Origin of the sequence: Streptomyces sp. NPDC006655 (genome assembly GCF_040703965.1) — a bacterium.
Classification (GTDB): domain Bacteria; phylum Actinomycetota; class Actinomycetes; order Streptomycetales; family Streptomycetaceae; genus Streptomyces.
This window is the reverse complement of the sequence record NZ_JBEYJU010000004.1, coordinates 1-198,696: the sequence shown is the minus strand read 5'-3', so window position 1 is coordinate 198,696 and position 198,696 is coordinate 1. Positions and strand designations below refer to the sequence as shown.

General features: G+C 72.2%; 170 protein-coding genes, 1 tRNA gene and 2 pseudogenes. 98 read left to right on the top strand and 75 right to left on the bottom strand.

Annotation, left to right across the window (positions count from 1 at the left end; genetic code table 11):
• Positions 1–51 precede the first annotated feature (51 nt).
• A complete protein-coding gene (locus AB0958_RS03955) occupies positions 52–630 on the bottom strand; it encodes a biotin transporter BioY (protein WP_366888697.1) in 579 nt (192 codons plus the stop codon).
• Between the two features lie 466 nt (positions 631–1,096).
• Between AB0958_RS03955 and AB0958_RS03950 the strand changes: the two genes are divergently transcribed.
• The 8 genes from AB0958_RS03950 (at position 1,097) to AB0958_RS03915 (ending at position 9,628) form a co-directional block, all read left to right on the top strand.
• Positions 1,097–2,278, top strand: coding sequence for an ROK family protein (locus AB0958_RS03950; RefSeq protein WP_366888696.1), 1,182 nt, complete (start codon positions 1,097–1,099; stop codon positions 2,276–2,278).
• Positions 2,279–2,513: 235 nt separating this feature from the next.
• Positions 2,514–3,581 carry an ABC transporter substrate-binding protein gene (locus AB0958_RS03945; protein WP_366888695.1) on the top strand — a complete coding sequence of 356 codons (1,068 nt, stop codon included), beginning with the start codon at positions 2,514–2,516 and terminating at the stop codon, positions 3,579–3,581.
• Complete coding sequence (locus tag AB0958_RS03940; protein ID WP_366888694.1) at positions 3,578–4,420, top strand: ABC transporter permease; 843 nt, start codon at positions 3,578–3,580, stop codon at positions 4,418–4,420. The genes AB0958_RS03945 and AB0958_RS03940 overlap by 4 nt, the downstream gene beginning before the upstream one ends.
• Positions 4,396–5,109 carry an ABC transporter ATP-binding protein gene (locus AB0958_RS03935; protein WP_366888693.1) on the top strand — a complete coding sequence of 238 codons (714 nt, stop codon included), beginning with the start codon at positions 4,396–4,398 and terminating at the stop codon, positions 5,107–5,109. The genes AB0958_RS03940 and AB0958_RS03935 overlap by 25 nt, the downstream gene beginning before the upstream one ends.
• Entirely contained in the window at positions 5,106–6,443 is a 1,338-nt protein-coding gene (locus AB0958_RS03930) for an LLM class flavin-dependent oxidoreductase (RefSeq protein WP_366888692.1), read from the top strand. The genes AB0958_RS03935 and AB0958_RS03930 overlap by 4 nt, the downstream gene beginning before the upstream one ends.
• Before the next feature lie 11 nt (positions 6,444–6,454).
• Positions 6,455–7,348 (top strand): TauD/TfdA family dioxygenase, encoded by an 894-nt coding sequence (locus AB0958_RS03925; protein ID WP_366888691.1) that lies wholly within the window; start codon positions 6,455–6,457, stop codon positions 7,346–7,348.
• A 113-nt stretch (positions 7,349–7,461) separates the two neighbouring features.
• A complete protein-coding gene (locus tag AB0958_RS03920) occupies positions 7,462–8,856 on the top strand; it encodes an amino acid permease (RefSeq protein ID WP_366888690.1) in 1,395 nt (464 codons plus the stop codon).
• 127 nt (positions 8,857–8,983) lie between these two features.
• A complete protein-coding gene (locus tag AB0958_RS03915) occupies positions 8,984–9,628 on the top strand; it encodes a superoxide dismutase (protein WP_366888689.1) in 645 nt (214 codons plus the stop codon).
• Positions 9,629–9,745: 117 nt separating this feature from the next.
• Here the strand turns inward: AB0958_RS03915 and AB0958_RS03910 are convergent, their stop codons facing one another.
• On the bottom strand, positions 9,746–10,411 hold the full coding sequence (locus AB0958_RS03910) for a DsbA family protein (protein ID WP_366888688.1): 666 nt from the start codon (positions 10,409–10,411) through the stop codon (positions 9,746–9,748).
• Between the two features lie 150 nt (positions 10,412–10,561).
• Here AB0958_RS03910 and pepN (AB0958_RS03905) point away from each other — a divergent pair, with 150 nt between their 5' ends.
• Both pepN (AB0958_RS03905) and AB0958_RS03900 read left to right on the top strand, forming a co-directional pair.
• Positions 10,562–13,147 (top strand): aminopeptidase N, encoded by a 2,586-nt coding sequence (gene pepN, locus AB0958_RS03905; protein WP_366888687.1) that lies wholly within the window; start codon positions 10,562–10,564, stop codon positions 13,145–13,147.
• A 207-nt stretch (positions 13,148–13,354) separates the two neighbouring features.
• On the top strand, positions 13,355–14,392 hold the full coding sequence (locus AB0958_RS03900; protein WP_366888686.1) for a hypothetical protein: 1,038 nt from the start codon (positions 13,355–13,357) through the stop codon (positions 14,390–14,392).
• A gap of 100 nt (positions 14,393–14,492) precedes the next feature.
• On the opposite strand, the gene AB0958_RS03895 is transcribed toward AB0958_RS03900, so the two are convergent.
• The 5 genes from AB0958_RS03895 to AB0958_RS03875 all read right to left on the bottom strand — a co-directional run bounded on the left by AB0958_RS03895 (position 14,493) and on the right by AB0958_RS03875 (position 20,261).
• A complete protein-coding gene (locus tag AB0958_RS03895; protein ID WP_366888685.1) occupies positions 14,493–15,695 on the bottom strand; it encodes a glycosyltransferase in 1,203 nt (400 codons plus the stop codon).
• A gap of 311 nt (positions 15,696–16,006) precedes the next feature.
• Positions 16,007–17,785: a TIGR03767 family metallophosphoesterase gene (locus AB0958_RS03890; protein WP_366888684.1), complete on the bottom strand. Its 1,779-nt coding sequence runs from the start codon at positions 17,783–17,785 to the stop codon at positions 16,007–16,009.
• Positions 17,786–18,029: 244 nt separating this feature from the next.
• Positions 18,030–18,494: an NUDIX hydrolase gene (locus tag AB0958_RS03885; protein ID WP_366888683.1), complete on the bottom strand. Its 465-nt coding sequence runs from the start codon at positions 18,492–18,494 to the stop codon at positions 18,030–18,032.
• A 139-nt stretch (positions 18,495–18,633) separates the two neighbouring features.
• The gene (locus tag AB0958_RS03880; RefSeq protein ID WP_366888682.1) at positions 18,634–19,344 is read right to left on the bottom strand and encodes a hypothetical protein; all 711 of its coding nucleotides are present in this window, start codon (positions 19,342–19,344) and stop codon (positions 18,634–18,636) included.
• 389 nt (positions 19,345–19,733) lie between these two features.
• Positions 19,734–20,261 (bottom strand): sigma-70 family RNA polymerase sigma factor, encoded by a 528-nt coding sequence (locus AB0958_RS03875; RefSeq protein ID WP_366888707.1) that lies wholly within the window; start codon positions 20,259–20,261, stop codon positions 19,734–19,736.
• Between the two features lie 297 nt (positions 20,262–20,558).
• Between AB0958_RS03875 and AB0958_RS03870 the strand changes: the two genes are divergently transcribed.
• The 3 genes from AB0958_RS03870 (at position 20,559) to AB0958_RS03860 (ending at position 24,973) form a co-directional block, all read left to right on the top strand.
• Positions 20,559–21,578, top strand: coding sequence for an aspartate-semialdehyde dehydrogenase (locus AB0958_RS03870; RefSeq protein WP_366888681.1), 1,020 nt, complete (start codon positions 20,559–20,561; stop codon positions 21,576–21,578).
• Positions 21,579–21,732: 154 nt separating this feature from the next.
• Positions 21,733–24,306, top strand: coding sequence for an aminopeptidase N (gene pepN / locus AB0958_RS03865; protein WP_366888680.1), 2,574 nt, complete (start codon positions 21,733–21,735; stop codon positions 24,304–24,306).
• A 211-nt stretch (positions 24,307–24,517) separates the two neighbouring features.
• Positions 24,518–24,973: a DUF5707 domain-containing protein gene (locus tag AB0958_RS03860; protein ID WP_366888679.1), complete on the top strand. Its 456-nt coding sequence runs from the start codon at positions 24,518–24,520 to the stop codon at positions 24,971–24,973.
• A gap of 16 nt (positions 24,974–24,989) precedes the next feature.
• On the opposite strand, the gene AB0958_RS03855 is transcribed toward AB0958_RS03860, so the two are convergent.
• Positions 24,990–26,423 (bottom strand): FAD-dependent monooxygenase, encoded by a 1,434-nt coding sequence (locus AB0958_RS03855; RefSeq protein ID WP_366888678.1) that lies wholly within the window; start codon positions 26,421–26,423, stop codon positions 24,990–24,992.
• A gap of 185 nt (positions 26,424–26,608) precedes the next feature.
• Here AB0958_RS03855 and AB0958_RS03850 point away from each other — a divergent pair, with 185 nt between their 5' ends.
• The gene (locus AB0958_RS03850; RefSeq protein ID WP_366888677.1) at positions 26,609–27,208 is read left to right on the top strand and encodes a TetR family transcriptional regulator; all 600 of its coding nucleotides are present in this window, start codon (positions 26,609–26,611) and stop codon (positions 27,206–27,208) included.
• A 105-nt stretch (positions 27,209–27,313) separates the two neighbouring features.
• On the opposite strand, the gene AB0958_RS03845 is transcribed toward AB0958_RS03850, so the two are convergent.
• The 3 genes from AB0958_RS03845 to AB0958_RS03835 all read right to left on the bottom strand — a co-directional run bounded on the left by AB0958_RS03845 (position 27,314) and on the right by AB0958_RS03835 (position 30,030).
• On the bottom strand, positions 27,314–27,580 hold the full coding sequence (locus AB0958_RS03845) for a hypothetical protein (RefSeq protein ID WP_358972665.1): 267 nt from the start codon (positions 27,578–27,580) through the stop codon (positions 27,314–27,316).
• A gap of 161 nt (positions 27,581–27,741) precedes the next feature.
• Complete coding sequence (gene malQ, locus AB0958_RS03840) at positions 27,742–29,820, bottom strand: 4-alpha-glucanotransferase (RefSeq protein WP_366888676.1); 2,079 nt, start codon at positions 29,818–29,820, stop codon at positions 27,742–27,744.
• Entirely contained in the window at positions 29,821–30,030 is a 210-nt protein-coding gene (locus AB0958_RS03835; RefSeq protein WP_360513192.1) for a hypothetical protein, read from the bottom strand. It abuts the gene before it with no gap.
• Between the two features lie 157 nt (positions 30,031–30,187).
• Here AB0958_RS03835 and AB0958_RS03830 point away from each other — a divergent pair.
• A pseudogene (locus tag AB0958_RS03830) lies at positions 30,188–30,484 on the top strand (sigma factor); the annotation flags it as partial.
• Between the two features lie 306 nt (positions 30,485–30,790).
• Here AB0958_RS03830 and AB0958_RS03825 read toward each other — a convergent pair.
• On the bottom strand, positions 30,791–31,327 hold the full coding sequence (locus tag AB0958_RS03825) for an HNH endonuclease (protein WP_046734416.1): 537 nt from the start codon (positions 31,325–31,327) through the stop codon (positions 30,791–30,793).
• A 326-nt stretch (positions 31,328–31,653) separates the two neighbouring features.
• Between AB0958_RS03825 and AB0958_RS03820 the strand changes: the two genes are divergently transcribed.
• The 15 genes from AB0958_RS03820 to AB0958_RS03750 all read left to right on the top strand — a co-directional run bounded on the left by AB0958_RS03820 (position 31,654) and on the right by AB0958_RS03750 (position 51,700).
• The gene (locus AB0958_RS03820; protein ID WP_366888675.1) at positions 31,654–32,757 is read left to right on the top strand and encodes a mechanosensitive ion channel family protein; all 1,104 of its coding nucleotides are present in this window, start codon (positions 31,654–31,656) and stop codon (positions 32,755–32,757) included.
• A gap of 131 nt (positions 32,758–32,888) precedes the next feature.
• A complete protein-coding gene (locus AB0958_RS03815; RefSeq protein WP_366888674.1) occupies positions 32,889–33,524 on the top strand; it encodes a Uma2 family endonuclease in 636 nt (211 codons plus the stop codon).
• 266 nt (positions 33,525–33,790) lie between these two features.
• Positions 33,791–35,002 carry an ROK family transcriptional regulator gene (locus AB0958_RS03810; RefSeq protein ID WP_366888673.1) on the top strand — a complete coding sequence of 404 codons (1,212 nt, stop codon included), beginning with the start codon at positions 33,791–33,793 and terminating at the stop codon, positions 35,000–35,002.
• Between the two features lie 56 nt (positions 35,003–35,058).
• Positions 35,059–36,411 carry an ABC transporter substrate-binding protein gene (locus AB0958_RS03805; RefSeq protein ID WP_366888672.1) on the top strand — a complete coding sequence of 451 codons (1,353 nt, stop codon included), beginning with the start codon at positions 35,059–35,061 and terminating at the stop codon, positions 36,409–36,411.
• A 2-nt stretch (positions 36,412–36,413) separates the two neighbouring features.
• Positions 36,414–37,355: a sugar ABC transporter permease gene (locus AB0958_RS03800; RefSeq protein WP_366888671.1), complete on the top strand. Its 942-nt coding sequence runs from the start codon at positions 36,414–36,416 to the stop codon at positions 37,353–37,355.
• A gap of 2 nt (positions 37,356–37,357) precedes the next feature.
• Positions 37,358–38,254 (top strand): carbohydrate ABC transporter permease, encoded by an 897-nt coding sequence (locus tag AB0958_RS03795; RefSeq protein ID WP_366888670.1) that lies wholly within the window; start codon positions 37,358–37,360, stop codon positions 38,252–38,254.
• A gap of 89 nt (positions 38,255–38,343) precedes the next feature.
• Positions 38,344–39,612, top strand: a complete 1,269-nt coding sequence (locus AB0958_RS03790) for a 6-phospho-beta-glucosidase (RefSeq protein WP_366888669.1) — start codon at positions 38,344–38,346, stop codon at positions 39,610–39,612.
• On the top strand, positions 39,603–40,574 hold the full coding sequence (locus AB0958_RS03785) for a BadF/BadG/BcrA/BcrD ATPase family protein (protein ID WP_366888668.1): 972 nt from the start codon (positions 39,603–39,605) through the stop codon (positions 40,572–40,574). The genes AB0958_RS03790 and AB0958_RS03785 overlap by 10 nt, the downstream gene beginning before the upstream one ends.
• 176 nt (positions 40,575–40,750) lie before the next feature.
• A complete protein-coding gene (locus AB0958_RS03780) occupies positions 40,751–42,145 on the top strand; it encodes a hypothetical protein (protein WP_366888667.1) in 1,395 nt (464 codons plus the stop codon).
• 14 nt (positions 42,146–42,159) lie between these two features.
• On the top strand, positions 42,160–43,194 hold the full coding sequence (locus AB0958_RS03775) for a glutamate ABC transporter substrate-binding protein (protein WP_366888706.1): 1,035 nt from the start codon (positions 42,160–42,162) through the stop codon (positions 43,192–43,194).
• A 47-nt stretch (positions 43,195–43,241) separates the two neighbouring features.
• Positions 43,242–44,573 (top strand): hypothetical protein, encoded by a 1,332-nt coding sequence (locus AB0958_RS03770; protein ID WP_366888666.1) that lies wholly within the window; start codon positions 43,242–43,244, stop codon positions 44,571–44,573.
• On the top strand, positions 44,570–47,077 hold the full coding sequence (locus AB0958_RS03765; RefSeq protein WP_366888665.1) for a tetratricopeptide repeat protein: 2,508 nt from the start codon (positions 44,570–44,572) through the stop codon (positions 47,075–47,077). Before AB0958_RS03770 ends, AB0958_RS03765 begins: the two co-directional genes overlap by 4 nt.
• Positions 47,078–47,080: 3 nt before the next feature.
• Positions 47,081–48,436 (top strand): PP2C family serine/threonine-protein phosphatase, encoded by a 1,356-nt coding sequence (locus AB0958_RS03760; RefSeq protein WP_366888664.1) that lies wholly within the window; start codon positions 47,081–47,083, stop codon positions 48,434–48,436.
• Positions 48,437–48,568: 132 nt separating this feature from the next.
• Positions 48,569–49,909, top strand: coding sequence for a VWA domain-containing protein (locus AB0958_RS03755; protein ID WP_366888663.1), 1,341 nt, complete (start codon positions 48,569–48,571; stop codon positions 49,907–49,909).
• A gap of 78 nt (positions 49,910–49,987) precedes the next feature.
• Entirely contained in the window at positions 49,988–51,700 is a 1,713-nt protein-coding gene (locus AB0958_RS03750) for an FHA domain-containing protein (protein ID WP_366888662.1), read from the top strand.
• Positions 51,701–51,743: 43 nt separating this feature from the next.
• On the opposite strand, the gene AB0958_RS03745 is transcribed toward AB0958_RS03750, so the two are convergent.
• Positions 51,744–52,721: a methyltransferase domain-containing protein gene (locus AB0958_RS03745; RefSeq protein ID WP_366888661.1), complete on the bottom strand. Its 978-nt coding sequence runs from the start codon at positions 52,719–52,721 to the stop codon at positions 51,744–51,746.
• A 78-nt stretch (positions 52,722–52,799) separates the two neighbouring features.
• Here AB0958_RS03745 and AB0958_RS03740 point away from each other — a divergent pair, with 78 nt between their 5' ends.
• A complete protein-coding gene (locus AB0958_RS03740; RefSeq protein ID WP_132886874.1) occupies positions 52,800–53,204 on the top strand; it encodes a globin in 405 nt (134 codons plus the stop codon).
• 72 nt (positions 53,205–53,276) lie between these two features.
• Here AB0958_RS03740 and AB0958_RS03735 read toward each other — a convergent pair whose 3' ends face one another.
• From AB0958_RS03735 to ettA, 3 genes are read right to left on the bottom strand one after another with little or no spacing between them, the layout of a single operon-like run.
• Positions 53,277–53,954, bottom strand: a complete 678-nt coding sequence (locus tag AB0958_RS03735) for a hypothetical protein (protein WP_366888660.1) — start codon at positions 53,952–53,954, stop codon at positions 53,277–53,279.
• Positions 53,951–54,364 carry a thioesterase family protein gene (locus tag AB0958_RS03730; protein WP_366888659.1) on the bottom strand — a complete coding sequence of 138 codons (414 nt, stop codon included), beginning with the start codon at positions 54,362–54,364 and terminating at the stop codon, positions 53,951–53,953. Before AB0958_RS03730 ends, AB0958_RS03735 begins: the two co-directional genes overlap by 4 nt.
• A 6-nt stretch (positions 54,365–54,370) precedes the next feature.
• Positions 54,371–56,035, bottom strand: a complete 1,665-nt coding sequence (gene ettA / locus AB0958_RS03725; protein WP_366888658.1) for an energy-dependent translational throttle protein EttA — start codon at positions 56,033–56,035, stop codon at positions 54,371–54,373.
• A 229-nt stretch (positions 56,036–56,264) separates the two neighbouring features.
• Here ettA and AB0958_RS03720 point away from each other — a divergent pair, with 229 nt between their 5' ends.
• Both AB0958_RS03720 and AB0958_RS03715 read left to right on the top strand, forming a co-directional pair.
• A complete protein-coding gene (locus tag AB0958_RS03720) occupies positions 56,265–56,783 on the top strand; it encodes an HAD domain-containing protein (RefSeq protein WP_366888657.1) in 519 nt (172 codons plus the stop codon).
• Between the two features lie 91 nt (positions 56,784–56,874).
• Entirely contained in the window at positions 56,875–58,623 is a 1,749-nt protein-coding gene (locus tag AB0958_RS03715; RefSeq protein WP_366888656.1) for a hypothetical protein, read from the top strand.
• Positions 58,624–58,775: 152 nt separating this feature from the next.
• On the opposite strand, the gene AB0958_RS03710 is transcribed toward AB0958_RS03715, so the two are convergent.
• From AB0958_RS03710 to AB0958_RS03695, 4 genes are all read right to left on the bottom strand, one after another.
• Positions 58,776–60,155 (bottom strand): Cys-Gln thioester bond-forming surface protein, encoded by a 1,380-nt coding sequence (locus AB0958_RS03710; protein WP_366888655.1) that lies wholly within the window; start codon positions 60,153–60,155, stop codon positions 58,776–58,778.
• 330 nt (positions 60,156–60,485) lie between these two features.
• Positions 60,486–60,929, bottom strand: coding sequence for a single-stranded DNA-binding protein (locus tag AB0958_RS03705; protein ID WP_358972586.1), 444 nt, complete (start codon positions 60,927–60,929; stop codon positions 60,486–60,488).
• A gap of 227 nt (positions 60,930–61,156) precedes the next feature.
• Positions 61,157–63,166 carry a YfjP family GTPase gene (locus AB0958_RS03700; RefSeq protein WP_366888654.1) on the bottom strand — a complete coding sequence of 670 codons (2,010 nt, stop codon included), beginning with the start codon at positions 63,164–63,166 and terminating at the stop codon, positions 61,157–61,159.
• Between the two features lie 651 nt (positions 63,167–63,817).
• Positions 63,818–65,425, bottom strand: a complete 1,608-nt coding sequence (locus AB0958_RS03695) for a dynamin family protein (protein WP_366888653.1) — start codon at positions 65,423–65,425, stop codon at positions 63,818–63,820.
• 321 nt (positions 65,426–65,746) lie between these two features.
• On the opposite strand from AB0958_RS03695, the gene AB0958_RS03690 reads away from it, so the two are divergent.
• Positions 65,747–65,819, top strand: a tRNA-Arg gene (locus AB0958_RS03690).
• A gap of 152 nt (positions 65,820–65,971) precedes the next feature.
• Here the strand turns inward: AB0958_RS03690 and AB0958_RS03685 are convergent.
• Positions 65,972–66,661: a GAF and ANTAR domain-containing protein gene (locus tag AB0958_RS03685; RefSeq protein WP_366888652.1), complete on the bottom strand. Its 690-nt coding sequence runs from the start codon at positions 66,659–66,661 to the stop codon at positions 65,972–65,974.
• A gap of 317 nt (positions 66,662–66,978) precedes the next feature.
• Here AB0958_RS03685 and AB0958_RS03680 point away from each other — a divergent pair, with 317 nt between their 5' ends.
• Positions 66,979–67,263: a chaplin gene (locus tag AB0958_RS03680; protein WP_366888651.1), complete on the top strand. Its 285-nt coding sequence runs from the start codon at positions 66,979–66,981 to the stop codon at positions 67,261–67,263.
• Positions 67,264–67,326: 63 nt separating this feature from the next.
• On the opposite strand, the gene AB0958_RS03675 is transcribed toward AB0958_RS03680, so the two are convergent.
• From AB0958_RS03675 to AB0958_RS03645, 7 genes are all read right to left on the bottom strand, one after another.
• Positions 67,327–68,193 carry a tyrosinase family protein gene (locus AB0958_RS03675; protein WP_366888650.1) on the bottom strand — a complete coding sequence of 289 codons (867 nt, stop codon included), beginning with the start codon at positions 68,191–68,193 and terminating at the stop codon, positions 67,327–67,329.
• On the bottom strand, positions 68,177–68,671 hold the full coding sequence (locus AB0958_RS03670; RefSeq protein WP_366888649.1) for a tyrosinase family oxidase copper chaperone: 495 nt from the start codon (positions 68,669–68,671) through the stop codon (positions 68,177–68,179). Before AB0958_RS03670 ends, AB0958_RS03675 begins: the two co-directional genes overlap by 17 nt.
• A 122-nt stretch (positions 68,672–68,793) precedes the next feature.
• Positions 68,794–69,309 (bottom strand): hypothetical protein, encoded by a 516-nt coding sequence (locus tag AB0958_RS03665; protein ID WP_366888648.1) that lies wholly within the window; start codon positions 69,307–69,309, stop codon positions 68,794–68,796.
• Between the two features lie 162 nt (positions 69,310–69,471).
• Positions 69,472–70,056 carry a vitamin K epoxide reductase family protein gene (locus AB0958_RS03660; protein ID WP_366888647.1) on the bottom strand — a complete coding sequence of 195 codons (585 nt, stop codon included), beginning with the start codon at positions 70,054–70,056 and terminating at the stop codon, positions 69,472–69,474.
• On the bottom strand, positions 70,056–70,556 hold the full coding sequence (locus tag AB0958_RS03655; RefSeq protein ID WP_366888646.1) for a DUF5949 family protein: 501 nt from the start codon (positions 70,554–70,556) through the stop codon (positions 70,056–70,058). The genes AB0958_RS03660 and AB0958_RS03655 overlap by 1 nt, the downstream gene beginning before the upstream one ends.
• A gap of 142 nt (positions 70,557–70,698) precedes the next feature.
• Positions 70,699–70,989: a hypothetical protein gene (locus AB0958_RS03650; protein ID WP_366888705.1), complete on the bottom strand. Its 291-nt coding sequence runs from the start codon at positions 70,987–70,989 to the stop codon at positions 70,699–70,701.
• A 207-nt stretch (positions 70,990–71,196) separates the two neighbouring features.
• Complete coding sequence (locus tag AB0958_RS03645) at positions 71,197–71,436, bottom strand: chaplin (RefSeq protein ID WP_358972491.1); 240 nt, start codon at positions 71,434–71,436, stop codon at positions 71,197–71,199.
• A 356-nt stretch (positions 71,437–71,792) separates the two neighbouring features.
• On the opposite strand from AB0958_RS03645, the gene AB0958_RS03640 reads away from it, so the two are divergent.
• Genes AB0958_RS03640 through AB0958_RS03600 form a run of 9 tightly spaced genes read left to right on the top strand, consistent with a single transcriptional unit; the run spans position 71,793 to position 81,296 of the window.
• The gene (locus AB0958_RS03640) at positions 71,793–72,101 is read left to right on the top strand and encodes a hypothetical protein (protein ID WP_366888645.1); all 309 of its coding nucleotides are present in this window, start codon (positions 71,793–71,795) and stop codon (positions 72,099–72,101) included.
• 55 nt (positions 72,102–72,156) lie between these two features.
• Positions 72,157–73,305, top strand: coding sequence for a glycosyltransferase family 4 protein (locus AB0958_RS03635; protein WP_366888644.1), 1,149 nt, complete (start codon positions 72,157–72,159; stop codon positions 73,303–73,305).
• Complete coding sequence (locus AB0958_RS03630) at positions 73,302–74,723, top strand: exopolysaccharide biosynthesis polyprenyl glycosylphosphotransferase (RefSeq protein WP_366888643.1); 1,422 nt, start codon at positions 73,302–73,304, stop codon at positions 74,721–74,723. Before AB0958_RS03635 ends, AB0958_RS03630 begins: the two co-directional genes overlap by 4 nt.
• A gap of 2 nt (positions 74,724–74,725) precedes the next feature.
• Positions 74,726–76,024 carry an O-antigen ligase family protein gene (locus AB0958_RS03625; RefSeq protein WP_366888642.1) on the top strand — a complete coding sequence of 433 codons (1,299 nt, stop codon included), beginning with the start codon at positions 74,726–74,728 and terminating at the stop codon, positions 76,022–76,024.
• Between the two features lie 17 nt (positions 76,025–76,041).
• A complete protein-coding gene (locus AB0958_RS03620; protein WP_366888704.1) occupies positions 76,042–77,664 on the top strand; it encodes a lipid II flippase MurJ in 1,623 nt (540 codons plus the stop codon).
• A 49-nt stretch (positions 77,665–77,713) separates the two neighbouring features.
• Positions 77,714–78,403: a polysaccharide deacetylase family protein gene (locus tag AB0958_RS03615; RefSeq protein ID WP_366888641.1), complete on the top strand. Its 690-nt coding sequence runs from the start codon at positions 77,714–77,716 to the stop codon at positions 78,401–78,403.
• The gene (locus AB0958_RS03610; protein ID WP_366888640.1) at positions 78,404–79,543 is read left to right on the top strand and encodes a glycosyltransferase; all 1,140 of its coding nucleotides are present in this window, start codon (positions 78,404–78,406) and stop codon (positions 79,541–79,543) included.
• On the top strand, positions 79,540–80,181 hold the full coding sequence (locus AB0958_RS03605) for a lipopolysaccharide biosynthesis protein (RefSeq protein WP_358972470.1): 642 nt from the start codon (positions 79,540–79,542) through the stop codon (positions 80,179–80,181). Before AB0958_RS03610 ends, AB0958_RS03605 begins: the two co-directional genes overlap by 4 nt.
• Positions 80,178–81,296 carry a GNAT family N-acetyltransferase gene (locus AB0958_RS03600; protein ID WP_366888639.1) on the top strand — a complete coding sequence of 373 codons (1,119 nt, stop codon included), beginning with the start codon at positions 80,178–80,180 and terminating at the stop codon, positions 81,294–81,296. The genes AB0958_RS03605 and AB0958_RS03600 overlap by 4 nt, the downstream gene beginning before the upstream one ends.
• Before the next feature lie 14 nt (positions 81,297–81,310).
• On the opposite strand, the gene AB0958_RS03595 is transcribed toward AB0958_RS03600, so the two are convergent.
• Entirely contained in the window at positions 81,311–82,678 is a 1,368-nt protein-coding gene (locus tag AB0958_RS03595; RefSeq protein WP_366888638.1) for a glycosyl hydrolase, read from the bottom strand.
• Between the two features lie 123 nt (positions 82,679–82,801).
• On the opposite strand from AB0958_RS03595, the gene AB0958_RS03590 reads away from it, so the two are divergent.
• Entirely contained in the window at positions 82,802–84,109 is a 1,308-nt protein-coding gene (locus AB0958_RS03590) for an ATP-grasp domain-containing protein (RefSeq protein ID WP_366888637.1), read from the top strand.
• A gap of 230 nt (positions 84,110–84,339) precedes the next feature.
• Here the strand turns inward: AB0958_RS03590 and AB0958_RS03585 are convergent, their stop codons facing one another.
• The 3 genes from AB0958_RS03585 to AB0958_RS03575 form a co-directional block, all read right to left on the bottom strand.
• Positions 84,340–85,533, bottom strand: coding sequence for a chaplin family protein (locus AB0958_RS03585; protein WP_366888636.1), 1,194 nt, complete (start codon positions 85,531–85,533; stop codon positions 84,340–84,342).
• Between the two features lie 117 nt (positions 85,534–85,650).
• A complete protein-coding gene (locus tag AB0958_RS03580) occupies positions 85,651–85,878 on the bottom strand; it encodes a chaplin (RefSeq protein ID WP_366888703.1) in 228 nt (75 codons plus the stop codon).
• Between the two features lie 280 nt (positions 85,879–86,158).
• Positions 86,159–86,575, bottom strand: a complete 417-nt coding sequence (locus tag AB0958_RS03575) for a rodlin (RefSeq protein ID WP_366888635.1) — start codon at positions 86,573–86,575, stop codon at positions 86,159–86,161.
• Positions 86,576–86,800: 225 nt separating this feature from the next.
• Here AB0958_RS03575 and AB0958_RS03570 point away from each other — a divergent pair, with 225 nt between their 5' ends.
• Both AB0958_RS03570 and AB0958_RS03565 read left to right on the top strand, forming a co-directional pair.
• Positions 86,801–87,214 carry a rodlin gene (locus AB0958_RS03570; RefSeq protein WP_358972459.1) on the top strand — a complete coding sequence of 138 codons (414 nt, stop codon included), beginning with the start codon at positions 86,801–86,803 and terminating at the stop codon, positions 87,212–87,214.
• Between the two features lie 155 nt (positions 87,215–87,369).
• Complete coding sequence (locus AB0958_RS03565; protein WP_366888634.1) at positions 87,370–87,780, top strand: rodlin; 411 nt, start codon at positions 87,370–87,372, stop codon at positions 87,778–87,780.
• A gap of 61 nt (positions 87,781–87,841) precedes the next feature.
• Here the strand turns inward: AB0958_RS03565 and AB0958_RS03560 are convergent, their stop codons facing one another.
• From AB0958_RS03560 to iolC, 10 genes are all read right to left on the bottom strand, one after another.
• Complete coding sequence (locus AB0958_RS03560; protein ID WP_366888633.1) at positions 87,842–89,752, bottom strand: AMP-dependent synthetase/ligase; 1,911 nt, start codon at positions 89,750–89,752, stop codon at positions 87,842–87,844.
• Positions 89,753–89,882: 130 nt separating this feature from the next.
• On the bottom strand, positions 89,883–91,352 hold the full coding sequence (locus AB0958_RS03555; protein ID WP_366888632.1) for a von Willebrand factor type A domain-containing protein: 1,470 nt from the start codon (positions 91,350–91,352) through the stop codon (positions 89,883–89,885).
• Positions 91,353–91,479: 127 nt separating this feature from the next.
• Positions 91,480–92,343: an ABC transporter permease gene (locus tag AB0958_RS03550; RefSeq protein ID WP_366888631.1), complete on the bottom strand. Its 864-nt coding sequence runs from the start codon at positions 92,341–92,343 to the stop codon at positions 91,480–91,482.
• Positions 92,340–94,988, bottom strand: coding sequence for a CocE/NonD family hydrolase (locus AB0958_RS03545; protein ID WP_366888630.1), 2,649 nt, complete (start codon positions 94,986–94,988; stop codon positions 92,340–92,342). The genes AB0958_RS03550 and AB0958_RS03545 overlap by 4 nt, the downstream gene beginning before the upstream one ends.
• Before the next feature lie 447 nt (positions 94,989–95,435).
• A complete protein-coding gene (locus AB0958_RS03540; protein ID WP_366888629.1) occupies positions 95,436–96,833 on the bottom strand; it encodes an APC family permease in 1,398 nt (465 codons plus the stop codon).
• A 330-nt stretch (positions 96,834–97,163) separates the two neighbouring features.
• Complete coding sequence (mmsA, locus tag AB0958_RS03535; RefSeq protein ID WP_366888628.1) at positions 97,164–98,666, bottom strand: CoA-acylating methylmalonate-semialdehyde dehydrogenase; 1,503 nt, start codon at positions 98,664–98,666, stop codon at positions 97,164–97,166.
• A 14-nt stretch (positions 98,667–98,680) separates the two neighbouring features.
• The gene (iolD, locus tag AB0958_RS03530; protein ID WP_366888627.1) at positions 98,681–100,552 is read right to left on the bottom strand and encodes a 3D-(3,5/4)-trihydroxycyclohexane-1,2-dione acylhydrolase (decyclizing); all 1,872 of its coding nucleotides are present in this window, start codon (positions 100,550–100,552) and stop codon (positions 98,681–98,683) included.
• Positions 100,549–101,364, bottom strand: coding sequence for a 5-deoxy-glucuronate isomerase (iolB, locus tag AB0958_RS03525; RefSeq protein ID WP_366888626.1), 816 nt, complete (start codon positions 101,362–101,364; stop codon positions 100,549–100,551). The genes iolD and iolB overlap by 4 nt, the downstream gene beginning before the upstream one ends.
• A gap of 7 nt (positions 101,365–101,371) precedes the next feature.
• Positions 101,372–102,247, bottom strand: a complete 876-nt coding sequence (locus AB0958_RS03520) for a deoxyribose-phosphate aldolase (protein ID WP_366888702.1) — start codon at positions 102,245–102,247, stop codon at positions 101,372–101,374.
• 59 nt (positions 102,248–102,306) lie between these two features.
• A complete protein-coding gene (iolC, locus tag AB0958_RS03515; protein WP_366888625.1) occupies positions 102,307–103,257 on the bottom strand; it encodes a 5-dehydro-2-deoxygluconokinase in 951 nt (316 codons plus the stop codon).
• 369 nt (positions 103,258–103,626) lie between these two features.
• Here iolC and AB0958_RS03510 point away from each other — a divergent pair, with 369 nt between their 5' ends.
• Complete coding sequence (locus tag AB0958_RS03510) at positions 103,627–103,827, top strand: MerR family transcriptional regulator (RefSeq protein ID WP_037649824.1); 201 nt, start codon at positions 103,627–103,629, stop codon at positions 103,825–103,827.
• Between the two features lie 51 nt (positions 103,828–103,878).
• Here AB0958_RS03510 and AB0958_RS03505 read toward each other — a convergent pair whose 3' ends face one another.
• Positions 103,879–104,922, bottom strand: coding sequence for a zinc-dependent alcohol dehydrogenase family protein (locus AB0958_RS03505; protein WP_366888624.1), 1,044 nt, complete (start codon positions 104,920–104,922; stop codon positions 103,879–103,881).
• Between the two features lie 376 nt (positions 104,923–105,298).
• Here AB0958_RS03505 and AB0958_RS03500 point away from each other — a divergent pair, with 376 nt between their 5' ends.
• From AB0958_RS03500 to AB0958_RS03490, 3 genes are all read left to right on the top strand, one after another.
• Positions 105,299–106,249 (top strand): PrsW family intramembrane metalloprotease, encoded by a 951-nt coding sequence (locus AB0958_RS03500; RefSeq protein ID WP_366888623.1) that lies wholly within the window; start codon positions 105,299–105,301, stop codon positions 106,247–106,249.
• Between the two features lie 73 nt (positions 106,250–106,322).
• Positions 106,323–106,562 (top strand): heavy-metal-associated domain-containing protein, encoded by a 240-nt coding sequence (locus AB0958_RS03495; protein ID WP_366888622.1) that lies wholly within the window; start codon positions 106,323–106,325, stop codon positions 106,560–106,562.
• 107 nt (positions 106,563–106,669) lie between these two features.
• Positions 106,670–108,973 (top strand): heavy metal translocating P-type ATPase, encoded by a 2,304-nt coding sequence (locus AB0958_RS03490; RefSeq protein WP_366888621.1) that lies wholly within the window; start codon positions 106,670–106,672, stop codon positions 108,971–108,973.
• Between the two features lie 592 nt (positions 108,974–109,565).
• Here the strand turns inward: AB0958_RS03490 and AB0958_RS03485 are convergent.
• From AB0958_RS03485 to AB0958_RS03470, 4 genes are all read right to left on the bottom strand, one after another.
• Positions 109,566–110,855 (bottom strand): citrate synthase, encoded by a 1,290-nt coding sequence (locus AB0958_RS03485; RefSeq protein WP_132886925.1) that lies wholly within the window; start codon positions 110,853–110,855, stop codon positions 109,566–109,568.
• A gap of 178 nt (positions 110,856–111,033) precedes the next feature.
• Complete coding sequence (locus AB0958_RS03480; RefSeq protein WP_366888620.1) at positions 111,034–113,322, bottom strand: ATP-dependent RecD-like DNA helicase; 2,289 nt, start codon at positions 113,320–113,322, stop codon at positions 111,034–111,036.
• A gap of 60 nt (positions 113,323–113,382) precedes the next feature.
• On the bottom strand, positions 113,383–114,042 hold the full coding sequence (locus AB0958_RS03475) for a response regulator transcription factor (protein ID WP_366888619.1): 660 nt from the start codon (positions 114,040–114,042) through the stop codon (positions 113,383–113,385).
• Positions 114,027–115,478, bottom strand: coding sequence for a histidine kinase (locus AB0958_RS03470; protein ID WP_366888618.1), 1,452 nt, complete (start codon positions 115,476–115,478; stop codon positions 114,027–114,029). The genes AB0958_RS03475 and AB0958_RS03470 overlap by 16 nt, the downstream gene beginning before the upstream one ends.
• Before the next feature lie 311 nt (positions 115,479–115,789).
• Here AB0958_RS03470 and AB0958_RS03465 point away from each other — a divergent pair, with 311 nt between their 5' ends.
• Complete coding sequence (locus AB0958_RS03465) at positions 115,790–116,293, top strand: hypothetical protein (RefSeq protein WP_366888617.1); 504 nt, start codon at positions 115,790–115,792, stop codon at positions 116,291–116,293.
• Here the strand turns inward: AB0958_RS03465 and AB0958_RS03460 are convergent.
• A pseudogene (locus AB0958_RS03460) lies at positions 116,239–116,820 on the bottom strand (Scr1 family TA system antitoxin-like transcriptional regulator). The gene AB0958_RS03465 and the pseudogene AB0958_RS03460 overlap by 55 nt on opposite strands.
• A 441-nt stretch (positions 116,821–117,261) precedes the next feature.
• Here AB0958_RS03460 and AB0958_RS03455 point away from each other — a divergent pair.
• The 10 genes from AB0958_RS03455 to AB0958_RS03410 all read left to right on the top strand — a co-directional run bounded on the left by AB0958_RS03455 (position 117,262) and on the right by AB0958_RS03410 (position 127,446).
• Entirely contained in the window at positions 117,262–118,044 is a 783-nt protein-coding gene (locus AB0958_RS03455; protein WP_366888616.1) for a VOC family protein, read from the top strand.
• Between the two features lie 131 nt (positions 118,045–118,175).
• On the top strand, positions 118,176–119,084 hold the full coding sequence (locus AB0958_RS03450; protein WP_366888615.1) for a ferredoxin: 909 nt from the start codon (positions 118,176–118,178) through the stop codon (positions 119,082–119,084).
• 82 nt (positions 119,085–119,166) lie between these two features.
• Entirely contained in the window at positions 119,167–119,544 is a 378-nt protein-coding gene (locus AB0958_RS03445) for a nuclear transport factor 2 family protein (RefSeq protein ID WP_366888614.1), read from the top strand.
• A 381-nt stretch (positions 119,545–119,925) separates the two neighbouring features.
• Positions 119,926–120,951, top strand: coding sequence for a LacI family DNA-binding transcriptional regulator (locus AB0958_RS03440; protein WP_366888613.1), 1,026 nt, complete (start codon positions 119,926–119,928; stop codon positions 120,949–120,951).
• On the top strand, positions 120,948–122,471 hold the full coding sequence (locus AB0958_RS03435; RefSeq protein WP_366888611.1) for a sugar ABC transporter ATP-binding protein: 1,524 nt from the start codon (positions 120,948–120,950) through the stop codon (positions 122,469–122,471). Before AB0958_RS03440 ends, AB0958_RS03435 begins: the two co-directional genes overlap by 4 nt.
• Positions 122,461–124,398, top strand: coding sequence for a substrate-binding domain-containing protein (locus tag AB0958_RS03430; RefSeq protein ID WP_366888610.1), 1,938 nt, complete (start codon positions 122,461–122,463; stop codon positions 124,396–124,398). Before AB0958_RS03435 ends, AB0958_RS03430 begins: the two co-directional genes overlap by 11 nt.
• A 107-nt stretch (positions 124,399–124,505) precedes the next feature.
• A complete protein-coding gene (locus AB0958_RS03425) occupies positions 124,506–125,414 on the top strand; it encodes a ribokinase (protein ID WP_366888609.1) in 909 nt (302 codons plus the stop codon).
• Positions 125,411–125,800 (top strand): D-ribose pyranase, encoded by a 390-nt coding sequence (rbsD, locus tag AB0958_RS03420; RefSeq protein ID WP_366888608.1) that lies wholly within the window; start codon positions 125,411–125,413, stop codon positions 125,798–125,800. Before AB0958_RS03425 ends, rbsD begins: the two co-directional genes overlap by 4 nt.
• A 202-nt stretch (positions 125,801–126,002) precedes the next feature.
• Positions 126,003–126,779: a hypothetical protein gene (locus AB0958_RS03415; protein ID WP_366888607.1), complete on the top strand. Its 777-nt coding sequence runs from the start codon at positions 126,003–126,005 to the stop codon at positions 126,777–126,779.
• Between the two features lie 100 nt (positions 126,780–126,879).
• The gene (locus AB0958_RS03410; protein WP_366888606.1) at positions 126,880–127,446 is read left to right on the top strand and encodes a putative immunity protein; all 567 of its coding nucleotides are present in this window, start codon (positions 126,880–126,882) and stop codon (positions 127,444–127,446) included.
• On the opposite strand, the gene AB0958_RS03405 is transcribed toward AB0958_RS03410, so the two are convergent.
• Positions 127,426–127,698, bottom strand: a complete 273-nt coding sequence (locus AB0958_RS03405; protein ID WP_366888605.1) for a Smr/MutS family protein — start codon at positions 127,696–127,698, stop codon at positions 127,426–127,428. The two genes, AB0958_RS03410 and AB0958_RS03405, sit on opposite strands and share 21 nt — an antisense overlap.
• 203 nt (positions 127,699–127,901) lie before the next feature.
• Here AB0958_RS03405 and AB0958_RS03400 point away from each other — a divergent pair, with 203 nt between their 5' ends.
• Positions 127,902–129,482: a protein kinase gene (locus tag AB0958_RS03400; protein WP_366888604.1), complete on the top strand. Its 1,581-nt coding sequence runs from the start codon at positions 127,902–127,904 to the stop codon at positions 129,480–129,482.
• A 44-nt stretch (positions 129,483–129,526) separates the two neighbouring features.
• On the opposite strand, the gene AB0958_RS03395 is transcribed toward AB0958_RS03400, so the two are convergent.
• Positions 129,527–129,847 carry a GYD domain-containing protein gene (locus AB0958_RS03395; protein WP_366888603.1) on the bottom strand — a complete coding sequence of 107 codons (321 nt, stop codon included), beginning with the start codon at positions 129,845–129,847 and terminating at the stop codon, positions 129,527–129,529.
• A 256-nt stretch (positions 129,848–130,103) separates the two neighbouring features.
• Here AB0958_RS03395 and AB0958_RS03390 point away from each other — a divergent pair, with 256 nt between their 5' ends.
• The 5 genes from AB0958_RS03390 to AB0958_RS03370 all read left to right on the top strand — a co-directional run bounded on the left by AB0958_RS03390 (position 130,104) and on the right by AB0958_RS03370 (position 135,195).
• Positions 130,104–131,000 (top strand): ABC transporter substrate-binding protein, encoded by an 897-nt coding sequence (locus AB0958_RS03390; protein ID WP_366888602.1) that lies wholly within the window; start codon positions 130,104–130,106, stop codon positions 130,998–131,000.
• A complete protein-coding gene (locus tag AB0958_RS03385; protein WP_366888601.1) occupies positions 130,997–131,833 on the top strand; it encodes an ABC transporter permease subunit in 837 nt (278 codons plus the stop codon). The genes AB0958_RS03390 and AB0958_RS03385 overlap by 4 nt, the downstream gene beginning before the upstream one ends.
• Positions 131,834–132,072: 239 nt before the next feature.
• The gene (locus AB0958_RS03380; RefSeq protein ID WP_366888600.1) at positions 132,073–132,831 is read left to right on the top strand and encodes an ABC transporter permease subunit; all 759 of its coding nucleotides are present in this window, start codon (positions 132,073–132,075) and stop codon (positions 132,829–132,831) included.
• Complete coding sequence (gene mdlC, locus AB0958_RS03375; protein WP_366888599.1) at positions 132,828–134,438, top strand: benzoylformate decarboxylase; 1,611 nt, start codon at positions 132,828–132,830, stop codon at positions 134,436–134,438. Before AB0958_RS03380 ends, mdlC begins: the two co-directional genes overlap by 4 nt.
• Before the next feature lie 4 nt (positions 134,439–134,442).
• Positions 134,443–135,195, top strand: a complete 753-nt coding sequence (locus AB0958_RS03370) for an ABC transporter ATP-binding protein (RefSeq protein ID WP_366888598.1) — start codon at positions 134,443–134,445, stop codon at positions 135,193–135,195.
• A gap of 195 nt (positions 135,196–135,390) precedes the next feature.
• Here the strand turns inward: AB0958_RS03370 and AB0958_RS03365 are convergent, their stop codons facing one another.
• From AB0958_RS03365 to AB0958_RS03355, 3 genes are read right to left on the bottom strand one after another with little or no spacing between them, the layout of a single operon-like run.
• Positions 135,391–136,458, bottom strand: a complete 1,068-nt coding sequence (locus tag AB0958_RS03365; protein ID WP_366888597.1) for a MerR family transcriptional regulator — start codon at positions 136,456–136,458, stop codon at positions 135,391–135,393.
• A 46-nt stretch (positions 136,459–136,504) separates the two neighbouring features.
• Positions 136,505–136,774, bottom strand: coding sequence for a hypothetical protein (locus AB0958_RS03360; protein WP_366888596.1), 270 nt, complete (start codon positions 136,772–136,774; stop codon positions 136,505–136,507).
• Complete coding sequence (locus AB0958_RS03355; protein WP_366888595.1) at positions 136,771–136,968, bottom strand: hypothetical protein; 198 nt, start codon at positions 136,966–136,968, stop codon at positions 136,771–136,773. Before AB0958_RS03355 ends, AB0958_RS03360 begins: the two co-directional genes overlap by 4 nt.
• Positions 136,969–137,095: 127 nt before the next feature.
• On the opposite strand from AB0958_RS03355, the gene AB0958_RS03350 reads away from it, so the two are divergent.
• Both AB0958_RS03350 and AB0958_RS03345 read left to right on the top strand, forming a co-directional pair.
• Positions 137,096–137,920, top strand: a complete 825-nt coding sequence (locus AB0958_RS03350; protein WP_366888594.1) for a helix-turn-helix transcriptional regulator — start codon at positions 137,096–137,098, stop codon at positions 137,918–137,920.
• Positions 137,907–138,134, top strand: a complete 228-nt coding sequence (locus AB0958_RS03345; RefSeq protein WP_366888593.1) for a DUF397 domain-containing protein — start codon at positions 137,907–137,909, stop codon at positions 138,132–138,134. The genes AB0958_RS03350 and AB0958_RS03345 overlap by 14 nt, the downstream gene beginning before the upstream one ends.
• 6 nt (positions 138,135–138,140) lie before the next feature.
• On the opposite strand, the gene AB0958_RS03340 is transcribed toward AB0958_RS03345, so the two are convergent.
• The 5 genes from AB0958_RS03340 to AB0958_RS03320 form a co-directional block, all read right to left on the bottom strand.
• A complete protein-coding gene (locus tag AB0958_RS03340) occupies positions 138,141–138,533 on the bottom strand; it encodes a hypothetical protein (protein WP_366888592.1) in 393 nt (130 codons plus the stop codon).
• A complete protein-coding gene (locus AB0958_RS03335; RefSeq protein ID WP_366888591.1) occupies positions 138,530–138,811 on the bottom strand; it encodes an Arc family DNA-binding protein in 282 nt (93 codons plus the stop codon). Before AB0958_RS03335 ends, AB0958_RS03340 begins: the two co-directional genes overlap by 4 nt.
• Positions 138,812–138,891: 80 nt before the next feature.
• Positions 138,892–139,689 (bottom strand): sugar phosphate isomerase/epimerase family protein, encoded by a 798-nt coding sequence (locus tag AB0958_RS03330; protein WP_366888701.1) that lies wholly within the window; start codon positions 139,687–139,689, stop codon positions 138,892–138,894.
• A gap of 32 nt (positions 139,690–139,721) precedes the next feature.
• On the bottom strand, positions 139,722–140,876 hold the full coding sequence (locus tag AB0958_RS03325; protein WP_366888590.1) for a dihydrodipicolinate synthase family protein: 1,155 nt from the start codon (positions 140,874–140,876) through the stop codon (positions 139,722–139,724).
• Positions 140,873–142,030 (bottom strand): Gfo/Idh/MocA family oxidoreductase, encoded by a 1,158-nt coding sequence (locus AB0958_RS03320; protein ID WP_366888589.1) that lies wholly within the window; start codon positions 142,028–142,030, stop codon positions 140,873–140,875. Before AB0958_RS03320 ends, AB0958_RS03325 begins: the two co-directional genes overlap by 4 nt.
• A 239-nt stretch (positions 142,031–142,269) precedes the next feature.
• Here AB0958_RS03320 and AB0958_RS03315 point away from each other — a divergent pair, with 239 nt between their 5' ends.
• On the top strand, positions 142,270–143,316 hold the full coding sequence (locus AB0958_RS03315) for a LacI family DNA-binding transcriptional regulator (protein ID WP_366888588.1): 1,047 nt from the start codon (positions 142,270–142,272) through the stop codon (positions 143,314–143,316).
• A gap of 433 nt (positions 143,317–143,749) precedes the next feature.
• Here the strand turns inward: AB0958_RS03315 and AB0958_RS03310 are convergent, their stop codons facing one another.
• Positions 143,750–144,169 carry a hypothetical protein gene (locus AB0958_RS03310; protein WP_366888587.1) on the bottom strand — a complete coding sequence of 140 codons (420 nt, stop codon included), beginning with the start codon at positions 144,167–144,169 and terminating at the stop codon, positions 143,750–143,752.
• A gap of 362 nt (positions 144,170–144,531) precedes the next feature.
• On the opposite strand from AB0958_RS03310, the gene AB0958_RS03305 reads away from it, so the two are divergent.
• Together AB0958_RS03305 and AB0958_RS03300 are read left to right on the top strand one after the other, a co-directional pair.
• Positions 144,532–145,467, top strand: a complete 936-nt coding sequence (locus AB0958_RS03305) for a bifunctional helix-turn-helix transcriptional regulator/GNAT family N-acetyltransferase (RefSeq protein WP_366888586.1) — start codon at positions 144,532–144,534, stop codon at positions 145,465–145,467.
• A gap of 16 nt (positions 145,468–145,483) precedes the next feature.
• Positions 145,484–146,284, top strand: coding sequence for a sugar phosphate isomerase/epimerase family protein (locus AB0958_RS03300; RefSeq protein ID WP_366888585.1), 801 nt, complete (start codon positions 145,484–145,486; stop codon positions 146,282–146,284).
• Positions 146,285–146,332: 48 nt separating this feature from the next.
• Here AB0958_RS03300 and AB0958_RS03295 read toward each other — a convergent pair whose 3' ends face one another.
• On the bottom strand, positions 146,333–146,497 hold the full coding sequence (locus AB0958_RS03295) for a hypothetical protein (protein WP_366888584.1): 165 nt from the start codon (positions 146,495–146,497) through the stop codon (positions 146,333–146,335).
• Between the two features lie 192 nt (positions 146,498–146,689).
• Here AB0958_RS03295 and AB0958_RS03290 point away from each other — a divergent pair, with 192 nt between their 5' ends.
• On the top strand, positions 146,690–148,507 hold the full coding sequence (locus AB0958_RS03290) for a glycoside hydrolase family 3 protein (protein WP_366888583.1): 1,818 nt from the start codon (positions 146,690–146,692) through the stop codon (positions 148,505–148,507).
• A gap of 150 nt (positions 148,508–148,657) precedes the next feature.
• Here AB0958_RS03290 and AB0958_RS03285 read toward each other — a convergent pair whose 3' ends face one another.
• The 3 genes from AB0958_RS03285 to AB0958_RS03275 all read right to left on the bottom strand — a co-directional run bounded on the left by AB0958_RS03285 (position 148,658) and on the right by AB0958_RS03275 (position 153,488).
• Positions 148,658–149,050, bottom strand: coding sequence for a hypothetical protein (locus AB0958_RS03285; protein WP_366888582.1), 393 nt, complete (start codon positions 149,048–149,050; stop codon positions 148,658–148,660).
• 143 nt (positions 149,051–149,193) lie between these two features.
• A complete protein-coding gene (locus AB0958_RS03280; protein WP_366888581.1) occupies positions 149,194–152,943 on the bottom strand; it encodes an ABC transporter ATP-binding protein in 3,750 nt (1,249 codons plus the stop codon).
• 59 nt (positions 152,944–153,002) lie between these two features.
• Positions 153,003–153,488 carry a MarR family transcriptional regulator gene (locus AB0958_RS03275; RefSeq protein ID WP_366888580.1) on the bottom strand — a complete coding sequence of 162 codons (486 nt, stop codon included), beginning with the start codon at positions 153,486–153,488 and terminating at the stop codon, positions 153,003–153,005.
• 73 nt (positions 153,489–153,561) lie between these two features.
• On the opposite strand from AB0958_RS03275, the gene AB0958_RS03270 reads away from it, so the two are divergent.
• From AB0958_RS03270 to AB0958_RS03260, 3 genes are all read left to right on the top strand, one after another.
• Positions 153,562–154,428: an alpha/beta hydrolase gene (locus AB0958_RS03270; RefSeq protein ID WP_366888579.1), complete on the top strand. Its 867-nt coding sequence runs from the start codon at positions 153,562–153,564 to the stop codon at positions 154,426–154,428.
• Between the two features lie 63 nt (positions 154,429–154,491).
• Positions 154,492–155,340 carry a serine hydrolase gene (locus tag AB0958_RS03265; protein ID WP_366888577.1) on the top strand — a complete coding sequence of 283 codons (849 nt, stop codon included), beginning with the start codon at positions 154,492–154,494 and terminating at the stop codon, positions 155,338–155,340.
• A gap of 116 nt (positions 155,341–155,456) precedes the next feature.
• Positions 155,457–156,494: an esterase-like activity of phytase family protein gene (locus AB0958_RS03260; RefSeq protein ID WP_366888576.1), complete on the top strand. Its 1,038-nt coding sequence runs from the start codon at positions 155,457–155,459 to the stop codon at positions 156,492–156,494.
• 65 nt (positions 156,495–156,559) lie between these two features.
• Here the strand turns inward: AB0958_RS03260 and AB0958_RS03255 are convergent, their stop codons facing one another.
• The 3 genes from AB0958_RS03255 to AB0958_RS03245 form a co-directional block, all read right to left on the bottom strand.
• Positions 156,560–159,892 (bottom strand): class I SAM-dependent DNA methyltransferase, encoded by a 3,333-nt coding sequence (locus tag AB0958_RS03255; protein WP_366888575.1) that lies wholly within the window; start codon positions 159,890–159,892, stop codon positions 156,560–156,562.
• Positions 159,893–159,920: 28 nt separating this feature from the next.
• Entirely contained in the window at positions 159,921–160,517 is a 597-nt protein-coding gene (locus AB0958_RS03250; RefSeq protein ID WP_366888700.1) for an RloB family protein, read from the bottom strand.
• 62 nt (positions 160,518–160,579) lie between these two features.
• On the bottom strand, positions 160,580–161,845 hold the full coding sequence (locus tag AB0958_RS03245; protein ID WP_366888574.1) for an ATP-binding protein: 1,266 nt from the start codon (positions 161,843–161,845) through the stop codon (positions 160,580–160,582).
• 260 nt (positions 161,846–162,105) lie between these two features.
• On the opposite strand from AB0958_RS03245, the gene AB0958_RS03240 reads away from it, so the two are divergent.
• Entirely contained in the window at positions 162,106–164,460 is a 2,355-nt protein-coding gene (locus AB0958_RS03240) for a glycosyltransferase family 39 protein (RefSeq protein ID WP_366888699.1), read from the top strand.
• 155 nt (positions 164,461–164,615) lie between these two features.
• The gene (locus AB0958_RS03235) at positions 164,616–164,972 is read left to right on the top strand and encodes a peptidase inhibitor family I36 protein (RefSeq protein ID WP_366888573.1); all 357 of its coding nucleotides are present in this window, start codon (positions 164,616–164,618) and stop codon (positions 164,970–164,972) included.
• Here AB0958_RS03235 and AB0958_RS03230 read toward each other — a convergent pair.
• From AB0958_RS03230 to AB0958_RS03220, 3 genes are all read right to left on the bottom strand, one after another.
• A complete protein-coding gene (locus AB0958_RS03230) occupies positions 164,969–166,657 on the bottom strand; it encodes a thiamine pyrophosphate-binding protein (RefSeq protein WP_366888572.1) in 1,689 nt (562 codons plus the stop codon). The genes AB0958_RS03235 and AB0958_RS03230 overlap by 4 nt on opposite strands.
• Positions 166,654–167,622 (bottom strand): agmatinase, encoded by a 969-nt coding sequence (speB, locus tag AB0958_RS03225; protein WP_366888571.1) that lies wholly within the window; start codon positions 167,620–167,622, stop codon positions 166,654–166,656. Before speB ends, AB0958_RS03230 begins: the two co-directional genes overlap by 4 nt.
• A 66-nt stretch (positions 167,623–167,688) precedes the next feature.
• Positions 167,689–169,146 carry a sodium:solute symporter gene (locus AB0958_RS03220; RefSeq protein WP_366888570.1) on the bottom strand — a complete coding sequence of 486 codons (1,458 nt, stop codon included), beginning with the start codon at positions 169,144–169,146 and terminating at the stop codon, positions 167,689–167,691.
• A gap of 124 nt (positions 169,147–169,270) precedes the next feature.
• Here AB0958_RS03220 and AB0958_RS03215 point away from each other — a divergent pair, with 124 nt between their 5' ends.
• Entirely contained in the window at positions 169,271–170,791 is a 1,521-nt protein-coding gene (locus tag AB0958_RS03215) for a helix-turn-helix domain-containing protein (RefSeq protein ID WP_366888569.1), read from the top strand.
• Positions 170,792–170,852: 61 nt separating this feature from the next.
• Positions 170,853–171,641: a phosphatase gene (locus AB0958_RS03210; RefSeq protein ID WP_366888568.1), complete on the top strand. Its 789-nt coding sequence runs from the start codon at positions 170,853–170,855 to the stop codon at positions 171,639–171,641.
• A 99-nt stretch (positions 171,642–171,740) separates the two neighbouring features.
• On the opposite strand, the gene AB0958_RS03205 is transcribed toward AB0958_RS03210, so the two are convergent.
• The 4 genes from AB0958_RS03205 to AB0958_RS03190 form a co-directional block, all read right to left on the bottom strand.
• Positions 171,741–172,052 (bottom strand): hypothetical protein, encoded by a 312-nt coding sequence (locus AB0958_RS03205; RefSeq protein WP_366888567.1) that lies wholly within the window; start codon positions 172,050–172,052, stop codon positions 171,741–171,743.
• Positions 172,053–172,219: 167 nt separating this feature from the next.
• Positions 172,220–173,092 carry an acyl-CoA thioesterase II gene (tesB, locus tag AB0958_RS03200; RefSeq protein ID WP_366888566.1) on the bottom strand — a complete coding sequence of 291 codons (873 nt, stop codon included), beginning with the start codon at positions 173,090–173,092 and terminating at the stop codon, positions 172,220–172,222.
• Between the two features lie 35 nt (positions 173,093–173,127).
• Positions 173,128–174,285 carry an acyl-CoA dehydrogenase family protein gene (locus AB0958_RS03195; protein ID WP_366888565.1) on the bottom strand — a complete coding sequence of 386 codons (1,158 nt, stop codon included), beginning with the start codon at positions 174,283–174,285 and terminating at the stop codon, positions 173,128–173,130.
• 112 nt (positions 174,286–174,397) lie between these two features.
• Positions 174,398–174,994 (bottom strand): TetR/AcrR family transcriptional regulator, encoded by a 597-nt coding sequence (locus tag AB0958_RS03190; protein ID WP_366888564.1) that lies wholly within the window; start codon positions 174,992–174,994, stop codon positions 174,398–174,400.
• 86 nt (positions 174,995–175,080) lie between these two features.
• Here AB0958_RS03190 and AB0958_RS03185 point away from each other — a divergent pair, with 86 nt between their 5' ends.
• The 8 genes from AB0958_RS03185 to AB0958_RS03150 all read left to right on the top strand — a co-directional run bounded on the left by AB0958_RS03185 (position 175,081) and on the right by AB0958_RS03150 (position 186,062).
• Positions 175,081–176,697, top strand: a complete 1,617-nt coding sequence (locus tag AB0958_RS03185; protein ID WP_366888563.1) for a carboxyl transferase domain-containing protein — start codon at positions 175,081–175,083, stop codon at positions 176,695–176,697.
• A gap of 11 nt (positions 176,698–176,708) precedes the next feature.
• Positions 176,709–178,787, top strand: coding sequence for a biotin carboxylase N-terminal domain-containing protein (locus AB0958_RS03180; protein WP_366888562.1), 2,079 nt, complete (start codon positions 176,709–176,711; stop codon positions 178,785–178,787).
• 8 nt (positions 178,788–178,795) lie between these two features.
• Positions 178,796–179,716, top strand: coding sequence for a hydroxymethylglutaryl-CoA lyase (locus tag AB0958_RS03175; RefSeq protein ID WP_366888698.1), 921 nt, complete (start codon positions 178,796–178,798; stop codon positions 179,714–179,716).
• 5 nt (positions 179,717–179,721) lie between these two features.
• On the top strand, positions 179,722–180,882 hold the full coding sequence (locus AB0958_RS03170; RefSeq protein WP_366888561.1) for an acyl-CoA dehydrogenase family protein: 1,161 nt from the start codon (positions 179,722–179,724) through the stop codon (positions 180,880–180,882).
• Between the two features lie 162 nt (positions 180,883–181,044).
• On the top strand, positions 181,045–184,032 hold the full coding sequence (locus AB0958_RS03165) for an alpha/beta fold hydrolase (RefSeq protein WP_366888560.1): 2,988 nt from the start codon (positions 181,045–181,047) through the stop codon (positions 184,030–184,032).
• Positions 184,033–184,146: 114 nt separating this feature from the next.
• On the top strand, positions 184,147–184,329 hold the full coding sequence (locus AB0958_RS03160; RefSeq protein ID WP_366888559.1) for a hypothetical protein: 183 nt from the start codon (positions 184,147–184,149) through the stop codon (positions 184,327–184,329).
• Between the two features lie 65 nt (positions 184,330–184,394).
• Complete coding sequence (locus AB0958_RS03155) at positions 184,395–185,198, top strand: proline hydroxylase (RefSeq protein ID WP_366888558.1); 804 nt, start codon at positions 184,395–184,397, stop codon at positions 185,196–185,198.
• Between the two features lie 27 nt (positions 185,199–185,225).
• Entirely contained in the window at positions 185,226–186,062 is an 837-nt protein-coding gene (locus tag AB0958_RS03150) for a PhzF family phenazine biosynthesis isomerase (RefSeq protein ID WP_366888557.1), read from the top strand.
• A gap of 30 nt (positions 186,063–186,092) precedes the next feature.
• Here the strand turns inward: AB0958_RS03150 and AB0958_RS03145 are convergent, their stop codons facing one another.
• The gene (locus tag AB0958_RS03145) at positions 186,093–186,587 is read right to left on the bottom strand and encodes a RidA family protein (RefSeq protein ID WP_366888556.1); all 495 of its coding nucleotides are present in this window, start codon (positions 186,585–186,587) and stop codon (positions 186,093–186,095) included.
• Between the two features lie 162 nt (positions 186,588–186,749).
• Here AB0958_RS03145 and AB0958_RS03140 point away from each other — a divergent pair, with 162 nt between their 5' ends.
• The 7 genes from AB0958_RS03140 to AB0958_RS03110 all read left to right on the top strand — a co-directional run bounded on the left by AB0958_RS03140 (position 186,750) and on the right by AB0958_RS03110 (position 194,735).
• Positions 186,750–187,796, top strand: a complete 1,047-nt coding sequence (locus AB0958_RS03140) for an ABC transporter substrate-binding protein (RefSeq protein WP_366888555.1) — start codon at positions 186,750–186,752, stop codon at positions 187,794–187,796.
• 47 nt (positions 187,797–187,843) lie between these two features.
• Complete coding sequence (locus tag AB0958_RS03135) at positions 187,844–188,680, top strand: siderophore-interacting protein (RefSeq protein ID WP_366888554.1); 837 nt, start codon at positions 187,844–187,846, stop codon at positions 188,678–188,680.
• A gap of 129 nt (positions 188,681–188,809) precedes the next feature.
• Positions 188,810–190,252: a lysine decarboxylase DesA gene (gene desA / locus AB0958_RS03130; RefSeq protein ID WP_366888553.1), complete on the top strand. Its 1,443-nt coding sequence runs from the start codon at positions 188,810–188,812 to the stop codon at positions 190,250–190,252.
• Positions 190,236–191,519, top strand: coding sequence for a lysine N(6)-hydroxylase/L-ornithine N(5)-oxygenase family protein (locus tag AB0958_RS03125; RefSeq protein WP_366888552.1), 1,284 nt, complete (start codon positions 190,236–190,238; stop codon positions 191,517–191,519). Before desA ends, AB0958_RS03125 begins: the two co-directional genes overlap by 17 nt.
• Positions 191,516–192,064: a GNAT family N-acetyltransferase gene (locus AB0958_RS03120; RefSeq protein ID WP_366888551.1), complete on the top strand. Its 549-nt coding sequence runs from the start codon at positions 191,516–191,518 to the stop codon at positions 192,062–192,064. The genes AB0958_RS03125 and AB0958_RS03120 overlap by 4 nt, the downstream gene beginning before the upstream one ends.
• On the top strand, positions 192,061–193,830 hold the full coding sequence (locus AB0958_RS03115; protein WP_366888550.1) for an IucA/IucC family siderophore biosynthesis protein: 1,770 nt from the start codon (positions 192,061–192,063) through the stop codon (positions 193,828–193,830). The genes AB0958_RS03120 and AB0958_RS03115 overlap by 4 nt, the downstream gene beginning before the upstream one ends.
• Positions 193,831–193,874: 44 nt before the next feature.
• Positions 193,875–194,735, top strand: a complete 861-nt coding sequence (locus AB0958_RS03110) for a DUF4429 domain-containing protein (RefSeq protein ID WP_366888549.1) — start codon at positions 193,875–193,877, stop codon at positions 194,733–194,735.
• A gap of 17 nt (positions 194,736–194,752) precedes the next feature.
• On the opposite strand, the gene AB0958_RS03105 is transcribed toward AB0958_RS03110, so the two are convergent.
• A complete protein-coding gene (locus AB0958_RS03105; protein WP_366888548.1) occupies positions 194,753–196,318 on the bottom strand; it encodes a metallophosphoesterase family protein in 1,566 nt (521 codons plus the stop codon).
• Positions 196,319–196,483: 165 nt separating this feature from the next.
• Between AB0958_RS03105 and AB0958_RS03100 the strand changes: the two genes are divergently transcribed.
• Together AB0958_RS03100 and glmS are read left to right on the top strand one after the other, a co-directional pair.
• A complete protein-coding gene (locus tag AB0958_RS03100; RefSeq protein WP_366888547.1) occupies positions 196,484–196,741 on the top strand; it encodes a hypothetical protein in 258 nt (85 codons plus the stop codon).
• A gap of 31 nt (positions 196,742–196,772) precedes the next feature.
• Positions 196,773–198,590, top strand: coding sequence for a glutamine--fructose-6-phosphate transaminase (isomerizing) (glmS, locus tag AB0958_RS03095; protein ID WP_366888546.1), 1,818 nt, complete (start codon positions 196,773–196,775; stop codon positions 198,588–198,590).
• Positions 198,591–198,696: the final 106 nt, after the last annotated feature.

The window sequence follows — 198,696 nt, the reverse complement described above, 5'->3', positions numbered from 1 at the left end:
CTCCGGGTGCCGACCGGTGGCCCCCTACCTCCCCGCCGCGTCGAAGGCGTGTCAGCGCTTGTCGGCCAGCTTCCACGCCGTGGGCAGCGCGCCCATCGCCAGGGCCGCCTTGAGCGCGTCGCCGATCAGGAACGGGGTGAGGCCGGCCGCGATCGCCGCGGACGCGGAGATACCGGCGGCGTAGGCCAGGTACGGCACGCCGACCGCGTAGATGACCGCCTCGCCGAGCACCATCGTGCCCGCCATGCGCAGCACGCCGCGGTCGGCGCCGCGCCGGGCCAGGGCGCCGACGACGGCGGAGGCGAGGATCATGCCCAGGATGTAGCCGAAGGAGACGGAGAGGCCGGAGGTGCCGCCCGCGAACCACGGCACGCCCACCAGGCCGGCGGCCGCGTACAGGGCGAGGGAGGCCACCCCGCGGCGGGCGCCCAGACCGGTGCCGACCAGCAGGGCGGCGAAGGTCTGGCCGGTCACCGGGACAGGGGAGCCCGGGACCGGCACGGCGATCTGCGCGGCGAGGCCGGTGAGCGCGGCGCCGCCGACCACGAGGGCGGCGTCGCGCACCCGGGACGCGGGCAGGAGGTCGGCGAGGACGGTGCCGGTACGGGCGGACGCGACGGCGGTGCTCATGGGGTCTCCGCGGGAGTGAGGTCGGCGAGGGACAGGGAAGGACAGGGAAGGACAGGCACAGACACCGTGACGCTATCCCGGCCCCGTCCGAGCCGAACACGTCAGCGGTCGACAAAGGCCGGAAGCGACGCTTGGTGGGCTCCCCACAAAGGGTGCTGGTTACACCGGGTACGGGGTGACGCCGATCACTGAGGCAGAGATGTTTCAGTCACGTCAACGGCGTTGAACAGGCCTGTGGAGTTCCCCCAATCGAACCCTAGCGGTCTGGTGGGATTCCCGCGCTCTGACCTACTCTTCGGGACATGGTCGCCCAGTCCCTGAACCTCACGTCGCGTCGCTACGTCGACCTGCGACGGCAAGGGGCTGCCACCTGTCGCCGTCCGGCCTGAGGCCGCGCCGCGGGAGACCGGTTGGGCGCGCCTCGCACCCCGAGACGTGTCGGCCCCGTTCCCGAGGACGGTTTCCCATGCCCCGTACCGCTCCGCCCCCGCCCGCCTCCCCGCCCCGCGACCGCCGGCGCAGCAGCGCCAGTGTGGTGCTCAGGTCGGTGCTGGAGCACGGGCCGGTCGCCCGCTCCACCATCGCCCGGCTGACCGGGCTGTCCCCGGCCTCGGTCACCGACTACTGCGCCCGCTTCACCGAACTCGGCCTGATCCGGGAGACGGAGGCACCGCAGCGCGTCAGGGGGGTGGGCCGACCGCACGTCCCGGTCGACCTGGACGACTCGCGGTTCGTGGTCGGCGGGGTGCACGTGGCCGTGCCGTACACCACGGTCGCGCTGCTCGACCTGCGCGGCCGGGTCGTCGTACGGCGGGAGTTGAAGCACGCGGGCCGCACCGAGCCGCGGGCCGTGCTGGCGCGGGCCGCCGCCGGGCTGGCCGCGCTCCTCGACGAGGTGCCCGGCAGCAGGCCGCTGGGCGTCGGGGTCGCCGTCGGCGGCTGGGTGGACCGGGACTCCGGGACCGTGGTCGAGCACCCGCTGCTGGGCTGGCGGGAGGTGCCGGTGCGCGAGCTGCTCGGCGCGGGCACCGGGCTGCCGGTCCATGTGGACGGGCACGCGCGGGCGTTGGTCAACGGCGAGCGGCTGTTCGGGCGGGCCCGGGGCAGCCGGAGCGTGTTGCACCTGTTCGTCGGGAACGTGGTCGACGCGGCGTTCGCCACCGGCGACGAGGTGCACCACGGTCCGCGCTCGCAGGCGGGCACGATCGCCCACCTCCCGGTGCCGGGCGGCACCGAAGCCTGCGCCTGCGGTCGGACCGGCTGTCTCCAGGTGGAGCTGGGCGAGCGGACGCTGGTCCGGCGGGCGCGGGCCGCCGGGATCGTCGCCGGCAATCCGATGGACGTCCTCGCGGCGGCACGGGCCGGTGACCCGGTGGCGGTGCGGCTGCTGGTGGAGCGGGCGCGGCTGACCGGGCGGGCGGCGGCGCTGCTGCTCGACGTCCTCAACCCGGAGTGCGTGGTCGTCACCGAGGTGGGCGCGCTGTACCGGGAGGACTGCCTGGCCGCGCTGCGGGAGGCGGTCGGGCCGCGGCGGGCGCCCGTGGCGCCGACCAGTTTCGGGGCCGGCGTGCTGGCGGTCGCGGGCGGTTCGGTGGTCCTCGACGTGCTGTACCGGGACCCGTTGAACACGTCACCAGAGCTTATTTAATTCAGAAACTCGGAATATTGACAGTCGTCGCGCACGGCAAGGAACATCTTTCTCATGACCTGTCGCACTCTTTGTTGCTGACGTCTTGGCGCGCCCAAGGCGCGCGTTTCCCCGCATGCCCTGCATGCCCCGCATGCTCTGCGTGAGATCCCCCGCTGCGAGATCTCCCTTTCCGGTCCGGTGTCGCCGGTCATTCACGCTGCCTTTCCGCCGCTTTTCTCCCCGGAGTACTCCCATGCCTTCTGCGTCCCCGTCCGGCGTCGACCGCCGGGTCTTCCTCACCTCACTGCTCGGCGCCTCGGCGGCCGTGGCCGGGCTGAGCGGCTGCGCGGGCCGCAGTGCCGCCGCCGACACCGCGGCCGCCGCCACCGCTCCGCTCGCCGCCAAGGTGCCGGCCGGCACCAGCCTGAAGATCGCCTCCTATCTGGGCCAGCAGCAGTTGCAGTTCAGGCTGGCGAAACTGCCCGCGCTGCCGTTCACGGTGTCGAGCTGGCTGAACATCGGGGCCGGCCCTGATGTCATCAACGCGTTCCGCGCGAAGTCACTGGACCTCGCGAACAACGCGGGTATTCCGCCGATCCAGGCCCACTTCCAGGGTTTCGCGGCGAAGATCGTGGCGATCGACATCACCCGCAAGCCGAACTACCTGTTCGCCACCAAGCCCGGCAGCGACATCCACACGGTCGCCGATTTCAAGGGCAAGAAGCTCGCGTTCTCGCAGGGGCAGGCCCAGGGGGTCGTCCTGCTGCGGGCGTTGAAGAAGGCCGGGCTCTCGTACGACGAGGTGCGGCTGGTGCAGCTGACCAGCAACCAGTTCCTCACCGCCCTGCAATCCGGTCAGGTGGACGTGGCGCCGCTGGCCAACACCCAGGTGCCCGCCTACCTCCAGCAGTACGGCGCGAAGGGCGCCCGCACGATCACCACGGACGTCGTGGACCTGCTGAACCTGCTCTGGGCGCCGCAGGCGGTCCTCGACGACCCGGCGAAGGCCGCCGCGATCGCCGCGTACATCCCGGCCTGGGCCAAGGGCCAGGTCTGGCAGTGGGAGCACCCGGACGTCTGGAACGAGGAGTTCTACGTCAAGACCCAGAACCTGACCCTCGCCCAGGCCAGGGGCATCACCAGGCTCGCCAACAAGCCGCTGTTCCCGCCGGCCTGGGACGAGGCGATCAAGTGGGAGCAGGAGACCGCCGACCTGCTGGCGGAGGGCGGCTTCGTGAAGAAGACCGACGTCTCCTCGCTCTTCGACCACCGCTTCGAGGGCCTAGCCGCGAAGGCCGTACCGGAGGAGTACCGCAAATGACCGCCGTGACCACCGGCACCGTGCCGGTTCCCGTCGCCGAGGAGGCCCACCGGGTCCGCCCGCGGCGCCGCCTGTCCCCCGGCAGGCGGCTGCCCGCCGCCCGGCTGGCCGGCCCCCTGGTCGTCCTGGCCGCGTGGGCGATCGCCTCGGCCGCCGGGCGACTGGACCCGAGCGCGGTCCCGGCGCCCTGGACGGTCCTGGACACCGCCGTCCGCCTGTGGACCAGTGGGACGCTGCGCACCGACATCCTGACCTCGGTCGAGCGGGCCGGGTACGGCTTCGTGATCGGGCTGGCCGCCGGGGTGCTGCTGGCCCTGGTCTCCGGGCTCACCCGGACCGGCGAGGCGCTGATCGACGGGACCGTGCAGATCAACCGGGCGATCCCCACCCTCGGACTGATCCCGCTGTTCATCCTGTGGCTGGGCATCGGCGAGACCTTCAAGATCGCCATCATCGCGATCGTCGTCTACATCCCGGTCTACCTGAACACCCATGCCGCGCTGGCCGCCATCGACAGCCGCTACGTCGAACTCGCCGAGGTGCTGGACCTGTCCAGGTTCCGGTTCGTCCGGCAGATCGTGATCCCCGGCGCGCTGCCCGGATTCTTCGTGGGACTCCGGCTCGGCGTCACCGGCTCCTGGCTGGGCCTGGTCGTCCTGGAGCAGATCAACGCCACCAGCGGCCTCGGCTACATGATGTTCCAGGCCCAGAACTACGGGCGCAGCGACATCATCCTCGTCGGTCTGCTGATCTACGGCGTCTTCGGCCTGGCCTCCGACACCGTGGTCCGACTCGTCGAACGGAGGGTGCTGTCATGGCGCCGCACACTGAGCAGCTGACCCGCCCCGCCGTCCGGCTCCGGGGACTGAGCAGGTCGTTCGGCGACCGTACGGTCCTGGACGGCATCGACCTGGACGTGCCGGCCGGGCAGTTCACCGCGCTGCTGGGTCACAGCGGCTCCGGCAAGAGCACCCTGCTGCGGGCGGTCGCCGGACTCGACCACGGCGTCACCGGCAGCGGCCGGCTCATCGCCCCCGAACGGGTGTCGGTGGTCTTCCAGGACTCCCGGCTGCTGCCCTGGCGCCGGGTGCTGGACAACGTGGTCCTGGGGCTCGACGGCAGGGACGCGTACGCCAAGGGGCGCGCCGCACTCGAGGAGGTCGGCCTCGGCGGCCGGGAGCGGGCCTGGCCCGGCGAGCTGTCCGGCGGTGAGGCCCAGCGTGCCGCGCTCGCCCGCTCGCTGGTCCGCGAGCCCGAACTGCTCCTCGCCGACGAGCCGTTCGGGGCGCTGGACGCGCTCACCCGGATCAGGATGCACCACCTGCTGCGCGAGCTGTGGAAACGGCACCGCCCGTCGGTCCTGCTCGTCACCCACGACGTCGACGAGGCGATCGTCCTCGCCGACCGCGTCCTGGTCCTGGAGAACGGCCGGATCGGCGTCGACCTGGCCATCGATCACACCCGCCCGCGGGACGAGTACCGCACCCGCCTGCTCGCCGCCCTCGGTGTCACGGAGGACCCCGCATGACCCGCACGCTCCACCTCAACGCCTTCCTCATGAACACCGGTCACCACGAGGCCTCCTGGCGCCTGCCGGAGAGCGACCCGTACGCGCACGTCGACCTCGCGCACTACGTACGGCTGGCCCGGACCGCCGAGCGCGGCACCTTCGACTCGCTCTTCCTCGCCGACGGACCGCATCTGTGGGGCAGCGTCGCCCAGCGGCCGGCCGGGGCCCTGGAACCGCTGACCCTGCTCACCGCGCTGGCGACGGCCACCGAGCACATCGGTCTGATCGCCACCGCCTCCACCTCCTACAACTCCCCCTACAACCTGGCCCGCAGGTTCGCCTCCCTCGACATCATCAGCGGCGGCCGGGCGGGCTGGAACATCGTCACCACGGCGGGCGCCGAGGCGGCCCGCAACTTCGGGATCACCGAGGAGCCCGCGCACGCGCAACGGTACGCGCGGGCCGCCGAGTTCCTCGACGTGGCGCTGAAGCTCTGGGACAGCTGGGAGGACGACGCGATCGTCGCCGACAAGGCGTCCGGGGTCTGGGGCGACGACGCGAAGATCCACCCGCCCCGGCACCGGGGGGAGTACTTCGGTGTCGAGGGCGCCCTGAACGTGCCGCGCTCCCCGCAGGGTTACCCGCTGCTCGTGCAGGCGGGGTCCAGCGAGGACGGCAAGGCGTTCGCGGCCCGGTACGCGGAGGCGGTGTTCACCGCGCAGCAGACCATCGAGGACGCGCGCGCCTTCTACAGCGATCTGAAGGCCCGGACGGCCGCGGCCGGCCGGGACCCCGGTCACATCAAGGTGCTGCCCGGCATCGTCCCGGTGATCGGCTCGACGGAGGCCGAGTCGGCGGAGCTCGAACAGCTCCTGGAGGACCACATCGTGCACCGGTACGGCGTGGCCCACCTGGAGCGGCTCCTGCACCTGCCCGCCGGGACCCTGGAACTGGACAGCCGGCTGCCCGCCGAGCTGCCGCCCGAGGACGCCATCGAGGGTGCCAAGAGCCGTTACACGCTGGTGGTCGAGCTGGCCCGGCGCGAGCGGCTCACCGTGCGGCAGCTGATCGGCCGGCTCGGCGGCGGCCGTGGCCACCTGACCTTCGCCGGGACGCCGGAACAGGTCGCCGACGCCATCGAGACCTGGTTCACCCAGGGGGCCGCCGACGGCTTCAACATCATGCCGCCGGTGCTGCCCTCCGGCCTGGAGACCTTCGTGGACCACGTCGTACCGGTCCTGCGCGCCCGCGGCCTGCTGCGCGAGGAGTACGGACCGCGCCGGACCCTGCGGGAGCGCTACGGCCTGCCGCGCCCCGCCAACCAGTACACCACCACCCCCGCGCTCGTCTGAAAGGAACCGTCATGACCCTGGAGATCACCAAGATCACCGCGAACATCGGCGCCCGGGTCTCGGGCGTCGACATCTCCCGGCCCCTCGACCCGGAGACCGCCGCGGCCGTCCGTGAGGCCCTCAGCACGCACAAGGCGCTCGTCTTCGACGACGTGAACCTCGACGACGACAGCCACCAGGCGTTCGTCCGCACCTTCGGCGAGGTCACCACCGCCCACCCGACGGTGTCCTCCGTCGACGGCGTCCCGAACGTGCTGCCGGTGGACAGCGAACGCGGCCGGGCCGCCAACCACTGGCACACCGACGTGACCTTCGTCCTCAACCCGCCCCAGGCCACCACCCTGCGTTCGATCACGGTCCCGCCGTACGGCGGCGAGACCCTGATCGCCAGCTCGGCCGCCGCCTACCGGCAACTGCCCGAGCCGCTGCGCCGGCTGGCGGACGGCCTGTGGGCGGAGCACACCAACGACTACGACTACGCCGTCGCCGACGAGGAGGTCGACGAGCGGCAGGCCGCCCAGCGCGCCCAGTTCACGTCGATCGCCTACCGCACGGTCCACCCGGTGGTCCGCGTGCACCCGCTGACCGGGGAACGCGGCCTGTTCATCGGCGGGTTCGCGCAGCGCCTGGTCGGCCTCCCGCCGGCCGAGTCCCGCCGGATCCTCGACCTGCTCCAGGCGTACGTCACCCGCCCGGAGAACATCCTGCGGCACCGCTGGTCGCCGAACCAGCTCGTCATCTTCGACAACCGGATCACCCAGCACTACGCCATCGACAACTACGACGGCCTGCCGCGCCGGCTGCACCGGGTGACCCTCGCCGGGGACGTCCCGGTCGGCATCGAGGGCAAGGAGAGCTACTCGATCCAGGGCGACGCCTCGCACTACACACCCGTAGCGGCGTGAGCACGTAGGGTCACCGGCCGGTCCGGATGGTGGGCGGCCTCCCCTCGAAGGCGGGGAGGCCGCCCAGACTGTGGGCGTTTTTGCCCATCTCACGCATTGGACGAGCCGCGCCCATGCCGCACCGCAGCACCCCGGTCACCGCACCGCCGCCCACCCGCGGCGACGACGACGTCACGCTCTCCCCCGGCCTCCGGCAGCGCCACCTGTCGATGATCGCCCTGGGCGGTGTCATCGGGGCGGGCCTGTTCGTGGGTTCCGGGTCCGCCATCGCCGCCGCGGGCCCGTCGGTGGTCGTGGCCTACGCCGTCTCCGGGCTCCTCGTGATGCTGGTGATGCGGATGCTGGGCGAGATGTCGGCCGCGTACCCGTCGTCGGGTTCCTTCTCGGCGCACGCGCAGCGGGCGCTCGGGCCGTGGGCGGGGTTCACGGCGGGCTGGTCGTTCTGGGTGCTGCTGTGCACGGCCGTCGGCCTGGAGGGCATCGGCGCCGCGAAGATCGTGACGGGGTGGCTGCCGGGCACCCCGGAGTGGGCCTGGGTGGCCCTGTTCATGGTGGTCTTCTGCGTGACGAACCTGGCCGCGGTGCGCAGCTTCGGCGAGTTCGAGTTCTGGTTCGCGGCCCTGAAGGTCGGCGCGATCGTCCTCTTCCTCGTCCTCGGGGTGCTGGCCGTGGCCGGCGTGCTGCCCGGCACGGACTCCCCCGGCGCCTCGAACCTCACCGACTTCCTCCCGCACGGCGGCGAGGGCCTGGTCGTCGGCCTGCTCGCCTCGGTCTTCGCGTACGGCGGCCTGGAGACGGTCACCATCGCGGCCGCCGAGTCCGAGGACCCGGTGCGGGGCGTGGCGAGCGCGGTCCGCACCGCCATGTGGCGCATCGCCCTCTTCTACGTCGGCTCGATGGCCGTCGTCGTCACCCTGGTCCCCTGGGACTCGAAGGAGGTCGTGGCGAAGGGCCCGTACGTCGCCGCCCTCGACCACCTGGGCATCCCGGGCGCCGGTCAGGTGATGAACGTGGTGGTGTTGGTCGCCCTGCTCTCCGCGATGAACGCCAACGTCTACGGCTCCTCGCGGATCGCCCACTCGCTGGTGCGGCGGGGCCAGGGCCCGCGGGCGCTGGCGCGGGTGTCGTCGGGCGTGCCGCGCGTCGCCGTCCTGACCTCCTGCGTCTTCGGGTTCGGCTGCGTGGTGCTCAGCTACTGGCGCCCCGACGACGTCTTCCCCTGGCTGCTGAACATGATCGGCGGGGTGATCCTGGTCGTCTGGATCTTCATCGCCGTCTCCCAGCTGGTGCTGCGCCGCCGGCTGTCCCGTGCGGCCCCGGAGAAGCTGGTCGTGCGCATGTGGGCGTTCCCGTACCTGACCTGGCTGGCCCTGGCGGGCATGGCGGCGGTCCTCGTCCTGATGGCCCGCGAGCCCGGCACCCGCGTGCAGCTGTACTACACGGGCGGGATGACGGCCGTGCTGGCGGCGGTGGGCGCGCTGCGGCAGCGTCGGCGCACGGAGCGCTGAATCCCGCCACCACGAGGCCCCCGCGTGCGACACGCGGGGGCCTTCCTGTTGCCCGGACCGGGCTTCTTGTTGCTAACGTGCAGTTGCAAGCTCTTTGCAATAAGAGGCCCGGAGGGGATCCACGCCCATGCCCGTCTACACGCTGCCTGAACTGCCCTACGACTACTCCGCGCTGGCGCCCGTGATCAGCCCCGAGATCATCGAGCTCCACCACGACAAGCACCACGCGGCCTACGTGAAGGGCGCCAACGACACGCTGGAGCAGCTGGCCGAGGCACGGGACAAGGGAAGCTGGGGGGCTGTCACCGGCCTGGAGAAGAACCTGGCCTTCCACCTCTCCGGGCACATCCTGCACTCGATCTACTGGCGGAACATGACGGGTGACGGCGGCGGCGGCGAGCCGCTGGCCGCGGACGGCGTCGGGGACCTCGCCGACGCGATCGCCGAGTCCTTCGGCTCCTTCGCCGCGTTCCGGGCGCAGCTGTCCAAGGCAGCGGCCACCACCCAGGGCTCCGGCTGGGGCGTCCTCGCGTACGAGCCGCTGAGCGGCCGGCTGATCGTCGAGCAGGTCTACGACCACCAGGGCAACGTCGGCCAGGGCTCGGTGCCGATCCTGGTCTTCGACGCCTGGGAGCACGCCTTCTACCTCCAGTACCGCAACCAGAAGGTCGACTTCGTCGAGGCCATGTGGGCCGTGGTCGACTGGCAGGACGTGGCCCGCCGGTACGCGGCGGCGCGGTCGCGGGCGGATGTGCTGCTGCTCGCTCCCTGAGCGGCCGACGCGTCCCGCCTCGTGATCGTCTTCTCACCGTTCACCGGGGCGGGCGGCACAAAGGGGGGAGCCCCCGCGAGGACGTGACTCGCGGGGGCTCCCCTTCGTTCCGGGACGTCAGACCAGGTTGCTGAAGTCGGGGCCCTTGGTGCGGGTCCGCTTGATCTCGTAGAAGCCGGGGACCGAGGCGACCGCGACGGTGCCGTCCCACAGGCGGGCCGCCTCCTCGCCCTTGGGGGCGGGGGTGACGACCGGGCCGAAGAAGGCGATCTGCTCGCCGTCGGGGCCGGGGACCGCGATGACCGGGGTGCCGACGTCCTGGCCGACCTTGTCGATGCCCTCCTTGTGGGAGGCGCGCAGCTGCGCGTCGAACTCGAAGTCCTCCTGGTCGGCGTAGTCGATCAGGTCGGCGGGCAGGCCGACGTCCGCGAGGGCGCCCGCGATGGCCTCCACGGTCGGGCCCTCGCCGTTGTTGTGGATGCGGGTGCCGAGCGCGGTGTAGAGCGGGCCGAGGATGTCGTCGCCGTGCTTCTGCCAGGCGGCGGTGACCACCCGGATCGGCTTCCAGGCCTTGGTCTCCAGCAGCTCGCGGTACTCCTCGGGCAGCTCGTCCAGCTTGGGCTCGTTGAGGACCGCGAGGCTCATGATGTGCCAGCGGACCTCGATGTCGCGGACCTTCTCCACCTCCAGCACCCAGCGGGAGGTCATCCAGGCCCAGGGGCACAGCGGGTCGAACCAGAAGTCGACGGGGGTCTTGCCTGAGCTGGTCACGCTCTCGGACATGGTTCTCCTCGGAATACGGTCCTTTTCCAGCGGCAACACCGGCACCGGCGACCCCATTCCCGGATGCCCGCCGTCAGGTGCTCATGGCAGGATCGTTGCTGTTCCGGCGTGCCGACGACGCCGTGTACCGACGACGAGGGAGTGCCGCCCGTGCCCGGTGAGAATCTGTCCCGCGACGAGGCCCGGGAGCGGGCCGCCCTGCTGTCGGTGGACGGCTACGACGTGTCGCTGGACGTGCGGTCCGCCGTCGGCGAGGACCCGGGCGAGCCGCGGACCTTCCGCTCGGTCACCACGATCCGCTTCCGCTGCAACGAGCCGGGCGCGGCGAGCTTCGCCGACCTGATCGCGCCGAGCGTGACCGCCGTGACCCTGAACGGCAAGGACCTGGACCCGGGCGAGGTCTTCGACGGCACCCGGATCGCCCTGGAGGACCTGGCCGAGGAGAACGAGCTGGTGGTGGACGCCCAGTGCGCCTACTCCCGGACCGGCGAGGGCCTGCACCGCTTCGTCGACCCCGAGGACGGCGAGGTCTACCTCTACACGCAGTACGAGCCGGCCGACTCCCGCCGGGTCTTCGCCAACTTCGAGCAGCCGGACCTCAAGGCGCCGTTCCGCTTCGAGGTGCGGGCGCCCGAGGGGTGGCCGGTGTGGAGCAACGGCGCCGGTGAACTCGCCGACGGCGTCTGGCGGTTCGCGGAGACCAAGCCGATCTCGACGTACATCACGTGCGTGGTGGCGGGCCCGTACCACTACGTGACGGACGCGTACACGCGCACGCTGCCCGACGGCACCGTCCTCGACATCCCGCTGGGCGCCCTGTGCCGCAAGGGGCTCGCCCCCTACTTCGACACCGACGACGTCTTCCTGGTCACCAAGCAGGGCCTGGACTTCTTCCACGACCACTTCGACTTCCCCTACCCCTTCGGGAAGTACGACCAGGCGTTCGTGCCCGAGTACAACCTGGGCGCGATGGAGAACCCGGGTCTGGTGACCTTCCGGGAGGAGTACATCTTCCGGGGCAAGGTGACCCAGGCGTCGTACGAGGCCCGCGCCAACGTGATCCTGCACGAGATGGCGCACATGTGGTTCGGCGACCTGGTCACCATGGTGTGGTGGGACGACCTGTGGCTGAAGGAGTCCTTCGCGGACTTCATGGGCACCTTCGCGAACGTCGGCGCGACCCGCTTCACGAACGCCTGGACCACCTTCGCCAACCGCCGCAAGGCCTGGGCGTACCGCGCCGACCAGCTGCCCTCCACGCACCCGGTCACGGCCGACATCCGCGACCTCGAGGACGCCAAGCTCAACTTCGACGGCATCACGTACGCGAAGGGGGCGAGCGTGCTGAAGCAGCTCGTCGCGTACGCCGGCCAGGACGCGTTCCTGGAGGGCGCCCGCCGCTACTTCAAGCGCCACGCCTACGGCAACACCCGGCTCGGCGACCTGCTGGCGGTGCTGGAGGAGACCAGCGGCCGGGACATGACCGCCTGGGCGGGCAAGTGGTTGCAGACGGCTGGGGTGAACGCGCTGACCCCGCAGGTGCTGCTGGCCCCCGACGGGCGGATCGACGAGCTGGCGGTGGTGCAGGAGGCGGCGGAGTCGCACCCCGAGCTGCGCCCGCACCGGGTGGCGATCGGCCTGTACCGCCTGGAGGACGGCTCGCTGGTGCGGTACGCGCGCGCCGAGGCGGACGTCGACGGCCCGCGCACGGTGATCGCCGAGCTGGCCGGGGCCGAGGCGCCGGAGCTGGTGCTGGTCAACGACGACGACCTGACGTACTGCAAGATCCGTTTCGACGAGACCTCGCTGGCCACCCTCCGGGACCGGCTGGGCGCCCTGACCGACCCGCTGGCGCGGGCCCTGTGCTGGTCGGCGCTGTGGAACCTGACCCGGGACGGGCTGTTGCCCGCGCGGGACTTCATCGACCTGGTGCTGCGGTTCGCGGGCCGCGAGTCGGACATCGGCGTGCTCCAGATGCTCCAGGCGTGGGCCGAGTCCGCGCTGGTGCACTACGTGGCGCCGCGGTGGCGGGAGGCGGCCGGGCGGCGGCTCGCCGAGGGTGCCCTGCGGGAGCTGCGGCAGGCCCCGCCGGGCAGCGAGCACCAGCTGGCCTGGGCACGGTTCTTCGCGTCGACGGCGGCGGACGCGGCCGACCTGCTCCTGCTCCAGGAGCTGCTGGCCGGCACGGCGACGATCGAAGGGCTCGACGTCGACCAGGAGTTGCGCTGGGCTTTCCTCGAACCGCTCGCCGCGCACGGCGCGGCCGACGAGTCGGTGCTGGCCGCGGAACTGGCCCGGGACGACACCGCGTCCGGCAAGCGCCACCAGGTGCGCTGCCTGGCCGCCCGCCCCTCGGCGGCCGTCAAGGCGCAGGCGTGGGCGCAGGTCGTGGAGTCGCAGGCGCTGTCCAACGCGCTGGTGGAGGCGACCATCACGGGCTTCGCCCAGCCGTCCCGGCGGGACCTGCTGGCGCCGTACGCCGAGAAGTACTTCGAGGTGATCGAGCGGGTCTGGGAGGACCGTTCGATCCAGATCGGCATGGACGTGGTGCGCGGCCTGTACCCCTCGCTCCAGGACCGCCCGGAGACGCTGGCGGCGACGGACGCCTGGCTGGCGGCGCACGCGGACGCGCCCCCGGCGCTGCGCCGGCTGGTCCTGGAGGCCCGGGACGACCTGGCGCGGGCACTGCGCGGACAGGAGTGCGACGCGCGGGCCGTCGGCGCCTTCGAGAGCTGACCCTTGGCCAACGGTTGCCCGCCAGGTGACCGTTACGGAATTCAGTCAATCATGCCCGTAACCCCTGGTCCCCACCCATCCGGACCAGGGGCTTTCGCCGCCCCTTCGGCATCCGAACACCCGTCCTTTAGTCCCGTGTTGTCCGCATTCATCGACGAACGTGTAACACCGGTTAAGGACGGGTCCGGCCCCGGGAATCCCGAGGCCATGACGCACAACACCCCGCTCTCCCCCCGCCCCCTGCGCCACCTCTCCGACGTCCACCGCCGGGTGCTCACCACGGCCCAGCTCCGCTCCCACGGCGTCCCGGCCACCGAGATCGCCGAACAGTGCCGGGCGGGCGGCCCCTGGCAACAGCTCCTCCCGGGCGTGGTCATGCTCCACCCCGGCCCGCCGACCAGCGAGGAACGCCTGCACGGAGCCCTGCTGTTCGCGGCACGCGAGCCCGTCCCCGGCGTCCCCGCCCAGCCGACCCCCGACTCCCCCCACCGCCCCGTCTACGCGGACGCGATGATCACCGGCCTGGCGGCGCTGACCCTGCACGGCTTCTCCGCGACCCCGCCCCTGCTCTCCCTGGACCACATCGACGTGCTGGTCCCGCGCATGCGCCGGCTGCGCTCCACCTCCTACGTCCGGGTGCTGCGGACGCCGGCCCTCCCGGCCCCCGAGCCGGTGACGGGGCTGCCGGTCGCCCCGGTCCCGCGCGCCCTCGCGGACGCGGTCGCGGACCTGACCGACGCGGAGTCGGTACGCCGGCTGCTGACCGAGGCGGTGCGCGGCCGGCACTGCGAACCGGCCGCGGTGGTACGGGAGCTGACCCGGGCGAAGCTGCTCACCCGCCCCCACGTGGCCGACGCGGTGGACTCGCTCGTCGCCGAGGGCCGGGCCATCGCCGAGGACCGCCTCTACCGCATGGTGCAGGAGTACGGCCTCCCCGACCCGGTCTGGAACGTGGACCTGCGGCTGCCCGGCGGCCCGCACCTCGGCGGCCTCGACGCCTACTGGCCCGAGCAGGCGGTCGCCGTCGAACTGGACATGCGCGCCCCGCGCCAGGACGAGGACGCCCTGTGGTCCGAGTACGCCCGCAAGCGCGAGCACCTGGAGCGGCTCGGGATCACGGTGGTGCACGTGACCCCGCGCAAGCTGCGCGAATCGGCGGAGCAGCAGGCGGCGGTGATCCGCACGGCCCTGATGGCGGCGGGCGACCGCGACCCGGCGGCGTACGTGGTGGTGCTGCCCCGTTAGCCGGGGGTGGCCGGGAGCGGCCGGGCCCCGCGCGGGGCCGTCGGTTCGGAGGGGGACCGACGGCCCCGCACACGGGCATGCCCGGCGGCGGCCGGCGGCGCTACTGGCCGGTGACGCCCGGGCGCAGTTCGTCGCGTACGTCGGCGGCGACGTGGGCGAGGAGGTCGGCGTAGGCGGCGATCATGCGGGTGCGACTGAAGCGTTCGCGGCTCGCGGCCAGTGCCGGTGCGAAGGTCTCCCGGTCGGCCACCGCCGCCGACCAGGCGAAGGCGATCGCGTCGGGGTCGAAGGGCGTCACGAAGCCGTGTCCCTCGACGATCGAGGCGCTGTCGCCGACGTCCGTGGTGACCGGTACGGCGCCGCACATCATGCCCTCGATGAGGCAGAGCGGCGCCGCCTCGCCGGAGACGGAGGTGAGGGCGACGACGTCGGACCCGGCGTAGACCGCCTCCATGTCGTGCCGCACGCCGAGCAGGTGGACGCGGTCGCCGAGGGCGGCCCGGTCGGCGCCGAAGGCGATCTCCTGGTCGGCCCAGAGCGCGGGGTTGTCATCGGTCATCCCGGCCCCGCACATGACGACGTGCCCGCCGCCCTCGCGGGCCAGCCACGCCCGCGCCGCCCGCAGGAACAGCGGGACGTTCTTCATGCCGGCGTAGCGGGCGGCGAAGACGACCACGGGGGCGCCGGCGGGGATGCCGAGGGACTCGCGGAAGGCGAGCCGTGCCGCCGCGTCCGGGCGGAAGCGGAGCAGGTCGACGCCGTTCGGGATGACGTGCAGCAGCTCACCGGGGATCCCGGCGGCCTCGTAGGCGTCCCGGGTGGACTCGGCGCAGCACACGCAGGCCACGACCTTGCCGTCGGCGATGGCGGTCCTGAGCTCGTCCAGCGCCGGGCCCTGGTTCTCCGGGTCGGACCGGTGCAGGCAGACCACGACCGGGCGCCGGGGCAGACCGCCCTGGTTGAGGAGCGCCAGCGGCTGCTCCTTCAGCGACAGGATGACGTCCGCGCCGGCCATGGCCCGGGCGGTGTCGGCCAGCTCCGGCCCGCTGAAGACCGACGCCGCGACCGTGCCGTCCACGAGGCCCGCGGTGCGGCCGAGGGAGGTGACGTCGATGCCGCCGGCGGTGAGGGCGCGGTAGCAGGCGTCGTCCTCCATGCGCTGGGTGGTGGCTTCCCGGTGGACCTCACCGTGCAGACTCAGCACGCGGTGCCACTGCTGTCCGCCCTCGACCAGGCCCAGCAGCACATCACTGTGCACGATCCGGGCACCCCCGGAGAAGAATCCCTCGTAGACCGAGAGCACACGAAGTCCGAGCCGACCGCCCACACGATCACCAGCCTTGCACCACATCGAGCCATCCCCGGGAACCTCGGGTTAGCCGTTATGAGGCGGTACGGATGTTTCATTCGGATGAACGGAACGTCTCGCCCCGGAGTCGTCTGCGTTTACACGCCGAGTGCCGGAACCGCTACCGCGCGCACCTCTCCCAAACCCTCACCGGCACCCCTCTGACCTGCTGTTTCAGCGTCCCGCACGGAGGTGGCGGCAGGGGCGGCACGGGCCGGTCCGTCGGCAAAGAATCGGCAAGCGCGGCGCCGGAACGTACGACGGTGTCAGCCCTTCTTGATCACCAGCTCGGTGTTGCGGTCCGCCGCGGCGCCGCCGAGGACCTTGCTGGAGCCGGGGGCGTTGAAGGCCAGCTCGCGGTAGAGGGCGGCGAGGCCGGTCTGGGAGAGGTCGGTGAAGTCGGTGCGGTGCGGGGCCGCCGACTCGATCAGCGTGGTGAACAGCGAGACCGTGCCGTCCTTGTTGTCCACCAGCTCGACGACCCGGGCGAGCTGCGGGTAGTCCACGTGCGAGGCGGTGGTGACCTCCCAGAAGGAGTTGCCGTTCGACGCCTTGTGCGGGGTGATGAGGTTGCGGTGGATGTGGCCGTTGACCCAGGCCACCACGTTGGCGTGGCGGTTGAGCAGGGTGACCAGCTCGGCGCCGGTGTGGCGGCGGTCGCCCGGGTGGGCCGGGTCGGGGCGGGTGTTGGTCATCGTCTGGCTGGTGTGGTGGCTGAAGACGACCGCGTAGGAGTCCTTGTTCTCCGTGAGCGTCCGCTCCAGCCAGGTCAGCTGGGTCGTCCCGATGGAACCGTCGTAGTGGCCGCCGGCGTCCGTCGTGTCCAGGCTGATGCCGATGACGTCCTCGGAGATGCGGAAGGCGTAGTACTGGGTGCCCGCAGCGAGGTTCGCGGAGGAGTAGCCGTGCCCGACCGGGCCGACCCCCTGGTAGGCGGGGTCCAGATGGGCCTTGAGGTAGTCCGCGGAGGTGTACGGGGCGCGCTTCTCGTCCGGCGTCACCGACCGCGCCGACCTGGCGTGGGCCTTCAGGAAGTCGCGGTAGCCGCTGCCCTTGGGGTCCTGTGCCGTGCGGATGGAGTCCTGGAGCTTCTTGGCCTCGGCGTCGGTCGCCGTCATCAGCTTCCTGCCGCCGATGGCCGCCTCCGCGAGGTACGGGTCGGCGTGCGAGCCGAAGCAGCCGAGCGGCAGGGCGTCGTGGTTGCCGACCGTGGAGTACCAGGGCAGGTTGAGGCCGGGGCTCTTCACCTCGCGGATCGCGGCGGCGAGGAAGCCCGCGAGATGCGGGAAGCCGGCCGCCTTGTCGGAGTCGCGGACGGTGGAGCCGGCCTGCCAGTACATCTTCAGACCGGAGTTCTGCACCCCCTCGTAGTGCCGGGGGTCCCCGCTGTTGGGGGTCATCCGGCCGCCGCTCATCACCTTCATGAACCACTCCAGTTCGGAGTGGGCGTTGTTGTCGGTGTTGTCGCCGGTCGTCATCACGAAGTGCAGCGGGGAGCCGGTGACCGGGGCGCCGCGCAGCGCGTTGACCCGCTCCACCAGCGAGATCGCGCCGGGCACGGTGAGCGCCTCGTGCGGGCGCCAGGCGTGCCGGTCGTGGGCGCGCAGGTACTCGAGGCGCAGCGGGTGCTGGACGTCCATCAGGTGCAGGTCGGTGAACTGCACGAACGCGGCCAGTGCGGTACGGCGGCCGGCCCGGCCGCTCCTGGCGGCGGCGAGGTCGGAGCGCACCACCCGCGACCAGCCGGCGCCGTCTCCGAGCCGCCGGTAGCCGGAGCTGTTGCGGGGCGCGGCGACGGAGGCGAGCGTGGTGCCCTTGGTGTACGGCGCGAGGGGCGCCGCGGCGGCCTTGCGGCCCTCGGCGACCGGCTGCTGGTCGTCGGTGACGGCGGGGCGGGCCGCGCTGTCGGTGGGGTGCAGGGCGAGGCCGACGCCCGCGGAGAGCGAGACGGCTCCGGCGGCGGCGAGGACGGTACGGCGGTTGATCTCCAGTGCCTCGCGGCCCTTGTGGGCCGCGGAGGTGGCGACAGAGCGTATGCGCGACATGGCGCGATCTCCCCGAGTACGAACGCGTCGGCAGTGGTCGCGGGCGATCGCTTCCGCGAACTTCCCGCTCACTGTGGATCGTTGGCACCGGGAATGACCTGCGCGTGAACACGGCGGCAACGCGCAGCGCCGATCACCGTACGTGGATCAGGAGGGGTGGGGACCGGACATGGGCCGGATCGCGGGTGGCCGGGGCCCGGCTACTCGGTGTTCATCTGCCGGGGTAGGGGACGGGCTCCGGCGCTCACGACTGCTCTTCCGCGAACCGGCCCGCCGCCGGCCTCTCCCGCCACAGCCGCAGGGCCACGTCGACCAGCCGGATGTGCCTCAGGTCCGGTACGGCGTCCAGGTCGTGCCAGGCGGCCATGTCGGTGGAGCCGTTCACCTCGTTCGTGAGCTCGCCGCCGACGATCTCACCGCTGTAGATGATCCGCACGCCGTGGTGGTCGGTGGCGCGGGACAGCAGGGTGCCGGGGGCGAAGCGCTGGTGGAAGGAGTCGATGCCGAGCAGGCCGGTCACCTCGATGCGGTAGCCGGTCTCCTCCATGAGTTCTCTGCGGACGGTGTCGTAGGGGTCCTCGCCGTGGTCCATGCCGCCGCCGGGCAGCACCCATTCGGGGGTGCCGTCGGCGGCGGGTGACCGGGCGAGCAGGATCTGTCCGTCACGGACGCACACGGCGTAGGCCGCCACCCTGAGCTTCTCGCGCACGTCGGCACGGTAGGGCGTGGAGCCTGCGCCGGCCACTGGTTTCCCGCGCGGGACCGGGGTGGTTTCCCGCGCGGGACCGGGGTTTCCCGCGCGGGACCGGGGTTTCCCGGCGGGGCGTCCCGGCGGGGTGCCCCGCGCCTCAGCCGTCCTGGCAGGTCATGGTCCGCGACGCGGGCAGGTCGCGGACGATCCAGGACCGCTCCGGCGCGATCTCCGCCTCCCCGACCGCGTACCGGTCGGGCACCTGCCGCCCCTCCGTGATGCCGACCAGCAGGCGGGCGCCGGTGCGGACCCGGGCGTCGGTGCCGGACCCAAAGAGGAACTCCACCTCCGCGGCGGTCCGCGCCGGTTTGTAGGCGCGGGTCACGCGCAGGGTGACGCGGTCCTCGCCGGAGCCCGACAGGTGCCGGACTCCGGTCACCGTGCCCTCGACGACCAGGCGGGCGCAGGCGAGGTAGCCGGGGCCGGTGGTGTGCTCCGGGCTCGCCGGGCCGGACGCGCTGCCCGCCGCCCTGTCACTGGCCCCGTTCGACATCGCGCCCGAGCCGCCGCTCGCCGCGAGCCAGCCGATGCCGAACACGGCCGAGGCGAACGCGGCGGCGAGGGCACCGGCGAGACCGAGGGCGCGGACGCCGGGGTGGTGCAGGGGACGGCGGCGCCCGGCCGGGCGTGCCCGCACCTGGGCGGGCGGCGGCCCGGCGAGGGCGTCGCCCACGATGCCGAGCTGCGCGCGCAGGAGGGCCACATCGGCGGCGGCGGCACGGTACTCGGCCAGGAAGCCGGGATCGGCACGCTGAGCCTCGGTGAGCGGCTCGTCCAGAAGAACGGCGAACAGTGCGTCCCCCTCCACCCCCGGCTCACCCCGCCCACCGTCCGGCTCCCCGTCACCCCGACCACCACCGTCGCCACCTTCACCCCGATCACCGTCGCCCACCCGGTCCCGGTCGCCACGCCCGGCGTACCTGTCCCCGTCACACCGGTCCCGGCCAGCGCCGCCTTCGTCCCGATCACCGTCGCCCACCCGGTCCCGGTCGCCACGCCCGGCGTACCTGTCCCCGTCACACCGGTCCCGGCCAGCGCCGCCTTCATTCCGGTCCCGGTCGCGGTCGTCCTCCCTGTTCCGGTTGCCGTCGCCGGTGTACCGGTCGCGGTTCCGGTTTCGGGGTGCGGTGTCGTCGGGGCCGGTGCCCTGGGGGTGGGCCTCGTGTCGTTCCGGGCCGTCGTGTTCGGCGGGCATGGTCACACCACCTCGTCCTCGTGCAGGCGGGCGCGCAGGGCCCGTACCGCCGTGTGCAGCCGGCTCTTGACCGTGCCCTCGGGGATGCCGAGCGCCTCGGCTATCCCGCGGACCGGCAGGTCGGCGTAGAAGCGCAGGACGAGGATCTGGCGCTGGGCGTCCGGGAGTTCGTCCAGGCCGCGGGCGACGGCGACGGACAGCACGCCGCTGTCCTCCCCCACGGCGGGGTCGGGCGGGCGGAGGGCCGCCAGCCGCTCCCCGAGGCGTTCCTGGCGGCGCTTGGCGCGATGCCAGTCCATGGCGAGGTTGGAGGCGACCACCGCTGCCCACGCCGAGACGTCCCGTGGTGCCTCCTGACCGCCCGCGGCCCGCTCCAGCAACCGCAGCCGTACCTGCTGTACCCCGTCCGGCAGGTCCGCCTGCGGCACCCCGCCCAGCGCGAGCACCGCCCGCACCCGGCGTTCCTGGTCCGCGTCCAGGGGATCACCGTGCCGACCCCCCTGGACGCGCCGGGTCCTTCCGCGCAGCACAACCCACCCCCTCACCGCGTTTCCCCTACGACGCCACGGCCCCCGGAAACGTTCGGACGGACCGCGGATTTCTTTTCCGAGGCGTACGTCACACCCCCGCGTGGCGCAGCACAGCTTGCGGCACGTCGGCCACGTGGAGGTAATTTCTGCAGCTCAGCGCGGGTGCGAGCGGGAGTTCCACGGGCCGGGTGGTCCGCTCGGCGGGCATGGCGCGCAAAGAATTGGACAGGCTGACCCGGGTCGGCCGCATGATGGAAAGGCCGCAGACACACGTCACCGCATTCAAAGGGAGTCACCGTGAGGGTCGGAATCGTCGGAGCCACCGGTCAGGTCGGCACGGTCATGCGCAGGATCCTCACGGAGCGCGCCTTCCCGGTGACCGAGCTGCGCCTGTTCGCCTCGGCCCGCTCCGCCGGTACCGTGCTCGACGGTGTGACGGTGGAGGACGCGGCGACCGCCGACTACACCGGCCTCGACATCGTGCTGTTCTCCGCGGGCGGGGCCACCTCGAAGGCGCTGGCCGAGAAGGTCGCCGCGCAGGGCGCCGTCGTGATCGACAACTCCTCCGCCTGGCGCAAGGACCCCGAGGTCCCGCTGGTCGTCTCCGAGGTCAACCCGCACGCGGTCGCGGACCGCCCCAAGGGCATCATCGCCAACCCGAACTGCACCACGATGGCCGCGATGCCGGTCCTGAAGGTGCTGGACCAGGAGGCGGGCCTGGAGGCGCTGGTCGCCACCACCTACCAGGCGGTGTCCGGCTCCGGTCTCGCGGGCGTCGCCGAGCTGCACGGCCAGGTGCAGAAGGTGGCCGCCGACGCGGAGAAGCTGACGCACGACGGCGCGGCGGTCGACTTCCCCGAGCCGCAGGTCTACAAGCGTCCCATCGCCTTCAACGTGCTGCCCTTCGCCGGCAACCTCGTCGACGACGGTCTGAACGAGACCGACGAGGAGCAGAAGCTGCGCAACGAGTCCCGCAAGATCCTGGAGCTCCCGGAGCTGAAGGTCTCCGGCACCTGTGTACGCGTCCCGGTCTTCTCCGGGCACTCCCTCCAGATCAACGCGCGGTTCACCCGGCCGATCTCGCCGGAGCGGGCGACCGAGCTGCTGTCCGACGCGCCCGGTGTCGAGCTGTCCGACATCCCGACCCCGTTGCAGGCCGCCGGCCGGGACCCCTCGTACGTGGGCCGGATCCGCCGCGACGAGACCGTGGAGAACGGACTCGCGCTGTTCGTCTCCAACGACAACCTCCGCAAGGGGGCCGCGCTGAACGCCGTGCAGATCGCGGAGCTGGTGGCGGCGGAGCTGTCCGGGCGGTAGGACCGCCCGAAAGGGTGCCGCGGCCGGCCGTCGTGCGGCTGCGGCACCGTGCTCGGCGAGGCGCTGACGGGCATCTCTCGGGTTTTCCCTCGACGCCGCGGGCACTGTCCCGTGGAAGGATGGCGCAACCCACACATAACGAGGAGATGACCGCGTGCCTGGCACAAACCTGACTCGCGAAGAGGCGCAGCAGCGGGCGAAGCTGCTCACCGTTGACTCGTACGAGATCGATCTCGACCTCTCCGGCGCGCAGGAGGGCGGAACCTACAGGTCCGTGACCACGGTGCGCTTCGACGTCGCCGAGAGCGGCGCCGCTTCCTTCATCGACCTGGTGGCCCCGGCGGTCCACGAGGTCACCCTCAACGGTGACGCCCTCGACCCGGCGGAGGTCTTCGCGGACTCCCGGATCGCTCTGCCGGGCCTGCTGGAGGGCCGCAACATCCTGCGGGTGGTCGCGGACTGCGCGTACACCAACACGGGTGAGGGCCTGCACCGGTTCGTCGACCCGGTCGACGAGCAGGCGTACCTCTACACCCAGTTCGAGGTGCCGGACGCCCGCCGGGTCTTCGCCTCCTTCGAGCAGCCGGACCTGAAGGCGACCTTCCAGTTCACCGTGAAGGCGCCGGCCGGCTGGACCGTGATCTCCAACTCGCCGACGCCCGAGCCCAAGGACGACACCTGGGTCTTCGAGCCGACGCCGCGCATCTCGTCGTACATCACGGCGCTGATCGTCGGCCCGTACCACTCGGTGCACAGCGTGTACGAGAAGGACGGGCAGAGCGTGCCGCTGGGCATCTACTGCCGTCCGTCGCTGGCCGAGTTCCTCGACTCGGACGCGATCTTCGAGGTGACCCGGCAGGGCTTCGACTGGTTCCAGGAGAAGTTCGACTACGCGTACCCCTTCAAGAAGTACGACCAGCTGTTCGTACCGGAGTTCAACGCGGGCGCGATGGAGAACGCGGGCGCGGTGACCATCCGCGACCAGTACGTCTTCCGGTCCAAGGTGACCGACGCGGCGTACGAGACGCGTGCCGAGACCATCCTGCACGAGCTGGCCCACATGTGGTTCGGCGACCTGGTCACCATGGAGTGGTGGAACGACCTGTGGCTGAACGAGTCGTTCGCCACCTACACGTCCATCGCCTGCCAGGCGTACGCGCCCGAGTCGCGCTGGCCGCACTCGTGGACCACCTTCGCCAACTCCATGAAGACCTGGGCCTACCGGCAGGACCAGCTGCCCTCCACGCACCCGATCATGGCCGAGATCCGGGACCTCGACGACGTCCTGGTGAACTTCGACGGCATCACGTACGCCAAGGGCGCCTCCGTCCTCAAGCAGCTCGTCGCCTACGTCGGCATGGACGAGTTCTTCCAGGGCGTGCAGGCGTACTTCAAGCGGCACGCGTACGGCAACACGCGCCTGTCCGACCTGCTGGGCGCCCTGGAGGAGACCTCCGGGCGCGACCTGAGCACCTGGTCGCGCAAGTGGCTCCAGACGGCCGGGATCAACGTCCTGCGCCCGGAGGTCGAGACGGACGCCGACGGTGTCGTCACCTCGTTCGCCGTCCGCCAGGAGGCCCCGGCGCTGCCGGCCGGCGCCAAGGGAGAGCCGACGCTGCGTCCGCACCGGATCGCGATCGGGCTGTACGAACTCGACGAGGAGACCGGCAAGCTGGTCCGCGAGGACCGCGTCGAGCTGGACGTGGACGGCGAGCTGACCCCCGTACCGCAGCTGGCCGGCCGGCGTCGGCCCGCGGTGTTCCTGCTCAACGACGACGACCTGTCGTACGCCAAGGTCCGCCTCGACGAGGAGTCCCTGCGTGTCGTCACCGAGCACCTCGGCGACTTCGAGTCCTCGCTGCCCCGCGCGCTGTGCTGGGCGTCCGCCTGGGACATGACCCGGGACGCCGAACTGCCCGCCCGTGACTACCTGTCCCTCGTGCTGTCGGGCATCGGCAAGGAGTCCGACATCGGTGTCGTCCAGTCGCTGCACCGGCAGGTGAAACTGGCCGTCGAGCTGTACGCCGACCCGACCGCCCGCGAGGCCCTGCTCACCCGCTGGACCGACGCCACCCTGGCCCACCTGCGGTCCGCCGCGCCGGGCAGCGACCACCAGCTGGCCTGGGCCCGCGCGTTCGCGGCCACCGCCCGGACGCCGGAGCAGGTGGACCTGCTCGACGCCCTGCTGGACGGGGCGACGACGATCGAGGGCCTGGCCGTCGACACGGAGCTGCGCTGGGCGTTCGTGGAGCGGCTGGCGGCCGTCGGCCACTTCGACGAGGAGGACATCGCGGCCGAGTACGAGCGGGACCGGACCGCCGCCGGCGAGCGCCACGCGGCCACCGCCCGCGCCGCCCGGCCGACCGAGGAGGCGAAGGCCGAGGCGTGGGCGTCGGTCATCGACTCCGACAAGCTGCCGAACGCCGTCCAGGAGGCGGTGATCAACGGCTTCGTCCAGACCGACCAGCGTGAGCTGCTGGCCCCGTACACCGACAAGTACTTCGAGATCCTGAAGTCGGTGTGGGACTCCCGCTCGCACGAGATCGCCCAGCAGATCGCGATCGGTCTCTACCCGGCCCTCCAGGTCTCCCAGGAGACCCTCGCCAAGACCGACGCCTGGCTGGCCTCGGCCCAGCCGAACGCGGCCCTGGCCCGGCTGGTCTCGGAGTCCCGCGCGGGCGTCGAGCGCGCCCTGAAGGCCCAGGCGGCGGACGCGGCCGCGCAGTAGGCGGCACATCGGCGGGGCACCCGGTGGTGACACCACCGGGTGCCCCGCCTCACTCGTGAAGTACGCATCACCCAGGGCGGGTTGAGTATCCGTGCTCACGTCCGGGGCGGCCGCCCGTTGCGAGGATCGACGCAACGGCGCGGCAGCGAGCGCCGGATCCGTTCGGCCCGGACAGTCCGGGCCGGCCCGAGCCAGTCACGGAGAACTCGCCATGTCCCGTCGTATCGCCCTGTCCGTCGTCGCCGGTGCCGTCGTGCTCGCGGGAGCCGGGGCCTTCGCCCTCGCCTACGCCGGCGACCGGGACCCCGTGCCCGCCCTGGCGCACAGCGCCGTCCACTACACCGCTCCCAGTAGCGGCCGGGACGGCTCGCTCTTCTTCACCACCGAGGTCAGCGCGCCCTCCGGGGTCAGCGGCCTGAAGGTGCTGGCCTGGCCGGAGCGGTCCGGGTTCGCGAAGAAGCAGCCGACCGCCGAGGAGATGGCCGCCGTGGAGTCGGCGACCTGCACGCCGGCCCGCGGTCACACCGTCCGCTGCGTGTACCGGACGCCGGTGTCCGCCGCCGACGCGTCCTCCGCGCACGGCGCCTGGCACATCGCGGTGCTCGCCACGGCGAAGGACGGCCACACCGCCTTCGACACCAAGGCCGCCGACTTCACCGTCGCCTGAGCCGGGCGGAACCTGCTCAGCCCACGTGGGCGGCCAGCGCCCTCTCGATGGCCGCCTGCCCCGCGTCCTCGGCCGCCCAGGCCGCGTACCCGTCGGGGCGCACCAGGAGGGTCGTCCGGTGGTCGCTCCGCCAGCGGGCGGCGGCCAGGCGGTCGGCGCGCGCCGGGTCCACGTCGTACGAACCCGGGGTGACCAGCACGAACCGGCCGCCGCGCAGGGCCTCGTACAGACGCCCGCCGCCGGCCAGCGCGAGGTCGGGGACGCGGGCGCCGGTGAGGGGGTGGGCGCCCCGCGGCGCCGGGTACCGGTAGCCGATGCCGGTGACCTGGCCGATCGCCCGGCGGCGGGCCGGGGCGAGGTGGCTCAGGGCGGTCGTGAGCGCGGCGCGCACCGGCAGCTGCCAGCCCTTGGCCATCGCGAGCCGGACGATCGCGCCGCTGCTGCGCAGGACCGTCCTGCCGACGGGGTGGCGTTCGCTCTGGTAGGTGTCGAGCAGGCCGGGGGCCGCGTGGCCGTGCAGGACGGCGGCGAGCTTCCAGCTCAGGTTGGCCGCGTCCTGGAGGCCGGTGTTCATGCCCTGGCCGCCCGCCGGGGTGTGCACGTGCGCGGCGTCGCCCGCCAGGAAGACCCGGCCGACCCGGTACCGGGGTACCTGGCGCTCGTCGCTGTGGAAGCGGGACATCCAGCGGGGGTCGTGCATCCCGTAGTCCCGGCCCAGCGCCAGCCTGGTGATCTCCTTGATCTCGTCGAGGCCGACCGGCTCGTGGTCGGGGACGTCGCGGCCGCGGTGCCAGCAGATGACCCGGTGGTAGCCGTCGCCGAAGGGCGCGAGGAACGCGAACGCGTCGCCCACCGCGCCGGCCGTGAGCACCGTCTCGGGCCGCTCGGCGAGCAGCACGTCGGCGAGGACGACGGACCGGATCGCCGACCGCCCCGGGAACGGCAGCCCTACCGCCTCCCGCACCGCGCTGCGCATCCCGTCGGCACCGACGACGTACGCGGCGCGCAGGCTGTCGGCGCCCTCGACGTGCACGGTGACCCCGTCGGCGTCCTGCGTCAGCCCGGTCACCTGGGACTCGTGACGGAAGTCGACGCCCGCCGCCACCGCCCGGCGCTCCAGCACCTTCTCGACCTCGTACTGCGGGAGGACGAGGACGTGGGCGAAGCGGGAGGGGAGGGTGCCGAGGTCGAGGGTGAGGCCGTCGAAGAGGTTCAGGCGGGTGAGGGGGCGGCCGACGGCCTCCAGTTCGTCGGCGACGGCGCGGGCGTCGAGCTGCTCCAGGGCGCGGGCGTGCAGGACGAAGGCGCGGGAGAGGTTGCTGATGCCGTGGGGGCGCTTTTCGAGGAGGGTGACCGGGACGCCGGCGGTGGCGAGGTCACCGGCCAGGAGGAGGCCGGTGGGGCCGGAGCCGACGACGATCACGCGAGGGGTGCCACTGGTGCCGTGCATGGGGGCCTCCTTGATGCCGACGCTTGTGGGCCCACGCTTGTGGACCTACGGGCGTTGGCCTACGGGCGTTGGCCCGCGAGGGTTGGCCCGCGAGGGTTGGTCAACGCTTGTTGGCAAGCCTAGGCCGAGCCCGCGAACGGGGTCAACACTTGTTGGCCCACAGATGTTGGCCTACGCTCGTTGGCATGACCGGCACTCCCAGTAGAAGCACAGCACCCGCGAGCGGCCCGCCGACGCGCCGCTCCGACGCCAGCCGCTCCGCGATCCTGGCCGCCGCGCGCGAGCGCTTCGCCACCGACGGCTACGAGCGCGCCACCATCCGCGCCATCGCCAGGGACGCGCGCATCGACCCCTCCATGGTCATGCGGTACTTCGGCAACAAGGACGGCCTGTTCGCCGCGGCCGTCACGCTCGACCTGCGGATGCCGGACCTCTCCGGGGTGCCGCGCGACGAGGTCGGGGACGCGCTGGTGGGCCACTTCCTGACCCTCTGGGAGGCGAACGAGGAACTCACCGCCGTGCTGCGGGTCGGCGTCACCAACAAGGCGGGGGCCGAGCGGCTGCAGGGCATCTTCCGGGAGCAGGTGGTGCCGGTGGCCCAGCGGGTGTGCCCGGACCCGGAGCAGGTGTGGACGCGGGCGGGGCTGTGCGCCGCGCAGCTGCTGGGGCTCGCCCTCACCCGCTACGTGCTGCGGCTGCCCCCGGTCGTGGAGCTCGACCGGTCGGAGATCCTGGCGTGGCTCGGGCCGGCCGTGCAGCGGTATCTGACCGCGCCGAGCCCCTGAGGAACGCGCCGAGGGCGCCGGTCGGCCCCCGTACGCCCCGTCGCGGTCCGTACGGAGGGCGACCGGCGCCCTCGGTGAAGAAGCGGAGAAGTGGTGCGGCGGAGGTCAGACCTTCGCCTTGGCCTTCGTCGAGCCGGGCTTGACGACCCGGACCGTGGACTTGTCCAGCACCATCACCAGGCCGGCGATGATCCCGAACAGCACGAGCGGGGTCAGGACGTAGAGGCCCAGCGTCTCGATGACGCTCAGGCCCTTGCCGGGGTCGTCGCCGTCGTCACGCGTGAGCGCGAGGGCAGGGGACGACATGAGCAGCATCATCAGCGTCGTACCGGCAGCCAGGGCGCCGGCGCGCAGGGCGTTCTTCTTGTCCACGGTCCCCAAGTTAGCTGGCCCCCTTCGGGGACGCGCGCCCGGGGTCCCCCTAGCCGGCTCCTGGCGCCGTGCCGACCGCCCCGGGACCCGCCGCCGCCCGTCACCGCGCCCTGAAGCGGTCCCCCGAGGCGTCCCCGAGGCGCCTGCCGAACCGGTCCCCGTCAAGCGCCGGCGGCGTCGGCGGCGCCGTCCTCCCCGAGCGCCTCCCGGAGCACCTCCAGCAGCGCCCGTACCCGCTCCGACCCCTGGAGCTCCTCCAGGGTCACCGGGCGGCCCTTCGGGTCGGCGATGGGCAGGCGCCAGTTCGGATACTGGTCCCAGGTGCCGGGGAGGTTCTGCGGGCGGCGGTCGCCGACGGCGTCCGGGAGCCAGACGCCGACCATGCGGGCCGGGGTCCGGAGCAGGAAGCGGTGCACGGCCCGGATCTCGGCCTCCTCGTCGCCGACGTCGGTCCCGGCGAGCAGGCCGAGGCTGATCAGCAGCGCCAGCCACTCCGCCGTGTCGGCCTTGGCGTCCGCCCGTTCCTGAGCCAGCGGACGGGTCGACAGGCCCAGCCGGTCGCGAAGTTCGACGTGTTCGCCGGTGAGGCGGGCGGCGGTGGGCGGCAGGTCGTGGGTGGTGGCGGTGGCGAGGCAGTCGGCGCGCCAGCGTTCCGGGGGCAGCGGGCGGCCGTCGCCGTCCCAGTCCCGTTCGAACCAGAGGACGGACGTGCCGAGCACCTTGTGTCGCTGGAGCGTCTCGCGGACGCCCGGTTCCACGGTCCCCAGGTCCTCGCCGATCACCACGGCGCCCGCCCGGGTCGCCTCCAGGGCCAGCAGGGCGAGCATGGCCTCGGCGTCGTAGCGGACGTAGGTGCCTTCGGTGGGCGGGCTGCCCGCCGGGACCCACCACAGCCGGAACAGGCCCATCACGTGGTCGATGCGCAGGGCGCCCGCGTACCGGAAGAGGGCGCGCAGGAGGTCCCGGTACGGTGCGTACCCGGAGGCGGCCAGACGGTCGGGGCGCCAGGGCGGCAGACCCCAGTCCTGGCCGCGGGCGTTGAAGGCGTCGGGCGGGGCGCCCACCGACATCCCGGCGGCGAAGAAGTCGCGCTGCGCCCAGGCGTCGGCGCCCTGCGGGTGCACGCCGACGGCGAGGTCGTGCACGATCCCGACGGGCATCCCGGCCTCGCGGGCGGCGCGCTGGGCGGCGGTGAGCTGGGTGTCGGTGAGCCAGGCCAGCCGGGAGTGGAAGGCGACGCGGTCGGCGAGTTCGGTGCGGGCGCGGGCGGTCTCGGGCGAGCGGGGGTCGCGCAGGGCCGCGGGCCAGCTGTGCCAGTCGGAGCCGTGCCGTTCGGCGAGCGCGTACCAGGTGGCGTGGTCCTCCAGGGCCTGGCCCTGTTCGGTGCGGAAGGCGTCGTAGGCGGCCTGCCGTGCGGGGCCGAGCGGTACGGCGGCCACCGCCTCCAGCGCCTCGCGCTTCAGCTCCCACACCGCGTCCCGGTCGATGAGGGCGCCCTGGTCGAGGACGGCGGAGCGCAGGTGCCGGGCGCGTTCCGCGAAGGCGTCCTGCCGCTCGTACTCGGGGACGGACTCCAGCCGCAGGTGGACCGGGTCGGGGAAGCGGCGGGAGGAGGGGCGGTAGGGGGACGGGTCGGTGGGGGCGCCGGGTACGGCCGCGTGCAACGGGTTGACCTGGACGAAACCGGCGCCGGCGGTGCGTGCGGCCCAGTCGGCCAGGTCGGCGAGGTCGCCGAGGTCGCCCATGCCCCAGGAGTGCCGGGAGAGCAGCGAGTAGAGCTGGACGAGGAGTCCGTACGAGCGGGTGGCGGGGGTGGGCAGCCGGTCGGGGGCGACGACGAGATGGCAGCGGGCGGTGCGGCCGTCGGGCGCGGTGGCGGTCACCTCGTGCACCCCGGGCGGCAGGTCCCGGATGTCGCCGCGCGGCTGCCCGTCCTCCGTGCGCACCTCGACACGGGTGCCCGCGGGCAGGCCGAGGTCGATCGCGCCGGTGCCGGCCCAGTGGACGGCGGTCGGCGGCAGCAGCCGTTCGGCGAGGTGGCGCTCGCGGTCGGCGAGGGCGGCGCGGACGGCGCGCGGGCCGCTCGCGTCGACGCCCAGGGCGCCGAGCACCGCGATCACGGCGGACGGGGAGGCGGGGACCGTACGGCCGGGGGACGGGCTGTAGGAGGTGGCGACACCGTGCAGCTCCGCCAGCCGGGACAGCTCCCCGTCGAGGGGAGTGCCGAGGGCTTCGCTCATCTACAACCCCGGCTCGCTGGTCAGGGGGGCGGCGTCGGCGAGCGGCGGTTCGCTGGTGAGGGGCTCGGCGTCGGGCAGCGGCGGCTCGCTGGTCAGCGGCGCCTGGACCCGGGCGGCCTCGGCGCTGAACACGCACCAGCAGGGTTCCTCCACGGTCTGCACCGGGGGTTTGAACTGGGCCGGGATCGGATGATGAACCGTTGCGGCCACGGTGGCCTCCTTGTCCTCACGTCGGGTGGCGCGGCGTGTGCCGCTTCAGGGCAGGCCTACCCAGTCGCCGCGGGGCCACTCCCGATGCCCCTCCCCCGCCACGCGAACCGTCCGCGTCCAGGTGATCGATGAAGAGGGTGTGAGACTGGTCCGCCCCATGGGGGGCCACCGGGAGGACGACGGTACGGCGACCGGCGACGCGGCGCTGCTGCGGGCCGTCGCGGCCGGGGACGCCGCGGCGCTCGCCGACCTGTACGACCGGCACGCGGGCTGGCTGCACGCGCGGCCGGCCCGGCGCTGCGCCGACCCCGACGTGGTGCGGGAGGTGCTCCAGGACACCTTCGTCACCGTGTGGCGGTCGGCCGCCGGACACCGCGGGCAGGAGGCCGGCGGCCGGCTGTGGACGATCGCCGCCCGCCGCCTGGTGGACGCCCGACGGGCACAGGAACGGGCGGCGCCGTCCGCAGCACCCTGGGCTGCACGGGGTCGGTCGCGGCGGCGGCCGCGCTGCTCGGTGCCCGGCTGAGCCGGCTGCCGGTCTTCGGGTACGTCAGTGCGGTGTACCTGGGTTCGGCGGGGGCGCACGGAAGCGTGGTGCCGGTGTGGGCGTGGCCGGTGCAACCGGGGTCGCGACCGGGCGCCTGGGCGGCTGCGCTGGGCGCCTTCGCGGTGGGCGGCGCGCTGTACGTCGTACGCGGCGCACGTGCCGAAGGGCCCCGTGGCTGAGGCGGCGGCCACGGGGATGCGAAAGCCCGGATCGTCAGGCGGAGATGCCGTCGATCCGGGCCAGGGCGTCGTCCGCGCCGTACGGCTGCAAGTACGGCAGCCAGCGCGGGTCCCTATGGCCGGTGCCGATGATGCGCCAGGCCAGGCCGGTGGGTGGGGCCGGTTTGTGCCGCAGCCGCCAGCCGATCTCGACGAGATGGCGGTCGGCCTTGACGTGGTTGCAGCGGCGGCACGACGCCACCACGTTGTCCCAGACGTGCTGACCCCCGCGACTGCGCGGGATGACGTGGTCGACGCTGGTTGCGACGCCACCGCAGTACATGCACCGGCCCCCGTCGCGGGCGAAGAGCGCCCTTCGGGTGAGAGGAACGGGCCCCCGGTAGGGAACCCGTACGAATCGCTTGAGCCGGACCACGCTGGGTGCGGGGACTGTGACGGTCGCGCTGTGCATATAGGCGCCGGAGTCCTCCAAGGCGACTGCCTTGTTCTCCAGGACGAGGACGAGCGCGCGGCGGAGCGGTACGACGCCGAGCGGCTCGTACGACGCGTTGAGGACCAGGACATGCGGCACGGGTGCCTCCTTGGGCGTCGGCGGCGCGTGGCTCGCGCCGGGACGATCTGTGGCCAGTCTCCCCTCTGGGCTGGTGGCCGCGCCACCATGTCCGCGTAACGGGCTGGGAGTGTTTTCGACCACACCGCATTCATCCCCCGGTGGACGCCCAGTTCAAGCGGGAGTGAGCGCGGTCTCTCCTTCTCGTATCGGTCCGGGCTCCACACAATGCCCCGTTAGTGTGGTGCTCCTGCCCCTCCGGTGACCTTTTCGTGACCTTGAACCGCCGTACCTGACCTTGATCGCCGTGCCGGAGGGCAGTACCGCACCGCCTGGAGGTACCCGCCGTGTCCTTGCCCGCCGTCCTACTGGCCGCCGGTACGTCGCCGTCGCCGTCCCCCTCGGGATCGTCGGCCCCGGTGGTGCCCACGCTCCAGGACGCCCAGGAGAGCGCCACCAACGCGGCCAGCTGGGTCGAGCAGAACTGGTCGACCTGGCTGGCGATCGGTCTGAAGGTGCTGCTGATCCTGGTGATCGCGGTGGTGCTCAGAAGGGTCGTGCTGCGGGCGATCACCAAGCTCATCGACCGGATGAACCGGACGGTCGAGTCGGCGGAGGGCACCACCCTCGGCGGGCTGCTGGTCAACGCCGAGCGCCGGCGTCAGCGGTCGCAGGCGATCGGGTCCGTGCTGCGGTCGGTGGCGAGCTTCGTCATCCTGGGCACCGCGGCGCTGACGGTGCTGTCCGCCTTCCAGATCAACCTCGCGCCGCTGCTGGCCTCGGCCGGTGTCGCCGGTGTCGCGATCGGTTTCGGCGCCCGCAACCTGGTCACGGACTTCCTGTCCGGCGTCTTCATGATCCTGGAGGACCAGTACGGCGTCGGCGACACGATCGACGCCGGGGTGGCCTCCGGCGAGGTGATCGAGGTGGGCCTGCGGGTGACCAAGCTGCGCGGCGACAACGGTGAGATCTGGTACGTCCGCAACGGCGAGGTCAAGCGCATCGGCAACCTCTCGCAGGGCTGGGCCACCGCCGGGGTCGACGTCACCCTGCGGTCCAGCGAGGAGCTGGACCAGGTCCGGGCCACGCTCGACGAGGTCGCCGAGAAGATGGGCAAGGAGGAGCCTTGGAACGAGCTGCTGTGGAGCCCGATCCAGATCCTCGGCCTGGACTCCGTCCTGATCGACTCGATGGTGGTGCGGCTCTCCGCCAAGACCATGCCGGGCAAGGCGCTGACCGTGGAGCGGGAGCTGCGCTGGCGGATCAAGCGGGCCTTCGACGCGGCGGACATCCGGATCGTCGGCGGGGCCCCGACCGCCCTCTCCGAGGAGGAGGCCGCGGACCCGGCGGCGGCGGTGGCGGCCCCGGCCGCGTTCGCGGACGCGGACTCCCCGCAGGTGGCGGCGACGACGCCGATACCGCCGCAGCGCTCGACGGCACCCGGGAAGTAGCGGAACGGTTCAGCACACTCGTTCGAGTGAGGGGCGGGGCATTCCGGCGCGGAGAGCGCGCCGGGTGCCCCATCGTTCTGCCGGGGCATCCAGCGCAGGCTTAGCCTGGCATCAGCGTGAGGAGACCAGGGATGAGCGCCGAGCCGATCATGGAGAAGGTCATGGAGCCGGTCGTGCCGCAAGTGGACCCCATCGACTTGTTGATCTCGTTCGAAGAGGCGGCCGCGCCGATGCCGATTCGGGCGGAGTACCTCGAGGAGACGGGCATCGTGCCGCCTCAGCCGGACGAAGAGCACAGCGACGTCATCGCGCAGTTGTTCCTCCGACTCAACACCGCGGGCTTCCCGCTGGCAGGCTTCGGCATGGGATTCCGGGCCGCGCACAAGGACGGCCGGACCCAGGCCCTGCTCGTACCCGACTTCTATGTCCGCCGCCGCAGGTCCACGGACCTGGACGAGGCCTACGCCAAGTCCCACAAGGGCTGGTACCCGATCGACATGGTCGCCCTGGTGGGCGAGGTGACGTCCACGAACCACGAAATGGACACCGGCCCCAAGCTCCGGATCTACGCAAACGCCGGCGTACCCGTCTACGTCCTGATCCACCGCAGGAAGCGGACGGCCCACTGCTTCTACGACCCGGAGACCACGGGCGACGACCTCACCGCCGGTCGCTACCGCGCCGAAACGAAAGTCACCCTCGGCCGCCCCCTCCCCCTCCCACCCCCCTACCCCACCCTCGACACCGCCCCGTTCCTGGCCGACTGACCGGAGTGCGCCGCGGTCCCCGTGCCCCAAGGCCCGCCGGGCTCCCGGACGGGCCTTTCGCATGTGCGCGACCCTCCCGCCCAGGTAACGACTGGATTGCCGCACCCAGGGTCTCTTGACGGCCCCCGTCCGGCCCCCTACGTTTCCAGCCAACAGGAAACTTTCCTAACAGTGATCTAGGGCGGCCGTCCGGACGCGTCACCCGGCTGGACGATCACCCTGGTCACTGGGAAACTGAGCGGTTGGAAAGGCAGGTGGCGAACCACATGGCAGGAACCGCCGGTACGCCGGGCACCCCGCGCGTGCTGCGCGCCATGAACGACCGCGCCGCACTCGACCTGCTGCTGGAACACGGCCCGCTGTCCCGGACCCGGATCGGCAAGCTCACCGGCCTCTCCAAGCCGACCGCCTCCCAGCTGCTGGCCCGCCTGGAGGCGGCCGGGCTGGTCCTGGCCACCGGCACCAGCGAGGGCCGGCCCGGCCCCAACGCCCAGCTGTACGCGGTGAACCCGGCCGCCGCCCACGCCGCGGGACTCGACGTCACCCCGGACCGGATCCGCGCCGCCGTCGCCGACATCACCGGCCGTACCGTCGGCGAGTACGCACTTCCCACCCCGGGGCGCCGCTCCGCCCAGTCCGTCGTACGGCAGGTCACCGACGCCCTCGACGGCGCGGTGAAGGCGGCCGGGCTGGCCCGGGACGACATCCGCCGGCTGGTCATCGGCACCCCGGGCGCCTTCGACCCGAACACCGGCCGCCTGCGCTATGCCTCGCACCTGCCCGGCTGGCACTCCCCCGCGCTGCTCGACGACCTCGCCGCCGCGCTCCCGATGCCGGTCGAGTACGAGAACGACGTCAACCTCGTCGCCATCGCCGAGCAGCGGCTCGGCGCGGCCCGCGGCCACGGCGACTTCGTGCTGCTGTGGAACGAGGAGGGCCTCGGCGCCGCCCTGGTCCTCGGCGGCCGGCTGCACCGCGGCTGGACCGGCGGCGCCGGCGAGGTCGGCTTCCTGCCGGTGCCCGGCACCCCGCTGGTGCGCCAGGTCACCAAGGCCAACAGCGGCGGCTACCAGGCCCTCGCCGGATCCCAGGCGCTGCCCGGACTCGCCGCGGAACTCGGCATCGGGGACCTGCCCACCGGATCGCGTGCCGAGGCCGGTGCCGCGCTCGTCGCCCGTGCCGCCGACCACGGCACCGGACCGTACCGCGAACTCCTGAAGACCTACGCGACCCGGCTCGCCACCGGTCTCGCCTCCCTCGTCTCCGTCCTCGATCCCGAACTCGTCGTCCTCAGCGGCACCGTGCTCACCGCCGGCGGCGAGGTGCTGCGCGCCCTCGTCCAGGCCGAGCTGGAGGAGCTGGCGGCCGCCCGGCCGCGGCTCGTCGTCGGCGACGTCCGTGAACACCCCGTGCTGCGCGGCGCGCTGGAGAGCGCGCTCGCGACCACCCGCGACGAGGTCTTCGACACCTCTCGCTAGCCGCCCCCGGTTCCCCCGCTTCCTCGTCCCGCCGCCCGCCCCTGGGAGACCCCGTCATGCCCACACGCACACCCTCGACCGCCCGAAAGACGGCTTTCGCCGTGACTGTCCTGGCCGGTTCGCTGGCCCTGCTCACCACCGCCTGCACCGGGCAGCCCTCCTCCGGTGCCTCCGACGACGCCTCCGCGAACACCACGATCAACTTCTGGCACGCCTGGAGCGCCCCGAACGAGGTGAAGGCGGTCGACGCGCTGATCGCAGGCTTCGAGAAGGCGCACCCCAACATCCACGTCAAGGTCGTCAGCAACATGACCGACGACAAGATCAACCAGGCACTGCGCTCGGGCGGCGACCAGGCCCCGGACGTCATCTCGTCCTTCACCACCAACAACGTGGGCAAGTTCTGCTCCTCGGGCGCGCTGGTCGACCTCAACCCCTTCTTCAAGAAGTCGGGCGTCGATCCGCAGACGACGTTCCCGAAGGCGATGAACGAGTACACCCAGTTCGAGGGCGACCGCTGTTCGGTGCCGCTGCTCGGGGACGCGTACGGGCTCTACTACAACAAGACGGCGTTCAAGGCGGCCGGCATCACCAGCCCGCCGAAGACCTGGTCGGAATTCGAGACCGACGCCAAGAAGTTGACGATCACTCAGGGCGACGGCTACAAGCAGCTCGGTTTCATGCCCGACTACCACGGCTGGGAGACCACGACCGAGCACTACCTCGGGCAGTTCTCGCCGACGTACTTCGACAGCAAGGGCAAGTCCCAGGTGGCGAAGGACCCGGCCTTCGAGAAGGCGTTCACGCTCCAGAAGCAGCTGGTCGACCAGCTCGGCGGCTACCAGAAGCTGGAGAGGTTCCGGGCCACCCTGGGCGACGAGTGGGGCCCCAAGCACCCCTTCCAGACCGGCCAGGTCGCCATGCAGCTCGACGGTGAGTGGCGGCTCGGGATGGCGCTGGACGCGAAGCCGAAGTTCGACATAGGTGTCGCCCCGCTGCCGGTCCCGGACGACCAGGCGGCCCAGTACGGCAAGGGCTACATCACCGGCACCATCGCCGGCATCGCCGCCACCAGCAAGAAGCAGAACGCGGCCTGGGAGTTCGTGAAGTACATCAGCACCGACACGGACGCGGTGGTGAACTTCTCCAACGCCATCCACAACGTGCCCTCCACGCTGGCCGCCCTCAAGTCGTCGAAGCTGACGTACGACCCGCGGTTCAAGACGTTCCTGGACATCGCCGCGAACCCGGACTCCACCACGGCGCCCGCCTCCGTCAACGGCGGCGTCTACCTGACGACCGTCCAGCAGCTCGGCTACGACTACGAGAGCGGCAAGGTCACCGACCTGAAGGCGGGCCTGAAGCAGGCCGCCGCGCAGATCGACACGGACATCGCGCAGGCGAAGTAGCGATGAGCACCGTCACCCTCGCGTCGAAGCGCCGCCGGTCGGCGCTTCGTACGGCCGCCTTCATGTCGCCCTGGCTGATCGGCTTCGCGGTCTTCTTCGCGTATCCGCTGATCTCGACGGTGTACTTCTCGTTCATGCACTACGACGGTTTCAGACCGCCGACGTGGAGCGGGACGAAGAACTGGACGTACGTCTTCGAGCACTATCCCTACTTCTGGCCCGCGATGCGCAACACCCTGTGGCTCGTGGTCGTGATGGTCTCGCTGCGGGTCGTCTTCGGCCTCGGCGTCGGCATGCTCATCACGAGGATCAAGACGGGTACGGGAGTCTTCCGCACCCTCTTCTACCTGCCCTACCTGGCCCCACCGGTGGCCGCCACCATGGCCTTCGCGTTCCTCCTCAACCCCGGTACGGGCCCGGTCAACTCGCTCCTGGGGAAGATCGGCATCCCGGCGCCGGGCTGGTTCAACGACCCCACCTGGTCGAAGCCGGCGCTGACCCTGCTGGCGCTGTGGGGCATCGGCGACCTGATGGTCATCTTCATGGCCGCGCTGCTCGACGTACCCGCCGAGCAGTACGAGGCGGCGGAGCTGGACGGCGCGTCGGCATGGCAGCGGTTCCGGTTCGTCACGCTCCCGAACATCGCGCCGATCGTGATGTTCGCGGTCGTCACGGGTGTCATCCAGACGATGCAGTACTACACGCAGCCGCTGATCGCCGGGAAGGTCGCCTCCGGTGTCATCCAGGGCGCGGGAACACAGTTCGAGCCCGGGTATCCGGAGAAGTCGACGCTCACCCTTCCCCAGCTCGTCTACAACCTCGGTTTCCAGCGCTTCGACTACGGCTCCGCGTGCGTCGTCGCCCTGGTCCTCTTCGCCCTGTCCATGGCGTTCACCGCACTGCTGATGCGGCGCCGGGGCGGTCTCATCCAGGCAGGTGACTGACGATGACCCAAGTGCTGGAACGCCCCGCAGACCTGTCCCGCGAGCCGGTCTCCGCCGCCGCGCGCACCGCCCGCCGCAAGGCGCTGCTGCACTGGGTGGCGGTGCACTCGCTCGGGGTGGCCGCCGCCCTGTTCTTCACGCTGCCCTTCGTGTTCGTGTTCCTGACCTCGCTGATGAGCGACAGCCAGGCACTGAGCCGGGACCTGATCCCGCACACCTGGGAGTGGGGCAACTACCGGAAGGTCTTCGCCACCCCGGGTTTTCTGACCTGGTGGAAGAACACCCTGGTCTACGCCGGCCTCGGCACCGTCCTGACCGTGGTCTCCTCGCTCCCCGTGGCGTACGCGCTCGCCAAGTTCCGTTTCCGGGGCCGCAACCTCTCCCTGATGCTGGTGATCTCGATGATGATGCTGCCGCCCCAGGTGGTCATCATCCCGATGTACCTCTTCTGGGCGAAACAGCTGGACCTGTCCGGCACCCTGTGGCCGCTGATCGTGCCGATGGCCTTCGGTGACGCGTTCTCCATCTTCCTGCTGCGCCAGTTCCTGACGACGATCCCGAACGAGTACCTGGACGCGGCGAAGGTGGACGGCTGCGGGGATCTCAGGACCCTGCTCAGGGTGGTGGTCCCGATGGCGAAGCCGGGCATCGCCGCCGTGGCGCTGTTCCAGTTCTTCTACGCCTGGAACGACTACTTCGGCCCCCAGATCTACGCCTCGGAGAACCCGGGCGCCTGGACCCTCTCCTACGGCCTGGAGTCGTTCAAGGGCATGCACCACACCGACTGGAACCTCACCATGGCCGCGACCGTGCTGGTCATGGCCCCCGTGATCCTCGTGTTCTTCTTCGCCCAGAAGGCGTTCGTCGAAGGCGTCACGCTCACCGGAGTGAAGGGTTGACCAAGCATGCGGCATCTCCCCGGGGGACAACCCCCGGACCCCCGGCCGATCGATGCGATCGCCGGCACTCGGAAGCGGAGGATTCCCCGGTGAAACTCACTGTGGTCGGCGGAGGCTCGACCTACACCCCCGAACTCGTCGACGGCTTCGCACGCCTGCGGGACACCCTGCCGATCGAGGAACTGGTTCTGGTGGACCCGGCCGCCGAACGCCTGGAACTGGTGGGCGGACTGGCCCGGCGCATCTTCGCCAAGCAGGGACACGACGGCCGCGTCGTCACCACCTCGGACCTCGACGCGGGCGTCGAGGGCGCCGACGCGGTGCTGCTCCAGCTGCGCGTCGGCGGGCAGGCGGCCCGGCAACAGGACGAGACCTGGCCGCTGGAGTGCGGCTGCATCGGCCAGGAGACCACCGGCGCCGGCGGCCTGGCCAAGGCCCTGCGCACGGTCCCGGTCGTCCTCGACATCGCCGAGCGCGTCCGCCGTGCCAACCCGAACGCCTGGATCATCGACTTCACCAACCCGGTGGGGATCGTGACCCGCGCCCTGCTCCAGGCCGGGCACCGGGCGGTCGGGCTGTGCAACGTGGCGATCGGCTTCCAGCGGAAGTTCGCGCAGCTGCTCGGGGTCACGCCGTCCGAGATCCACCTCGACCACCTCGGCCTCAACCACCTCACCTGGGAGACGGCGGTCCGCCTCGGCGGCCCCGAGGGCGACAACGTCCTGCCCAAGCTGCTCGCGGAACACGGCGAGACGATCGCCGCGGACCTGAAGCTGCCGCCGGGCCTCCTCGACCGCCTGGGCGGCGTCATCCCCTCGTACTACCTGCGCTACTACTACGCGCACGACGAGGTGGTGCGGGAACTGCGCACCAAGCCGTCCCGGGCCGCCGAAGTCGCCGCCATGGAGGAGCGGTTGCTGAAGATGTACGGCGACCCGGCCCTGGACGAGAAGCCGGAGCTGCTCGCCGAGCGGGGCGGCGCCTACTACTCGGAGGCGGCGGTCGACCTGGCCGCGGCCCTGCTCGGCAGCGCCGGGAACCCCTACCAGGTGGTGAACACGTACAACGGCGGCACGCTGCCCTTCCTGCCCGACGACGCGGTGATCGAGGTGCAGGCGGCGGTGGGGCCGACCGGCCCGAGGCCGCTGCCGGTCCCGGACGTGGACCCGCTGTTCGCCGGGCTGGTGGCGAACGTGACGGCCTACGAGGAGCTGGCCCTGGAGGCGGCCCTGCGCGGCGGCCGGGACCGTGTCTTCCGGGCTTTGCTCGCCCACCCCCTGGTCGGCCAGTACGAGTACGCCGACGCTCTGACCGACCGACTGATCGCGCACAACCGGGAGCACCTCGCGTGGGCCTGACCGCAAGTGTCCTCGCCATCGACGCGGGCAACAGCAAGACCGACGTCGCCGTGGTGGCGCCGGACGGCGAGGTCCTCGCCACCGCCCGCGCCGGGGGGTTCCGGCCGCCGGTGGTGGGCGTGGAGCAGGCCGTGGACGAGGTGGCCGCGGCGGTCGCCGAGGCGTACGCCGCCGCCGGGGTCACCACGGCCGCGCATGTCTCCGCCTGCCTCGCCAACGCCGATCTGCCGGTGGAGGAGGAGCAGTTGGCCGCGGCGCTGGCCGCCCGCGGCTGGGGCGGCTCGGTGACCGTCCGCAACGACACCTTCGCGATCCTGCGGGCCGGCGTCGCCGAGCCCCGTGGCGTCGCCGTGGTGTGCGGTGCGGGCATCAACTGCGTCGGCATGCGCCCCGACGGCCGCACCGCCCGCTTCCCGGCGATAGGGCGGATCTCCGGTGACTGGGGCGGCGGTTGGGGCCTGGCCGAGGAGGCGCTGTGGCACGCGGCACGGGCGGAGGACGGCCGGGGCGAGCCGACGGACCTGGCCCGCACCCTGCCCGCGCACTTCGGCCTGGCGTCCATGTACGCCCTGATCGAGGCCCTGCACCTGGAGCACATCGCGTACGGCCGCCGGCACGAACTGACACCGGTGCTGTTCGCGACGGCGGCGCAGGGCGACCCGGTGGCGCGGGCGGTCGTGGACCGGCTGGCGCAGGAGGTGGTGGCGATGGCGGTGGTCGCGCTGACGCGCCTCGAACTGCTGGACGAGGAGACACCGGTGCTGCTGGGCGGCGGGGTGCTGACGGGCGGCCACCCGCAACTCGACGACGGAGTACGCGAACTGCTGTCCGCGCGCGCCCCCAAGGCGGTCCCGAGCGTGGTGACGGCCCGCCCGGTCCTGGGCGCGGCCCTCCTGGGTCTGGACACGGTGGGCGCGGGACCGGACGCGCAGGGCAGACTCCGGGACCACTTCGAAGGGTGAGGTAAAACGCCCCCGAACACCCCCGCACCACCCCCGCGGAACCGAACCGAATTCCCCGGCGTATTCCTGGGCAGGGGTTCCGCTGCGATCCGATCAAGATCCAGTGAACGCCGGTGCCGAATGTCAGTCCGGGCGGCGATACTGGGCGGCGAACGGATGACCATGGGGGAGGTCGAGTGACACACCCGCCGACAAGCAGTACGGCGCCGCCAGGAGCGGGCCCCGCCCTGCCCGCTCCGGCCCCCCGGCCCGCCTCGCGCCGCTCCGCGTTCGCGGAGGGCGCCGACCGGCTGCGCGCGGCCGCCACCACGGAACCCGGCCGGCTCCGCCTCATCGGCGCCGTACTCGCCGCCCTGATCGTCGCGTTCGGCGCCGTCACCGCCTGGCAGACGAGCGACCGCGCGGCCGCCGCCGACGACGTGCTGCACCGCAGCCAGCCGCTCAGTTCGAGCGCCGCCGACATATACCGTTCGCTGGCGGACGCCAACACCGCGGCGTCCAGCGGGTTCCTGGCCGGCGGCCAGGAGACGGCGGGCTCCCGCCGGACGTACGAGCAGGACATCCGCAACGCCGCGGCCGGACTGGTCACCGCCGCCGCCAACTCCGAGCCCGGCTCCCCCGCCGAGGCGGCCGTCGCGAAGCTGAACACGCTGCTGCCGGAGTACAAGGGGCTGGTGGAGCGGGCCAGGGTCTACAACCGGCAGGGCTACCCGGTCGGCGGCGCCTACCTGCGCTACGCGAACGAGAAGATGCAGCAGGAGATGCTCCCGGCGGCGGAGGACCTCTACACGAAGGAGAACGCGCGGCTCGCCTCGGACTACGCGGACGCGACGCCGTACCCCTGGGCGGCGATCGCCCTCGGGCTGCTGGCGCTCGCCGCGCTCGGCTGGGCCCAGCTGCGGCACTACCGGCGCACCAACCGGGTGCTCAACCACGGCCTGGTCGCGGCCTCCGCGGCGACCGTCGGCACGCTGCTGTGGCTGGTCGTCGGCCACAGCGTCGCCCGCGCCGGCCTGGACGACTCCTACGACCACGGCGTGCGCTCGCTGAACGTGCTGCACGACGCCCGCATCGCCTCCCTGAAGGCGCGGGGGAACGAGAACCTGAGCCTGGTGTCGCGCGGCGCCGAGACCGTCAAGGTCGGCGACCGGACGTACGACGCGTACTACTACGCCTTCGACAAGGACATGGCCACCCTCGGCAAGGGCCTCACCCGGGCCGCGGCGCTCGCCGACGACTCGGCCGGCGGCAGGCCCGTGGTGTCGGCCGAGGCGAACATGAAGGTGTGGAAGGAGCGGCACGCGGCCGCCCGCCAGGAGGACGAGAACGGCGACTACGCGGCGGCGCTGGCCAAGGTGATCGGTCCGAAGGACGCGACCGGCGAGTGCTTCGACAGTGTCGACGCCAACCTGAAGACCGCGTTGGAGCACGAGCAGCGTGAGTTCCAGCAGCAGGCCACCGACGGGCGGGACGCGATGGCCGGCCTGCCGATCGGTGCCGCCATGCTGGGGGTCGCGGCCGCGGCGGGCGCGCTGTTCGGCATCGGGCGCAGGCTTTCGGAGTACCGGTGAGAGGGGGCGTGGCGATGTTCGTGCGGAGGTTGTGCATCTCCCTGCGCGGCTGGGGCGGGGTGGGCGCGATGGCGCTCGCCTGTGTCCTGGCGCTGGCGTTCGTGCTGCTGCTGCCGCTCACCCAGTCCCACGGCGAGGGCGGCGACGCCGGGACCGGGGGCCAGAAGCTGGCCACCGGCCGCCAGGCGCGGGCCGACAGCTGTGTGGACGCGCAGGCGCAGAACCAGACCTGGGCGCCGTCGGGCGCGGACGGCCCGACGATCGACGCCATCAAGGCCCGCAAGGGCGCGGCCCGGAAGCTGGTCGTGGGCGTCGACCAGAACAGCTACCGGTGGGGCTACCGCAATCCGAACGACTCGGGCGGTGACCTTGAGGGCTTCGACATCGACCTGGTGCACCGGATCGCCCAGGACATCCTCGGTGACGCGAACGACGTGACGTTCAAGGCGATCCCGACCAGTCAGCGGATACCGGCGCTCCAGCAGGGCCGGGTCGACATGGTGGTGCGCACGATGACCATCACCTGTGCGCGGCTGGACGACGTCGCGTTCTCCGCGCCGTACTTCAGGACCGGCCAGCAGGTGCTGGCCCCGAAGTCGTCGCCGATCACCGGGTACAACGCGACGCTGGCGGACAAGCGGGTGTGCGCGGCGGCCAGTTCGACCGCCCTGGACGACGTGACGGCCGACCGGAAGTCCGGCCGGGTGCCCTCCTCCGTCGCCGTCACCGTCGTGCCCAACCAGCTGGACTGCCTGGTGCGGTTGCAGCTCGGCGAGGTCGACGCCGTGATCACCGACGGCGCGCTCGCCGCCAGCCAGGCCGCGCAGGACCCGACGGTCGAGCTGAAGGGCGCGGCGTTCACCACCGAGTACTACGGCGTGGCGATGAACCGGGAGGCGACCGATCTGGTACGCCGGGTCAACCAGATCCTGGTGGAGTACCGGACCGACGGCTGGCAGGCCTCGTACACCAAGTGGCTTTCGGCGACACTGGGAGCGGACTCGACGGCGTCGAAACCGCCCGCGCCGCAGTATCTGCGCAAGAGCTGACCCGCATCCGCGCGGCCATGCCCCGACGAGCGAGCGAGAGGTGATCGATGGGCGTCACGGACCCCGCCGGGCCGGTGATGGACCGGGACGAGGTGGACCGTGCGCTGGCGCGGCTCGGCGCGGAGCACGAGGCGATCGAGACCTCGCTGCTCGCCCTGCAGGACCACGCGGGCCGCAGGCTCCTCGAAGGCGCCGAGCTGACCGGGACGACCCGGGAGCGGTGGGCGGCCACCGAGGCGTCGATCAGCCTGCTGTGGGCGTACTTCGACGCCTACTCGGACGCGTTGCGCGACGCCCGGGAGATCCGGTCCCGGCGCCGCTGGTCGAGCCGTGAGGACCTGGTGGAGCTGACCGAGCTGCTGCGCGGCGAGTCGGTGACGGTGGCGGGCAGCGCGACGGCGACGGCGAACGCGCCGACGCTGCTGTCGGCGGCGGGCCGGCTCAGCGAGCGCTTCTCGCTGGCGGCGCTGGTCGACCGGATGAACGAGCTGTACGCGACCTCCCTCGACATGGTCGTGACCGCCGACGCGGTGTGGTCGGCGCTGCCCGCGCGGATCGATTTACTCGCCGCGGAGTTGCAGCGCACCCGCAAGCTGGCGCACTCGGTCGGGGTGCGCCCTGGTGAGCACCCGGCGGGCGACGACCTGGAGCGGATCACCCGCATACTGACGAAGCTGCGCGAGGACGTGATCTCCGACCCGCTGGCCTTCTGGGTTCCGGCGCAGGGCAGTTCGGCGCCCGGCGGCGGCCGTCCGGACACCACGGTGTACGACCGGGAGGCGCGGGCGCTGGAGGAGGTGCGGCGGGAGATCGACGCCGTGCTGACGGTACGGCAGGACGCCGAGGCGCGGCTGATCAGGCTGCGGGACGTGCTGTCCCGCGCGGACCGCACCCTCTCCGAGGCGCGTACCGCGCGCGGCGAGGTCCTCGCGAAGATCGCGGCGACCGAGGTGCCGGTGGTCAGCGGTCCGCCGACCGCGCTCCAGGAGCAGCTGGCGACGGCCGCCGAGTACCGCAGGCAGGCCCAGTGGCACCGGCTGTCGCCGCTCCTGGAGTCGCTGGAGCAGAAGGCGGAGGACGAACTGCTGCGGGCCCGCGAGTCGTTGACCGCGGTCACCGCGCCGCTGGCGGTGCGCGCGGAGCTGCGCGGCAGGCTGGACGCGTACAAGGCGAAGGTGGCCCGGCACGGGCTGGCCGAGGACCCGTTCCTGATCGAGCGGTACGACGCGGCCCGGCGGATGCTGTGGAGCGCGCCCTGCGACCTCCGGGTCGCGGAGCAGGCGGTGCTGCGGTACCAGCGGGCGGCGGCCGAGGCGCTGGGGGCGCCGCGGATGCCGCGGCAGGGCGGGCCCGAGGACCGGAGGGGGGAGCAGGTATGAGCGAGGCGGGACAGTCGTGCCAGCGGCCGGGCTGCGAGGGGTCGTACGAGGACGTGGGCGGCGGCGAGCTGTACTGCGACACCTGCGGGCTCGCGCCGGTCGTCTCGGCGAAGGGGACGCTGGAATCGTCCCCCACCGGGATGACGGCCGGCGGCCGGGACTCGGCGGGCAGCGGGAGTGCGCGCTCCACCGGCCGCAGTGCGCGGACCTCGTCGCAGTCGTCGAAGTCGCGGCGCTCGGTCTCCGGGCGGCTGTCGCGGTCGCTGTCGGGCGGGCCGACGGGGCGTTCGGTGTCGGTGCGCAGTTCGGGTTCGTCGACCGGTGCGTCGGGGCGCAGCAGGCTGGGCGCGGGCCTGGTGGCGGTGCCGCAGGTGCCGAGGCCGGACCCGCGCGGGATGGTCCTGGACAACCCGGAGGTGCCCGAGCGCAAGCGGTTCTGCTCGCGTTCGGACTGCGGGGCGCCGGTCGGCCGGGCCCGCGGCGAGCGGCCGGGCCGCACCGAGGGGTTCTGCACCAAGTGCGGCAACCCGTACTCGTTCGTGCCGAAGCTCAAGGCCGGTGACGTGGTGCACGGCCAGTACGAGGTCGCGGGCTGTCTGGCGCACGGCGGTCTGGGCTGGATCTACCTCGCCGTGGACAAGGCGGTGGCCGACCGCTGGGTGGTCCTCAAGGGCCTCCTGGACACCGGTGACCAGGACGCGATGGCCGCCGCGATCTCCGAGCGGCGGTTCCTCGCGGAGATCGAGCACGCGAACATCGTGCGGATCTACAACTTCGTCGAGCACCTCGACAAGCGCACCGGCTCCCTGGACGGCTACATCGTCATGGAGTACGTCGGCGGCAAGTCCCTCAAGGAGATCGCCAACGCCCGGCGCACCCCGGAGGGCCGCCGCGACCCGCTGCCGGTGGAGCAGGCGTGCGCCTACGGGATCGAGGCGCTCGAGGCCCTCGGTCATCTGCACAGCCGCAACCTGCTGTACTGCGACTTCAAGGTCGACAACGCCATCCAGACCGAGGACCAGCTGAAGCTGATCGACATGGGCGCGGTGCGCCGCATGGACGACGAGGAGTCGGCGATCTACGGCACGGTCGGCTACCAGGCGCCGGAGGTCGCCGAGGTGGGTCCCTCGGTCGCCTCCGACCTGTACACGGTGGGCCGTACGCTGGCCGTGCTCACCTTCGACTTCCAGGGCTACACGACGGTGTTCGCGGACTCGCTGCCCGACCCGGACACCATCGAGGTCTTCCGGCGGTACGAGTCGTTCTACCGGCTGCTGGTGCGGGCCACCGACCCGGACCCGGGACGCCGGTTCGCCTCCGCGCAGGAGATGGCCGAGCAGCTGACCGGGGTGCTGCGGGAGGTCGTGTCGGTGCAGACCGGGCAGGCCAGGCCCGCCCTGTCGACGCTGTTCGGACCCGAGGTGAAGGTCACGGACACGGAGTTGTTCCCGAGGCTGGCCGGGGACGTGTCCCGGCTGGGCACCCGGGCGGTGACGTCCAGAACGCTCGCGCTGGAGCCGCCGGGCGCGCGGACGGCCCCCGACGGCGCGGCCCCCTCCCTGGTGAAGGCCGTCGCGACGCCGGCCGCCGGACTCGCCCTGCCGGTCCCGCTGGTCGACCAGAGCGACCCCAACGCGGGTTTCCTGGCGGGCCTGATGATGACCTCGGCGCCGGGCGAGCTGCTCGGGGCGCTGACCGCCGCGCCCACGCAGACCGTGGAGACCCGGCTGCGGGGGATCCGCGCCCGGCTGGAGAGCGACGGCCCCGAGGCCGCCCTGACCGCGCTGGGCGAGCTGGAGGACGAGCGGCCCGACGACTGGCGGGTGGTCTGGTACCGGGGCGTGGCCGCCCTGGTCACCGGGGACTTCGAGGGCGCGGCGCTGTCCTTCGACGCGATCTACGACGCGTTCCCCGGTGAGAGCGCGCCCAAGCTGGCGCTCGGGCTGTGCGCGGAGGTGCTGGGCCAACTGGACAACGCGGCCGAGTACTACCGGCTGGTGTGGGCGACCGACCCGAGCTTCGTGAGCGCCGCCTTCGGGCTGGCCCGGGTGCAACTGGCGGCCGGGGACCGGCGGGGTGCCGTGACGACGCTGGAGTCGGTGCCGGAGGCCTCGATCCACTACACGGCGGCCCGGGTGGCGGCCGTACGGGCGCGGCTGCGGCACCGGACGGCGGCGCCGGACGACACGCCGTTCCTGGACGACCTGACGGCCGCCGCCGGGCAGATCGAGGCGCTGGACGCGTACGGTCTGGACCCCGCGAGACGTGAGCAGTTGTCGGCGGAGGTGCTCGGCTGCGCGCTGGACTGGATACTCTCCGGGGGCCAGGGCGTACAGTCCGCGGCCGGCGGCCGGGTGCTGCTCGGCACCGGTCTGGACGAGCGGGGCCTCCGCTTCGGCCTGGAACGCTCGTACCGCACGCTGGCCAGACTGGCGACCGGCGGTGAGGAGAGGATCGACCTGGTGGAACGGGCCAACCGTTACCGCCCCCGGACGTGGGTGTAGTTGATGTCGCAGATGCCCCAGCAGGCCGCACCGGCGAAGTGCCCGAGCTGCGCGGAGCCGCTCGAATCGGGTGATCTCTTCTGTGGTGCGTGCGGGTACGACCTGTCGGCCGTGCCCGGCGCGCCGCCGGACCACCCGACCCTCACCATGGGCGCCTCCGGTGTGGGACCCTCCGGTGTGAACTGGCCCCCGCCCGAGCCGGAGAGCTCCCCGACGCCCGCTGCCCCGCACCTGCCGACCGATCTGCCCGGCACCGACTCGGGCGGCACGCCGCTGCCCGGTTCGCCGCCGCACGGCTCGCCGGTGACACCGGCCTCCGGGGTGCGCTTCGACCGGCCGCCGGAGCCGGACGAGGACTACGCGCTCCAGGCGCCGGACCCACGGGTGGCCGCCTCCGCCGCCGAGAACACCGAGAGCGCCGAGAGCGCCGGGTCCGCCGGGGCGGCGAAGGTGTGCGTGGCCTGCCGGGCGGGTCGCGTCGACGACGACGGCTACTGCGAGAACTGCGGGCACGCCCAGCCCCGCGAGCGCGACCACATGGAGCAGGAGTCGGGTCCGGTGGCCGCGGTCAGCGACCGCGGACTGCGCCACCACCGCAACGAGGACGCGTTCGCCGTCGGCCGCACCGCGCTGCCCGACGGCACCCCGGCGGTGCTCGCGGTCGTCTGCGACGGCGTCTCTTCGGCGACCCGCCCCGACGAGGCCTCCATGGCCGCGTCCCGGGCCGCGGGCGAGTCCCTGCTCGCCGCGCTGCCGCAGGGCACCCATCCGCAGGCGGCGCTGCACGAGGCGATCGTCGCCGCGTCCCACGCCGTCAACGCGCTGGCCGACGAGCCCACTTCGGCCCGTGAGCACACCCCGCACCAGAACGCGCCCGCGTGCACGATCGTCGGCTCGGTGGTCACCTCGGGCCTGCTGGTCGTCGGCTGGGTCGGCGACAGCCGCGCCTACTGGGTGCCGGCGGACCGCAGTTCACCGCCGGCCCGGCTCACCGAGGACGACTCCTGGGCCGCGCAGATGGTGGCGGCGGGCCTGATGAGCGAGGCGCAGGCGTACGCCGACGAGCGGGCCCACGCGATCACCGGCTGGCTCGGCGCGGACGCCTACGAACTGGAGCCGCACACCGCGTCCTTCAAGCCGGACCGGCCCGGTGTGGTGGTGGTGTGCACCGACGGCCTGTGGAACTACGCGGAGACGGCCGAGGAGATGTCCGAGATCGTCCCCGCGGACGTGGCGCTGCGACCGCTGCACGCCGCCCGGGTCCTGGTCGGCCACGCCCTGGACGGCGGGGGCCACGACAACGTAACAGTGGCGCTGCTGCCGTTCCCGGCGCCGCCGCAAGGGGCAGGATCCGCCTGAGGCCGCCGCGGAAGGGCCGCACACGGGCGCGCGGAACGGGGTGGCGCAGGGGAAGCACGGGCGGGCCGGAGGGGACCGGTCCGCACACAGTCAGCACCCATCACGCGTGGGTGGAGGGGGACCGGAGCAGTCATGGCCAATTTCTCGAAGTCGAACGTGCCGCAGTTCTCGGTGGACGTGTACCAGAACGAGTACCTGCCGGACGGGGGCCGCGAGGTCAACGCGATCGTCACGGTCACCTCGACCGGCGGCGGCACCGTCGGCAGCTCGGCCGGCGCCTCGTACGCACCCGGGCAGGGGCCGTCGGCCGGAGTGGCGATCATGGTGGACTGCTCGGGTTCGATGGACTACCCGCCCACCAAGATGCGCAACGCCCGGGACGCCACGGCGGCCGCGATCGACACCCTGCGCGACGGCACCCACTTCGCGGTGGTCGGCGGCACGCACGTCGCCAAGGAGGTCTACCCGGGCGGCGGGCGGCTCGCGGTGGCCGACCGCACCACCCGGGAGCAGGCCAAGCAGGCGCTGCGCAGGCTGAGCGCGGGCGGCGGTACGGCGATCGGCACCTGGCTGCGCCTGGCCGACCGGCTGCTGTCCTCGGCGGACGTCGCGATCCGGCACGGCATCCTGCTCACCGACGGCCGCAACGAGCACGAGTCACCGGAGGACCTGAAGGCCGCCCTGGACTCCTGCGCCGGGCGGTTCACCTGTGACGCCCGCGGGGTGGGCACCGACTGGGAAGTGAAAGAAGTCACAGGGATAGCCTCCGCACTGCTCGGCACCGCGGACATCGTCGCCGACCCCACGGGTCTGGCCGCCGACTTCACGCAGATGATGGAGACGGCGATGGGCAAGGAGGTCGCCGACGTCGCGCTCAGACTGTGGACCCCGGTCGGCACGACCATCAAGTTCGTCAAGCAAGTGGCGCCCACGGTGGAGCAGTTGACGGACCGGCGCACCGAGGCCGGGCCGCGCGCCGGGGACTACCCGACCGGCTCCTGGGGTGACGAGTCGCGTGACTACCACGTCTGCGTGGAGGTCCCCTCGGCCGGCCTCGGCCAGGAAATGCTCGCCGCACGGGTCTCGTTGGTGGTCCCACAGCCCGACGGCAGCGTCCAGAACCTGGGCGCACAGGGCCTGATCAGGGCGGTGTGGACGGACGACATGGCCGCCTCGACCTCCATCAACCCCCAAGTCGCCCACTACACCGGTCAGGCCGAACTGGCACAAGCCATCCAACAGGGCCTGGACCTACGCAAAGCGGGCGATATGGACGGAGCAACCGCCAAACTGGGTCGGGCCGTTCAGTTGGCAAGCGCTTCCGGTAACGCGGATACTGCGAAACTGCTTGCGAAGGTGGTGGACGTGGTCGATGCCGCGACAGGTACTGTGCGACTGAAAGCGAAGGTTGCGGAGGCCGACGAGATGACTCTCGAGACCCGGTCCACAAAGACTGTTCGTGTAAAGAAGTGACCTGAGAGCAGACCCAGCAGTATCCGCAGGACATCCAGACAGGCTCAGGACGAACCTGACAGAGAGGGAAGCACCGACATGCCGACCTGCCCGAACGGACACCAGTCGGGTTCCGACGACTGGTGCGAGGTGTGCGGTCACCGCATGGCCGGTGCCGTACCCCCGCCGCCCCCGCCGACCGCCGGCGGCGGCTACGGCTTCCCGCCGCCCGCGCCCGGCGCCCCGGCCGGCGGCCCCGCCGGCCGCCACCTCTCGGCCGTGCCCAACGGCTCCGAGGCGGAGCTGTGCCCGCAGTGCCGTACGCCCCGCGAGGGCGGTGCGCCGTTCTGCGAGGAGTGCCGCTGGAACTTCCTGACCAACACGGCGACCTCGTACACCCCGGCCGCGCCGCGCCCCTCGGGGCCCGGCCAGGGCGCGCCCACCTTCCGGCCGCCCGCCCCGCCGTCGTACGGCGGCAACACCGACTCGTACGAGTACCAGGGCTCGCGCCCCTCGCAGGTGAACCGTCCCGCCGAGCCGATCCCGTCCTTCGGCAGCGAGCCCTCGGGCCCGACGCCGTTCGCGGGCGAGCGCGGCGGCCCGCCGGCGTTCGGCGACCGGGGCCAGTCCGGCCCCCCGCAGTTCGGCGGCGACCGCGGCCAGTCCGGCCCCCCGCAGTTCGGCGGCGACCGGGGCCAGTCCGGTCCACCGGCCTTCGGCGAGGAGCGCGGTGCCTCCGGTCCCCCGCCCTTCGGGGGTGACCGGGGCCAGTCCGGTCCCCCGCAGTTCGGCGGCGACCGCGGCCAGTCCGGCCCCCCGCCCTACGGCAACGACCGCGGCCAGTCCGGACCGCCGACCTTCGGCGAGGAGCGCGGTGCCTCCGGTCCCCCGCCCTTCGGGGGTGACCGGGGCCAGTCCGGTCCCCCGCAGTTCGGCGGCGACCGCGGCCAGTCCGGCCCCCCGCCCTTCGGCGGCGAGCGCGGGCCTTCGGCGTTCGGTGGCGGCCCGGGCCAGAAACCCGGCGGCGGCCCCTCCGGCTTCGGCGGCGCCCCCGGCACCGGTCAGGCCTCCGGCCCCTACACCCGCGACCCCGGCGGCCCCGCGGGCGGCCCCTTCGGCGGCGACCCGTCCCGGCCGCCGGTTCCGCCGCCGCCCGGCGGCCCCGGCGCGACCTCCTCGGGCGCGCCCGGCGCCTTCCAGCAGTCGGCCCCGCCCGGCTTCCCGCAGGAGACCACCCGGCCCCCGGCCGGCGGCCCGTCCTTCGGCGGCGGTGACGACGACTGGGTGATCTCCCCGCCGTCGGGCGGACCCGGCGCCCCGGGCGGCCGCCCCGGCGGCTACGGCTACCCGCAGCCCGGTTCCACCCAGGCCCCGGGCTCCGGATTCCCGCAGGCCCCGCAGTCCCCGGCGACCTGGACGGCGACGATCGGCCCGGACCGCGAGTACTTCATGGCGATGATGCAGCGCTCGGGCCCCGAGGCGGCCGGCCTCAACCTGCCCGCGTACTCCCCCGAGCAGCAGCGCACCCTCACCGGGAACCAGGTCACCATCGGCCGTCGCCGGCACTCCACCGGCGACACCCCCGACATCGACCTGTCGGTGCCGCCGGAGGACCCGGGCGTCTCGCACCAGCACGCGGTCCTGGTCCAGCAGCCGGACGGCAGCTGGGCGGTCGTCGACCAGAACTCGACGAACGGCACCACGGTGAACGGCGGCGAGGACCCGATCCAGCCCTTCGTCCCGGTGCCCCTCCAGGACGGCGACCGGGTGCACGTGGGCGCCTGGACGACGATCACCGTCCGACGGGGCTGAGTCACCGTCCGACGGTGCTGAGCGCGGCGCCCCGTGATCGGCGTCAGACCGGGAGCGGCCAGACGAACGGCCCCTCCCGGTCGTCCAGCCACAGCCACTCCCCGCCCTCCTCCACCGTCACCCCGTACCGCTCCCGCCCCGGCCTGCCCTGCCCCGCCCACACCTCGTAGGCCTCCTTCGGCGCGAGCACCCCCCGGGTCAGCTCCGCCAGGAACTGGAAGGACTCGTCCCCGAGGGCCCAGGCCGGCACCCCGCCCGCGTCCCCCGCCCCGGCCGCCCTCGGCACCCCCCGCAACGGCACGAAGAACGCCGCCGACGCCAGGAACCGCCCCTCGGCACGCCCCGCGCCCTCCACGGCCAGCGCCAGCAGCCCGGTGGCCACCGGCGAGAGGATCCGCGCCCCCGGCACGCACTGGCCGACCCAGGCCCGCGGCACTCCCGGCAGCGCGCACGTCGCGATGATCCGCTCGTACGGCGCCCGCTCCGGCACCCCCCGCGCCCCGTCCCCCGTGACGACGGCCGGCCGGTACCCCGCCGACGCCAGGTGCCGCCGCGCCGACTCGACGATCTCCGGCTCCACGTCCACGGTCGTGACCAGGCGGTCGTCCCCCAGCCGGTGGGCGAGCAGCGCCGCGTTGTACCCGGTGCCCGCACCGATCTCCAGCACCCGGTCACCGTCGGCCACCCGCAGCGCCACCAGCATCCGCGCCATCAGCGACGGCTGGCTGCTGGAGGACAGCAGCTCACCGTCGCGCAGCCGGGTGGCCAGCGGAACGTCCTCGTACGCGCCCCGCACCCACCGCTCCCGCGCCGCCGGGTCGGGACTCTCGCCCCACCGGCGCTCGTACCCCCGCACCCCGGCGACGTAGTAGTACGGCACGAACAGATGCCGGGGCACCGCCTCGAAGGCCGCCCGCCACACCGGTTCCGCCGCCCAGACCCTCTCGGCGTCGATCTCCCGCACCAGCTCGGCCCGCGCGCCGGCGGCGAGCTCCTCGGTCTCCGCGTCGTAGAGGCCCATGTCTCCAGCCTAGGCACCCGGCGGCCGGCAGGTCCTAAGCCTCGAGTCCTGGGTCACCCCGTCTGAGACCATGTACGGGTGAGAGAGATTCGGCGCGGCACGCTTCAGGAGAAGACCTTCTACGAGCTGGTCGGCGGGGAAGAGACGTTCCGCCGGCTGGTCCACCGTTTCTACGAGGGCGTCGCCGAGGACGAGCTGCTGCGGCCGATGTACCCGGAGGAGGACCTGGGTCCGGCCGAGGAGCGGCTCACCCTGTTCCTCATGCAGTACTGGGGCGGCCCCACGACGTACAGCGACAACCGCGGTCACCCCCGGCTGCGGATGCGGCACGTCCCGTTCACGGTGGACCGGGCGGCGCACGACGCCTGGCTGCGGCACATGCGGGTGGCGGTGGACGAGCTGGGGCTCGCCGAGGAGCACCGGGAACAGCTCTGGAACTACCTCACCTACGCGGCCGCCTCGATGATAAACACCCCGGACTGACCCGCTCTCCGTCAAACGGTCCCCCGGCGGACGCCGACGCCGAGCGGGCCGGGGCGAGGGGGCCGGGGCGGGTCAGCGGACGCTGACGCCCAGCGACCCGAGTCCCGCCCGGCGCACGGCGATCGACCCGAACGGCGTCCGCAGCCGCAGCCACGCCCCGGCCGACAGCAGCACCGCCTCGTCGGCCGGTCCGGCGGGCCGCAGGAAGCCCAGCGACTGGGCCGCGTGCACGGCCCGCACCGGGAGCCCGGTGGCACCCACGGTCCGGGACCAGATGTCCCGGCCGATCCGGTCCAGCGCGTCGCGGGTACGGCCGTCCGGTGCCAACTCGTCCGTGCGGGAGCGGAACTCACGCACCGCGGCGGCCACGGTGGCGCGCAGCGCCTGCGGCGCGGGCAGGCCGGGCTCGGGCCGCCAGCCGCCCCGCGGGGGCAGCACACCGGCCCACGGCGGCCCGGTCACGGCCCCGGGCACGGCGGCCGTACCGGCCTGCTCGTCCACGGACTCCAACAGCTCCCCCGCCGACACGGTCACGTCGAGGGTGACGTCGAGACCGTCCTCGTACGGCTTGGCCAGGCGCACCGCGCGGACGGCCAGCACCTCGAAGGACGGCGGCCGGCCGAAGACGGCGAGCGCGGTGCCGGCCGCCTGGAGACGGACGGCGGCGGAACGGTCGTAGCGCAGCAGCCGGGAGAGGAAGGCCGCGAGGTCCGCCGCCTCCCCGTCGTCGGCCAGGTGGAGATCCGTCATGCGGCGACGGCCTCCTCCTTGTCGTCGTCCCGGTACTCCGCGAGGAAGTCACGTTCCTCGGCGGTGAGCCGGCGCGGCCGTCCGGACTCGAAGTCGAACGGCACGACCACCGTCGCGGCCCGGACGTAGACCAGGTCGTCGTCCTTCACCTCGTAGGTGACGGTGAAGGACGCGGCCCTGATCTCGGTGACCCACAGCTCGATGTCGACCGGGTGGTGCCGGTGGACGAGCTGCCGCTTGTAGTCGATCTCGTGGCGCGCCACCACCGACCCCTGCTTGAACTCCTTGTCCGGCCGGAACAGCCAGTCGATGCGGGCCTCCTCCAGGTAGCGGACGAAGACCGCGTTGTTGACGTGGCCGTACGCGTCCATGTCGGACCAGCGCAGGGGGCAGCGGTAGATGTGGCGCAAGACCGATCAGCCCCGGGTCAGCTTCTTGTAGGTGGCACGGTGCGGACGCGCGGCGTCCGGACCGAGCCGCTCGATCTTGTTCTTCTCGTACGACTCGAAGTTGCCCTCGAACCAGAACCACTTGGAGTCGCCCTCGTAGGCGAGGATGTGGGTGGCCACCCGGTCCAGGAACCACCGGTCGTGGGAGACGACCACGGCCGCGCCCGGGAACTCCAGCAGCGCGTTCTCCAGGCTGCCGAGGGTCTCGACGTCGAGGTCGTTGGTCGGCTCGTCGAGGAGCAGCAGGTTGCCGCCCTGCTTCAGGGTGAGGGCCAGGTTCAGCCGGTTGCGCTCACCGCCGGAGAGCACGCCGGCCGGCTTCTGCTGGTCGGGGCCCTTGAACCCGAAGGCGGAGACGTAGGCGCGGCTCGGCATCTCGACCTGGCCCACGTTGATGTAGTCGAGCTCGTCGGAGACGACCGCCCACAGGGTCTTCTTCGGGTCGATGTTGGCGCGGCTCTGGTCGACGTACGAGATCTTGACGGTCTCGCCGACCTTGATGGTGCCGGCGTCCGGGGTCTCCAGACCCTGGATCATCTTGAAGAGGGTGGTCTTGCCGGCACCGTTGGGGCCGATGACCCCGACGATCCCGTTACGGGGCAGCGTGAAGCTCAGGTCGTCGATCAGGACCTTGTCGCCGAAGCCCTTGGTGAGGTTGTTGACCTCGACGACGATGCTGCCGAGCCGCGGGCCCGGCGGGATCTGGATCTCCTCGAAGTCCAGCTTCCGCATCTTGTCGGCCTCGGCGGCCATCTCCTCGTACCGCGCGAGACGGGCCTTGGACTTGGCCTGGCGTCCCTTGGCGTTGGAGCGCACCCACTCCAGCTCCTCCTTGAGCCGCTTGGCGCGCTTGGCGTCCTTCTGGCCCTCGACCTTGAGACGCGCCTGCTTGGTCTCCAGGTACTTGGAGTAGTTGCCCTCGTAGCCGTGCAGCCGGCCGCGGTCGACCTCGCAGATCCAGCCGGCCACGTTGTCCAGGAAGTACCGGTCGTGGGTGACGGCCACGATGGTGCCGTCGTACTTGGCCAGGTGCTGCTCCAGCCAGTTCACCGACTCGGCGTCGAGGTGGTTGGTGGGCTCGTCGAGGAGCAGCAGGTCGGGGGCCTCGAGCAGCAGCTTGCACAGGGCGACGCGGCGCTTCTCACCACCCGAGAGGTTGGTGACGGGCCAGTCGCCGGGCGGGCAGCCGAGGGCGTCCATGGCCTGCTCGAGCTGGGCGTCGAGGTCCCAGGCGTTGGCGTGGTCCAGCTCCTCCTGGAGCTTGCCCATCTCGTCGAGGAGCGCGTCGGAGTAGTCGGTCGCCATCAGCTCGGCGATCTCGTTGAACCGGTCGAGCTTGCCCTTGACCTCGGCGACACCCTCCTGGACGTTCTCCAGGACGGTCTTCTCCTCGTTGAGGGGCGGCTCCTGGAGGAGGATGCCGACGGTGTAGCCCGGGGAGAGGTACGCGTCACCGTTGGACGGCTGGTCCAGTCCCGCCATGATCTTCAGAATGGTGGACTTGCCGGCACCGTTCGGGCCGACCACACCGATCTTCGCGCCGGGCAGGAAGTTCAGCGAGACGTCATCAAGGATCACCTTGTCGCCGATTGCCTTGCGCGTCTTGCGCATGGTGTAAATGAACTCAGCCAAGAGAAACCGTCCGGCAGCTTGAAATCAGGCAGTGGGCAGATACATCCCATCTTGCCTGACGTCCAGCCTCTGGTGTTAACCCGTTCGGTTGGGGGGCTGTGATCTGGGGGTTCACCGGTGGCGGGAGGCCTCGGCGGGCCCAGGGACGGCCCGGCGACGGTACGGGAGCGGTTGAGGAACGGCCCGCTACGCAGCGTCTTCCCCTTCCTTCCGCGGCTATCGTGACGCTGTGACCAGCACGGTGGACCGCCCCATCCTCTTCCTCGACGTCGACGGTCCGCTGATCCCGTTCGGTTCGTCGGAGGGGCGGCTGCGAGCCGCTGTTCCCGACTCCCCGACGTCGTTCGATCACGGGAACCCGCTGCTCGACCGACTGGATCCCGGCGTCGGACCGCGCCTCCTGACCCTGGGCTGCCCTCTCGTGTGGGCCACGACATGGCTGGAGGATGCGAACGAGGCGGTGGCACCACGCCTCGGGCTACCGACGCTCCCCGTGGTGGAGTGGCCGGACTCCGGCGCCGACGACGTCCCCCGCGGGCTGCACTGGAAGACCCGTCCGCTGGTCGAGTGGTCCGACGGCCGGCCGTTCATCTGGGTCGACGACGAGATCGGCGCCACCGACCGTGTCTGGGTCGCCGCGCAACACCCCGGGGCATCACTCCTTCATCGCGTCGACCCGACCAAGGGGCTCGTGGACGCCGACTTCTCAGCGCTCGCCGCTTGGCTCGACGCCGTGGGGGCCGGCTGACGGGGCGCGGCGGGGTCGGGGCGTATTTCGCGCGCCCTGCGACATCGCTGCACCCTACGATCGCCCGGTACGGCTGCTGGAGGGGGCGGGGATGCTCGGGGACGTGGAGGACGGGGCAGCGGCGGCGGTGCGGCTCGCGGAAGGTGCGCCGCTCGGGGACACACTTGACGTCTCCGACCCCGGCGACTGGCTCACGCTGGACGCGGGAGCCCGTGAGACGGCCTGGCACGGACGGCGGTTGCTGCCGGAGTGGGAACGAGTGGCTCCCCTGCCCGCCGACCTGTCCCAGCTCGGCGAGTCCCGGCTCGCGCTCGCCCTCTGCCACCGCGACGGGCGGATCCGCCAGGAGGCGGTGCGCCGGTCGGCGCGATACCGCGGTCTGCTGCCGTTGATCGTGATCCGCTGCGCCGATTGGGCCGAGCCGGTGCGCGAGTGCGCCCGGCAGCTGCTGCGTGAGGCCCTGGATGTGGACTCTGCCCTCGCTCTCGCGCCGCTCGTCCTCCGCGTCGGCCGTCGCAGCAGAGGTGCCTTCGGCGTCGATGTGCTCGGTCAGTTGTCGCGCCGGGCGACCCGCGGGCAGCTCGTGGCTCTCTTCACCGACCCCGACCGCACCGTACGACGGTTCGCGTACCGGCTGGCCGTCGAGGGCCGGCTGCTCCGTCCCGCTGAGCTGGCCCGCGCGGCCGCGCGGGACGAGGACACCGTGGTCCAGGACCTGTGTGCCACAGCGGCACTCGCGGCTCTGCGGGAGGAGGAGTACGAGGAGGTGCTGCCTCCGCTGCTGTCCGCGCGCAACCCGCTGACCCGTTCGGCCGGCGTCACCGGGCTGCGGCGGGCGGGCCGGTCGGAGCAGGCGGAGTCCTTCCTCGTCGACCGGTCCGCGCTCGTGCGTGCCTGCGCCCGGTATGTCGTACGACAGCTGGGTGGTGATCCGGTGGCCTGGTACCGGCAGCGGTGCGCGGCTCCGGACGCCCTCGAGTTGCCGGCCGGTGCGGTGATCGGGCTGGCCGAGTGCGGGAACCGCGTGGACGCCGGGCTGCTGCGGCCGCTGCTCGCGCACCCGGTGGGCGAGGTGCGCGCACGGGCGGTGGCAGGGCTGCGGGCACTGGACTGCGTCGTCGTGGACCAGTTGCGGCCGCTCCTCGACGACCCTGCCGCCGGTGTGGTCCGCGAGACGGCCGTCGCCCTGCTGCCCTGGGCGAGGGAACTGCCCGCCGACTGGCTACTGGAACGCACCGGCGCCGAGCGCCCGCGGCACGTCCGAGTCGGCGCGTTCCGGCTGCTCGACGCGCGCGGCGGCGTCGAGGCGCTACGGGCGGCGGTCGGTCTGCTGGCGGGCGCGGATGCGCCCGCTCGCCGACTCGGCAGTCCGTGCCGCGCCTGCATCCGTCGGCGGACGTGGGGGCGCTGCTGGAGAGCCACCTCAGTTCGGCAGGCAGGAGCTGAATCGGTCGAGCAGTTCGCGCGCGGGAGGGCTGTTCGCGTCGAAGGTGTGGCCTTGCTGTTCTACCGGAAGACCCGGTTCCCAGACACGGGCGCCGTGGCAGCGAAAGCAGAAGGCTATTTCGAAGAGTTGACGGGTGGAGCTGTGCGCCCGGATCCCCCAGCCCGGGAGGAAGCAGCGGTACAGCTCACCTTCTGGGAGGTCGGCGATCAGGGACAGGGCCCGCTGGACCTGGTCTCCCTCCCAGATCGCGGCAGTGTCTCCGGCCAGATCCTCCGAACTGAGGTGCCTGACGGGGTCGGTGATGCGGACGACCTCGATGAGCGTGGTCTCGCCATGGGTCAGCGGCAGTTGCATGCCCCTAGCCTCTCCGATCGCGTCATCCCTGCCCAGTGACGGCTGCGGCGGGCGAGGCGACGCGTACGGACGTCGGGGAGGCCGGCGAGGATGTCCCGTCGGCGGTCGGGGAGTTGCTGAACGCGTCGATCCATCCGCGCCCACCTCCTCCAGCGATGCCCCAGCCGGGGTGCCCGGGGCCGGGACGGCAGTCAGTCGGTCTGTTCGGATTCGCGTTGGCGGAGGATCACCAGGACCGCGCCGCCGATGACCACAAGGCCGATGGCCACGCCGGTGATCACGCCGGTGGCGGAGTCGCCGCCGGTGGCGGCCAGGTTGGCGGTCGTGGTGCCGCCCACCGAGGCGGGGCTGGGTTCGCTGAGGGTCTGGGTGGTGAGATCGGCGTCGGTGCTCTGGGTCTTGCAGTCGAAGACCCCGGTGAAGCGGCGTTCGAGGTCGTGCGGGCCGGTGATCGTGAAGTCGTAGGGCTGGTCCTCCTGGAGCGGGACGGTCACCGTGCGCCTGGTGTCGGCGGAGATCGAGTACTCGGTGTTCATCAGCTCGAAGGTGAACGGCTCGTCCCCGGTGTTGGCCGCGGTGACGTCCAGGCCTCGTCTGGCGCAGTCCTTGTCCGCCGACAGTGCCAGGACGGCGCCCTGGTCCGCCCAGGTCGCGTTGGCGGTCGCGGCGACCGTGGACTCGCTGGAGCCGGCCAGGATCTGGGTCTGGCTGCGGCCGTCGGAGGCGAGGGCGCGGCCGACCGGGACGGTGGTGGACGCCTGGAGGGTCAGCTCGGCGGAGCCGTCCTGGGCGTCGTCGGGGACCTTGAAGTAGAGCTCGGTGCCGTTCTGGGCGGTGGTGACGGGCCTGCCCGTCCTGTCGGTGATCCGGACACCGCTGAGCGCGGCGTCGGCCGGCGGGAGCACGGCGACGGTGCGCGCGTTGGTGCGGACCGTCACCGGGCCGAGCAGGGCGCCCGGGCGGCCGGAGACGGCGGGCGGGGACAGGGTGAGGGAGGCCTGCGGCTCGTTCTGACCGCCGGCGCTCTTCTCCAGGTAGTCGGCGAGCTTCTCGGCCTGAGGGTCGACGGCGTCGACGTCCGCACCGTCCGAGTAGCGCCAGATCGCCACCTGGGTGCCGGCTGCCGCGTCCTGCTCGGTGAGGCTGCCGACCCCGGCCTTGCGGGCGAGCGCGGCGAGGTCGTTGACCTGCGGGTAGGAGTTCTGCAGGATCCAGCGGATCTTGCCCGCGTTCCTGTTGGCTCCCAGCGAGGTGCCGCTCCAGGGCGTCTCGTGGTACTTGGCGTCCCGCTGGGTGGGGTTGTGCAGGTCGACGCAGTACGTCTGGAGCGTGCCGCCGCCGTCCACGGACATCTCGAACAGGCCCGCGGCCACCTGCTCGTCGCCGCCGTCGCCGTGCACCACGGCCTCGCCGTAGGTCTTCAGGCCGTTCATGGTGGCGGACGCGCCGCTCTGGCTCTGCGTGGTCCCGTCGTCGGCCGCCGCCCGGCCGGCGCCGGTCAGCACCGCGGCGGCCACCAGACCGGACGCCAGCGTCACGGCGGCGAGGCGGCCCACGCCTCTCGTGGACACGGTCGTGCCGGAGTGCCTGGCGGACGCGCGGGGCGCCGAGGGACCAGAGAACGCAGCGAGCACAGAATTCCCCTTCGAGCAGGACCCGTTGGACGCGGGGGGTGGTCCCACCAGCAGAATCAGCGGCCCCAGGGGCCTTGCCCGGCATCCTATGGATCAGCCGGACCCGCCTTTCGCGGTGAGATGGTCGGATGAGCGATCCGAGCCGCAATCGTTATCGCGGAAGCGCGAACGGGCCGGGCTTGTCGACAAATCCATCCGGTCGTGCTGGTGGGCATTTCGGAGCGTATTCGCCGACAAGCCGTCAAGTAGCGCTCGGAGGTGGCGGATTCACATCGCCGGTACCGGTTCCGGGGATTCCGCCGGTGTCTCCCACTCCGGTTCCGGGCTCGGCGGGGCGGGGGCCGCCGTGTCCGGCTTGGCGGGCCTGCGGAAGGCCGTCGTACCGCGCGCGAGGTCGTGGCCGATCGCCACGGCGTCGATGTCGGCGGAGGTCCACTGCTGGCCCTCCCGGGTCTCGGTGCGCACCTTCAGCCGTCCCTGTACGACGACCGGGTCGCCCACGGACAGCGAGGTCGCCGCGTTGGTGGCGAGCTGGCGGTTGGCCCACACCGTGAAGAAGTTGGTGTGGCCGTCCGTCCAGGTGCTCTTCTCGCGGTCCCAGTAGCGCGCGGTCACCGCCAGCCGGAACCGTGCCGACGGTCCCGCCGCCAGCTCCCGGTACACCGGCCGCGTCGCCACGTTGCCCACCGCGCAGACCATCGTCTCGTTCATCACGAACCCCTCCCTCGTCCGGCCGCCGTGGCCGGGCGGATGCCCGTACGGGCCCGTCCCGTACGGCTGTGTCCACCGCGGCGACCGGGTCGGGACCTCGCCCGTCGTGATCGCCGCGGGACCAGAGTGCCGCCGCCGGGCCGGGCCCGTGGGGAGCTGTGGACGGCCGTCCGGGCTGTGGACAACTCCACGACCCGGACGGGTGATCCACGTCCTCCGGGACAGTCTCACCCCACTCCGGCGCCGGTCCGCGTGACCCTCGCGTACTGCTCGCGCACCTCCTGGTACCGCAGCAGCTCCGCCGCCACCGGATCCAGCACCCGGGCCCGTCCGCAGCCGGCCGCCGCCTCCCGCAACCGGCGCTCCGCCTCCAGGCCGTACCGCCGGGCCGGTCCCCGTGCCGCCATCCGGCAACCCCACTCGACCAGTGGTCCGCCGACGATCCCGGCGACCATCAGCAGCACCGGAACGCCCAGATTGGGCGCCGTCAAGCCGGCGATCTGCCCCACCAGCCACAGCCCGCCGACCACCTGGAGGAGCGTCATCGCGGCCTGCGCGAGCACCGCCACCGGCCACCAGCCGGGGCGCGGGGGCCGCCCCGGCGGCAGTCCCGCCCGTGCCGCGAGTTCGTCGAGCGCCTCCGGCAGGCCCTGCGAGCCGCGCAGGGCCGCCTCCCGCACCGCCTGCGCCCAGGGCGTCGGCAGCCCGGCCGAGGCCTGCTCGGAGACCGTGCGCACCGCGTGCTCGACCCGCTGCCGCGCGGTGGCCTCCTCCTCCGGCGGCGCCGGTTGCAGGCGCCCCGTGGGGGGTCCGCCGCGCCCCTGGTGCCAGCGCCACAGCCGCAGCCAGGGGGTGCCGCAGGCGCGGTTGGCGTTGCGCCGCCAGGCCCGCTCGGCGGCGTCGCCCGCGGCGGTGGCGCCCACCGCGTCCGCGAGCCGCGCGGCGAACTCGTCGCGCGCCTCTTCCGTGAGCCCGGGGCGCCGCCCGGTGGCGTAGACGGGCCGCAGCCGGGCCGCGGCGGCGTCCACGTCGGCCGCGACCCGCCGGGCCGCCGCGCCCCGCTCGGACACGAACTGGCCCAGTGCCTCGCGCAGTTCGCCGACGCCGTCGCCGGTGAGCGCGGACAGGGCGAGCACGGTGGCACCCGGGTCGCCGTACTCGCCGAGCGCCACACCGTCCTCGTCGAGCAGCCTGCGCAGATCGTCCAGGACCTGGTGGGTGGCCTCGCCGGGGAGCCGGTCGGTCTGGTTGAGGACGACGAACATGACCTCCGCGTGGCCGGCCATGGGCCGCAGATAGCGCTCGTGGAGGACGGCGTCGGCGTACTTCTCGGGGTCGACGACCCAGATCACCGCGTCGACCAGTTTCAGGATCCGGTCGACCTGTTCGCGGTGCTGGACGGCGGCCGAGTCGTGGTCGGGCAGGTCGACCAGGATCAGTCCGCGGAGCTGGGCGTCCGCCTCCGGGTTGTGCACGGGGCGGCGGCGCAGCCGGCCCGGGATGCCGAGCCGGTCGATGAGGGCCGCGCTGCCGTCGCTCCAACTGCACGCGATGGGAGCGGCGGTGGTCGGCCGGCGTACGCCGGTCTCCGAGATGGCCACGCCGGCGAGCGCGTTGAAGAGCTGGGACTTGCCGCTGCCGGTGGCGCCGGCGATGGCGACGACGGTGTGCTGGCCGGAGAGTTTGCGCCGGGCGGCCGCCTCGTCCAGGACCCGGCCGGCCTCGGCGAGGGTGTGGCTGTCGAGGCGGGTGCGGGAGAGGCCGACGAGTTCACGCAGGGCGTCGAGGCGGGAACGCAGTGGGCCCTCGTACGCCAGGGGGACGGGGGTGGGGGCGCCCGGGCCCCTGGTCTCCAGGACGGGGACGGCCGGTTTGGCGGTGGCCTCGGTGCTGCGGCGGGCGATGAGGCCGTCGTCCCAGACGTCGTCGGCCGCGCCGGGGGATTCGGCCGGGGCCGGGGTGCCGTCGGCGTTCTGGGCGTCGCCGGTGCGCTCTCGTTGGTCTCGGACGCGTTGGTCCCGTACGCGCGCGTGCGGCACCTTCTCCGCCTCGACGGTCACCTCCACCAGGTCGGCGAGGTCCGCGTCCTCGTCGGCGTCCGCATGCGTGTGCGCGTTGGTGTGGGCGTTCGCGTGCGTGTTCGCGTCCGCGGAATCCTCGGCTCCGCCGTCCCGCCCGTCCCGCCCGTCCCGCCCGTGCGGCTCGATCGGTGAGGCGTCCGGTGCGGGGCCCCGCACGGAGTCCTGGGAGGGGCCCCGCGCCGAGTTCCGCGCCGGGTCCGAAGCGGGTTCCCTGACCTGGTCCCTGACGGGATCCTGGGCACGCTCCCTGAGGGAATCCCTGCTCTGACCCCGGACCGGACCCGGAACGTGGTCCCGGCGGGAGTCGGGGGCCTGGTCCCGGCGGGATTCTCCGGCCTGTTCCCGGAGAGGGCCCCTTCCCTGCTCCCGGACAGAGTCCCGTCCGGCGGAGTCCCGTCCGGCGGAGTCCCGTCCGGCGGAGTCCCGTCCGGCGGGGCCCTCTCCCTGATCGGGGGCGGAAGCGCTGCGCCGGTCAAGGGCGGAGTCCCGCCCCTGGCCCCGGACCGAGTCCCTGACCTGGTCCCGGGCGGAACCTCTGTCCTGGTCCCCGACAGAATCCCCCCTCTGGTCCCGGACGGAATCCCCCCTCTGGTCCCGGGCGGAATCGCGTCCCTCGTCCCGGGCGCAATCCCGTCCCTGGTCCTGGGCGGAATCCCGTCCCTGGTCCCCGGGTGCTTCCGGTGCGGGGTCCGGGGCCGGGTGGTCCGGGGTGGTCAGGGCGGGTTCGAAGTCGCTGGGGTAATCACTGGTGTGATCCATGCGTTTCAGGTGATCCCTGTGGTCGTGGTCAGTGACGGCGGTCACCGGTCACCTCTCCTTCTGGAGGACGGACAGGGCGGCGATGAGTTCGGCCTGGGGTTCGGGATGGATGTCGAGGGCGTCGAGCGGGGCGAGGCGGCGCTCGCGTTCGGTGAGCATCACGCGGTCCACGTGCTCGGTGAGCAGCCGTCCCCCGCGGTCGCGCAGCCGCAGCGCTCCGTGCGCGCCGATCCGTTCACCGAGCCGCTCCCCCGCCGCCCGGGTGCGGCGCCCGCCGAGCAGTGCGGTGGCGACCAGGGCGGCGACGGTCTCGGGGTCGGGGGCGACGCTGCGGTCGAGTTCCCGCACCTCGTCCTCGGCGTACTCCTCCAGCTCGCGCCGCCAGCGCCGGACCGCGAGTCCGATGCGGTGCTCGGCGCTCTCCAGGGACGGGTCCCGGTCGGAGAGCCCCGCGGCGGCGGAGGCGGGTTCCCGGCGCCAGGCGTCGTCGATACGCTCGTCGGCCGCCGTCACGGAGCACAGCAGCAGCGCGGCGAGGCTCTCCACCAGGGCGTCCAGCAGTTCGCCGGGGGTGCAGTCGAGGGGGAAGGCGCGCCAGCGCTTGAGGGCGTCGCCGGCCAGGACGGCACCGCTCTGCAACCGGCCCCGCACGCGCGCGTGCTCACTGTCGTACGCCGCGTCGACGGCGGAGGTCAGGCGGAGCGCGGCGGCGTACTGGGCGGCGGCGGCACCGGCCAGTTCGGGCATCCGGGCCTTGAGGGAGTCGAGGACCCCGTGGGCGGTGCGGGCCAGGGTCTGCCGGCGGGCGCCGGGGTCCTGCGCCTGGTGCACGAGCCACGTGCGCAGCGGGGCGACGGCGGTGCCGGGGAGCAGCCCGCCGCCCCAGGCCGACTCGGGCAGTTCGGGCACCGTGAACCGGGGTACGTCGCCGAGCCCGGCCTTGGTGAGCAGCGCGCCGTACTGCCGGGAGACCTCGGAGACGACCTGGTGGGGCACCCGGTCGAGGACGGTCACCAGGGTGACGTCGTACTCCTTGGCGGTGCGCAGCAGGTGCCAGGGGACGGCGTCGGCGTAACGGGCGGCGCTGGTCACCATCACCCAGACGTCGGCGGCGCACATGAGTTCCGCGGCGAGGACGCGGTTGCCGACGACCAGGGAGTCGATGTCGGGGGCGTCGAGGAGGGCGAGGCCGCGCGGGAGGCTGTCGGCGGTCTCGATGCGCAGGACGTGCCCGGGGTCCTCGGCGGGCAGGATGGGTTCGTCACCGGGTTCCCGGTGCGGTTCCCACACCCGGGTGAGGTCGGGCAGCACGCGCATCCCGCTGAACCAGTGGTGGTCCTCCGGATGGCAGACCAGCACCGGTGTGCGGGTGGTCGGTCGCAGCACGCCCGCCTCGCTGACCCGGCGCCCCACAAGGGAGTTGACGAGGGTCGACTTGCCGGCGCCGGTGGAGCCGCCCACGACGGCCAGCACCGGCGCTTCGGGTTCTTTGAGGCGGGGCACCAGATAGTCGTCGAGTTGGGCGAGGAGTTCGTCGCGGTTGGCGCGCGCGCGTGCGGCCCCCGCCAGGGGCAGCGGGAAGCGTGCGGCCGCGACACGGTCGCGCAGGGCGGAAAGTGTGTCGAGCAGCTGAGGCCGTACGTCCAAGGTCACCACATGCGAAGAATGCCCAATTTTAGGGGAATTCTGAAGCATATAGACATGTCTGCGCGCCGATAGAACACAACGGACGGAAGGGGCGACTGGGACAGAGGCATAGTCCAGGCATAACGAGTGCACAACACCCGGTGCGTCGGGCGCCAAAAGCGATGCACGATTCGTACCTGCCTGCGATTATCAGGACCGCTTCACCGAACCTCCACATTGAGCCACGGAGGCGAAGCGACAGGGACGAGGAACGGGGAGTTCTACCCTTGTCCCCGGCAACGTCACGGACCGGCCCGCACCAGGGCAGTACGTACGAGGCCAGCACAGCCGGCCCCCGTAGCTCAGTGGATAGAGCAGGCGCCTTCTAAGCGCTTGGCCGCAGGTTCGAGTCCTGCCGGGGGCGCAGGTCAGGTTCCATGCGGGCGGGGTCGCGCCGGTCATGGCGCGTCCGTCGCCGGCCCCCGTCAAAAGGGCTGGTTGTCGACGCCGTCCGCCACCGCAGCCGGCGTCAGCCCCTCGGCCCCCTGCCCAGCCCTCACCGCGTTCCCGGACAGGTCAGCCGAGGCTGCCCTGTTCGCAGACCCGGCGGGCGACCTCGCGGAGTTTGATGTTGTTCTCCTGCGAGTAGCGGCGCAGCACGGCGAACGCCTGCTCCTCGGTGAGCTGGTGGCTGCCCATGAGGATGCCCATGGCCTCGCCGATCAGGTGGCGGGTGGCGACGGCCCGCTCCAGCTGGGCATGGGTACGCGCGCTGGAGAAGGCGACCGCGGCGTGGGAGGCCAGCAGCCAGCCGGCCAGCTCGCCTGCCTCGGTGAAGGCGCCCGGCCTGCGGGAGTAGACGTTCAGCGCGCCGAGTTCCTCGTCCTCGGTGTACAGCAGGAAACCCATCATGCTGCCGACGCCGAGCCGGTGGGCCGCGGGACCGTAGGCGGGCCAGCGCGGCTGCTCCTCGTTGAAGTCCGGGATGCGGAAGACCCGCTCCCCGTCCTTGGCGCGGGCCGCGTCGAAGCAGGGCCCCTCACCCAGCCGCTCCTGCAACCGGTCGCTGTCGACGACCAGCTGCTCCGTGGGGGCGAGCGACTGCACCTTGGTGCCGTGCAGCACCAGGATGCCGGCCGCGTCGCAGCCCTCCACGAGCTCCGTGGCCGAGGCGGTGATCCTCGCCAGGGTGGCGTCGACCGACTCCTGCGCCAGCAGGTCCCGTGCCATCGCCGCCAGCTGCTGCGCGAACCGAGCCCAGTCCATCGCCTGTGCCACCTCCGGGTAGTCGCGCCCAGCATGGCACGGCGGCGGCCGGGGCCCGGGGGTACGAAGCGCCCGGGGCGCCTTTGCGGGCCGCACGGCCCACGGCGGCCGCACAGTGCGCGACCGCCCGGTCCGCCCGGTCCGCCGGGTCCGCCCGGGTCCCCCGGGTACGGCGGCGGCGCCCGACCCCCGGCCCTTGGGGTGATCGTCCGGTGATCGGCGTGACCAGCCACAGGTGGCGGCGTTGAACGGGGAGTGCGGCGGCTCGTCCTGCCGCCGCACGCCCCGAGCAACAAGGCAACCAGAAGGAGAACGTGATGTCTCGCATCGCGAAGGCCGCCGTCGTAGCCCTCGGCACCGGCGCCGTGGTGATCGGTGGAGCCGGCCTGGCCCTGGCCGACGCGGGCGCCAACGGCGAGGCCGTCGCCTCGCCCGGCGTGCTGTCCGGGAACGTCGTCGAGGTCCCGGTCAACATCCCGGTGAACCTGTGCGGCGACACGGTCGACGTGATCGGTCTGCTGAACCCGGCGTTCGGCGACCACTGCACGAACGAAGGCCACCTCAAGAGCGGCGACGGCAAGAACGGCGGCTACGGCTCCTGAGCCACCGCCCACGAGGAGCCCCGGCGCCCGGCGTGCCGGGGCTCTTCCCGTCCCCGGGACGCCTCACGCGTACCGGTAGATCCGGCTCATGTCCTCCAGGGATTCGGGGGTGACGTCCCACGGGGGCAGTTTCTCGGTGCGGGCGACGATCCGGCCGTGCTGCGGGTCGCCGGGGCCCGGCGGCTTGGCCGGAAGGTAGCGCTGCCCGCGGTGCCGGGCCTTCCAGCGCTCCCACTGGAGGTCGACGAAGGCGTGGTGGAACCAGAAGACGGGGTCGTTGACGGAGGCCCCGCCGGCCATCGCACCGCCGACCCAGCGGTGCACCCGGTTGTGGTTGTGCCAGGACGCCTTGCCGCTGCCGGTGCCCCAGCCCTCCAGCCTGTTGCGGAAGCCCCGGGTGGCCGTCGAGTCCCACGGCGCGACGTCGTAGGCGGGGTCCGCCAGCGCCCGGTCGAGTTCGGCCCTGGTGGGCAGGTCGAACGGGTCGCGGGCACGGCCCAGGTCCCGGGTGAGGAACTCGCCGTCGGTGACGCCCTCCCTGATGGTCCAGTGGCCCGCCGCGTAGGCGAAGGGACCGGTCATCACCTGCTGGTCGCGGGCCCGGCCGGTCCCGCCGAGCAGGTCCTTCGTCCACGGCATCCCGGACGCCGAACGGTCCCTCGTCCAGTCCCAGTACGGCACCGTCACCGACTGGTCCACCCGGCGCAGGGCACGCTCCAGATCGAGCAGGAAGCGGCGGTGCCAGGGCAGGAAGGAGGGCGTCATGTGGGCGGCGCGCAGTCCGTCCTCGCCGTCGGGGGTGTAGTACTCGATGTGCGTCCGCACGAAGTCGTCGTACTCGCCCCGCCGCTTGACCTCCAGGAACGCCTGCACGAGCCGCTTGCGCTCGGCCGCTGTCAGCCTGCTGACGTCCTTACGCACGTACGCCACGCGCCGCCCCCGTGTGCATGTGTCCCCCGCCCATCGGGCCCGGCGCCAGGTCGCGCAGCCGCTGCCCCGGGCCCATCTCGTCGACGGCCGCCCGGGTCGCCGCCAGCGGGGTGGGGTACGAGCTGTAGTGGTCGACCATGCTGAGCCAGCTGCCGTCGGCCCGCCGCATCAGGTGCAGCGGGCGGCCGTCCACGGTGACCTGCCACTCGCCGTCGCCGCCGGCCCGTCCGGCCGCCGGCACCAGGGCGCCCCGGATACGGCGGCCGCGGTAGGTCTCGTCGAAGGAGGTGCCCGCGGGGCCGCCCGCCGGGAGCGCCGGGCGGGAGGCGGCGACGACCGGGGCGAGGGCCAGGGCGGCCGCGGAGGCGAACAGTCCCCGGGTCAGCTCGCGCCGTGTCGGTCTGCCCGCCGCGGCTCTGCCCGGCCGCCCGGCTCCCGGCTCCGCGCCCACCGCCACACCACCGACTCCGACGACCATGCTCACTCCTCGTCCGGTTCACCGACCTGTGTCGGTACCGGTAACCGTCCGAGGGGCCGCCCGGTCACCACCGCGCCGCCATCCGGCCCACGGAACGGCCGAAAGCGCTCGTACGGCGGCGGTCACCTGCCGGGGCCGGCGCCCAGGTCACCGCCGACGACCGTCTGGAGGACCGGGCCGAGCACGCCGATCTCGGGCGTCTTGAGCTGCGGCATGCCGTAGTGCTGCGGGTCGGGCGCGGTGAGGGGGGCGTCCAGGGCCAGGCCGGGGGTGAGGGTGCGCAGGTCGGAGGCGGGGAGGTCGACGCCGACGTGGTCGAAGCCGGGACCGAGGGCGTGCGGGAGCGGCACCCTGAGGTCGACGCCCGGCAGCACGCCGTTCATCGGCACCTGCGGCAGCGCGTGCTCCGGGATGAGCCGGCCCTCGACGTAGCGCGGCGTCTCGGGAACGCCGGGGATCAGCAGCGGCAGCTCCATGCCGAGCGTGGGCATCTCCATGTGGAGGGACTTCTCGACGCCGTCCAGGGGCACGGGGACGGGGACCGTGCCGGTCGCGGCGGCGGGCGTGGCGCCGGCGCCCACGGCTACGGCGACGCCCGTGACGACGGCGGCAAGGGTTCCTCGGGTGGTCGGCTTCATGTCAGGTACGGGCCTTTCGGATGCGGGAGGAGCGACGTCCGTACCGGGTAACGAGCCACCATCGGCATCAGCTCACAATTCGCCCGGGTGCAGCATTAGTGGGCTGTTCACCAAGTCGGCCGGTCACCGCTCCGCTCTTCGGTGATTCCGGAATTCCGCTGTTCAGCTCGTCCAGAAATCCCACCAGCGGGTCAGGATCAGCATGCCGACGACGCCGATGTGCAGGAGGGGGAGCACCCAGGTGAACTCGTCGAGGAATTCCCGCAGCCGGCGCGGCGCGGGCAGGAACCGGTGGCGTACGGCGAAGGAGGTGACGTACCAGAACAGGAGGATGGTGGCGACCCAGGCCAGGCAGCACCACAGGCACAGCGCGTCGATCCGGTACAGCGACTCGAACTGGAGCCAGGACACGAACCCGATGCCGAAGGCGCAGCCGGCGGTGAAGGTGAGCCAGTACCAGGCGGGGAAGCGGGCGCCGGCCAGCAGGCTCATGCCGACGCAGATCACGACGGCGTAGGCCACCAGGCCCAGCATCGGGTTGGGGAACCCGAACACCGAGGCCTGCGGGCTCTTCATCACGCTGCCGCAGGACACCACCGGGTTCAGGCTGCACCCGGGCACGAAGCGCGGGTTCCTCAGCAGGGCGAACTCGTCGAGGGTGATGGCCCAGGAGGCGAGCAGCCCGGCCGCGCCGGCGACCACCGTCAGCAGCGCGAAGCCCCGGCCGGCGCCCGCGGTTCTCGCCATCAGCCGCGCAGGCTGCGGGCGGGCAGCACCACGTGGGCGGCGGCCGTCAGGGTCTCCCCGGCCCCCGCGAACTCCTTCAGCGCCTCGGGGGTGACGGGCTTGCCGGGCTCGGCGGCGGGCCAGGGGCGGGTGGTGAACACCAGGTAGGCGTAGCCGCGTTCGGCGACGGCGGCGAGCCACTCCTCGGGCGCGGGGCACTGGGCGTTGAGCGGGGCCAGGCTGAGGACGGCGTGGCCGGCCTCGACGAGCAGGGTGACGGGCAGACCGGGGCGGTCGGTGCCGTCGACGAGGTCGCCGCCGACCGGCAGCCCGTTGTTCTCCAGCAGCGCCCCGACCGCGGTCGCGGTGGCCTCGGGACCGCCCTCGGCGTCACCGAGGGAGTAGGCCAGCAGGTAGGGCATGTCGCTGCCGTCCGGGGCCTCGCCGCTCCAGGCCAGCACGGAGAGCGTGCCGAGGTCGGCGGGGCGGAAGGGGCGGGTTGCGCTTGGGGTTGAGGTCACCGCGCGACCCTATCGACGGGCCGTGCGGCGGCCGGGTGTCCGCTCACCCGACCGGCGGACGCCGGCCGGCCGGGCCACACGAACGAGGGACACCCCTCGGTGTCCCTCGAACGGCCCATCGACGGTCCCGGCCCGGGGCGTCTCAGCTCTGCAGCGGCAGACCGCCCAGCAGCGGGTTGTGCTGGTTGAGGGCGCCGGTCGCGGTCTTGACCGTGTTGAGCGGGGAGCGCTTGTTCTCCGTGCTGAGCGCGTTCGACTGGTGCCGCAGCGGCATCGCCTGGTTCAGGTCCAGGCCGTCCTTGGTAAGGGTGTTCACGGCGCCGTTGAGGCTGGTGGGCGTGAGATCGGCGGAGTTGGAGGCGAACGCGGGCGCGGCGACGCCGGCGAGAGCCACGGAACCGGCGACGACGGCGACGGCCTTCAGCGACTTCATCATGTTCCTTTCTTCGGCGGCTTTCGCAACGCAAGCCGCCCGGGGGAATTCTGACGCCGTGTCTAACGACGTCCGGGCGAGCCGGAAACCCCGCTCCCGGAGGAGATGCCGGCGGACATGCGCCCGCAGGGCGACGCGGGGAAAGCGGACCGGCCGTCCACCCGCGGGATGCGCGGGCGGACGGCCGGCCGGACGGCACTGCCGCCGTCAGTCGTTGAGGCAGGTCTCGCCGAAGGCGGGGTTCAGCAGGCCGATCACGTCGACGGTGTCGCCGCAGACGTTGACCGGAACGTGGACCGGAACCTCGATGACGTTGCCGGACACCACGCCCGGGGAGTGGGTGGCGGCACCGTTCGCACCGCTGTTGGCGGCAGCCACACCGGCACCGCCGGCAACGGCCGCCACGGCGGCGGTGGACAGGACCAGGCCCTTCGCGATACGCGACATGGAGAGGTCTCCTTGGGGTCGAAACAAACATTCGGGCGGATGCCCAGCGCTGTGTCAACGCGTGGCATCGCGCCGGGTTGTGCCGCCAAAGGAGTGATCTCCCGGGAGGCGCCTTCACCACTCCGACACACTTGTCCGGTTTTGGCGAATTAATACGGATAGCGACTAGAGTTGCCAACCGCCCGACTCGCCCGTATTGGCAGCACATCGCACTCTTGCCGTGTCCCCCTCTCCCGGAAAGAGCGAAGCCGGTCATGCGCAATCCCCTGGGCCCGCGGCCGTGCCGCGCGGCGGTACCGCACGTTCGGCCGAACGGGCTACCCGGTCCGCGTGTCGCCGACGGCGGGACGGGTGCGGTGCCCTACAACGGCGGCCGGAAAGGCACCGGCGACTCGCTCACCCTCACCACCGCCGACCACTCGCCCACCGCGTTGCGCGACCCCGCCGATCCGGCGGACGGCGTACTCGACTCCACGATCGACGGTCCCGGCCCGGTACGCGCCCCGCGTGAGCCCGCGTACGCCCGGACGCTCGGCCGTGTCCCGGATGTGTTCGATCTCGGCACCGGTCTCGCCCAGGGCGGTGACCAGCCGACGTTCAGGCTCGTTTCCCAGCGCGACGCGGCGTGGGCGGGCGCGCTCCTCGCCGCCGTGGACGTGCAGTAGTGCGGCGCGTTCCCGCCCGCAGTCCCGAGCGCCCCCCGTGAGCGAGGAACCCCGTATGCACCGATCAGCCACCGACCCTCGGCCACGGGTCCTGCACCTGACGCAACCCGTCGAGGGCGGGGTGGCCCGAGTCGTCCTGGACCTGGTGAAGGCCCAGCTCACGGCGGGTCTGCGGGTCACGGTGGCCTGCCCCGGCGGGGAACTGGCGGCCCATGCGCGGGACCTGGGCGCCGAGGTGCGCGGGTGGTACGCGGACCGCTCCCCGGGCGCCGGTCTCCCGGACGAGGTACGACGACTCGCCCGCCTGCTCGACGAGGTACGGCCCGAACTGGTGCACGCGCACAGCGCGAAGGCGGGTCTCGCCGGCCGGCTGGCCGTGCGCGGACGCGTCCCGACCGTGTTCCAGCCGCACGCCTGGTCCTTCGAGGCGGTCGGCGGCGCCACCGCGGCGCTGGCGCTCAGGTGGGAACGGTGGGGCGCACGCTGGGCGCACCGAGTGGTGTGCGTCAGCGAGGCGGAGCGCACGACCGGCGTGCACGCCGGAATCCGCGCCCGCTACACCGTCGTCCCGAACGGCATCGACACCGCCCACTTCACCCCGGGTCACCCCACCCCGGACGAGCGGTCCACCGGGGCTCCCCTGGTCGTCTGCGTCGGTCGGCTGTGCCGACAGAAGGGGCAGGACCTGTTGCTGCGGGCCTGGCCCGAGGTACTGCGGCGGGTGCCGGGGGCCCGGCTGGCGCTGGTCGGCGACGGCCCCGACCGGGACGCACTGCGCCGACTCGCCCCCGCTTCCGTCGAGTTCACCGGCGCCGTCGCGGACGCCCGACCCTGGTACCGGGCCGCCGACCTGGTGGTGCTGCCCTCCCGCTGGGAGGGCATGGCGCTGGCCCCGCTGGAGGCGATGGCCTGCGGGCGGCCGGTACTGGTCACCGACGTCGACGGCGCCCGGGAGAGCCTGCCGCCCACACACGCCGCACACTGCCTCGTCCCGCCGGGACGGCCGGGCGCGCTGGCCGGAGCCGTGGCCGGGCTGCTGCTCGACCCGGAGCTGCGCGCGTCGCTCGGTGACCGGGCGCGGCGGCACGTCCAGTCCACCCACGACGTGCGGCGCACGGCGGAGGCGGTCGCGGAGCTGTACCGCGAACTCCTCGGCGAGCGCCCGCCCGTGTCCTTTGAGCGCAGGGAGTCCATCCACTCGTGACCGCGGAAAGCACCGTCCCCTCCCCCGGCCCGCAGCCACGGGACCACGTACTCTCACCCGTCTCCGTGCTGCCGGCCCGCACCGCCGGCGGCTTCCGGTTCCCGCCGCGGCGCCCGCCCGCGCGGCACGCCTCCCCGGCGCCACTGCTGGCCGCCGACCTGTGCGCCGCCCTGCTCGGCGCGCTCGCCCTGGACGCGGCCGTACGCCGGCCCGTGCTGATCGGACTGCTCATGTCCGGGGCGATACTGCTGCGCCCGCCCACGCCCCGGCGGACGGCGGGCGTTTTGGACGAACTCCCGGCCGTCTGCGGCCGGATCGCCGTCGTCTGGCTGGGCCTGGCCGCCGCCCTGGCCGCCTGGGACCCGGACCACGCGCTGTCCGCGCGCGCCCTGCTGCTGGGCTTCGCCCTGCACACGGCGGCGGCCGGCGCGTGCCGCGGACTGGTCCACCGGCGCCGCCGCCTCGCCCTGCTGCGCCGGCCGCGCGCCGCGCTGGTCGTCGGTCCCGCCGCGACCGCCCAGCGGGTGGCCGCCGCCGTGCTGCGCCACCCGGACTGCGGGGTACGCCCGGTCGGCGTGGTCGCCGAGCACCCCGACGGCACCGGGGGCCTGCCCGTTCTCACCACCGGACAGGAGGTCGAGCGGGCCCTCATCCAGAACGGGGTCCGGGCCGTCCTCACCGTCCACCCCGCCGTCCGCACCGAACAGGGCCCGCTGCTGCGGGCGCTCGCCGAGTCGGGCTGCGTGGTCTGGGAGGTCGACGCCGACTCACCGGCGTACGAGATGCGCGACCAGCTCGCCGGGTTCTCCTGCCGCCGGCTGGACATGGGGTCGCGGCGGCGCGGCAGCGTCGGCAAGCGGATCCTGGACATCACCGTGTCCGGGGCGGCGCTCGTCCTGGTCAGCCCGCTGCTCCTGGTGTGCGCCGCGGTGCTGCGCCTCACCGACGGGCCGGGGGTCGTCTTCCGGCAGGAGCGCATCGGCAAGGGCGGCCGTCCCTTCACGCTGCTGAAGCTGCGCACCCACCGCCCGGTCGACGAGCACGAGGCCGCGACCCGCTGGAGCGTCGCCGGCGAGGTCCGCATGAGCCGCTTCTGCCGGTTCCTGCGCCAGACCTCGCTCGACGAGCTGCTCCAGCTGTGGAACGTGCTGTGGGGCGACATGAGCCTGGTCGGCCCGCGCCCCGAACGGCCTTACTTCGTAGGGCAGTTCAGCCAGACCTATCCGGGCTACGCGGCCCGCCACCGGATGCAGACGGGGATCACCGGACTCGCCCAGATCCACGGGCTGCGCGGCGACACCTCCATCGAGGACCGCGCCCGCTTCGACAACGCCTACATCGACGACTGGTCGCTGTGGCAGGACGTCTGCATCCTGCTGCGCACCGCGGCCGCGCTCGTGCGCTCGACGGGGAGCTGACGATGAGTTTCGCACTGTCGCCGGCCAGGCCGCTGCGGCTGCCGCCGGTCCTGGCCGCGGTCGCCGTGCTCGCGGTCCTCGCGCTGCCGCTCGCCCCGGGTGGCGCGGAGGGCGGCGCGGGACCGGCGGACGCGGTGTCCGCACTGGTCGTGCTGTACGCCGCGCTGCGGGTGGTCCGCGAGCGGCGCCGCCCGCTGTCCGCCACCGCCGCCGTGGTGCTGGGCATGCCGGTCGTGGGGCTCGCGGTGGCCGCGACGGGCGCGGCCTCGCCGGGGGCGGGGCTGACCGGTCTGGGCCGCTATCTCCAGGTGTTCGTGCTGGTGCCGGCCGCCGTGCTGCTGCTGGTCCGGGACCGGGCCGACTTCCGGCTGCTGGCCTGGTCGTTCGTGGGGCTCGCGGGCTGGCAGGGCGCGGTCGGCGTGCACCAGTACGTCACCGGGACCGGGGCGTCGTACCAAGGTGAGGAGATCCGCGCGGTCGGCACCTTCGGGCCGCAGGACGTGATGGGCATGGCCACGGTGGTGGCCTTCGGCCTGGTGTGCGCGGTGGGGCTGGCCCTGGGGCGGGCGCCGGTACGGCAGCGGGTGGCCGCGGGCGCCTGCGCGCTCGGGCTGCTGGTGCCGCTGGCCGTGTCCTTCAGCCGCGGCGCCTGGATCGCGACGGTGCTCACCTGCGGTGCCCAGCTGGCGCTGGCCGGACTGCGGCAGGCGCTGAAGGTGGCCGCGGTCGCGGTCGCCGCGGGTGTGGTGCTGGTCGGCGGCTTCGGGGTGGGTACGGCGATGCTCCAGGAGCGGCTCAGCAGCATCGGGCAGGTCACGGACGCGCCGGACCAGTCGGTGGTCGACCGGTACACGCTGTGGGCGGCGGCCACCGGGATGTGGCGTGAACACCCCGTCACCGGAGTCGGGTTGAAGAACTTCCCGGCGTACCGGGACGGGCACGCCTCGCTGGCGCTGTCCTCCGGGAGCGACACGGAGGGGGCGGGGGCCGCGTACCGGAAACAGCCGCTGCTGTCGCCGCACAACATGTACCTGCTGGTGCTCAGCGAGCAGGGGCTGCTCGGGCTGCTGGCGCTCGGCGGCAGCTGGCTGGCGATGCTGGTGTGCGGGTTGCGGGGGTGGTGGCGGGTCCGCGGGGACGGCAGGGGACTCGACTGTGCGCTGGTGGCGTGCGGGTTGCTGATCTGGCAGCTCGTGGACTTCGCGTACGCCGACATCGGGGGGCCGTCGACGGTGCTCACGGCGGTGGTGTTCGGGGCGGTGGCCTGGTGGGCGTTGGTGGGGGCGGAGCGTACACGGTGACGGTGACGCCTTCCCGGATGCCGGGCACCCGTGCGGCGGAGCCGCAGGTGTCCCAGCCCCGCGCCCCCGACGGGGCGCAGCCCTCCCGGGGTTTCCTGGCCAAGGCCGCTTTCGGCACCGCCGTCCTCTCCATCCTCGGGTCGGTGCTCGGGCTGGTCCGGGACCAGTCGCTGGCGCGGCTCTTCGGGGCCGGCCGGGACACCGACGCGTTCCTCGTCGCCTGGACGGTGCCCGAGTTCGCCGCCACCCTGCTCATCGAGGACGGGCTGGCCTTCGCGCTCGTCCCCGCCTTCAGCCTGGCCCTGGCTCGGCGGGCGCAGGGGGCGCCCGGCGACCCGGTGCGGGCCCTGGTCGCCGGGACGCTGCCCAAGCTGGCCCTCGCCTTCGCCGGGGTCGGCGCCCTGCTGATCGCAGGCGCCCCGCAGTTCGTCGGGGTGCTCGCGCCGGGCCTGCGCGACCCCGGGCTCGCCGTCGGCTGCACCCGGCTCACGGCGACCTGCGTCCTGACCTTCGGGCTGGCCGGGTACTGCAGCGCGGCCCTGCGCGCCCACCGCCGCTTCCTCGCCCCGGCCGCCATCTACGTCGCCTACAACACCGGCATCATCACGGCGATGTTCACGCTCGGCGGCCACTGGGGCGTGCGGTCGGCGGCGTTCGGGGTGGCGGCCGGCGGCGTCCTGATGACCGCCGTACAACTCCCCTTCCTGGTCAAGCAGTTACGACACGGGTCCCGGGCGTCCGGTGCGGCCGCCGGCGCCGCGGCGCAGCCCCTGGACGTGACGCTGATGGCCACCGTGCTGCTCTTCGCGCTGTGCCGGCAGTCGCAGGTGCTGATCGAGCGGTTCCTCGCCTCGCACCTGGACTCCGGGGCCATCTCGTACCTCAACTACGCACAGAAGGTCGCGCAGATCCCGATGACGATGTCGCTGATGCTGTGCACGGTCACCTTCCCGGTGGTGGCCCGGGCACTGGCCGAGGGCGACACCGAGCGGGCCCGGCTGCGGGTGGAGCGGGATCTCGCGGTGGCCGCGGCCGTCGTGCTGCTCGGCACCGCCGTGGTCGTGGCCTGCGCGCCGCAACTCATCCGCCTGCTGTTCCAGCGGGGGGCGTTCACGGCCGAGGACACCGCCGCGACCGCCGGGGTGATGCGGGTCTACGCGCTCGGGCTGCTCGGGCAGACCATGGTCGGCGCGCTGGTCCGCTCGTACTTCTCGGCGGGCCGCGCCACCTGGTACCCGGTCGGCGCGATGGTCGCCGGGATCGCCGTGACCTCCTGGATCGGCGCCCTCACGGTCGGCCGGTACGGCGTCACCGGCATCGCCGCCGCCAACGCCACCGGTATCACCGTCACCGCCGTGCTGCTGCTGGCCGGCACCGGCCCGCGCAGCGTCCCGATCCACACCCGGCGGGTGCTCGCGGAGCTGAGCCGGCCGGTGCGGGCCGCCGTGACCGCCACGGTCGTCGGGACCTTCGCCGCCGGGCGCCCGGCGGATCCGCTGACCGGTCTGGCCGCCGGGATCACGACCGTGACCGTCGTCTTCGTCCTCCTCGGCTGGGCCCTGGACGCACAGGGCTTCGCCTCCGCACTCCGTTCCGTCGGCACCGTCACCCGAAGGCTCGCGCATGCCGTGTTCCACTGAGTCCGCAGAGAGGGCCGTGCCCTGCACCGGCCCGGTCCCCTGGGTCGCCATGTACCACTCCGTGGGCGACCGCTCCGACGACCCGTACCGGATCACCGTCACCCCCGAACGGCTGGAGAGACAGCTGAGCTGGGTGCGCCGACGGGGACTGCGCGGGGTGTCGGTCGGCGAACTGCTCGCCGCCCGGGCGCGCGGCGCGGGGCGCCGGCTGGTGGGGCTGACCTTCGACGACGGGTACGCCGACTTCCTGGACCACGCCCTGCCGCTGCTCGACCGCTGGGGCTGCGGCGCCACCCTCTTCGTGCTGCCCGGCCGGCTCGGCGGCAACAACGCCTGGGACCCCCTCGGCCGGCGCAGACCGCTGCTCACGGCCGACGGAATCCGGCGGGCCGCGGCGGGCGGGGTGGAGATCGGCTCGCACGGGCTGACCCACGTCGACCTGACGCGGGCGGACGCCGACACGGTCAAGGCCGAGGTGGCCGGCAGCCGGGCCCTGCTGGAAGACCTGACCCAGGCGCCCGTGGCGGGCTTCTGCTACCCGTACGGCGCCGTCGACCGGCGCACCGTCGACGCGGTGCGGGACGCCGGTTACGGCTACGCCTGCGCCATCGACCCCGGCGACCTGAACAGCGTGCACGCCCTGCCCCGCCTGCACATCGGCCAGAACGACAACGCGCTGCGCCTGTTCCTGAAGTACCGGCTGCACCGGCTGCGCCGCCGTCCGGTGGAAGGAGTGTGAATGAAAGCGCTGCACGTCATCACGGGACTCGGGGTCGGCGGCGCGGAGCAGCAACTGCGGCTGTTGCTCCGCCACCTGCCGGTCCCCTGCGACGTGGTCACGCTCACCAACCCCGGGCCGGTCGCGCACGGGCTGGCCGCCGACGGGGTGCGGGTGGTCCATCTCGGGATGGCCGGGAACCGGGACCTGGCCGCGCTGCCCCGGCTGGTCCGGCTCATCCGCCAGGGCCGCTACGACCTCGTCCACACCCATCTCTACCGGGCCTGCCTGTACGGGCGGATCGCCGCCCGGCTCGCGGGGGTCCGGGCCGTCGTCGCCACCGAGCACTCGCTCGGCGACTCACAGCTGGAGGGACGTGAACTGACCACCGGCGTGCGGGCGTTGTACCTCGCGGGCGAGCGGCTCGGCCGGTCCACGGTCGCCGTCACCCCCACCGTCGCCGAGCGGCTGCGCAGGTGGGGGGTGCCGGGGCCGCGGATCGAGGTCGTCCCGAACGGCATCGACCTGGAGCGCTTCCGCTTCGACCCGGCCGTCCGGCAGCGCACCCGGGCCCGGCTCGGGCTCCCCGAGGACGCCTATGTCGTCGGCGGGGTCGGACGGCTCGCGCCCGGCAAGCGGTTCGACGTCGCCGTCCGGGCGCTCGCCCGGCTCCCGCGCGACCACTGGCTGCTGCTGGTGGGCGCAGGGCCCGAGGAGCGCGCGCTGCGCCGGGTCGCCGAGGCCACCGGGGTCGCCGGCCGGGTGCTGTTCGCCGGTGAGCGGCCGTACGTCTCCGGCAGCCCCGAGGACCCCGACCTGCCCGCGCTCACCGCCGCCATGGACGTCCTGGTCTCGCCGTCGGCCGAGGAGGCCTTCGGGCTCGCGGTCGTCGAGGCACTGGCCGCCGGGCTGCCGGTGCTCTACAGCTCCTGCCCGGCCGTCGAGGACCTGCCGCCCGCCACCGCCCCGCGCGCCCGCCGGGTCCGCGGCGGGGCCGGTGCCTACGCCGAGGCGCTCGCCGCCACCCGAGCCGCCGGCCGCGGTCCGCGCACCGCGCCGGAGGCCGCCCGCCACTACTGCATCACCCGCAGCGCCGCCCAGCTCATGGACGTCTACGCGGCCGCACTCGCCACCACACCCCAGGGAGTCAGTACGCCATGACCGAGAACCCCGTCCGAGCACCGCGCCCCTTCGCCCGCAAGCTGCCGCCCTGGTCGCTGCTGGCGGCCGGGATCGTCGCGGGCGGCCTGCTGGGCGGCGCCTACGGCGTGGTCGAGCCGGCCACCTACACGGCCACCAGCTATGTCATCGCCGTCCCCACCGAGGGGTCCGACACTGCCACCGCGCAGGGCTTCGCGCAGGCCTACGGCCGGGTCGCCACCCAGCTCGCGGTGCTCGCGGACGCCCAGATGTGGGCCGGGGTGCCGGTGAACACCCTGCGGCAGAGCGTGCAGACGGAGACCTCGCCGGACGCGCCGATGGTCGCCGTCTCCGCCACCTCGCCGCACGCCCTGCAGGCCGCCGACATGGCCAACGCGGTGGCCCGCTCGCTCACCCAGCACGCCAACGGCACCAAGGCCGACACCCACGTCGAGCTCCTCCAGTTCTCCCGCGCCTCGAAGCCGGCCGCGCCCACCTCGGCGTCGCCGAAAGTGACCGCTCTGGTGGGCGCGAGCGCGGGCGGCCTGCTGGCCGGGCTGGTCCTGCTGGTGCGGCCCCGGCGCCGCCCGGAGGAGACCGCGTTGCAGGCCTCCGTCCCCGGTCCGGCCGTCGCCGCCGACGTACACGGCCAGCTGTGACGACGACGGCCCACCGGACGCTCGCCGCGCACACCACCGAACTCGTCACCGACGAGGCCGCCTTCGCCGCCCTCGCCCCCGCCTGGGACCGCCTCTACCAGCGGTGCGGCACGGCCACCCCGTTCCAGAGCCACGCCTGGCTGCACTCCTGGTGGCGCTCCTACGGCGTCCCGGGCCGGCTCCGGCTGGTCCTGGTCCGGCACGGCGGTGAACTCGTCGGCGTGGCCCCGCTGATGCTGGTGCACCGGCCGCTGCCCGCGCTGGTGCCGCTGGGCGGGGGGATCTCGGACTACGCGGACGTGCTGCTCACGGACGCCGACGACGGCCGGGCGGTCGGCGCCCTCACCCAGGAGCTGGCCCGGGCGGCCCGGACGGCGCTGATCGACTTCCGTGAGGTGCGGCCGGGCGGTGCGATGGAACGGGTCTACGACCGCTGGCGCGGACCGTGCCGGAAGGTGCCCGACTCGCTCTGTCTGGAACTGCCCGCGGTGTCGATGGAGGAGCTGGTCACCCGGCTGCCGTCGAACAAGGCCCAGCGGGTGCGCGCCAAGCTGCGCAAGCTGGGTTCGCTCGGGGTGTGCCGGGACGCCGTACCGCCGGAGGGCGTCGACGCGGCGCTCGGCCGGCTGCTCGAACTGCACCGGCTCCAGTGGCAGGGGCGGAAGGTGACCACCGAGCACCTCCAGCCCCGGTTCCGGGAGCACCTGGTGCGCTCGGTGGGGCCGATGGTGCGCTCCGGGGACGCGGTGGTCACCGAGTTCCGGCTGGCCGACGAGGTGGTCGCCGTCGACCTGACCCTGCTGTCGCCCAGCCTGGCCGGCGGCTACCTGTACGGGGCGCATCCGCGGTTGCGGGAGCACAAGGCGGACGTGGCCGTGATGCTGCTGGACGCCTGCACCCAGCACACCGGCACCAGCGAGCGGGGGGCGCTGAGCCTGCTGCGCGGCGACGAACCGTACAAGCACCACTGGCGCCCCCGGCCGGTCGTCAACCAGCGGCTGCTGCTGGCCCGGCGGCGCACCGCCCCGCTGCTGACGGCGGCGCTGTGCGACGCCGCCGCCCGGCAGCGGGTCAAGGAGGTGCTGCGTCGTTGGAAGGAACACCGGCAGGACTAGGGCCGCACGGTCGGTCACCAGTCGAGACCGACGCAGAGCTCCCCGCCGAGCCAGTACTCGACCCAGTCGCCCAGGTCCATGAGGGTGCAGTCGGGCGCGGGCGTGGTGGTGGGCACGGGCGCCGGCGGGACGGCCGGCTTCGGAGTCGCACTCGCGGTGACGACCGCCGTGGGAGTCGGAACCGGGCTCGGTGCCGGGGTCTGCGTCGCGCTCTGCGTCGGGCTCTGCGTCGGAGTCGGGCTCTGCGTCGGGGTGTCGGTTCTGCCGAACAGTTCCGAGCGGTAGATCCGCGAGGAGCGCGGGTTGGCCGAGCACTGCCAGACACCGTGCGGGCAGTAGTCGGTCAGCGTGTTGTACAGCGGCTTGTGCTCGTCCAGCCAGGCCAGCATCCGCCGCATGTACTCGGGGTCGTCACCATTGCGGAAGAGGCCCCATTCCGGATAGGAGATGGGTTTTCCGTGGGCCTTCGCGAAATCCACGTGCTGCTGGAGTCCGTAGGGCTCCCGCACCTGTTCGTCGAAGGAAAGCCCGGCCGGCTGGTCGTACGAATCCATACCGATGATGTCGACCGTGCCGTCGCCGGGATAGCACTCCGTCCACGGAACGGCGTCCCGGCCCCGGCTCGGCGTGAAGTCGAACCGGAACTTCTGGCCCGGTACCGCGCGCATGGTGGCGACGATCCGGTTCCAGTACCTCTTCCAGGCCTCCGGGTCCGGCCCGCAACGATGGGTGTAGGTGATGCCGTTCATCTCCCAGCCGAGCACGACGACCGTGTCCGGCACCCGCAGCTCCACCAGCCGTTCGGCCAGGGCCCGGAAGTGCTGGTCGAACGCGCCGGCCGCACCCTGCCGCAGCAGCGAGCGGACCTCGCCGTCCCCGATGCCGTCCTCGTTGCGCTCCTGCATGGGCACGTTGAGGACGAGCATCCGGTCGGCCCGCTCCCGCCGCCAGTGCGCCCAGACGTCCAGGAAGCCCGGGGCGCCCTCGATGTCGGACCAGCGGTCGCCGGGCAGGTAGGTGTGCGCGACCTTGAGCTCGGTGCCCCCCAGCCAGCTGCTCAGCTGTGCCATGCGGGCCACTCCGAGGGGCCCGGAGTCGAGGAAGGCACCGAAGGCCGGCGGGGTCACCCGGACGGGGCCGGACCCGGACGGCGTGGGACGGACCGGTACCGGCAGAGGAGCCGCCGACGGCGGGACGGACGTCGTGGGGGTGGCGGCCGGGACGGGCGTGGCGGCCGGTGTCGGGGGGACGACCCGCACCACGCCCGGACCCGCGGCGAATCCGAGACCGGCCGTCAGGGTCGCCGAGGCGACGACCGCCGCCGCGACCACGGCCACACGGGACGACCGGAACCTGGGCCGCTTTCTGCGCTGTGGAGCCATTACCGCTCCTTTCTCCACCGGTACTGACACTCAGTCATATCAATATGAATTCCGCCAGTGCGGCTGCGGCTTTCGGGTGCCCCGGGAGCCCGCACGGGTGAACCGACGCGAAAGAAGAGGTCCGTGTCCCTGCTGGACGTACGGGTTCCCGCGGTGCTGCTGCGGATCGACCGGAATCCCTTTCACCACGGCACTCTCGGAGCCGTGCGCTCACTCGGCAGAGCCGGTGTCGACGTCCATGTGGTCGCCGACTCCGCCGGCAGTCCGGTCCGCAGTTCCCGTTTCGTACGGGAACTGCATCCGCCGCCGGCGGCGGGCGCGTCGGCGGCCGAGATCGTGACCGTGCTGCGCCGGGTGGCGGCGCGGATCGGCCGTCCCGCGGTGCTGATCCCGATGGACGACGCGAGCGCGATCGCGGTGGGCCGGTTCCGCGAGGAACTCGCGCCGCACTACCTGCTGCCGCGGCAGCCCGGCGCGCTGCCCGAACGTGTCGCCGACAAGGCGGAGTTGGCCGAGGTGTGCGCGGCGGCCGGGATCCCGCACCCCGGGACGCTGGTCCCGGGCAGCGCCGAGCAGGCGGCGGCCGCCGCCTGGCGGCTGGGGCTGCCGGTGGTCGCCAAGTGGAGCCGGCCCTGGCTGGTACCGGCCGGGTCCGGCCTGCGCAGCACGGTCGTGGTGCGCTCGGCGCGGGAGGCACGGGAGCTGTTCCTGCGGGCCGAGGAGGCGGGCAGCAGGCTGCTGCTCCAGGAGTTCCTGCCGCCCGGCCCGGACCGCGACTGGTTCTTCCACGGGTACGCCGACCGCACCGGGACGGTCCGCGCGGGCGGCCCCGGCCGCAAGCAGCGGTCCTGGCCGCGCGACGCCGGACTGACCGCGGTGGGCCGGTGGACGCCCAACGCGCAGGTCCAGGCGCTGGCCGAGCGGCTCATCGGCGAGCTGGGCTTCCGGGGGATCTTCGACCTGGACTTCCGGCGCTGCGGCAGCACCGGCCGCTACCACCTGCTCGACTTCAACCCCCGGCCGGGCGCCCAGTTCCGGCTCTTCGCCGACAGCGCGGGCCTGGACGTCGTACGCGCCCTGCACCTGGACCTGACCCACCGTCCGCTGGCGGCCGGGGCACCGCTGGCCGGGCGGGCGTTCGTGGTGGAGAACTACGCGCCGCTGAGCGCCCTGCGCCCGGCGCCGGGCGGCCGGGAACTGGCCTGGAGCGCCTCGGACGACCGGGGACCGGCCCTGGCGATGTGGGCGCTGTGGGGCCGCCATGTGACGGAGCGGCTCCTCGGCCGGCTCCTGGAGCGGCTGCGCCACGGGGCGGCCGCTCCGCTGGGGATCGCGCACTCCCCGGTGGTCCGGCAGGCCGGTGAGCCCGCCGTGGCCGAGCTGTCCGACCTCTCCGGCCTGTCCGGTGACGGGAAGGCGAGCAGTCGCTGAGGTACGGCCGTCCTTCGGTGGGCGCGGGTCCGGCCTTGCGGGTGTGCGGCGCCCGACGGGCCCTGCGCATCCTGGGCGTCCAACCTGTGGGCCACCGGGGCGAGTTGGCATCTTGTACGTGTACTGCGCGGGCCGGGGCGTCCCGGCGGGGCGACGGGAATCCGCACCGGGCGCGGTGGGAAGCTGACGACGGGTGCCGGGCGTTTGGGGCGTCCGGCACCCGGTCTCCGCTACGACCGGCGCGATGCGGCCCGGCCCCGGCGGAACAGGAACGCCCCGGCCGCGATCAGCGCGGCACTGGCGCCCGAGGCCGCGATCATGGCCGTACTGCCGGTGTGCGGCAGGGTGGGCCGGTGGTGGTGGTGCCCGTGGTGGGGCGGCTTCGGCGGGTGCGTGTAAGGAGGGGGCGACGTCGGGGGTGGCGACGTCGGGGGCTTCGTGGTGGGCGGAGGCGACGTCGGCGGCTTCGTGGTCGGCGGCGGAGACGTCGGCGGCTTCGTGGTCGGCGGCGGAGATGTGTGCGGGGGCGGGGTGTGGTCGCCGTAGCCGGGCGGCGGAGACGTCGGCGGCTTCGTGGTCGGCGGCGGGGTGTGGTCGCCGTAGCCGGGCGGGGTGTGGTCGCCGTACGCGGGCGGGGTGTGGTCGCCGTACGGAGGCGGGGTCTCCTCGCCGTAACCGGTGGGCGCCTTGTCGCCGTAGGCCGGGGGCGTCTCGCGGCTGCCGGACGGGGTGGTGCCGGACTCGCTGCCGGAGGTCGCCTCGGACCCGTGTTCCTTGGTGCCGCCGACCTGGTTCCCGTCGCCCGAGTCGCCGTGGCCGGCCTTGATGCCGGCGGCCTCCTCGGCGGCCCCGGCACGGTCGGCCGCCTCGCGAGCGGCCTCCTCGGCACGGGCGGCCTTCTCGGGGGCCGAGGCCTCCCGGGCGAGGGCCTCGGCCCGGTCGGCCGCCTCGTGAGCGGCCTCCTGGGCGGCGGCCCCGGCACGGTCGGCCATCTCGCGAGCGGCCTCCTCGGCGGCCTCGACACGGTCGGCCACCTCGCGACCGGCCTGCGCGGGAGCGGCGGCCTCGTGAACGGCCTCCGCGGGCGCCTCCGCCTCGTGAGCGGCCTCCGCCGGAGCGGCCTCGACGCGGTCGGTCTTCTCGTGGGCCGCCGGGCCGGGGGCGGCGGCCTCGGGGGCGGCGGGCTTCTCGGGGGCGCGGTCGGCGGTGTGCTCGTCCGAACCCGAGCCGTTCGCACAGGAGTTGCCGCAGGCACCGGCCGGAACGCCCGCCGGTCCATGGGCTTCGCTGCCGGAGACGACACCCGGCGGGCCGGCTGCGGCCCCGGTCGCGTCCGTGCCCGCGAGCGCGGGACTGCCGTACAGGGACAGGATGCCCGTCGCGGCGGCGGCCGCGAGCATCCCCCTGCTGAGGGTCTGTCGCAATCTCGTGGTCTTCCTGCTTGAAGAAGTGGGAAAGCCGGCCTCGGAACGCAGATGCGAAGGATCGACGATCCGAGGCCGGCCGTGACAGCCGGAAGGCTGGTGAGCTGAGTGACGACGTCAGCTGTTGGCGCAGGTGGCGCCGAACGCCGGGTTCAGCAGCGCGATGACGTCGACGGTGTCGCCGCACGCCCCGACCGGGACGTGGACCGGAACCTCGATCACGTTGCCGGAGACAACGCCCGGAGAGTTGGCGGCGGCGCCCTCCGCACCGGCACTGGCGAAGGCGGGGATGGCACCGCCCAGCGCCAGGAGCGCGCCGGCGACCACAGCAGCGGTCTTCTTCATGAACTTTCCCTTCTCTGCGGTCATGCCCGTATGTCGGCCGAAACCGAGCGAGCACAGCATGAACGGCTCGCACCATGACCGGCAGGCTGTAGAACGAGGAATAGACAGCCGAAGAAACTGAGGAACGCGCACCCTCGGTCAATTCACTCGAACGCACTCCGAGAATTGACACAAAGAGAGGAAACGCTTCTGCTGACAGCGGAAAAAGCCGGACACGACGAAAGCCCGCCCGGGCGGCGCGAGAACGCGCACCGCCCGGGCGGGCTTCACAGGACCGGGGTCACTGGTTGGCGACGCCGTTGGCCGCGAGGACCGAGATGTCGTCCAGGACGTGCGAGACCGGCTCGTCACCCTTGGCCTGGGTGGAGTTCTCGGCGCACTGCTGGTTCTGCGGAGCGGACAGCACGGGGATGTCCTGGGCCACGCCGACAGCGGCGATGAGGCCGAGGATGCCCTGGGCGTTCGCCTTCACCGGCAGGCCGACGCAGAGCTTGTTCAGCGAGCTCTGGACCAGGGTGGCCTGCGGGCTCATCTCGCCCTTGGTCACCTGGTTGCCGAACGTCTCGGTGGCCCCGCTGCCGCTGGCGGAGGTGGTGCCGTGGTCGTTCCCGGTGGCAAGCGCCTGGGGGGCTGCCGCCGCCGACACGCCTACGACGGACACGGCGACCGCCGCCGCGGCCATTGCCTTCTTCAGCATTTCGCTTTTCCTTTCCTGGCTCCAGGCCAAGACGGACGTTCCTGTCCGGCATCAACCGCCCGCAACCGGATTGGTTGCGGCACGGAGCGGCACGTCACCCGTTCGCGAATTCGGGAGATTGTCGGACAGGGGGCCGTTGGAGTGAAGCGGAGCAACCAAACGGAGCCCGCGCAGTTGACCAGTGCGCTCCGGTGGACGGGGTGTCCTCAGAAGGGAACTGAACAAGTGATCAAGAAGGTTCTGGCCGCCGCCGCTGTCGCCGCCTCCGTCGTCGGCGCCTCCGCTGCCGCCGCCTCGCCGGCCCTGGCCACCGGCAACGACCACGGCACCACCTCCTTCAGCGGCAACGACGCCCAGCAGGCGTTCGGCAACTCCGCCACGTTCGGCAACATGAGCCCCCAGATGGCGCTCATCCAGGGCTCCTTCAACAAGCCCTGCATCGGCCTCCCGGCGAAGCTGAACCTCCAGGGCCTGGTCGGCCTCGGTGCCGTCGGCGTCCTGCAGGACGTGCCGATCCTGTCGGCGCCGCAGAACCAGCAGTGCGTCGAGAACTCCACCCAGGCCAAGGGCGACGAGCCGCTGTCGCACATCCTGGACGACATCTCGGCGCTGTCCGCGAACGGCACCGGCAACAAGTAGTACCGGGAGTTCTCCGGGCCCCTGCGCGAGGGCGCCGGTCCGTTGATCGGACTGCGCTACGCCGAACGGGGCAAACCACGCAACCCCGGCGGGGCCGGGGCCGTTGACGATCACGCAGCTCCTCCCCGGAGTCCGCCTTTCGAAAGGGAACCAACATGAAGAAGCTGTGGGCAACCGCGGCTGTCGCCGTCACCGTCGCCGGTTTCGCCGCCACGGCCGCCCCCCAGGCCCTGGCGACCGGCAACGACAACGGCACCACCTCCTTCAGCGGCAACGACGCCAAGTCGGAGTTCGGCAACTCGGCCACGTTCGGCGACCAGAGCCCGCAGCTGTCGCTGGTCCAGGGCTCGCTGAACAAGCCGTGCATCGGTCTCCCGGCCAAGGCGAACCTGCAGGGTCTGGTCGGCGCGGTCGCCGTCGGCGTCGCCCAGGACGTGCCGATCCTGTCGGCGCCGCAGAACCAGCAGTGCGTCGAGAACTCCACCCAGGCCAAGGGCGACGAGCCGCTGTCGCACATCCTGGACGACATCTCGGCGCTGTCCGCGAACGGCACGGGCAACAGCTGAGCGGGCGCTCCACGGGCGGCGGGTCACCGGTTCCTCCGGTGGCCCGCCGCCTCTGCTGTGCTCAGCCGCGGTACAGCGCCTCGATCTCCGCCGCGTAACGGGCGCTCACCGCGTGCCGCTTGACCTTCAGGGACGGGGTGAGCAGTCCGTTGTCCTCGCTGAACTCGCCCTCGACCAAGGCGAAGGAGCGGATCGACTCGGCGCGCGAGACGGCCTGGTTGGCGTGGTCGACCGCTTTCTGCACCTCGGCCCGCATCCGGTCGTCGCGCACCAGCTCGGCGAGCGGGGTGTCCGGTGGCAGCTTCCGTACGGACAGCCAGTGCGCGACCGCCTCCGGGTCCAGGGTGATCAGCGCGGCGACGAACGGCCGGTTGTCGCCGACCACCAGGCACTGGCCGACGGGCGCCCGGCTGCGCAGCCGGTCCTCCAGGACGGCCGGGGAGACGTTCTTGCCGCCCGAGGTGACCAGGATGTCCTTCTTCCGGCCGGTGATGGTGAGGTAGCCGTCCCCGTCGAGCGCCCCGAGGTCGCCGGTCGCGAACCAGCCGTCCTCCTGGAGCACTTCGGCGGTGGCGGCCGGGTCGTTCCAGTACGACCCGAAGACCACCGGCCCCTTGATCAGCACCTCGCCGTCGTCGGCGATCCGGACGGCGGTGCCCGGCACGGGCTGTCCGACCGTGCCGGGCCGGGGGGCCAGCGGCGGCACGATGGTGGCGGCGGCGCTGGTCTCGGTCAGGCCGTAGCCCTCGTACACGACGATCCCGGCGGCGTGGAAGAACAGGTTGAGGTCCCGGTCGAGCGGGGAGCCGCCGCTGATGGCGTACCGCATGCGGCCGCCGAGCTCCCTGCGGATCCGGCGGTAGACCAGCAGGTCGTAGAGCGCCCAGGCGGCGTACAGGCCGGGCCCCGGGCCCTTGCCGGTGCCGAGGAACTTGTTCAGGTGGGCCTCGGCGAAGCGCACGCCGATCCGCTCGGCGCGGTCGAAGGAGGCGGCGCGGCCGATCTTCTCGGCGGTGGCCCGCCCGGTGTCGTGGATCTTCTCGAACAGGTACGGCACCCCGACCAGGAAGGTCGGCTTGAACTCCCGCAGCGCGGGCCTGAGTTCGTCGGGCTTCACGCTCGGGAAGTGGCCCATCTCGATGCGGCCCAGCAGACAGGCGATCTGGAGGGTGCGGCCCAGGATGTGGGCGAGCGGGAGGAACAGCAGGGTGGCCGCGGTCCGGCCGGTGACCGCCTGGAAGACCGGGTGCAGCAGCTCGACCGTGTTGGCGGCCTCGGCGTGCAGGTTGGCGTGGGTGAGGACACAGCCCTTGGGGCGGCCGGTGGTGCCGGAGGTGTAGCAGACGGTGGCGACGGTGTCCGGGGTGAGGCCGGCGCGGCGCTCGGCGACCTCGTCGTCCGGGACCTCCCGGCCGAGGGTGGTGAGGTCGGTGAGGGCGTCCGCGTCCAGTTCCCAGATCCGTGGGGCCCGGGGGTGGTCGGCGGTGCCGGTGGTGACGGTGGCCGTGTGCTGCGGGGTCTCGGTGACGACGTACCGGGCGCCGGAGTCCCTGACGATCCAGTCCACCTGTGCCGCGGAGGAGGTGGGGTAGACCGGGACGGTCACGCCGCCGGCCGCCCAGACGGCGAAGTCGAGGACGGTCCACTCGTAGCGGGTGCGGGACATGACGGCGACGCGGTCGCCCGCGGCGAGGCCGGCGCCGACGAACCCCTTCGCCACGGCGGTGACGTGGGCGGCGAAGGCTTCTGCGGTGACCGGGCCGTCGGGGCGCCGTAGCGCTGTGGCGTGGGGGTTCTCGGTGGCGTTGATGTAGGGGAGGTCGGCGAGGGAGCCGGTGGTGAGGGGCGGGGCGAGCGGGGGTCGCCTCGCCTCCCGTACGGCTCCCTGTGCGTCCCTGGTGACCTGGACCTTGCTCCGGTCGGCCAAGTCGGTGCGCTGTCGTGCCCGTCTGAGGTCCTTGCGTACGCCCATGGGGCGTCAACTTACTCATAAGTAAGGATGGGTCAACGGGTCTCGCCGTCGAGATCACGGTCGTTCGCCGGGTGCGGGTGCGTCGTGGCTGGTCGCGCAGTTCCTCCCGCAGCGCCCCTGAAGGGGCGCATCAGCTCGCCTCTTGGATGGCTCGCGCGAGATCCGCCACGTCCTTGTCCTCCGTCGTCTCTGCCAGACTCGCGGCCCTTGCCCGGAGCCTGCTCGGACTCACGCTGCCCGGGATGTCGTACTCGCCTCCCGCCAGGGCGTCCGCGAAGTAGGCCGCCACCGCCGTCACCTGGAAGCGGGGCGACGCCGTCCAGACCGAGGGGTGCAGGGCGTCGGTCTCCATCGAGCCCGTGTTCTCGTGCGGGGTGCGGGTGGCGGGGTCCAGCCAGCGGACCGTGGCCGTGGCCAGGTGGCCGTCCGTGCCGGGATTGGTGCGGACCGCGTACAGGGCGGTGACCGTGTGGCCCGGGCCGACCTCGCCGCCGTCGACGTGGTCGTCGCGGAAGTCCTCGTCGGCGACCCTGCGGTCCCGGTAGCCGATGAGGTGGGACTCGGCGACCGTGTGCGGGTCGAAGGCGACCTGGGCCTTGGCGTCGCGCGCCACCAGCTCGATGTTCCGCGGGAGTTGACGGCAGAAGACGTCGTTCGCGGTGGCGGTGTCGGAGACGTAGACGGTGTGGCCGTCGCCCTTGTCGGCGAGGCGTTCCATGAGCGCGTCGCCGTAGTCTCGGCCGACCCCCACACCGAACAGGGTGATGCCGTACGCGCGGCGGTCGCCGTCGATGCGCCCGAGGATGGCGTTCGGGTCGGTCTCGCCGTCGTTGGCGAGGGCGTCGGAGATCAGTACGACGCGGTTGGTGGCGTCCCCGCGCAGGCCCTTGACGGCGGTGGCGTAGCCGGTCTCGACGCCCGCGCCGAGGTTGGTGGAGGAGAGGGCCCGCAGGCCGTCGACGGCGTCGTGGATCTCGGCGCGGTGACCGCCGACGCGGGTCATGGGCAGGGCGGTCCGGGCGTGTTCGCTGAAGGTGACGATCGCCACCGAGTCGTCGTCGCGGAGTCGGTCGGTCATGGTGTCCAGGGACTTCTTGGCGAGGTCGAGGCGGCCCGGCTCGTCCATGGAGCCGGAGACGTCGACGACGAACGTGAGGGCGGCCGGGGGTCGCTCGTCGGTGTCGTCGGCGGGGCGGGTGGCCAGGCCGACGCGGACCAGGGACCAGTTCGGACGGTCGGTGCGGGCGCCGTCGACGGTGACCGTGAAACCGTTGCCCTCGGGGGTTCGGTAGTCCTGGCGGAAGCTGTTGACGAATTCCTCCGGACGGATGGTCGAGGGGTCCGGACGGCCGCCGTCGGCGAGGGTGCGGCGGGCGTAGCCGTAGGAGGCGGTGTCCACGTCGAGGGCGAAGGTGGAGAGGTGGCCGGAGTCGTCGTCCGGTAGCCGGGAGGGGGCCGGGGCCGGGAGGCCGAGGCTGTGGTTCGGGCCGTCGCTCGTATGGTTCTCGTCCGCGCCGCAGCCCGTCAGGAGCAGCGTGCCCGCGGTGGTGAGGGCGAGCAGTGCCCCGTACGCCTGTCGTCGGGTCCGGTGTCGTTCCATCGTGTGCCCCCTGTGCCGGTCGGAGTCGACTGCCTGGCTTCTGTGTCGACTCCGACGGCGCAAGGGGCCACAACGTGCGCCTCTACGTGTTGCGGCTGGGTCTCGAAACGGCCACGGACCACGTGACCTAGGAGACCACGTCCTTGCGGGCGAAGCCCCGGAAGGCCAGCGCGAACAGCACGAGGGCGTACGTCACGGACACCGCGGTGCCCTGGATCATGCCGGACCACTCGGGGTGCGGTTGTACGGCGTCCGCCCAGGCGAACTGCCAGTGCGCGGGCAGGAAGTCACGCCAGTGGCCGAGGGCGGTGACCGCGTCGAGGACGTTGCCGACGATGGTCAGGCCGACGGCGCCGCCGACCGCGCCGAGCGGTGCGTCGGTCTTCGTGGACAGCCAGAACGCGAGTCCGGCGGTGACCAGTTGGGACAGGAAGAGGTACGCGACCACGACGGCGAGGCGCTGGGCGGCGGTGCCGGTGTCCAGGGCGCCGCCGGTGGGGATCTGGAGCGGCCCCCAGCCGTAGGCGGCGGTGCCGACGGCCAGGGCGACCAGCGGCAGCAGGATCATCGCGGCGAGGCTGAGGCCGAGCGCGACCACCAGCTTGGACCACAGCAGCCGGGCCCTCGGCACGGGCGCGGCCAGCAGGTAGCGCAGGGAGGACCAACTGGCCTCGGAGGCGACGGTGTCCCCGCAGAACAGGGCGACCGGGATGACCAGCAGGAAGCCCGCCGACACGAACAGGTTGACCGCGGCGAAGTTGGCGCCCGACGCGGTAGCCATGTCCAGGAGGGTGACCCTGCCGTTCTCCCGGCCCGGCTGACCGCCGACCGCGAACGCTATGAGCAGCACGAACGGCAGTACGGCCAGGATGCCGCCCATCACCAGGGTGCGGCGCCGCTTGAACTGGCGGACCAGTTCGACGCGCAGCGGCAGGGTGCGGCCCGCCCGGTAGCCGGAGGCGACCGCGGCCTTCTCGGTGACGGTGCTCATGCGGAACCTCCGATCAGGGTCAGGAAGGCGTCTTCGAGCCGGCGGTGCGGGCCCACCGAGGCCACCGGCACGTCGAGCCGGACGAGTTCGGCGACCAGGCGGGATGCGGTGCCGCCGGGATCCATGCGGACGAGCAGGCCGTCGTCGGTGCGGGTCACCGAGGCGACGCCGGGCAGGGCGGCGACCTTCTCCACGACCGGTTCCTCGACGGGGGTGCCGGTGCCGACCAGGAGGGTGTCGCCGGAGCCGACGATCTCGGCGACCGGACCGGCCTGGACGAGCCGGCCGCGGTCCATCACCACGAGGTGGGTGCAGGACTGCTCGACCTCGGCGAGGAGATGGCTGGAGACGATCACCGTGCGGCCGGCCGCCGCGTAGCGGATCATCACCTCGCGCATCTCGCGGATCTGCGGCGGGTCGAGGCCGTTGGTCGGTTCGTCGAGGATGAGCAGGTCCGGCAGGCCGAGCATGGCCTGGGCGAGGGCGAGGCGCTGGCGCATGCCCTGGGAGTAGGTGCGGACCGCGCGGGCCAGGGCGTCGCCGAGGCCCGCGATCTCCAGGGCCTCTTCGAGGTGGGCGTCCTCGGCGGGGCGGCCGGTGGCCTGCCAGTACAGCTCCAGGTTCTCCCGGCCGGACAGGTGGGGCAGGAAGCCCGCGCCCTCCACGAAGGCGCCGACCCGGGAGAGGACGGGCGCGCCGGGGCGGATGGCGTGCCCGAAGACCCGTATCTCGCCGTCGTCCGGCTTGATCAGGCCCATCAGCATGCGCAGGGTGGTGGTCTTGCCCGCGCCGTTGGGGCCGAGCAGGCCGAGGACCTGGCCCTGTTCGACGCGGAAGGACAGGTCGCGTACCGCGTACCGGTCGGTGGAGCGCGCGTAGCGCTTGCTCAGGTCCGTTATCTGGAGCGGGACCGCGGCGAGCTCCGGGGCGGGGGCCGGGCCGGCGGTGCGGCGGCGGCCGCTGAACAGCAGGGCCAGGGCGGCCAGCGCGCCGGTCAGCGGCAGCCACCACACCCAGGCGGGCAGTGCCGCGGCGGCCGTGTCCACCTGCGGTGCCGTGGGCACGCTCAGGGGGCTCTTGAGGGAGACGGTGTAGGTGGCGGGGGCGGTCGGGGAGGCGTAGCCGAGGTCGGTGGAGGCGAGGACCAGGCGCAGCCGGTGGCCCTTCTGGACCTCGTGGTCGATGGCCGGGAGGGTGAGGGTGACGTCCTTGCCGGCCCTGGCTCCCGTGACGCGGACCGGGGCGACCAGCTGGGCGGGCAGCACCTGCTGGGTGCCGTCCGGGCCGACGTCGTACACCTTGCCGAAGAGGACGGCGTCGTCGCTGGTCGAGGTGAGGTGGACGGTGGCCGTGGGGGCGCCGGTGATCTGCACGTTGTCGGTCGTCGGGGCGGAGTCGAAACGGGCGTACTGGCCCGGGAAGTCCAGGGAGACGCCGACGCCGAGGGAGGAGAGCTGGGCGAGGCCGCCGCCGCCGAGGCCGGGCAGTGCGGAGACGCCGGGCGGGCTGGCGCCGGCCGGGTTCTGGACGCGCTGGGTGCCGCCCTTGAGGGCGATGTCCCTCCGGTCGCTCTCCAGGCCGGGGTAGCTGTCGGCGGTCGCGCCGCGCAGCTGGGCGGTGCCGTTGGTGGAGTCGACGCCTCCGGTGCGGGTGATCCGGAAGGCCGGGCCGGTGTCGGTGGCCTTGTCGCCCTTGAGGTACCGGTCGAACCAGGAGGTCACGCGGGCCTCGACGCGGCCGGTCTCCAGGTCGCCGCCGTCGTGGCCGCCGGCGATCCAGTCGACGTCGACGGGGGCGCCGTTGGCCTTGATGGCCTTCGCCGCCGCGTCCGACTGGGAGAGGGTGAACAGGGAGTCGGTCTGGCCCTGGAAGAGCAGGGTGGGCACCTTGATGCGGCTGCCGACGGCCGACGGTGAACGCTCTTCGAGGAGCTTGACGGCGGCGGCGTCCGGCGTGCCCGACTCGGCGACCCGGTCGTACATGGCGCACAGCGCGGGCTCGAACTTCGCGCAGCCGCCACCGGTGTTGAAGAAGATGCCGGCCCAGAGCTTCTTGAAGACGCCGTCCGGGAACAGGGCGTCCGCGAGGTTCCAGTACGTGATCGACGGGGCGATGGCGTCGACGCGGTCGTCGTGGCCGGCGGTGAGGAGGGAGATGGCGCCGCCGTAGGAGCCGCCGGCCATGCCGACGCGCGGGTCGCCGGGCTTGTCGAGCTGTACCTGGGGCTGTCGGGCCAGCCAGTCGATGAGCCGGGAGACGTCGGCGACCTCGGCCTTCGGGTCGTTCAGGCCGATCTGTCCGGTGGACCTGCCGAAGCCGCGGGCGGACCAGGTGAGGACCGCGTAGCCGTCCCGGGCGAGGTCCGCGGCCTCGGCGCGCATGTCGTCCTTGCTGCCGCCGAAGCCGTGGGCGAGGAGGACCGCGGGACGGCGGGCGGTGCCGGGCGTGGTGAAGAACGAGGTGTCCAGGCGTACGCCGTCCACCGCCATCACCCTGTCGGTACGGCGCACCGCCGGTGTGTCGTCGGAGGCGGCGACGGCCGTCCAGGTGCCGGCGCCGGCCAGCACCACGACGGCGGCCGCGGCGGGCAGAAGCCGTCGCGGCCGCCGGAGCAGGGCTCGCCAGGCGGGCAGTCGAAGATCCATGCCTCAACGGTACGGCGCCGGACGGACAACGGATGCCGACGCTGGGCTGAACAGCGGGCCATCCCCGAGGAGTACGGATGCGTTGCCGTGTACTTCGGTCGCGGTACACCGGAACGCCGCGGAGCGCGGGCGGTGTGGGACTTGCGGGCCGGTGGGTGCGGCGTGCGGACCGGTGGGTGCGTGCGGACCGGTGGGTGCGGCGTGCGGACCGGTGGGTGCGTGCGGGCCGGTGGGTGCGTGCGGACCGGTGGGTGCGTGCGGACCGGTGGGTGCGTGCGGACCGGTGGGTGCGTGCGGACCGGTGGGGGTTGCTCGCGCAGTTCCCCGCGCCCCTACGTCGGCCGCCGCCCCGGCATTGACGACGCACCGCCGGTTCCTCGATACCGCCGCCTCGGCGATCAACCACGGCGGCGGAGTCCGGCGGTGCCGAGCCGGGCGGCTGGGCGGTTACGGCTGGGCGTCCTCCGGGATGGACACGACCCAGTGGGTGTTCTTGCGGGGGCGGAGGTAGAAGGCCCAGTAGAGGGTGGCCGCCGCCGTGATGCCGCCGGTCCACAGGAGGTAGGCCGTCTCCTGCTGGGTGAGGATGTACGCCAGGACCACGATGAGGAGGACCGGCATCGCCGGCCAGAGCGGCATCCGCCAGGCGGGGGTGTGCTTGTGGTGGCCCCGGCGGGACAGCAGCGCGGCGACGGCGACCAGGAGGTACATGCCCGTCACCGACACGCCCGTCACGCCGTACAGGGTGTCCAGGTTGACGAAGCAGAGCAGGGCGCCGGGGACGCCGACGGCGAGGGTGGCGACCCAGGGGGAGCCGAAGCGGCCGAGCCGGGACAGGCCGCTGTTGACCGGGTTCGGCCACGCCCTGTCGCGGGCCGAGGCGAACAGGACGCGGGAGTTCTGGATGACCATGACGATGCCCGCGTTGATGATCGCGAGGGCCACGCAGAGGCTGACGAACGTGCCGACCGCGGAGTTGGACCAGGCGGTGACCATGGAGCTGATGTCGCCGCCGGTGAGGGCCTTGAGGTCGGTCGCGCCCATGGTGATCGCGGCGACCGGGACGAGGATGACCACCGTGGAGATGGCGAGGGTGGCGAGGACCGTACGGGCGACGTTGCGGCGCGGGTCCTCCAGTTCCTCGGAGAGGTAGACCGCGGTGGAGAAGCCCTGGGTGACGAAGAGGGCGATGGCGAGGCCGGAGACGACGAGCATCGCGGTGACGGTCGTGGTGTGGCCGCCGGTGTCGGCCACCTGGAGGGAGGTGAGGCTGCCGACCCCGCGGTGGCTGTGGGAGAAGCCGAGGACGGCGACCACGCCGGCCGCGATGACCTCGAGGACCAGGAAGATGCCGGTGATCCAGGCGTTCGCGCGCAGGTCCAGCAGGCCCGCGAGGGTCGCGAGCAGCATCACGCCCGCGCCGGTCATGGCCGGGTCGAGGTGGACGATCGGCGCCAGGTAGTCGGCCGTGCCCATCGAGATCACCGGGGGCACGATCATCACGACGAGCAGGGACAGCACGAAGACCAGCCAGCCTGCCAGGCGTCCCGCCATCGTGGACACCATCGCGTACTCGCCGCCCGCGCTCGGGATGAGCGTGCCGAGCTCGGAGTAGCAGAACGCCACGGCGATACAGAGGAGGGAGCCGATGGCGATGGTGAGGGCGGTGGCGGTGCCGAGGGTGCCGAACAGGTCGGGGACGACCACGAAGAGCGTGGAGGCCGGGGTGACGCAGGAGAGGGTCAGTAGGGTGCCGCCTACCACTCCGATGGAGCGCTTGAGCGTCTGGGGGCTGTCGGGCGCCTCGGTGACGGCGTTGTCGACAGGGCGGAGCGTGTCGGTCATGCGGCGGTTCCGATCGACTTGTGCGGATGCCTCCGGCGGTTGGGCTGCGCTGCATGGAACCCCGACGAAAACCATGGCGTCAATGGCTGTTTACCTTCGGATTCCGCACCCTTAAGGCAATCGGCGTCACATCACTTTCTTAGGGTTGAATCCTCAGGCGGCGCAATCATCAAGATCGTTCGCCGCATGACCTTGCTTTCGAAGGTCATGAACGCAAAGAACTTAAGTCACCCGTTTCATCCCATGGAAACGAGAACCGAAGGTGAGCCGCCAAAAAAAGTCGGGGCCGTCCGGAATCCGGACGGCCCCGACGGGGTCGGGCGGCGACGCTCAGTGGTTGCGCGGGAAGCCCAGGTCGACGCCCGCGGGGGCGTCCGCCGGGTCGGGCCAGCGGGTGGTGACGACCTTGCCGCGGGTGTAGAAGTGCGTGCCGTCGTTGCCGTAGATGTGGTGGTCGCCGAAGAGCGAGTCCTTCCAGCCGCCGAAGCTGTGGTAGCCCACCGGCACCGGGATCGGGACGTTCACGCCGACCATGCCGGCCTCGATCTCCAGCTGGAAGCGGCGGGCCGCGCCGCCGTCCCGGGTGAAGATCGCGGTGCCGTTGCCGAACGGCGAGGCGTTGATCAGCGCCACGCCCTCCTCGTAGGTGTCCACGCGCAGCACGCACAGGACCGGGCCGAAGATCTCGTCGGTGTACGCCTTCGCGGTCGTCGGCACCTTGTCCAGCAGCGAGATGCCGATCCAGTGACCGTCCTCGAAGCCCTCGACCGTGTAGCCGGTGCCGTCGAGGACGACCTCCGCGCCCTCGGCCGCCGCGCCGGTCACGTAGGCGGCCACCTTGTCGCGGTGGACGGCCGTGATGAGCGGGCCCATCTCGGACGTCGGGTCGTTGCCGGGACCGATCTTGATCTTCTCGGCGCGCTCGCGGATCTTCGCCACCAGCTCGTCGCCGATCGCACCGACCGCCACGACCGCCGAGATCGCCATGCAGCGCTCGCCGGCCGAGCCGTAGGCCGCGGAGACGGCCGCGTCGGCCGCCGCGTCCAGGTCGGCGTCCGGGAGGACCAGCATGTGGTTCTTGGCGCCGCCGAGGGCCTGCACGCGCTTGCCGTTGGCGGAGGCGGTGGAGTGGATGTGGCGGGCGATCGGGGTGGAGCCCACGAAGGACACCGCCTTGACGTCGGGGTGCTCCAGGAGGCGGTCCACGGCCACCTTGTCGCCGTGCACGACGTTGAAGACGCCGTCCGGGAGCCCGGCCTCGGCCAGCAGCTCGGCGATCTTGATCGAGGCCGACGGGTCCTTCTCCGACGGCTTCAGCACGAACGTGTTGCCGCACGCGACGGCGATCGGGAACATCCACATCGGGACCATCGCCGGGAAGTTGAACGGCGTGATGCCCGCGACGACGCCCAGCGGCTGGCGGATCGAGGAGACGTCCACCCGGCTCGCGACCTGCGTCGACAGCTCGCCCTTCAGCTGCACGCTGATGCCGCAGGCCAGGTCCACGATCTCCAGGCCGCGCGCGACCTCGCCGAGGGCGTCGGAGTGCACCTTGCCGTGCTCGGCGGTGATCAGTTCCGCGATGGCGTCCCGGTTGGCGTCGAGCAGCGCGCGGAACTTGAAGAGGATCTCCGTGCGCCTGGCCAGCGAGGACTGGCCCCAGCTCAGGTAGGCGTCCTTGGCGGCGGCGACCGCGGCGTCGACCTCGTCGACCGACGCGAACGCGACCTTCGTGGTGACCGCGCCGGTGGCCGGGTCGGTGACCGGCCCGAAATTGCCCGACGTGCCGTCGACGGACTTGCCGCCGATCCAGTGGTTGACGATCTTCGTCATGACCGGTTACTCCTTCACAGATGGCGGCGTCGGGTCGAGACGTGCCGTTCGTAGAGCTCACGTGCCTTGACCGCGGCGGATCGGGTCGCGGTCGCGGCCACGGGTACATCCCACCAGGCCTGCGCCGGAGGCGGGCCCGACACAGTGTCTGCCGTTTGCGTCTCGACGTAGACACATGTGGGAGCGTCGGCGGCCCGCGCCTCGGCCAGCGCCGCGCGCAGGTCCCGTACGGTCTTCGCGCGCAGCACCCGCATGCCGAGGCTGGCCGCGTTGGCGGCGAGGTCGACGGGCAGCGGGGCGCCCGTGAGCGTGCCGTCGTCCGAGGGGAGGCGGTACGCGGTGCCGAACCGCTCGCCGCCCACCGACTCGGACAGCCCGCCGATGGAGGCGTAGCCGTGGTTCTGCACCAGCAGCACCTTGATGGCCGTCCCTTCCTGCACGGCGGTCACGATCTCGGTGGGCATCATCAGATACGTGCCGTCGCCGACCAGCGCCCACACGTTGCGCTCCGGTGCGGCGAGTTTCACCCCGATGGCGGCCGGTATCTCGTAGCCCATGCACGAGTAGCCGTACTCCAGGTGGTACTGGTCGTGCGACCGGGCCCGCCACATCCGGTGCAGGTCGCCGGGGAGGGAGCCGGCCGCGTTGACGATGACGTCGGTCTCGTCGACGAGGGCGTCGAGCACGCCGAGGATCTGCGGCTGGGTCGGCCGGATGTCGGGTTCGTCGGCCTCGTAGCAGGCGTCGACGCGCTGCTCCCAGCGCTCCTTGTCCTCGGTGTACTCGGTGACGTAGGAGTCGGCGGTCCGGTGGCCGTCCAGGGCCCCGCGCAGCTCCGTGAGAGCGCTGCGGGCGTCGGCGACCAGGGGCAGCCCGGCCAGCTTGTGGCCGTCGTGGGGCGCGATGTTGAGGTTGAGGAAGCGGACGTCCGGGTTCTCGAAGAGGGTGCCGGAGGCCGTGGTGAAGTCGGTGTACCGGGTGCCGACGCCGATCACCAGGTCGGCGGTGCGGGCGAGTTCGTCGGCGGTGGCGGTGCCGGTGTGGCCGATTCCGCCGACGTCCTGCGGGTGGTCCCAGCGCAGCGAGCCCTTGCCTGCCTGGGTGGACGCGACCGGGATGCGGGTGGCCTCGGCGAAGTCGGCGAGCACCGCTTCGGCGCGGCTGTGGTGGACTCCGCCGCCGGCGACGATCACGGGGCGGCGCGCGTTCCTGATCGCGGTCACCGCCGCGGCGAGTTCGGTGCGGTCGGCACCGGGCCGCCGTACGGTCCACACCCGTTCGGCGAAGAACTCCTCGGGCCAGTCGTACGCCTCGGCCTGGACGTCCTGCGGCAGGGCGAGGGTCACGGCGCCGGTCTCGACGGGGTCGGTGAGCACCCGCATGGCGGCGAGGGCGGACGGGATCAGCTGTTCGGGGCGGTTGATCCGGTCGAAGAACTTCGACACCGGGCGCAGGGTGTCGTTCACGGACACGTCGGCCGCGTAGGGGACTTCGAGCTGCTGGAGGACCGGGTCGGCGGGGCGGGCGGCGAAGACGTCGCCGGGCAGGAGCAGGACCGGGAGGTGGTTGATCGTGGCGAGGGCGGCGCCGGTGACCAGGTTGGTGGCGCCGGGGCCGATGGAGGTGGTGACGGCGTGCGTGGCGAGACGGTTCGACTGACGCGCGTAGCCGACCGCCGCGTGCACCATGGCCTGTTCGTTGCGGCCCTGGTGGTACGGCATGTCGTCCGCGTACTCCAGGAGTGCCTGGCCGAGACCCGCCACGTTGCCGTGGCCGAAGATGCCCCAGGTGGCGCCGATGAGGCGGCGGCGCTCGCCGTCCCGTTCGGTGAACTGGACGGCGAGGAAGCGGACAAGCGCTTGCGCGACGGTCAGCCGAATCGTCATCGGTAACCCTCCAGATGGTCCGGGTGGAAGCAGATCCGCCACTCCCGCGTCGCGCCCGGCCCCGCCATGACGTTGAGGTAGTACATGTCGTGCCCGGGCTGCGCGATCGACGGGCCGTGCCATCCGTCGGGAACGAGCACGGCGTCGCCGGAGCGGACCTCGGCGAGGACGTCCGTACCGCCCTCACGGGAGGGGAATACGCGCTGGTACCCGATACCGTTCGGTCCGTCGATCTCGAAGTAGTAGATCTCCTCCAGCTCCGACTCCTCGCCGGGCCGGTGCTCGTCGTGCTTGTGCGGCGGGTACGAGGACCAGTTGCCGCCGGGCGTGATCACCTCGACGGCGATCAGCTTGTCGCAGTCGAAGGCGTCCGCGGAGGCGAAGTTGCGCACCTGCCGGGCGCTGGTGCCGCTGCCGCGGTCTTCGACGGGGACCTCCGGCGCGGGGCCGTAGCGGGCGGGGAGTCGTCGCTCGCACTTCGCTCCTGCCAGGGCGAAGCGGCCTCCCGCGCCGGAGGCGATCTGGACCTGGGCGTCCCGGGGCGCGTACGCGAAGTCCGAGACTCCGCCGAACACGCTCTCCCGGCCCAGGATCTGGAACTCTTGTCCCTCTGTTCGCACCGTACAACCGCCCTGGAGCGGAAGCACGATCCACTCGCTGTCCCCGGTGGTGAACAAATGCGTTCCACCAGGGGCCAGTTCGACGATCCGCAGGCTGCTGTGCGCCCAACCGGCCCGCTTGGGGTCGATGTCGAGCACGTACTGGGCGTTCGCGGTCGAACCCTTGCTCAGGTGCAGCTCGCTGGTCGTCATCAGGGCCTCACAGAAGTCCAACGGCGGTGTCGACGGCGGCGGCCACGTCGCCATCCGCCGGGTACAGCAGTGAGCGGCCGACCACCAGGCCGCGCACGGTGGGCAGTTGCAGGGCGCCGCGCCACTTCTCGTAGGCGCCGTCCTGATCGTCCCCGACCTCGCCGCCCAGCAAGACCGCGGGCAGCGTGGACGTCTCCATGACCCGCGCCATGTCGTCCGGGTCGGCGGTGACCGGCACCTTCAGCCAGGTGTAGGCGGAACTCCCGCCGAGGCCCGAGGCGATGGCGATGGACCTGGTGACCGCCTCCGCGGACAGGTCGTTCCTGACCTTCCCCTCGGGGGTGCGGCGGCTGATGAACGGCTCGACGAAGACGGGGAGCCGGCGCGCGGCCATGTCGTCGATGGCGCGCGCGGTGGACTCCAGCGTGGTGAGCGAGCCCGGGTCGTCGTAGTCGATGCGCAGCAGCAGCTTGCCGGCGTCGAACCCGAGACGCTGTATGTCCTCGGCGCGGTGGCCGGTGAACCGGTCGTCGAGTTCGAAGGAGGCGCCCTGGAGTCCGCCCCGGTTCATCGAGCCCATGACGACCTTGCCGTCCAGGACGCCGAGCAGGAGCAGGTCGTCCAGGATGTCGGCGGTGGCGAGGACGCCGTCGACGCCGGGCCGGGACAGCGCCAGGCACAGCCGCTCCAGCAGGTCGGCGCGGTTGGCCATGGCGAGCCGGTCGCCGCCGACGCCGAGGGCGCCACGGGCCGGGTGGTCCGCGGCGACGATCATCAGCTTGCCGTCCTCGTTGAGGAGCGGACGGCGCGCGCGCCGGGCGGCCGCCTCGGCGATCGCCTCGGGGTGGTGGGTACGGGTGTGGACGAGGGCGGCGATGTCCACGGTCGTCTCCTTGGCGGGGGCGCCGCCCCCGTGGTGGGCGCCCGTGACGCGGCCGGCCCTCACCGCACCGCTCCGGCGGCGAGCGCGGCGGCGATCTCCTCGGCGGTCGGCATCGCCGAGGAGCACTCCAGGCGGGAGGCGACGATGGCGCCGGCCGCGTTGGCGTGCCGCATGATCTTCTCCAGGTCCCAGCCCGCGAGGAGGCCGTGGCACAGGGAGCCGCCGAAGGCGTCACCGGCGCCGAGTCCGTTGAGGACCTCGACGGGCAGCGGCGGGACCTCGGCGCGGTCGCCGTCGCGGTTCACGGCGAGGACGCCCTTGGGTCCCTGTTTCACGACCGCCACCTCGACGCCCGCGTCCAGCAGGGCCTGGGCGGCGGCCTGCGGTTCGCGGACGCCGGTGGCGACCTCGACCTCGTCGAGGTTGCCGACGGCGACGGTGGTGTGCTTGAGCGCCTCGGTGTAGAAGGGGCGGGCCACGTCCGGGTCCGCCCAGAACATCGGCCGCCAGTCCAGGTCGAAGACGGTGGTGCCCGACTTGGCGCGGTGGGCGAGGGCCGCGAGGGTCGCCGTGCGGCTGGGCTCCTCGCTCAGGCCGGTGCCGGTGACCCAGAAGATCCCGGCGTCCCGGACGGCGTCGAGGTCCAGTTCGTGGGCGTCGATCTCCAGGTCCGGGGCCTTGGGCTGGCGGTAGAAGTACAGCGGGAAGTCGTCCGGCGGGAAGACCTCGCAGAAGGTGACGGGGGTGTTCAGCCCGGGGACCGGGGTGACCCAGCGGTCGTCCACGCCGAAGTCGCGCAGTGCCTCGTGCAGGTAGGCGCCGAAGGCGTCGTCGCCGGTGCGGGTGATGACGGCGGTGCTGCGGCCGAGGCGGGCGGCGGCCACCGCGACGTTCGTCGCCGACCCGCCGAGGAACTTGCCGAAGGACGACACCTGGGCGAGCGGGACACCGGTCTGGAGCGGATAGAGGTCCACCCCGATCCGCCCCATGGTGATCAGGTCGTACGCCATCGGCATCCCTTCGTCACGGCTCTCCCGTGGTTTGTAGCCCTGCGCGGGACGTCGTGTCAATGCTTTGTCCGGACATTCGGACGACAGGATGCGAGTCGTGCGGGAAACGGGGGGCCGGACGGCCCGTGTCAACCCGACCCGCCGCGGGTCGACGTGCGCCTTTGCCCCGGCTCTGTCACAACCGCCCCCGGTGTGTCACACATGTCACGCATACGCGGGTTGTCGGTCACACCAGGACGACAGCCGCTTGCGGACAGTCACTCTGCGTCGTTCACCGGGCACAGGCTTTGTGATCGCCAGCGCCGCGCCCGGTTCCCCCCGGCGACCGCCTCCGGTCGCCCCCGCGGTGCGCGCAGGGAGGTGCGTCCCATGACCGACCGAAGGCTCTGGTCGTACAAGGAGATCGCTGCGCACATCCGCGTGCAGCCCGACACCGTCCGCTCCTACCGAAAACACGGGCTGCTCCCGCCGCCCGACCATGTCGAGGGCGGCAAACCCTACTGGTACGCGGACACGGTCCGCGCCTGGGTCGCCTCCCGCCCGGGCAACCGGGGCCGCAGAGACCTCTGAACCGCTCCCCCCGCGCCGGAGCCCCGCCCGCCGAGCGGCGGGGCGCGCGCGTCAGGACCAGGGCTCGACGACCGTCACCCCCGCGGCCGGAGCCGTGTCCATCGCCGCCAGGGCCTGCGGGGCCTGGTCCAGGGTGATCGTCCTGGCGATCAGGAGGTCGGGGCGGAGGGTGCCGGCGCCGACCAGGCCGAGGAGGGCGGGGTAGGCGTGGGCGGCCATGCCGTGACTGCCCAGGAGCTCCAGTTCCAGGGCGATCGCCCGCGCCAGCGGTACCGGCGTGGTGCCCTCCGGGGACGGCAGCAGGCCCACCTGGACGTGCCGGCCGCGGCGGCGCAGCGAGGTGACCGAGGCGGCCGCGGTGGCCGGGGAGCCGAGGGCGTCCAGGGAGAGGTGGGCGCCGCCTGAGGTGAGGTCGCGGACGGCCGCCGCCGGGTCCTCGGTGTCCGCCGCGTTCACGCAGTGGGCCGCGCCGAACTCCCTCGCCAGGTCCAGCGCCCCGGCCGAGACGTCGACCGCGACGACCCGCGCCCCGCAGGCCGCCGCGATCATCACCGCCGACAGGCCGACGCCTCCGCAGCCGTACACCGACACCCACTCCCCCGCCGCGGCCCTGCCCTGCTGCACCACCGCGCGGAAGGCGGTGGCGAAGCGGCAGCCGAGGGAGGCGGCCGTCGCGTACGACATGTCCTCCGGGATCCCCACCAGGTTCACGTCCGCGTGGTCCAGCGCCACGTACTGGGCGAAGGAGCCCCAGTGGGTGAAGCCGGGCTGGGTCTGGCGTTCGCAGACCTGCTGGTCGCCGGCCGCGCAGGACGGGCAGGTGCCGCAGGCGCAGACGAAGGGGACGGTGACCCGGTCGCCGGGGCGCGGGCCGGTCACCCCGGCGCCGACCGCCTCGACCACACCGGCGAGTTCGTGGCCGGGTACGTGCGGGAGCGTGATGTCCGGGTCGTGGCCCATCCAGCCGTGCCAGTCGGACCGGCACAGACCGGTGGCCTCCACCCGGACGACCACGCCGTGGGGCGCCGGGCGCGGATCGGGGACCTCTCTCACCTCGGCGGGGCTGCGGTAGTGGTCGAAGACGACGGCTCGCATACGCGCGTGCTCCTTTCGGGGACTGCGCGAAGGGTAGGCGCCGCGGCGGCCGGGCCGACGCAGGTCGTACGGGGCCGGTCACGCCCACGCGACGGCGGCCCCGCGCCGGATTCGGCCCACCCCCTGCGGCGGCACCCGCGCCGCCCGGCGGCAGCAGCGAGGCCACCGGTGTCCCGCCCCGGCATCCACAGGCCCGGACCGGACCCGGCGCCCGGACCGCTCGGCACGTGACCGGCCTCCCGTGACCCGGCCCGGTCGGCGGCCACTCCCCTGCGGCTCCCGGACTGCGACATGCCGGGCTTATGCCTAAAGTTCGGGTAAATCGACCGGTTCCGGCGAGCGCCATCGCGTTCGCGGGAGCACGAGGGGACCCGCCGTGACCCACTCTCCGCCCCCCGGCCGGCCGCGGGCCCGCATCCCGGGTCCGCAGCAGCCGCCCCCGCCGTACCCCCGCATCCGCGCGGGCCTGTGGAAGCGCTGCCTCGGCGGTGGACTCGCCCTGTGGGCGCTGACCGCGGTGGTCACGTACGCGACGGGGAACACCACGCTGCTGCCGACGCTGATCCTGCTCGGCAGCTTCCTCGTCCCGGTCGTCTTCGTCCTGTGGGCCTACGAGCGGCACGGCCGCGACCTCGGCGTCAGCGCGATCCTCGGCTGCTTCCTGACGGGCGGCACGCTCGGGGTGCTGGGCGCCTCGGTGATGGAGTTCTACCTCGTCCGCCCGTCCTGGGGGATGTTCGTCTGCGTCGGCCTGATCGAGGAGGCGGTGAAGCTCGGCGCGCTGGCGTTCGTCCTGCGCCGTATGCCCGGGATCCGCGGCATACGGGCCGGACTGGTGCTCGGCGCGGCCGTCGGCTTCGGTTTCGCGGCCCTGGAGAGCTCCGGGTACGCGTTCAACGCCGCCGTCTCCACCGAGGGCATCGACCTGCGGGCGCTGCTCGAGACGGAGATCCTGCGCGGCGTACTGGCACCCTTCGGGCACGGCCTGTGGACCGCGATCGCGGGCGCCGTCCTGCTCGCCCTCCGTCGCCCGAACGGCCGCTTCCGGCTCACCGCCCAGGTGGTCGGCGGCTTCCTCGGCGTCGCCCTGCTGCACGCCCTGTGGGACGCCACGCACGGCGTGGCGATCTGGCTGGTGGCCCGCCTGGTGGGTACCGGGGTGCACAGGGAGCTGTTCGCCGAGGGGTACATCACGCATCCGACCGCGGCCCAGGAGCACCTCTTCACGCTGTTCTCGGTGGGCCTGCTGATCCTCGTCTCCCTGGCGGGGGTGGCCTGGGTGTCCTCGCTGGCGCGCCGGGACCCCTCTTGGAGAAATACCCCCTAGGGGTATAGTGTGAACAGAGTGGGGTCCCCTCCTGGGCCCCATCGGCCCCACCCGCCACGACGAGGAGAACGACATGACCGCCCAGACCGACACTTCGGGCTCCGTGACCGCCGTCTACAAGGTGACCGGCATGAGCTGCGGACACTGCGAGGGTTCCGTCTCCGCAGAGATCTCCGGGCTCCCCGGCGTCAGCTCGGTGACGGCCGTCGCGGCCAGCGGCGAGGTCACGGTCGTGTCCGCCGCCCCGCTCGACGAGGAGGCGGTCCGCGCCGCCGTCGACGAGGCGGGCTTCGAGCTCGTCGGCCGCGTCTGAGAGCCCCGCGCAGCAGTACGCACGTCTGACACACATCTCTCCGCCGGGCCGTGCCGACCAGCTCATACTGGATCCGTACGGTCCGGTCCGTTGTCTGGAGTCCGGACATGACCACCAGCACCACCGGCACCGCATCCACCGCGAAAGCATCGATAGCCCCGCCGCCTCCGACGGCCGGCACGGCCGAGGTCGAGCTGCTCATCGGCGGCATGACGTGCGCCTCGTGCGCCGCCCGCGTCGAGAAGAAGCTCAACCGCATGGACGGCGTCACGGCCACCGTGAACTACGCGACCGCGAAGGCGAAGGTCACATACCCCCAGGGGGTCCAGGTCGCGGATCTGGTCGCCACGGTCGTGAAGACCGGGTACACGGCGGAGGAACCGGCGCCTCCCGAGCCGGCCCGGCCGGAGCCGGACGCCGCGTCCGCCACCGCGTCCGGCCGGGATCCCGAACTCGCCGGGCTGCGCCACCGCCTCCTGGTCTCCGCGCTGCTCGCCGCCCCGGTGGTGCTGCTGGCGATGGTCCCGGCGCTGCAGTTCGCCAACTGGCAGTGGCTGTCGCTGACCCTGGCGTCGCCGGTGGTCCTCTGGGGCGGTTGGCAGTTCCACCGGGCCGCCTGGACCAACGCCCGGCACGGCGCGGCCACCATGGACACGCTGGTCTCGGTCGGCACGCTCGCCGCGTTCGGCTGGTCGCTGTGGGCGCTGTTCCTCGGCGACGCGGGCATGGCCGGCATGCACGACGCGTTCCGGTTCACGGTCTCGCGCACGGACAGCGCGTCCTCGATCTACCTGGAGGTCGCCGCCGGGGTCGTCGCGCTGATCCTGCTCGGCCGCTATCTGGAGGCGCGCTCCAAGCGCCGGGCGGGGGCGGCCCTGAGGGCCCTGATGGAGCTGGGCGCCAGGGACGTGGCGGTCCTGCGCGGCGGCCGCGAGGTACGCGTCCCGGTGGGGTCCCTGGCGGTCGGCGACCGGTTCGTCGTACGGCCCGGCGAGAAGGTCGCCACCGACGGGACCGTGGTCGAGGGCGCCTCGGCGGTCGACGCGTCGATGCTGACCGGCGAGTCGGTGCCGGTGGACGTGGGCGCAGGCGACACCGTCACGGGGGCGACCGTCAACGTGGGCGGGCGGCTGGTCGTCGAGGCCACCCGCATCGGCGCGGACACCCAACTGGCCCGGATGGCGCGGCTGGTGGAGGACGCGCAGAACGGCAAGGCCGAGGTGCAGCGGCTCGCCGACCGGATCTCCGCCGTCTTCGTGCCCGTGGTCATGCTGATCGCGCTGGGCACCTTCGGGGTCTGGCTCGGCGCCACCGGGGACTCGGCCGCCGCGTTCACGGCCGCCGTCGCCGTGCTCATCATCGCCTGCCCGTGCGCGCTGGGCCTGGCCACGCCGACCGCGCTGATGGTCGGCACCGGGCGGGGCGCGCAGCTCGGCATCCTGATCAAGGGCCCGGAGGTGCTGGAGTCCACGCGCCGGGTCGACACCGTCGTGCTCGACAAGACCGGGACGGTGACCACCGGGCGGATGAGCCTTCAGGAGGTGTACGTCGCCGAGGGCGCCGACGAGGACGAGGTGCTGCGGCTCGCGGGCGCCGTCGAACACGCCTCCGAGCACCCGGTCGCCCGGGCGATCGCGGCGGGGGCCGCGGAGCGGGTCGGGGAGCTGCCCGGCGTCGAGGACTTCGAGAACGTCCCCGGCCGGGGCGTACGCGGGCGGGTGGAAGGCCGCGAGGTGGCCGTGGGGCGGCTCGCCGAGATCAGCGGCCCGGTTCCCGAGGAACTGGCCGCGGCGCGCTCCAGGGCCGAGCGGGAGGGCCGTACGGCGGTCCTGGTCGGCTGGGACGGGGCGGCCCGCGGGGTCCTCGCGGTCGCCGACGCGGTCAAGGAGTCCAGCGCCGAGGCGGTGCGCGAACTGCGCGCGCTCGGGCTGACGCCGGTCCTGCTGACCGGGGACAACCGGCCGGTGGCCGAGACGGTCGCGCGGGCCGTCGGGATCGACCCGGACCACGTGTTCGCGGAGGTGCTGCCCGAGGAGAAGGTGGCGGTCGTGCGGCGGTTGCAGGCCGAGGGCCGGACGGTCGCCATGGTCGGCGACGGCGTCAACGACGCGGCGGCGCTGGCCACCGCCGACCTGGGGCTCGCGATGGGCACGGGGACGGACGCGGCGATCGAGGCCGCCGACCTGACCCTGGTGCGCGGGGACCTGCGGGTGGCGGCGGACGCGATCCGGCTGTCCCGGCGCACCCTCGCCACCATCAAGGGCAACCTCGGATGGGCCTTCGGCTACAACGTGGCCGCGCTCCCGCTCGCCGCCGCCGGACTGCTGAACCCCATGATCGCGGGCGCGGCGATGGCCTTCTCCTCGGTGTTCGTGGTGACCAACAGCCTGCGGCTGCGCGCCTTTCGGTGAAAGTCGCCAAGGGTTCGCAGCGCTGGATGTAGAAGTCCCCCTGGAGTCCGACGCGCACCTCACATAAGCTCTTCACAAGGCTCGCGCATCATCCTTACGCTTGAGCTCCGATCGCTGTATCGGGGCTCTTGCGCATCTATCGGACATATGCAAGAGACGCAGATCACAGTGATGTGAACGTAACCATCGAAGGGGTTCGAAGGTCTAAGTTGGCGATGTCAGAGAAGCGTCTTGGGGGGCGCTGACCTGGCATCTGGGGATGTCTTGGGGGACTTCCTCAGAGATGCGTTGCCGGGGCACGTACGTCGGGAAGCTTTGAGCGGCCCTCCCGTGCCGTACGGGTCCCGGCAGATCGCACCGCATCACTGGAAGCACGACACGTAGTACGGCGGGCGGTGCCCGTTGTGCTCAACGCAGCGATTCAGGCGCTGCCACACCGAGCGCCCGGCCGGATCCCGTGGGGGGAATCCGCACCGGGACACGGGAAGGCGCCCTGGTCGCCGGCCCGTGGGGGGACCGGTGCTCCAGGGCGCCTTCTGCTGCGCGCGGGGCGGGGGCACCGTGCTGGACGGCGCCCCCTCGGTGGAACGGGTCAGCGCTCCTCGACCGGGACGAAGTCGCGCTCGACGACACCCGTGTAGATCTGGCGCGGGCGGCCGATGCGGGAACCCGGCTCCTTGATCATTTCCTGCCACTGGGCGATCCAGCCGGGCAGCCGGCCGAGGGCGAACAGGACCGTGAACATCTCGGTCGGGAAGCCCATGGCGCGGTAGATCAGGCCGGTGTAGAAGTCGACGTTCGGGTAGAGGCTGCGCGAGACGAAGTAGTCGTCGGAGAGCGCGTGCTCCTCCAGCTTCAGGGCGATGTCCAGCAGCTCGTCGGACTTGCCGAGGGCCGACAGCACGTCGTGGGCGGCGGCCTTGATGATCTTGGCGCGCGGGTCGAAGTTCTTGTAGACCCGGTGGCCGAAGCCCATCAGGCGGACGCCGTCCTCCTTGTTCTTCACCTTGCGGATGAAGGAGTCGACGTCGCCGCCGGACGCCTGGATGCCCTCCAACATCTCCAGCACGGACTGGTTGGCGCCGCCGTGCAGGGGGCCCCAGAGCGCGGAGATGCCGGCGGAGATGGACGCGAACATGTTCGCCTGGGACGAGCCGACCAGCCGGACCGTCGACGTCGAACAGTTCTGCTCGTGGTCGGCGTGCAGGATCAGCAGCTTGTCCAGGGCCGAGACGACGACCGGGTCCAGCTCGTAGTCCTGGGCGGGCACCGAGAACGTCATGCGCAGGAAGTTCTCCACGTAGGAGAGGTCGTTGCGCGGGTAGACGAACGGGTGGCCGACCGACTTCTTGTACGCGTACGCGGCGATGGTCGGAAGCTTGGCGAGCAGGCGGATGGTGGAGAGGTCGCGCTGCTTCTCGTCGAACGGGTTGTGGCTGTCCTGGTAGAAGGTGGACAGCGCCGAGACGACCGACGACAGCATGGCCATCGGGTGGGCGTCACGCGGGAAGCCCCGGTAGAAGTTCTTGACGTCCTCGTGCAGCAGGGTGTGCCGCGTGATCTCGGTCTTGAACGTGGTGAGCTCGTCCACGGTGGGCAGCTCGCCGTTGATCAGCAGGTACGCCACCTCGAGGAAGGTGGAGCGCTCCGCCAGCTGCTCGATCGGGTAGCCGCGGTACCGGAGGATGCCGGCCTCGCCGTCGAGGTAGGTGACGGCGGATTTGTAGGCAGCGGTGTTGCCGTAGCCGCTGTCCAGGGTCACGAGACCGGTCTGGGCCCGGAGCTTCCCGATGTCGAAGCCCTTGTCGCCGACGGTGCTGTCGACCACCGGGTAGGTGTACTCGCCGTCGCCGTACCGCAGTACTACTGAGTTGTCGCTCACGTCTTCCCTCACCGACGTAGTGCCTCATCTTCGAGGTGCCCTGACTGTCTCTACCATCCCCCATTTGGCTCAGGAGAGTGCACTCGGGGTCGACCATTGGGCCTATCGGCGGCACTCAGTGCCGCCAACCTGCTCATCCTGCCCCCTTGTCCCCCCATCTGGAAGTGCCTTGTGACCTTCACGACTCATTTGATCGATCATTTTTCGCGAGGCGGGCCGTCGCGAGCCGGAAGTCCAGTGCCGTACAGCGCCGACCTGCCGACACCGTGCGCACCGCCTGGCCGATCGCCTTGCGCGAACCGACGAGGACGACCAGCTGCTTGGCGCGGGTGACCGCCGTGTAGAGCAGGTTCCGCTGGAGCATCATCCACGCCCCGGTGGTGACGGGGATCACCACCGCGGGATATTCACTTCCCTGTGAACGGTGGATGGTCACCGCGTAGGCATGGGCCAGTTCGTCCAGTTCGTCGAATTCGTACGGCACCTCCTCGTCCTCGTCGGTCAGCACCGTCAGGCGCTGGTCGACCGGATCGAGCGAGGTGACCACGCCCACGGTGCCGTTGAAGACACCGTTTTCCCCCTTGTCGTAATTGTTGCGGATCTGGGTGACCTTGTCGCCGACCCGGAAGACCCGCCCGCCGAACCGCTTCTCGGCGAGGCCGGGGCGGGCCGGGGTGATGGCCTGCTGGAGCAGCCCGTTGAGCACCCCGGCCCCGGCGGGCCCGCGGTGCATCGGCGCGAGCACCTGCACGTCCCGCCGGGGATCGAGCCCGAACCTGGCCGGAACACGGCGGGCGGCCACGTCGACCGCGAGCCGGCCCGCCTCCTCCGTCTCGTCCTCCACGAAGAGGAAGAAGTCCTTCATGCCGTCGGTGACGGGCTGCTGACCCGCGTTGATCCGGTGCGCGTTGGTGACCACGCCGGACTGCTGGGCCTGCCGGAAGACCCGGGTGAGGCGGACGGCCGGGACCGGGCTGTCGTCGGCGAGCAGGTCCCGGAGCACCTCTCCGGCCCCGACGCTGGGCAGCTGGTCCACGTCCCCGACGAAGAGGAGGTGCGCGCCGGGCGGTACGGCCTTCACGAGCTTGTTGGCGAGCAGGAGGTCCAGCATCGAGGCCTCGTCGACCACGACCAGGTCGGCGTCCAGGGGCCGGTCCCGGTCGTAGGCCGCGTCCCCGCCGGGCTTGAGCTCCAGCAGGCGGTGGACGGTCGACGCCTCGGCACCGGTCAGCTCGGCGAGCCGCTTGGCGGCACGGCCGGTGGGGGCGGCGAGCACCACCTTGGCCTTCTTCGCCCGCGCCAGCTCCACGATCGACCTGACCGTGAACGACTTGCCGCAGCCCGGCCCGCCGGTCAGCACGGCCACCTTCTCCGTCAGGGCCAGCCGGACGGCCGCCTCCTGCTCGGGGGCGAGGTCGGCGCCGGTGCGGTCCCTCAGCCAGGCCAGCGCCTTGTCCCAGGCGACGTCACGGAACGCGGGCATCCGGTCGTCGCCGGTCCGCAGCAGCCGCACCAGCTGGGCGGCGAGGGCGACTTCGGCACGGTGGAAGGGGACCAGGTAGACGGCGGTGACGGGTTCGGCGTCCGGGCCGGGACCGGGGAGCCGCTCCCGTACGACGCCCGGGTCCTCCCCGTCCTCGGGCTGCGCCGCCAGCTCGGCGAGGCAGTCGATGACGAGACCGGTGTCGACCTGGAGCAGCTTGACCGCGTCGGCGATGAGCCGCTCCTCGGGGAGGTAGCAGTGGCCCTGGTCGGCGGACTGGGACAGCGCGTACTGCAACCCGGCCTTCACCCGCTCCGGGCTGTCGTGCGGGATCCCCACCGACTGGGCGATCTTGTCGGCGGTGAGGAACCCGATGCCCCAGACGTCGGCGGCGAGCCGGTAGGGCTGGTTCTTCACGACGGAGATGGAGGCGTCCCCGTACTTCTTGTAGATCCGCACCGCGATCGACGTGGACACCTCCACGGTCTGGAGGAAGAGCATGACCTCCTTGATCGCCTTCTGCTCCTCCCAGGCGTCGGCGATCTTCTTCGTCCGCTTCGGCCCGAGTCCGGGCACCTCGATCAGCCGCTTCGGCTCCTCCTCGATGATCCGGAGGGTGTCGATCCCGAAGTGCTGCGTGATCCGGTCCGCGAACACCGGCCCGATCCCCTTGACCAGCCCCGATCCCAGGTACCGCCGGATCCCCTGCACCGTGGCCGGCAGCACCGTCGTGTAGTTCTCGACGGTGAACTGCTTGCCGTACTGCGGGTGCGACCCCCAGCGCCCCTCCATCCGCAGGGACTCCCCCACCTGGGCACCGAGCAGCGCGCCGACGACCGTGAGCAGGTCGCCGGCGCCCCTGCCGGTGTCGACACGGGCCACGGTGTAGCCGTTGTCCTCATTGGCGTAGGTGATGCGTTCGAGTACGCCTTCGAGGGTGGCGAGCCGCCGTTCGCCGCCGGGGGTCCCCGTCTGGTCAGCCATGATCCGACGGTACTGGTGCGGACTGACAGTCGGAACTCTCCCCATGGCCCCGTCGGCCGGTCAGCGGCTGGTGGGGACCAGGCCGCAGTCGTATGCGGTGATGACGGCGTGAATGCGGTCCCGCAGGTGCAGTTTGTGCAGGATGGCCGAGACGTAGGTCTTGATGGTGGTCTCGCTGAGGTGGAGTTCCGCCGCGATCTGCGCGTTGGAGCGTCCTTCGGCGACGTGGACCAGGACTTCACGCTCGCGCCGGGTCAGTACGTCGAGCCTGTCGAGGTTGCGCGGCGCACCTGGAGGTGTGGCCCGTGCGACATGGTCGAGCAGCCGCTTGGTCGCGGTGGGTGCGATGACGGCGTGTCCCGCGGCGACCGTGCGGACGGCGTCGGCGAACTGGTCGGCCCGGGTGTCCTTCAGGAGGAAGCCGCTCGCGCCCGCCTGGATGGCTGCGTGCACGTTCTCGTCGGTGTCGAAGGTGGTCAGGACGAGGATCTTCGTGGCGGCGCCGGACGCCGCGATGGCCCGGGTGGCGTCGATGCCGTTGACGACGGGCATACGAATGTCCATCACGACCACGTCGGGCCGCAGGGTTTCACTCAGGGCTATGGCCTGGCCCCCGTCGGAGGCCTCACCGACGACGTCGAAGTCGTCCCGGGCCTCCAGAATCATCCGGAAACCGGTACGGACCAGCTCCTGGTCGTCGACGATCAGCACTCGGAGCATGTCGCGTCACCTGTCTTCGGGGAATCGGGCGGGTCCGACGGTCGATTCTCGGGCGCAGAAACGCCCTGGCGGCCTTGGGTCGTGGAGGTGTCCTGTCCGCCGGCCGGACAGACGCCCTGTTCTTCCGCCGTGAAGGCGGAAGCAGCGGCGGCACCCACCGGTATGCGGGCGCTCACCTGGAAGCCGCCCGCTTCGCGGTTGCCCGAAGCGACCGTGCCGCCCAGGGCGTGTACCCGGGCGGCCATGCCGGTCAGTCCCCGTCCGCTCCCCGCGAGCGAGGGCGAGACCGGCGCGCCCCCCAGCAGGCCCCAGCCGTCGTCGATGACCTCGACGACCAGGACGCCGCCGTCCGGGTCGTCCGCGGAGTGCCGGTGAACGACGCTGACGACGGCGCGACGGGCGTGGGCATGGCGCAGCGTGTTGGTGAGGGCTTCCTGGACCACGCGGTAGGCGGCCAGGGCGACCGCCGGCGGCAGCGCCGGAACGGGCTGGACGACATCGAGTTCGACGGCCAGACCGGTGGCCCTGACATGGTCGATCATGGGCAGGAGCCCCGACAGGTCGGTGTCACCGTGCGAGGGCGTCCGGGGCGTGCCGGTGGGCGAGGAAGCGGCCGGGGAAGAAGCGGCCGGGGAAGCGGGCGCGTCGGAGTCGTCGTGGAGGGCGTCGAGCAGTGAGCGCAGGTCCTTGAGGGCTTGGCGGGACACATCTCCGATGGCCTCCACCGCGGCCTTGGCGCGGACCGGACTGCGCTCGAAGCCGTCGGCCGCCGCCGTGGCCTGGATCACGACCACGCTGATGGTGTGGGCCAGCACGTCGTGCACCTCGCGTGCCACCCGCAGGCGCTCCTCCGCGGCCGCGGTACGCATGAGCAGGGCATGCTGCCGGGCCGCGGCGGCACTGCGCTCGTACAGCCGCTCCACATGCTCCCGGGTGCGCTGAGCGCGCTCCCGGCGGATCCCGGTCCGCAGCCCCGCCATGATCACGAGCTGGAACACCGCGCAGACGGCCGCCGCCCGGGTCGCCCCGGGCAGGGGGCGCATCGCGAAGGACTCCGCGAGCGTCGCCGCGATGTAGAACGGGGTGCTGACCGGGGTGACGCCGACGTTCGACGCCGCGCTCCCGGCCGCGAGAAGCACGGCGTAGGAATCCACCCGCCCGCCGCTGCGCGACAACTGCGCCAGAAGGTCGGCGGCCAGGGAAACGCCCAGAACCGTCAGAGGCAGGCGCTCGCGCAGGACGAGAGAACCGCAGCCGATCACGGCGCACGCACACCGCCACGCCGTCCATGTCGACGACGCGGGGGCGCCGAGAGCGTTGCCGTGGGCATCCCAGAACGAAAGGAGCATGACAAGCAGGGCGATGCCGGTGTCCCTCGCCGTCGACCGCGGCACCCCCACCCAGTCGCAGACCGCTGCCGGCCAAGGCGTCCTCACGGCCCGAACTATAACCACGCCGAACCGGTGTCCCGGAGGGCCGTCGCACCTGTCCTGAGGAAGGTGTCCGGAGCCCGTCCCACCCCTTCCACGGAAGGAGAAAAGGACGCCGATACGAAGGATCCGCGCCCCCAGCGCCCCGTCCTATGCTGCCGGAGCGTTCCTGCGGCGCCCGCTCAGCGAGTCCACCGACGGGACGTCAATTCACGCCCCACCAGCACCCTTTGACGCCTTCTCGGTGTCGCCGTGGTGTCGGCTCGGGCCCTCCTCGGCATGGTCGCGACTTTCCCGTCCCCGGAAGAAGGCATCACATGAGAATCAACCTGGTCACCCTTGCCGAGCGGTCCCAGCGAGTCCTCAAGCTGGAGGAGCCGATCGAGGCGGTCGGCATCTTCGGTCTCCAGGACGACTATCTGGGCCTGGCGGTGGGGGGCGTCGCGTCGAGCACCGTGGCCTCCATCCTGGACGCCGACGGGCTCACCGACGGAGTGCTCGCCGTGATCGGGATCCGCGCGGCCCGTCGGGTCAACGCCAATTCCCAGGGGGTGACCGTACGCATGGTCGTCGCCGTCACCGCGACGTCCATACACCTGCTGTCCCTCCCGGGCTGGGGATACGAACCCGAGCGTGAGCTCCTCCGTATGAACCGGGCCACCACCACCAGCCAGGTCAAGTGGTGGGGCCTGTCGCGCCGACTGAAGCTGAGGGACGCGGATGGTCAGAAGATCGAACTGACCAGCTCGATCTCGTACCTCTCCTTCTACCGGAAGGGCACCAAGGCCATTCTCGCCGCACTCGCCTCCAACTCGGCCTGACCCTCGTAGCGCCCCGTTCGGCTCGCAGAAGCTGCGGACACAGATGTGGCGCAGCTCGTGGAGCGGACCGCGCGGCTGCGACGACGGGGGTGGCGCCTACACCTATGGAAGCGTGTTCGACAGGTGTTGAGCTGGGCCTCGGAATCAAGGAAGACCGAGCCATGGGGAGCATCACGCGAGACCGTGTCCAACTTCGGCACAGGCCCGCCCACGTACGTCATCGTGCTCGACGCCACGGCGAAGCCGTCCAGGTCGAAAGGGATGACCCGCAGGGTGATGCCATCCGCTTCGAACTGCTCCAGGAGTCAGATGAGTTGAGCCCGCGCAGGAGCACGGTCACTGACCCGCATGCGCAGCGCGGCCTCGCTCACGCCTGTGAGCCCCAGCTCGACGTGGCTGATCTGAACCCTGCTCGCCCCGAGAAGGGCAGCTGCCTGCGCACCGGTCATGCCGGCCGCCTCACGGAGCCTGCGCGACTCAAGGCCCAGGCGCACCTGACGTGCTGTCGGATCAGGTCTCTGAACCACGCTCAAGGCAGCCGGCGTCGGCGTTCGCCGGAACGACTGCCAGGCCGATGGATCAGGGCTCGGGGCTCGGGGGTCCGTTCCACGGGAGGTGGCATGCGGCTGTAGGGGGCTCCTCTGGTGCCGTAGCGGGCGAGGTGGAGGGTCTCACCGCCGATCTGGATCTCTGCCGGCGGAGGATTGGGAACGGAGATCCGAGGGTGGGCGTACGAGTGGCCTTCGATGAAGAGGGCCTCCCGGGGCCGGTCCCAGCTCGGACGTGGTCTTCTGGAGGCCGTTGGGTCGCAGCGAGCGTGAAACTCGCGAGGGGACCTCCGTACCGCCCCCGGTGAGCCTCCGGTAAGACCCCGGTGGCTCGGGTGGCGGAATCCGGCCAGGGCGGTGAAGGTGGCGGCGGGGAACCTTTTCGCGGGGGAACTTCTTCGCGCGCAGGGAGAGCTGCAGATGCCCGAGATCACCACTCCGTACGCGACCGGCACCCCGTGCTGGGTCGATCTGATGGCGCAGGACCAGCAGGCGGCGCTGGACTTCTACCGTGACCTGTTCGGCTGGCAGGGCGAGGTCGGCGGGGCCGACTTCGGCGGGTACGCGGTCTGTACGCTGCACGGCAAGCCGGTGGCCGGCATCGGCGCGGCCATGGCGCCCGAGGGGCAGCCGGAGCCGCCGACCGTCTGGACCACCTACCTGGCCAGCACCGACGCACAGGCCACCCAGGACGCGATCGTCTCGGCGGGCGGCACCCTGATCGCCCCGGTGATGGACGTCGGCGACATCGGCCGGATGCTGATCGCCGCCGACCCGCAGGGCGCGGTCTTCGGGGTGTGGCAGCCGGGCGAGTTCCACGGCGCCGGAGTGGTCAACGAGCCGGGCGCGCTGATCTGGAACGAGCTGAACACCAGTGACGTACCCGGCGCCACCGGCTTCTACGGCGAGGTCTTCGGCATCGAGATCCAGCCGATGGAGGGTGCCGACGGGACCTACTGGTCGCTGAACGTCGGCGGCCGGGGCGTCGGCGGCGCCGCCCGGCTCGGCGACGACCGGCCCGGCGTACCCCCGCACTGGCTGACCTACTTCGCGGTCGACGACGTCGACTCGACCGTGGACGCCCTGGTCAAGCGGAACGGCACGGTCATCGCACCGCCGTTCGAGATGATGGCCGGCCGCATGTCCGTGGTAGCCGACCCGCAGGGCGCCACCTTCGCGGTCTTCAAGCCGAAGCCCATGTGAGCGGCCGTGGGACGTCCCCGGCAGAGCAGCCCCTTGCCGCGATCACCAGATCCTGACCCCCTTCCGCTTTCCGCCCCGCCGGGGGTACCCCTGAGGTGACCGGCGGTACGGGAGCGGAGGAGGACGGGGCCATGGGGAACGAAGAGGCCGCGGACGGCTGGCGGGTGGACGGACGCTGCACGAACTGCGATGTCGCGCGGCAGCTCGCCCCGGGGCTCGTCGCGGAGGTGGCGGGGCGCTCGGCCGTACTGCGCCAGCCGCGCGACGAGGCGGAGGCGGCACGGTTGCACGCGGCGGCGCACGCCTGCCCCACCCGGTCGGTCCGGCCCCCGGGCGGGCGGCTGGACCCGGCCCGGGATCCGTTCCCCATGCCGCTGGACGACGGTGCCGGCACCGGTACCGGCACCGTGCTGCTGTGCGGGCACAACTCCCCGCACACCGCCGGCGCCAACTCCTACCTGCTGCGCCGCCCCGACGGCACGTCGATGATGATCGACACCCCCCGCTGGAGCCCCGTGCTCGCCGCCCGCTACGAGGCGTCCGGTCCCGTCACCGAGGTACTCCTCACCCACCGCGACCACGCCGCGCACGGCCGTCGCTACGCCGACCGGTTCGGTGCCCGGCTCTGGATCCACGAGGGCGACCTCGACGCCGCCCCGGACGCCGACCGGGTGCTGCGCGGCACCGAGCCGGCCGAGATCGGCGCCGGTGTCCTCGCCCTCCCCTTTCCCGGGCACACCCGGGGCAGCGTGGTCTACCTGGCCGACGAGCGGTGCTGCTTCAGCGGCGACAGCTTCTACTGGTCGCGCACGACCGCGGACATCGAGGTGGTGGACAGCGTCACCTGGTACTCCATCCGCGAACTGGCCGCCTCGCTGGCCCGGGCCGCCGACCGGCTGCGCTTCGAGTGGCTGCTGCCGGGGCACGGCGACCGCCGCCGTCTGTCCCGCGCGGACATGGCCGCCCGGGTACGGAACTTGGCGGCCCGCACGCGGGAACTCCCGCCCCGCCCGGTGGACTTCACCGCGGTGCGCTGGTGAGCCTCCTGCCCGACCCGGCAACCGGCCCGTCGCCGAGCTCCTTGGCGACAAGCGCACGCGAAACGGCTGGTATTACTGGGGCATGCAGGAAGAGATTGCACGCTCCGCGATCGACACGTTCATCTCCGCGTTCAACGCCTCTGACGACAGCTATGTGACTGCTCTGCTCTCCCAGGCCCTGACCTCGGACGTGGTCTTCTGGGGGCCGTTGGGTCGCTGCGAAGGAATCGCGGCGGTCGAGCGGTTCGTGCTTGACATCCGGCGCCACCCGGCGGGGACCGGCACGATGGTGCGCTGCTCGGCGGTGGACATGCCTGACGAGTGGGCCCGGTACCAGTGGGTCTTCACCACGCCGGACGGAGGCCCCTGCCTGGCGGGAACGGACGTCGTCCATCTGCGCCGGAGCCTCATCGACCAGGTCATCGTCTTTGCGGGGGAGATCGAACCGTCCGCCTCCTGAGCCGTCCTTCGGTTGCTGTCCTTTCCTGAACTTGCGGTTGCTGTCCTTTCCTGAGCTTGCCCCCTTCGACGCCCGGGGGCCGCGGTGCGCGGTTGGTCAGGCTGCGGCGTCGAGGGGGCGTCCGCCCCGGGGGATCCCCTTCTCGCCGCGGACGCGGGCGCGTCCACTCGCTCGGCCGAGGCCGGCGGCATCGTTGTCCCCGCCCGGGGCCTGCCCGGAAATCCCCAGGTCGGGCCGCGCGTGAGTCGGCCCGCCCGGCTCCCCCTTCGGTCACGATTGGATTTCGGCCATCTCCGAGCCCTTGCCCGATCCCCGTGTAATCGATTCCAATCCTCCCTACACGCAGTCGTGTAATCGATTCCACGAGGAGGTGGAGCGGCGATGGCGAGCATCAAGGACGTCGCTGCCGCGGCCGGGGTTTCCGTCGCCACGGTGTCGCGCGTCCTGAACGACCATCCGTCGGTCAGCGACGACGCCCGAACCCGGGTGCTGGCCGCCGTCGCGGCGCTGGGCTACCGCCCGAACGCCGTCGCCCGCTCCCTGCGCACCGACCAGACCCGCACCCTGGGCCTGGTCATCAGCGACGTGCTCAACCCGTACTTCACCGAGCTGGCCCGCTCCGTGGAGGAGGCGGCCCGCGCCCTCGGCTACAGCGTCATCATCGGCAACGCCGACGAACGGCCCGAGCTCCAGGACCACCACGTGCGGACCCTGCTCGACCGCCGGATCGACGGGCTGCTCGTCTCCCCCACCGACGGCGGCTCGCCGCTGATGCTGGAGGCGGCGCGCGGCGGCACGCCGATGGTGTTCGTCGACCGGTGGATCCCGGGCGTCGACGTGCCGGTGGTCCGCTCGGACGGCCGGGCCGCCGTCCGGGACCTGGTGGCGCACCTGCACGGGCTGGGGCACCGGCGGCTCGCGATCATCGCCGGGCCGGCGGCCACCACCACCGGCAGCGAGCGGGTGCGGGCCTTCAGGGAGGCCCTCGCCGAGTACGGCGTCCCGCTCCCCGAGAGCTACATAGGCCAGGGCGACTTCCAGGCCGAGAGCGGCCGGCGGGTCACCGAGGGCTTCCTCGACCTGCCCGCGCCGCCCGAGGTGATCTTCGCCGCCGACAACCTGATGGCGCTCGGCGCGCTGGACGCGGTCCGGGCGCGCGGCCTGCGGGTGCCGGACGACGTGGCGCTGGCCGCGTTCGACGACATCCCGTGGTTCGTGCACACCGACCCGCCCGTCACGGCGATCGCCCAGCCCACCGGCGACCTGGGGCGCGCCGCCGTACGGGCGCTGGTCGACCGTATCGAGGGCCGGCCTCCGCAGTCCGTGACCCTCCCCGCCCGGCTCGTCGTCCGCAGTTCGTGCGGCGAGGACCGGGACCAGAACGTTCAGAACAGGAGCCAGTCGTGAGCAACCAGGACGAGTTGCTGCGCATCGAGGGCATAAGGAAGTCCTTCCCGGGCGTGATCGCGCTCGACGGGGTCGACTTCGATCTGCGCCGCGGCGAGGTGCACGTACTCCTCGGCGAGAACGGCGCGGGCAAGAGCACCCTCATCAAGATGCTCTCCGGCGCCTACACGCCCGACGCGGGGCGGATCCTGGCCGACGGCGAGGAGGTGCGCATCCACGGCGCGCAGGACTCCGAGCGCCTCGGGATCGCGACGATCTACCAGGAGTTCAACCTCGTACCGGATCTCACGGTCGCCGAGAACATCTTCCTGGGCCGGCAGCCGCGCCGCTTCGGGGTGATCGACCGCAAGCGGATGGAGGCCGACGCCGAGGTCCTGCTGCGCAGGGTCGGGGTCGACGTGTCACCGCGGGCACGGGTCAGGGAACTCGGGATCGCCCGGCTCCAGATGGTGGAGATCGCCAAGGCGCTCAGCCTGGACGCGCGGGTGCTCATCATGGACGAGCCGACCGCGGTGCTCACCTCCGAGGAGGTGGAGAAGCTCTTCGCGATCGTGCGCCGGCTGCGCGCGGACGGCGTCGGGATCGTCTTCATCACGCACCACCTGGAGGAGATCGCCGCCCTGGGAGACCGGGTGACGGTGATCCGGGACGGGAAGAGCGTGGGCCAGGTGCCCGCCGCCACCCCCGAGGACGAGCTGGTCCGGCTGATGGTCGGGCGCTCCATCGAGCAGCAGTACCCGCGCGAGCGGGCCGAGACCGGTGCCGCGCTGCTCACCGTCGAGGGCCTGACCCGGGACGGCGTCTTCCACGACGTGAGCTTCGAGGTGCACGCCGGCGAGGTCGTCGGCGTCGCGGGCCTGGTGGGCGCGGGCCGTACGGAGGTGGTACGGGCCGTGTTCGGCGCCGACCCCTATGACCAGGGGACCGTGAAGGTCTCCGGTACGGCGCTGCGGCGGCACGACGTGAACGCGGCGATGTCCGCCGGGATCGGGCTCGTCCCCGAGGACCGCAAGGGGCAGGGGCTGGTCCTGGACGCCTCCGTCGAGGAGAACCTGGGCCTGGTGACCTTGCGCAGGGCGACCCGGGCCGGGATCGTCGATCTCAGGGCGCAGCATGCCGCAGCCGAGCGGATCGCCGGGCAGCTGGGCGTCCGGATGGCGGGCCTCGGCCAGCACGTGCGCACGTTGTCCGGCGGCAACCAGCAGAAGGTCGTCATCGGCAAGTGGCTGCTCGCCGACACCAAGGTGCTGATCCTCGACGAGCCGACCCGCGGCATCGACGTCGGCGCCAAGGTCGAGATCTACCAACTGATCAACGAGCTGACGGCCGCCGGGGCCGCCGTACTGATGATCTCCAGCGATCTGCCCGAGGTGCTCGGCATGAGCGACCGGGTGCTGGTGATGGCCCAGGGCCGCCTCGCGGGCGAACTGACCGCGGACGAGGCCACCCAGGACGCCGTGATGGCGCTCGCCGTCAGCAACCCCACCACGACCGACAAGGAGGCCGCTCGTGGCCACTGACACGCTCAAGGGCAGCACTACGGGCGCCGGTGGCGTACGCCGGCTGCTCCTCGACAACGGCGCGCTCACCGCGCTGATCGTCCTCGTCATCGCCATGTCGGCGCTGTCCGGGGACTTCCTGACCACCGACAACCTGCTGAACGTCGGCGTCCAGGCGGCCGTGACGGCCATCCTCGCCTTCGGCGTGACCTTCGTGATCGTCTCGGCGGGCATCGACCTGTCGGTGGGCTCGGTCGCGGCCCTGTCGGCGACCGTGCTGGCGTGGAGCGCCACCCAGAACGGGGTGCCGGTCGTCATCGCGGTGGTCCTCGCGGTGCTGACCGGTGTCGCGGCCGGACTCGTCAACGGGTTCCTCGTCGCGTACGGCAGGCTGCCCTCGTTCATCGCGACGCTCGCGATGCTGTCGGTGGCGCGCGGTCTGTCGCTGGTGATCTCCGGGGGCTCCCCGATCGCCTTCCCCGACTCGGTCTCGCACCTCGGTGACACGCTCGGCGGCTGGCTGCCGGTGCCGGTCCTCGTCATGATCGTCATGGGGCTGATCGCGGCCTTCGTGCTCGGCCGGACCTACATCGGCCGTTCCATGTACGCGATCGGCGGCAACGAGGAGGCCGCCCGGCTGTCCGGGCTGCGGGTGTCGCGGCAGAAGCTCGCCATCTACGCGCTGTCCGGGCTGTTCGCGGCCGTCGCGGGCATCGTGCTGGCCGCCCGGCTGTCCTCCGCGCAGCCGCAGGCAGCCAACGGCTACGAACTCGACGCGATCGCCGCGGTCGTCATCGGCGGCGCCTCGCTGGCCGGCGGCACGGGCAAGGCGTCCGGGACGCTGATCGGCGCGCTGATCCTCGCGGTGCTGCGCAACGGCCTCAACCTGCTCAACGTGTCGGCGTTCTGGCAGCAGGTCGTCATCGGTGTGGTGATCGCGCTCGCGGTGCTCCTCGACACCATGCGCCGCAAGGCCGGGGCCACCCCGGCGGCGCCCCGGATCGGCGGGAGCAAGGGGAAGCAGGCCGGGACGTACGCGCTCGCGGTGGTCATCACCGTGGCGCTGGCGGCCGCCACCTCCCTCCTGCACACGGGCTCCGGGTCCGGCACGCCGAAGGTCGGGCTGTCGCTGTCCACCCTGAACAACCCGTTCTTCGTGCAGATCCGGTCCGGCGCCGAGGCCGAGGCGAAGAAGCTGGGCGTGGACCTGACCGTCACGGACGCCCAGAACGACGCCTCGCAGCAGGCCAACCAGTTGCAGAACTTCACCAGTTCCGGGCTGGGCGCGATCATCGTCAACCCGGTGGACTCGGACGCGGCGAGCAACTCCGTGAAGGCCGCCGACAAGGCGGACATCCCCGTCATCGCCGTCGACCGGGGCGTCAACAACGCCAAGACCGACACCCTGATCGCCTCCGACAACGTCAGGGGCGGCGAGCTGGCGGCGAAGACGATCGCCGAGAAGCTCGGCGGGCAGGGCAAGATCGTGATCCTGCAGGGCCAGCCCGGCACCTCCGCCGCCCGGGAGCGGGCGCAGGGCTTCGCCAACGGGCTCAAGGCCTACCCCGGTATCCAGGTGGTGGCCCAGCAGCCGGCCGACTTCGACCGCACCAAGGGCCTCGACGTGATGTCGAACCTGCTCCAGGCCCACCCGGACGTCCAGGGTGTCGTCGCCGCCAACGACGAGATGGCGCTGGGCGCGATCAAGGCGCTCGGCTCCAAGGCCGGTACGTCGGTCTCGGTGGTCGGTTTCGACGGCACCCCGGACGGCCTGGCCGCGGTCAAGAACGGCACGCTGTACGCCTCGGTCGCGCAGCAGCCCTCCCAGCTCGGGAAGATCGCCGTGGACAACGCCCTCAAGGCGATCCAGGACAAGAAGGTCGACCCGACGATCAAGGTGCCGGTGAAGGTGATCACCAAGGCCAACGTGGCCGGTTTCACGGGCTGAGGCACAGCCGAACCGCTGAGGCACCGCCGGGGCGGCCGGGCCGTTCACTTCGGTGTGCGGCCCGGCCGCCTCGTCGCTCGTCGCTCATTCGCTTAGGGAGTCATGTGATGTACGAGTACGACCTCCTGGTCGTGGGGTCGGCCAACGCCGACCTGGTCATCGAGGTCGAGCGGCGGCCGGCCGCCGGTGAGACGGTGCTGGGCGGCGACCTCGCCACGCACCCCGGCGGCAAGGGCGCCAACCAGGCGGTCGCCGCCGCCCGGCTCGGGGCCCGTACCGCCCTGCTGGCCCGGGTCGGCGACGACGCGCACGGCAGGCTGCTGCTCGACTCGCAGCGGTCGGCCGGGGTGGACACGGCGGGCGTGCTGGTGGGCGGGGCTCCTACGGGCGTCGCCCTGATCACCGTGGACCCCTCCGGTGACAACAGCATCGTGGTGTCCCCCGGCGCGAACGGACGTCTCGCACCGGCGGACGTACGGGCCGCGACCGGCCTCCTGCACGCCTCCCGGGCGGTCTCCGCCCAGCTGGAGATCCCCCTGGAGACGGTGGTCGAGGTGGTACGGAACCTGGCGCCGGGCAGCCGCTTCGTGCTCAACCCGTCACCGCCCGCGCCGCTGCCCCCGGAGGTGCTCGCGGCCTGCGACCCGCTGATCGTCAACGAGCACGAGGCGAAGGTGATCCTCGGCGAGGCCGGCGCCGACGGGGGCGGGGAACCGGCCGACTGGGCCCGGCTGCTGCTCGCGAAGGGGCCGAGGTCGGTGGTGGTGACGCTGGGCGCGGACGGCGCGCTGGTGGCCGACGGCCGGGGGCTGACGGCGGTGCCCTCCGTGCAGGTGGCCGCGGTGGACACCACGGGCGCCGGGGACGCGTTCACGGCGGCCCTCGCGGTACGGCTCGGCGCCGGCGCCTCGCTGCCGGAGGCGGCGGCGTACGCGGCCCGGGTCGGGGCGGCGGCGGTGACGAAGCGGGGCGCGCAGGAGTCGTACCCGACGGCGGAGGAGGTTGAGGCGCTGTGAGGAAGGCCGGGATCCTCAACCGTCATCTCTCCGGCGCACTGGCCGAACTGGGGCACGGGCACGGGGTGCTGGTCTGCGACGCCGGGATGCCGATCCCGCACGGGCCGCGCGTCGTCGACCTCGCGTTCCGGGCCGGGGTGCCGTCCTTCGCCGAGGTGCTGGAGGGGCTGCTGGACGAGCTGGTCGTGGAGGGCGCGACGGCGGCGACCGAGATCCGCGAGGCCAATCCGGCCGCCGCCGCCCTCCTGGACCACCGCTTCCCCGACCTGGCCCTGGTCCCGCACGAACGGCTGAAGGACCTGTCGGCGGACGCACACCTGGTCGTCCGCACGGGCGAGGCCCGCCCGTACGCGAACGTGCTGCTGCGGTGCGGGGTGTTCTTCTAGGCGCCGGTTCGTTATGAGGATCCCGCCCCGCGGCCGATGAAGATCTCCTGTTAATCAGTTCGGACGGGACCTGACAACCGGCACACTAGGTCGGCCTGCCGTTGTCGGATGGTGCCGGAAGGCGTCAGGGGGCCGAGTGTTGCGTTGGAGACGTGGTAGGAAAACAGGGCGTCGCCGGGACGAGGACGGGCCGCATGAGGGTGTGTCGCCTTCGCAAGCGGTCTCGCATTCGCGAGGTGTCCGCGATGAGCAGTGGCGCGAGTGGCTGCGGCGTTCGCGGGTCGGGGTCGACCTGGTCGCCTGGTGGGATGACGGCGACATACGCGGTCGTGTCGGTGACACCCCGTACCCGGAGCGCCTCGTCGACCTGCTGTCCCGGGCCACCCCCCGGGACTGCGCCGCGATGGGCCTGGGCTGCAGTCGCCGTATCGACCGGCCGTGCCGGGAGCCGGAGACCTGCGGCCAGGATCCCATCGGTATGTCCGCCGCCGGTGCCGCTGCGGACCGTGAAGGTCCGGTGCCGGGAGCCTGCAGTCACTTCGTGGACTGCTGGAGCCCTTTGGCACTGCGCGTGGAATTCTCCGCCGACGACCGCCACCGGGCCGTGCACATGAGCAACCCGAACCGCTGGGGCGAATTCGGGGTATGGGTGGACGGCGTTCCGCTGAGGGTGGATGCCTGGCTGGATCAGTCCGGGTACTGGGTGGGCGATCGGTTTTACGTGCTGCAGGCAGCAGGCCCGGAAGACCATCCCGATCAGCAGATCGCCCTCGGCCTGCTCGGCTACAGAATTCTCTCGCTCGTGATCCACGACGCCCGGCACAGCACGACACGCCTGTTCGTCCCGGATCCCTCGGAGACATGGACAAATCCGCTCGTACGCCTGGAGGGCGATCAGCTGCTTCTCTACGCGGACGAAGTCGCCGTTTCGGATGACCACCCCGACCGATCGGTGCCCGCCGAATCATCACTGCCTTGAGCCTCAGCCGACTTGAGGTCGTGGTTCACAGGGTGGGTGTGACCGGCCCTCGGGGTGCGCACCACGCCAACCGCCCAGCGCAGTCATGGAAGATGAAACGATGACAGCGGATGTGCGCGAGATCGCTCTGAGCAAGCGGGACCTTCGTGAGGTCGCCGCGTTCGCCGCAGTGTGTGCAGAGGCGGTGCTCGGGATATTCGAGGCCGATCAGCCGGACGACTCACGGCCCCGAGACGCTGTCGGTGCCGCGTGGGAGTTCGCCCGGGGCGGCGAACGCGGGAAAACGCTGCGCGACACGGCGTGGGCGGCCCTCAAGGCGGCGAAGAGCGCGCACACCGCGGCCGCGCGCGAGGCAGCGTGGGCGGCGATGTCCGCCGCGGGCGCCGCCTACCTGCATCCCTTGGCCAAGGCCACCCAGGTCAAGCACATACTCGGAGCCGCCGCCCATGCGGCCAGAGCGGTCGAACTCGTCGCCGACGACGATCGGACCGCGGGCGTCGGGCACCTTGAGCAGGCGGTGAGCCGCGCGACGCCCCTCGTGGTCGACGTGCTCAAACGCTTCCCGGCGGCGCCGAGCGGCGGCGGACGGGTGGGTGAGCTGGTCCGCGTGCTGGACGCCGACCTTCGTTCGCTCAGCTTCGCTGCCTCACGAAGCGGCGGAGCGTGACCCGGGCGCCACCATGCGGACGATGACGCGGCCGCTGTTGCCCGTGGGGGTCTCCACCGCGTGGTACAGCTTCCTGATGTGCTTCTGCGCGAGGAACGCCAGCACCCGCTGCTTCAGCTGCCCCGATCCTTTGCCCGGAATGAACTCGACGACGTCCTCGCCCGTGTGCGCCGCCCTGAAGAGGGTCTGTCGCAACGTCAGTTCAATGTCACGATTGTTCTTGAAGATCGGATGCAGATCCACGGTGATCACTCTCGTCCGCCTCCAGCACTCGGGATGATCACGGCCACGATCCATGTTCCTCGGTCCACAGGCCGATCGTCGCACGGTTGACCGGGCCGGAGGTCGCGCTGTCCGGCATACTCCCGGCAGCGGACCGCAGGTTCAGCCGCTACGCAGATCATGGCCCGGCGCACGGTTCGAGCGCTGACGCACACTTCCGGAGAACAGTCGTCATGAACAACCTCCAGCCTTCGGACCCGACGTCCATGGGCGGCTATCCATTACTCGGTCGGCTCGGCGCGGGCGGCATGGGCCAGGTGTTCCTGTCCCGTACGGCTTCAGGTCGGCTGCTCGCGCTGAAGACGATCCGCGACGACCTCAGCTCCGAACCGGGATTCGAGGAGCGGTTCGCCCGCGAGATACGCAACAGCGACCGTGTCCGTTCCCCGTGGACCGTGACCGTCGTGGACTACAGCGCCCCGGGCCGGCGCCCGCAGTGGCTGGCCACCGAGTACGTGCCCGCGCCCTCGCTCGGCGACTGGGTCGCGACCCACGGACCGCTGCCGCCGCCCGCGGTGCTCTCGCTCGGCGCAGAACTGTGCGGCGCCGTACAGGCCGTGCACCAGGCCGGCCTCGCGCACCGGGACATCAAGCCCGGGAACATCCTGCTGGCCCGCGACCGTCCCCGGTTGATCGACTTCGGTGTCGCACGGGCCGCCGACGACAGCAGGCACACCCGGGTCGGTGTCTCCGTGGGCTCGCCCGGGTTCCTGGCCCCGGACCAGGCCGTCGGCGGGGTCGCCGCCGCACCCGCGGACGTCTTCTCCCTGGGCGCCCTTCTGGTGTACGCCGCGACCGGGCGCAGCCCGTTCTCGCGCGCGGGGGAAGAGATTTCCGCGGCCGCGCTGCTGTACCGCGTGGTTCACGAGGAGCCCGACCTCACGGGCGTCGACCCCGCCCTGGTGCCGCTGCTCGGCGACTGTCTGGCGAAGGACCCCGCCGAGCGCCCGACCGCCGACCGGCTGAGCGAACGGCTGGCGGAGGTCGGCGGCCGGATCGGCCGGTGGCCCCGGGAAGGTCCTGCGGCGCTCGCCGCGAGTCTGACCGAGGCCGAGTACGCCGCGCGGACCGTGGTCGACCTCGCCCCTCACTCCGACACGCTCCCCGCCGGTCAGCAACCGCCTCCAGAGGGAGCACCAGGGGGAGCGGGACACACGTCTGTCCTCGCCGCCCCGGACGGGCCCGGCAGACGCCGTCCGCCCGCGTGGCTGCCGGCCACGGTGGTCGCCGCGGTCGCGGTCGTGGTGGCCATGGTGGCTGTCGTCCACTTCGGTACGCAGCGTTCCGCGGCCGAGTCGTCCCCGTCCGAGCGGGGGCGGCCGTCCCACTCCGCCGCCTCGAAGACCGCCGGCGGCACGGCGTCCGCCGCGGCCCCGCAGTCGCAGGCGTCCGGCGCGGCCCCCGCGTCGCAGGCGGCGAGCGTGGCACTGAAGACCGTGCAAGCCACGTTCGAACTGGCCACCGGGGCGTCGGTGGGGACCGGGGCGAGGACCCTGGTCATGCAGCAGGACGGCAACCTGGTGATCTACGACCAGGACGGCAAGGCGCGCTGGGCCGCGATGACCAACGGCGAGGGCAACTCCGCGCGCTTCCAGCCGGACGGCAACCTGGTGGTCTACGACAGCGGGGGGCATGCCCTCTGGGCGTCACGGACCGACGGCCACCAAGGAGCGGTCCTCGTGTTCCAGGCCGACGGGAACGTTCTGATCAAGTCCGGCGACACCGTGTTGTGGGCGGCGGGAACGGAGAACTGACCCGCGTCCATGCCTGTGCCGGTGTTCGGCCCGGCGCCCGTCCGCTACGCGCCCGGCGGGCGGAAGTCGACCTGTCTGCGGGTGGCCTCGTCGATCTCGTCGAGGGTGAGGAGCGGGGTGGCCCGGGTGTGGAGGGCGCCGCTGGCCTTGACGGTGAGGGCGGCGGCGGCCATGGAGACCGGGTCGGGGAAGTCGAGGATGCACACGAGGTCGTCCTCTCCGAAGGAGAAGTACATGGCCTCGACCGTGCCGCCGAGGCCGGCGACCACGCGCTCCACGGCGGCGCGGCGGCCGGCTCCGCCTTCCTTGAGCACACCTTTCGCGCCCTCGGACGTGTAGGCGGCCTGGATGAGGAACTTCGGCATAGGGGGGCTCCCTGCCCGTGACGTGTCGGCTCCTGGGTGACCTTCCCGCCCTCAGGCCGGCCCGCTGCCGACGGACGGCCGGATTCACCCGTACGGCACGTCGGCAGGCACCGAAAGCCGGTCCATACCTGTAGAGATCATGACAGATACGGGTAGGAATGCCGACATGCCTTTACGTCGGTTACACCGGTCACGTCGATCACATTCGGGAACGAAACGCCTCGCCGCGCTGGCCGCCGCAGCGACGCTGATCCTGGTGGGCTGCGACAACGGCGGCGGCTCGCACACCAGTGACGGACGGCAGCAGCTGACCGTGGCCGCACTGCCGCTCACCGACTCCGCCGCCCTCTACCTGGCCCGGGACCGCGGCCTGTTCGCCAAGGAAGGCCTGGACGTGCGCATCCAGCCCGTACAGCAGAGCATCCAGGCGCTGCCCGCACTGCTCAAGGGCCAGGTGGACGTCATCGCGAGCGCGAACTACGTCACCTACCTCCAGGCGTACGAGAAGGGCACCCTGGACCTGCGCATCCTCGCCGAGGGCGTACGGATCGCGCCGCACATGATGGACGTCCTCGTGCCCAGGGACTCCGCCCTGAAGTCGCCCGCGGACCTCGCCGGCAAGAAGGTCGGCGTCGCCGTCCTCAACAACATCCAGTCCCTGACCCTGAACGCGATCCTCGACGCCCGGCACGCCGGGCGACCCGTCTACCGGCAGATCCTGTTCCCCCAGATGGGGGCCGCCCTGCAACGGGACCAGGTGGACGCCGTACACGCGGTCGAGCCCTTCGACACCGCCGTCCAGGGCGAGTTGGGCGCCCGGGTGCTGCTCGACGGCGGTTCGGGGCCGGCGAAGGGTCTGCCCGCCAGCGGGTACGTCACGACCGCCGGCTTCGTGAAGAAGAACCCGAAGGCGGCCGCCGGGTTCCGGCGTGCCGTCGAGGCGGCGTCCGCACTGGCCGCCCGGAACCCCTCGGCGGTGCGCACCGAACTGCCCGAGTACACCAAGGTGACCGCGGACCAGGCCAGGTCGATCCACCTGCCCGCCTATCCGCCGACCGCCGACCCGGCCGTCCTGCGCCGGCTCGTCCGGCTCATGCGCAGCCAGGGACTGCTGACGAAGGACATCGACCCGGCTCCCCTGCTGGTGAAATGACCCGGCGTCAGGAACTGCTGCTGGGCCTGCTCGGCGCGGCGGCGGCCTTCGGCATCTGCGAGGCGGTGTCCCGGGCCGGGCTCGTCCGGCGCAGCTATCTGCCGCCCGCGTCCGACGTCCTCGTCCGCGCCGTGCGGTTGGCGGGTGACCGGGACTTCCTCGACGGGGTCGGGGTCACGCTGCGGGCCTGGGCGCTCGGCCTCGGACTCGCCTGCGCGCTCGCCGTACCGCTGGGGCTGCTGCTGGGCACGGTGCCGGTGGTGGAGGCCGCCACCCGCGCCGTGCTCGAGTTCCTGCGGCCCCTGCCGTCCGTCGCGCTGATCCCGCTGGTGTCGCTGCTGCTCGGGTCGGGCGCCCGGACGGAGATGACGCTGATCGCGTACGCCTCGCTGTGGCCGGTGCTGTTCAACACCGTCTACGGCCTGGGCGAGACCGATCCGCTGGCCAGGGACACGCTGCGCGCCTTCGGGTTCGGACGGCTCGCGGTGCTGCTGCGGGTGGACCTGCCCGCCACCGCCCCGTTCATCGCGGCCGGCGTGCGGATCTCGGCCGCGGTCGCCCTGATCGTCGCCGTCGCGACGGAGATCCTCTCCGGGTTCGGGCAGGGCCTCGGCATCTTCATCGCCCAGGCCCAGACCGCCACCGACGGCACCCGGGACGTCCTGGCCGGGGTGGTGTGGGCGGGCGTCCTCGGGCTGGCGATCAACGGCGTACTGGTCGGCGCCGAGCGCCGGTTGTTCGCCTGGGCGCAGAACCCCCGGCCGGAGGGGGCGCGGAGGGCACGGCGCACACCGCCACAGCCGTGGCCGCAGCCGGGACGTGGCCGCCCATGATCCAGCCAGAGCCGACACCGGGGGTGGGCCCGGAGTCGCAGCCGGAGCCGACACCGAGGGTGGGCCCGGAGCCCGAGCCGCAGGCACAGCCAAGGCCACAGGCACGACTTCGGCCACTGTCACGTCCGCACCGGTACTCTGACAAGCCGCCAGGCTCCGCGACCGGCCCGCCTCGGCCCGGCACCACCTCCGCCCCCGTCCACCTCACCCTCCCCCTCCCCTTCCTGCTCCGCTGGTCCGTGTTCCTCGGGGTCGCCGTCTGCTGGGAGCTGGCGGCGCGGGCGCAGCGCAGTGTGTACTTCCCGCCGCCGCTGCGGATCGTCCGGCACGCCCGTGAACTGTGGTTCTCCGGTCCGGCCGGCCACCTGTTCCTCAGCTCGGAGGCCGTCGGCACCATCCTGCCGAGCCTCGGCCGGATGGCGGCCGGGTTCGCGCTCGCCGCGGTCGCCGGGATCGCCCTGGGGATCGCGGTGGGGCGCTCACGCCGGGCGTACGCGCTGTGCAACCCGGTGCTCCAGTTCGCGCGGGCCGTGCCGCCGCCCGCGCTGGTGCCGGTGTTCGTCGTCGTCTTCGACGTCGGTACGCCCATGCAGGTCGCGTCGATCGTGTTCGGCGCCGTATGGCCGGTGCTGGTCAACTCGGCCGAGGGCGCCCTCGCCACCGACCCGCTGCGGCTCCAGGTGGCGGCCGTGCTGCGGCTGACGGCGGCCGAGCGCCTGTGGTTCCTGATCCTCCCCTCGGCACTGCCCCGGATCTTCGCGGGGCTCAGGCTCAGCCTGTCGCTGAGCCTGATCCTGATGGTGTTCTCGGAGCTGCTGCCGGGCAGTGACGACGGCATCGGGTTCACGCTCACCGACGCCATGACGCGCTCCGACCTGCTCACGGTGTGGTCGGCACTGCTGCTGCTCGGTGCCCTCGGGTACCTCCTCAACATCGGACTGCTGGCGGTCGAGAAACGGCTCGTCGGCCCGGGATCCCCGGCAGGGAGGACGGCATGACGACACTCACGGTGCGCGAGGCGGTCGTACGGTTCCTGCGCGACACCGGCACGACCACGGTCTTCGGCAATCCGGGCTCCACGGAACTGCGGATGCTCCGCGACTGGCCCGCCGACTTCACCTACGTGCTGGGTCTTCAGGAGTCCGTCGCCGTCGGCATGGCGGCCGGGTACGCGCTCGGCACCCGGCGGGCCGCGCTCGTCAGCCTGCACTCGGCCGGCGGGGTGGGGCACGCGCTCGGCGCCGTCTTCAACGCCTACCGCGACCGGGTACCGCTGGTGATCGTGGCGGGTCAGCAGGCACGCGCGCTGATCCAGCTGCGACCGTTCCTCGGTGCCGACGAACCGGCCCTGTTCCCGCGCCCGTACGTGAAGTCCGCGCGCCAGCCGGAGCGGGCCGAGGACGTGCCGGCGGTGCTCGCCGAGGCGTACCGGGTCGCGATGGCGCCGCCGCGCGGTCCGGTGTTCGTGTCCGTGCCCGAGGACGACTGGGACCGGCCCGCGGAGCACGTCGCACCCCGCGCGGTGCACTCCGGGTTCACGGCCGCCCCGGCCGCCCTCGACGCGCTCGCCGCCCGGCTGGAGGGCTGCGCGCGCCCGGCGCTCGTGGTGGGCCCCGGCGTGGACGACGAGGACGCGCTGGGCCAAGTGCGGACGCTGGCCGAGCGGCTCCGGGCCGCGGTGTGGATCAGCCCGCTCTCCGGCCGTTCCGGCTTCCCGGAGTCGCATCCCCTGTTCCAGGGTTTCCTGCCGCCGCTCGCCCGCGCGCTGTCCGCGCGTCTCGCGCCGTACGACGTGGTGGTGGCCCTCGGCGCGCCGGTGTTCACCTACCACGTGGCGGACGGCGGGCCGCCACTCGCGCCCGGCACCGAGCTGTTCCACCTGGACTGCGACCCCGGGCAGGCCGCCTGGCTGCCCACCGGCACCAGCATCGTGACCACCCTGCGGCCCGCGCTGACCCGGCTCACCGAGCTGCTGAAGGAGACCGACCGCGAACCGCCGCCCCGTCCGACACCACCCCCGGCCCCGGTCCTCGCCGGCCAGGACATCACCCCGGAACTGCTCTTCGACCTGCTGCGCGCCCGGCTGCCCCGCGACCGGGTGCTCGTGGAGGAGGCGCCGAGCCACCGTGACGCGCTGCACGCGCGCGTGCCCGTCGCGTCCGGCGGCGGCTTCCTCACCACGGGCAGCGGGGCCCTCGGCTGGGGCCTGCCCCTGGCGGTGGGCCGGGCGCTCGCCGACCGGCGCCGGGTGGTGTGCGTGGTCGGGGACGGCTCGGCGATGTACTCGGTGCAGGCACTGTGGAGCGCGGCCCACCACACGGCCCCCGTCACCTACGTCCTGCTGGACAACGGCGGTTACGCGGCCGTCCGCGCGCTGGGCCGCCGGATCGGCCTGCCGGCCGTCCCGGGCACGGACATCGCGGGCATCGACTTCGCGGCCCTGGCCGAGTCCCTCGGCTGCCCTGCGGCGCGCGCCGAACAGGCAGCCGAACTGCCGGCCGCCCTGGACCGGGCCCTGGGCCTGGGCGACGACGCCGGCCCCTTCCTGCTGCACGTCGCGGTGACCGGCAGTGCGGGCACCTTGTACGAACCCTGGGCCGGGTGAGGGGATGCTGCGCCTCGACTCCGTCGGCCGGCACTTCGGCGACCAGCGCGTCCTGGACGGCATCAGTCTCACCGTGCCCGAGGGGCAACTCCTCAGCGTGGTCGGGCCGTCCGGCTGCGGGAAGTCCACGCTGCTGCGCACCATCGCCGGGCTGCTGCCCGTGCAGGAGGGCACGGTCACGGTCGACGGGACACCGGTGACCGGCGTGCCCGAGCGGCTCGCGGTCGTCTTCCAGGAGTACGGCCGCTCGCTGCTGCCCTGGCTCACCGTCCGCGACAACGTGGCCCTGCCGCTGCGCCGCCGGGGCCTGCCCCGTGCCGCCCGCCGGGCCGAGGCCGAGACCATCCTCGAACGGGTCGGCCTGCACGGGGTCGCCCGGCGCCGTCCGCACGAACTGTCCGGCGGCATGCAGCAGCGCGTCGCCATCGCCCGCGCCCTGGTCCCTCGGCCCTCGCTGCTGCTCATGGACGAGCCGTTCGGCTCGCTGGACGCGGGCACCCGCGAGGACCTGGAGGACCTGCTGCTGGAGGTCCACCGGGCCGACGACACGACCATCGTGTTCGTCACCCACGACATCGACGAGAGCGTGTACGTGGGCGACCGGGTCGTCGTCCTCTCCCCCGGCCCCGGCTCCCGGGTCGTACGGGACCTGCCGGTCGCCCTGTCGCGTGAGCGGGACCAGATCACCACCCGCGGCTCGGCCTCCTTCGTGGCACTGCGCACGGAGGTGGGACGGGCGGTGCGGGGCACGCCCTGACGGCGGCCGGAACATGCTGCGAGGGGGGGCCGGTCCGTCGACCGGCCCCCCTCGGCCTTCCCCTCCGGATCAGAACCCCCGCGATCCCCCCGGATCCCCCTCCGAAAGTCCTGACGCCACGTATGACAAGCGGGAAAGGGGGAGGGTTGTACGGGAGTTCAAGATTTTTCCGCGGCGGCCCCGTGGCGCGTACGGTCAGTTCTCCATCCGCACCGGCATCAGCATCGAGAAGGCGTCCTCGTCGTCGGGGCGGCGGATCACGATCGGCGCCGTGGGCGCTCCGAACTCCAGGACCAGTCGGTCCCGGGCCCCGGCGGCCAGCGCCGCCAGCAGGAACTCACGGTTGACGGCGACACGGTTCGGGTCCTCGTCGCCGTCGGCGCAGAGGACCACCGAGCCGCCGTCCGCCACCCTGAGCACGCTGAGGTCGGCGGCCCCGTCCTCTCCGGACCGGACGGGACCGGTCTCCAGAGCCTCCCGGAAGGCAGCCACGTCGACAATGGCGCGGCGTTCGCCGACCCGGGGCAGAAGCCGACGGTAGTCGGGGAAGTCGTGACCGAGCCCCCGGCCGGCTGCCCGCCTGTCCCCGACCTCCAGTGTCACGCCGTCATCGTCGAGAGTCAGCCGCACAGGTCCCTCGCCGTCCAGCAGCGCCCGCATCGCGTCGACGAGCGCAGTGGGCACGACGACCTGCACGCGGCTCCCCTCGTGCCCGCCGACACCGGCCCGCGCGACCGCCATGCGGTACCGGTCGGTGGCCACGGCGTGAAGGCTCTCGCCCTCGATGTCGAACAGGACCCCTGCGAGCATCGGCAGCTCGGAATCGGTGCCGGCCGCGAAACGAACGGCGTCCAGTGCGGCGGCCAGCTCCGGCGCGGCGACGGACAGGCGGACGGTGTCGGTGCGAAGCGAGGTCATGACGTTCTCCCGTTGATCGAGTAGGGCTCGGAGCGCGGAGAACTCACCACGGGCATCGGACAGCCCCTGTTCGAGACGGCGCAGGTGCGCCCGGAGCAGTTCCCGAACCAGATCGGTGTCGGCGCCGGCCCAACTGGCCAGCACCAGCCGGATGTCCGCCAGCGGCATCCCGGCCCTGCGCAGGCGGGCCAGCAGCTGGGCCTCCTCCAACTGCTCGGGTCCGTACCAGCGGTAGCCGCTCACCGGATCCACCCAGGCCGGGACCAGCACCCCGGCACGGTCGTAGAACCGCAGGGCACTCACGCCCAGGCCACTGTCGCGGGCCATCTCCCCGATACTGCGCATGTCGCTCTCCACACCCGGCACTCTGGGCCCTGCACAAGGTCGAGGGTCAACCCGGCAGCCGTGCGCCCCTGCTCTCCGCGACACGTTTGACGTCCCGCAGGGATTCGGTCAACCGCCCGGCGAGGTAGCGCAGTTCGTCACGGGCCACGTGGCGCTCCGCGAGGAGGGCGGTGGCGTGGGCCAGCAGGCCGTCCGCCATGCCGAGGTGCAGGCTCTCGATCTGGTCCGCAAGCCGGGAGACATGACCCTCACCATCCCCCACGAGGTAACACGGCTTGCCGTCCGTGCCGGTCCAGGGAAGCAGACGCCCGTTCATACGTAGGTCTCCACGTGGTCGAGACAGGGACGGACGAGCGGGCTGTCCTCGCCGCGCAAGGGGGCTTCGCCCCTGCGGTAGACGGTCGGACCGCCGACGTACGGGCACGAGTACGTATTCACGCGCCGACGTCCGCGGGTGGGCGTGAAGAGCCGGAGCAACGGCTCGACCAGCCGGGCCAGGAGATGTGTCATGCCACCCTGCCTCTCATCTGCGGTGACTCCGCTGTGTGCCGATTCCCTCACAGAGTGGGGTCGAGGGTGGCTACGCTTCCAGAGGCGGGGACTTGACAGAGCCTTCGTCAGGACGGGAGTCGGCCGCATGAGCGAGCGCCAGAAGCCTCGGACGCAACGGGAGAAGTACGGGGAGGAGCTGAGGCTGCGGCGGGTCGCGGCCGGTCTCACCCAGGAGGGACTGGGCGAACTGGTCGTGTGCTCGCCCACGTTGATCAGTCACTTCGAGGCGGGGAGGCGGCTGCCGAAGCCGGATGACGCGCAGCGGATCGACCGGGCTCTCAAGACGGACGGGTTTTTCGAGCGGTGGCTGGAGGATCTGGGGTCAAAATTCAACGACTACTTCGCGGCGGTGGCGGAGTTGGAGCAACAGGCCACACTCATCCAGCAGTTCGCGCTCTCGCTGGTGCCAGGCGTATTCCAGACCGAGGGCTACGCGCGCGCCCTGTTCCGCACGTACCGGCCGAACCACACCGCAGAGGAGCTTGACGAAGCCGTTGTCATTCGAACAAAGCGTGCCCGGATTCTCGACGGGCCGTTGAAGCCGGTCGTCTGGACACTGCTCGACGAGTCCGTGCTGCGACGCCGCGTCGGCGGACCGCCGGTCATGGCCGAACAGCTGCACAAGATCGCAGACTTGGCCGAGACCGGAAGAGTGCGGCTGCACGTGATCCCGTACGGCGTCGGCGCGCACGCGCTCATGGAGAGTCTGCTCACACTGATGAGCTTTCAGGACTCCGCCCCAGTGGCCTATGTCGAGGGTTTGCTGACCGGGAACTTGATGGATGATCCGGCCCTGGTGAGCGCCTCTCAGACCGCTTACGCTCTAGCGCTGAGCGACGCGTTGTCGCAGCAGGAGTCACTTGCCCTCGTCAGAGCGGCAGCGGAGGAACACGCACATGGCCAGCAGTGAGCACACCGTCTCCGACGCGTCCGCCCTCACCGGGTGGTACAAGTCCAGCTACAGCGGTGGCAGCCAGGGCGAATGCCTGGAAGTCGCCCGCGGCCACGCCGTCGTCCCCGTTCGTGACAGCAAGGCGGGGCCCACCGGCCCGGCGTTGGTCTTCTCCTCCGACGGCTGGGCCGCGTTCGTCGGGGCCGTGCGGGACGGGCGTGTCCGTAGCTGACGCACCTCAGCGGTTCAGGTCCATGACCCCGACTCCGAGTCCTTCGTACGGCTCGGGTGTCACGGAGGCGATCAGGCCGCCCGTGGGAAGTGTCCGGTTCGGCCGCGCGGTGTGCACGGCGGCGGAGACACCGACGTCGACGCCCGCGCGGAGCAGTTCGGCGACGGTGACCGCCATGGGGTAGTCGTCCTCGACGATGTGGAGGACGTCCACCAGCACGCCCACGTGGTCGACGATGCCGGCGCGTCGGCGCTCGGCTTCCAGGAGGCACAGGACAGGCACCCACAGACGCATGTCGTCACTGGCGGCGGCGGCATGGATGAGGCCGGAGACCTGCTTGTCGCCTCCCATCGCCAGGAGGGTGGGGGTGTCGAGGACGTAGTGCTCGGTCCAGCTCAAGGGTTCGGCTCCGGCTCGGCCGAGGCGGCGCGGTGGGCGGCGGCGGCCTCCCGCATCTTGCGCCGCATCTCGGCCGACTCCTCGTCCGAGACGTAGTGCCCGAAGCGCTCGGCGAGCAGCGCGCGCGTGCGGTCGGCCCGCTCCCTGATCTGCTCGGGGGTCAGCGTCTGAGCGGCTATGTCCTGCATGAGGGCACGGAGGCTGGTCCCCCGCGCCTCGGCCACGGCGGCCAGCTGGTCACGTACTTCGGCGGGCACACGGATCATGACGTCGGACATGCGTCGAGTATACGGCACGTATACGTCGCCGTGCGGTGGCGGCCGGAGAACAGGTCCGCTTCTTCGGCCGCCTCGCTGAACTACGCCGTGTGCGTCACGAACCTCTCCGCCGTCTCCGCGAGGACCTCGCGGCCGTCCCGTGCCCACAGGGCGTCGTTGAACAACTCGACCTCGATGGGGCCGGTGTAGCCGGCCGCCTCCACGTAGCCCTGCCACTCGCGCATGTCGATCGCGCCGTCGCCGATCTGGCCCCGGCCGTTGAGGACGCCCTCCGGCAACGGGGTGGTCCAGTCGGCGAGTTGGAAGGTGTGGATACGGCCGCCGGCACCGGCGCGGGCGATCTGGGCGGGGGCCTGGTCGTCCCACCAGATGTGGTACGTGTCGACGGTGACGCCGACCTGGTGGGCGGGGAAGCGTTCCGCGAGGTCCAGGGCCTGGGTCAGGGTGGAGACCACGCAGCGGTCGGCGGCGTACATCGGGTGCAGGGGTTCGACGGCCAGCCGGACGCCGTGTTCCTCGGCGTAGGGGCCGAGGACGGACAGGGCGTCGGCGATGCGTTCGCGGGCGCCGTGCAGGTCCTTGGAGCCCGCCGGGAGCCCGCCGGAGACCAGGACCAGCACCTCGGTACCGAGGGCCGCGGCCTCCTCGACGGCGCGGCGGTTGTCGGCCAGGGCCGCCGCGCGTTCGTCCGGGTCGATCGCCGTGAGGAAGCCGCCCCGGCACAGGGTGGTGACCGTCAGGCCCGCCTCGCGCACCAGTTTGGCGGTCGCGTCGACGCCGTACGACTGCACCGGTTCGCGCCACAGGCCCACGCCGGGGACGCCCAGTTCCCGGCAGGCGTCGACCAGTTCGGGCAGCGACAGCTGCTTGACGGTCATCTGGTTGATCGAGAAGCGGGACAGGTCGCCGGTCACTGGTTCACTCCGTGCAGGGCGAGGAGGGTCTTCATGCGGTCCTCGGCCAGCTTGGGGTCCGGGAACAGGCCCAGCCCGTCGGCGAGTTCGTAGGCGCGGGTGAAGTGCGGCAGGGAGCGGGCCGACTGGAGGCCGCCGACCATGGTGAAGTGGGACTGGTGGCCGGCCAGCCAGGCCAGGAAGACCACGCCCGTCTTGTAGAAGCGGGTGGGGGCCTGGAAGAGGTGGCGGGAGAGTGCGACGGTGGGGTCCAGGAGGCCGCGGAAGCCCGCCGTGTCCCCGGTGTCCAGGACACGGACCGCCTCCGCCGCCAGCGGGCCCAGCGGGTCGAAGATGCCGAGCAGGGCGTGGCTGAAGCCCTGCTCGTCGCCCGCGATCAGCTCGGGGTAGTTGAAGTCGTCGCCGGTGTAGCAGCGGACCCCGCCGGGCAGGCGACGGCGGATGTCGATCTCCCGCCGGGCCTCCAGGAGCGAGACCTTGATGCCGTCGACCTTGTCGGGGTGGGCGGCGATGACGTCCAGGAAGGTGCCGGTGGCCGCGTCCAGGTCGGACGAGCCCCAGTAGCCCTCCAGGGCCGGATCGAACATGGGGCCGAGCCAGTGCAGGACGACCGGCTCGGAGGCCTGGCGGAGCAGGTGGCCGTAGACGTCGAGGTAGTCCTCGGGTCCGGAGGCGGCCGCGGCCAGCGCCCGGGAGGCCATCAGGATGGCCTGGGCGCCGGTCTCCTCGACGAGGGCGAGCTGCTCCTCGTAGGCGGCCCGGACCTCGGCCAGGGTCGCCGGGCCGGTGAGCTGGTCGGTGCCGACGCCGCAGGCGATCCGGCCGCCGACGGCCTTCGCCTCGGCGCCGCTGCGCCGGATCAGCTCGGCCGCGCCCGCCCAGTCCAGGCCCATGCCGCGCTGGGCGGTGTCCATCGCCTCGGCGACGCCCAGGCCGTGCGACCACAGGTGGCGGCGGAAGGCGAGGGTGGCGTCCCAGTCGACGGCGGCGGGCGCGTCGGGGCTGGTGTCCGCGAACGGGTCGGCGACGACGTGCGCCGCCGAGAAGACCGTACGGGAGGTGAAGGGGGTGCCGGGGGTGACGGCGAGCGGTTCGGTGCGGGGTTCGTAGGTCCGCAACGAGCCGTCGGCCAGGGGCAGTCGGATGGTCACAGCGAGATCTCCGGTACGTCGATGCGGCGGCCCTGCGCCGAGGACCGCAGGCCCAGCTCGGCGAGCTGGACGCCGCGGGCGCCGGCCAGCAGGTCCCAGTGGTAGGGCGCGTCGGCGTAGACGTGCTTGAGGAACAGCTCCCACTGGGCCTTGAAGCCGTTGTCGAACTCGGTGTTGTCGGGGATCTCCTGCCACTGCTCGCGGAAGGCGTAGGTGGCCGGGATGTCGGGGTTCCAGACCGGCATGGGGGTCGCACTGCGGTGCTGGACACGGCAGTTGCGCAGGCCGGCGACCGCTGAGCCTTCGGTGCCGTCCACCTGGAACTCGACGAGTTCGTCGCGGTTGACGCGGACCGCCCAGGAGGAGTTGATCTGGGCGATGGCGCCGCCGTCGAGTTCGAAGATGCCGTAGGCGGCGTCGTCGGCGGTGGCGTCGTAGGGCTTGCCGCCCTCGTCCCAGCGCTGCGGGATGTGGGTGGCGGTGAGGGCCTGGACGGACTTCACCCGGCCGAACAGCTCGTGCAGCACGTACTCCCAGTGCGGGAACATGTCGACGACGATGCCGCCGCCGTCCTCCGCGCGGTAGTTCCAGGACGGCCGCTGGGCGGTCTGCCAGTCGCCCTCGAAGACCCAGTAGCCGAACTCGCCGCGGATCGACAGGATCCGGCCGAAGAAGCCGCCGTCGATGAGCCGCTTCAGCTTGAGCAGGCCGGGCAGGAAGAGCTTGTCCTGGACGACGCCGTGCTTGATGCCCTTCGCCTCGGCGAGCCGGGCCAGCTCCAGGGCGCCCTCCAGGCCGGTCGCGGTCGGCTTCTCGGTGTAGATGTGCTTTCCGGCGGCGATGGCCTGCTTCAGGGCCTCCTCGCGGGCGGAGGTGACCTGGGCGTCGAAGTAGATGTCGACGGTGGGGTCGGCGAGGACCGCGTCCAGGTCGGTGGAGATGTGCTCGGAGGACAGGCCGTGCCGGTCGGCGATCTCGCGGAGCGCGTGTTCCCGGCGGCCGACGAGGACCGGTTCCGGCCACAGCACGGTGCCGTCGCCGAGGTCGAGGCCGCCCTGTTCGCGCAGCGCGAGGATCGAGCGGACGAGGTGCTGGCGGTAGCCCATGCGCCCGGTCACGCCGTTCATGGCGATACGCACCGTCTTGCGTGTCACGTGTTTCCCTTCGTCCGCATGCGCCCCAGCGGCGCAGCAAGCGCTTTCTACACGGTCTGAAGCTAGCCTTTCCCCACTGGTCTGTACAAGACCGTGACGAGGTCGAGTTGTTCGAGGGGGCGAACAAGCAGGGTGATTGGCCTTATGGTCTGCACGGCAAGGGGGCTTCCTTTGAGCGGGCTGTTGATCAGTCTGTGGACGACGGCGTACGAAGAGATGCGCGACCGGAGGACGACGAGATGACGGTGACCCTGGCGGACGTGGCAGCCCGCGCCCAGGTCTCGCCCGCGACGGTGTCGCGCGTACTGAACGGTAACTACCCGGTGGCGGCGACCACTCGGGAGCGGGTGCTGCGGGCGGTGGACGAGCTGGACTACGTCCTCAACGGCCCGGCGAGCGCGCTGGCGGCGGCCACCTCCGACCTCGTCGGCATCCTCGTCAACGACATCGCCGACCCGTTCTTCGGGATCATGGCGGGCGCGATCCAGGCGGAGATCGGCGGGCCCGGCGGGCGGGCGGGCGGCGAGCGGCTGGCTGTGGTGTGCAACACAGGGGGTTCGCCCGAGCGGGAGCTGACGTATCTGACCCTGCTCCAGCGGCAGCGGGCGGCGGCCGTGGTGCTGACCGGCGGGGCCGTGGAGGACGCGCCGCACGCGGCGGCGGTGGCGGCGAAGCTGCGGAAGCTGGCGGACGCCGGGACCCGGGTGGTGCTGTGCGGGCGGCCGCCGGCGCCGGACACCGACGCGGTGGCGCTGACCTTCGACAACCGTGGGGGCGGCAAGCAGCTGACCGAGCACCTCATCGGGCTCGGGCACCGGCGGCTCGGGTACATCGCCGGCCCCGAGGAGCGGACGACCACCCGGCACCGGCTGGAGGGCCACCGGGCGGCGCTGGCCGCGGCCGGGATCGAGGAGGATCCGCGCTGGACCGTGCACGGGCGGTACGACCGGCGGGCGGGGTACGAGGCGACGCTGGAGCTGCTGCGGCGGGACCCCTCGCTCACGGCGGTGGTGGCCGCGAACGACTCCGTCGCGCTGGGGGCGTGCGCGGCGCTGCGGGAGTCGGGGCTGCGGATCCCGGCGGACGTGTCGGTGGCCGGCTTCGACGACCTGCCGTTCAGCATCGACGCGGTGCCCGCGCTGACGACGGTGCGGTTGCCGTTGGCGGAGGCGGGGGCGCGGGCGGGGCGGATCGCCATGGGGCGGGAGGAGCCGCCGCCGGGGGGGATCGCGACCGTGCGGGGGGAGTTGATGGTGCGGGGGTCGTCGGGGGCGCCGCGGGGGTGAGGCTCCGGGGGCTTTCCCACCCGCCCACCCGTTCACCGTCCATGAAGAGGTGACGTCCGGGGGCACCCTCGGCAGACGGGGGGCGTGCGCGCCGGTCGCCCGGCCGGGCCCCGAGGGGGCGGCGCCCGGAGGCAACCCCGGCGGAGAGGCAACGTGTGCGTGCGGGCCGCCCGCTGGACCCGAGGAGCGGCACCCGAAACTCCCGCGAGCCCGCCCCGGATGGACGCCCACAGGCACCCCCGGACGAGGCGCGGCATACGTGCGGGCCGCCCGACCGGCCCTTCAGAAGGCGGCGCCCGAGGCTCCCGCGAGGTGACGGCCGACGCTCAAGTTCATCGCCCCGTACGGAATCTGGTGCACGGGTCCGGGTGCCCGCGCACGGGCACCCGGATCCCTCCTTGCTCCCAGGGAGCGTCAGAGACCGCGATCTGGCTCAGTCTCCCCAGCCACTGTCGTAGCCGCCGCCCCAGCCGTAGTCCTCGTCGTCGCCCCAGCCGTAACCGCCGTGGTCGCCGCCGTGGTCGCCGTGGTCGCCGCCGTGGTCGCCGTGACCGCCGTAGTCGTTGTAGTCGCCGCCGTAGCCGCCGTGGTCTCCACCGCCGTGGTCGCCGTAGTCCCCGCCGCCGTGGTCGCCGCCGCCGCCGTGGTCTCCACCGCCACCGTGGTCGCCGCCGCCTCCGCCGTGGTCGCCGCCGCCTCCGCCGCCGCCGTGGTCCGCCAGGAAGGTGACGGCGTGGGCGGGTGCGGAGTTGGTGACCGCGCCGGCGACTCCGGCTCCGGCGCCGAGCGCCAGGATGGGCGCCGAGAACGCTGCGATGGCGACCCTCTTGATCCGTGTGCTGTGCGCGCGCATGTTTCGCCCCTCTCCGAGGGTGTGGATGTGTACGGCGGCCGCTTCAGGGGGCCGCCCTGCGTGCGCTCCAGAGCCTGCGCGCAGCCCTGAGCGCGTCCGCCGCCCTCGATGCCGGTTCTCCGCACCGCACGGGTTCTCCGGCGGACCACGTCACTCCCGAAGTTGAAACGGACATAAGTGACGTTCGTGTATAAACCTACGGCGCTGACGCTTCGAAGTCAAAAGCTGGGCCGGCCCCGGGCAAGAGGAACAAGTAAAGCGCGCGGGGCCCGTGTTCGGGCCGAACACCTTCCGACCTGACGAGGTGACGGGATAGCCTCGGAGGACGGTATCTCTGACTCAGTCAAACATCGGGGACCAGCATGACCGTCCAGGACGTCCGTGCCTTCAACCGCTTCTACACCAATCTCATCGGCGCCCTCGACTACGGCCGCCACCTCTACGCCCCGTACACCCTGACCGAGGCCCGGGTGCTGTACGAGCTCGCGCACTCCACGGACACCGACGCCGCCGACCTGCGCACCGATCTTGCACTGGACGCCGGGTACTTGAGCCGGATCCTCAACAGGTTCGAGGAGGCCGGGCTGATCGAACGCGCCCCCTCGCGCAAGGACCCCCGGCGGCGACGGGTGTCCCTCACCCCGGCCGGCCGGTCCGCCGCCGGGCTGCTGGACGAGCGGGCCCGGGAGTCGGTCGGGGCGCTCCTCGGCTCCGTCGACCCGGGCGAGCGGTCCCGCCTCGCCGAGGCGATGCGCACCATCCGTACGATCCTCGGCGACGGGGCCGCCCCGGACGCCGCCGGCGAGGCCGTGCTGCGCGAGCCGCACCCCGGCGACCTGGGCTGGATCGTGCAGCGCAACGCCGCGCTGTACGCCGCCGAGTACGGCTTCAACGCCGACTACGAGGGGCTCGTGGCCCGGATCGTCGCCGACTACGCAGAGGACCACGACCCGCACCTGGAGCGGACCTGGATCGCCGAGTGGGCAGGGCGGCCGGTGGGCTGCGTGATGTGCGTACGGGACGACGCCCCCGGCACCGCGCGGCTGCGGCTGCTGCTGGTCGAGCCGGAGGCCCGCGGGCTCGGCATCGGGGACCGGCTGGTGGGCGCCGTGGTCGACTTCGCGCGCGGGGTCGGCTACCGGGACCTGGTGCTGTGGACCAACGACATCCTGTCCTCGGCCCGCCGCCTCTACCAGCGGCACGGCTTCGTCCTCAGCGCCGAGAAGCCGCACCGATCCTTCGGGCAGGACCTGGTCGGGCAGGACTGGCGGCTCGATCTGCACAGAACGGGCCGGTGAGACTAGGTTGGTGGACATGAAGTTCGCCTTCTCGACCCTCGGGGTCCCCGGTCTGCCCGTCACGGACGTCCTGGCGCTCGCCACCGCGCACGGATACCACGGGGTGGAGCTGCGCGCCCATCCGGAGGAACCGGTGCACCCCGGTATCGGGCCCGCCCAACGCTCCGACATCGCCGCCGAGTTCAAGTCGTGCGGGGTGGAAGTCCTGGGCGTCGCCGGGTACGCGCGTGTCGCCGCGCCCGGCGAGGACGCCCCGGTCATCGACGAGGTGCGCCAACTCCTCCAGCTCGCCCACGACCTGGGCGCCCCCTTCGTCCGTGTCTTCCCCGGCGCGGACCGCGACCTGCCCGTCGCCGAGTCCGACGCGATCGCCGCCCGGCGGCTCGGCACGGTCGCCGAGGACGCCGCGGCGCTCGGCGTACGCGTCCTGCTGGAGACCCACGACTCGCACCGCACCGGCGCCGACGCCATCCGCGTCCTCGGCCCGGTCGGCCACCGCATGGCCGGGGCGCTCTGGGACGTGATGCACACCTGGCTCGGCGGGGAACAGCCCGCCGAGACGTACGCCGCCCTCGCCCCCCACCTCGGCTACGTCCAGGTCAAGGACATCGCCTCGGCCGAGGACACCACCCCGCTGCCGCTCGGCGCCGGGATCCTGCCCCTCGCCGACTGCGTGGAGGTCCTCTCCCGGCACGGCTGGGACGGCTGGCTGTGCTGGGAGTACGAGAAGCGCTGGTACGAGTCGGCGGCCCCGCTGCCCGCTCTGCTGCAGGCGGGCCGCGACCACCTGGCCCGGCTGCTCAACGAATCGGCCTGACGACGACGCGCCGGCGGGCAGACGCGGCCGCGGCGCGGGGACGGGTCCTCAGGCGGCGTCGAGCGGGCTCCCCCAGCCCGCCGTCAGGTCCCCGAACGCCTCGTGGAAGTCCGGGAAGGGCGCGGGCGGTGACGGACTTGGAACCGGGGACGCGGGCGAGGGGCATGCGTCGATGATCTCCGGTTCCCGGCGGGCGGGGGGATGCCTGTCCATGGGGTGGAACACGGGGATCGCCGGGTGCGGGCCGGTGGGGGTTGCTCGCGCAGTTCCTCCCCCAGCCTTCGGCCGGGGGTGCCCCCAGCGCCCCTTCGGGGCGCTGCACGGCGTGCCCCCTCCAATGCGCCGATGGCGGCCCCTTTCCGGCTACCGTGCCCTCAGCCGTTCCCCCCACCGCAAGGAGCGCACGTGCCCTCCAGACGCACCCTCCTCGCCGCGACCGCGGGCGTCACCGCGGCACTGGCCGTCGGCAACAGCGCGTACTCCCTCGGCTCCGACGACGGGAGACTGCGCCCGCTCATCTCCCGGATGACTCTCCCGGAGAAGGTCGGCCAGCTGTTCGTGGTGCGGTTCTACGGCCACTCCGCGACCGCCCCCGACCAGGCCGACATCGACGCCAACCTCAGGGAGATCGGCGTCCGCACCGCCGCCGAGCTCGTCGCGAAGTACCGGGTCGGCGGCGTCATCTACTTCACCTGGACCCACAACACCCGTGATCCCCGGCAGATCGCCGAGCTGTCGAACGGCATCCAGCGGGCGTCCCTGGACCAGCCGCGCGGGCTTCCCGTGCTCATCGCCACCGACCAGGAGCACGGCGCCGTCTGCCGGATCGGCGAGCCCGCCGCCCTCTTCCCGGGCGCGATGGCGATCGGGGCGGGCGGCTCGACGGCCGACGCCTGCACCCTCGGCCGGGTCTCCGGCGCGGAACTGCGGGCGATGGGCGTCCGCCAGGACTACTCCCCGGACGCCGACGTCAACGTGAACCCGGCCAACCCGATCATCGGCGTGCGCTCCTTCGGCGCCGATCCGCACGCGGTGGGCGCGCTGGTCGCCGCCGAGGCGAAGGGGTACCAGGAGGTCGGGGTGGCCGCCACCGCCAAGCACTTCCCCGGGCACGGCGACACCGCCGTGGACAGCCACACCGGCTTCCCCGTCATCACGCACAGCCGGGAGCTGTGGGAGAAGCTCGACGCGGTGCCCTTCCGGGCCGCGATCAGGGCCGGCATCGACTCGATCATGACCGCGCACATCCAGTTCCCGGCCCTGGACGGCTCCGGCGACCCGGCCACCCTCTCCCACCCCGTCGTCACCGGCATCCTGCGCGGCGAACTCGGCTACGACGGGGTCGTGGTGACCGACTCGCTGGGCATGGCGGGCGTGCGGACGAAGTACGGTGACGACCGGGTGCCCGTGCTCGCCCTCAAGGCCGGCGTCGACCAGCTGCTCGACCCGCCCGACCTCGACGTGGCGTGGCACGCCGTCCTGAAGGCCGTACAGGACGGCGAGCTGACGGAGTCCCGGCTGGACGAGTCGATCCTGCGCATCCTGCGGCTGAAGTCGCGGCTGGGGCTGCTGGACCGGCCGTACGCCGACGCGAAGGACGTGCGCCGGGTGGTCGGCACGGCCGAGCACCTGGCCGCCGCCGACCGCGTCGCCGAGCGCACCACCACCCTGCTGGTCAACGAGGACGGCGTGCTCCCGCTGTCGCCCCGTACGCACGGCAAGCTGCTGGTGGTGGGCGCCGACCCGGCCTCCCCGTCCGGCACGACGGGCCCGCCCACCGGTGTCCTGGCCGCCGCCCTCACCGAACTCGGGTTCGCCGCACGCGCGTTGTCCACCGGTACGGACCCCTCCGCCGCGACGATCGACAGCGCGGTCGCGGCGGCCGGCGGGACGGACGCGGTGGTCGTCGGGACGTACAACGTCACCGCGGGCGGCGGACAGCGGAAGCTGGTGGAGCAACTGGTCGGCACCGGGCGACCGGTCATCGTGGTAGCGGTGCGCAATCCCTATGACGTCGCGCAACTGCCCATGGTGAAGGCCTGTTTGGCCACCTACTCCTGGACCGACGTCGAACTGCGGGCCGCCGCCCGGGTGATCGCGGGCCGGGTGGCGCCCCGGGGCAGCCTGCCGGTGCCGGTGCAGCGCGCGGACGACCCGGCGCGGGTGCTGTACCCGATCGGCCACGGGCTGACGTACCGGACGCACGGGACCGACCGGGTGTGAGCCCCCGACGGACGGGAAGCCTCCCGCACGGCCGGCGCGGGCCGTGACCGCGGGCCATGGCGGCACGGGGGCGGTATCAGGAACCGGCGTGTCGCGGGCGGGCCGGTGACGCCGGTCTTCGCGCCGCCGGCCTCGTCCGGGGCACCGGCCTCAGCAGAGGATCCACCCCGAACTCACCGAGCCGTCCGCCACCGCGCCCTTCACCCAGACGCAGCGGTGACCGGCGTGGACGGTCACCGGGCCCGCGCGACGGGTGTACCTGCCCTTGTCGACGACCGGGCGGTTGCCGCGGGCCTGGACGCTGACGGACATGGTGCGCTCGGTGCCGGGGTCCTTGGAGAGGGTGACCGCGCAGACGTAGCCGCCCTGCCGGTAGACGTGCACCGTGCCGGTGGCGAAGGGCAGCGTCCGGACCTCCCGGCCGGCGCAGTTCCCGGCCGTCACCGCCTCGGCCCGCGCCGGTGCCACGAGGGCCAGCGCCCCCGAGACGGCCAGTACGGCCGCGCCGAACGCCAGCCGCCGTCGTGTCGCACCACTGTCCACCGTCGTCCCCTCCCGTGCCACGGCCGCACCCCATCCATGTACGTACTGATGTACGGACGCACGACGTATGTCGGATGGTTGCACGGCCGTCAGGGATCCGGGCGCGCCGCCCCCGCTCCGCTGCTCCGTGGCCGGGCGGCGGCTCAGCGGGCGGCGCCCACCGGCTCCTCCGGTTCCTCGGACCGGCCGATGAAGGCGCGCCACAGTTCGGCGTACCGGCCGCCGCGCGCGAGGAGTTCCTCGTGGGTGCCGTCCTCGGCGACCCGGCCGTGGTCCATGACCACGACCCGGTCGGCGCGGGCGGCGGTGGTCAGCCGGTGGGCGACCACGAGCGTCGTACGACGGCCCGCGAGGCGGTCGGTGGCCAGGTTGACCTGTGCCTCGGTGGCCAGGTCGAGCGCCGCCGTCGCCTCGTCGAGGAGCAGCACGTCGGGATCGACGAGTTCCGCGCGGGCCAGCGCGATCAGCTGGCGCTGGCCGGCCGAGAGGTTGCGGCCGCGCTCGGCCACCTGGTGGAGGTAGCCGCCGTCGAGGGTGGCGATCATCTCGTGGGCGCCGACCGCGCGGGCCGCCGCCTCCACCTCGGCGTCGCTCGCCCCCGGCCGTCCGTACGCGATGGCGTCCCGGACGGTCCCTGGGAAGAGGTACGCCTCCTGGGGGACCACGCCCAGACGGTGCCGGTACGAGGAGAGGTCCAGGTCGCGCAGGTCGGTGCCGTCGGCCGTCACCCGGCCGCCCGTCGGGTCGTAGAACCGCGCGACCAGCTTGACCAGGGTCGACTTGCCCGCGCCGGTCTCGCCGACGAAGGCGACGGTCTGCCCGGCCGGGATGACCAGGTCGACCCCGGTGAGGGCCGCGTCGGAGTCGTCGGCGCCGCCGTAGGAGAAGCGCACGTCCTCGAAGGCGATGTCGCCGCGCAGCCGGCCGACCTCGCGCGGCCGCTCGGCGGACCCGGTGGAGGTCGGCTCGCGCAGGAGTTCCTGGATGCGGCCGAGGGACACGGTCGCCTGCTGGTAGCCGTCGAAGACCTGGGAGAGCTGCTGGACGGGCGCGAAGAACAGGTCGATGTACAGGAGGTAGGCGACCAGCGCGCCGGTGGTGAGGGTGGCCGCCTCGACCCGGTGCGCGCCCGCGATCAGCACGCTCGCGGCGGCCACCGAGGACAGCAGCTGGACGAACGGGAAGTAGAGCGATATCAGGTGCTGTCCCCGGATCCGGGCCCTGCGGTAGCTCTCGCTGCGCTCGGCGAAGCGCAGGGAGCCGTCGCGCTCCCGCCGGAAGGCCTGCACGATCCTGAGGCCCGCCACCGACTCCTGGAGGTCGGCGTTGACCAGCGACACCCGCTCACGGGCGAGTTCGTACGCCTTCACGCTCGCCCGGCGGAAGAAGAAGGTCGCGACGATCAGCGGGGGCAGGGTGACGAAGACGACGAGCGCGAGCTGCACGTCGATCACCAGCAGGGCGGCCATGATGCCGAAGAAGGTGACGACGGAGACGAACGCGGTGACGAGGCCGGTCTGCAGGAAGCTCGACAGGGCGTCCACGTCCGTGGTCATCCTGGTCATGATCCGGCCGGTCAGCTCCCGCTCGTAGTAGTCGAGCCCGAGCCGCTGGAGCTGGGCGAAGATCTTCAGCCGCAGGGAGTAGAGGACCCGTTCGCCGGTGCGGCCGGTCATCCGGGTCTCGCCGACCTGGGCCGCCCACTGGGCGAGCACCGCGCACAGCCCCAGCAGCGCGGCCGCCCAGACCGCGCCGAGCGCCATCCGGGAGACGCCCTGGTCGATGCCGTGCCGGATCAGCACCGGGAGGAGCAGGCCCAGGGCGGCGTCCGCGGCGACCAGGCCGAGGCTGACCAGGAGCGGTGCGCCGAAGCCCCGCAGCAGGCGGCGCAGGCCGTAGGAGTCCTCGGGGCGGACCGCGCCGGCCTCGTCGATGTCGGGGGTGTCGGTCGCCGGGGGCAACGCGTCCACCTGGGCCAGGAGTTCGGGGGTGGCGGGGGTGCCGGAGAGGGCGAGGTCCCGGGGCGTGCGGTCGCCGGTCCACAGGCGCGGGGTCACACCGCGCTCGGCGTCGAACTCGGCGTCCAGCTCTTCCCGTACCGACGTGTCCTCGGCCGGGCCCGCGGGCAGGGCGTGGCCCGGGGAGACGCCGCCCAGCTCGTCGGGGTCGGTGAGCAGCCTGCGGTAGAGAGCGGACCGTTTCTGCAGCTCCTCGTCGGTGCCGATGTCGGCGAGCCGGCCGCCGTCGAGGACGGCGATGCGGTCGGCGAGGTTGAGGGTCGAGCGGCGGTGCGCGATGAGCAGGGTCGTGCGGCCCCGCATCACGTGGGTGAGCGCCTCGTGGATCTCGTGCTCCACCCGGGCGTCGACGGCCGAGGTGGCGTCGTCGAGGACGAGCAGCCGCGGGTCGGTGAGGATGGCGCGGGCGAGGGCGACCCGCTGGCGCTGGCCGCCGGAGAGGGTGAGGCCCTGCTCGCCGACCTTGGTGTCGTAGCCGTCGGGCAGCTCGGCGATGAAGCGGTCGGCCTGGGCGGCGCGGGCGGCTTCGCGGATCTCCTCGTCGGTCGCGTCCGGACGGCCGTACGCGATGTTGTTGCGGACCGTGTCCGAGAAGAGGAACGAGTCCTCCGGGACCAGGCCGATCGCGGCCCTGAGCGAGTCGAGGGTCAGCTCGCGCACGTCGTGGCCGCCGACCAGGACGGCGCCGTGGGTGACGTCGTAGAAGCGCGGCAGCAGGAGGGAGACCGTGGACTTGCCGGAGCCCGAGGAGCCGACGACGGCGAGGGTCTCGCCCGGGCGGATCTCGAAGCTCAGCCCCTGGAGGACGGGACGCTCGTCGTCGTACCCGAAGGAGACGTCGTCGAACTCGACGGTCGCGGGCGCGTCGGCGGGGAGGGTCTTGGTGCCCTCCTTCAGGGTCGGCTCGGTGTCGATCAGCTCAAGCACCCGTTCGGTGCCGGCGCGGGCCTGCTGGCCGACGGTGAGGACCACGGCGAGCATCCGGACCGGACCGACCAGCTGGGCGAGGTAGGAGGAGAAGGCGACGAAGGTGCCGAGGGTGATGTGGCCGCGCACCGCGAGCCAGCCGCCGAGCGCCAGCGTGGCGACCTGGCCGAGGGCCGGGACGGCCTGGAGCGCCGGGGTGAACCTGCTGTTCAGCCGTATGGTCCGCAGCCGCCCGGCGAAGAGCCTGCGCCCGACCTCGCGGAGCTTGCCGGTCTCCTGCTCCTCCTGCCCGAAACCCTTCACCACGCGCACGCCGCTCACGGCGCCGTCGACCACCCCGGCGACGGCGGCGGCCTGGGCCTGGGCGTACCAGGTGGCGGGGTGGAGCTTGCTGCGGCTGCGCCTGGCGATCCAGTAGAGGGCCGGGGCGACGGCGAGGGCGACGAGGGTGAGCGGCGGTGACAGCCAGGCCATGATGGCGAGGGAGAGCAGGAAGAGGAGGACGTTGCCGATGGTCATCGGCAGCATGAAGAGGAGGCCCTGGATCAGCTGGAGGTCGCTGGTGGCCCGGCCGACGACCTGGCCCGTGGACAGCTCGTCCTGGCGCCGCCCGTCGAGCCGGGTGAGGGTGTCGTACATCTGCGTGCGCAGGTCGTACTGGACGTCGAGGGCGAGCCGGCCGCCGTAGAAGCGGCGGACGTAGGTGGCCGCGTAGACGAGGACGGCGGCCCCGACGAGCGCGCCCGCCCAGGGCCCCATCGACCGGCTGTGAGCACCGATCACGTCGTCGATGATCACCTTCGTGATGAGCGGTACGACGGCCAGCACGGCCATTCCGGCCAGCGAGGACCCGAGCGCGAGCACGACGTCCCGAGGATGCCGCCAGGCGTAGCCCGCCAGCCTCCGCGCCCAGCCACCCTGCTGCCGCTCCCCCTGTTGCACTGCCACGCGGTGCCCTCCGATCGCCCTGCTCTTCCGCAACGCCACAACACCCCGGGAAGCGGATTTCATCCCTCCGCAACAAACCGGCCCGCCGCACCCTCCGCACCACGGGCGGAGGCCGCCGCCAGTACCGCGGCGAGGAAGCGGCGCACCGTCTCCAGTTCGGCCGGTTCGAACCCCTCCGCGGCCGCCACCACCTCGCCGATCACCGGACCGAAGAACGCCCACCCGAGTTCCGTGGCCCTCTCCTCCACCTCCAGGAGCACGCGGCGCCGGTCGGCGGTGTCCCTGCCGCGCCGGACCAGCCCGAGCCGCTCCAGCCGGTCCACCAGGGCGGTAGTCCCCGCGGAGTTCAGGTGCAGCTGCCCGCCGAGCCACCCGGGAGTGGCACGGGTACCGGTGCGCGCCGCGTCCAGCAGGTGGATCAGCGCCCGCACATCGGTGGGGTGCAGTCCGTGACGCGCGGCGAACTCGGCGCCGAGCAGATCGAACTCGACGGTGACCGCGCGCAGCAGGTGGACCAACCGCATCGCCGGGCTCTGGTCGTCCATGTACACCTCCCGGATCCGTGACTCCCGCTAACATCTCGCTCAACGAGATTATCGCTCAGCGAGAGGAACGTCCGTGACCTCTTTCGATCGCGTCTACGAAGAGCTTCGCGCCCGCTGGCCCGGGTCCACCGAGGAGCGCGACGTCGCCACGCCGTACGGGCGCACCCGGGTCCATGTGTACGGCCCGGAGGACGGCGCCCCCCTGGTGCTGCTGCCGGGAGGCTCCGCCACCGGACTGGTCTGGTTCGCCAACGCGCCGGCCCTCGGCGAGCGGTACCGGGTCCACGCGGTCGACCTGCTGGGCGACGCCGGCCGCACCGAACGCCGCGGCGGCGCGCCGCGGACCGCCGACGACCTCACGGCCTGGCTTGACGCACTGCTGGACGGACTCGGACTCGCCCGCACCCGGCTGTGCGGGCACTCGTACGGAGCCTGGCTGGCCGTCCGGTACGCCCTGTACGCGCCCCGGCGGGTCGACCGCCTCGCCCTCGTCGACCCGACCCAGGTCTTCGCCGGATTCCGTCCCGGCTACCTGTTGCGCGCGCTGCCCACCCTGATCCGCCCGACGGAGGCCCGCGCCCGCGCCTTCCTGGCCTGGGAGACGGCGGGCAGCCGCCCGGACGAGACCTGGCAGCGCCTGTACGCGCTGGCCTCCACCGTCCCCGGCCGCAAGCTCGTCGTGGGCGGCCGTCCCCGGACCGCCGGCCTCGACATGCCGGTACTGGTCCTGCTCGCCGAGCACAGCCGCGCCCACCACGCCCGCAAGGTCGCCGGAAGGGCCCGCCGGGCACTCCCGCGGGGCGAGGTCGTCCTGCTCCCCGACGCCACCCACCACTCCCTGCCGCTCACCACGCCGCAGCAGCTGAACGACCGTCTGACGGACTTCCTGGGGCGGCCGTTCGGGGTGACCGTCGCGCAAGCCGACGGCCCGACCGGATAACGGAACGTCAAAGCCGCCCGCTCTCGTACAACCATTCGTGCGAACACCCGCGTCAGAACGGGCATGACTCCTCGGATATCCAGACGTGCCAGAGCGCTGGCGGCAGTTGCCGGCGGCGCCGCGCTCACCGTGGGCCTGGCCGCCGTGCCCGCCTCGGCCGCCGCACCCGCGGTCAGTTGTACGTCCGCGAAGGCGGCCCTCGCCACGAAGTTGAAGACGGACATCACCGCGGCCGTCGCCAACCGCAGGGGGACGATCGCCGTCGGGCTGTACGACCGGTCCACGAAGACGACCTGCACGCTCCGCTCCACCACGCACTACGACTCGGCCAGCACGGTCAAGGTCACCGTCCTCGCCACGCTGCTGTGGGACGCGAAGAAGCACAACCGGTACCTGACGGCCACCGAGCAGACGCTCGCCAAGGCCATGATCACCAAGTCGGACAACGACGCGACCAGCAAGCTGTGGAAGCAACTGGGCCTGACGAAGATCAAGGGCTTCCTCAGCGCCGCCGGCATGACGCAGACGACCCCGGGCGCCGACAACTACTGGGGCCTGACCCAGATCGACGTGCGCGACGAGCAGAAGCTGCTCGCTCTCGTCACCGCCAAGAACAGTGTGCTCAGCGACAACGCGCGGGCCTACATCCTGAAGCTGATGGGGCAGGTCATCTCGTCCCAGCGGTGGGGCACCCCCTACGGCGCTCCCTCCGGTGTCTCCGTGCACGTCAAGAACGGCTGGCTGCAGCGCGCGACGCACGGCTGGCGGGTGCACAGCCTCGGCACGTTCACGGGCGGCGGCCACGACTACCAGATGACCGTCCTGACGCAGGACAACAGCACGATGTCCTACGGCATCGACACGATCCAGGCCGTCGCGAAGGTGATCCACAGGGATCTCAAGGCGTCCTGAGACGCTCAAAGCGACGTGAGACCCCGAAGCGACATGAGGCCCCCTCGGGCCGGAAATCGGCCTTCTTTCACGAGGCGGCCCCCGGCCCGTCACCGGCGCGCCCTACGGTGACCGCCATGCGCCTGCGAACCGTACTCGCCACCGTCACCGCCGGCCTGGCGGCGGCCACCTGTCTGCCCGCCGCCGGGCCCGCCACCGCGGTCACCCCCGACCCGGCCGCCGGCCACGCCTGTTCGCCCGCGGTCTCCCTCGACGGCTTCTCCGACGCCCTCGACAAGACGACCTTCGGCGGCTATTTCGTCGGCAACCTCTCCGCGCTCGCCGTCGACGCGGACGGCTCCCTGGCCGCCCTCGCCGACCGCTCCTACCTCTTCGACCTGGACGCGAGGACGCTCGCACCGAAGAAGGTCGTGCCGCTCGCCGACGAGAACGGCGCCGCGCTGGACTCCGAGGGCCTGGTGGTGGACCGGGACGGCACCCGGCTGATCACCTCCGAGACCGAGCCGTCCGTCCGCCGCTACTCGCCGGACGGCAGGATCCTGGACCGCCTCCCGGTGCCGTCGTCCCTGCTGGTGTCCCCCGCCGGGCGGGCCACCGCCAACCAGACCTTCGAGGGCCTGACCCTGCTGAACGGCGGCCGCACCCTGCTGGCGTCCATGGAGGACGCGATCTCCGGCGACACCCCGGGAACCGTCCGCTTCCAGACCTGGCAGCGAACGAAGGGCGACCACTTCCGGCTGTCCGCCCAGTACGCCTACCGCACCGACGACCCGACCCTCGGCGTCCCCGAGGTGCAGGCGCTGCCCGACGGCCGGCTGCTGGTCCTGGAGCGCGGGTTCACCACCGGCGTCGGCAACACCGTCCGGCTCTTCCTGGCCGACCCGCGGCACGCCACGGACACCCGCGACATCCAGAGCCTGACCGGCCAGGCGGGCGTCCGCCTGATCAGGAAGACCCTGCTCACGGACATCGCGAGCTGCCCGTCCCTGGGCGCCACGGCCAAGCAGCCCCAGCCCAACCCCCTCCTCGACAACATCGAGGGCATGGCCGTCACCGGCCGCGCGAAGGGCGCATACCAGGTCCTCCTGGTCAGCGACGACAACCAGAACGCGGCGCAGACGACCCGTTTCTACTCCCTGCGGGTGCGTGTCTGACCGATGCCGTCGGGCAACCGGCAGAGCGCGGGTCCGCCGGGATGCGGACCCTCGCCGGCGGCCCCTCAGCCGCGTGCGGTCGCAGTGAGGTTGCGCATCAGGATGCTCTTCACCAGGCGGAGTTTCGCGAGCTGAGCGTGACGCACGCCCCTTTCCCGGCTCAGCATGGCGACACGTCCGGTGAACTCCTTCCGAGCCGCCGGGGCGGGTACGGGTATTTCCACGTCGAGCAGCCTTGCCGGACTCACCAGGCGCAGGTCGTCGTCGGACCGTGCCACGGTGTACACGGTTTCCTGTGTTTCGGGCAGCATCAGCCACGCGACCAGGTAATCCGCGGACAGACGGCCGGTCTCGGGCCTGATGCACAGGACGGCGGGGCTGCACGTCGCCTCCCCGGCTCCGCCTCGCCACTCAGCAGCACGGAAGGACCGTCCTGTCGCATCTGCGGGAGCGAACAGGACGTCGCCTGGCAGCAGTGCCTTCGGCAGTCTCGGCCCACGTGGTGACAGCCCGGTGTCGGAGTTCTGCCGGACCCGCGGTGCGAGGACCCGCGGTGCGAGGACGCGCTCGGTCAGGTCCGCCGGACGGAGAACCGGTATCCCGGGGCGGTCCCCCACGCTGGTGGCGATGGCGGGCCGGACCAGTTCAGCCACCTCACGCAGCGGCACGAGCCGTGCCCGGCCCGGCTCGTCGGAGTCTGCCGCGGCAAGCAGCGCGAGCAGTTCCTCGACATCCAGTTTGGCGAGCTCCCCCTCGACGTCCTTCTCGGCCTCGATCAGGTCGTGCACCACGTCGGCGATCACGGTCCGGTCGGCGAGGAGGTGTGCGCCGTCGGCCATGACCTCCCATGCGCTCCGCCGGGACCAGGGGTAGGTCGGTGCCGGACCGGTCCCCGTCGTCTCCTGCAGCTGCTGCTCGATCTCCCGGAAGGACAGTCCGTACTTCTCCCACCAGTTCTCATAGGCACGGACCAACTCCTGGCGCCGGCTCCGCTGAAGGTCCTCAAGTCTGCGCCGCAGCCCCTGGGCAAGGATGTCGAGTACCGTCCTGCGCTCCCCGCCGCCGACGGCCAGGGCGGCTCGGGCCCCGGTGAGCCGCTCCAGCGCGCCGTCTTCGAGGCGGCGGACCGCGGCGGAGGCCCGCGCACGCTCACGCCTCAGCTGAGCCAGTGCCGCCCGCTCCTCCTGGCGCACGCCATCCGTCTCCTGCGCCGGGGACGCGCCGCCGCTCTCGTCCTCCTCCCGGTGGTCCTCGTCCAGCCGGGCGCTGAGTTCCTTCCAGCGCTCGTCGAGTTCGGCCTTCAGCGCATCCGCCGCCGCCAACTCCGCCAGAAAGGCCGGTGCGACGGCGGCCACGAGCCGGTGCTGGTACGCCGCACGCCGCTCCTCAGCTGTCGGCCGGCGCAATGCACCGGTTCTCGGGTCGGCCCCCGGCGCGAGCTGTGTCCCGACCTCCGCCATCCAGCCGTCGAGTACCCCCGCGAACCCTCTCTCGGCGAGCGCCAGCAGGTCGTACCTGGCCTCGCGCCACCAGTCCGTCACCGCGCCCGTGAGGGCGGACCAGTCGAGGAGCCCGACTCCGTCGAGGTGGGTCACGAAGGACTCGACCAGCGACTCCCGCGCGGCCCACAACGCCGCCCGGCGCCGGGCCGACAGCGGACCCTCCGGCCGCTCGGCGACGGCGGCCAGTGCCTCCAGGTGTCCGGCCTCCACCTCCCACCACTCGCCGAAGGCAGCGCCGAGCCGCTCCTCCCGCGGGGCGGCCAGCTCGGCGAACCAGTCGGTGTCAGGCCGCTGCGCCTTCGGCAGGAAGTCGACGTACTCCGGATCGGCGGGAAGACGCTCCTCGAAGAGGTCGGTCAGTGCTATGCCGTAGGCGTCGAGCAGGTACCGCTTCGCCTCGATCTCCGCGCGAGGCACACCGCCCACCAGATGCGCCCGCACGTCCTGCGGCTCCGGAGGCGGCGTGCTGTCCACATAACGGCGGACGTTGAGGTTGTCGTCGTTCGCCCGGAGTTCCGCACGGCTGACCAGACGCGAGAGCCCCGGCACTTCCGCGAACGCGTGGCAGACGGACGTGATCTTCTCGGACTGCTCGGCCAGCAGCACGTTCTGCGTGCGCTCCGCACGGAATTCGCGGTCTGCGTTGATGAACAGAACCTTGCCCGCGCGAACTGGGTCCTTCTTCCCCGGCGGGCGCAGTACCAGGACACAGGCCGACATGCCGGTGCCGTGGAAGAGGTTCGGGGCGAGGCCGATCACCGCCTCGATCGTGTCGTCGTCCAACAGCTTCGTGCGTACCGCCCGGTCCCCGCCGCCCCGGAACAGCACACCGTGCGGCACAACCGTGACGACCATGCCGCCCCGGCCCTCCCGCCGGGTCTCCCACAGCATGTGCTGGACGAACATCAGATCCGCCTTGCCGCGCTCGCCTGTCGCTCCGTAAGCGGCGCGCTCCCCGGGGTAAGCCAGGTCGCTCAGCGTGTAGTCCGTGGCGAAAGGCGGATTGCTGAGCACGCCGTCGAACCGGTCCGCGTCCGACGTCGGCACATGTGCCGGCGCGGCGAGTGTGTCCCCGGTACGAAGGTCGAAGCGGCGCGCCCCGTGGAGGACCAGGTTCACCGTCGCCGTCGCGCAGGACCCGCTGTTGGCGTCCTGGCCGGCGAAGAACATGTCCGAGGCGTCGCCACCGTGCTCTTCCACGTACTCCTTGGCGGCGATGAGCATTCCGCCCGAGCCCACACAGGGATCGTAGATCCGCATGCCCGGCTCTGGTGCCAGCAGGTCCACCATCATCCGGACCACCGGACGCGGTGTGTAGAACTCGCCGCCGGCACGGCCTCCCGAATCGGCGAACGCCTTGATGAGGTACTCATAGGCGGCGCCCATGACGTCCGGGGACTCGACGTCACGTGTGCTCAGCCGGACGCGGTCGAAGTGCCCGATGAGCAACTTCAACCGCTGGTCGGCACGCGCGGCCGAGGACCCGCCGAAACCGCCGATACGGCCGAAGTCGAGGTGGCTGAAGAGCCCCTGGAGCGTGGGGTCCTGTCCTTCCAGCGCCTGCAACGCCGGATGCAGCCAGTCCTCGGCGATGTCGTGCGTGGCGGAGGATATCTCTGCCCAGCGGGCAATTCTGGGTACGAAGAGCACACCGCGTTCGCGGTACGCCGACTCGTCTTCGAGGAGGTCGGCCAGTGCCCCGCCGGTGAGACCGAGTTCTGCGGCCGCGTACTCCGCGATCGCCTCACGCGCCGCGTCGAACTCGTCGTTGGCCCCCTTCAGAAACAGCAGGCCGACGATGTAGTCCTTGTACTCGGAGGCGTCCATCGCGCCCCGGACGATGTCGGCGGCGGCGAAGAGGTGCCGCTCCAACTGGGTGAGCGTGAGCTTGGCCACGAACGGCTCCCTACGACCTGAAGTGGTGTCAGTACGAGGTGATTCCGAGTCCCTGTTCCACGAACTCGTGGACATCGGTGTACGGGTCCCGATTGACGAGCGCCACATGGTCGCCGTGCTGCGCGTTCATCTGAAGGGCGTTTCTCCTGGCTTCCGGATAGCGGCCGACCACCTGGTGCGGCAGCACCAGCTTGATGTCGGCCCCGTCCTTCGGATCCCTGGCGAAGGGCAGTCGCGTCACAACCTGTCCGCAGGACCCGCTGAAACTGCCGGTGACGGCCTTGTGGTGCAGCAGACGCCAGACCTCGAAGCACGGGTGGGAGAAAGCGACCCGCACTCCTCCCTCACGAGCCTGCTTCAACGCGGTCTCGATGCCGTCGTGTTGATCCCGGTCAAAGAGACACCAGACCTGCGGCCAGAACTTTCTCTCCAAGCCGCTGCGCTTGGCCGTCCGCCGCTCGGTGTCCATCAACTCAACCGCGGCCTCGACGAGTTTGAGGGGCTTACGCCGGGAGCCGGGGGCGTTGGCATTCGCGATCCGCACGTCGACGGTCGGGGCGTACCCCTTGATGATCTCGATGTACGACGGTTCGGTGACCAGTCCCTCGGAAAAGACGTGGACGATCCTCCTGCGCCGTCCGCGGCCGTGCGCGGGCCCCAGCGATTCCCTCCCCTTCGCCCTCCCCATCAGCTCTGCCCCGCCCCGTCCTGGCCCCGGTCGGCGAGCAGTCGCCGGGCGATCTGGCCCTCCAGGAGGTCTGGAACCGCGCCGAAGGCGCCCGCCAAGTACGACTTCATCAGGTCCTCTTCCCTCCCCGGGGACGCCGCGGTCAGCGGGTACAGCTCGGTCGCCCCGTCCGCATCCTTCTCCGTCAGCCACACCTGGCCGGGTTCAAGCAGTCGGCCGCCGCTCGGCGTCGTGAGGACCGTCGGGTCGTGCGACGTGAAGACCAACTGAGCGCCGTCGGGATTGGCGTACGGGTCGTTGAAGAGCCGGACGACTTCGGCGGCGAACCGCGGATGCAGGCTGGCGTCCAGTTCGTCGACGAGCAGCACGGCTCCCTCGTCGAGCGCCAGGAGCAGCGGGCCCAGAAGGGCGAACCAGGACCGGGTGCCGAGGGACTCGGTCCCCCAGTCGAGGGCAGCCTCACCAGCGGCCGAGCGGTGCACGAGCCTGACGGTCGACCGGCCTCTGCCGTCGTCCACCACTTCCGCCCCCGTGATGCCGAGGTCGGCCACGCGCAGGAGGTCCTCGATGCGGCGGGCTCGGGCTCCCAGAAGTTCCCCGCGGGTGAACGCCTCGCGCTGGTCCCGTTCGACCTCCGGATCGATCAGCCACAGGTTGCGGCGGAACCAGCGGAAGAGGGGCGAGAGCTGCGGATGGTTGTCGGTCCCTGCGGTGGAGAGCAACAGGGCGTTGGGGCGGGTTCGCCGGGCGAGCTGCGCACGGTCCTTGACCCGGTTTCCCGGCCAGTCGTAAGCCTCGGCGCGAGAGGCGTCCCGGTCCAGCCAGACCTGGCGGTGTCCGCGCGGGTAGCTGTGCAGCCATTCGGCTTCCACGCGGCTGCCGCCCAGCTCGAATCCGTACGTCCAGCGGACCCCGTCCAGGAGCAGGTCCACTTCGAAGAAGCTCGGTTCCTCGTTCCCCTTGGGATCGAGCGCGAAGACCGAGCGTGGCACACCGTCGTACGAGGCCCAGCGGGCATAGGAGTCGAGCACCGCGCTCCGCATGTCCACGAGGGCCGCGAGCACGTTCGACTTGCCGGAGGCGTTGGCACCGAAGATTCCGACCAGCGGAAAGACACCGATCGACCGGCCGCCTGCCAGAGTCACGGGACGGGCGGGAAACTGCTCCTCGCTCTCAGGCGTCGAGGAATCCTCGGACGTCACGAAGGACAGCTCCTGCTCATCGCGCAGGGAACGCACGTTCGCGACACGGAACCTCAGCAGCACGCTGTCCTCCTCTCCTGTCTCAGCGTAGTCGCCCGATCGGACGGACCGCCCCGTCGGCCTGGCTGACCTCAGGGAACATACCCGGCGCGGCCGGTGCCCCGTGGCCGAACGAGTGATCGCGGTGCGCGGAAGCGGACGTTCACGGCCAGGCAACGGTCAGCGCCCGCACCGGCCGCCCTCTTACCGAGATCTCATCCATCCACAGGCTGCGCCAAGGATCGGCACAGCCGCCGCCCATCGGCCGCCCACAGGGTGGGATGGTGACATCTGCCACCGATCCCGTCCCCCGTTCACCCGTGTCCCCCGACTGGGGCCCGCCCACGGCGACCGCCGCGGCACCCCCAGCGGCCACCCCCGCGGACTCCCTGCCGGACCGGGCACCGCGCTGGTCGCTGCCCGCGTTGATCGCGATCCTGGTCCTGGCGGCGGTGCTCTACTGCTGGAACCTCTCCGGTTCCGACATGAACACCTTCTACAGCGGCGCCGTCTGGGCCGGTACGAAGAGCTGGAAGGCATGGTTCTTCGGTTCGCTGGACCCGGGCAACTTCCTGACCGTCGACAAACCGCCGCTCGCCACCATGGTGATGGGCCTGTCCAGCCGGATCCTCGGCTTCGGCACGTGGCAGATGATGGCGCCGATGATCGTGCTGGCGCTCGCCACGATCGCCATCCTGCACGCCACCGTGAAGCGGGTGTGGGGCCACGGCGCGGCGACCGTCGCCGCGCTGGTGCTGGCGCTGACCCCGATCACCGTCGCCATCAACCGCGACAACAACCCCGACACCCTCCTGGTCTTCCTCATGGTGTCGGGCGCGGCGCTCGCGTTCCGCGCCACCCGTGACGAGAGGCTGCTGCCACTGCTCGGCGCGGCGGCGTGCTTCGGTCTCGCCTTCAACACCAAGCTCCTCGCGGGCTGGATCGCGCTCCCCGCCGTCTTCGCGCTCTACCTGTACGCCTCGCGGGCCCCCTGGGTGAAACGGATCGCCAACCTGCTGCTCGCCGCGGTCGTCCTGGCCGTCTCCAGCTTCTGGTGGGCGATCGCCGTCTCCCTGGTCCCGGCCTCCGACCGGCCGTACATCGGCGGCTCCACGGACGGCTCCGCCTGGGACCTGATCATGGGGTACGACGGTCTGGGCCGCGTCTTCGGCGGCGAGGGCAACGGCGGGGGCGGGGGTGGCGGAGGCGGCGGCTTCTCCGGTTCCGCGGGCCTCGGCCGGATGTTCAACGACATCCTCGGCGGCCAGATCTCCTGGCTGCTCCCCTTCTCGGGCATCGCGCTCGTCGCCGGTCTGGTGCTGTGCGGGCGCGCCCCGCGCACCGACCTCAGGCGGATGGCGCTGGTCCTGTGGGGCGGCTGGACCCTCCTGCACTACGTGATCTTCGCGACCGCGCAGGGCACCATGCACCCCTACTACACGACCGCGCTCGCCCCCGGCATCGCGGTGCTGTGCGCCGGCGGCGGCGTGATGATGCTGGACGCGTTCCGCGCCGACAAGCGGTGGGCGTGGGTGCTGCCCGTCGCCTTCGGGGTCACCGGCGTCTGGGCGATCGTGCTGCTGCGCCGGGCCTCCGGCTGGAACACCTGGCTGTGGCCGACGGTCGGCGTGCTGACGGCGGCCGGCATCGTGGGCATGATCCTCTTCCGGTCCGGCAACAGGGCCCGGCTGCTCGCGGCCTCGCTGGCGGCGGCCGCGGTCGCGGCGCTGGCCGGTCCGACGGCGTACGCGGCGACCCTGCCGTTCGGCAGCGGCAGCGGCGGGGGCATGCGCGGCGGCACGAACCCGACCGCGGGCCCCTCGACGGGCAGCGGCTTCGGCGGTGGTCCCGGCGGGGGCGGCGGCAACCGGGCCGGGGGCTTCCCGGGCGGCGGCGAGCTGCCGGGCGGTACGCGGCGGGGCGGTACGCAGCAGGGCGGCGGGAACGGCCAGGCCGGCGGTGAGATGGGCGGCGGCTTCCCGGGCGGTGCGAACGGCGAGGCCCCGAGCGGTGCGAACGGCGGCTTCCCGGGTGGCGGCACCGGGCAGACGACGCCCGGCGGCGGTTCCGGTGAACTCCCCAGCGGCGGCACCGGCAACGGCGAGCTGCCCGGTGGAGCGGGCGGCACCGGCGAGTTGCCCGGTGGCGGTACCGATACCGGCGGCACCCGAGGTGGCTTCGCCGGCATGGGCGGCGGTGGCGGTATGGGTGGCGGTGCCGACAGCGAGCTGATCGCCTACCTGAAGAAGCACATGGACGGCGCCACCTGGCTGCTGGCCGTCTCCAACTCGCAGTCCGCGGCGCAGATCGAGCTCAGCGCGCGGGAGCCGGTGATCTCCATGTGGGGCTTCACCGGGTCCGACAAGGCGATGACGGTCGCCAAGCTGAAGGAACTGGTGAAGTCGGGCAAGCTGCACTACATCCAGGTCGGCGGCAGCGGCATGGGCGGTGGCATGGGCGGCAACAACAGCGTCAGCTCCGCGGTGACCTCCTGGGTGGAGAAGCACGGCACCGCGGTGAAGGAGAGCGCGTACAGCAAGAGCACCAGCTCCTCTTCGAAGACGGGCTCCTCTTCGAAGACGTCCACGCAGAGCAACACGTCGACGCTCTACCGACTGGACCCCTCGGACGTCAGCTGACCACGGCCCTGTGCGCGCGGGTCCCGGTCGTACTACTTCCCTCACACAGGTGCAGTCGATCTTGGAATCGGGCGTGTCCTGGTGATCGCCCAGGAGCATGGGGGCACCCCGGCGGTTCCGCCGGGGTGCCCCAACTCCCTTTTCCGGAGCGTCCCGTGAAGCTGCGTACCTGGTCCCTCGCCGCCGCCCTCGCCCTGACCGCCCTGCTGCTCCCCGCCGGGACCGCGTCCGCACACGCGGCCGCCGCGCCCTCCTGTCCGGACGGCTCGGTCTGCTTCTGGAGCGATGAGGGCTTCGGGGGTGATTACTGGGAGTGGACGTCCCGCAGCGGCTACCGCGACATGCCACCGAACCTCCACGACAACGTCGGCTCCTTCGTCGCCGCCACCCGCGCCTGCTTCGTCAACTGGGACCCGCAGGAGAAGCGGGACGTCTACAACGGCGACTGGCGCTCCCAGTACGGCGGCGACTTCGGCGGCCGCATGGACGGCGTGGGGCCGGGGGCCTGCTAGGCCCCCAGGTGCGTCGGTGCGAACATCCGCAGCAGGGCCGGGAGTACGACCACGGACGGGCCCGGTTCCGCGAGGGCCTTGGCCAGGTCCGCCGCCAGGGTTTCCGGGGTCGTGCGGACCCCCGGTACGCCGAAGGACTCCGCCAGGGCCACGTAGTCGGGGCGGGTCAGTTCGGTCGCCGTGGGCTCGCCGAAGGCGTCGGTCATGTACTCGCGGAGGATGCCGTAGCCGCCGTCGTCGACGATGAGCCAGGTGACCGGGAGGTCGTACTGCCTGGCCGTGGCCAGTTCGGCGATGGAGTACAGGGCGCCGCCGTCGCCGGAGACCGCCAGCACCGGGCGGGTCGGGTCGGCGGCGGCCGCGCCCAGGGCCGCCGGGAAGCCGTAGCCGAGACCGCCGGCGCCCTGCGCCGAGTGCATCAGGTTCGGGGCCTCGGCGTCGAACGCCGACCACGCCCAGTACGCCAGGATCGTCATGTCCCAGAAGGACGGGGACCCGGCGGGCAGGGCCTGGCGGACCGACGCCAGCACGTCCTGTTCGAGGGTGAGGTCCTGCGCGGCGATGCGGGCGGCGACCTTGTCGAGGAGGGCGCGCACCCGGTCGGGTGCCGTCGCGTCCGGGCGCGGCGCCACCGTCTCCAGCAGCGCCTGCAACGCCAGCCGCGCGTCCGCGTGGATGCCGAGGGCCGGGTGGTTGGACTCCAGTTTGCCGAGGTCCGCCTCGATCTGGACGACCCGGCCGCGCGGCCTGAACGTGTGGTAGTTGGAGGAGAGTTCGCCCAGGCCCGAGCCGACCACGAGAAGGACGTCGGCGTCCTCCAGGAAGTCCGTGGTGTGCCGGTCCTCCAGCCAGGACTGGAGGGAGAGCGGGTGGTGCCAGGGGAACGCGCCCTTGCCGCCGTAGGTGGTGACGACGGGGGCGTTCAGCGTCTCGGCCAGCTGCCGCAGCTTCCCCGCGGCGTCCGAGCGTACGACCCCGCCGCCCGCGATGATCGCGGGGCGGGCGGCGCGGGAGAGCAGGTCCGCGGCCACGGCGGTCAGTTCGGGGCGCGGCGGGAGTTCCTCCGGGGTCGCGTCGACCGCGGTCACCACCGGGACGGACGTCTCGGCGAGGAGGACGTCCTGCGGGATCTCCACCCACACCGGGCCGTGCGGGGCGGTCAGCGCCGACTTCCAGGCCGCCGCGATCGCGGACGGGATCTGAGACGGGGTGCGGACGGTGTGGACCGACTTCACCACGCCCCGGAACGAGGCGGACTGGTCCGGCAGTTCGTGCAGGTAGCCGTGGCGGCCGCCGCCCAGTCCCGCGGTCGGGACCTGGCTGCTGATCGCCAGCACGGGCGCGGAGGCGGCGGCCGCCTCGTGCAGCGCGGCCAGCGAGGTCAGCGCGCCGGGGCCGGTGGAGAGGAGCAGCGGGGCCGCCTCGCCGGTGATCCGGCCGTACGCGTCCGCAGCGAAGCCCGCGTTGTTCTCCACCCGCAGGCCGACATAGCGCAGCGAGGAGCGGCGCAGCGCGTCGAACATGCCGAGGGCGTGCTGGCCGGGCAGTCCGAAGACGGTGGTCGCGCCGAGCCCGGCCAGGGTCTCCACGACCAGGTCCCCGCCGTTGCGACCGGCGGGAGGGTCGAGGGCTGCGGCCGTCTGCGCCTCGGTCGGGCGGAGCACCAGGTCGTGGTCGTGGGTCACTGGGAGCGCGCCTCGGCAATCTGTCGGGTCATGATCGTGGTCAGTTCGTACGCGGTGTGCGAGGCCGCCACCGAGGTGATCTCCGCGTGGTCGTACGCGGGGGCCACCTCGACGACGTCCGCCGACACCAGGTTGCAGGAGGAGAGTCCGCGCAGGATCTCCAGCAGCTCCCTGGAGGTCATGCCACCGGCCTCGGGCGTGCCGGTGCCGGGGGCGTGGGCCGGGTCCAGGCAGTCGATGTCGACGGAGACGTACAGCGGGCGGTCGCCGATGCGCTGCCGCAGCTGGTCGGCGACCTCGTCGGCACCTCGGCGGTAGATGTCCGCCGAGGTGACGATGCCGAAGCCCATCTTCTCGTCGTCGGTGAGGTCCTGCTTGCCGTAGAGGGGGCCGCGGGTGCCGACGTGCGAGAGGGCGGAGGTGTCGAGGATGCCCTCCTCCACGGCGCGCCGGAACGGCGTGCCGTGGGTGTACTCGGCGCCGAAGTAGGTGTCCCAGGTGTCGAGGTGGGCGTCGAAGTGGAGCAGCGCGACCGGGCCGTGCCGCTTCGCGACGCTCCTCAGCAGGGGCAGGGCGATGGTGTGGTCTCCGCCCAGCGTCATCAGCCGGGCACCGGTGCCGAGCAGTTCGTCGGCCGCCGCCTCGACGGTCTCCACGGCCTCGTTGATGTTGAACGGGTTCACCGCGACGTCCCCGCCGTCCGCCACCTGCGCCAGCGCGAAGGGGGAGGCGTCCTGCGCGGGGTTGTACGGACGCAGCAGCCGGGACGCCTCGCGGATGGCGTTGCCGCCGAAGCGGGCGCCCGGCCGGTAGGAGACACCGGAGTCGAAGGGCACGCCCACGACCGCCACGTCCGCGCGGCCCACCTCGTCGAGGCGGGGCAGCCGGGCGAAGGTGGCGGGACCGGCGTACCGGGGGACGCGGGAGGAGTCGACGGGACCGCGGGGCGTCACGTTGCCACTCATGGGGTGCTGCCTTCTTTCCTGCGCTTCGTCGCGCATGTACCGCTATGCACTGCTTCCTTTACGACCTTACTGGTGGGCCGGGACCGGTTCGGACACGGGTTCGGGAGTACCCCGGCCGGCGAGCCGCTCCCGCCAGTTCGCCAGCACGGCCTCGTCGGTCGGCCTGGTCGCCAGGGAGACGGCGACGTAGGCGACGAGGGAGGAGAGGAGGCCGTAGTAGACGGGCTCGTTGGCGAGGATGCCGTACCCGGCCATCAGGCCGATCACCGCGAGGCCGCCGACGACCACGGCGGCGAGGGCGCCGTGGACGGTGCCGCGCTTCCACAGCAGCCCGCCGAGGATGGGCACCAGCAGACCGCCGACGAGCAGGTTGTACGCCACGGTGAGCGCCTCCACCACGTTGTTGAGCGCGATGGCCGTGCCGATCACCCCGAGGCCCATGACCAGGATGAAGACCCGGTTGCCCCGCACCTCGTCGTGGTCACCGGACCGCGCCTTCCCGCGCAGCCGCGACCAGATGTCGTTGTTGGCCACGGTGGCGCAGGCGATCAGCGCGCCGGATGAGGTCGACATCACCGCGGCGAGCGCCGCGGCCAGCACCAGCCCGCGCACGCCGACGGGGAGTTCGTCCTTGACGATGGTGGCGAAGGCGTCGTCCGCGCTGCCCAGCTTCGGGTACAGCACCTTGGCCGCCGTCCCGATGACCGCTCCGGCGAGGGCGTAGACCAGACAGTAGGTGCCGGCGACCGTGCCGCCCCAGCGCGCCGTCGTGTCGCTGCGCGCCGTGAACACCCGCTGCCAGATGTCCTGCCCGATGAGCATGCCGAACGTGTAGATCAGCACGTAGGTGAAGATCGTCTCGCCGCCGATGCCCAGCGGGTCGAAGTACGACGTCGGCAGCTTCGCCCTCATCTCCGAGAAGCCGCCCGCCTTCACCACCGCGATGGGCAGCAGGAGCAGCAGCACGCCGATCGTCTTCACCACGAACTGGACCATGTCCGTCAGCGTGATCGACCACATGCCGCCGAGCGTCGAGTACGCGACCACGATCGAGCCGCCGATGACGATCGCGACGGTCCGGTTCATGTCGAACAGGACGTCGAAGATGGTGGCGTAGGCGATGGTGGAGGTGACGGCGAGCATCAGGGTGTACGCCCACATGACCACGCCGGAGATGACCCCGGCCCGGCCGCCGTAGCGCAGGTCCAGCATCTCGGAGACGGTGTACACCTTGAGGCGGGCGATCCGGGCCGAGAAGAAGACGGAGAGGGCGAGCAGGCCCAGGCCGATGGTGAAGACCATCCAGGCCCCGGACAGCCCGTACCGGTAGCCCAGGCCGACCCCGCCGATGGTGGACGCGCCACCGAGGACGATCGCGGCCATGGTGCCGGAGTACATGGCGGGCCCGAGCCGGCGTCCGGCCACCAGGAACTCGCTCTTGGACCTGGCGCGGCGCATGCCCCACCAGCCCATGGCCAGCATCCCGGCGAGATAGAGCACGATCACTGTGTAGTCGACGGCCATGGGACCTCCCTCGAATCGTGTGCACGGAGTCGGACGACGTGCCACGACACTAGGTGGCCGGAAAGCGACTGCGAAGTGTACGTTTCATCCATTCGAGCCGTCCGGGACGGAGGAAACGCACACCATGCCGGATCCCACGGTTCCCCCCACGCCCGGCGTGCCCCTCGCCGCCCTCCTGACCCGCGAGGACCTCGCCCTGCGCCGGATCGCCGGACCGTCCGACCCGTCCCTCGTCGTGCACGCGGCCCACACCTCGGAGATGGCCGACCCGTACCCGTACCTGCTGGGCGGCGAGCTGCTGCTGACGGCCGGGGTGCACATCCCGGAGACGGCGGACCCCGGGACCTACTTCGACGGCTACGTCTCCCGGATCGTCGCGGCGGGCGGCGCCGCCCTCGGCTTCGGACTGGCCCCCGTGCACGACACGGTCCCGGCGGCCCTCGCCGCCGCCTGCGACCGCCACGGCCTGCCGCTGCTGGAGGTCCCGCCGGGGACCCCGTTCACCGCCGTCGCCCGCGCGGTCTGGCAGCTGCTGGCCCAGGCCCGCCTGGCCGAACTGCGCCGGGTCACCGACGCCCAGCAGAGCCTCGCGGCCGCCGCCTCCCGCCCCGACCCGGTCCCCGCGGTACTGCGCCAGCTGGCGGTCCGACTGGGCGGCTGGACGGCCCTGTACGGCCCGGAGGGCACGGAGATCGCGTCGGCGGGCCGGGAGCCGGAGCCGCCGGTGCGCGACGCACTCGCCGAGCTCGCGGAGGTCGTACGCCCGTCCGGCCCCGGCACCCCCACCTCCGCGACCCACGCCACCGCCGGCACCCACCTCGCCGCCTACGCCCTCGGCACCGGCTTCGCCCTCGGCGTGGCCACCCCGGCCCGCGAACCGGGCGACCACACCATCGCCTCGGTGGCCACGGTCCTGCTCACCCTCCTCACCGGCGAACAGCAGACCGGCTCGGGCGCGGCCCGCACTGCGGCGCTGGTACGGCTGATGCTGGGCAGGGCACCGGACGAGGTGGCACCTCTACTGGGCGGAGACGGCAACTGGTTGGTGGTGGAGGCCTGCCAGAACGACCGACGGGACCGTCCCTCCCCAGGGGCGCGGGGAACTGCGCGACAAGCCCCCACGCACCCGCTCCCGCCAGACCTCCTGGCCGCCACCGCGCTGGGCGCGACGCTCGGCTCGCCCCTCATCGACCCCGGAGGGGATACCACCCGCATCCTGCTCCCGGCGGACCGCACCCTCGAACCCCAGCCCGGCTGGACCCTCGGCGTCAGCGCCCCCGTACCCGCACAGCACCTGCCGACCGCAGCCACGCAAGCGGCCCGCGCCCTCGCCCGCGCCCGGGCGACCCGCACCCCTCTGCTGAGGCACGGCAGCCACCCCGGCCTCGCCGAACTCGTCCCGAGGGAAGAGGCCCAGGCCCACGCCCGCACCCTCCTCGCCCCCCTCGCTGAGCACCCCGCCCTCACCGAGACCCTGCGCACCTGGCTGTCGCTGCACGGCAGTTGGGACCGCACCGCGGTCGCCCTGGCCGTCCACCGCAACACCGTGCGCCAGCGCATCGCCCGCTGCGCGGCCCTCCTCGGCACCGAACTCGACGACCCGGACGTGCGGATGGAGCTGTGGTTCGCCCTGGGTCAGCAGTGACGCACGTCCCAGCGGACGATACGCAGGGGAACCGCACCGCCGGCTGCCTCACAATGTAGGCATGCCGATACCCGGGACACCCAGCCGCGCCGAGCTCGTCGAGCACCTCGTGAAGACCCGTATCGCGGGCGATGTCGCCACGCCCCGCGAGAACAACCTGCTCCACTACCGCAAGCTGGCCAACGGCGAGCGCAACTGGTGGCTCGGACTGGAACTCGGCGACCGCTGGACCGACGAGCAGGACGTCCTGGCCGTGATGGCCGAGCGGGTCGGGGTGAACGACGACGCGGAGTACCGGTACGGCCAGGACACCATCGACCCCGAGCTGACCGTGGACGGCCTGGACCGGCTGGCGGCACGGCTGCGCAAGGCGGCCGAGGGCAGGCAGCGGGTGCTGTTCGCGACCGGCCACCCGGGCGGCCTGCTGGACGTGCACCGGGCGACGGCGGCGGCGCTGCGGGCGGCCGGCTGCGAGATCGTGGTCATCCCGGACGGGCTGCAGACGGACGAGGGGTACGTCATGCAGTTCGCCGACGTGGCGGTCCTCGAACACGGGGCGACGTTGTGGCACACCCACTCCGGGGAGCCGATGAAGGCGGTCCTGGGCGGTCTGGAGCGCGCGGGCCGGCCGCTGCCCGACCTGGTCGTCGCCGACCACGGCTGGGCGGGGTACGCGGCGCAGGCCGGCCTGGACTCCGTCGGCTACGCCGACTGCAACGACCCGGCGCTGTTCCTCGCCGAGGCGGAGGGCACCCTCCAGGTGGCCGTACCGCTGGACGACCACGTGCTCAGCCCGCGGTACTACGACCCGTTGACGGCGTACCTGCTGGCGGAGGCGGGACTGGCCTGACGCGCCGGTGTGCGGCCCCCGCCTCGCGGGAGCCGCACACCGTGCCTTGGCCCTAGACCCTCGGTTCCTACGTTCCTGGTCCGGTCGAACCCGGCCGGCTCAGCCGAAGCCGAGGCCGCCGAACCCGCCGAAGCCACCGAGACCGCCGAAGCCACCGAAGCCGACGGCGGGGACGACCACGACCGGGACGACGGGGATGACGGGGACGACGGCGAAGCTGCGGAAGCCGCAGTTGTCGAACCGGCCGCCCCGGAAGCCGTTGCAGCCGAAGCCGCCGCCGGTGACGACGGTCTGGTGAGTGGAGGCGGGAGCCGCCGAGGCGGTACCCGCGGCGCCGATCGCGGTCCCACCGGCCAGCAGCAGGCCGGCGGCGGACATCGCGGCGAGACGCCTCGCGCGCTGTACTCGCATGGGAAATACCTTTCTGCCGGACATACGTCCGCTACGCGGCACGTCCGCTATGCGGCACATGCACTGTGCGGCATTTCACTCATAGAGCTTAATCTCGGACAAGTCGGACGGCATGTCGGACCATCACCCAACGTCATCGTCCGAGGTCCGGAGCGCGGCAGCCTCGCTCAGTCCTCCCACGGGACGCGGACGACGCCCTCTTGGATCACCGAAACGGCGAGTGACCCGTCCTGCGTGTAGATCCGGGCCTGGCCGAGCCCGCGGCCGCCGGACGCGGACGGCGACTCCTGGTCGTACAGCAGCCACTCGTCGGCCCGGAACGGGCGGTGGAACCACATGGCGTGGTCGAGGGAGGCGCCGACCACGTCGCCCACCGCCCATCCCCCGCGACCGTGCGCGAGCAGGATCGAGTCGAGGAGGGTCATGTCGGAGACGTACGTGGCGAGGACGACGTGCAGCAGGGGGTCGTCGTCGAGCTTGCCGTTGGTGCGGAACCAGACCTGGCTGTGCGGCTCGCGCGGCTCCCCGAACTTCCCGTACGGCGGCTCGTCCACGTACCGCAGGTCGATCGCCTCGCGGGCCTCCAGGAACTTCTCCACCACGGCGGGCGGCAGGTGGTCGTAGCCGCGCAGCCGCTCGGCCGAGGTGGGGAGGGTGACCGGGTCGGGCGCGGGCGGCATCGGGGCCTGGTGGTCGAGGCCGTCCTCGTACGTCTGGAAGGAGGCCGAGAGCGTGAAGATCGGCCGGCCGTGCTGGACGGCGACCGCGCGCCGGGTGGTGAAGGAGCGGCCGTCGCGGATCCGCTCGACGTTGTAGACGATGGGCGCACCCGGGTCGCCGGGGCGCAGGAAGTACGCGTGCAGCGAGTGGGCGTGCCGGTCCGCCGGGACGGTGCGCCCGGCGGCGACCAGCGCCTGGGCCGCGACCTGTCCGCCGAAGACGCGCGGGACGACGGCGGACCGGGACTGGCCGCGGAAGATGTTCTCCTCGATCTGCTCCAGGTCGAGCAGGTCGAGGAGATCATTCAGTGCCTGGTTCATGGCACCTTTTCTACTGGCCGGGAATTGCGGAGGGCTTACAGGCCCATGTCCTTCGCGATGATCGTCTTCATGATCTCGCTGGTGCCGCCGTAGATCCGGTTGACGCGGTTGTCCGCGTACAGGCGGGCGATCGGGTACTCGTTCATGAAGCCGTAGCCGCCGTGCAGCTGGAGGCAGCGGTCGATCACGCGGTGGGCGACCTCGGTGGTGAACAGCTTGGCGCTGGCCGCCTCGGCGGGGGTCAGCTCACCGGCGTCCAGGGCCTCGGTGGCGCGGTCGACCACGGCCTCGGCGGCGTCCACCTCGGCCTGGCAGGCGGCCAGCTCGAACTTGGTGTTCTGGAAGGCGGCGACGGGCTGGCCGAAGACGACCCGCTCCTGCACGTACTGCTTGGCGAACCGCACGGCGGCCTTGGCCTGGGCGTAGGCGCCGAAGGCGATGCCCCAGCGCTCCGAGGCGAGGTTGTGGCCGAGGTAGTAGAAGCCCTTGTTCTCCTCGCCGAGGAGGTCCTCGACCGGGACCTTCACGTCGACGAACGCCAGCTCGGCGGTGTCGGAGGTCTTCAGGCCCAGCTTGTCGAGCTTGCGGCCGACCGAGTAGCCCTCCGCCTTGGTGTCGACCACGAAGAGGGAGATGCCGTGGCGGCGGTCCTCCTTGGTGGGGGCGGCGGTGCGGGCGCAGACGATCATGCGGTCGGCGTGCACGCCACCGGTGATGAAGGTCTTGGCGCCGTTGAGGACGTAGTGCGTGCCGTCCTCGCTGAGCTTGGCCGTGGTCTTCATGCCGGCGAGGTCGGAGCCGGTGCCCGGCTCGGTCATCGCGATGGCCCACATCTCCTCGCCGGAGACGAACTTGGGCAGGTAGCGCTTCTTCTGCTCGTCGGTGGCGAGCAGCTTGATGTAGGGCAGGCCGAGCAGGACGTGCACGCCGGAGCCGCCGAAGGAGATGCCGGCGCGGGCGGTCTCCTCGTACAGGACGGCCTCGAACTTGTAGGAGTCGATGCCGGCGCCGCCGTACTCCTCGTCCACGCGGATACCGAAGACGCCCAGCTCGGCGAGCTTGTAGTAGAAGTCGCGGGGGGCCTGGCCGGCGGCGAGCCACTCGTCGTACACCGGGACGACCTCGGCCTCTATGAAGGCGCGGAGGGTGTCCCGGAACGCCTCGTGATCCTCGTTGTACAACGTACGGCGCACGGCCGCCACCTCCAGGCACGTCAGCTGTCTAAGCGCTTGCTCAGACTTCCAAGGTACCGGTGGGTAGGCCGACGGGTCCAGGGCGCGGGGAGCGGGAGGGGGGTAACGCTCGTCACTCGCCCGCCGCCGCGGTGAACGCTCCCTTCGCCATGCGGTGCAGCAGGGTAGCCGTGGTCGCCCGGCCGGGGAGGGAACCCGGTCGGCCCAAGTGGGGGGTGGAGTTCAGGAGGCCGAAGACCGAGTGGACCGCCGAGCGGGCGGCGGGCTCCGGCAGCGCGGGGTGGACCTCCCGGACCACCTCCACCCACAGCTCGACGTACTGCCGCTGCAACTGACGCACCAGTTTCCGGTCGCTGTCGCGCAGGCGGTCCAGTTCCCGGTCGTGCAGGGTGATCAGTGGACGGTCGTCGAGGGCGAAGTCGATGTGCCCCTCGATGAGGGAGTCGAGGACCTCCTCGGCGGGGACCCCGTCGGCCTCCGCCAGGCGTCGTTTCGCCCCCGTCAGCAGCTGCCCGCTGATCCCCACCAGCAGCTCCGCGAGCATCGCGTCCTTGCCCGCGAAGTGCCGGTAGAGACCGGGCCCGCTGATGCCGACCGCCGCGCCTATCTCGTCCACGCCGACACCGTGGAAGCCGCGCTCGGCGAAGAGCCGGGCGGCCTCCTTGAGGATCTGCTCGCGACGGGTCGGGGCGTCGGTTCTCGTGACCATGAGGGCAATTCTAGACAGGGAGGTTAGCGGTCGTTAACCTGAGGGAAATGCGTTAACGCTCATTAACAAGGTGAGGGGATCGCGGGATGGACCAGGCACCGGAGCTTCAGAGCGCGGCGGACCCCGCGTCGGAGGCCTTTCGGGCCAACGAGGAGGCGCACCGCGTCCTCGTGGAGGAGCTGCGCGGCAAGCTCGCCGCGGCCGCACTGGGCGGCGGCGAGAAGGCACGGGCGCGGCACACCGCACGCGGCAAGCTGCTGCCGAGGGACCGGGTGGACACCCTGCTCGATCCGGGGTCCCCGTTCCTGGAGCTGGCCCCCCTGGCCGCCGACGGGATGTACGAGGGGGCCGCCCCCGCGGCCGGCGTGATCGCCGGGATCGGGCGGGTCAGCGGCCGGGAGTGCGTGATCGTCGCCAACGACGCGACCGTCAAGGGCGGCACGTACTACCCGATGACCGTGAAGAAGCACCTGCGGGCGCAGGAGGTGGCCCTCGACAACCGGCTGCCCTGTGTCTACCTGGTGGACTCCGGGGGCGCCTTCCTGCCCCTTCAGGACGAGGTCTTCCCGGACCGCGACCACTTCGGCCGGATCTTCTACAACCAGGCCCGGATGTCCGGCGCGGGGATCCCGCAGATCGCGGCGGTGCTCGGGTCGTGCACGGCGGGCGGCGCGTACGTCCCGGCGATGAGCGACGAGGCGGTCATCGTCCGCAACCAGGGGACGATCTTCCTCGGCGGGCCCCCGCTGGTGAAGGCCGCCACCGGTGAGGTGGTGACGGCCGAGGAACTGGGCGGCGGCGAGGTGCACTCCCGCGTCTCGGGCGTCACCGACCACCTCGCCGAGGACGACGCGCACGCGCTGTGCATCGTCCGCGACATCGTCGCCACGCTCCCGGCCCGGCGCTCCCTGCCCTGGGCGGCCACCGCGGCCGTCGAGCCCAAGGTCGACCCCTACGGCCTCTACGGCGCCGTCCCCGTCGACTCCCGCACCCCCTACGACGTCCGCGAGATCATCGCCCGGGTCGTCGACGGCTCCCGGTTCGCCGAGTTCAAGAGCGAGTTCGGGCAGACCCTGGTCACCGGCTTCGCCCGGATCCACGGCCACCCCGTCGGCATCGTCGCCAACAACGGCATCCTGTTCTCCGAGTCCGCCCAGAAGGGCGCCCACTTCATCGAGCTGTGCGACCAGCGCGGGATCCCGCTGGTGTTCCTGCAGAACATCTCCGGCTTCATGGTGGGCAGGGACTACGAGGCGGGCGGCATCGCCAAGCACGGCGCGAAGATGGTGACGGCGGTGGCCTGCACCCGGGTGCCGAAGCTGACGGTGGTGGTCGGCGGCTCGTACGGCGCCGGGAACTACTCCATGTGCGGGCGGGCCTACTCCCCCCGCTTCCTGTGGATGTGGCCCAACGCCAAGATCTCGGTGATGGGCGGGGAGCAGGCGGCTTCGGTCCTCGCGACGGTGAAGCGGGACCAGCTGGAGGCGCGGGGCGAGGAGTGGCCCGCGGACGAGGAGGAGGCCTTCAAGGCACCCGTCCGCGCCCAGTACGAGCGCCAGGGCAACGCCTACTACGCGACCGCCCGCCTCTGGGACGACGGGGTCATCGACCCCCTCGACACCCGGCGGGTGCTCGGCCTCGCCCTGACGGCCTGTGGCAACGCGCCCCTGGGTGAGCCCCAGTTCGGCGTCTTCCGGATGTGAGGAGGGGACTCGTGTTCGACACCGTACTCGTGGCCAACCGGGGCGAGATCGCCGTCCGGGTCGTCCGCACGCTGCGCTCGCTGGGCGTGCGCTCGGTGGCCGTGTACTCCGACGCCGACGCGGACGCCCGGCACGTCCGCGAGGCCGACACGGCGGTACGGCTCGGCCCGGCGCCGGCGGCCGAGAGCTATCTGTCGGTGGAGCGGCTGCTGGACGCGGCCGCCCGCACCGGCGCGCAGGCCGTCCACCCCGGATACGGCTTCCTCGCCGAGAACGCGGCCTTCGCGCGGGCCTGCGAGGAGGCCGGACTGGTCTTCGTCGGGCCGCCCGCCGACGCGATCGCGCTGATGGGCGACAAGATCCGGGCCAAGGAGACCGTGGCGGCGGCCGGGGTGCCGGTGGTACCCGGCGGCCGGGACCCCGAACTGGCGGACGCGGCACGGGCGCTGGGCGCGCCGGTGCTCCTCAAGCCGTCCGCGGGCGGCGGCGGCAAGGGCATGCGGCTGGTGCGCGACCTCGACCTGCTGGACGAGGAGATCGCGGCCGCCCGCCGCGAGGCCCGCGCCTCCTTCGGCGACGACACGCTCCTCGTCGAGCGGTGGGTCGACCGGCCCCGGCACATCGAGATCCAGGTGCTGGCCGACGGCCACGGGAACGTGGTGCACCTGGGCGAGCGCGAGTGCTCGCTCCAGCGCCGGCACCAGAAGGTGATCGAGGAGGCGCCCTCGGTCCTGCTGGACGAGCGGACGCGGGCGGCGATGGGCGAGGCCGCGGTGCAGGCGGCCCGCTCGTGCGGGTACGTCGGCGCGGGCACGGTGGAGTTCATCGTGCCGGGCGGCGACCCTTCGTCGTACTACTTCATGGAGATGAACACCCGCCTCCAGGTGGAGCACCCGGTCACCGAACTCGTCACCGGACTCGACCTGGTGGAGTGGCAGGTGCGGGTGGCGGCCGGTGAGCGGCTGCCGTACGGGCAGGACGACGTCACGCTGACCGGGCACGCGGTCGAGGCGCGGATCTGCGCGGAGGACCCGGCGCGCGGCTTCCTGCCGACCGGCGGCACGGTGCTCCTGCTGGACGAGCCGGCCGGTGCCGGGGTCCGCACCGACTCCGGGCTCAGCGAGGGCACCGAGGTCGGCAGCCGGTACGACCCGATGCTGTCCAAGGTGATCGCGTACGGGCCGGACCGCGGGACCGCGCTGCGCAGGCTGCGCGCCGCCCTCGCGGAGACGGTCACGCTCGGGGTGGTGACCAACGCCGGGTTCCTGCGCCGGCTGCTCGCCCATCCGGCGGTGGTGGCGGGCGAGTTGGACACGGGTCTGGTCGAGCGCGAGGCGGACGGCCTGGTGCCGGACGCGGTGCCGACGGAGGTGTACGCGGCGGCGGCGCTGCTGCGCCAGGGCGCGATGGCGCCCACCGGCGGTTCGGGCTCGGCCCTTGCCTTCGGCTCCGGCGCGGGCTCCGGCACTGGGTCCGGGTCCGGCACTGGCTCCGGCTCCGGGTCCGGCTCCGGTTGGACGGATCCGTTCGCCGCCGCCGACGGCTGGCGGCTCGGCGGCCGGCGGGCCTGGACACCGCACCACCTCCAGGTCCCCGGTCGGGAGCCGGTGACCGTCCGCGTGCGCAGCACCCCGGAGGGGGAGGTGGAACTGCTCCTGCCCGGCCGGGCGGAACCCCTGCGGGGATCCCTGCCGCAGGAACATCCGGCCGGACGCCGGTTCGGCTTCCGGCTCGACGGCGTCACCCACACCTTCGCCGCGCTGCCGGACGGCACCTGGCTGGGCCGCGACGGCGACGCCTGGCAGGTCCGCGACCACGACCCGGTCGCCGCCTCGCTGAGCCGCGCCGCGCACGCGGGTGCCGATTCCCTCACCGCGCCCATGCCCGGCACGGTGACCGTGGTGAAGGTCGCCGTCGGGGACCGGGTGACCGCCGGTCAGAGCCTGCTGGTGGTGGAGGCGATGAAGATGGAGCACGTGGTCTCCGCCCCGCACGCCGGCACCGTCGCCGAACTCGACGTACGGCCCGGCGCCACGGTCGCCATGGACCAGGTGCTGGCCGTGATCGCACCCGAGGAGGAGGACCAGTGACGCTCCCCATGGTCGTACCGGCCGCCGATCTGCCCGCCCGGGTGCGGATCCACGAGGTGGGCGCGCGCGACGGCCTGCAGAACGAGAAGGCGACGGTCCCGACCGAGGTCAAGGCCGAGTTCATCCACCGGCTGGCCGACGCGGGCCTGACCACGATCGAGGCGACCAGCTTCGTGCACCCCAAGTGGGTTCCCCAACTGGCCGACGCGGAGGACCTGTTCCCCCGGGTCGGCGACCTCTCCGGGGTCGCCCTGCCGGTGCTGGTCCCCAACCAGCGCGGTCTGGACCGGGCCCTGGCCCTCGGCGCCCGCCGGGTCGCCGTCTTCGCCAGCGCCACCGAGTCCTTCGCCAAGGCCAACCTCAACCGTACGGTGGACGAGTCGCTGGCCGTCTTCGACCCCGTCGTCCGGCAGGCGAAGGACGCCGGCGCGCACGTCCGCGGCTATGTCTCGATGTGCTTCGGGGACCCCTGGGAGGGCGCCGTTCCGCTCCACCAGGTGGTCCGGGTCTGCAAGGCGCTGCGCGACATGGGCTGCGACGAGCTGAGCCTGGGCGACACGATCGGCGTCGCGACCCCCGGCCACGTCCTCGAACTCCTCTCCCTCCTCAACGAGGAGGGGGTGCCGACCAACGTCATCGGCGTGCACTTCCACGACACCTACGGCCAGGCGCTCGCCAACACCTACGCCGCCCTGGAACACGGCGTGACGACGGTCGACGCGTCCGCGGGCGGCCTCGGTGGCTGCCCGTTCGCCAAGTCCGCCACCGGCAACCTCGCCACCGAGGACCTGGTCTGGATGCTCCAGGGCCTCGGCATCGAGACCGGAGTCGATCTCGGCCGTCTCACCGCCACCAGCGTGTGGATGGCCTCGCAACTGGGCCGACCCAGCCCGTCCCGTACCGTACGCGCCCTCTCCCACCAGGAGTGACGACCATGGACCACCGCCTCTCCCCCGAACTGGAAGAACTCCGCCGCACGGTGGAGGAGTTCGCGCACGACGTCGTGGCGCCGAAGATCGGCGACTTCTACGAACGACACGAGTTCCCTTACGAGATCGTCCGCGAGATGGGCCGCATGGGCCTGTTCGGACTGCCGTTCCCCGAGGAGTACGGCGGGATGGGCGGCGACTACCTCGCGCTCGGCATCGCGCTGGAGGAACTGGCCCGGGTGGACTCGTCGGTGGCGATCACCCTGGAGGCGGGGGTCTCGCTGGGCGCGATGCCGATCCACCTGTTCGGCACGCCGGAGCAGAAGCAGGAGTGGCTCCCTCGCCTCTGCTCCGGGGAGATCCTCGGCGCGTTCGGGCTCACGGAACCCGACGGCGGCAGCGACGCGGGCGCCACCCGCACCACGGCCCGCCTCGACCCCGACACCGACGAGTGGGTGATCAACGGCAGCAAGTGCTTCATCACCAACTCCGGCACCGACATCACGGGGTTGGTGACCGTCACCGCCGTCACCGGCCGCAAGCCCGACGGCAAGCCCCTGATCTCCTCGATCATCGTCCCCTCCGGCACCCCCGGCTTCACGGTGGCCGCCCCCTACTCGAAGGTCGGCTGGAACGCCTCCGACACCCGGGAGCTGTCCTTCGCCGACGTCCGGGTCCCCGCCGCCAACCTGCTCGGCACGGAGGGCCGCGGCTACGCCCAGTTCCTGCGCATCCTGGACGAGGGACGGATCGCCATCGCGGCCCTCGCCACCGGCCTGGCCCAGGGCTGCGTGGACGAGTCGGTGAAGTACGCGAAGGAACGGCACGCCTTCGGCAGGCCGATCGGCGCCAACCAGGCCATCCAGTTCAAGATCGCCGACATGGAGATGAAGGCCCACACCGCGCGCCTGGCCTGGCGCGACGCGGCCTCGCGCCTGGTCGCCGGCGAGCCCTTCAAGAAGGAGGCGGCCCTCGCCAAGCTCTACTCCTCCACGGTCGCCGTCGACAACGCCCGCGACGCCACCCAGGTCCACGGCGGCTACGGCTTCATGAACGAGTACCCGGTGGCCCGGATGTGGCGCGACGCCAAGATCCTGGAGATCGGCGAGGGCACCAGCGAGGTCCAGCGCATGCTGATCGCACGGGAGCTGGGGCTGGTGAGCTGAAAGGGGGCCGATCGCTTACGTCATGGAATTGATCGCAATTGACTGATCACGTGCGTGATCGACCCCTGCCCATGCCGACGAGGTAGCAGCCGCCCCTCACGGGGCATACGCTCCGTATGCCCCGTGAGGGGCGGATCCGGCGGACAGGGCGGGGGACGGTCCATGGCGGTTCATACGATCACGCATCCGGAAAAGACCATCCACGTGGTATTCGTGCACGGTCTTTTCTCGTCGACCGAGGTGTGGAACCAATTTCGCAAACTGCTGGCCGCGGACGACGAATTACACGGGGCGGTCGCGCACTGCTTTCCCTATGACAGCCCGAAGGTGAAACTGCGTCCGGACCGGGTCGTCGCCGCCTACGACGACATCGCCGACGCGCTCGACACCTTTCTGCGCGTCCAGATCCCGAGAACCGGCCGGGTGGTGCTGGTCAGCCACAGCCAGGGCGGCCTGATCATCCAGAGATTCCTCGCCCGCACACTCCACGAGGCCCGCGGACCCGCACTGGCCCGCATCGCCCACATCGTCATGTTCGGGTGCCCGAACAACGGGTCCGGCTTCTTCCTGGCGCTGCGCCGCTCTGTGTTCTTCTGGCGGAACGCGCAGGAGCGGCAACTGAGGCCGTACCAGAGGGAAGTCCTGGAGACCCAGCGCACCGTTCTGCGAGCGGTGGTGCAGGCGGTCGGCAACACGGAGAGCCAATGGCGCATCCCCATCCAGGCGTACGGCGGAACCGAGGACAACGTCGTTCCGGCCCGAGAGGCCAGAGGCGTGTTTCCGGTCAGCGCCACCGTGCCGGGCGACCATTTCCAGATCGTCCAGCCCGGCGATCACGACAACGCCTCCTACCGAGTCCTCAAGGACGTCCTGAGCCACCTGCTCGACGAAGGCGAGGACCAGGCCACCGGTGACCGGCCCACCCCCGTCCCGGCGCAGCGCACACCGGCCCCCACGCCGTCCGAGCTCACCCGCGACCGGCCCGAACGGCCTCTGCTCCCCCAGCAACAGGGCGGCATATCGGTCAGCCCTCCGCACGGCAGGCGCAGGACCAGGCTCTTCGGACGTGAGCCGCGCGGCGTCTTCACCGCCCTGACGGCCGCGCCGACAGCCTCCGCCCCCAGGATCCACGTACTCACCGGGCTGGGCGGTTCGGGCAAGAGCCGGATCGCGCTGGAAGCCGCCCACCACGCGACCGCCACGCGTCGCGTGTGGTGGGTGAGCGTTCCGCAGATCAACGCCTCCATGCGGGAGATCGCCAACCAGCTGCACGCCCCGACGGGCGAGGTGGAGCAGGCGTTCCGGGGCAACGGCAGCCCCATGGACCTGGTCTGGCACTACCTGGAGACCTGCTCCGACCCGTGGCTCCTGGTGATCGACAACGCCGACACGCCCGAGCGGCTTGCCGGCGCGGCCGGACAGGTGGCGGACGGAACCGGATGGATCCGTCATCCCAGCCGGACCGACAGTCTGGTCATCGTCACCAGCCGCGACCGCTCGGCGGCCGACTGGCTTCCCCCCTGCCAGGTCCACCACGTACCGCCCCTGACCGATGACGAGGGGGCCGAACTGCTCATGACCGTCACCGATCACGGCGGTTCGCGCCGGCAGGCACATCTCCTGTCGGCGGCGCTGGGCGGCCTGCCACTGGCCCTGCACGCGGCGGCGTCCTACCTGAACTCCGTGCACCGCTCCGCGCCGTCCCTGGACGATCCCGTCATCCACGACTTCGAGAGCTACCGCGAGGCGTTCGAGGCCAGAAGCTCGTCGCCGCCGGGAACCGCCGCCAGCGGCCTGCAGGAGATGCTCGGCATGTCCGCGATGGCCGAGGTCTGCGGCATCGCGCTGGATCTGCTCGCCGAACAGGGGCTGAAGCAGGCCGGTCCCCTGCTGCGGGCCTTCGCCTGTCTGGGCATCACCCCCATCCCCTTCCGGCCGTTGCTGGAGAGCAAGGCCATCACGGGGTCCCCTCTGCTGTCGGACTTCACCAGGGAGCAGCGCAACCTGGTGCTCAAGGGCCTCGACGACCTCGGCCTCGTCGAGCGGGTCAGCCGCCCGGAGGCGGGGAGCGGCCTGCTGAAGCACGGGCTCACCCTGCATCCCGTCGTCCACGCCCTGCTGCGCGGCGACGCGGAGATGGAGCGGCACAGAACCGACTACTACGGCCTCATCGTCGATCTGCTTCTGGACGTCACCCGCGAGTCGCCCCCGGACGACCCGACGAGCTGGGACATCTGGACCGCTGTCGCCCCGCACGTGATGGAAGTGGTCCGCGCCTGCCTCGCGGGCGACCAGCACGTCAGGAGCGACGAGATCCTGAGGGGCGCGGTGGAGCTGGCCCGGCAGGCCGTCCGGTACCTGATCGTGGTGGGGCTTCTCGGGCCGGCCGACGAGATGGCCCACCTGGTCCTCGACAACTGCGACGCCATCGACTTCCAACGGGACGACCCGGAGATCCTCGGCATACGGCACGAGACGGGCCGCATCGCCCTGGAGAGCTGCGACTACAGCACGGCGGAGGACGAACTCCGGCAGGTGGTCGCCGCACGTGAGGCACTGCACGGTCCGGACGACCCGAGAACACTGGCGAGCCAGCACAAACTCGCCCGCAGCATTCTCGAGCAGGGCGGATTCGCCGAGGTGGAACCCCTCCTGCGGACCATAGCCGCCGCGGAGCTCACCGTGCACGGCCCCGACCACTCGGACACCATCACCGTGCGTCACAGCCTCGCGCGCGCCATGTTCGCCCTGGGCCGTCCCTCGGAAGCGGAGACCGAGCTGCGGGACATCCTCCGGATCAGCTTGGACAAGTGGTCCCCGTCCACCATGGAGACGCTGCGCATCCGCCAGACCCTCGCGCGCTGCCTGCTGAAGGCAGGCCGAGCCGACGAAGCCGAACAGATGATCCAGCAGGGACTGGCCGACACCACGCAGGGGCCGCAGTCCGTGCTGGCCATGACACTGCGTTTCACCTGGTGCCAGGTGCTTCTCGCACAGGGCCAGGTGCAGGCGGCGCACCTGGAGACGGCTCAGTTGCTGGCCGACCGCCGGCGGATTCTCGGACCGGAGCACTCCGAAACCGTCCGGACCCAGAAGCTGTTCGACGCGATCCAGAAGCTCCTCGATCCGGGTGCGGGTGCGCAGGACTGACCAACTCGCTCAAGTGCCCGACACCCCAGGGCACTTGCGCCTAGCATCTCTGTCCGTCACTCTCTCAGTGAGACGTCGACCACACTGCGTCACCGCACCGCAAAGGAGCGCTGCATGAATTCGACCCCCCAGGGGCAAGCCGACCTCGGTCCGGTCCCGGGTGACGCCGGCCTCGACACCGATCCGGACCAGTTGGCATCGGCCCGCCGCCTGGCACTCGAATCCATCGAGGAAGACCACCGGGCTCTCGAACGCGACGCAAAGTTGGCCTACAGTCCGGCCCTCCTCCTGGGATGATTGCACCGCGGTCGACGCGGACAACCGAGCCGGGGCGAAAGCACGGCAAGGGCAGGGGGGAGCCGATGAGTCCTACAGGCCTGCACGATCCGTTCTTCCGTGTCGTCACCGCGCCCGCCTTCTCACGGCATCACATAGCCGACCTCGCAGCCGGCCGCTGTGCCGTGCTCCGGGTGCCGGAGCTTCTCAGCGAGGCCACCTGCGCACAGCTCGTCGACTGCCTCCTGACGGCGGACTTCGACAGTTACGGCAGGGAACGCGTCCATCCGGCGGTCATGCGCTTCGGAGTGGGTGTCAGCGACCATCGCACCGAGGGTGGCATCGCGGACACCTACTGGCCGGCCCTGGACGCGGCCCGTCGGGCCTGGCGGTCGCTGCCGCTGCCGTTCGATCCACTGGAGGCCGCGCGCCGGGCGCTCACCTCCGACTGGCCGGGCAGGTCGGGCATCGCCCGGCACCGGGGCCGCGAGCTGGGACCGGGCGTGGCACGCGAGGCGCCGCAGGGCTTCCTGGTCCACTTCGACGACGCCGTACGTGAGTTCCCGGCCTCGCTGCTCGACGACCCGCCCGTCGCGCAGCTGGCCTTCAACCTCTACCTCGCCATGCCGGAGTCGGGCGGTGAAACGGTGGTGTGGCGCCATCGCTGGCATCCCGCCGACGAGGCATTCCGCCCCGTGAACTCCTACGGTTTCACGGAAGAATGCGTTCAGGGTGCGGAAGAATTGGAAATCAAACCGGCCGTCGGCGAAGCCCTGCTGTTCGACTCCCGTAATTATCACGCCGTACGGCCCGGAGGCTCCGGAAGACGCATCACACTGGGTTTCTCCGTCGGCCTGACGGCACACGGCGAGTTGCTCGCCTGGGGCTGACCTCCGCAATACTGTGACGGGGTGCATATGAACGTCCTTCGCTACGCTGCCTTCACCGCGGACGCCGACGGCGGCAACCCGGCCGGAGTGGTCCTGGACGCGACCGCACTGAGCGCCGCCGAGATGGCGGAATGCGCCGCGGAGGTCGGCTTCTCCGAAACGGCTTTCGTCACCTCCGACGGCGGGGACGATCTCCGGGTGCGCTACTTCAGTCCGAGAGTCGAAGTACCGTTCTGCGGTCACGCCACCATCGCCACTGCGGTCGCCCATGCCCGACTGCACGGCACGGGCGACCTGACGTTCCACACCCGGGCCGGCCGCATTCCGGTGCGCACGGACGTCGACGCCACAGGCCACGTCGTCGCCACACTGACGAGCGTCCCTCCGCGGTGCGTCGACCTGCCGGAGCGGCAACGCGACGCCCTGCTGTCGGTGCTGGGCTGGGACCCCTCGGAGCTCGACCCCGCCCTGCCGGCCCGGGTGGCCTACGCCGGCGCCTGGCACCCGGTGCTGGCGGCCGCCTCCCGCGAGCGGCTGGCCGGGCTCGACTACGACATGGGGCGGCTGACCGACCTGATGAACGGCCACGGCTGGGTGACCGTCCATCTCGTTTGGCGCGAAAGCCCCGAGGTCTTCCACGCCCGGAACCCCTTCCCCACCGGGGGCGTCTTCGAGGACCCCGCCACAGGCGCCGCCGCCGCGGCGTTCGGTGGCTATCTCAGGGAACAGGAACTGGTCACCCCTCCCGCCCGGGTGACCGTGTTCCAGGGGGAGGACATGGGCCGGCCGAGCACCATCACGGTCACCATCCCCCCGGGCTCCGACGAGGGCATCTCCGTGACCGGCACCGCTGTACCCATGTGACCGCCGAGCCGAGCGGGCCCCTCAGGCCCGTCACACCTGTCGGGTGATCTCCATCAGAGTCTCGACCTCAACCGGCGAGTTGAGCGGCAGGACAGCCACCCCCACGTCACTGCGCGCATGACCACCCCGCGCCCGGAAGACGGCGTTGTAGAGATCGCTCGCACCGTCAAGCGCCCGGGACGGTGTGGTGAACCCGGGTGCGCACGCGACATATCCCGTCACCTTGACCACCCGGGTCACCCGGTCGATTCCGACCGCGGCGTGAGCGGCCGCCAGTGCGGTGAGGGCGCACCACCTGCTGAGCTCCTGGGCCTGAGCGACCGAAACCTCCGCTCCCACCCGGCCCACCATCAGCAGTTCGCCTTCGGACAGGGGGACCTGTCCGGCCACACAGAGATGATCCCCGGTCACGACGGCCGGAACGTACCGCCCCTTCGGCGCACTCACCGGCGGCAGGCGAAGCCCCAGGGAGTCGAGCACCGCCCACAGTGAGGGGCCACCTGACGCTTCCTCAGCACTCGGCATGACCGACACCCTAGCGCCGCACGACCCCCGGGGCGGACGGGTTCGCAGTCGCCGCCGGGCCCCGGGGGGGCGAAAGGCAGACTGGACAAGATCTGAGGTTAGGCTAACCTAATCAGCGACTTGTCCGGCGGTGTCTCCGCACGTTCGAAAGCAGCCACGCCTATGTCCAACGTCAGAGCCGCCCACCTCACCCGTCGTGGCGTCCTCGCCGCCGGCGGCGCGCTCGGCCTCGGTGCCGTGCTCGCCGCCTGCGGTGACGACGGCAAGAGCGGGGGCGCCTCCGGCAAGGGGACGACGGGCGCCAAGTCCGGCCCCTGGACGTTCAAGGACGACCGGGGCACGACCGTGAAGCTGGACCGGGTCCCGGCGAACATCGTCGCGTTCGTCGGGGTCGGCGCCGCGCTGTACGACTACGGCATCGACGTCAAGGGCGTGTTCGGACCGACCACGACCAAGGACGGCAAGGCCGACGTCCAGGCCGGCGACATGGACGTCAGCAAGCTGACCGTCCTCGGCAACGCGTGGGGCCAGTTCAACGTCGAGAAGTACGCGGCCCTCGCCCCGGACGTCCTCATCACCACGGTGTTCGACGGCGCCGGCACCCTGTGGTACGTCCCGGACGAGTCCAAGGACAAGATCGCCAAACTCGCCCCGAGCGTCGGCATCTCGGCCTACGACCGCCGGCTCACCGTCCCGCTCCAGCGCGTCTGGGCGCTCGCCGAGTCCCTCGGCGCCGACATGACGGCCCGTAAGGTCACGGACGCCAAGAAGCGCTTCGAAGCGGCGTCCACCCGGCTGCGCGCCGCCGCCAAGGCGCACCCCGAGCTCAAGGTGATGGCCGGTTCCGCCGCCCAGGACCTGTTCTACGTCTCCGGTACCAACCTCTCCGTGGACCTGGAGTACTTCAAGTCCCTCGGGGTGAACTTCGTCGAGCCGCCGGAGTCCGCCAAGAAGCAGGGCGGCGGCTGGTACGAGTCGCTCAGCTGGGAGAACGTCGACAAGTACCCGGCCGACATCATCATGATGGACGACCGCTCGGCGACCATCCAGCCCGCCGACATCACCCAGGCCACCTGGAAGAAGCTCCCCGCGGTCAAGGCCGGCCAGGTCATCGCCCGCTCCCCCGAGCCGATCTTCTCCTACGACAAGTGCGTCGCGATGGTCGAGAACCTCGCCAAGGCGCTGGAGACGGCGAAGAAGGTCAGCTGACCCGCCACAGGCACATCCGGACGACTTCCTGAGTCCCAGGAGCCCCCATGACGACGGCCGTAGCCGCCCCGTTCCGTTTCTTCTCCCTCCAGGTCGCACGGACGAGGCGGCTCGGTCCGTCTCTGGTCCGGGTCACGTTCCGCGGCGCCGACCTGGCGCACTTCCACTCCCACGGGCGCGACCAGTCCCTGTCCCTGTTCCTCCCTGCCGAGGGGCGCACCGAGCCGGTGGTGCCCCTCGAACTGGGCGACGGCTGGTGGCAGGGCTGGCGTGAACTCCCGGACGACGTGCGGGCCGTGATGCGCTCGTACACGCTGCGGGCGCTGCGCCGGGATCCCGACGAGATCGACGTCGACTTCGTGCTGCACGGCGTCGAGCCGGGTGCGGCCGTCGCCGCCGGGCCCGCCTCCCGGTGGGCCTCCCGGGCCGCCGCCGGTGACCGGGTGATCCTGCTCGGACCGGCGGTCGCCGACAACCGGGCGATCCGCTTCCGGCCGCCCGAGGACACCGACCTGCTGCTGATCTGGGGCGACGCGACCGCCGTACCGGCCGCGACCGCCGTCCTGGAGTCACTGCCGGCCGGCGCCCGGGTCCGCGCCTGGCTGGAGGTGCCGGAGGCCGGTGACATCCAGGACGTGGCCACCGCGGCGGACGCGGAGATCACCTGGCTGACCGGCGGCCGGAGCGCCACGGAGGCGGTCCGCGCGGCACGCCTCCCCTGCCCCGCGCACCCGTACGCCTGGATCGCCGGGGAGTCGGGGCGGGTGAAGGAGCTGCGCCGGCACCTCGTCGGCGAGCGCGGGATCGACCGGCGCCGGGTCACCTTCGTCGGGTACTGGCGGCGGGGCCTGACGGAGGAACAACTCCGGGTGGCCGAAGGGTAGTCGGGCGAGCCGAGTGACGGCCGTCACGGGGAGGCGACGTTTACCTCATAGCACGTTAGGTTAGGCTTACCTAAGTAAGAATGATCACTCCGCTCCCTCGCACGGACCCCGCCCCCGGAGGACTCCCGCATGCGCTCCCACCTGCTCAATGACCTCACCGCGGAGCACTACCGCCGCCGCGTGACCGAAGGAGTGGAGCGGGTGGCGGCCAAATTCGCCACCACCGCACGTCCGTTCACGGGTGTCACCGTCGACACCCTCGCCCCCCTCGTCGACGCCATCGACCTCGACCGGCCGCTGCACGACACCACCGCGGTCCTGGACGAACTGGAGGACGTCTACCTCCGGGACGCGGTCTACTTCCACCACCCCCGCTACCTCGCGCACCTCAACTGCCCGGTGGTGATCCCGGCCGTGCTCGGCGAGGCGGTGCTCTCCGCCGTCAACTCCTCCCTGGACACCTGGGACCAGTCGGCGGGCGGCACCCTGATCGAGCGGAAACTGATCGACTGGACGACCGCCCGCATCGGCCTGGGCGCGAGCGCCGACGGGGTGTTCACCTCCGGCGGCACCCAGTCCAACCTGCAGGCGCTGCTGCTGGCCCGGGAGGAGTCGAAGACCGACTCCCTCGACCGGCTGCGGATCTTCGCCTCCGAGGCGAGCCACTTCAGCGTGCAGAAGTCCGCGAAACTGCTGGGCCTCGGCCAGGACGCGGTGGTCTCCGTCCCCGTCGGCCACGACAAGCGCATGCAGTCCGTCGCCCTCGCCCGCGAGCTGGAACGCTGTCTCGGGGACGGGCTGGTGCCGATGGCGGTCGTCGCCACCGCGGGCACCACCGACTTCGGCTCCATCGACCCGCTGCCGGAGATCGCCGAGCTGTGCGCGCAGTACGGCGTGTGGATGCACGTCGACGCGGCCTACGGCTGCGGACTGCTCGCCTCCCTGAAGCACCGGGACCGGATCGCCGGCATCGAGCGCGCCGACTCCGTCACCGTCGACTACCACAAGTCCTTCTTCCAGCCGGTGAGTTCGTCCGCCGTGCTGGTCCGGGACGCGGCCACCCTGCGGCACGCCACCTACCACGCGGAGTACCTCAACCCGCGCCGGACGGTGCGGGAACGCATCCCCAACCAGGTCGACAAGTCCCTGCAGACCACCCGCCGCTTCGACGCCCTCAAGCTGTGGATGACCCTGCGCACCATGGGCGCCGACGGCATCGGCGAACTCTTCGACGAGGTCTGCGACCTGGCGGCCGAGGGCTGGCGGCTGCTCGTTGCCGACCCGCGCTACGACGTGGTCGTCGAGCCGTCCCTGTCCACCCTCGTCTTCCGCTACGTCCCGGCCCGCGTCACCGACCCGGCCGAGATCGACCGTGCCAACCTGCACGCCCGCAAGGCCCTGTTCGCCTCCGGGGACGCGGTGGTCGCGGGCACCAAGGTCGGCGGCCGCCACTACCTCAAGTTCACCCTGCTCAACCCCGAGACCACGACCGCCGACATCACCGCCGTCCTCGATCTGATCGCCGGCCACGCCGAGCAGTACCTGGGGGAGTCCCTTGACCGCGCGTCCTGAACACCCGGCCACCGTCCACGACTTCGTGGGGATCGGGCTCGGGCCCTTCAACCTCGGCCTCGCCTGCCTGACCGAGCCGATCGCCGAACTGGACGGCGTCTTCCTGGAATCGAAGCCCGGCTTCGAGTGGCACGCCGGCATGTTCCTGGACGGCGCCCACCTCCAGACCCCGTTCATGTCGGACCTGGTCACCCTCGCCGACCCGACCTCGCCGTACTCCTTCCTCAACTACCTGAAGGAGAAGGGCCGGCTGTACTCGTTCTACATCCGCGAGAACTTCTACCCGCTGCGGGTGGAGTACAACGACTACTGCCGCTGGGCCGCGGGCAAACTGACCAACGTCCGCTTCGGCACCACGGTCACCGAGGTCCGGTACGCGGACGCGGACGAGGTGTACGTCGTCACGACGGCCGCCGGTGAGACGTACCGCGCCCGCCGGCTGGTCCTCGGCACCGGCACCCCGCCGCATGTCCCGGCCGCCTGCGAGGGCCTCGGCGGTGACTTCGTCCACACCTCGCAGTACCTCGCGCACCGCGAGGCGCTGCGGACCAAGGAGTCGATCACGCTGGTCGGCAGCGGCCAGTCCGCCGCCGAGATCTACCAGGACCTGCTGAGCGAGATCGACGTCCACGGCTACCTGCTGAACTGGGTGACCCGCTCCCCGCGCTTCTTCCCGCTCGAGTACACCAAGCTCACGCTGGAGATGACCAGCCCCGAGTACATCGACTACTACCACGCCCTGCCGGAGGAGACCCGCTACCGGCTCACCGCCGAGCAGAAGGGCCTCTTCAAGGGCATCGACGGCGACCTGATCGACGAGATCTTCGACCTGCTCTACCGCAAGAGCCTCGGCGGCCCGGTCCCGACCAGACTGCTCACCAACTCCTCGCTGAACGCGGCCACGTACGACAACGGCACGTACACGCTGAAGCTGCGGCAGGAGGAGCAGGGCAAGGAGTACGAGATCGAGACCCAGGGCCTGGTCCTGGCCACCGGCTACCGGTACGCCGAGCCGGAGTTCCTCAGGCCCGTCCGGGACCGGCTGCGCTACGACACGCACGGCAACTTCGACGTGGCCCGCAACTACGCGATCGACGTCACCGGCCGGGGCGTCTTCCTGCAGAACGCCGGCGTCCACACCCACAGCATCACCAGCCCCGACCTGGGCATGGGCCCCTACCGGAACGCGTACATCATCCGCGAGCTGCTCGGCTCCGAGTACTACCCGGTGGAGAAGACGATCGCCTTCCAGGAGTTCTCGACATGAGCACCACCGCCACCCCCGCCTTCGCCTTCCGGCCCCTCGACCCCCTCGCGGACGCCGAACTCCTGCACAGCTGGGTGACGCATCCCAAAGCGGCCTTCTGGATGATGCAGGACGCCCGGCCGGCGGACGTCGAACGGGCCTACCTGGAGATCCAGGCCGACGAGCACCACCACGCACTCCTCGGCCTCCACGCGGACGGCGAGCCCGCCTTCCTCATGGAGTACTACGACCCGGCCCACCGCGAGCTGGTCGGGCTGTACGAGCCCGAACCGGGGGACGTCGGGATGCACTTCCTCACCCCCGCCACCGAGGCACCCGTGCACGGCTTCACGAAGGCCGTCATCACCGCCGCCGTCGGCCACCTCTTCGAGGACCCGGCGACCCGCCGGATCGTGGTCGAACCGGACGTCCGCAACACGGCCGTGCACGCGCTGAACGAAGCCGTCGGGTTCGTACCCGTACGGGAGATCCAGAAGCCGGAGAAGAAGGCGTTGCTGAGCTACTGCACCCGGGAACGGTTCGAGCGGGCGGTGGCCGCCGCATGACCCTCTCGGACGCGGTCGCCCACCTGTCCCCCGAGCGCTGGGAGCAGGCCAACCGGCTCCTGATACGCAAGGCGCTCGCCGAGTTCGCCCACGAGCGCCTGATCACCCCGGAGGCGGACGGACCGTCGTACGTCGTCCGCAGCGACGACGGTCTGACGCGCTACCGCTTCACCGCCGTCCGCCGCGCCCTCGACCACTGGCAGGTGGACGCCGACTCCCTCACCCGTACCCGCGGCGGCGCCGAACTCCCGCTCGCCGCGCTGGACTTCTTCATCGAGCTGAGGGACTCCCTGGGCCTCGGCGACGAGATCCTGCCGGTCTACCTGGAGGAGATCTCCTCCACCCTCTCCAGCACCTGCTACAAGCTCACCAAGGACCGGGTCCCGGTCGCCGAGCTGGTCCGCGCCGGCTTCCAGGCCATCGAGTCCGGCATGACCGAGGGCCACCCCTGCTTCGTCGCCAACAACGGACGGCTCGGCTTCGGCGTGCACGAGTACCTGTCGTACGCCCCCGAGACCGCGAGCGCGGTCCGGCTGGTGTGGCTGGCGGCGCACAGGTCGCGGGCCGCGTTCACGGCGGGGGCGGGGATCGAGTACGCGTCCTTCGTGCGGGAGGAGCTGGGCGAGGCGACCGTCGAGCGCTTCGACGGCGTGCTGCGCGAGCGGGGGCTGGACCCCGCCGACTACCTCCTCATCCCGGTCCACCCCTGGCAGTGGTGGAACAAGCTCACCGTCACCTTCGCCGCCGAGGTCGCCCGCGGGTACCTGGTCCCCCTGGGCGAGGGCGACGACGAGTACCTGGCCCAGCAGTCCATCCGGACCTTCTTCAACCGCTCCCACCCCCACAAGCACTACGTCAAGACCGCCCTGTCGGTCCTCAACATGGGCTTCATGCGCGGACTGTCGGCCGCCTACATGGAGGCGACCCCGGCCATCAACGACTGGCTGGCCCGGCTCGTCGAGAACGACCCGGTGCTGAAGGCCACCGGCCTGTCGATCATCCGGGAGCGGGCGGCCGTCGGCTACCGGCACCTGGAGTACGAGAGGGCGACCGACCGCTACTCGCCGTACCGCAAGATGCTGGCCGCGCTGTGGCGGGAGAGCCCGGTGCCGTCCCTGCGGGAGGGCGAGTCGCTCGCCACGATGGCCTCCCTGCTCCACGTGGACCACGAGGGCGCCTCGTTCGCGGCCGCGCTCGTCGAGCGGAGCGGGCTGGCCCCGGAGGACTGGCTGCGGGCGTACCTGCGGGCCTACTACGTCCCGCTGCTGCACAGCTTCTACGCCTACGACCTGGTGTACATGCCGCACGGCGAGAACGTCGTCCTGGTGCTGAAGGACGGGGTGGTCCAGCGGGCGGTGTACAAGGACATCGCCGAGGAGATCGCGGTCATGGACCCGGACGCGGTGCTGCCGCCGGCGGTCGAGCGGGTGCGCGTCGAGGTCCCCGACGACAGGAAACTGCTGTCGATCTTCACGGACGTCTTCGACTGCTTCTTCCGCTTCCTCGCCGCGAACCTCGCGACCGAGGGCGTCCTGGCGGAGGACGACTTCTGGCGGACGGTCGCCGAGGTGACCCGCGCATACCAGGAGTCGGTGCCCGAACTCGCCGACCGGTTCGAGCGGTACGACATGTTCGCGCCCGAGTTCGCGCTGTCCTGCCTCAACCGGCTCCAGCTGCGCGACAACCGGCAGATGGTGGACCTGACGGATCCGTCGGGCGCCCTCCAGCTGGTCGGGACCCTCAAGAATCCCGTCGCGGGGTTCTGAGCCGGGCGGGCGGCGGTCTCCCGGGCCGGTGGAACAATCGGCCCGTGGCGGAAATCATCCAGAAGGACGGCACGTGGGTCTTCGACGGGGACGCCCTGCGGCTGACTCCCGGGCGGGACCGGAACGTCAGCGTGCTGCGCCGGGAGCTGGGTGAACTCGTGGTGCTGCTTCGCGCGTTGGCGGGGATCTCGTTCGAACAGGGCCGTAGGTCGGGGCGGCTGAGGCTGCGGCTGCGGGACGGCTCCGATCCGCTGACGTACGCCACCGGGGGCCGGCTCGCCGAGACCGACGACCCCTACCGGCTGACCGTCGAGCCGGACCGGTACGGGGTCGCCGAGTACGTCACGGACGAGGTGCGCGCCGCGCTGCTGCTGCGGGGAGTGCCGCGCACGCCGGTGAGCGACTACCTGCTGCCGGGGCCGCCGGTGCCGCTGTCGGTCTCCGCCGGGGACGGCACGGCGTCGTTCGACGGGGAGCGCGTGCGCCTGGAGTGGAACTGGAAGACGGAGGACGTCAAGGCCGCCGGAGGTCCGCGCACGCTCGCCCTGGCGGACATCCTGGGCGTGGAGTGGCAGCCCGCGGCCGGGTTGGAGAACGGGCATCTGCGGTTCCGGGTGCGCGGCGCGCCGGCCCGGACACGGGCCAAGTACGACCCGGACGCGGTGGAGCTGTGGGGGTTCCGGCGGGACCCGCTGATGGCGCTGGTCGCGGCCGCGGTGCAGGCGCGGCTGCCGCATCCCACGGCGGCCGCCGTGCCGGAGGCGTCCGGGGCGCCGGGGGCGTCCGGAGCCGATCACGACGCGTTGCTGCGCCGGCTGCGTGAGCTGGGCGAGCTGCACCGCGCGGGGGTGCTCACGGACGACGAGTTCACGAGAGCCAAACAGGCGGTCCTCACACGCATGTGAGGACCGCCCGCGGAGCCTTACTTGGCCTTGCGCGCCACCGTGAAGTGGTCGATGCGGTCGCCGGTCTCGGCTATGCCCGACACCTTCAGCTTGGCGTAGTGGCCGCGCGGGGCGGGCTCGACGTCCACGCGCAGGAACGAGTAGTTGAGGTAGCGCACCCGCGACCAGGTGACGGTCTCGTTGACCTTGCCGTCCTTGGTGTTGACGAAGGAGGCGACGGAGTCGACCTCGTTCAGGTGGCCCTCGTAGGAGTCGGGGGCGGTGAAGGCGTAGAGGCTGCGGCCGGCCGCGCCCGCGGTGACGTAGACGACACCCTCGGTCTCGGGGTAGGCGGTCTCGCCGATCGGGAGCTTCTTGACGACGGTGTTGCCCTTGATGACGTCGGTGCGCTCGTACTGGTGGTTGTGGCCGTTGATGACCAGGTCCACCGTGTACTTCTCGAACAGCGGCACCCACTCCTGGCGCACGCCCCCCTCCGAGGCGTGCGCGGTGGAGGTGCAGTAGGCGCAGTGGTGGAAGAACACGACGATGAAGTCGATGTCCTTCGAGGCACGGAACTTCTTCAGCTGGGCCTCGAACCACGTGGTCTGGGTGCCGCCCGAGATGCCGAGGTTGGCCGGGATCTCGAAGGAGACGTCGTTCGGGTCGAGGGAGATGATCGCCGTGTTGCCGTGCACGAAGGAGTAGACGCCCGGCAGGTTCTTCTTGTCCGGCCCGTTGTCGGGCAGGGAGAAGCGGGCCTCCTCGCCGCCGTAGCCGTTGGGCGAGTACCAGGCCTCCATGTCGTGGTTGCCGTACGACACCATCCACGGCACGGACTTGGCGACCGACTCGGTCTGGGCGAGGAACTGGTCCCAGATGCGGGAGTCGAAGCCGGTGTCCGCGCTCTTGCCCTGGCCGGCCGGGTCGGCGTACGCGATGTCGCCGGCGTGCAGGTGGAAGCTGGGGTTCTGGCCGAGGATCAGGCTGTCGTTGGCCAGGCCGTGGTAGCTGACGCCCTGGTCGCCGAAGGCCGTGAAGGTGAACGGCTCCTTGCGGCAGGGGGCGGTGGTGAAGGTGCCGATGGTGCTGGCGAACCGCGGGGAGGCCGGGTCGAAGCCGTCGTGGCCGACGCCGTAGTAGTACGTCTTGCCGGGCTTGAGGTGGGCCAGCTTGGCGTGCACGTAGTACTGGGTGTGGTCGCCGCTCGCGCCGATGCCGGCCGGGGTGTAGAGGGAGCGGACCTCGGCCTCGATCTTCACGGAGAGGTGGGAGGCGTGGGTGCCGATCCGGACGAAGGGCCGCTTGACCGGGACCGGGACCTGCCAGGAGATCGTCATCTCGGTGCCGGCGTCGTTGCCGAAGGCGAGGTGACGGCCGAAGGGCGCCACGAAGGCTCCGTCGACGTACGGGGTGGCGGGGGCGGAGGACCGGGTGGGGGCGGCGGCCTGGGCGGTGCCGCCCAGCACGAAGGAACCGCCCGTGACGGCGCCGAGCGTGACGGCGCCGCCTCTGATCATGGAACGCCGGGAGAACTTGGCGCGGAGGTACTCGTGCTGCTCGGCCATGCTCATGCGGTCGGCGAGCTCATCGGGTACGCCCATACGAGGAATGTCCATGGCGTCTGAAAATCGTCTCCACAAGCGACGTGGCGCAAGACACAGGATGGACAGGCTGCGAACAGCACCCCATAAGAGATTCAACAGACCGTTGCCCGGAATCGGGCAGGATTCTTGCGAAACCGGCGCCGGTACTCCAGGATCTACCGGGTGCACGACGAACTTGTTGATCACCTGATGCGGTCCACGCCCCTGAGCCGGGGCGAGGCGCTGCGGGTGGTCCAGGACGTGCTCGCCTACTTCGACGAGACGGCCGGGGACTACGTCCGGCGCCGCCACCGCGAACTCCAGGCGGAGGGCCTCATGAACGCGGAGATCTTCGACCGGATCGCGGCGGACCTGAAGTACCGGGCGGTCGCACCGCCGGAGCTCACCCTCCGGCAGCTGCGCCGGCTCGTCTACGGCTGACCTTCCAGGTTGAGGATCGGAACACCTATATATGTGCGGGATTGTCGGATACATCGGTAAGCGCGACGTCGCTCCCCTTCTTCTCGAAGGTCTGCAACGGCTGGAGTACCGCGGTTACGACTCGGCGGGCATCGTCGTCACCACGCCCAAGGCCGGCGGCCTGAAGATGGTCAAGGCCAAGGGCCGGGTCCGGGACCTGGAGGCGAAGGTCCCGGCGCGCTTCAAGGGCACCACCGGTATCGCCCACACCCGCTGGGCCACCCACGGCGCCCCCTCCGACGTGAACGCTCACCCGCACATGTCGGCCGACCAGAAGGTCGCCGTCGTCCACAACGGCATCATCGACAACGCGGCCGAGCTGCGCCGCAAGCTGACCGCGGACGGCGTCGAGTTCCTCTCCGAGACCGACACCGAGGTCCTCACCCACCTCATCGCCCGCTCCCAGGCGGACACCCTGGAGGAGAAGGTCCGCCAGGCGCTGCGCCTGATCGAGGGCACGTACGGCATCGCCGTCATGCACGCCGACTTCCCCGAGCGCATCGTGGTGGCCCGCAACGGCTCCCCGGTCGTCCTCGGCATCGGCGACAAGGAGATGTTCGTCGCCTCCGACATCGCGGCCCTGGTCACCCACACCCGGCAGATAGTGACCCTGGACGACGGCGAGATGGCGACCCTCAAGGCCGACGACTTCCGGACGTACACCACCGAGGGCACCCGGACGACGGCCGAGCCGACCACCGTGGAGTGGGAGGCCGAGTCGTACGACATGGGCGGCCACGACACCTACATGCACAAGGAGATCTTCGAGCAGCCCGAGGCGGTCGACCGGGTGCTGCGCGGCCGGATCGACGACCGCTTCTCCACCGTGCACCTCGGCGGCCTCAACCTGGACGCCCGGGACGCGCGCGCCGTGCGCCGGGTGAAGATCCTCGGCTGCGGCACCTCGTACCACGCGGGCATGATCGGCGCGCAGATGATCGAGGAGCTGGCCCGTATCCCCGCGGACGCCGAGCCGGCCTCCGAGTTCCGCTACCGCAACCCGGTGGTCGACCCCGACACCCTGTACATCGCGGTGTCCCAGTCCGGTGAGACGTACGACGTCCTCGCCGCCGTCCAGGAGCTGAAGCGCAAGGGCGCGCGGGTGCTGGGCGTGGTGAACGTGGTGGGCTCGGCGATCGCCCGTGAGGCGGACGGCGGGACGTACGTGCACGCGGGTCCGGAGGTCTGCGTGGTCTCGACGAAGTGCTTCACGAACACGACCGTCGCGTTCGCCCTCCTCGCCCTGCACCTGGGCCGCATCCGTGACCTCTCGGTGCGCGACGGCAAGCGGATCATCGAGGGGCTGCGCAAGCTGCCGGCCCAGATCTCGGAGATCCTCGCCCAGGAGGCGGAGATCGAGCAGCTGGCGAAGGAGTACGCCGAGGCCCGCTCGATGCTCTTCATCGGCCGTGTCCGGGGTTACCCGGTGGCCCGCGAGGCGTCCCTGAAGCTGAAGGAGGTCTCCTACATCCACGCGGAGGCCTACCCGGCGTCCGAGCTGAAGCACGGGCCGCTGGCGCTGATCGAGCCGGCGCTGCCCACGGTGGCGATCGTCCCCGACGACGACCTGCTGGAGAAGAACCGCGCGGCCCTGGAGGAGATCAAGGCCCGCAGCGGCAGGATCCTGGCGGTGGCCCACCAGCACCAGGAGAAGGCCGACCGCACCATCGTCGTCCCGAAGAACGAGGACGAACTCGACCCGATCCTGATGGGCATCCCCCTCCAGCTCCTCGCGTACCACACGGCGAAGGCGCTGGGCCGCGACATCGACAAGCCGAGGAACCTGGCGAAGTCGGTGACGGTGGAGTAGGGCCGGTCGCAAGCTCCGTGCGGGTGCGTGGGGGCTGGTCGCGCAGTTCCCCGCGCCCCTGACGGGGCGCTGAATCGCCGTCAGGACCAACGCGCCCCGAAGGGGC

Bases quoted from the DNA above. Each gene is read 5' to 3' on its own strand.
- AB0958_RS03185 (WP_366888563.1), top strand. From the start codon at position 175,081: ATGGACCAGGCACCGGAGCTTCAGAGCGCGGCGGACCCCGCGTCGGAG.
- AB0958_RS03260 (WP_366888576.1), top strand. From the start codon at position 155,457: ATGCGCCTGCGAACCGTACTCGCCACCGTCACCGCCGGCCTGGCGGCG.
- AB0958_RS03705 (WP_358972586.1), bottom strand. From the start codon at position 60,929: ATGAACGAGACGATGGTCTGCGCGGTGGGCAACGTGGCGACGCGGCCG.
- AB0958_RS03685 (WP_366888652.1), bottom strand. From the start codon at position 66,661: ATGGACTGGGCTCGGTTCGCGCAGCAGCTGGCGGCGATGGCACGGGAC.
- AB0958_RS03505 (WP_366888624.1), bottom strand. From the start codon at position 104,922: ATGCGAGCCGTCGTCTTCGACCACTACCGCAGCCCCGCCGAGGTGAGA.
- AB0958_RS03120 (WP_366888551.1), top strand. From the start codon at position 191,516: ATGAGCACCACCGCCACCCCCGCCTTCGCCTTCCGGCCCCTCGACCCC.
- AB0958_RS03135 (WP_366888554.1), top strand. From the start codon at position 187,844: ATGACGACGGCCGTAGCCGCCCCGTTCCGTTTCTTCTCCCTCCAGGTC.
- AB0958_RS03665 (WP_366888648.1), bottom strand. From the start codon at position 69,309: ATGAAGCCGACCACCCGAGGAACCCTTGCCGCCGTCGTCACGGGCGTC.
- AB0958_RS03945 (WP_366888695.1), top strand. From the start codon at position 2,514: ATGCCTTCTGCGTCCCCGTCCGGCGTCGACCGCCGGGTCTTCCTCACC.
- AB0958_RS03480 (WP_366888620.1), bottom strand. From the start codon at position 113,322: ATGGCTGACCAGACGGGGACCCCCGGCGGCGAACGGCGGCTCGCCACC.
- AB0958_RS03745 (WP_366888661.1), bottom strand. From the start codon at position 52,721: ATGGGCCTCTACGACGCGGAGACCGAGGAGCTCGCCGCCGGCGCGCGG.
- AB0958_RS03450 (WP_366888615.1), top strand. From the start codon at position 118,176: ATGGGGAACGAAGAGGCCGCGGACGGCTGGCGGGTGGACGGACGCTGC.
- AB0958_RS03800 (WP_366888671.1), top strand. From the start codon at position 36,414: ATGAGCACCGTCACCCTCGCGTCGAAGCGCCGCCGGTCGGCGCTTCGT.
- AB0958_RS03795 (WP_366888670.1), top strand. From the start codon at position 37,358: ATGACCCAAGTGCTGGAACGCCCCGCAGACCTGTCCCGCGAGCCGGTC.
- iolC (WP_366888625.1), bottom strand. From the start codon at position 103,257: ATGGCGTACGACCTGATCACCATGGGGCGGATCGGGGTGGACCTCTAT.
- AB0958_RS03550 (WP_366888631.1), bottom strand. From the start codon at position 92,343: ATGAGCACCGTCACCGAGAAGGCCGCGGTCGCCTCCGGCTACCGGGCG.
- AB0958_RS03645 (WP_358972491.1), bottom strand. From the start codon at position 71,436: ATGTCGCGTATCGCGAAGGGCCTGGTCCTGTCCACCGCCGCCGTGGCG.
- mmsA (WP_366888628.1), bottom strand. From the start codon at position 98,666: ATGACGAAGATCGTCAACCACTGGATCGGCGGCAAGTCCGTCGACGGC.
- AB0958_RS03555 (WP_366888632.1), bottom strand. From the start codon at position 91,352: ATGGAACGACACCGGACCCGACGACAGGCGTACGGGGCACTGCTCGCC.
- AB0958_RS03770 (WP_366888666.1), top strand. From the start codon at position 43,242: ATGGGCGTCACGGACCCCGCCGGGCCGGTGATGGACCGGGACGAGGTG.
- AB0958_RS03670 (WP_366888649.1), bottom strand. From the start codon at position 68,671: ATGGTCGTCGGAGTCGGTGGTGTGGCGGTGGGCGCGGAGCCGGGAGCC.
- AB0958_RS03105 (WP_366888548.1), bottom strand. From the start codon at position 196,318: ATGGGCGTACCCGATGAGCTCGCCGACCGCATGAGCATGGCCGAGCAG.
- AB0958_RS03910 (WP_366888688.1), bottom strand. From the start codon at position 10,411: ATGTCCGAGAGCGTGACCAGCTCAGGCAAGACCCCCGTCGACTTCTGG.
- mdlC (WP_366888599.1), top strand. From the start codon at position 132,828: ATGACGACACTCACGGTGCGCGAGGCGGTCGTACGGTTCCTGCGCGAC.
- AB0958_RS03385 (WP_366888601.1), top strand. From the start codon at position 130,997: ATGACCCGGCGTCAGGAACTGCTGCTGGGCCTGCTCGGCGCGGCGGCG.
- AB0958_RS03370 (WP_366888598.1), top strand. From the start codon at position 134,443: ATGCTGCGCCTCGACTCCGTCGGCCGGCACTTCGGCGACCAGCGCGTC.
- AB0958_RS03805 (WP_366888672.1), top strand. From the start codon at position 35,059: ATGCCCACACGCACACCCTCGACCGCCCGAAAGACGGCTTTCGCCGTG.
- AB0958_RS03565 (WP_366888634.1), top strand. From the start codon at position 87,370: ATGAAGAAGCTGTGGGCAACCGCGGCTGTCGCCGTCACCGTCGCCGGT.
- AB0958_RS03305 (WP_366888586.1), top strand. From the start codon at position 144,532: ATGACCGTCCAGGACGTCCGTGCCTTCAACCGCTTCTACACCAATCTC.
- AB0958_RS03115 (WP_366888550.1), top strand. From the start codon at position 192,061: ATGACCCTCTCGGACGCGGTCGCCCACCTGTCCCCCGAGCGCTGGGAG.
- AB0958_RS03335 (WP_366888591.1), bottom strand. From the start codon at position 138,811: ATGTCCGACGTCATGATCCGTGTGCCCGCCGAAGTACGTGACCAGCTG.
- AB0958_RS03445 (WP_366888614.1), top strand. From the start codon at position 119,167: ATGCAGGAAGAGATTGCACGCTCCGCGATCGACACGTTCATCTCCGCG.
- AB0958_RS03190 (WP_366888564.1), bottom strand. From the start codon at position 174,994: ATGGTCACGAGAACCGACGCCCCGACCCGTCGCGAGCAGATCCTCAAG.
- AB0958_RS03680 (WP_366888651.1), top strand. From the start codon at position 66,979: ATGTCTCGCATCGCGAAGGCCGCCGTCGTAGCCCTCGGCACCGGCGCC.
- AB0958_RS03400 (WP_366888604.1), top strand. From the start codon at position 127,902: ATGAACAACCTCCAGCCTTCGGACCCGACGTCCATGGGCGGCTATCCA.
- AB0958_RS03425 (WP_366888609.1), top strand. From the start codon at position 124,506: ATGTACGAGTACGACCTCCTGGTCGTGGGGTCGGCCAACGCCGACCTG.
- AB0958_RS03615 (WP_366888641.1), top strand. From the start codon at position 77,714: ATGTACCACTCCGTGGGCGACCGCTCCGACGACCCGTACCGGATCACC.
- AB0958_RS03940 (WP_366888694.1), top strand. From the start codon at position 3,578: ATGACCGCCGTGACCACCGGCACCGTGCCGGTTCCCGTCGCCGAGGAG.
- AB0958_RS03755 (WP_366888663.1), top strand. From the start codon at position 48,569: ATGGCCAATTTCTCGAAGTCGAACGTGCCGCAGTTCTCGGTGGACGTG.
- AB0958_RS03930 (WP_366888692.1), top strand. From the start codon at position 5,106: ATGACCCGCACGCTCCACCTCAACGCCTTCCTCATGAACACCGGTCAC.
- AB0958_RS03490 (WP_366888621.1), top strand. From the start codon at position 106,670: ATGACCACCAGCACCACCGGCACCGCATCCACCGCGAAAGCATCGATA.
- AB0958_RS03765 (WP_366888665.1), top strand. From the start codon at position 44,570: ATGAGCGAGGCGGGACAGTCGTGCCAGCGGCCGGGCTGCGAGGGGTCG.
- AB0958_RS03410 (WP_366888606.1), top strand. From the start codon at position 126,880: ATGACAGCGGATGTGCGCGAGATCGCTCTGAGCAAGCGGGACCTTCGT.
- AB0958_RS03925 (WP_366888691.1), top strand. From the start codon at position 6,455: ATGACCCTGGAGATCACCAAGATCACCGCGAACATCGGCGCCCGGGTC.
- AB0958_RS03560 (WP_366888633.1), bottom strand. From the start codon at position 89,752: ATGGGCGTACGCAAGGACCTCAGACGGGCACGACAGCGCACCGACTTG.
- AB0958_RS03605 (WP_358972470.1), top strand. From the start codon at position 79,540: ATGACCGAGAACCCCGTCCGAGCACCGCGCCCCTTCGCCCGCAAGCTG.
- AB0958_RS03210 (WP_366888568.1), top strand. From the start codon at position 170,853: ATGCCGATACCCGGGACACCCAGCCGCGCCGAGCTCGTCGAGCACCTC.
- AB0958_RS03595 (WP_366888638.1), bottom strand. From the start codon at position 82,678: ATGGCTCCACAGCGCAGAAAGCGGCCCAGGTTCCGGTCGTCCCGTGTG.
- AB0958_RS03750 (WP_366888662.1), top strand. From the start codon at position 49,988: ATGCCGACCTGCCCGAACGGACACCAGTCGGGTTCCGACGACTGGTGC.
- AB0958_RS03620 (WP_366888704.1), top strand. From the start codon at position 76,042: ATGCCGGGCACCCGTGCGGCGGAGCCGCAGGTGTCCCAGCCCCGCGCC.
- AB0958_RS03650 (WP_366888705.1), bottom strand. From the start codon at position 70,989: ATGAAGTCGCTGAAGGCCGTCGCCGTCGTCGCCGGTTCCGTGGCTCTC.
- AB0958_RS03625 (WP_366888642.1), top strand. From the start codon at position 74,726: ATGAGTTTCGCACTGTCGCCGGCCAGGCCGCTGCGGCTGCCGCCGGTC.
- AB0958_RS03575 (WP_366888635.1), bottom strand. From the start codon at position 86,575: ATGCTGAAGAAGGCAATGGCCGCGGCGGCGGTCGCCGTGTCCGTCGTA.
- AB0958_RS03580 (WP_366888703.1), bottom strand. From the start codon at position 85,878: ATGAAGAAGACCGCTGCTGTGGTCGCCGGCGCGCTCCTGGCGCTGGGC.
- AB0958_RS03850 (WP_366888677.1), top strand. From the start codon at position 26,609: ATGACCGGCACTCCCAGTAGAAGCACAGCACCCGCGAGCGGCCCGCCG.
- malQ (WP_366888676.1), bottom strand. From the start codon at position 29,820: ATGAGCGAAGCCCTCGGCACTCCCCTCGACGGGGAGCTGTCCCGGCTG.
- AB0958_RS03955 (WP_366888697.1), bottom strand. From the start codon at position 630: ATGAGCACCGCCGTCGCGTCCGCCCGTACCGGCACCGTCCTCGCCGAC.
- AB0958_RS03860 (WP_366888679.1), top strand. From the start codon at position 24,518: ATGTCCCGTCGTATCGCCCTGTCCGTCGTCGCCGGTGCCGTCGTGCTC.
- AB0958_RS03395 (WP_366888603.1), bottom strand. From the start codon at position 129,847: ATGCCGAAGTTCCTCATCCAGGCCGCCTACACGTCCGAGGGCGCGAAA.
- AB0958_RS03440 (WP_366888613.1), top strand. From the start codon at position 119,926: ATGGCGAGCATCAAGGACGTCGCTGCCGCGGCCGGGGTTTCCGTCGCC.
- AB0958_RS03610 (WP_366888640.1), top strand. From the start codon at position 78,404: ATGAAAGCGCTGCACGTCATCACGGGACTCGGGGTCGGCGGCGCGGAG.
- AB0958_RS03155 (WP_366888558.1), top strand. From the start codon at position 184,395: ATGAGTCCTACAGGCCTGCACGATCCGTTCTTCCGTGTCGTCACCGCG.
- AB0958_RS03935 (WP_366888693.1), top strand. From the start codon at position 4,396: ATGGCGCCGCACACTGAGCAGCTGACCCGCCCCGCCGTCCGGCTCCGG.
- AB0958_RS03275 (WP_366888580.1), bottom strand. From the start codon at position 153,488: ATGGACGACCAGAGCCCGGCGATGCGGTTGGTCCACCTGCTGCGCGCG.
- AB0958_RS03330 (WP_366888701.1), bottom strand. From the start codon at position 139,689: ATGACCGTCAAGCAGCTGTCGCTGCCCGAACTGGTCGACGCCTGCCGG.
- AB0958_RS03300 (WP_366888585.1), top strand. From the start codon at position 145,484: ATGAAGTTCGCCTTCTCGACCCTCGGGGTCCCCGGTCTGCCCGTCACG.
- AB0958_RS03140 (WP_366888555.1), top strand. From the start codon at position 186,750: ATGTCCAACGTCAGAGCCGCCCACCTCACCCGTCGTGGCGTCCTCGCC.
- tesB (WP_366888566.1), bottom strand. From the start codon at position 173,092: ATGAACCAGGCACTGAATGATCTCCTCGACCTGCTCGACCTGGAGCAG.
- AB0958_RS03660 (WP_366888647.1), bottom strand. From the start codon at position 70,056: ATGGCGAGAACCGCGGGCGCCGGCCGGGGCTTCGCGCTGCTGACGGTG.
- AB0958_RS03150 (WP_366888557.1), top strand. From the start codon at position 185,226: ATGAACGTCCTTCGCTACGCTGCCTTCACCGCGGACGCCGACGGCGGC.
- AB0958_RS03220 (WP_366888570.1), bottom strand. From the start codon at position 169,146: ATGGCCGTCGACTACACAGTGATCGTGCTCTATCTCGCCGGGATGCTG.
- AB0958_RS03360 (WP_366888596.1), bottom strand. From the start codon at position 136,774: ATGAACGGGCGTCTGCTTCCCTGGACCGGCACGGACGGCAAGCCGTGT.
- AB0958_RS03920 (WP_366888690.1), top strand. From the start codon at position 7,462: ATGCCGCACCGCAGCACCCCGGTCACCGCACCGCCGCCCACCCGCGGC.
- AB0958_RS03310 (WP_366888587.1), bottom strand. From the start codon at position 144,169: ATGCGCGCGCACAGCACACGGATCAAGAGGGTCGCCATCGCAGCGTTC.
- AB0958_RS03810 (WP_366888673.1), top strand. From the start codon at position 33,791: ATGGCAGGAACCGCCGGTACGCCGGGCACCCCGCGCGTGCTGCGCGCC.
- AB0958_RS03540 (WP_366888629.1), bottom strand. From the start codon at position 96,833: ATGACCGACACGCTCCGCCCTGTCGACAACGCCGTCACCGAGGCGCCC.
- AB0958_RS03635 (WP_366888644.1), top strand. From the start codon at position 72,157: ATGCACCGATCAGCCACCGACCCTCGGCCACGGGTCCTGCACCTGACG.
- AB0958_RS03145 (WP_366888556.1), bottom strand. From the start codon at position 186,587: ATGCCGAGTGCTGAGGAAGCGTCAGGTGGCCCCTCACTGTGGGCGGTG.
- AB0958_RS03315 (WP_366888588.1), top strand. From the start codon at position 142,270: ATGACGGTGACCCTGGCGGACGTGGCAGCCCGCGCCCAGGTCTCGCCC.
- AB0958_RS03160 (WP_366888559.1), top strand. From the start codon at position 184,147: ATGAATTCGACCCCCCAGGGGCAAGCCGACCTCGGTCCGGTCCCGGGT.
- AB0958_RS03170 (WP_366888561.1), top strand. From the start codon at position 179,722: ATGGACCACCGCCTCTCCCCCGAACTGGAAGAACTCCGCCGCACGGTG.
- AB0958_RS03365 (WP_366888597.1), bottom strand. From the start codon at position 136,458: ATGCGCAGTATCGGGGAGATGGCCCGCGACAGTGGCCTGGGCGTGAGT.
- AB0958_RS03475 (WP_366888619.1), bottom strand. From the start codon at position 114,042: ATGCTCCGAGTGCTGATCGTCGACGACCAGGAGCTGGTCCGTACCGGT.
- AB0958_RS03900 (WP_366888686.1), top strand. From the start codon at position 13,355: ATGACGCACAACACCCCGCTCTCCCCCCGCCCCCTGCGCCACCTCTCC.
- AB0958_RS03510 (WP_037649824.1), top strand. From the start codon at position 103,627: ATGACCGACCGAAGGCTCTGGTCGTACAAGGAGATCGCTGCGCACATC.
- AB0958_RS03735 (WP_366888660.1), bottom strand. From the start codon at position 53,954: ATGACGGATCTCCACCTGGCCGACGACGGGGAGGCGGCGGACCTCGCG.
- AB0958_RS03890 (WP_366888684.1), bottom strand. From the start codon at position 17,785: ATGTCGCGCATACGCTCTGTCGCCACCTCCGCGGCCCACAAGGGCCGC.
- AB0958_RS03205 (WP_366888567.1), bottom strand. From the start codon at position 172,052: ATGCGAGTACAGCGCGCGAGGCGTCTCGCCGCGATGTCCGCCGCCGGC.
- AB0958_RS03815 (WP_366888674.1), top strand. From the start codon at position 32,889: ATGAGCGCCGAGCCGATCATGGAGAAGGTCATGGAGCCGGTCGTGCCG.
- AB0958_RS03355 (WP_366888595.1), bottom strand. From the start codon at position 136,968: ATGACACATCTCCTGGCCCGGCTGGTCGAGCCGTTGCTCCGGCTCTTC.
- AB0958_RS03295 (WP_366888584.1), bottom strand. From the start codon at position 146,497: ATGGACAGGCATCCCCCCGCCCGCCGGGAACCGGAGATCATCGACGCA.
- speB (WP_366888571.1), bottom strand. From the start codon at position 167,622: ATGAGTGGCAACGTGACGCCCCGCGGTCCCGTCGACTCCTCCCGCGTC.
- glmS (WP_366888546.1), top strand. From the start codon at position 196,773: ATGTGCGGGATTGTCGGATACATCGGTAAGCGCGACGTCGCTCCCCTT.
- AB0958_RS03950 (WP_366888696.1), top strand. From the start codon at position 1,097: ATGCCCCGTACCGCTCCGCCCCCGCCCGCCTCCCCGCCCCGCGACCGC.
- AB0958_RS03760 (WP_366888664.1), top strand. From the start codon at position 47,081: ATGTCGCAGATGCCCCAGCAGGCCGCACCGGCGAAGTGCCCGAGCTGC.
- AB0958_RS03715 (WP_366888656.1), top strand. From the start codon at position 56,875: ATGCTCGGGGACGTGGAGGACGGGGCAGCGGCGGCGGTGCGGCTCGCG.
- AB0958_RS03545 (WP_366888630.1), bottom strand. From the start codon at position 94,988: ATGGATCTTCGACTGCCCGCCTGGCGAGCCCTGCTCCGGCGGCCGCGA.
- AB0958_RS03455 (WP_366888616.1), top strand. From the start codon at position 117,262: ATGCCCGAGATCACCACTCCGTACGCGACCGGCACCCCGTGCTGGGTC.
- iolD (WP_366888627.1), bottom strand. From the start codon at position 100,552: ATGACGATTCGGCTGACCGTCGCGCAAGCGCTTGTCCGCTTCCTCGCC.
- AB0958_RS03465 (WP_366888617.1), top strand. From the start codon at position 115,790: ATGAGAATCAACCTGGTCACCCTTGCCGAGCGGTCCCAGCGAGTCCTC.
- AB0958_RS03495 (WP_366888622.1), top strand. From the start codon at position 106,323: ATGACCGCCCAGACCGACACTTCGGGCTCCGTGACCGCCGTCTACAAG.
- AB0958_RS03855 (WP_366888678.1), bottom strand. From the start codon at position 26,423: ATGCACGGCACCAGTGGCACCCCTCGCGTGATCGTCGTCGGCTCCGGC.
- AB0958_RS03215 (WP_366888569.1), top strand. From the start codon at position 169,271: ATGCCGGATCCCACGGTTCCCCCCACGCCCGGCGTGCCCCTCGCCGCC.
- AB0958_RS03265 (WP_366888577.1), top strand. From the start codon at position 154,492: ATGACTCCTCGGATATCCAGACGTGCCAGAGCGCTGGCGGCAGTTGCC.
- AB0958_RS03345 (WP_366888593.1), top strand. From the start codon at position 137,907: ATGGCCAGCAGTGAGCACACCGTCTCCGACGCGTCCGCCCTCACCGGG.
- AB0958_RS03350 (WP_366888594.1), top strand. From the start codon at position 137,096: ATGAGCGAGCGCCAGAAGCCTCGGACGCAACGGGAGAAGTACGGGGAG.
- AB0958_RS03165 (WP_366888560.1), top strand. From the start codon at position 181,045: ATGGCGGTTCATACGATCACGCATCCGGAAAAGACCATCCACGTGGTA.
- AB0958_RS03915 (WP_366888689.1), top strand. From the start codon at position 8,984: ATGCCCGTCTACACGCTGCCTGAACTGCCCTACGACTACTCCGCGCTG.
- desA (WP_366888553.1), top strand. From the start codon at position 188,810: ATGCGCTCCCACCTGCTCAATGACCTCACCGCGGAGCACTACCGCCGC.
- AB0958_RS03175 (WP_366888698.1), top strand. From the start codon at position 178,796: ATGGTCGTACCGGCCGCCGATCTGCCCGCCCGGGTGCGGATCCACGAG.
- iolB (WP_366888626.1), bottom strand. From the start codon at position 101,364: ATGACGACCAGCGAGCTGCACCTGAGCAAGGGTTCGACCGCGAACGCC.
- AB0958_RS03775 (WP_366888706.1), top strand. From the start codon at position 42,160: ATGTTCGTGCGGAGGTTGTGCATCTCCCTGCGCGGCTGGGGCGGGGTG.